The organism is Bifidobacterium sp. ESL0798, from assembly GCF_029395415.1.
Classification (GTDB): Bacteria; Actinomycetota; Actinomycetes; order Actinomycetales; family Bifidobacteriaceae; genus Bifidobacterium.
This window is the reverse complement of record NZ_CP113914.1, coordinates 1,786,549-2,017,234: the sequence shown is the minus strand read 5'-3', so window position 1 is coordinate 2,017,234 and position 230,686 is coordinate 1,786,549. Positions and strand designations below refer to the sequence as shown.

Genomic DNA, 230,686 nt, shown 5'->3' with positions numbered 1-230,686 from the left:
GGCTGTGGCTCAATCTTATTAATGGAACTGAGCCACAGACAGTCGGTCCAAGGATAAAGATTATCGATGTTCCCAACGGTGCCCCTGCTCTTGAGTAGGGGGAAGTCTATCGCCTGGATCAATATGAACGATTCGAGGGTTAGGGATATTTCCACCTCTCGGCCCCACTTCTATATAAGGGCCTTTGGGCAGATTATCTTGTCCTGGTTTGTATAAATTGTTGCTCATAATATTTCTCCTTTTAAGAAATAAAAATACTTCTGATTTATTTTTTGTTGAATAATTAGAGAGCATTGTGAAAACTGCTCTAGACGGCTTCGCTGCATTGCAGTAGCTTGTCGATATTCATCACTATACATCTTGGGACAGAAAAGACAAAATTGAAAATTATTTTTCGAAAATGTCATTGCTCCAAGGTAACTTGTTTTTATTGGTTAATTTGAGGACGGGTGCCATGAAAAAGCGCGATGTATTGAATCTTATACGATATTATACCGAGCACAACGATGCTGCGTTCCGTAATGAGGCTTACGATATAGCAAAAGATTTTGATCGTTCTGGAGACACGGAGTTGGCTGAATATGTGCTCGCTTTGCTCTCCGACAACAACACTTTTGTTCCACAATCATCGCAAGCTGTGCATTCTGAATTCTTGCATAAAGAACTGGTCTCTCAACCTTCTTTGCCTTTGCCTGAACGGATCATGAAGGATCTTCAGGGAGTGTTGAATGCCATAGGCCACAATGCCGGTGTCAACAGGTTTCTTTTTTACGGTCCTGCTGGTACGGGTAAAACGGAAAGTGTCAAACAACTTTCGACGATATTGCGGCGTGAGCTCTATACGGTTGATTTTAGTGTGTTGATCGATAGTAAGTTGGGGCAGACATCCAAGAACATTGCAAATCTGTTTGCGGAGATGAACAGTTTCACCCATCCTGAACAGGTGGTGGTGTTATTCGATGAAATCGATGCTCTCGCTATGGATCGTGTGGATTCGCATGATGTGCGAGAAATGGGTCGCGCCACCTCAGCTTTATTAAAAGGTTTGGATTCATTATCAGACGGCAGATTGGTCCTATTCGCCACGACGAACCTTTTTGACCGGTTCGATAAAGCCTTGGTAAGACGCTTTGACGCCATGGTTAATTTTGGGAAATACTCCCAAAAAGACTTGGCGGAAGTAGCAAGTTCATTGATGAACGGATATGCGGAACAATTTTCGTTCGTGAACAGGGATATGCGTTTATTCAATAAGATTATCGGAATTATGGAGAAAATCCCGTATCCGGGGAGCTCAAGAACATGATTCGTTCCTCTATCGCTTTTAGCTCACCAGGAGATGGAAACGATTACCTTCGAAGACTCTATGTTGCTGCGATACCAGATGGTGAACGTAAAATCAAGGACGTGTCATTGCTTGATGCCCAAGGTTTTACCTTAAGGGAGATTGAGGTTCTTAGTGGTGTTTCGAAGAGCACGGCCTCTCGTGAACTGAAAGGAAAGTCTCGTGAATAATGTGCTTCAGCTCAAAGGTGAGCTTCAGTCGAAAGCGGCTCCTAAGAATAGGGGGTCTGTGACGTTACCTGCAGGATCCAAAGTTACCAAGCAGGAAGTAGCTGCACTTCGAAATGATTTGAATAAGGTCATAGAATTTTGGAAAGCTGAGAAGCAGGTGGCAATTAATGCCTTGGTCGAAGTTCACTACAACACTGTAATTGCGAAAAGCAATAGAATTCGTAGACTTTTGGCAGAAAATGGGGATGATGCCAGTAATACCATTGTTGGGGCAAGGTTTGAAGATGCAAATACGCAGTGTCCCAAACATGTAATTACTCATTACGTCTCTCGTGCAACTTTGCAGAAAACCAGCAATGAGTTGTTACAGTGTGCTCAGATTCTGGATGGAATGGGTGGCTCAATTGATAGCGATGGGCTAAAGCAAATCGTTAAACCTAAAAAAGCTTTTCCACTTGGGCAAAAATTTAATTTAGGGAAAACAGTATTTGCACAAATCTTACGTGACGTGCATTATGTTCGTTGTTTTTCTGTGCCTCAGAAGGGGCGTGAGGACAACATTCAATACATGGACGAGAAAGAGGGCAAAAGCTCGCGGCTGATAACTTTTTACGACATCAAGCAGGATGCTCGAGACCTTTTAGGTCAGTTAGGTATTGATGTATTAAGGGCTGAGGCGATTGATCGTCTTACCGTACGGTTGAATGATGCTCAATATCGTCAGCTCATGAATGAAGCGCCATATTTGGTTGCTATGAAGATGCCGGATATGTCACAACTTATTTATGAGCCGCACGGGGAAGGCAGCAGGGACACACGGCGTATTCCTCGTCCTGGCAATGAGCCAATCATTGGTGTCATAGATTTTGGTTTTGATTCCAGCGTCTATTTCTCTGACTGGGTGGATTACCGCGACGAGGTGGATCCAGAGATTCGTGCGGGTCACAAGTCAATCGAAGATTATGCCCATGGCACTGAAGTGACATCTCTTATTGTGGATGGACCCTCCCTGAATCCTGAATTGGATGATGGCTGCGGACGATTCCGAGTGTGCCATTTTGCTGTGGCGGTAGATGGAGAAAACAGCATTTTTACCATGTATCGGAAGATTCGGTCAATCGTTGAAAACAATCAAAATATCAAGGTGTGGAATCTTAGTTTAGGTTCAGAAGATCCTATTTTTTCCAATGCCATTTCTTCTGTAGCTTCATTACTTGACGAATTGCAACACAAATATGATGTAATATTCGTCGTTGCCGGTACAAACAAAAAAATAATGAAAAAGAGATAATAAAACCCATAGGCTCTCCCGCAGATTCTATCAATTCAGTTGTTGTGAATGCGGTTACCAGGCTTGGTCAGCCGGCGTCTTATACCCGTGTAGGGCCTGTACTCTCATTCTTCAGAAAGCCCGATATCGCTTATTTTGGAGGAGACGATGAGGAGCCGATGTGGGTCTACGGCCCTAATGGGATTACGCCTGAAGGTGGCACCTCGTTTGCTGCTCCATGGATTGCTCGGAAGCTGGCATATCTGATTGGAATAATGGGGTTGACAAGAGAAACGGCAAAAGCTCTGCTCATTGACGCAGCTGCTGGGTGGCAGTCAAACGACAAGGATGGCAAAAAAATTGGCTACGGGATTGTACCCCAGAAGATTGAGGATATCCTCAGGACTCCTGATGATGAAATCCGTTTCGTGTTCCGAGGCGCTGTCGATAATTTTGAGACATACAATTATCGGATTCCTGTCCCGACGAATAAAAATAAATATCAATACACTGCGCGGGCAACTTTGTGTTATTTCCCAGAATGCAAACGTTCACAGGGAGTTGATTATACGGATACGGAGTTGGATTTCTACTTCGGGCGAATGGACGGCAAGGGAGTACGCTCGCTTGAGAAAAATGAACAAGATTCAGAGGAAGCATTTACGTACGAGGGTGACGCCCGAAAGCTGAATCGAAAGTGGGATAACGTCAAGCATCTATCCGATATTCCGAAAAGTATATTTGTTCCTAGAAGCACTTTCGGTCAACGTTTTTGGGGTTTCAAGATTCGTAAGATTGAACGGAGTGATGCGCAAAAAGGGCGAGGACTCCATTTTAGTGTAGTCGTTACGCTCCGTGAAATGAGAGGCGAAAATCGTATTGATGTATTCAAGCAGCTTTGCCAAGCAAGCGGTTGGGACTTTACGGAACTTGATATGAAGAGAATGATTGATGTATATCAGGCTGCTGATGTCGATATCGATTTTGGTGAAGACGTTAAAGACGATGTTGATGACTGACTTTGGCAATGAAGTTATTATAACTTCGTGTAAATAAGTTATCTTCATAATCTTTCTATCGCCTTCTCATTATCTTCACGTTCGTTCGCGCACAGTTCACAAATCGATTTCTAGACTCGGAAACCGGTAGGCAATCAATGCCGATACCGGTGACGGAAAAACCGTGATGAGTGATTGATACGCAATGCGTAGACACGTAACACGTCTGCTCCTCGATCGCCAAGTCCGCTTCGGGCTTGGAATCGCGATTTATCGTTGTCGGAAGTGTTGAAGTATTGATGGCCGTTTTGGTTTTGGTATGTGTGAAAGGTGATGGCTCAAGATGGTGCACATGGGGTATGGCGAGACCTGGGCGAAGGTCATTCTCATGGGCGAGCATTCCGTGGTGTACGGCTATCCGGCTGTTGCCGCGCCGCTGCTTTCGCTGAAGATGCGGGCCTGGGTCACGCCGGTGGCGTCGATGCAAAACAATGCTGAGAGTATTTACGATACTTTGAAAACTCCGAATCGCTATGCCGCAGGCTCGCGGTCTTCGCGCACGGTCATCAGCGATTTTCGTCATTCCGCAGATTCTTCGCAAAAGCCTTGTGGCACCCTCAAAGCCTTGAATTATCAGGGTTCGCTTTCTGATGCCGGAAGCCGTTTCGGAGGTCTTGAACGTGCGGTTAAGGTCGCTACGGAATTCGCCGGTTATCCTGGTCTCGCTTTCGATGTGGTCACCGATAGTTCGTTCCCTGCAGGCCGTGGCATGGGTTCTTCGGCCGCCAGCGCTGGAGCTGTGATTCGCGCGATCCTTGACGCCTGCGATGTCAAGACGAGCGAGCAGCAGATTCTGAAGCTGACCAACGAGGCTGAAATCATCACGCACGGCAACCCGTCCGGGCTCGACGCCGCGACGACCTGCTCGCGTGATCTGGTCGCCTTCGAATCCGGGGATATCGAGAAAATGCACGTCGACATGCCGGCTTACCTGGTGATTGCGGATTCAGGTATCGCCGGGAGTACGCGTGAGGCCGTGGGCAACGTTCATCAAGAGGACGAGCGGGATCATGCGCATATCAAGTCCGTCATGGACGAACTCGGCGAGCTGGCCCGCGCTTCGGAAACCGACCTCGAACTGGGGACGGTGGCGATGCTCGGCGAGCGCATGAACCGTGCGCACGGATTGCTCAATGAGCTCAACGTCAGCCATCCTCTGGTCAATCACCTGGTCGACGCGGCCCGCACGGCTGGGGCCAGCGGCGCGAAAATGACCGGCGGAGGTCTCGGCGGTTGCCTGATCGCTTTGGCCGCTGACGAGCAAAGTGCCAAGAACGTCAAGCGGACATTGCTGCATGAAGGCGCTCACGAGGTTTGGATTCATCCCCTATTTGATCAAGACGCAAATGAAAAGTCTCTTGCGGGCGATGAAGTCGAGAATCGTTACGACAGCAGGTCTTTCGTGGCCGCGTGATAAAGCGCGGGGTAGGCAGGGTTTGCGCAGTAGAAGATTTCTCAAATAACAAGATTTGACGATAATGAGTAATTGAATTCTGCGGGTTTGGTAGATAGTGCCGCATTTGTATAGTCTTGCCTGCGCAAGCGGAATAAACTCTTCAATTGTGAAGGTCAGTGTATCGGATATGGCGGAAACGCGAGAGTCGCAAGGGCAATCGTGTGCTGTTTCGCATGAGAAATCGACGGAGCAAAATGCGTCGAAAAAGGCCACTGCCGTAGCCAACGCCAATATCGCGCTGATCAAATATTGGGGTAAGGCCGACGAACGTCTGATTATTCCCCGTGCCTCGAGTCTTTCGCTGACCCTTGAAGGCCTGTCCACGCGGACCACGGTCGAATTTGTGGAACCGTATACCGCGGATAGCTCGGGTGCTCAAGCGACTACCGATTCCTTGACCATCGATGGCAAAACGCAGCAAGGCTCATCGCTGGCCCGTGTCTCGAAATTCCTTGATATCGTGCGCGACAAAGCCGGTATTGCATTGCCCGCTTGCGTGACTTCGTCAAATACCGTCCCGTTCGGAGCCGGGTTGGCCAGCTCGGCGTCGGCGTTTGCGGCGCTCGCAGCGGCAGCTTCGAAGGCTGCCGGGCTTGAGCTGAGCCCGCGCGACCTGTCCCGCTTGGCCCGCCGCGGTTCGGGATCGGCCTGTCGTTCGGTTTTCGGCGGATTGGTGAAATGGAATGCGGGACACGATGACGAAAGCTCGTATGCCGAACCGGTTGATGCCGGTGATATGGATCTGGCCATTATCGTCGTGCTGATAACCAGTGCCAAGAAGCCGATTTCCAGCCGTGAGGCCATGCGGCGCACCATCGCCACCTCGCCGCTTTACGACGCGTGGATCGATTCATGTGGCACGGATATGGATGACGCGCTGGCGGCGATTCGTTCGGGCGATGTGCAGCGTTTGGGCGAGATCACTGAAGCCAACGCGCTTGGTATGCACGCGGCGATGATGGCAAGCCGGCCCGCCGTGTTCTATTGGTTGCCGCAGACTGTCGCCGCGCTGAAGGCTGTTGCCTCGATTCGCGCTGATGACGGCTTGGGCGCATGGTCGACGATGGATGCCGGTCCGAACGTCAAGGTGCTTGCCGACGGCCGCGACGCTGAACGTGTTGCTGACGAGCTGCGCAACCGTCTGCCCGGCTGCGAGATTGCGGTCCATCGGCCGGGTGCCGGCGTGCGGGTTGATAATTTCATGCGATGAATCAGTGGTAATTATGCATTCCTGCCGACACTTGGCAGGCGCGGGTAGTTAAATGGTTGCTTGTGAAAAAGCTTATTGAACAACTGGTGAAATTCGGTTTGGTCGGCGTCATTGCCGCCGTAATTGATTTCGGTGTGCTGAATCTTTTGGTGGCCGCTTTCCACATGAACAACGTAATCGCGAGTACGATTTCGTTCCTTGTTTCGCTGGCGTTCAATTACTGGGCAAGTATGAAATACGTGTTCAAACGTCGCGCTGACATGGCCCGCTGGATGGAAGGCTCGATTTTTCTTGCTGCAGCGGTGGTCGGGCTCGGTATCAACGACCTGATTATTTGGATGAGCACATTGGGAATGGTTGCCAACGCGGCTGTCGCACAGCATGCAATGTATATTCTGCGTACCAATATCGGCAAGATTGTCGCCACTGTGGTGGTCGCCGTCTGGAACTTCATCATCCGCAAGTGGCTGCTCGACGACCGTTCTGGGCAGAACGGCGAAGCCGGCAAGTCGGCATCCCCGGCTTCTACAGACAAGCCCAAGCGCAAGACCTTCGCCCAGAAGCTCGGCGAGTGGTCGATAATTCACACGCCGAAGGGCTGGCAATAGAAGCGTTCGTGTAAACGCGGTAAATCCTAAAAATAACGGTCTCGTCTCCTTTTGACTGGGAGGCGGGACCGTTTTATCTATAGATATCGAATTCGTTACACCTCGACCTGTGTGAGCATCGGGGTTTCTGTGCTTTGCTTGATCTGCCTGAAGCCGGTGAAAGACAGGACAAGCGAGGCCAGTGCAAGGGCGGTGACGACCAGGAATCCGCCGTGCGAGCCCATGTGGTCGATGAAGATGCCTGCGATGGCTGAACCCGCCGAGCCGCCGATGGAATTCATCGCGCCAGTCCACGCCATACCTTCGGTGAAGCGGGTGGGCGGCACCAAGTGGAGCATGAGCTGGTTGCCGTTGATCCACGTGGGCGACTGGCACACGCCGATGATCAAATAGATGACCATGATAATCCATAGTTTGCCCGCGAACATGAACAGGCAGGTTCCGAGGTCCACCACAATCAGGCAGAAGTAGAAGCGTTTCCACAGCGGAATCGTCCAGTTCTTCGCACCGTAGAAGATCGCGCCGATCATCGAGGAGAATGAGAAGCAGGCGGAAACGAAGCCCACCCATTGGCGCATGTTCTGCTCGGTGGCCATGGCGACGATGGAGATACCGGCGGCCGACTGGAAGGCGCCGATGCCGAACCAGGTGACGCACATCGCGATGAGGCCCGGCCCCCAGATGGATTGTCCGGATTTCAGCAGGCCGGCCTTCTCCTCCGCGGCTTCCGCACGTCCACGCAACTTGGCGGCTTTCAGCGCCTCACGCCGACGGTATTCCTTTCGTGAGATGCCGGCTTTGCGGGCGAGATCGGTCTGCGATGGCGGTTCCGTGGAAAGTTCTGTCAGGAACATCAGCGCGCCGACGATGACGCACATGCCGGTCACGGAGAAAGCGAGCACACCGGAAATCACGGCCAAGGTCGAGGCCAGAGGATTGCCGATGACCCACATCGCCTCGTCGAAGACGCCGGAAAGTGATAGCGCCCGGTCGGTGCGCACACGGTCTCCGTGCAGCAGTGTCGTCCAACGCTTGCGCGACATTGCGCCCCACGGCGGTATGGCCGACATGAACGGCACGATGACGAACAGTATCCAAGAGGGCACGCGAGCGGTGATGCACGAAACCATCGCCGTCGCTGCCACAATCCAGACGATGATGGTGGGAATGGAAACCTGACGCTGCCCGAATTTGTCGACCAGCTTACCGAGTACGGGGCTCATAATTGCCAACGCGATGGCCTGGACGGCGCTCAGTGCCCCGGCGAGCGTGTAGTTGCCGTAATAATGCTGTACCGAAATGGTGATGGTCATGCCGACCATCGGGAAAGGCATGCACGCGATGACCGAACCGATGGCGAAGCGTGCGGTGTGCGGCATGCGCAATAGTTCGGCATAGCCTCCAAATAGGCGGTGGGAGGCGTCTTTGAGGCCAGAGACGGGTATAAAGCGCATGGCTTTAGGAATTCCTTTCAAAATGCGTTGGGAAGTCTTGCGGTTGGTGGCAGCGGAGAAATCCAAACCGGTCGTGCGCGGTTCGTGCGGATTTTCGCAGGAACCAGTTGTGGCTCAGACGGATAAAAAATAACCTTTTTCTCTGCTTTCAGGCTCGATACTTTACCGGTCATGTACTACGACACGCGGTGAATTGCGCGGTAAACGAAGAATAAAACGTAAATCTTTTGCGAACGTATCTGTCGGGTTGTTTAAAAGCCTTCCGTTGCATCAAAAGTGTCTTACGTGCTCAGCCGCTGGTACCCTGTTATTGGGTAAAGGGCATCGTGATTGGCGATGTCCGGCACAAGTCATTCGTTACCGGGAAAGGCCGTTCATGTCGTCAATTGCGTTGCAGACCACGTTGCATTTCGTCCGCCACGGCAAGGTCGAGAACCCCGGTCACCTGCTCTACGAGCGTCTTCCTGACTTCCATCTTTCGGCGTTGGGGTTGCGCATGGCCCAGGCCAGCGGACGGTATATCGCGGCCAACGCCCAAATGAACCAAGCGGTGGCGCTCTATTCCTCGCCCTTGGATCGCACCCGTGAAACCGCGCAGGCGATTCTGGCCGAACTCAACCCCGTGCGCCTCTCGCGCGGGCAAGAGGAACTTTCCATTGAAACCGATCCACGGCTTATCGAAGCGGGCAACGAATTCCGTGGCCTGCGTATCGGTTACGGCAAAGCCGCGTTGTGGCGGCCGCGAAGCCTCAAGCTGCTGCGCAACCTGTGGCGGCCGAGCTGGGGTGAAAGCTACCAGCATATTGCAGCTCGCGTCAGCGATTTCGCGCAAGAGGCCGTGCACAACCACCCCGGGCAGCAGGTCATCATCGTCAGCCATGAGTCGCCGATCTGGAGCTATCGGCATATGCTGGAAACTGGTCATCCCGAGCACAACATGCTGTTGCGGCACACCGCGCTCGCCTCGATCACTTCGATCACCTACGACAGCGAAACCGGCGAGATGTTGCATATCGACTATGCCAACCCGGCCAAGGACGTGAAATCACAATACGCGCCAAAAAAACAACGCCACGAAGGTTCGCATTCGAGTGTGGGCACGTCGGCGTTGTCATAGCCGCGGATGGATTACGATAGAGTGAGAACAAGAACCGGCAATTGGCAGTAGAGGCAAAGGAGCGAATATGGCGGTTGACATTGAGGGTGGCATCATCAAGGATGGGGAATTGGCTCGTTTGGCTTTGATGCCCGGTGTGCGGGATGCGGCGCAGGCAGGCGTCGATCTCATTGCGCTTTGGCCGTTGGATACGGCGCAGAAATTGAGCAATGACGCGAAATATGCCGAAGACCTGCAGGTTTTGGTCTGCCGGGCCGTCGCCGAGGTCATTACCGGCGAGGAAATCCCCATGGCGGACGCAGAATTCGTTTATGAAGGTGCGGTGAGTATACCGGGACGCCCTCAGTCGATGGTCGACGCGTTGATTGACGTCAATGATGCGTATGAGCAGATGGAGGACTATTCCCGGTCTGGCGACACTTCGTTGGTGATGGCCGGTGCCGGCGAGCTCAATGTCGGTTGGGATGAGAAAACGGTGAAGGCCGTGGCCACCGCGCTTGAGGAGATCGAGCAGGCCGCCGGTGCCAGCGCTGTATCGGGCGAAGACGGGCAGGGCGACGATCGGGAAGACGATTCCACCCCGCACGGTCCTGACGTCGAGTCTGTGGCCCAGCGTTTTGCGGTGGTACTGGCCGCGATTGAGGGGTTGCTTGGTTTGGTCGAAAACGACGTGGATGCCGCCAATGACGTTGACGCCGCGGCCCGCAATGCGACGCCGATTATGCTCTATATCAACGAGTTGTGCGAGCGCATGTCGATTCCACGCATGTACTTGACAAGCCGGCAGTTCAAGGACCTGGTGGGCAAGTATCTTGAGACGGTGGGCTCCGGCGACGGCGAAAATGCTATCGATGCCGTGGCCGGGTTCGTCTCCCCGCTGGCCAAAGCCGAATGGGAGAAGCACCACAATGACGTCGTTTACGATCCCGTAGCGGTGGCCAAGGCCGAAAAGGAAAAGGAAGAGAAAATCAAGAAGGCCAAGCTGGCCGAAAAATTCAAGGATATTCCGGAAGACAAGAACAAGCCACCGGTGGAGCTGTAAGTTCGGGCCCGGTAGCCGTTAACGAAGGCGGTGGGTTTGGCCTGGTGGGTTGCCGTTCTTTGGTGCCGTCGCCTTCAGCCGGTCTGCTCTGATATCCGATATATACGGAAATGTGCGCTATCGCAATATTGCTGGTAGCGCACATTTCCGTATATATCACTGTAGATGTTCTGGCTCAGTTCTGGGCGTCAATGAAATCCGTTTTGGCGGACTTCATATCGGTGGGTCCCATATATCCCTGTGCCGGCTCCCCGCCGGAACCTGGCAGTTTCGTCTTGCCATCATGGCCGCCGCCAGGCCGTGTATTGGCGTCAAATGGAGGTTCTTTCAGATTGGTGTCCTCGGGATTCCTGGCTGAATCTGTTGTGCTCATCACGATCTTCCCTTCTGGTCGGACACGCACGTCACGGTGCGCCGGATGGCTTAAAAGTGCCGGGCGTACATTTCTGCCGACGATGTCTCATTATATGACTTCATCTATGGATATCGCGGAAAATGTACAAATTATTTCTATTTATTGAATTTTTGTAATCCGACGATTGCCGATTGCCGGCAGACAAGTGGCTGGAAACGGTATGGGCATGGATTGATGCGCATGACTGATGATAGTGGCTTGGATGCAAACCAAAGGCCCTCCGAACTCGTCCGATGGACGTATTCGGAGGGCCTTTGGTTGTGCCGGTTAGCGCTTATTTCGCGGGGTCATCGACGTTGTTTCCAAGGCCGTCTTCTGCGCCCAATCCGTTATTGGGCTGCTGGCCTTGTTGCGTTTGCTGGTCCTGCTGGCCGAAGGGATTTTGGCTTTGGCCCGTCTCTTCGGCGTGGGCTTCGTGCTGGGACTGGTACTGCGTCTCAATGGACGAGAAAGTTTGCGAGCTTTCGCCCTGCCCATATTGGTCGGTTCCGAAGCCTTCCTGGCTTGCAGGCTGGCCGTATTGGTTGTCGGCGATGTTTTGCGGATTTGCCGGCTGCGCATATGGATAGTTCGCGGAAGCCTGTTGACTTGTCGTCTGCGGATATTGCTCGCCGAGTGGGTTCTGCTGTTGCTGCTGCATCGGCTGGGCATACTGGCCGTACTGATTGGCTGGCGGATTTCCCTGATTCATCGGCGGCATGTATTGGCCGTTGACAAGGCTCTCCGGAGGCAGGGACTCATCGAAACGAGCGCCTTCCGGGTTGGGGCCAAGCACCATCAGCACGATTTCCAAGACAAAGCCGGCCAGCATGCAAAGGAAAGCTATGAGCATCGCTATGACCATGCCGGCACCGGCAGTCTCGAAGGACGATTTGGATGGGCCGGAGATGGCCATTCCACCGATGCCTACGACCATCGATAGCACCATGATCATTCCGCCCGCGATATCCAGGCCATAAGGCAGCAGCCACCACCAGCCTGACTTGTTGGAATCATGCAGGCGTCGGATTGTGATGGAAAGGTTTGGGATGAAAAGCGCAAGTCCTACGATAATATCGATGAAACCGGCAGCTTTTCTGAACAGAAGCACGTCAAGGAAGAGGAGAACGAAGTAAAAGATCAAAAGGAACAGTTGCACCCACCAGAACTCGCTGCGGCTGGCGCGGCCAGAGAACCTGACGTAATTGAGGAAGAAGCGCTTGACGGCTTCGATTGGCGGGCACCCATAGTAAGGCCTGTTCAGCGGGACGGCTGCCGCAGGGGCGGAATTGTTGGGATTCAGATTGCCGTAAGGCTGGCTGGGCGCGCCATTCGGGAATGCAGGTGTCCCGCCTTGAAAATCCATCGATTGGTTTGCGGCATATTGAGGAGGAACGTTGTTTGAGTCTTGCTGAGCGCTGTCATACTGCGGAGCCTGCTGGGAAGCGCTGTATTGCGGGGCTGCCTGCGGTGCATCATATTGGGGCGCAGGCTGCTGGGCTTCGTACTGGGGCGTTTGTTGCGGTACCTCGTATTGCGGTGTCGCTTGCGCAGCTGTGGACTGTGATGTTTGCTCCGGTGCTTCGTACTGGGGCGTTGCCTGCGGGGCTTGGTGTTGCGATGCCGATCCGGGGAGCGGTGGAATATCCGGAATAACAAAGTTTTGCGGCGCACTCGATGACGACGTGTCAACGGGATTGGCTGGGGTTCCGGAAGCGCCTCCGGCTGTGTACGGGCTGTCCTCCGGATTGTTGTAATCCTCGTTTGGTTGAGGGTTGGTGTCGTTCATCGATTTCCTTTCGTTGAACTGCTCCTCGTTATATGCATATTGCGATAATCGTCGAATATCCACATCGTCCGGACACAGCATGAAGATACGAGCCCGCATCTTGCTTTCAGTTTAACGGATAATGTTGAAAGCCTGCAACTGTGGATAGGTTATTGTTCGAATGATTTTGTAATAGTTGCAACGCTTTGCAACGTTTATGTCCGAATTGTCAGAGTTCGCTGTCATCCAGCGATATCGCGTCATCCTCGCCTGTCGGGCCCAGCAGTACGCGCTCGACAAGCGAGACCAGGCCGAGCAGAATGCCGGTCATCGCCACGACGACGATGGCGGCTGAGAAGATCATTGCCGTCTGGAACGAGTTGAACGCGCCTTGCAGCCATACACCGAGGCCGTTGGTCGCCCCGAGGTATTCGGCGGTAACGGCCGTGCCGAAAACATAGGCGGCGCTGATGCGGATACCGGAGAAAATCTGGCGGGCGGCGACGCGCAGTTTCACGTGGAACATTGTCCAGAGTTTCGTCGCCCCGCAGGTCAGCGCCACATCCTGATAGAACTTGGGCACGGCGACGAGGCCTCTTGAAGTGTCGACCGCGACGGAGAAAAGACCGAAGACGGCCACAAGCGTGATTTTGCCGGCCGGGTTGAAGCCGAACCAGATCATGAACAGCGGCGCGATGGTGATGATGGGGATGGTCTGTGCCGCCACGAGCAGTGGGTAGAAGGCGCGATTGGCGGTTTTCGAAGCATAGAGGCCGATGCCGACGGCAATGCCGACGATGACCGCGATGATGAACCCTGCCAAGGCCTCTGCGGTGGTTACGGCCGTTGCTGCCATCAGATCGGGCCATGTGGCGATCATCGACGAGACGATGGCAGCGGGGAGGCCAGCGTGGTCTCGGAAACGAGATGTGCGCTCGCCGCCACCTGCCAGACGAGAAGCACCGCGCCGATGGTGATGGCCGGCGGCAATGCCTTGCGCCACCAGTTCCGGTGTTTGTTTCGCGTTTTCGTATCGTTGTGCATCAATTGCCTCATTGGTATAAATACAAAAATGAATTCAAATCTGAGAGATCATTTCCAATAGCTTTAGTCAGAAATCAATCTAGGCGGAGTGTCGAAAGTTTAGGGAAACCCTTGCGGTCATCTGCATTCCAATATTTTCGGCACGCTCTCATTCGCGCTCATTGGTGATTATTCCACATATTCATTGGTCGAAAGTTCGGTGGCCTGAGGGGCATGGGGCAGCTTCTTCTTATGAGAATCGGTGTAGGTGCCAGCGTTGTATTGGAAGTCGAGGTATTTCTGGCCGTCCTCGGTGTTGACGGTTGCGGTGAGCTTCTGGCCGGGCTCGCCGTTGGTGGTCTCGTCGTTCATGCCGTTGCCGCTCCAGTAGCCTTCACGCACCACTTTTTCCATCGAGGCGCGGGCCAGTTTCGGGTCGAGATGCGAGGTCTTGGTTTGGCTGACCAGAATGTCGGCGGCCTTGTCGGGATTGGCCAGTGCATAGTCGTATCCGCGTCGCGCGGCCTTGAGGAACTTCTTCAGGTTGGCGACGTTCTGCGAATTTTTAAGCCAGGAGTTCTTCACCGCAAAGCCGAGCTGGTCGGGATTGCCGGGCACACCCCACTTATCGGCAGCAAAGCAGTTCAGGGCCGGGCCGTTGAGCTGCGATTCCACTTCCTCCCAGTTGGCGTAGAAGCCGGCGAAATCGCCCTTGCCGCTGGTGAGCGTGCGGAAGGTATTGGTGCCGGCCGTCGCGGTTTTGAAATCACCGGAGCCGCCGGCGTATCGGATCATCTGACGTACCGAGGCGCTTTGTTCGGCCGAGCCGAAGGTGACAAAAGTCTTGCCTGCGAAGTCCTTGGGGGTCTTGATGTCGGTTCGGCTCTTTAGGCTGCACCAACGGGCGATTGGCTTCTGCGTGAGGTCGAAGACGAGCTTCAGGTCGGCGCCATGCGCGTCGGCATTGGCCAGATCGGTCAGTTTGGAGAAGCCGATGTCGGCCACGCCGTTCTGCACGCTGGTCTCCGCGCCGGCCTGTGCGGTCGGCAGGATCTTCACATTGACTCCCGCATCCGCAAAATAGCCGAGCTGCTGAGCGACGTAGAGACCGACATGATTGGTGTTCGGCGTCCAGTCGAGCATGAAGGTCAGGGTGGATTTGCCGTCGGCTCCGGTGGTGTTATTGCTTTCCGAACTATTGCCGCAGGCGGCAAGCGAAAGACCAAGTGCCGCCACGCCGACGACTGCCGTGGCCTTGCGCATTATTTTGCGATAATCATTGAAATTGCTTTTGGCGTCATTGCGAGAACGGCTAAATCGCCTGCTACCCCTAAAAATCCTCAGAAAATCGGTTTTGATGCTCACTGTGAATCACCTTGCCTTGTTTTGCGGGCTGAGGCGACGCATGCGGAAAGGTGAGGAGTCCGCGCGACGAATCAAGCCGGTGCTTCAAACTCAGGAAACGATCTGTACCAATCGGTTTATGCCGACCAGTTGCGGTTATGGTTGGGTTTTCAGCCATAACGCCGCAGAATCTGTGTTCCAAGCTTGTTGCGTTTGCTCAATTATCTTGGCGCAGCTGCTGCCACCAACCGCGCGAACAGCTTTAAAGTATAGGCTTCGGCCCTTACCAATATAGTCATCGACGAACGCGCTGTAGCACTCAACGGCTAATTGGAGTCGATTGTTGCTTCCGTGCTGTGGAATTCATTGACGCAAAATAAGGAATGTTGATATTCAGCGGTTTGGTGATTGGAAAGCATGCTTATCGAAGCAAAGAGTGCTTTGCGGGCCGTTTTTCACGTTCAATGCTGCACGAAGACATCGTATCGATTCGAATTTTATATGACGTATTGTGATATTTGCTACATTGTCGGTGTGAAACCGCTCGAGAAATGTTGAGGTATCGCTTTTGCGTATTGGCATTCGGTGCCGAATCGACTTTTCTTTTCATTTGTCTTCCATGGTATGCCCGGTTGCGATAATCTAGAGGTATGAGTGAAAACAACAGCAACGAACTTCGCATCGCCGTCGTCGGCGCCGGCCCTGCGGGAGTCTATTCATCCGATATCTTCCTGCGGGAGCTGAAGAAGAAGGCCGCCGACCTGGGGCTGCCCGACCATGCGCGTATCGATCTGTTCGAGAAGCTGCCGGTGCCGTTCGGCCTGGTGCGCTACGGCGTAGCTCCCGATCACCCGGCTATTAAATACATCGCCGACGCGTTGGAGAAGACGCTCGACAACCCCGATATCCACCTCTATTGTGACGTGGAATTTGGCCGCGATTTGACTCTGGACGATTTGATGCCGCGTTACGACGCGGTGCTTTTCGCCACCGGCGCAGTGGCCGATCGTCCGCTGACCATTCCCGGAGCCGATCTTGACGGTGTGCACGGTGCCGCACGGTTCGTGGAATGGTACGACGGCTATCCCACCGGTGCCCGCACCTGGCCGCTGGGTGCCGAGAAGGTGGCCGTCATCGGCGGCGGTAACGTGGCGATGGACGTCTCACGCGAGCTGATGCGCAATGCCGACGATTTGAAGGCGCGCACCGACATCCCAGACAATGTCTACGAGGGCATTGAGGGCAATAAGGCCCGCGAGCTGCACCTGTTCATCCGCCGTGGCGTGGCCCAGGCCAAGTTCAGTGTGCAGGAGCTGCGCGAGCTCGAGAAGTTGCCGGGCGTTCAGATCGTCATCAATGAGGACGATTTCGACCTTGACGACGAGACCATCGAGCAGGCGGGCAAAGACAAGCTCACTCGTCAGATGGTCGAGGAGCTTTACGCTGTCCGCGATATGGCCGAGGATATGGAAGACGGTGGCGGTGTCGATTTTGAAGGTAATCCTGCCACCAAGAAGTATTATATTCACTTTAATTCCGCGCCTACCGAGGTTTTGGGCGAGGGTGGCAAGGTCACTGGCCTGCACGTCGAGCGCACCGAGACCGGCGCGGACGGCGTGATGCGCCACACCGGTGAATTCACCGATTATCCGGTCGAGGCCGTCTACCATGCCATCGGTTACAAGCCGGCGAGCGTGCCGGGCGTGGCCTACGACGAGCAGCGTAGCGTGCTGGCCAACGAAGACGGACGCATTCTCGCCGAGCCTGCGTTCACCGCCGAAACCGGCAAGAGCACCGTTCGCCCGCGTCTCTACGCCACGGGTTGGGCCAAGCGCGGACCGGTGGGCTTGATCGGTTCCACCAAGTCCGACGCGCTGCTGATCGTCGGCAATATGCTCGAAGATCTTGCCAAGGATGAGAATGCCGACGGGAACGGCAAGGGTTGCATCGCCACCGACCGCGATCCCGAGTCCATCGACCGCCTGCTCGCCTCCCGCGGGGTCAAACCCATCGATTTCGTCGGCTGGAAGAAGGTCGACGCTTACGAGCGTGCCGAGGGTGCGAAGGAAGGTCGCGAGCATAAGAAGGTCATCGACCCCGACCAGCTACGTGCGCTCGCTTTGGGCTGAGGGTGCTGACGTATTAGCTTGACATGATGGCGTCAGGTTTCCATTTCGGAACTTGGCGCCGTTTGCGTACTCATCTCGAAGATGCGATGAAAATCAGTGTTTTGCCGGCATTTTCTTGATTTTGCACGCATGTTCAATTGAACATGCGATGATAATCAGAATTTCAGTCCCGTTTCCCTGATTTTGCTCGCAAGTTCGATGCGGGAAGATGGATAGAGGTCTGCCGCGACCAAGATACTTGCATCTCATGGCTAGTGTTCAGTCATAGTCACAGCTAGCGTTCAGCAAAATTACAGACTGATTCGTTAGGCTACTGAATATGGACGGCAAGATCAAAGTGCATGGCCATCTTAACGGCCTCAAAACCACACTCCTCTTCGGGCTGATGTGGGCCATCATCATGCTGATTTGGTGGCTTACCGGAGCCAGCCGTGACACGCTTGTCTACTATATTTTCATCGGCCTGGCCTCGACTTTCATTTCTTACTGGTTTTCCGACCGCATATCCATCGCTTCGATGGGCGCACAGCAGGTCTCGGAGCAGAAGGCGCCCGAGCTTTACCGCATCGTGCGCGAACTTTCCGCACGCGCTGGCAAGCCGATGCCGCGCATCTATATCGCTCCGACCATGAGTCCGAACGCGTTCGCCACCGGCCGCAATGAGCGCCATGCCGCCGTATGCTGCACGCAGGGCATCCTGCAGATTCTGAACGAGCGCGAGTTGCGCGGCGTGCTCGGCCATGAGCTGATGCATGTCTATAACCATGACATCCTCACCTCGGCAGTGGCCAGCGCGATGGCTACGGTGATCACCTATCTTGGATATATGCTGATGTTCTTCGGCGGCGGACGGGACAACGATGACCGCGATTCCGGGATTTTCGGCCTGCTCGGCGTGGCCTTGAGCTCGATTCTTGCACCGATCGGCGCCTCGCTGATCCAGCTGGCTATTTCCCGAACTCGCGAATACGATGCAGACGAGGATGGCAGCAAACTCACCGGTGACCCGGCGGCGCTCGCCTCAGCACTCAGCAAAATTACATCCGGCGCGGCCATCAACCCGATGCCGCAGACCGCCGGTACCCAGTCCGCAGCTGCGATGATGATCGCCAACCCCTTCTCTGATGAGGGTTTCAGCCGCCTTTTCTCCACGCATCCGCCGACCCGGGAACGCATCAATAGGCTGATGCGGATGGCACAGGAGATGCAGGGTGTCGCTACCGGCCCGAATAGAGGGTCGCATTTCGATCGATTGGGTTCCGATGAATCGGCTCAGGTCGCGTACTGAACGGTGATTTCGGCGCTTCGTTGCGAAAACGGGCTGGCATCTTTCCGCCCGAATTGACATGCTTGTAGGGATAATCCCAATAAGAGGTTATCGTTAACGAATGAAATTTATTCGTCTGGGATTATGGAATATGAATCGGTGTAGAAGCCGGGTTCCATATGGTCAACGATTTTCGCTGAGTTTCTTGTTGATTTTGTTGATATTCATCCTCTTGGATGTGATGACGATAATCCAAACCAACGCATAGATAATGACGAATGCGGCTACAACGCTCACCAGGCCGCCGGGAATCTCTTTGAAACCCCAGCCATTAGCCAGAAGCCAAGCGATGGTGAGTGCGAACGTCAGCACGCAGTGGGCGATATAGCCAACAAGTTTTCCGTTATTGAGCAAGAACGTCAGTTCGCCGATCAGCATGCTCATCATAAAGAGTGTCGCAATGCTCAGCGGATTGATGGGTATCCATCCAGGTACGACGGCACTGACCAACAGGAAGAAAAATGAGCCGGCACCGATCCCGTCTACTGCGTAGAGAACGATTTCGCCGAGAAGCGTCCTTTGGTGTTCCGTGATGCCGCCTTTCTTTCCGAGATTTCGGTTACTTTTATTGGACAATCCAGTATAATGTTTTGATTATATACCTTAGATTTGAGATATCTGACGTATATCAAATGATTGATGTAAGTGTCGTAAAATCATTGCAATATATCAATTGCACTGCACAGAATTGAGCATGGAGTGATTCCTTTTTGCTCGGATATCTTTGACATGACATCAGACGGTCATGTCGTAATTTGCAGATTTTCCCGTCTCGGTACAGGTTTCGCGGCTCTGTGCTAGACTCATTTCTTGTATGTGCGCGTCAGTGTGCATGCACCGTTGCGGATGTAGTTCATCGGTAGAATGGAAGCTTCCCAAGCTTCAGAGGCGGGTTCGACTCCCGTCATCCGCTCTTTCATATTCACGATATCTCGTTGAAGATAAAAATCATGTGGAGCCGTCATTTGCCCGAAGTTTTCAAATGACGTAAAACCGGCTATTCCCCAAATGATTATTCCGCTCCGATGAGCTATCTTCAGGACTTGCTGCTATTCGATGAACGGTTGATGGGCAATAATGCGGTTCTCAAAACAAAGGAAGAATCAATGCGAATTGCCGATAGAAAAATAAAGTGGAGGAGGCAGGAATCGAACCGTGCATCTCCGCCTTGCGGCGGGCTCTACCATTGAGTTAATCCCCCAATTCACTGGGCTATCAAAAGATAACCACAATGACTTGTAAAGTATATCACATATTTTCGATTGACAATTCCATGTCGGCGGCTTCGGCCGTTTGGGCCGGTCCAGAGGTTTTGCGTTCGTTCCGGTTCCTATTTTCTGAAGATTTTGCATGTGGGATGACCTCCGTCGAAGTCGATGGCGAGGCTCGCGGCAATAATGGAATCATGACCATGGCAACCCCGGAACGATATCGTGAAATGCTGGAATCCGCGCGGCATAACGGCTATGCCTATCCGGCGATCAACGTGACCAGCACCCAGACCCTGAACGCCGCGTTGCAGGGGTTCGCCGAGGCGCAATCCGACGGCATCATCCAGGTTTCGGTGGGCGGAGCGTCCTATTTTTCCGGGCAAAGCGTGAACGATCGTGTCACCGGCTCGCTTGCTTTTGCGGCTTTCGCGCGTGAGGTGGCCGCAAAGTACCCGGATATTTCCATCGCCTTGCACACCGATCATTGCGCCAAGCCGTATCTCGACGGTTGGGTGCGGCCATTGCTCGCCCGCGAAGCAGACGAGGTGGCGCACGGCCATGAGCCGATGTTCCAGTCCCATATGTGGGACGGTTCGACGGTACCGTTGGCCGAAAATCTTGACGTCGCCGAAGACCTGCTGGATCTGTCGGCTAAAGCGCACACGGTTTTGGAAATCGAAATCGGTGCGGTCGGCGGCGAAGAGGACGGTCATCGTGCGGATATCGACGAAAAGCTCTATTCCACACCTGCCGAAGGTATCGAGGTGGCCCGCCGGCTCGGGCTGGGGGAGCGCGGCACGTATATGGCGGCGTTCACGTTCGGCAACGTCCATGGCGCCTACAAGCCGGGCGTGGTGAAGCTGCGCCCGGAACTGCTCGGCGAGATCCAGCGTGAGGTCGCGTTGGCTGCGAAGGACGGCAGGCTGGGAGCCGATGGCGAAGCAGGGGAAGTCTCGGCTCGCTCGTCGGCGGATGCGTCCGTCGACTCGACGTCTCGCAGGTGGGCCTATACCGATGCCGATTTGCATGACAATAAGCCGTTCATGCTCGTCTTCCATGGCGGCTCCGGCTCATCGAAGGGCGACATCACGGCTGCGGTCCATTACGGTGTGGTGAAGATGAACATCGACACCGACACGCAGTACGCCTTCACCCGCGCGGTCGCCGGTCACATATTCGAGCACTATGATTCCGTGCTCAAGGTCGACGGCGAGGTGGGCGAGAAACGTTACTACGACCCGCGTTCGTGGGGTCGCACGGCCGAGGGCGCGATGGCCAAGCGCGTGGTCGAGGCTTGCGTTGAGCTTGGTTCGGCAGGCAGGGCGCTCAAATAAAAGTTCTTAAATAAACCGCTTAAATAACCTCTCAGGTAAGCCGATTAGCGGGAATATGGCAAACGCATAACATGGCGCAACGCTAAGGGAAATAAAACAGCGCACGTTCGAAGGCAAAAATTCGGCACACCGGCGTTTGGGCAAGGTGCTCCCGTCGATGTTCACAAATTCCTGTCAGCCAGTGCAGAGGGATTGACCCTGCCCGTACTGGCACGCACGATATAAGACGATTCCAGCATAATGGGCTTTCGCTCGTTCAGCGGTTTGGTATGGCGGATCAGGCCGATCGTCTCGGTCACGGCTTTGACTCCCAAGGCCTTTCGAGGCAGACGGACTGTCGAAAGCGCGGGGGAGACCAGCGAGCTGAATTGCACGTCGTCGATGCCGACCACCGAAACTTGGCCGGGAACGTCGATGTTGCGCGAATGCAGGGCCGCGATGAATCCGATGGCCATGATGTCGTTATAGGCGATGACGGTGTCGGTCGGGTTGTTCAAAAACACTTCTCCCGTGCGGAATCCGCCGCTGAAAGTCGGCGCGTTCGAAGGGATGCGGCGCAGTTTCAGATGGTGGCGTGAGCAGATCGACGAAAGCGTGCGCCAACGTACTCCGTCCTGCCATGAGGATTCCGGACCGCTCAGGTACGTGAAATTGCGGTGGCCCAGGGTTGCGAGGTGCTCGACGGCTTGCCCCAGTCCGGTCTGCACGTCGCCGATCACCGATTGGATGCCGCGGATGGAGCGGTTCAGCGTCACCAGCGGTTTGGTCTGGGCGAGTTTGCGTATGCCGGCGTCGGAGAGGCGGGACGAGGCGAGGATCAGCCCGTCGATATGTTGGATGGCGGTATGGATGGAAGTGCGCTCGATGACCGCGTTTTCCTCGGAATCCAGCACCAAAAGCCCAAAGCCGTTGGAAAGGCATTCGTGTTGGGCCGCTCGCGTGTATTCTGCGAAAACCGGGTTGCTGAGATCGGCCACCACGATGCCCAGCATTCCGTTGAGATGATCATCGTTGGTATGTGCGTTGATCGTATGCGAACGATAACCGAGCCGATCGGCGACCTCGTAGATTTTTTCGGCGGTTGCGGCGCTGACACGGCCGGGCCTTGCAAACGCTCGGGAAACGGTAGATGGCACAACACCGGCAGCCTGGGCCACGTCTCTGATGGTGACGGGTTTCTTGGCATCCTCTAGGGCGGCAGGGGGCTCTTGCGGATTGTCTCGAAAATCTTTCGATAGGCTTTGAAGATTCTCGGCTTGGCCGTCATCCGTTATTTCGTCATTGTGCACTCTTTTGCCGTCCTTTGCTCTTTAGTATAAGCATACGTTGGCAAGTAATGGCAACAGCATACGGCCAAATGCTGCTGCGCGTAAACTGAGGCACGATTTAGGACTTTCGGGCAATCACCAGGGATTGTCTGTTGCGCTTCTGCTAGGAGGATTTTATGGCTGACAAATCAGGAACGCCTTTATCTCCAGACAGGCTATTTCCTGCCGAGGAAAAAACATTGCAAGCCGCACGCGAACTGTATGCCTCGGTCAAGGATCTTCCCATTATTTCCCCTCACGGGCACATCCCCGTTGAATGGTTTGCGCAGGACAAGCATTTTGCCAACCCCACCGATTTGTTCATCACGCCCGATCACTATGTCACCCGTGTGCTGCATGCCCAGGGCGTCGCGCTGAGTGCGCTGGGGGTCAACCAGCCTCATTTCACCGAGCAGCAGGCCCGTGACGCTTTCCTGCTGTTTGGCCAGCACTGGTTTGCTTTTGCCGGCACCCCTATGCGCTATTGGTTCGAGGATTCGTTGGCGAGGGTGTTCGGCATCGATAAGAAGTTCGGCAGCGAGACCGCCGGGGCGATTTACGACGAGCTTGACGAAATGCTCAAGGCCCCGGAATTCAGCACGCGCTCGCTCGCCAATCGTTTCAATATGGACTTTGTTTCCACCACCGATGACCCGGTGAGAGATTTGGGGCTTCATGATAAGGTCAACGCCGACCCCGATTTCAAGCCGTTTGTCTCGCCTGCGTTCCGTCCGGACAAGTACCTTGAGCCGTCGCGTTGCGATTGGCCGCAATTGGTTCGCGACCTCGGCTCGGCCGCCGACGTGGATGCTTCCAGTTACGAAGGTTTCACGCAAGCCATGCGTCGCCGGCGCCGGTACTTCAAAGAGCACGGCGCGGTATTGAGTGACCATTCCCATATCAGCATCAATTCCGAAAGACTCACGGATGCCGAGGCGGGCCGTCTGTTCCGGGAAGCGTACGCCGGACGAATCGATTCACATGATGCCGATCGTCTGCGCTCGCATCTATTCAACGATCAGGCCATGCTCGCCCAAGAGGACGGCTTGGTGATGACCGTGCATCCCTCCATCGCCCGCAACTACGATGCCAAGGCTTTCGCCAGTTACGGCGCGGACGTCGGCGGTGACATCCCGGCGCGGGCCGAGTTCGTCGAAGCGTTGCGCCCGCTGTTGAACGAGTACGGCAACAATGCCGATTTCCATTTCGTCGCCTTCACCGATGACGAGACTGTCTATTCCCGTGAATTGGCGCCGCTTGCAGGCTTCTACCCGTCGTTCTATATCGGGGCGCCGTGGTGGTTCATCGACGCGCCGGATTCGATTTCGCGCTATTTCCACGCCGTCGTTCCGTATGCCGGATTTACGAAGCTTTCCGGGTTCATCGACGACACCCGCGCGATCTGCTCGATTCCTTCTCGCCACGACATGAACCGCAGGGTCACCGCAAGTTTTGTTTCCTCCCTGGTCTGCGACCGCCGCATCTCCATGGACGAAGGACTTGCGATCATGCACGATCAAGTATCCACCCAGCCAAAGCGAGTGTTCAAGATCGGGAGCTGAGCAGTAAGTCGAGCAACACCAAACAGCGTAATGCGTGACTGCGCATCAAGAAAAGGGGCAGCAATGAAAGCAGATAGCGTTTCCATTCCTCAAATCAGCCGTGAACAGGACGGTCGTCCGACCGCGCCGGAAAAGATCATCCATCTGGGAATCGGCAATTTCACTCGTGCTCACCAAGCCTGGTACACCGAGCACGCACCCGATGCCGCGAAATGGGGCATCGCCGGTTTCACCGGTCGCGGGCCGCGGATGTCCGACTTGCTTGAGGCGCAGGAGTGCGTATACACCTTGATTACTTCCGGAAGGCAAGGCGACCAATTCGAGGTCATCTCCTCGATTTCCTCCATGCACAGCGGCTCGGACACGGCGGCGTTGCGCGCCCGGTTCACCGATCCGGATATTGCCATCGTCACTTCCACGGTCACCGAGGCGGGGTATAAACGTACCCACACTGGCGATCTGGATATCGCGGATCCCGATGTCGCGGCGGATCTGCGGGCGTTGAAAGCCGACCCGCTGGCAGACGGGCTCAAAACCGTGCCGGTGCGCATGGTCGCAGGCTTCCTGGCTCGCAGGTGTGCGGCGGCCGGCCCGATCACGGTGTTGCCTTGCGATAACCTGGCCGGCAATGGTGCCGCGTTCCGCAAAGTCGTCGAGCAGGCCATCGCGGAGGTCGATCCGTCATTGCTTGACTGGACGCGTTTGAACGTCTCATGGGCGACCTCGATGGTCGACCGCATCACTCCTGCCACCACGCCGGGTGATATCGAGCAGGTTGAACGTGTGAAGGGCTGGCATGATGCGTCACCGGTACGTACCGAGCCGTTCCGCGAATGGGTGATTGCCGGGGACTTCCCGGCCGGACGCCCTGCCTGGGACGAGGCGGGCGCCGTCATCACCGGCGACGTCACGCCGTACGAGGAACGCAAGTTGTGGATGCTTAACGGATCCCACTCGACCTTGGCCTATTGCGGCTCGCTCTTTGGCTATGAGACCGTTGCCGATGCCGTCGCCGATCCGACCTTGCGCCGGTGGGTCAATGAATGGTGGGATTTGGCCGGACGTTACATCAGCGTTCCCACCGACGAATACCGCAAGCAGCTGCTTGAACGTTTCGAAAACCCGAATATTCGCCATTTGCTGATGCAGATCGCCTCCGATGGAAGCGAAAAGCTGCCGGTTCGCATCGTTCCCGCCGCACGAAAAGCGCTGAAAGACGGGGCGCCCATCGTTCCCGCCGCCCGCGCCATTGCGGCGTGGATATTGTTCCTCACGCGTTTCAGCGACCGGTTGGCCGATGTCAATAAAAGCAAGGTCGTTTCGCTCGCCAAACCCTGTCTCGCCTCAGAGAGAAGCATCGACGGCGAAGCGGTCAGGCATGTCATCGCTTATCTTGATCAAGGACTTGCGTCTTCGTCGTTGTTTGTCGACGAGGTCGTCCGTCAGATCGACGAAGTGGGCAAGGCTGCCGAGGCTCGTCGCGCATCATGATTGGCATTGTCGCGCTTTGTATCAGGGTTGGCGGCGTGATTGTCATGAAAGACGTGAATGAAAATTGAATAAAACGGATGCCGTCAAACAGTAAGCATCTGTGAATAAAAATCTGTACAACAGAAAGGAATCGATATGGCTATTGAAAAGGCCGAGGTATTCGTGACGAGCCCGGGACGTAATTTCGTCGTCCTCAAACTCACCACGACCGACGGAATTGTAGGTCTCGGCGATGCGACGCTCAACGGGCGCGAACTCGTTGCCGCGGAGTACCTGAAGACCATCGCTCCTGCCCTGATTGGCAAGAACGAGGACAACATCGAGGACATGTGGCAGTACCTTTACAAGGGTGCCTATTGGAAGCGCGGACCGGTGACCATGGCCGCCATCTCCGCCGTCGACGTGGCACTGTGGGACATCAAGGGCAAGAAGCTCGGCGTCCCGGTCTACGACCTGTTGGGCGGTGCTTCGCGCAAGGGCATCCTCACCTATGCGCACGCCTCCGGCACCGACCTGCCGAGCCTCTACGACTCCATCGACATGTACCGCGATATGGGCTTCAAGGCCACGCGTATTCAGTACGCGCTGCCCGGCATCCCCTCGACCTACGGCGTCGCGGCTTCGGCCAACGCCCAGGCCGGTGAAGGCGAGAAGGGCGTGCGTTACGACTACGAGCCCGCCCGCCGCACCAGCGTTCCGGTCGAAGAGGTGTGGGATGCCCGCACGTACCTCAACACCATTCCCGGCGTTTTCGAGGCCGTGCGCAACAAGTACGGCAAGGACCTGATCCTGCTGCACGATTCGCACCACCGTCTGCGCCCGATCGAGGCCGCCCGCTTCGGCAAGCTCCTCGAGCCCTACGACCTCTTCTGGATGGAAGACACCACGCCGGCCGAGGAGAACCAGCAGTTCCTGCGCATCGTGCGTGAGCACACCACCACCCCGATCGCCATCGGCGAGATCATCAACTCCTGGACCGATTACATCACCCTGATCGAGGAACAGTTGATCGACTACGTGCGTTCGGCCGTCACCCACACCGGCGGACTGACTCACATGAAGAAGCTCATGGCCTTCGCCGAGCTCTTCGGCGTCAAATCCGGTTTCCATGGCCCGACCGACGTCTCACCGGTGGGCATGGCCGCGAACCTGCACCTGGATCTGGCGATCCCGAACTTCGGCATCCAGGAGTACATGAAGCACAGCGACGAGACTCTCGAGGTCTTCCACACCTCCTACACCTTCAAGGATGGCTATCTGCACCCGGGCAACAAGCCGGGCCTGGGCGTCGACTTCGACGAGAAGCTCGCTGCCAAGTACCCCTACCAGCCGGCTCCGCTGCCGGTTGACAGGCTGCTTGACGGCACCATGCACGAGTGGTGATTTTTCTTAGTGACTGACGTGTCGGGGTGGGATATGTGTTGTTCTGGACACTCGAGTCCGTTCGGGCAAGGTTACGCCAGAACAACACATATCCCATCCCCGACACTCTGACTAATGGTGCTTTTTGTAAGCGAATAAAAAGTAAAAGATTCGGGGCCGTTCGGGCAAGGTTGCGCCGTAGCAACGCATTGGTACCGATCCGGCACTCTAATAATCTTTCCTTGTCGGCCGGGTGCGGGAGAGGCTGATAGAGCATCCGTTTGGACGGGAACAGCATTTTCTTCTCTTGGCGATGGCATGAGGCCTGATAATAGGCTTCCCGCCATTGCTTTTGGCGTTTTTTAGCTTCGGTAATTGTATATTTGTCGTATTGATATAAATAGTACGTTAGGTTATTCAATGTCGAAATATGATTTCAAAGCAAACTATGGCAACTTTGAATATTCAAAAACGGATTTGGATATGGTTAAAAAAGATTGACCTCCCACACGGATGTCGGGTTGCCAATATGAGGCTTTGCAAAGCTGTAAAGCCATAAGGAGGAAGAATGGACGCGAATACAGAAGCTGTACAATCGTCGCGAAAATTTGGAAAGGGTTCTCGGCCGAAAAACATCCAGAAAGCTCATAAGCATCGTCGCAATGGCTTAATTGGGTGGGCCTTCATCACGCCTTTCCTTATTTTCTTTGTCATAGCGATTATCATGCCGATTATCTATGCGCTGTATCTCAGTGTGTTCACTGATAAATTGATTGGCGGCAGGGTTTTCACCGGCTTAAGCAATTATGCTGCGATTCTGACGAATGGCTTGTTCTGGGATGGACTCTGGCGCGTTATCCGCGTTTTCCTGATCCAGGTGCCGATCATGTTGGGTCTCGCTCTTCTTGCTGCGTTGGCCATCGACAGTGCGAGGCTGGTTGGCCGCTCGGCCTTCCGAATCCTTCTATTCCTGCCTTATGCGGTTCCTGGAGTGGTCGCCGTGCTTATTTGGGAATTCCTGTATGGCAATCAGTTCGGTCTGACAGCCAATATCAATGCCCTGTTCGGTCTCTCACTGCAGCCACTGGCCAAGAACGTGATCCTCTGGTCCATCGGCAACATTATGACATGGTCGTTCACGGGCTACAACATGCTCATCCTTTACTCCGGTCTGAAAACCATTCCGACCGAGCTTTATGAGGCGGCAAGGCTTGACGGAGCAAGCGAATGGCAGGTTGCTTGGCACATCAAGGTCCCTGCGATCAAGGGCCAGCTTCTGATTTCCTTCATGTTCTCGATCATCGGTACATTCCAGCTCTTCAGCGAACCGCAGCTGTTGCAGACTCCGGCGCCGAATGCGATTTCGAGTAGCTATACCCCGAACCTCTGGGCATACAACCTCTCGCTGAACGGCAGCCAGTACAACCTGGCGGCGGCGTTGGCCATCATCATGGGCCTGATCACCGGTGTGCTTGCGTTCGTGACGCAGAACCACGGTTCAAAGAATATCGACTGAGATCGCAAGGAGAAAAAGATGTCTCGTAAGAATACGAAAAACGCTGCGACCGTAGCGGTCTCCACCGGATCCGGTGTCAGGAAGAATGGCTATTCACGCCGTCATTCCCCCGTACTGTTCATATTCATGCTGGTATTGGCGCTCTATTCGGTTATCCCGCTGCTGTGGCTGCTGCTGAATGCAACCAAGAGCCAGGCCGACATTCTCTCGACCTTCGGCCTCGGTTTCGGACACAAGCTCAACATCGTCGAAAATCTCAAGGCGACGTTCACCTATGAGGACGGATCGTTCCTGAGGTGGCTGGGCAACACGGTGATGTACGTGGTCATCGGTGCGGGCGGCGCCACTTTGCTGGCGGCGCTGGCAGGATATGGCATGGCCATGTTCGACTTTGCCGGCAAGCAAATCGTTATGGCGATCATCATCGGCGCCATCGCCATTCCCGGCAACGCCTTGGTCGTCCCCACCTTCCTGCTGTTCGCGAAGTTGGGCCTCACCAATACCCCGCTGGCGGTGATACTTCCCTCGCTCATCAGTCCATTCGGGTTCTATCTGGTCATCAGTTATGTGCAGTCGGGTGTGCCAAGGGAAATCGTTGAATCGGCCCGTGTGGATGGCGCCGGAGAGGTTCGAATCTTCTTCCAGATCGTCCTTCCTCTGCTGATGCCCTGCATCGTCACTGTGCTGCTGTTCGCCATCGTGTCTACATGGAACAACTACTTCCTTCCGTTGATCATGCTCAACGATCCGAAGTGGTATCCGTTGACAGTCGGCCTGGCGGAATGGAACGCGCAGGCGACCGGCTCGGCCACTCCAAAGCCGATCTACAACCTGGTCATCATGGGTGCGCTTGTCACCGTCATCCCGATTATCATCATCTTCCTCATGCTCCAGCGTTACTGGGAGTCCGGTCTGAGCGCCGGCAGCGTGAAGCAGTGATATCGGTAATCAAACTGTTCAGATTTTAGTAAATTAGAAAGAAAGAAAGGTACCTTCAATGAAACGTACAAAGGTAGTTCGCTTCGTGGCAGGAGTCGCAGCCATCGCTATGGCTGCTGCAGGCCTTGCGGGTTGCGGCGGCTCGTCAAACAGCGCCGGCGGCTCGACCGGCGGAAAGGAAGGTGATTTGGACGCGGCCCTGCAGAAGGGCGGCACGATCACCTACTGGACTTGGACCGACAGCGCCAAGGCACAAGCGGCGGCGTTCGAGAAGAAATATCCGAAAGTTCATATCAAGGTCGTCAACCCTGGCACGGGCATGACCGTCTACACCAAGCTGCAGAACGTTTTGAAGGCCAGCTCCGGCATTCCTGACATCTCCCAGATCGAGTATCAGGCCATCCCGCAGTTCTCTGTCCCGGGCAACCTGCTGGATCTTTCGCAGTACGGCTTTGCCAAGTATAAGAACCAGTTCGTCAAGTCCGCTTGGGAAGGCGTGACCAGTGGCAGCAGCATCTATGGTCTGCCCCAGGACACCGGCCCGATGGTCATGTTCTACAACAAGCAGGTCTTCGATGCCGCAGGCATCACCAATCCTCCGAAGACCTGGGACGAGTACATGCAGGATGCGAAGATTCTCCATGAGAAGGATTCCAGCGTCTACATTACCAACGATTCCGGCCAGGGTAACTTCATCACCTCCATGCTGTGGCAGGCCGGAAGCCATGCCTACAAGGTCAATGGCACCAACGTCGAGATCAATCTGAACGATCCGGGTGCCATGCGTTGGGCCAAGAACTGGGACTACCTGTTCAAGAACCACTACATCTCCTCGCTGACCAACCAGGGCACTGAATGGTATCAGGCCGCCAACAAGGGCAAGATCGCCTCTGTGGTCTCCGGCTCCTGGATGGCCGGTGCCTTCAAGTCCTCCGTCAAGGAGACCGCCGGCCAGTGGCGCGTCGCCCCGATGCCTTCCTATGATGGCAAGCCCGCTTCCGCAAACTACGGTGGTTCTTCCGAAGTCGTGCTGAAGAAGTCGGCCAACCCCGCTTTGGCGGCTGCTTTCCTTCGTTGGCTCAACACCTCCCAGGAATCCATCGATCTGTTCAAGCAGAGCGGCGGCTATGTCTCCACCAAGAAGGAACTGTCTTCGCAAGAGTTCCTTAGCGAGAAGTCCGACTACTTCGGTGGCCAGCAGATCAACAAGGTCTTCCTTGAGAGCGGCAAGAACGTCGTGAGCGGTTGGCAGTTCCTCCCGTATCAGGCCTATGCCAACTCCATCACCATGGACACGGTCGGCAAGGCCTATCAGGGCCAGACCACTTTCGAGAAGGCGCTGAAGGAGTACCAGAAGGCTTTGGTCACTTACGGCAACCAGCAGGGCTATAAGGTCACTGGCAAGTAAGTACTCCACAGCTGTTTAAAGAAGTGCAATTGATGATATGAGAGCAACACATGTGTAGTGATGTGTTGCTCTCATGATATCTGTACGTGGCTGTTGAGGCCGCGTTTGCGGTCCGGCGGTGCGGATACACAATCCAATGAGATTAGGTGGTTGTATACACATGTTTGTTCCTGAATATTATGAGGATCTTTCGCTTCTTCATAGCGGGACAGAACCCAACAGGTCATATTTTGTTCCATGTTCCCTGCCTGCTGAGAAGAGTGTATGTGAAGACGTGCCGAAGCGGAACATACTTGCTTCAACGGGTCTGGAGCAATCCGATCGATGCGTCATGCTTGACGGGACGTGGAAGTTCCGTTATTACGCGAGCATCTATGACCTGGATGCGCAAATAGCATCTACAGGTCTCAAGTTTTTCGACGAATCCTGCGGTATATCCGGCGATGGCGTTTTAGGCGCCTTCGATTCGCTTGAGGTGCCATCTGTCTGGCAGTGCAACGGTTACGACAAACCGCAATATACCAACATGCGCTACCCGTACCCCTTCGATCCGCCGCATGTTCCCAAGGATGATCCCTGCGGAGTGTGTATCTACGGGACTTCGAATATCACCAAAATAGTGCCGCGCCCCGCGTCTTCCTTGATTTCGAAGGTGTGGATTCATGTTTTTATGTTTGGTTGAACGGCAAGTTGGTGGGCTATAGCCAGATTTCGCATTCGACCAGCGAATTCGACGTGACGCAGACACTTCACGAGGGCCGCAACCGCATCGCCGTGCTGGTGCTGAAATGGTGCGACGGAAGCTATCTCGAAGACCAGGACAAGTTCCGCATGAGCGGTATTTTCCGGCGGGTCTATCTGATGCAGCGTCCGCAAGATGCCGTTCGTGATTTTTTCGTCCATGTCGATCTCGCCGACGGTCTTGACACGGCAACGTTGGGCGTCGATTTCAGCTTCCTGGGCTCGCAAGCCACCGATGTTTCGCTATCGTTGTTGGATGCATCAGGTCAGCTGCTTGATACCGCGCACACCCAGGCCGCACAGGGTAATAGTGCCAGCTCCGGCTTCACCGCTGAGGCGACGGTGACATTCACCATTGCCCACCCTCATCTTTGGAACGCCGAAGATCCTTATCTCTATACGTTGGTGATTTCCACAGGGCTGCCGGGCGACGGCGAAATGATCGTCACCCGAGTCGGCATCCGCAAGGTCGAAATCAACGACGGAGTGCTCGAAATCAATGGAAGACCGGTGAAACTACACGGCGTGAACCGCCACGATTCCGACCCGGTCAAGGGCTTTGCCGTGGACCGCGACGACATGATACGCGATCTGCGTTTGATGAAGGAACACAACGTCAACGCGATACGTACGAGCCATTATCCCAATTCGCCGGAATTCTACGAATTGTGCGACCAGATGGGCTTCTACGTCATCGATGAGTCCGATATCGAAAGCCACGGCGTGGAGAGCCTGTATTATCAGCCCACTTGTGCGACACAAAAACTTGCATGGCATGGCACGATCAATGACAACCCGCAATGGTTCCCGGCGATTCTGGACAGGGTCCAGCATTGCGTGCTGCGCGATAAGAATCGTCCCTGCGTGGTGATGTGGTCGATGGGCAACGAAAGCGGTTATGGACGCGCGATCGAAAAAGCGCTGGCATGGACGAAATCATTCGATCCTTCGCGTCCCACACACTATGAGAGCGCGATTCATCCGGCGGACGACCGCGAATTCGATTATTCCGATCTCGACGTTTACAGCCGTATGTATCCCTCCATCGAAGACATCGAAGGATATTTCGAGCAGGCCAAAAAGGGAAGGGGTGCCTACGGTGCCGGGGACACGCACACCCTGCGTCCATACGTCCTGTGCGAATACTGCCATTCCATGGGCAACGGCCCGGGCGATCTTGAAGACTATTTCCATGTCTTCCAGAAGTATCCGGGTATGGCCGGCGGCTTCATCTGGGAATGGTGTGATCACGCCATCGACAAGGGCCGTACCATAGACGGGAAAACCATATACGCCTACGGCGGCGACCACCACGAATACCCGAATGACGGCAATTTCTGCATGGACGGATTGGTCTATCCCGACCGGACGCCGCACACCGGGCTCAAGGAATTCAAGAACGTCTTCAGACCGTTGCGCGTTGTCGGATTCGACCGGCAACAGCAACTGCTGACCCTGCATAACTATATGGATTTTGAGGATTCCTCGACGTTCACAATTTCGTGGCAGTTGCTGGTGGATGGCAAAGTCACTGATCAGGGAATATTTGATACTCAAAGTGGGGATTCGCATATCGCTGCCCACCAAGAAGGAACGGTGAAACTGGCCGGTATTTCGATTCCCGATCGCGGCAAGGCCACGTTACTGGTTTCCTATGCCACGGCTCAAGCTGGGGTGGTGCTCCCTGCTGGTTTTGTCTTGGGATTCGATGAGGTGCCGCTTGAAAACGTCGACGCGCGCAATCAGTACGCCACGCATCTGCTTCAGGAGGATCACGGCAGGTCAGGCGATGTCGAGATTGAGCAGGATTCGCGGCAGATTCGCATGAGCGCAGCGCGATGGCAGTATATATGCGATCAAAGAACCGGCTTGTTCTCTTCGATGGTTTTCGGCAACTGCAAGATTATCGACCGACCGATGGAAATCAATATCTGGCGCGCTCCCACCGACAACGATATGTTCGTCAAAAAGGAGTGGGAGGCCGCCGGCTACGACCGTGTGGAGACCAGGGCGGATGACGTGGCAGTGAGGCGTGATGCCAAGTCCGGCGACGTTTTCATCACCGCTCGGCTTACGCTTGCGGCCGCGGCCGTACAGCCGGTGCTTTGCGCCGACGCAACGTGGACGATCCACGATGACGGTGCCGTTGAGCTGGCCATTGAAGTCAGGCGTGGGCAGACGATGCCGTTTCTGCCGCGTTTCGGGCTCCGTCTCTTCGTGCCGAAGGCCATGAACCATGCGGAATATTGCGGCTACGGACCCAACGAGAGCTATATCGACAAACGGAGGTCAAGCTATTACGGGGTTTTCGCCGGTTCGCCGGAAGATTTCTACGAGCCGTATATCAAGCCTCAGGAAAACGGCTCCCACTACGGTTGCGACTATGTCAGGCTTGAAGACGCCAGCGATGACGTAACGTTGACCGCAGTCTCGGAAGTACCGTTCTCGTTCCAGTTCCTGCCGTATACGCAGGAGGAAATGACCGAAAAGAAGCATCGTTACGAGCTTGAGCCTTGCGCATCGAACGTGCTGTGCCTCGACTATGTCCAAAGTGGTATGGGTTCGAACAGCTGCGGCCCGCAGCTTGCTTCGCGTTATCGCTTGGATGAGCAGGATTTTGCTTTCAAGATCATGTTGCTTCCTCAAGCCAGCCGTTAATTCAATATCAAATCAAACCGAACCAGCAATTTCCGTTATATGCGGAAATGTGATAGGGGAAAAGATGAAGATTAAAGTTGATCGTGAATTGGCCAAATGCGGTCGGTTCCTACACGACCGGATCGAGCCCCATATCGAGCGCACCGTCGTTTCGTGCGATGTGGCGATGGTCGAGAATCCCGGAGAGCCCGAGCCGGCGGGCGCGTTCATAGAGCGTGCGGAGCGTGGTCAAGTGGCGTTTTCGCCCGCACGTTTCGGCGAGAAGTGGGGTACGACATGGGGAACCACATGGTTCCGCGTCGAAGGCACCGTTCCCCAGGAAAGCCTTGCCGGCGGGCAGACCCTTGAACTCGTGGTGGATCTCGGTTGGGAGCCCGACAAGGTCGGCGGCCAGGCCGAAGGCTTGGTATACCGCGCCGACGGCACCGCCATCAAGGGACTGCACCCGTTGAACAGCTGGATCAGGCTGACCGGCAGCGCAAGCCTGCCCGACCTGATCAATGCCGATGGCTCGTTCAGGCTCTATATCGAGGCGGCTAACAATCCTTATCTCGTCGGTTGGCCGGCGCGCAGCACGGATCTGGGCGAAGGCCCGACCGGCAAGCGAGATCTGCCGTATCTGCTCAAGCGCATCGATATCGCCGTTTTTGATGAAGAGCTATGGAATTACGCGCGTGACCTCGAAGTGGTGCGTGGCCTGATTAAGTCGCTGGATTCCTCGACCGTCCGCTATTGGAAAGCCGTCAAAGCCCTGCAGCGTTCGTTGAATGCTTACGACGATGACGATATCGAAGGCACATTGGGTGCTGCTCGCGCATGCCTTGAGGACGTGCTGTCAAGCGAAGCGCCGAAAGACGTGCTGCATGAAAACGCCATCGGGCATTCGCATATCGATTCCGCGTATATGTGGCCCAAGCGCGAGACCCACCGCAAGGTCGCCAGAACCGTTTCCAACGCCTTGGCCTTGATGGATTATGACCCCGATTTCCGATACGCCATGAGTTCCGCGCAGCAGTATGAGTGGCTTCAGCAGGAGCATCCGGACATCTTCAAGCGCATGTTGCAACGGGTGAAGGAGGGGCGTTTCATACCGGTGGGCGGCATGTGGGTCGAAGCAGACGCGGTGATGCCCGCCGGAGAATCCCTGGTCCGCCAGATCACGTTCGGCCGTCGTTATTTCAAGGACGTTCTGGGCGTCGAGCCGCGAGGCGTATGGCTGCCCGACAGCTTCGGCTACACCGGCTCCTGGCCGCAGATCGCGCGTCGTGCCGGCTTCGAGTGGTTCTTGACGCAGAAGATCTCGTGGAACGACACCACCAAGTTCCCGCATCATTCCTTTATCTGGCAGGGCATCGACGGCACGGGCATCCTTACCCACTTCCCTCCGGCCGACACCTACGCCTCCGAAATGCAGCCTGAAGAGCTTCACTATGCCGAATCGAACGCGCAGGACAAGGAGCTCATCGACCAGTCGCTGATGCTTTACGGCTACGGTGACGGCGGCGGCGGCCCGACGCGCGAGATGGTGGGGCGCATGCATCGGATGCGCAGCCTTGAGGGGCTTGCAACCTGCCAGTCGACCGCACCGGATGAATTCTTCGACAAGCTGGCCCGGCAGATGGATGATGCCGGCGCCGAACGTCCCCATTGGCGTGGTGAGCTCTATCTTGAGCTGCACCGAGCCACACTGACCTCGCAACAGGATATGAAAAATGGCTGCCGCATCGAAGAGTCGCAATTGCGTGCTCTCGAATACCTGAGCTGTGTCGCGGCGCTCGCCGACCAGCATTATAAGGTGCCGCGCGAGCAGATCAACGGCATCTGGAAGACCTTGCTTTTGAACCAGTTCCACGATATTTTGCCGGGTTCCGCCATCTCTTGGGCCCACCGCTTGGCTCGTGAGGATTACCAGCGGGATGAGGCGCTGCTCAAGGAACTGACCCGACAGGCCTGCGACGCGATTGCGAAAGCCATGCCCGGCGAGCAGGTACTTGCGCAAGGCAAGATATCACAGACTGATTGGAGAGGGCACGACCTGTCAACCGGGCAACGTGGTGATATCCCCGTGACCTGCGAACGTGAACATGATGGCTATGTCCTCGACAACGGAATACTGCGTGTCTCGGTCTCGCCAGAGGGAACGGTTGATTCGTTGGTCGATTTGGCCGAGAGCCGTGAATTGGTCGCTTCGGGCGAGCATCTGGCCCAGTATGCGTTGCTGACGGACAAGCCCTCGGAACGCGATGCCTGGGAGATCGACCGTGATGCGTTCCTTGGCCCTGTGGCCAAGGGGCTGCGCGATGTCACTATCGAAAAGCAGGATGACAATGATCAAGCAATGCTGCGCATCAGCGGCAACCTCGGTCGGGCTTCCCGCGTCTCGATGACGGTAAGTCTCAAAGCCGGCGCGAAAAAGCTTGATTTCACCTCCGAGGTGGACTGGAACGAAAAGGATCGTTTCCTTAAGGTGATGTTCCCTCTGGCGTTGGTGACGGATAACGCGACCTACGAATGCCAGTACGGCACCGTGCAGCGTCCGGTATGCAAGAACACCGAAAGCGACGAGGCGCATTTCGAAAGCTGCACCCATCGGTTCGTTTATCTCGCCGAATCGAACTACGGTGTCGGCGTCGCGAACGCTTCGACGTATGGCGCGAGCGTCCGTGAACTCGACGGCGACGAACGGGTGTGCGGCACCCAGCTGGGGATGTCGTTGCTTGAATCCCCGACGTATCCCGATCCGCATACCGATGCCGGGCGTGTACACAGCTTTGCCTGGTCGGTGTGCGTCGGGGCGAACCTTCCGCAAGTGGTCGACGAGGCCAGTGAATTGAATGCTCCGGTGCTCAGCAACCTGCCTGTAGTGGATCCTCTGGTGTCCCTCGATTGCGAGCGCGGCCATATTGTTCTCGATTGGCTCAAGGAGGCTGACGACGGGTCCGGCGACATTGTCGTGCGTCTCTATGAGGCCGTGGGAGGCCAGGCGTCGGCGAAGTTGCGCACAAACGTTCTTATGGCCCAGGCGACGGTTCGCGAAACGGATCTGCTCGAGGAAAATCCTGTGCAGGGCTCCTTGGCGACCGCTTTGGTGGAGTCTCGAGCCGGTGCGCCGATTCCTGCCGAGGGAGCGCAACTACGGATGGGGCCTTACCAGCTGGCGACTCTGCGTCTGCATCGTTCCGGCGTAGAGCGCGTCTGAAAGCGGCCAGGCAATCTTGCGGTATATCTCTAACGGGAGTTGAAAAGACCATGTCAAGTTTTATCACTTCGCAAACACGGGTAGTCGGCGACAAGCCATCGAAAGCGGTGTCGTTTGCCGTCGAGGACGTGCTGCGCGACATCGGCAAGGTGTTGCTGCCGGCAGGTGGCAAAGGTGCAGATATCGTGTTGGTCACTGGACCGCATGATTCGGAAGCCTATGAGATTGATACTACCGGCGGCAATGTCGAGATTCATGCCGGTGACGATTTCGGTTTCATCTTCGGTCTGTACGCTTTCAGCCGCCAAATCCTCGGCGTCAAGGATTTCTGGTTCTGGGACGACCAGCGTTTTGAGCCCCGGCAGCGCATCGAGGTCGCAGATGATCTTCGTATCGTCAGCAAACCCGCCGCTGTCACCTACCGCGGTTTCTTCGTCAACGACGAGGTGCTGTTGGAGAATTGGCAGGTCGACAACGATAAAGCCAAACCTGGGCGTCTGGCCTTCGAGACGATCTATCGTTTGGGCGGCAATCTGGTCATCCCGGGTTCCGGCCAACGCGGGGAGCCGCATCTGAAACTGGCCCGCGATATGGGGTTCTATATCAATCAGCATCACGTCACGCCGTTGGGCGCACCGATGTTTGCAACGGCCTATCCCGGCGTCAAGCCGCTTTGGCCCGAGCAGAAAGACCGGTTCCAAGCCTTGTGGCAAAAGGCCATCGACGAGCAGAAGAATCAGCGCACGATATGGACGCTCGGTTTTCGTGGCCAGGGCGACCAGCCGTTCTGGAACGTGGACGCACGTTACGATACCGACGAGGCGCGGGGCAAAGTGCTCAGCGAAGTCATTGATTTGCAATATAAAATGGTACAGCGCGCATATCCCGGTGCGCCCTGCTGTATTTATCTGTATGGCGAGATGATGGATCTCTACCGCAAGGGGTTGCTGAAATATCCTGAGGCGCTGATCAAGATCTGGTCCGACAACGGTTTCGGCAGAATGGTTTCCCGGCGACAGGAGAACTGGAATCCGCGGGTTCCGGCGATGCCTGAAGGCGACGGGGGCAACGGTATCTATTACCATGCCAGCTTCTACGATCTGCAGGCGGCCAACCATATCACGCAGTTGTGCTGCGATCCCAGGCTCATTCAGCGGGAGCTTGAAGCGGTGATCCGCAACGGCGGCGACGATGTATGGATCATCAATTCCTCGAATATCAAGCCTCATGTGTACATGCTCAATATGATTGCGGCGCTGTGGCGTGAGGGGACGATCGATTTCGAGCAGACGGCCAAATCGTATATTGCCGATTACTATGGCGAGCGCAACGTCGAGGCCGTGTTTGCCCTGTTCGAGCAGTATTGGAATATCGCCGTCCATTACGGGCCGAACTGGGACGATTGCGCGGGCGAGCAGTACTTCAATCATGTCCCGCGCATGCTCATTACCCAGTATCTGCGCAACCGCACCCAGCCTTCCCTGGATCTCAAGTGGATGTGCGACGGCCCGGACCTCAATACCCAGATAATTCACTACCGTGACCAGGTGGCCCCCGCCGTAAAGCGTTACCGTGATTTCCTGCTGCAGGTTGAATCCGTCGCCGCGCAAATCGAATTGAACGGTGACGCTGCCGAGGCCGAGCTGGTTCGTGACAGCATCGGTTTGATGGCCAATATCTACAGCCATTGCGTGGCCGGTGCCTGTTATGTGTGCCAGAGCCTGCTTCAGGCGGATCAGGGGCATTGGCGCCACGCGTTCTATTACGCCGGCGTTGCCCGCGAAGAGTTCGCTGCGGGCAACGCCGCCATGCAGGCGCGTGAACACGGCAAATGGGCCGGTTTCTGGGATAATGACTGCCTGGCCGACGTCAGTCAGAGCGCCTATATCTGCGGCAAGCTGATGTCTTATGCCCGTGTGATGGGTGACGGTCCGCACTTCTACCAATGGAAGCGTGACTTCATGTACCCCGAAGGCGAGAAAACCGTGTTTGTGATTGCGACGATGGAGAAATACAAGACAGATGACGAGATATTCGCCGCCATGAAAGCCGCTTGGCAGCGCTGAACATTGCCGGGATTTCAATATCAATAAATATAGTTGTGCCTAATAAGGAAAGATGACAATGAAAGATACGGATACAAGCAAACAAGACGTTGAGAAGCCGCAGATGAATCCGAAGTATGAGTTGGGTACTGTGGCTAACCGCACGTTCATGGCCAACGAGACCTACGAACTGCTGGACTTCGGCAAGGGTTTCGCGCTGCCGCAAGGCGGGTCGGGCTGGCTTGACGACGAGGGCCGCATCGACCCCTCGCACGGCGTGCAGACCTGGATCACCGGTCGCATGACCCACGTCTATGCCATCGCCGCCATGCTGGGCTGGCCGGGCGCCGACAAACTCGTGGACGCCGGGCTCAAAGGACTGACCGGCATCCTGCACGACGACAAGAACGGCGGCTGGTATCCCTCGATTCAGGCCGACGGCACTCCAGAGCCCGGCAAGACCTGCTATCCGCACGCCTTCGTGATGCTTTCCGCCTCCTCGGCCCTGCTGGCCGGGCGCCCCGGCGCCAAAGAACTGCTGGACGAGGTGCTCGCCACCTACGACCAGTACTTCTGGGACGAGAAGAACGGGCTGGCCGTCGACACCTGGGATTCGACGTTCTCCACGCTTGACGACTACCGCGGCATCAACGCCAACATGCACACCACCGAGGCCTTCCTCGCCGTCGCCGACGCCACCGGCGACAACAGGTACCGCGTGCGCGCCGGCCGCATCGTCGACCACGTCGTGGGCTGGGCAAAGAACAACGGCTGGCGCATCCCGGAGCATTTCGGTCCGGATTGGTCGATCGACCTCGAATACAACGCCGACAAGAAGGACGACCAGTTCAAGCCCTACGGCGCCACCCCCGGCCACGGCATCGAGTGGGCCCGCCTGATCACCCAATGGGCGCTGAGCTCGTTCGCCAACCGCTCAGGCGCGCAACCGTACATCGACGCCGCCGAGCACCTCTTCAATCAGGCGGTCGCCGACGGCTGGAACCGCAACGGTACCGTGGGCATGGCCTACACCGTCGATTGGGACGGCAATCCGGTGGTCACCGACCGCATGCACTGGACGCTGGCCGAGTCGCTCAACACCTCCGCCACCCTCTTCAAGGTGACCGGCAAGAGCGAGTACCGCGACTGGTACACCACCTTCGCGCAATATGTCGACGAACACCTCATCGATCACGACAAGGGCAGCTGGTTCCACCAGCTCGACCAAGACAACAAGGTCATCGGCACGGTCTGGCCCGGCAAGTCGGACGTCTACCACGCCTTCCAGTCCACGCTGGTGCCGTTCCTCGACCCGGCGGTCTCCATCGCCACCGCCATCAGCAACGCACAATAGTCAAGCAAAAAAGAACTGCTATACGTTGAAATATGAAAACATGCTTCAACGGCAAGCATATATATTGGGGAATAATGCATAATAATTCATCGAAACTTCAAGCTCAGTTCGTTATCGATAATGATTTCGAGGTGGAGAAGGTCAGCGACAGACTGTTCGGTTCGTTCGTCGAGCATCTTGGTCGCTGCGTATACACAGGTATCTACGAGCCCGGGCACCCCACAGCCGATGCCGATGGATTCCGGCAAGATGTGATTGACCTCGTGCGCGAGCTTGGAGCGACCACCATCCGTTACCCGGGTGGCAACTTCGTCTCCGGCTATCGCTGGGAGGATGGCGTCGGCCCGAAAGATCAGCGTCCGCGCCGATTGGATATGGCTTGGCACTCCACCGAGACCAACCAGTTCGGCCTGCATGAGATGGCGAAGTGGCTTGAAAAGGCCGGCGGCAACGAGCTGATGGAGGCGGTGAACCTCGGCACCCGCGGTCTTGAGGACGCGATGGATTTGCTGGAATACGCCAACATCCCTGGCGGCACGAAGCTTTCGGAGGAACGTCGCGCCAACGGTGCCGACAAGCCGTTCGATATTCGTATGTGGTGCTTGGGCAACGAGATGGACGGCTCGTGGCAGCTCGGCCACAAGTCGGCCGAGGACTACGGTACATTGGCCGCTTCGGTGGCTCGCGGTATGCGGCAGATGGATCCGGACGTCGAGCTGGTGGTCTGCGGATCTTCGTCGCATAGCATGCCTACGTTCGGGGCTTGGGAAGAAACGGTGCTTTCCAAGTGCTATGACCTGGTCAACTTCGTTTCCTGCCACGCCTATTACCAGCCCCATAATGGCGATATGGCCAGTTTCCTGGCTTCCGGTGTTGATATGGACGGCTTCATTCATGACGTCGTCGCCGCCATCGATGCCACCAAGGCGAGGCTCAAGAGCAAGCACGACGTGTTCATTTCCTTCGATGAATGGAATGTTTGGTATCAGGATGCCGAACCGAGCAAGAACCCTGAGGGCATCGGCAACTGGCCGGTCGCCCCGCATCTGCTTGAAGATATCTATTCCTTGGCAGATGCTGTGGTCTTTGGCGATTTGATGATCACGCTGCTGAAGAACGCGGACCATGTGCACGCGGCGAGCTTGGCCCAGCTGGTCAATGTCATCGCGCCGATCATGACAGAGCCCGGTGGCCCGGCATGGCGCCAGACCACGTTCTATCCGTTCTCCATCACCGCCGGTCTCGCCAAGGGCGGCACTGTGCTGGAGCCGAAGTTGGACTCCTCAAAGATTTCCACACCGCAATATGGCGATGTTGATGGTGTCAACGCGGTGGCGGTGCGCGGTGCCGATGGCTCGGTGTCTGTTTTTGCGGTGAATCGTTCCCTGGAAGCCGACGCCGAATTCGAAATCAAGCTGCCCGCCGAGCTTCGTGGCGGCTCCGAGCTGAAACTGGATGCCAAGACGCTGCATGATGACGACATGTTCGCGAAGAACACCCTTGAGCAGCAAAATCGTGTAACTCCTCATACCAATGAAACCGCTGCGCTTGACCTGCAATCCGGTAGCGTGAAGATTGCGTTGCCGCCGGTTTCGTGGACGGCGATTCATATACGGTAGTTGTGCGTATTTTTGGCAGTCGGGAGATATTCCCGGCTGCCTTTTTTTATTGTTTTATATGCGTGAACTTACTTTTCCTGACCAGACGGCAAGGCGCGCCTATTTTTATGGCTACGTACAGGCTATTCCCGTCAATCACGCGCGGCATAATGGAGATATGACTGAAAACTCAACTGATTCACGACCTGAACTGCCCAAAGATGTCCGTGTCCGCTTCTGCCCGTCGCCCACCGGCACCCCGCATGTCGGCATGGTGCGCACCGCCCTCTTCAACTGGGCCGAGGCGCGGCATACGCACGGCACCTTCGTCTTCCGCATTGAGGATACGGACAACGAGCGCGATTCCGAGGAAAGCTACAACCAAATCATTGAGGCTCTGAACTGGCTGAACATCGACTGGGACGAGGGCATCAACGTCGGTGGCCCCGACGGCCCGTACCGCCAGTCCGAACGTGGCGACATCTATAAGGACGTCGCTCAGAAGCTGCTCGACGCCGGATTCGCCTACGAGTCCTACTCCACTTCCGAAGAGATCGAGGCGCGCAACGTCGCCGCAGGCCGCCCGAAGGCGTTCGGTTACGACGGCTACGACCGCAACTTGACCGACGAGCAAAAGGCCGCTTTCCGTGCCGAGGGCCGCAAGCCCGCGCTGCGCGTGAAGATGCCCGACGAGGACATCGCCTTCGACGATCTGATTCGCGGCCACATCGAGTTCAAGGCCGGCTCTGTGCCCGATTACGTCATCGTGCGCCCCAACGGCGATCCGCTTTACACGCTGACCAACCCGGTTGACGACGCGCTGATGCGCATCAACGTGGTGCTGCGTGGTGAGGACCTCCTGAGCTCCACCCCGCGTCAGGTCGTGCTCTATCGCTACCTGATGAAGATCGGCGTGGCCAAGGAAATGCCGCTGTTCGGCCATATGCCCTACGTCATGGGCAAGGGCAAGAAGAAGCTCTCCAAGCGCGACCCGGAATCCAACCTCTTCCTGCACCGCGACAACGGCTTCATCCCCGAAGGGCTGCTCAATTATCTCGCGCTGCTCGGCTGGTCGATCGCGCCCGACCGCGACGTGTTCAGCATGGACGAGATGGTCGAGAAGTTCGACATCCGCGACGTCAAGGCCAACCCGGCCCATTTCGACATCGACAAGGCCATCTCCATCAACGCCGAGCATATTCGTATGCTTGAACCGCAGGACTTCCTCAACCGTTCCGTGCCGTACCTGCACCGCGACGGCGTGGTTTCCGCTGATTCGTGGGATAAACTGACCGATCGCGAACGTACGATCTTGACCGCTTCTGCACCGCTGGTCCAGCCGCGCGTGCGCTTGCTCGGCGAGGTCGCCGGTATGGCCGGAAGCCTCCTGAGCGAAGCCGAATACATCGAGCCTGCCGATGACGCCCGCAAGACGCTCAAGGACTCCGCGCCCGAGGTGCTCGACAAGGCCATCGCCGCGCTCGCCGAGGTTGCCGACGCCGATTGGAAGACCGATAATCTCCACGAGACGCTCAACAAGGCGCTGGTTGAGGACGGTGGTTTCAAGCCGCGTCTGGCGTTCGGCCCGGTGCGCGTGGCCATGTCCGGTCGCCGCGTCTCTCCGCCGCTCTTCGAATCCATGGAGATCGTCGGCAAGCCGCTGACCCTTGCCCGTCTTAAGGGCCTCAGGGAGCACCTCTAATCGGTTCGTTCTTCGTGCTTATGCGCTAAATATGTTTAGCGACGTGTTTATGTCCCGGGGTTCACAGATGCGCTAAATGGGTCGCTAATGGGAGTTGAGCGTCCTGTTTAGCGCATCTCGGTTGGCAAATACGATAAACAGGACGCTGAAGGCACCTGTCTGGCGTCAGAATTGCACCTGTAACTGATGTGATACCGTACAACACGCCGGGTTGCGATTATTCACGCTTTCCTATAAACTACTAATTTGTTGCCTTGGGAAGGGCAGCGAATAAGTTAGCCTCCATCGTCTAGCGGTCTAGGACTACGCCCTCTCACGGCGCCAACACCGGTTCAAATCCGGTTGGAGGTACGAAGTGCTATAGTTGCTAATCGGCTACAGCACCAAGCCAATTGGGGTATGGTGTAATTGGCAACACGGCTGATTCTGGTTCAGTTGTTCTTGGTTCGAGTCCAGGTACCCCAGCAAAGATGCAAAAGCCTCGCAGCTTTTAAGTTGCGGGGCTTTTTACTATTGTAAGATAGTAATTCCGGTAATGATACTGGTGATAGTGGTGGGATTGTCAACGACACGAAGGTGGAATCATGACTGATCAGACACACGGAACGCATGATCTTTCGTCAAAGCCGAGAATTCAGCCGGTTCAGGAGGGTGACACCCGGCCTGTTTCGGTTTCGGTGCGCCTTGGTCGCCTGCAGTTTCACGATTCCGGCAAATTCCGCGTTTTGGTGTTGGCGGATATCCAGGACGGGCCGAAGGTGAACAAAGACACCATCAAGCTCATCAAGGCCGCACTCGACAACTCTCGTCCAGATATCGTTATTTTTTCCGGCAACCAAATTGCCGGTTATGACCAGGCCTATGCGAAAACGTTCCGCAAGCGCACATGGACACCGCAGAAATGGTCGATGGGCACGGCGGCGACCAACCTGCGCGACACCGAACTTGAGCATACCCGTGAGCTGGTGCGACAGGAGATTTCTCAGTTCCTTTCCCCTCTGATCGAGCGTCACGTTCCGTGGGCCGTCACTTACGGCAACCACGATTTTCAGTGCGGGCTTTCCAATGCCGAACTTGATGAGATTTATCGTGAATTTCCCGGGTGCCTGAACCCGGAACCTCCCATCAAGCGTTCGGATCGCCCTCGCAAGCAGCCCGGCAGCGGCTTGCCTGAGCAGTATATCTATCCTTGTGAGCCGGGCACGTTCGTTCTGCCGGTCAGCGAGGACCACAAAAGTGACAACGTGCTTGGTCTGGTGATGTTCAATTCAGGCGATTACGGCAAACTCGGCGGCTATGGTGCACCGAGCCAGCGGGCGCTTGATTTTCTCAAGGTCGCACCGGGGCTTGTGGGAGCCAAATCGATAGTTTTCCAGCACATCCCGGTACCGCAGTATTACGATTTGCTCAAAGAAGTTCCGGCCACCGCCGCGCACGCCGTAGAAGGCTACCGTACATTTGCCGGCCACAATTACGTCATTGACGAGACCAAGACGCTGCCCGGCAGTTTCTTGGGGGAGGGCATCAGTTGCCCGGACGTCGATACCGGCGAATTCGATATCCTCAAGTCGACCGGCGGCTATTTCGCGCTGCTGGCCGGTCATGACCACCGCAACCGTTTTGTCGGTTCCATCGGCGGCCTGACGCTTGTGGCTACACCGACCTGCGGCTTCGGCTCCTACGGTCCGGCCCCGGCCCAGCGTGCCGCGCGTCTTCTCGAATTCGATATCCGTCACCCGTACGAGCCGCGCACCCAACTGCTTGAGTTCGGCGATCTGGTCGGCAAAGCGAGTTCCGGCAAGGCCTATACGTACGCACTCAACGGCACTCCCGACGCCGCGAAAGAAGGCACGAACCTTCTGCGTCGTCCTCGCCTCTTGGCTCAGATTCTGCGCAAAATGCATCTGAAAAAGTGAACCGCGTGGTCGTGAAACGTTTTATATATATAAATTTATACGTTCCACGTGCCATCCAGGCCAGATAAGCCGGAACCCGTTTCGGGGTACTCGGTGGGGCTTCTAGTATCCGTTTTCTGAGATTTTGGGACAAAATAGCATTTATTTTTCTTGTTTTAGACCATGGCATTAAACGATATACATATCGCTTACAGCGAAATTTTAAATAATCAAGTATTGCATATTATGCAGAATATTATGGCTGTATCTTTGTAATATACTAATTTCTTTTTTGTAAATCAGCCATTTTGATGAATAATTTTATAATTTAATTGTTTAATTTTTTAGACAGTTTAATTAGATAAAAATCGGTTAACTTGAAATATCTGCCTAAATTAATTAGCATTACGTCTTGTCTTAAATGTTTTAGTGTAGCTGACTAAATTAGGGAGAATCGCGAAAGAGATTATGGTGAAGAAAAAAAATACGGCAATCGGTTTAATCGTTGCCGCAGCGTTGTTGGCGGCTCCAGTTGCCGCTTCTGCCGATGAAATCGGTGTTACGGATTCCGCCCCAGCGGAAAGTGAAAACATGTCACTCGGCGGCGCGAATGTTGCCGATAGCAAACAGGCCAAACAAACCGAACTGAGCGCTAATACCACGAGCTCGGATGCCTCAAAGCCCAATGCCGGAGCGGAAACGGGTAAGGTGGCCGCTTCCGCCGCAGGCAATCCTGGAACGGGCTCGGCTGTCCAAGGCGGTTCATCTTCCGTGCCGGGCAGCGCAGCAGGTGCCAGGGGCCTTCGTCCTTCTGCACAAAGCGCGACGCCGAATCCGGCGTCAGGCCTTGTTTCCGCGCCTTCGGGCCTGTTCACCCGTGGCGGTTGCCTTGGTTCGGCTCCAGCACAAGGCGGATTCGCGGGTTGGACGAAGTCCATTGACGCCAGCGGCGAATGCACGCTGACCATCGCCGCGGACGCTTCCGGTAACAATGCCATGCCCAATGATGCCAATATCATTTCTGGCGGCAGGGTTGACGCGACGGTGGATCATATCGTCTTCCAGGGTCCGAACAAGACCAAACTGAACAACACCTCGGCGCAGTATTTCCACGGATATAACAACGATGGCGGGTTCAAGACCTTTGCTTCCAATGGTTTCGTCGATACGTCCGCTGTGACCGATATGACCAGCATGTTCTCATCCGATTTTGCCCTGACATCGTTGGATGTTTCCGGTTTTGACACCTCGAATGTGACGACGATGAACTCCATGTTCTCCTCCACTCAGAAGCTGGACACCATTCATGGCCTGACCGATTTCCATACCCAGAATGTCACTAACATGTCCACGATGTTCTATGCCTCGAAATACACCCACTTGGATGTCTCCAGCTTCGACACCTCGAAGGTCACTACGATGCATGCCATGTTCCTGATCAATCCGCGTCTGACTTCCATCGTTGGCTTGGACCATTTCAGGACCACGGCTCTGACCGATCTGTCCTATACGTTCTACGGCATCGCTGTGCAATCGCTGGATCTTTCAAGTTTCGACACCTCGAAGGTCACCACCATGGATCACATGTTCACCGGCTCTGGCCTGCTCAATTCCGTCAAAGGCTTGGAAAAGCTCAATACCAGCAGTGTGACGAATATGGACCAGATCTTCACCGCAACTGGATTCGCCTCTTTGGACCTGTCCGGTTGGGATACCGTCAACGTGCAAGGACAGCAAGGAGTGGCTCTGCCGTCCTCGATCCAGAAACTGACGCTTGGGGTGAGGGGCACGCCTAGTGCCTATCCCGGCGAGTACAAGTCCCTTCAGGTCAACGGTCTTCCCGAAGCAAACAACGGCCGCGAAGGAAATGGTTATACCGGCAAGTGGGTCAAGGTCGTTGATGAGCCGATTGCCAGCAACGAAGTGTTGAAGAGCAATGAATATGATTCCTCCGCCGATTTGGTGAGGGCCATCAATATCTTTCCGCATACCCCGATTCCGGCGGTGACCTACGTTTGGGAGCGTTACCGCGACGTGAACACGAATGTAACGGCTCCAGGCGGTAAGTACAAGGTCGACGGCAGCAATGCGGTTTTGCGTAGCCATGGATATTCGGTCAATGTCCCGCAGGGTGACGACACCTTCAAACTCGTGCAGCGTTTCGCGCCAATGGCACTGCCCACCGGACCCACCAATCTCCGCTATGCCAATGGCGGCCATGCCTCACACGACTATACGTTTGCGGGCTGGAAGGATGCCGCCACCAATACGACGTATGCCGCAGGTGATTCCGTCATTCCCGCCGACCCGGCTACGACCGTTGTTCCTCAGTGGACTTTGATTCGCGACGCGAGTGCATTGAACGACGAGATTGTTCAGGATTCCAAGTTGGTCCAGGCGGACTACACGCCGGCGACCTGGTCCGTCTTCAAGAAGGCGCTGGACGCGGCGAAGGCCGTACTCGATGGCAGCGGCAACCAGAGCGTGGTCGACAACGCCTTGAATGCTTTGCGTTCCGCCCAGACCGGTCTTGAGATTGTGCCAGACAAGCTGGGCTTGACGACATTGCTGGATATGGCCAATGCCAAGCATCAGGCCGATTACCGTCCTTCCACATGGACCGCTTTGGCCGATGCGATGGCCAACGCGAACACGGTGAACGCAGATGTCAACGCGACCCGTCATGACGTCAGCACGGCGCAGACCGCGTTGAAGAACGCCATCGACGCTCTGGTGCGGAAGGCCGACAAGAGCAGCTTGAGTGTCTTGATCTCCAAGTCCGCGGCCGCGCACGAATCCGATTACACGGCGGCTTCCTGGACGCCCTTCACCCAGTCGCTGAGTGACGCCAAAACCGTGATGGATGATGTGAATGCCACACAGCAGAACGTCAACGACGCTCAAGGCAAACTGCTCGATGCGTTCACCGGCCTCGACAAGCCCGCAAAGGTCGTCGTCAAGCCCAGCGAAAGCGGTCAGGCTGGCCAATCCGGTCAGAGCAGCCAGCAAGGCAATACGAGCTCGTCGAATCACCAGGCTCAGAGTAATGGCAACGGTAACAGCAACAATGGCAAGCCCGCATCTGCGGCTCCTGCATCTCAGCCTGTCGCGCGACCTGCTGCGCAGCCTCAGACGACGGTGAAACGGATTGTAATCCAGCGTCCCGCAATTGCTGCTGCGCCTGTGGTCGGCGCTCCGAGCGGCAGCCAGAATGGTTCGGGTGCCGATTCCGGGGCTGCCGGTAACGACAAAGTCAAAGAACCCAAGAAGAAGGATTCGGGCAAGTATATCTGCAAGACGGATACGGGCAATTACGTCACTCTGAGCGGTTGGATCGAACCTGCTTCCATGTCTGGTTTGCCGCGCTGCTCGGTGCGTCAATCCGCGCCTGAAACTTCCAGCGCACCCAAGACGCAGTTCAACTGGTGGATTATCGTGGCGTTGGTGTTCATTGCTGCCACTGCCATACTTGCTTACCAGTATTATCGCAGCGAACATTCGCGAGAAAAGGTGGAGACTTCATCGCAGCACGCTCAGCGTTACTGATCTGTCTGCCGCCGCTGGTCGAAGGACCAGCAGGTGACACCTGATCCTCTAATCGATAATGGCGGTCCTCCTCGAATACGATTTCGAGGAGGACCGCCATTATTCGTTTTGTTCTTTTACCTGCCGGCGCTGGCCTTCATCAGTGCATTGGTCAGGTATTTGCCGCCGGCCATGACGTATGGGGCGTAGCGGCGGCCCGGCGAGGGGCCCATGCGGCCGGAGGGACCGGAAATGGAAATGGCCGCGATGACCTGGCCGGAGGAATTGCGGATTGGCGCGGAAACCGAGCAGACGCCCTCTTCGCGCTCGTTGACCGAATCGGCCCAGCCGCGACGGCGTACGGTCGCCAACGTGGAAGTCGTGAATTTGGCGTGGCGCAGGCCCTGATGCAGCCGCTCGGAATCCTCCCAGGCGACAAGGATCTGAGCGGCGCTACCGGCCTGCATCGAAAGCATGGCGCCCACGGGGATGGAATCGTGCAGCCCGCTCGCCCGTTCGACGGCGGCGATGCACACGCGCTGATCGCCTTGGCGACGGTAGATCTGCGCGGATTCGCCGGTGCGGTCCAGAAGCGTTTGAAGGATTGGCCCGGCAGCCGTCAGCAGGCGGTCTTCGCCTGCGGCGGTGGCCAGTTCGGCAAAGCGCGAACCAAGGATGAAACGTCCGTGCTGGTCTCGTAACACAAAGCGATGGCGTTCCAGCGCAATCGCCAGACGATGCGCGGTAGGCCTCGCAAGTCCGGTCGCGGCAACGAGTTGTCCTAATGTGGAAGGCCCGCTTTCCAGGGCTTCAAGAATTTTGACCGTCTTATCGAGGACCCCGACCCCGGAATGAATCTCGTCATGAATCGAAGCATGATTCGAGTTTTGGGCGGCATTGCCGGTTGGTTTGGGCGCGCGTATGGTCCGCGCCTCTTGGGGATCCTGTGATAATGAGTCCATACATGAATATTATACAGTGGGGTCTATCACTTTATCCATCTCAAAATATGAAACAACAATGTCCATATTGTTGACAAACGCCGATACTCGGAATTACATACAGCCGCAAAAATCCGCGCGGCGGAAGTATCGACGGGGTCGCGGCCCCAAAAGCGACGATAGGAGGTCGTATGGCAAGCACATTGGCACAAAAAGTCTGGGCTGATCACCTGGTGTACCAGGGCAAAGACGGTGCCCCGGACCTGCTCTACATCGACCTCATGCTCATGCACGAGGTCACCAGTCCGCAAGCATTCGAGGGCCTGCGACTGGCCGGGCGCAAGCCGCGTCACACCGACCTGCTGATCGCCACCGAAGACCACAACACGCCCACGGTCGACATCGACAAGCCCAATCCCGACGAGACCTCCGCCAAGCAGCTGACGACGCTGGAACGCAACTGCAAGGAATTCGGCGTGTTGCTGCATCCGTTGGGCGACGCCGACCAAGGCATCGTCCACGCGTTCGCACCCAATCTGGGGCTCACCCAGCCGGGCATGACTATCGTTTGCGGCGATTCGCACACCTCCACGCACGGCGCGTTCGGGGCGCTCGCCTTCGGCATCGGCACCTCGGAGGTCGAGCATGTCATGGCCACGCAGACTTTGTCGTTGAAGCCGTTCAAGACCATGGCTGTCAACGTCGAAGGCACGCTGCCCAAGGGCGTCACCGCCAAAGACATCATCCTTGCCATCATCGCCAAGATCGGCATCGGCGGCGGGCAGGGCCATGTTATCGAATACCGCGGCGAGGCCATCCGTTCGCTTTCCATGGAAGCACGCATGACCATCTGCAACATGTCCATCGAAGCAGGTGCGCGTGCGGGCATGATCGCCCCCGATGAGACCACCTTCGAATACCTGAAAGGCCGCCCGTACGCTCCGACCGGCGAGATGTGGGACAAGGCCGTGGCCTATTGGAAGACGCTGCGCACGGATGATGACGCAACCTTCGATAAGGAAGTCACCATCAACGCTTCCGACCTCGCGCCTTACGTCACTTGGGGCACCAACCCCGGCCAGGGTGCGCCGATTACCGCCGACGTACCGGATCCGGCCGCGATTGCCGATGCCGATCAACGTCAAGCCACGCAATCCGCGCTGGAATATATGGGCTTGAAGCCCGGAACGCCGATCAAGTCGATTCCGGTGGATACCGTCTTCATCGGTTCCTGCACCAACGGCCGCATCGAGGACCTGCGCGCCGCCGCGTCGGTGATGAAAGGTCATCACAAGGCCGATTCCATCCATCGTGTGTTGGTCGTGCCGGCCTCGTCGCGTGCCCGCCTGCAGGCCGAGGACGAAGGACTTGACAAGATCTTCAAGGACTTCGGTGCGGAATGGCGCAACGCCGGCTGCTCGATGTGCCTGGGGATGAACCCGGACAAGCTCGTGCCCGGCGAACGCTCGATTTCGACCTCGAACCGCAACTTCGAAGGCCGTCAGGGCAAGGGTGGGCGCACGCACTTGGCTTCGCCGTTGGTCGCCGCCGCCACCGCCATCCGCGGCACGATCTCGAGCCCCGCCGACCTGTAAGGTCCTCGACGATTCGTTCGTCCTTTATATTAATTATCGGATTTTAAATTTCAGAAGGTTTATCGATCATGGAGAAACTTACACAGGTCACCGGCGTCGGCGTCCCGCTTCGGCGCTCGAACGTCGACACTGACCAGATCATCCCGGCGGTCTTTTTGAAGCGTGTCACCAAGACGGGCTTCGAGGATGCACTGTTTTATGCGTGGCGTCGTGATCCGGAATTCATTTTGAACAAGCCGGAATACCGCAACAAGGGCAAGATTCTGGTTGCCGGCCCTGATTTCGGCATCGGCTCGTCACGTGAGCACGCCGTGTGGGCACTGCGCGACTACGGGTTCCGTGTCATCATCAGCCCGCGGTTCGCGGATATCTTCTATGGCAATACGGCCAAGAACGGCGTGCTCGCGGCCATTATGCCGCAGGAGAACGTCGAGCTGCTTTGGAAGTTGCTGGAGGAGGATCCCGGCCGTGAGATGACCGTCGATCTGGGGGAGCGCACCGTGACTTGCGGCGACGTCACCTTGCCGTTTGATGTCAACGATTACACGCGCTGGCGCCTGATGAACGGCTACGATGACATCGACCTCACCTTGCAGCACGAGGACGCCATCGCCGACTACGAGAAGATGCGCGCCCAGCGCTTCCCCTTCAAGCCCAAGACATTGCCCGCGCGCCATGATCCGGAGCAGCCGGTCAAATCCGCTCGTCCCGTGGATGATTCTAATTGGGCAGGACCGTTAGGCGCGTAGCCCTGTGGGCTGCGTGCAGGTCCTGCGTGGTCTCGCGATTCTCGAGCGGAGCCACAAGGTATTGAGCCCGTTTCTGTGAAGGAACGGACAAATAATTGCAGGATCTGGGTCGCTAACCGCATAGATGAATTTCCGATTTAGGTATAAAGTTTGAGCCTCTATCTTATTTGTACTCAAGGTAGAGGCTCAAACTATTTTCGGATATATCTCAATATGCCTTAGAAGTTATAGCTCAGTGCAATCTTGCCCTGCGGATGGTGGTTGACCGCGAATTCGATGGCCTCGGCGATGTCAGTGATGGCGAAGGTCTTGTCAATGACTGGCGTGATGGCCTTGCTCTCGGCGAGCTCCTTGATGTAGGGATACTCCTTTTTCATTTGCCCGAACCCGGCGCTGCGCAACGATTTGCCGGTGCCTTCGAAACATTCCTTGCCGCGTTGGTGAGCCTCACCGGTCTGCTGCATGCCGCCGACGGGGATGTGGACGCCACCGTCCTTGAGCAGGTCACGGTACTGCTCAAGCGTTGCGTAGCCGTTGACGGCGAGGATGCAGTCATAGCGGTCCGTGGACTTGGTGAAATCCTCTTTGGTGTAATCGATGACTTTGTCCGCGCCGAACGATCGCACGAGATCGACGTTGTGGGTGCTGCACACCGCAGTCACTTTCGCACCGAATGCTTTCGCGACCTGTAGCGTGAATAGCCCAACCCCGCCGGTGGCACCGTTGATCAGCACGCTTTGACCAGGTTTGACGTCAGCCAGACGTACTTCGCCCAGCGCGACCTGCGCGGCGGCGGGCAGTGTGGCCGCTTCCTCAAAGCTCAGGTTTGTAGGCTTCAGGTAGAGATCGCCGTCGTTGAGTGCCGCATATTCCGACCACGCGCCGATAAGCATCGGAGTGGCACCGAACACTTCGTCACCCGGCTTCACATCAGCGACCTTGCTGCCGACTTCCTCGACCACTCCGGCGACATCGACGCCCAGCACCTTGCCCAGCGCATGGATGACATTCTCGTCCATATTGCGCATCATCGGGCTCATTTCCTTGCCCATCACCGGCTCGATGAAACGCATGTAATCCGCGAGGTTCAGGGACGAAGCCTTGACGCGCACCAGCACCTGGTTGTCTGTGATCGCGGGCTTGTCGATTTCCTCGACCTCGAGCGCGTCCTTAGGCACTCCGAATTGTGTATAGACGATGCCTTTCATGTGATGTCCTTTCGTTGACCTCGGCCCGGCCTGATCGCTGCCGGGGCTCATTTCCGCCTTATATTGGTCTGTATCCACTCTTTGATTGTTACAGATTGATACATTATCGTATCCCGTATCTCTGACCCTAAGCATGAAGAGGCAGACGATCCATGGCGCAGAAATAATGGAATCGGCGAATCATGTTTCAGAATTCCCGAACCCTTGTCCCGCTTATATTTATCCGGCAATGCCAAAGCCTGCAAAATTTCCGTCTTAGTTTTTATTTGTCGTGAAACGTATCGTAAAAAACGAGACAGTAATAATAATGTCTGAATATTGGCTCTAAATGGCGGTTTAACGCCGTTTTGCAAGTTAAAACTATGCAAATCAGACAAGTCCGTTCGGCCCCGGGCGCATTTTCGCCCCTGCTTCACTGATCCGCCACAACCGCTGTGGCACACTATGTGTAGTAAACTCGCTAATAAAGGGTCGACGAAAGAGGCTGATTGTGGCAGATACTACTGAGGATGTCCTGCACGTCGAAGGCGGCAAACCGCTGAGCGGCACCATTAAGGTGCGCGGTGCCAAGAATTTCGTGAGCAAGGCGATGGTGGCCGCCCTGCTTGCGCCCGGGGTATCCATGCTCAAAAACGTTCCCGAGATCCGCGACGTCCATGTCGTCTCTGACCTGTTGCGTCTGCACGGCGCGACCGTTGACTGGGATGACGCCAAGGGCACGTTGAAGATCGACGCGACCAACGTCCGTCTTGCCGACGTGGCAGATGTGGATACGCTCTCCGGTTCCTCGCGCATCCCGATCCTCTTCTCCGGCCCGCTGCTGCATCGCCTGGGTGAGGCGTTCATTCCGCAGCTTGGCGGATGCAATATCGGCGGCCGCCCCATTGACTTCCACTTGGAGACCCTGCGCAGGCTTGGCGCCAACGTCGACAAGGAACACTCCGACGGCATCCACATCACCGCGCCCGACGGCCTGCACGGCGCGAAGATCCATCTGCCGTACCCGTCCGTGGGCGCCACCGAGCAGACGCTGCTCGCCGCAGTCCAGGCCGAAGGCAAGACCGAGCTTTCCGGTGCCGCCACCGAGCCCGAGATCATGGATCTGGTCGCCGTTCTGCAGAAGATGGGTGCCATCATCTCCGTCGATGTCGATCGCACGTTCCGTATCGAAGGCGTGAAGACCCTCAAAGGCTTCACTCATACCGCGCTGACCGACCGTATCGAAGCCGCGTCTTGGGCCTCCGCCGCGCTTGCGACCCACGGCGATATTTTCGTCAAGGGCGCCACGCAGCCCGAGATGATGACCTTCCTCAACGTCTACCGCAAGATCGGCGGCGAGTTCGACGTCACTGACGAAGGCATCCGTTTTTGGCATCCGGGCGGCGACTTGAAGCCCGTGGCCATCGAGACGGATGTGCATCCCGGCTTCATGACCGACTGGCAACAGCCGCTTGTTGTCGCGCTCACGCAGGCCAAGGGTCTGTCGATTGTGCATGAAACCGTCTACGAGAACCGTTTCGGTTTCACCAAGCCGTTGGTCAAGATGGGGGCGACTATACAGCTCTACCGTGAGTGCTTGGGCAGCCTGCCGTGCCGCTTCCAGCAGCGCAACTACAAGCATTCCGCCGTTATCTTCGGACCCACGCCGCTTGAGGGACGCGACATCGATGTGCCGGACCTGCGCGGCGGCTTCAGCCACCTCATCGCGGCGCTTGCAGCCAAGGGGCCGTCGAACGTGCAGGGCATCAGCCTTATCGATCGTGGTTATGCGGATTTCCGCGGCAAACTCGCTGCGCTCGGTGCTGATTTCGACTGAGGCTTCGCACTTTTACCGGCTGTTGGAAATCTCCTCGTCAGATAATCTGGCGGGGAGATTTTTTAGTGTTCCGATACTGTTTTCGAAGCAAAATTAAGTAATTTCGTCTCGAAAATCGTTATGCGGATATGTTCGGTGGTCATCGCTTCAAAAGACGGATTGCCTATCACAAGATAAGACATAATGCAAATCGCAGATCGTAGGAGGGTTCTCTATCCCCACGTTGTACACAGAGTTATCCCCATGGTGTGGATAACTTTGTGCATTATCCCCAGTGACACGCCCAAAATGTGGATAACTCTTTTTTCTTGTCCACATGGAAAAGTCCGTGCGTGTCATCGTGTGAGGTCGAAAGTGAAATGAACATTTTCGCTGTGGTGTTGTAGAGCTTTCGGAGGAAGGGCGCTCGAAACGCTGATTTTTTATGGCAGACTGGTTATGCTTGACGGCATGGCTGACGGAAAATCCTGGGATTCGACGCGCTCGAACCGCGACTTCAACACACGTAAAGATAGCTTTAACGGCGACACTTCCGCAAACAACGCGACGCTGTTCGACCGTATCCCGCCGCATGATGACGACGCGGAAATGGCCGTGTTGGGCGGGATGCTGATGAGCAAGGACGCCATCGGCGAAGTCTCGCAGATGATCGACGTCACCGATTTCTACCAGCCCAAGCACCAGACCATCTACGAAGCAATCATCACGCTGTTTTCTGCCTCCGAGCCCGTCGACGCGGTGCTGGTCGCCAACACGCTCTTAAAAGACGGCAATCTCGAAAAGGTGGGCGGCGCCGATTACCTGCACAGCCTGGTGGCCGCCGTACCGACCGCGGCCAATGCTACGTATTACGCCGAAATCGTCCACCAACGCGCCATCCTGCGCAATGTCATCGCCGCCGGCACGAAAATCGCCCAGCTCGGCTATTCCGCGGAAGGTTCGCAGGCCGAGGATGTGGTCAACCTCGCGCAGTCCGAGGTCTACGAGATGAGCGTCGGCAAGGTGCGGCAGGATTACGAGGCCATCGGCCCGGTGGTCCACGACGCGCTCGACCAACTCGACGCCCTGCAGAACGGCACCATCGAGAAGGGCGTACCCACCGGCTTCAAGGGCATCGACGACGAGACACAGGGCCTACAGCCCGGCCAGATGATCGTGGTCGCCGGCCGCCCGGCAATGGGCAAGTCGACGCTGGGCGTGGACTTCGCGCGTTCGGCCGCGCTGCACAATAACCTGACCACCGTCATCTTCTCGCTCGAGATGAGCAAAACCGAGCTGGCCCAGCGTATCATCTCCGCCGAAACCGGCATCCCGCTGGTCGCTCTGCGCCGTGCGGACAACGACAGCCTGACCCCGGAGCGCTGGAACACGCTGAACGATTTCTGGACCGCGATGCAGAACGCGCCGCTGTTCCTCGATGACAGCCCGAACATGAGCCTGATGGAGATTCGCGCGAAATGCCGCCGCCTGAAGCAGACCAACGACTTGAAACTCGTGGTCATCGATTACCTGCAGCTGATGAGCTCGGGCAAGCAGGAGGAGAGCCGCCAGCAGGAGGTCTCCGGCTTCTCGCGTGCGCTGAAGCTGCTCGCCAAGGAGCTTGAGGTGCCGGTGGTCGCGCTTTCTCAGCTCAACCGCGGCCCCGAGATGCGTAACGACAAGAAGCCGCAGCTCGCCGATCTGCGTGAGTCCGGCTCCATCGAGCAGGACGCCGACGTGGTCTTCCTGGTCCATCGTCCCGACTTCTACAACGAGGAAGATAGGCCTGGCGAGGCTGACATCATCCTGGCCAAGCACCGTAACGGCAAAACCGGCACGTTCCCGCTCGCCTTCCAAGGCGAATACTCCCGCTTCCACGATATGCCGCAGGATTTCAACCAGGGGATCTGATGGTCGCTATACCACACAAAGCCCTTCGGCCAATCGTCGGTTCAGCGGTTACGCTTATAGAAGGTCGATGAATCATGAATATTCGTGACAATAATGCAGACATTTCTGCCGGCGATAAGGAACACGACGACATGCAGAACAAAACCTCGACATCGCGCAAGCCGTTCAACGCGTTCGCCACGCCTGCCATCGGCAAGGCTGTTCGTGGGCTTTCGCGCCTGCTGCACCATGGCGGCAGCGCGTTGCCTGGCGAGGTCGTGGAGAAAATCGACCCGACGTTTTTGGAGCGTACGCTTGGCCAGTTGCCTTACGGCGTTGTTCTGGTTTCGGGAACCAACGGCAAGACCACGACCACCCGCATGATCGCCTCGATCTTGAAGGACCTCAATCTCAAGGTGTTCACCAACCCCACCGGCTCCAACTTCACCCGTGGCGTCGTTTCGGCGCTCTTGACCGAAGTTTCGGCTGGGGGCAAGCTTGATGCCGACATCGCGGTGCTGGAGCTCGATGAGGCGTATGCGGTACATTTCGTGCACCAAGTCAAGCCGCGGTATTCCTTGCTTCTGAATGTCATGCGCGATCAGCTCGACCGCTTCGGCGAGATCGACAATACGGCGCGGTTGCTGAGCCACGTCGCTGCCAACACGACCGGAACCGTGGTCTTGAACCGTGAGGACCGACGGATCGCGGCGCTCGCCCACGTGGTGCCACAGGGCACGCAGGTCCGTTATTTCGGGCTTTCCGACGAGCTGCGCAAACTGTTCCCCTCCGACGATGACATGCATGCCGGGGATTTGTCCGCCGCCGAAAAAGCCGCAGCAAAGGTGGAGGGCGTCAATACGGCGTTGGCCAGTGCCGTCGCGCCTATAGCAGCCTTCCGCTCGGGCGGCGACACCGGTAAGAAAACCTCTGATAGCGCGGCCGATTTGCAGGGCCCGGACACAACTTCTACGTCGATGGCAGCAAAAGCAGCCGATAGCCAAACCGGCGCTGTAAAGTCGCATGACATATTCGATTCGTCAGGCAACAGAATCATCCCCAAGCTCGACGCGCGGGAGACGGTTTCCGCTTCCTCGGCTTTGGCTGATTCGCTGGCTTCTCAGCGTCTTGCGGACGTGGTGCTCAGCCGTGTGGGCGACCACGAGGCGGAATTCGTGATGGACGACGCCGAGTTCGAGACCACGGTCCAGCTCGAGGGCGTCTACAACCTCTTCAATGCGGCTGCGGCGCTCGCGGTGGTGCGCGCGGTCACCGAGCAGATCAAGAACGCGGACACCACTTTGCCCAGGGCGCGCGACGAACGCCTGATGCGCGCCCTTTCACGCGTCACCCCGGCCTTCGGTCGCGGAGAGGTCATCAAGGTCGATGGCGCCCCGGTCGAGCTACTGCTGGTCAAGAATCCGATGGGCTTCAGGATGTCGCTTTCCAGTTTTGCTCCTGACGGCCACGACACGATGATCGTCATCAATGACGAATATGCCGACGGTCGTGACATGAGCTGGCTGTGGGATGTCGATTTCACTTCGCTGCGCGGCACCGGCGTGAAGATGGTCTCGGGCGTTCGCGCGTGGGATATGGCGTTGCGGCTGGAATATGAAGGTGTCACGGTCGGGCAGACCGATACGAACGTCGAGGAGGCCGTGCGCAAATTCGTCACGGCCGATCCTGGCACGCCGAAACATATCTATTGCACGTATACCGCGATGCTCAAGGTGCGCTCGGAGCTCGGCAAATACGCCGAAGTCGCCGACGCCGGGGTGGGGAAGTGAGAGCGATGACCGAAACACAGAACGAAAATTCGCAAGAGCCGCAGGCTGCCCGTCCGATCGACGTGATGTCCATCTATCCCAAGGATATGAATATCTACGGCGACTGGGGCAATGTGCTCACCATCAAGCGCCGGCTTGCGCTGTATGGCTACGAGCCGGTCATCCACGCCTACAACCAAGGCGACCCGTGGCCGGAGCATGTCGACATGATCCTTGGCGGCGGCGGGCAGGATAGCGGGCAGGAAAAGATTTCCGATGACTTCTTCAAACGGGCGGACACCTTGCGTGCCTTGGTGCAAAATGACGTGCCGATGCTGATGATCTGCGGCATGTATCAGCTGTTCGGTGAGTATTTCGAGACCATCGACGGCACCAGACTCGATGGCATCGGCATCTTCGGGGTCTATACCGAAGGCCGCGAGAAGCGTATGATCGGCAATCTGCTGGAGCATTCCGACCGGTTCGGCGATGTCATCGGCTACGAGAACCATTCCGGCCAGACGTTCCTGCGTGACGGTGTGACACCGTTCGGCCATGTCGACCACGAGGGTTGCGGCAACAATGGTGAGGATCATAGTGAAGGCGCCCGTGTCCATAACGTCATCGGCACCTATATGCACGGCCCGTTGTTGCCCAAGAACCCCAAGGTTTCCGACTTCCTCATCCGCGCCGCCGCGACACATCGCTACGGCCAATTCCAGCCGCAGCAGAGCAGGAGCAGCAAGCCGAACTCGCTCATATCGACGCCCTGGCTGCCAGCGCCCGTCATGTCGCTTCATCAAGGCCGCGGTAGTAACCGGATAGCAAAGCCACGGCAGCAAGGCAGTATCAGGGTTCGAGAATCGTGATGGAATCGGCAGCGGTCATGAACTGCTTCCACCTGATTCCAGCATCTTCAGTTGTGCATTTCATCGTTATGCCGTCCATGTGCCCGCGAATCGGTAAGCTAATCGTCAAGACATACCATATTCCTGTCTTAACCGTCAGGCTATATGTCATGGCCACCAGCGGCTCGCCGTTTTTGTCGTGGTGGATGATGGCTTTGACGCTAGATGGGTTTTTATAGGTTGTGTATACGGCGTTTTCCAAGATTTTGGCTGTTCGGGCTAAATCAGAAGACCATGGTGCACTGGTTGAATCCGAGCAAACGATGCGTGTATCGGGTTTGCTTGGATTATAAAAGTAAATACGCGGAGAATCGTTGTATGTTATGTGAAACAGCCTGTGCCATATCTGAGGTTTGTCTTTGATTTCGCCAATGTCACCTCTTCGCCGGACTGGTGTTTTTTGTGGTGAATCGCACTTGAAATCGTCCGGTATCTCCATGGTTGCGGCGTTATCGAAGATATTAACTAATTTACCCATATTCGGTTTCTGTCCATATGGTTATCTGAATTGATATTTTATATATTTAACGATAATCAATATCGTTGTATACAATTGCTGGGATATCGAATCAATCAATCTGACAGGCTGGCTTTGCCTCGTTCGTAATATTCCATCGAATATGGCTGGCCGAGGATACTGAAAGTGCCGTTTTCATAGCGCAGTTTGGTGGTCGCCGTGTTTTTCGGGCCGGTGAAATCAAGCGTCTGATCAATGAGGAAGAGGAATTGGCGGATACTCAGGCCGGAGCTGACGACCAATACGTTGCCACCGCCGTGCTTTGCTTCCGCCTCGCCGATCTTGGTCATCGCACGCTTCATGCGCTTGCGTACGTCATCTGAAGTTTCCGCACGGACACTGGCGTCAAGGTCGGTATTGAGCACATTCTTTGCGTCCAGATCGTGCCAGGCGTCCTGAATGTCCAGATTGATTATGGTGCCGCGATCGGCTAGGCCGGCCTCCAGTGTCGGATAGCCGAGATAATTGGCTCCCGCCAGATTCGTTTCTTTGCCGGAACGTCCCTCAAAGCTGCCAAAATTGTCCTCGCGCAGATCCGGGTCACGTATGAGTTCGACGGTTCCATTGCCAGAGTAGTCAAGCGCGCCTTGAGCGGTCTTGTAGTGGCGTGGCAGCGAACCGGAATAGGCTGCGTCGAAAACGATACCTTTGAGGCCCAGTCCGAAGCACTTGATGATGTCGCGTCCGTGCCGGGTCACCGGGAAATCCGACCATCCCTGCATGAGCCCCATGGTGTTCGAAGTGGTTTCGGTATGTCGGGCCAGATAGATGATTGTCGGTTTCATTGTTCTTTGCTTCCTTTGTTGCCTGCTACCTCAAGGCTATACGCAGGGATGATTTTTGGTTTTCCCAAGCAGAATCCGTTTGAAGCAAGCGAAAAGGTAACGAAGGCTTCGTCATCGTCCGTCATTGGTTGCGTGCGGTGCGTTGAGAAACAGGGTTATAAAGCAAAAAGTATGACAATAATTATTATTAAGGCGCGCCTGCCAACTCACATTTTCGGTTGACAGGCGCGCCTTCAATCTTGTGGTTCCCTTACTTCACCCTCTTGATGAGGATGGCGGCGACGGCCGAAATGACGGTCATCGCAATTGCGACTGGGAACACCATGGTGTAGCCGCCGCTGACGGCGACGATGGTCGAGGTAAAGACCGAGCCGATGGCCTGGCCGGCGCAGGTGGCGATGTTGATGAAGCCGAGGTCCTTGCCGGCTTCCTGCGGGTTGGGCAGAACGTCGACGTTCAGCGCCTGGTCGATGGCGGAATACATGCCGTAACCGAATCCGGCGACACCCGCGAAGAGCAACATACCGGTAGGGGTGGGGATGAGCCAGGCCAGCGCGATGCCGATGGCATAGAGCGCGCAGGCGAAGATGATCGGCGGCTTGCGGCGCTTGATGATGTCTGAGATCGGGCCGGAGAGGAAGGTCGCAATCAGCGAGACGATCATGGTGATGATGGACATCGTGGCGATGACGGCTCCGGCCTGCGTCTTGGTCTGGCCGATACGGTCCTCGAGAATGTAAAGCTGGTAGGCGGTGATCATCTGATAGGCGATGAGCAGACCGGTACGGCAGATGAAAGCCTTCCAGAAATCAGAGGCGCCCTTGATCGGCGGGGTGAAGGCGTGGACGATGACCTTCCAGACCGGTTCGTTGTTCTTTGGGGTATCGAGGTTCGAATGCTCGCGGGGAAGGATAGCCATAGAGATCCAGCCTGCGGCGAGCAGCATGACGCCGGAGATGACGAAGCCGAGCCGAGTGCTGGCCACGAACTGAGCCGCCAGCAGGTTGCCAAGACCCTGGCCGATGACAGCGCCGCCGCCGAATGCCGCGGAGGCCGTGCCGCGGTCCTTCTCAGGAACGCGATCGGAAAGGATTGCGGTGATGGGTGCGATCATCATGTTCAGCCCGATCAGCGAGATGCAGTAGGCGATGCCCACGCCGATGCCGATGGTCGGCAGGCCGGTCATGTAGAAGCAGATGCCGCAGATGACGGCACCGGAAACAATCCATGGCGTACGACGGCCGAAGCGCGAACGGGTGCGGTCGGACATGCTGCCGATAAAGACGTTGATGAACATGGAGATCACTGCGCCAACGCCGTTGATTACGCCGAGCGTGGCGCTCGGGTTGGCGACGCCGATGTCTTTGAGGCGTTGCGGCATAAGAGTGCTGCCGACCATGGTGAAACCGACATAAAGCAGCGTGTTATAGACGAACATGCCGATGATATAACGTGCCGATTCAAAGCGAGGGCGTGCATCTTTCTGCCCGTTTTCCGGATTCGACGTCGTGGCGGCCTGATTTGTAGCTGTAGTCATGATAATTGTTTCGTCCTTTACTTACAGTTTCATCCACACTGAAGTGTCCTGCGGCAGCTTGCCGTCTGCGGTAAGCGGGCTGGAGCTTAGCAGCACTTCTCCTTCGGGCAGAGCCATCGGGGTCGCGCTGAAGTTGGTGATGTTCGTCCAGCCGTTGGCACGCTGGTAGGCGATGGAACCGCCGAGATTGCCGTCGGCGCCGTCGTGGGCGTCGGTCTGGTGGTCGTAGTCGTCGAGCCAGGTCAGGCTGGTGTCGGGCGTCTGCAGCTCGTGGCGCAGTTTCAGCACGCGGCGATAATGCGAGAGCATGGAATCGTCGTTGGCCTCTTCGCTGTCCACTGCGTAGTCTGAGAACCACGCAGGCTGCGGCAGATGCGGTTTTTCGGTATTGCTACCATCGGCCTGCTTGGCGGGGAGAAGCCGAATGTGCTTGCTTCGGCCTGCCACGGAAGCGGCACACGGCAACCGTCGCGGCCCTTCTTGGTGAGGTCCCGACGGGTGCCGAAGGCCCATGGATCCTCGAGCTCGTCCCACGGGATGTCGGCAACTTCGAAAAGCCCGAGTTCCTCGCCCTGATAGACGTAGGCCGAGCCTGGCAGCGCCATTTCCAGCATGACGGCGGCGCGGGCGCGCTTGGTGCCCAGCTCACGGTTTTCGTGGTAGGTGGAGCCGTTACGCAGCAGCCAGTCGTTGGCCACAGCATGGTAGAGACCATTGTCGGTCTTGATTTGCGGCAGCGCGTAACGCGAGGCGCTGCGCGGCACGTCGTGGTTGCCCATCACCCATGTGGAGGTGGAGCCGTTAGTGCGTTCGGCGGAGGCGATGCCGTCTTCGATGGCCTCGTGCATCTCGTCACGCAGCCAGTTGCATTCGGCGAACTTGAAGTTGAAGACCTGACCGAGCTCATCCGGACGGGCGTAGAGGTACTGGCGCGAAGCCGGCACCCAGGCCTCGGCCACGGCGAAGCGGGCGGGCGTGTACTTGTCGAAAACCTCGCTGCGCCATTCGCGGAAGATCTCGTGCACTTCGTCACGGTCGTAGACCGGGTGGCTGCCGTCCTCGACGGTGATGTGCATGGCATCGACGTCGTAGTTGTCGAGGTCATCACGGTCGAGGTCCTTGGCCAGGCCTTCGGCCACATCCACGCGGAAGCCGTCGGTGCCATGGTCGCACCAGAATTTCAGAGTTTTGAGGAAGTCGTCGCGCACTTCGCGGTTGTCCCAGTTGAAGTCGGGCTGTTCCTTGGCGAACAGATGCAGATACCACTGGCCGTCGGGCACACGCGTCCAGGCGGAACCGCCGAAGTTGGCGATCCACTTGGTCGGCGGCTCGTCGCCGTTCGGGCCTTTGCCGTCACGGAAGATGTAGCGGTTGCGGGCCGCGGAACCGGGTTCGGAATTCAGCGCCTCCTGGAACCACGGGTGCAGGCGGGAGGAATGGTTCGGTACGATATCGACGACCACCTTGATGCCGGCCTTGTGCGCTGCGTCGACCATCGCGTCGAAATCATCCATCGTGCCCAAGCGTGGGTCTACATTGCGGTAATCCTGCACGTCGTAGCCGCCGTCGGCCAGTTCGGAAGGATAGAAGGGAGAGAGCCACACCGCATCGATGCCGAGGGCCTTGAGATAGTCCATCTTGCCGGTGATACCCTTGAGATCGCCCAGGCCGGAACCGGTCGAATCCTTGAAACTTCTGGGATAAATCTGGTAAACCACCGCCTGTTTCCACCAAAGGTCTGCGTTTGTAAAAGCGCTGTCATTTTTAGTGAGATTACTTGTTTCCGCCATTACTACTCCTTTATAGTTTCTGAGTTATTCTCGCTGAATACCAGCAATAATCTCATTATCGTGATGAAATTATAAACAACAGAAGTAATAATAGCGCTTGCATTAAAATTGTCAAGCCAAGGAATAAATCCGAGATAGATAACAAAATTACAAAAATATTTGTCGTAATCGGCGAAAAATCAGGGATCTTCATCTTGATGAAGTAATGCAAGCGCTGTTATTTAAAGTCATAACAAGATAGGTAAACATAGATGGAGGTCTACGGAAGGTTGCGTCTCGAACGATGGCCTTCGTCGATGAACCCGGCTTAACTTAAGCGGAAACCTCAACGATTTTGCCGTTTCCGGCCACGCTTACCGATAGAATTGAATCGGCTCGGCAACGGGAAGGTTCACATGGCGAGGATTACACTTCATGACGTCGCTTTGGAGGCGGGTGTCTCCGACTCGACGGTTTCAGGGCGCTTCGTGGGCTTGACAAGGTCGACGAGGGGACGCGTATCAAAGTCAAGAACGCCGCAAAGAAGCTGCGTTTTTCATTCTCCCGTAACGCTTCTTCGCTTGCCAGCGGTAAGACGATGAGACTGGCGTTGCTGTTTTCGGACGCGCTGAACACTTGGTTCGATTCCTCGGTGCTGCAAGGGGCTTATGGGGTTTTGTCTCCTGAGGGATACGACATCATCCCCAGTACGGTGAGCACGCATTCCGAGCTTGATTCCTTCCTTGAACGGCTTCCTTTCGACGACAATGTCGATGGCGTCATCGTCTGCTCAATCAACTTGAATTCCGAGCAATCCGGCATCCTCAAAAAGCTCACCATTCCGGTGGTCGGCTTGGATTCGCGCACGATTGACGGTTTTGATGCCTCGGTCCTGCTTGACGACGACAAGGCGATGATGGAAGCGGTAGGTCTGTTGAAGAATCTAGGGCATCGGTGCATCGCGTTCGTCGGCTGGCCGGTTCCCGGGGATTTTCAATTCAGCACGATGCTGCGTGGCGACGCTTTTATGAGGGCCGCAAAGCGTTTGGGATTCGAGGATAGGCTGGTCAATCGCATCGATCTGGGGAAAATGAGCGATTACCGTTCTCCTGCCGATGCGCTTTCCGCGGCGGCTGCGCAATTGCTCGCTTCGGATCCGCGTCCCACGGCGATTTGCGTGGAAACGGATGGATTTGCCGTGCCGTTGATGGCGGAATTGGAAAAATTCGGGGTTCGCGTTCCGCAGGACATGTCGGTAATCGGCTTTGACGACACCGATGTCGCCGCCGCCGTCAATATGACGACGATTCATCAGAGTCCTGTGGAGATGTCGCGGCTTGCGGCGCACAAGGTACTTGCGTTGATGCGTGGAGAAACGTTGGAACAACCTCATTCCAAGCTCAACCCGATGCTTATGCTGCGTAAAACGACGGGTCCTGTGCGTCAGTAAACCGTGAATGCCGGTTTTATTGCAGGCTTTCCATGTTTCCCGATGGCATAATCGCGTGGTCTTTTGTATCAAGAATTGTCATTCTGACCGTTTCATAGGCTAGATTAGTAGTACGGGTGTCACTACTAGTGAAAGAGGAATCATGGCTGATTACAAACTGGGTGATGGGCTGCGCACCATAGTTCTTGCAGGCATCGGGGCAATGGCGACCACTGCTGAAAAGGGGCAGGAAATCGTCGACGCGCTGGTCAAGAAGGGCGAGCTGACGGTCGAGCAGGGCAAAGCCCTGAACACCGAGCTCAAGCACAAGGCGCAGGAAGTCAAAGACGATATGAAAGCCGAGAACGCCGAGGATAAGGGCAGCACTTCGGCTGCCGACAAGTCCGCTGAAAGCGACGAAAAAGCCGAGTAAAGCTCTATAGCTGTTGACTTTGATTTCAGGTGACGATGGACAACAAGGTTTCCAATGCCGCGCTGAAGGGCGACTATGCCCAAAATGAGACGGAAAACGTCGATAACGATACGCTGAAATCAGAAAACGAATCCGCGAAGCCAAAGGCCGATGGAACCGTTTCGGAACCGAAAGCATCGGGCAAGACTAAGTTATCCGATGCAACCAAGGAGACGAACGCGGTTCACAAGATAGACGCTGCCTGCGGAACGGATACCAGCTCAGCGACAGATACGGTTGACGTCGTTTCCGAAGACGAAAACGCTTTAAACGTCGAAAATGCTGAAAACGGAAATATTGAAGACGAGAATGCTCAAGACGGCGAGAACACAAACAACGCCGGTGGTGTCTTCGAGGAAACCGGTGAATTCGGCCTTTTCGGGCGCCGTGAGTCGTTTACGCAACGCTACCACCTGACCCGTCGCGGCAAGGCCAAACGTCTCGGCCAGATCGTCAAGATCATGGGGCAGTTCGACATCACCAAGGGGTTGACGCCTCGCAAGTTGCGGCTGATGCTGGAAGCGCTCGGTCCCACCTTCGTCAAGGTCGGTCAGATGCTTTCGATGCGTTCGGAGATTCTGCCGCAGCAATATTGCGATGAGTTGGCGAAGCTGCGCGCCGATGCCGATCCGATGCCCTATCAGACCGTCGTGGAGACGCTGGAGCGGGAATATGGGTGCCCGGTGGACGAAATCTTCGCGGATATCGATCCCAAGCCGCTGGGTTCCGCCTCTCTGGCCCAGGTTCACCGCGCCACCTTGGTCACCGGCGAAGATGTCGCGGTGAAGGTGCAGCGGCCGGGCGTGCGACAGACGATGGCGCAGGACGTCTCCATCATGCGTTCGGTGGCCAAGGCAGCCACGAAATTCATGGGCTCCACTGTGCAGGTGATCGACCTTTCAGGCGTGGTCGAGGAACTTTGGGACACCTTCGAGGATGAAACGGACTTCTTGATAGAAGCCCGGCATCTGGCCGAATTCAAGCGTTTTTGCAAACCATACCGCTATATGGATTGCCCGAAGCCGTATATGGACCTGTGCACCCAGCACGTTGTGGTGATGGATTATATCGACGGCATTTCGCTCAACCATACCGGCAGGCTTATCGAGGAAGGCTACGACCTCAAGGAAATCGGGACCAAGCTGGTCGACAACTATGCGGCGCAGATTCTCGACAACGGTTTCTTCCATGCCGATCCGCACCCGGGCAACGTCATCATTTCCGGCGGCAAGATCGTGCTGATTGATTTGGGTATGGTCGGTCGTCTCGACCGCAAGACACGGCGGCTGCTGCGGCAGATGATATTCGCCGTGGGCAAGCAGGATTCGCCGGCGCTCGCCGATGGCCTGCTGCGGTTCGCGGATGCCGAGCCTGATTCGGAGGACTATCCACAGCTTCTCCGTGACCTCGATGTGATTGTGGAGGAATACGGGAAAGTCGACCTTGCCGACCTCAATATCGCGCAGTTTGCGATGGCGCTGACCAATCTTGCGCAGCGCCACGGCATCGAGGTCCCTTCGACCGTCACTACGATGAGCCGTGCGCTGGTCACGCTCGAAGGACTGCTTGACGAATTCATTCCCGACGTCAACATGATTCAGATCATCACCGACCATGCCACTACCAGCAAACGCCTGGACGAGGTCGCCGCCGGCGAGATCAAGTCGCTTGGCATCGAAGGCAACAAGGCGCTGCACGGCTCGCTCGATGCGCTTGCGGAGAGCAAGGTCGCCATGCGTATGCTCACCCGTGGCCAGTTGCGGATGAATATGGAGGTCATCGGCAGCGAGGAGCCGCTGAAGCAGATTTCCGACATGGTCAACAGGCTTACGATGGCGCTGATCGTGGTTGGTCTGTTCGTCGGTTCGTCCATCGTCTATTACGCCGGTATGAAACCCATCGTTTTCGGCATCCCCGTGGTCGGCTTCATGGGTTATGTCGTCGCGTTCATCCTTGGTGCCTGGATCGTTTTCGACATCTATTTCAAAGGCCGCAAAGCGAAGAAAGCCGCCAAAAACAAGTAGTGCGAGAATATTTTTCTCTGTATGAATCAGGTAAATTAATGGGTCGCATCTGATTGCGCTTGAGATAAACTTGAAATAAAAAGAAAGCCTTTCCGGAAGATTGTTCGGAAAGGCTTTTTGATATATATGAATTCCGCTCAGTCGATCAGGCCATAGAGACGGTCGCCGGCGTCACCGAGGCCAGGGACGATGTAGCCGTGCTCGTTGAGCTTCTTGTCGACGCCGCACACCACGACCTTGAAGTCGATGGACGGGTCGAGTGTCTCTTCGACGTGCTTCAAGCCAGGGGTGGCCGCGAGGATGTTGATCGAGGTGATGTCCTTGGCGCCGCGCTCGGCCAGATAGTGCGTGGCCGCGACGGTGGTGCCGCCGGTGGCGAGCATCGGGTCCAGGAGGAAGCACTGGCGGCCGGTGAGGTCGTCGGGCAGGCGGTTGGCATAGGTGATGATGTCGAGCGTCTCTTCGTCGCGCTTCATCCCGAGGAATCCGACTTCGGCGGTGGGCAGCAGACGGGTCATGCCATCGAGCATTCCCAGGCCGGCGCGCAGAATCGGGACGACCATGGGGCGCGGGCTGGCGAGATGCTTGCCGGTCATCTTGGCGATCGGCGTCTCGATATCGCGGTCGACCACGTCAAGGTCGCGCGTGGCTTCGTAGGCTTCGAGCGTCACCAGTTCGCTGATGAGCTCGCGGAAGATGTTGGAGGGTGTGTTCTTATCCCGCAGAACGGTGAGTTTATGCTCGACTAGCGGGTGATCCAAAACATGTACTTGCATACTTCCAAGGATATGCCTAGCCGTGTCTTTTTTAAAATCGAAAACTGAATATTATCCATAACGGAATAATTTGATGGTTAACAGAAAAAGTAAAACGCTGAACCGCGAAAGCGCCTGTCGGCGCGAACGCCGCTCGCAGCGGCAAAAAATGAAGCCCGGGGCTTAAGCACGGTCCAGCGCGTCTCCAAGTATAACGGGTCAACCTACGTTTACACGCCGAGCGCGTAAAGTATGGTTTTGGCCGGGCTCCATGGCGCTGGGCTACTCCAACTTCCGCATAGAATCACTGGATTACTTTGATTTGGCCCGATGCGCTTCGCGCTGGCTTACTCGAGTTTTCCTTGACGCCAGAGGCTGGCTCCGTGGCGGAAATCCGCGGAAGTCGTCATCAGATTGCTGCCGGTGTGCAAGAGACGCGCGGCGACGGTGCGCGGGTCGTTGGAGGCCGGGCCGGCCGAGCTCGCGGGGCCCTTGCCTTCTCGATAACGGTCGTCCGCATCGTGCAAAGCGGAATTATAACGATTGGCGGCGGGACCGTTGCGGTCGGTGTCGCCGTAAGCCGTGTCGCGGTTGTCGTTATCGTTGGCGTTTTGTGTATCTGTATGATCCGAGGCCTCGTCGGCAACCTGTTGCGCCGCCTCAGCAGCTTCTGCGGTCTCGACCTCGCGCTGCAGCTCACGCATATGTGCCTCGCGGCGGGCCGTTTGCTCGGCCTCCATCTTCCGTGCTCGGCCGGTCAGCATTTTCGCGCGGATCGCAAGACCTTTGGCGATGACGTCGATAAAGGCTGAAGCACGCTGAAGTGCGACCGAAAAATCACCGGTGAACGCCCCGGAAAGAATGGAATCCGCGGTGTGCACGATGTCTTCGGCGCTGGGTGGCGTGTCGACACCGGCGATGGCCGAGGCCGCGGTGTCCTCGGGTTCGGCGATACGGTAGAGGCTTGCAAGCGATCGTTGGTTCCTGCGCATCCAGGTGCGCAGCAGGTATAGCCGCCAAAGGATGCCAGGCAGCGAATCCGGCTCAGACCTGCTCCAGAGTTCCGCGATGATGTCGACGCCCTCGCGGTCGACCAAGGTCAACACGCGCTGCACGATTTGTGGGTCCTGGGTATGGTGCACGCGATCGAGCATGGCCTGCGCCGAAGCGTGGCTCATCTCATTGATTTCCTCAGGGTCCATGCCGCCGGCCATCTTCTCGGTCAACGCCGGGTCGAGCTGGGCGGGGCGGGCCGGACGCGACGATCCGGTACGGGCGGGCGCAAAGCCTGGATGTGCGGAATTGACGGAACCGGAACTGTAATGCACTGGGTTAGTAGACAACTGGAGCCATTCTTTGGATATCGATGATACGCGGGCCTTCCGCGTCTTTCACGATGAACAATGCTACCGCATTGCCTGTCGGCATGTAAGGCGATTTGGCGATAAGCTGTTTGCCCAGCGATTTCGAGGCGCACATGAGGCGCAAGTGCTCGAAAATACCGCCGATGACGGGTCGATGCATGCAGATCGCGGTCGTACGGCTATATTGCTTGGGCGTGCTTTCATCTTCGGAAGTCGTTGTTTCGGCTTCGTTTGGAGTCTGGCCGTTGACGGCATCTCCCTTATTGATCGTATCTGAATTCTCGCTATGCTTATTTCCTTTAGCGTTGTCATCTGGCTTACCGGCAGGATCGGCGTTATCGCTGATCCTGACCACGGCTTTGGTGCCGGCTCGTACGGCGCGATTGGCTGCGGCTGTGGCATCGGTGTCGGTGGACAAATCGTCAATGACGTCAGCAACACATTGCCACGCCGCGTCGGGGTCGGCCGCGAAGGCATCTTCGGTCAGTGCCGGAAGCGGCGTGATTTCAAGTCCCGTATGCCATGCATATGGTTCCAACGTTTCCATGCAACGCAGCCAGGGGGACGAAGCGAGTTTTTGCGGAGCGTAACAGCCCAGCTCCTGGTCGAGCGCAAAACTTGCGGCGGCACCGCGGGGGATGATGGGTCGGTCGGCGTCGGTGCCGTTCCACTTCTTTCGGGCCACGGCCTTGCTGTGACGCACGATAATCAGTTTCTGCGCTTTGAGCGCGCCTTCCTGGATGCGGTCGACGAATTGGTCGAGGATATCACGGTCAAGCGGGTGTGAGAGCAGCTTTCGGGCCTGAGGGATGGCCAGCCATCTCACCTCGTCGATTTCGCTGGTTTTCGCATGCTTGATGGTACCGACGGCCCGTTGCCGGCTTTTCGCGGTTTCCGGCGCAATCGGATGGGCCATCCAATAGACGACATGTTTGGTATAGATCGCTCCGGTCTTGGATCCGGTTTTGGCGTGCTTTGATTTTTTGCCCTCGGCATTGAGCGGATACTCGACTTCTCCGATGCTCGGCCCCAAGGCCACCGGCACGCCGGTTTCCTCTTCCATCTCGCGTATCGCCGCGTGGCGGCTGGATTCATGCTCTTCGAGTTTGCCTTTCGGCCAGCTCCAATCGTCGTATTTCGGACGATGCACCAGGCAGACTTCCAGTTGCGTGATGATGGCACGAAAGTGGATTTCCGCTTCGCTCAGAGGCGGCTTGCGCCTTTGCCGCTTGCGTTTGCTGGTGCTGCGGGAGGCACGGGCCTCGGCGAATTCGCCTGCTTTTTCGGCTCGTTCGTCGAGGTTTCTGGCCTTGCCGGCGGCAACCCAACGGTAGGGTATGCCCCCCGCCGATTCAACGACGTGCGATGGTTTGAGCTCGGAGGTCATTTACCGCCTACTTCTTGATCTTACTTGCGGCCACGTTGATGGGTCTTGATCAGCAGCTCCTGGCAATCGACCAGAGGCTTGCCGTCCAAATCGTGCGAATGGCGGATATAGGTGCCGTCCGGTTGCATGTGCCATGACGAGGTGGTATCGGCCATCTGCAGGTCGACATAGTCGATGAGCGAGGCCACCTCCTCGGGGTCGGTGATGCGCACCAAGGCCTCCACGCGGCGGTCAAGGTTGCGGTGCATCAGGTCGGCCGAACCGATCCAGACTTCCGGACCGGCCGTCGGTCCCTCGCCGATCTGCGGACCCGCGGAATTGGCGAAGGCGTAGATACGGCTGTGCTCGAGGAAACGACCGAGGATGGAATGCACCCGGATGTTCTCGCTCAGGCCCGGGGCTCCCGGTTTGAGCGCGCAGATGCCGCGTACGACGATGTCGATCTTTACCCCGGCCTGGCTGGCACGATAGAGCGCATCGATGGTCTTTTCGTCGACGATGGAGTTGACCTTGATCTTGATCCAGGCTTCATGGCCGGCCCGTGCCGCGTCCTCCTCGCGCCGGATACGCTGGATGAGGCCGCTGCGGCACGTGCGCGGGGCGACCAGCAGGCGATGGAAGCTGGAGCGCGGTGCGTAACCGGAAAGCTGGTTGAACAGGCGGGTCAAGTCCTGCCCGACCACTGGATCGCAGGTCAGCAGGCCGAGATCGGTATACTGGCGGGCGGTTTTCGGGTTGTAGTTGCCCGTGCCGACGTGGCAGTAGCGACGCAGGCCGTCCGCTTCCTGACGCACGACCAGCGAAAGCTTGCAGTGGGTCTTCAGACCCACGATGCCATAGACGACGTGGACGCCGGCGCGTTCGAGCTTGCGGGCCCACGCGATGTTCGCGTCTTCATCGAAGCGTGCCTTGATCTCGACCAGTGCCAGGACCTGTTTGCCGGCCTGCGCGGCATCGACCAGTGCGTCGATGATCGGCGAATTGCTGGAAGTCCGGTAGAGCGTCTGCTTGATGGCCAGCACCCTCGGATCGGCCGCGGCCTGGGCCAGGAAGGCCTGCACCGAAGTGGAGAACGAATCATAAGGGTGGTGCAGAAGGATGTCGCGCTCGCGAATGGCGGCGAAGATATCCTGCGCACGGCTCGACTCGACGGTGGCGATCTGACGGTTGGTGGTGGGGATGAACGGCTTGTTCTTGAGGTCCGGCCGGTCGATGTCCTGCAGCTCGAACATGAGCTTCATGTCCAACGGCGCGGGAAGACGGAAGATCTCCTCCTCGTTGACGCGCAGACGGCGTGCCAGAAGCTGGGAGAGGAACGGGCTGGTGGCGTCGCTGATCTCGAGGCGGATCGGCGGCCCGAAGCGGCGGCGAAGCAGTTCCTTCTCCATGGCGTTCAGGAGGTTTTCGGCGTCATCCTCCTCCACGTCGATATCCTCGTTGCGGGTGACGCGGAAGGAACGCGCCTCCTTGATGATCATGCCGGGGAAGAGCGATTCGAGGTGGGCGATGATGAGGTTCTCCATGGTGATGAAGCCATAGCGTTCCTCGCGGCTCTCCTCGTCGGTCAGGTCGTCGACGGGCACCAGACGGTTCAGGTTGTCGGGCACCTTGACGCGCGCGAAATGCGTCTTGCCGCTGTTCGGGTTCTCCACCAATACGGCGAGGTTCAGCGATCCGCCGGAAATGTAGGGGAACGGATGCGCGGGGTCGAAGGCGAGCGGTGTCAGGACCGGGAAGACCTGCTGGCGGTAATAGCGTGAAAGCCGTTCCTGCTCGGCGCTGGTGAGCCGGTCCCAACTGAGCAGAACGATGTGTTCGCGGGCCAGTTCAGGCAGGATGTGCTTGATGGCCTCGTTGGCGTGCTCGGTCTGCAGCTCGTGTGCGGTTTCGCTGATGGAGCGCAACTGCTGGCGCGGGCTCAGGCCCGAGGCGCTCGTCACGGCGATGCCGGTATCGATGCGGCGTTTGAGTCCGGCGACGCGCACCATGAAGTACTCGTCGAGGTTCGAGGCGAAAATGCCGGCAAAGTTGGCGCGTTCCAGGAGCGGGACTTCGGGGTCCTCCGCCATCTCGAGGACGCGCTTGTTGAATTTGAGCCAGCTCAGCTCGCGGTCGAAATAACGGTCCGGCGGCAGGGGCTGTTCTTCCGGCAGCGCCTTGCGCTTGTCGGACTTCTCGGTTTCGGCGATGTGCTCGGCAATCTGGCTGCGGAGCAATGCCTTCGAAGGTGCGTCAAAAATCTGTGCCATATCCTTACTCTAAGCATTACCGTAGAGCTATGGAAGCCTGGAACCGCAAAATTCACCATATGTGGATAACCAATTTTTAACACATCATGATTCTTGCTGAATCTGTATGAATCGAACGTTTTATTTCGGCATTTTCCTTCCATATTCCCAACGGTTACGCTGCAGGGATAATGAAACGACAGAAGTGCACAACCGATTCGTTGAACAGAACAAATCGCGACATTTTATGTGCATTACAGGATGGAAAGAAACGACATTGACCAATAGTGCACAAACTCTGGTTTTGGTTTGTACTCGACGGGCTGATGGTACATAATATGAACTACAAGTACAACTGAACAGGGCAGATCCACAAAAAGACAAGGTCTCGATGACTATTACGTTGAACGGGCCGATGATAAAGCTTACCGTTACGACGATGGAGTTGTGAAGTTATCTGCTGTTCGGATTGGACTTGCAGGAGACCCGTTTCGGCGGGTCTCCTTTTACGTTCGGCACCATTGCACATGCGGCGCCTCTAAGTAGCGTTTCCGCGTCGTTATATGCAGGAGTCGCGTTTTGCGCCCCAGGATATTTGGGTGACTTGTAGATATTCCGACCTGAGTTGCGAACACGAGCATGCTCGTAGTCTGCGCCATCTACACTGAAAACCATGACTGACGATTCCATTGGGCAGAAAGTACCGGCCGACGATTCTCAAGAGCCTGCATCGCGCAATCAGGCCAAAATCGAGATTCCCGTGCCTCCACGGGCTCAGGCCGAGACCCCCTTGCCTTCCCAGAATGCTAGCCAGACGCCTGCAGCACCTCAGCCGGAACCATCTGCGCGGGAACAATCGGGCGGCACCCCGCGTGTCAGTGCCGTCGATGAACCGTTTAATGGTGCTTTGAACAAAGCCCAGTCGGTCAATGAACCGTTTGCCACGTCGCAAGAAGCAAGTTCGAACCCGAAGGAGCCCGAACCGGTAAATTTTGTGGCTTTTGGTGAACAAAATACGGTATTCGAGGGCGATAGCGACGTCTCGGCAAGTAGCGCCTTCATTGCCGACGCCTATTCCGGGAAGCCTGATATCGACTTCGCCGGCAAAATCTCGAACAAGGATGCCGCCAAAGAAGAGGATGAGATCGAAAAGGGGCTCGCCCGGATCGATCCGTTGACCGTCCACCCGCGTGTGTCCAGCTGCGTACTCGCCGTGGTGCTTGCCCTGCTCTGCTTCGCCTCTGCGGCCGCGATCTATTGGTTCGGCGTGCACACCATGGAAGGCCAGAGTTTTGACGAAATCGTATGGCAAAGTTTCAATACGAGTGCTCCCGGCTGGATTATCGCGACGGCGCATGTGCTCAACCGTAGCGTGGTGATCGTGGTAATCAGCCTGGCCATTGCCGTGCTCGCGTTCATCGTCGCGGCGGTTCGCAAGCGCTGGTGGCTGATCGGCCAGATGGCCGTGTTTGGTGTAGTCGCGTATGGTGCCGCGTGGCTCAAACGGCTGTTGCCGCGGCCGATGATCATCCGCGTTCTTTCCACTCATGAAAACAGCGCTCCATCGGGGCATACGCTGCTTGCCGTGGGGGCGGTGCTGGTGCTGCTCGTCGCGGTTCCTCGCGTCTGGCGTGCGCTGGTCGCGTTGCTTGGTGGAGCATACGGCGTCATTGTCGCCGCGTCGCTGATCGTCGGTCGCTGGCACCGCCCCTCCGACGTGCTGATGTCGCTGTTGATCGGTGGTGGGCTGATGATGCTGGCACTCGCGTTCACGCGCAAATCCGGGATGGACAGCCCCGGCAGCCGCATGTCGTCGGCCAGCATCCAGATTGTCGGCAGTATCATGATCACTTTCGGCCTTGTTTCCTGCGCTTATGCCGGCTACATGCTTTGGCAGATCTATCCGGGGCTCGACATGATGGCGATGTGGGCCAAGAACGGTGCATGCGCGCTGACCATGGCCGCCATTCTCGGCGTGGGTTGCCTGATGTTCGGCCTTACGCTCGCCATTCGCCAGCTGACCGCCTCCCCGCTGACCCGGCTCGGCCTAGTCGGTGCGCCTCCCGCTCCGCCGCAGAAGTAAGCAGTGTAGGTATGCCATCCGTGCCAATCCATGGATGGTGCCTTCTGCGTTTCGTAGGAATGGAAATCGGCTGGCTCGCGACCCTCGTCCCGGTCCATCCCCATTTGTGTCTTTTTACTTGCTTGCGTAAGCCTAGTAGGTAAAAGGACACAAAATAGCGTCTAAATGTTGCTTTTTATTTAGGTAGGTTAAGCAAGCAGATAAAAAGCAGCATTTATCTGTCATCATGTTGGGAAGGCAAAGGATTCTGCCGGTTTGGTTATGGCTTTCCGGTACCTTCGTCTCCGAACTTTCTGCACATCGGCGTAAGAACTAACGCACCAATCGCAAGACAGATGCCGGTGCCGGCCATAATCGGCGCAACCGCCATGCGGTCGAAAAACAGGCCGTAAACCATTTGTCCCAGCGGTGTCGCGCAAAGGCTGATGGTCGAAATGAACGCGCCGATCTTGCCCATCAGTTCGTCGGGAATCAGCGTTATCAGGGTCGGGCTGACAATGATGTTGGTGAAGTCGATGGCCAGGGTGAGCAGACAGAATGAAGCGATGAACGTGACCAGTTTTGCGGGCCTCCCTATCGGCAGCGTGAAGACCACGGCGATAGGCACGAAACAGAGGGCGGAGGCGGCGATGGTCGCTGGCATGTGTCGCATCAGAAGCTTGGCGGCCAGTGCTGTGGTCAGCAGGGTGTCGAGCAGCGAGACGATGCTCATGATCCCGTCGCAATAACCGTAGACGTCCGCGCCGAAACGCAGCGCGGTGCGGATGATATACGGTGAGCCGACGGAGGAGACGCCGCTCAAGAAGAAATTCAGGGCGGCGATGACGGCGCAGAGTTCCAGCAGGGTCGGGTTGGCCTTGAGAAACACGGCGGCGTCGCGGATATCGGTGAGGAAAACCTTGAGCATGTCCTGTTTATCAGATGAGGGTTTAGTTTTACTTGCTTTCGTTACTTCATGATGATGGCGTACGTTGTCGAGCTTGATGAAACATTCCAGGCCGGCGGTCAGAAAGAAGCAGATGGTGGTCGCGGCCATCATGGTGCGGATGCCGATCAGCGCGTACAGCGCACCGCCGGCGAAGGTCGGGATGATCTGCATGATGGCGTTGACCTGGCTGGAAATCGCTTGGGCGCGACGCAACAGCACGGCGTTGCTTCTGCCGAGCATCTGGGGGATGGCGGCGCTGACGGTGGGGGATTCGAGCGCATCGAGGACGGAAAGCGTGATGAGCAGCACCGCGATCGAGACGATGGTGTGGACTTGCATGAAGCCGAACGCAAGGGTTGCGGCGAGCACCACGCAGCCGCTGACGGCGTCGAGCACGACCATCATGGTGCGGCGGTTGACGCGGTCGGCGATGACGCCGCCGAACGGCATCAAGGCAATGGTCGGAATAATGGAGATGGAAAGCAACGTCGCAAAAACGGTGGCTGAGCCGGTTTCGTCGAGCACCCACATCGACATCGCGAAGCGCAGCATGGTGTTGCCGAACAGCGAGAGCCCCTGTCCGGCGATGAGCAGGACGAAGTTGCCGGAGCGCAGCGGCGAAGTTGTCGGTTTGTAGATTTGATCGCCCATGTTCTTCCTGATTTCTTAAAAATTAATACCGACCGACGGTATGTAAATTAGATAATGTTTTTCCATATCATCTGCGGTGAGTTGCATGAATTTATGAACCTGTGGTTAAGAAGCGTTATCTCCGAGCTTTTTTATTCCTGACTTTCAGGTTTCAATTTTACCGTTTCGGTATTGTCTTCAGCGCCGGAGCTTTGAATCTGCGCATAGAAATCGGCGAACTGCTCGGTCATGTCACGGGTGATTACCGGCACACCGAGCGAAACACAGATGGTGGCCAGGCATTGCGAGCGGTGCCGTAAAACGCTGCGGGTACCGGGGTAGAAATTCGGCAGGAACCATAGATTCATCAGCAAGGTGATGAGTTCGGCGGCCTCCTGCGGGTAATCCGTGATGATCGAGCCGTCCTCAATGCCGCAATCGATGAGCGTGCGCATGTCGCCAGGTAGGGTGTGTGTCCACATGCCAATGCTTTCGGCAAGATTCTGCGGGTCATCGGCTGTGGAGAGTGTGCCTTTCAGGCGTTCGATGTGTTCCGGGTCGTTCATGGTGCTGAGGTAAAGTTCGCGAATTTTCTGCAGACCATTCAGGTCTTCGCGTTCTAGGAAGGCGTCGTATTGTGCGTAGGATTTCTTATTGTCTTCCTCGCTGACGGCTTCGAGGATGTCCAGTTTGGACTTGAAATGGTGGTATATCGCGCCTTTTGAGAGGTCTCCGAGTTCGTCGATGATGTCTTGGACCGAGGTGTTTTCGTAGCCTTTGGCGGCGAACAGTTTTTGTGCCGCATCCAGTATGCGGCGTCTGGTCACTTCCGGATGTGCGTTGCGTGCCATGCGGTGCCTCCTTTGCAAAGTGTTGTCGGATTCGTGATATCCGATACGACAGTAAGTGGTAAGCGAATCTATTGCGTTTTCGTTCGAAACCAATTAAATCCTGTTGCCATCATTATACATACCAACGGTCGGTATGAGGTAGGCGTGTCGTTCTTATTAAATAGTTTTCTATATATTGCAAGGCCGCTTCTTCATTTCCTGACTAATGTCAATGCTGTCAGCGTCAATCAAAAGTGGATATGAAGTGGAACCCTATCTTGGAGGTAACGGATCGCATCCCGAGTTCGCCGCCCCGAGGCACAATGGAGACATGACTTCCAAAGGAAAACCTTCCCCGCGTTCGAGTGTCAAACCGTTGAGCGATGCGCAAGTAGAACTTCTGGGGCGTCGCCATCACTTGGTCGATCCGACGCAGTATTTCCCGACCGGCCCGCGCAAAGCGAACACCGCCGAGATCGAGGCGCAGAATCCCAAGGGTACCAAGCGCTTGCTCGACGCCGTCTCCGCAGTGTTGCGCGCGCACAGCAAGGTCTACGCGTGGGGGCTCGAGCGCGTGCCCGAAACCGGGACGTTCATCACTGCCGCCACGCATGTGACGATGTATGACGTTTTTGTTCCCATGGATGCATTGTTCCACATGGGCCGTCGTCCGCGTTACATGGCGAAGGCGGAGATGGCGCATTGGCCGATTATCGGTAAGTGGTTCCAGCTGGTGGGCATGCAACCGGTGCCGCGGCGTAGCGGTAAAGCCTTGGAAATCGAAAAGGAATCCATCGATATCATCACTTCCGGCCGTCCGCTGACTGTATGGCCGGAAGGCACGCTTTCGCGCGACCCGCTCAAATGGCCGATGAGTCTCAAGGATGGTGTCGGCATCATCGCGCTCGAGTCCTCGCGTCGGCTTGGCTTCCAGGTGCCGCTCTATTGCGCGGTGACGTGGGGGGCGGCGAGCATCAACCATTGGTGGCCGTGGCCGCGCAAGAACGTGGTGATGTGCTACGACGACGTGCTCGACTACGGTGACCTGCTCAAAGACAGCGATTCCTGGGGTGTCGAGCCGCCGATGGAGCTGGTTACGGAACTGACGACACGTATCCGTGAACGGATGGAGACCATCATGGCCGAGATTCGCGGCGAGGAGCCTCCCGCCGAGGGCTATTGGGATTTCCGGACGATGAGCCGCAAACCACGTCGCTGATTGGCGGAATAGCGGATATTGCGGCACAATAGTTGAGTTCTTGACGTCAGGGCATGTGTTTGGCGAACATAACAGAATGCGATATTTGGCACTATTATGGAAGAAGCTAGCGATGCGAAGGAGCAGATTATGAAGACGACAGTACTTGGGGCAGGCGCTTGGGGGACGGCGTTCGGCCAGGTGCTCGCGGATGCGGGCAATGACGTGATGATGTGGGCGCGTGAGCCGGAAATCGTGAAAGGCATACGCGACAACCACTGCAACGAAATGCGCCTTCCCAGCGTCAAGCGACTTCCAGATAGCATGACCGCCACCGGCGATCGGGCGGAAGCAGTGAAGGGCGCCCAGATTGTGGTGGTCGCCATCGCGGCCCAGCACGCGCGTGAGGCACTGGAGCTTTTCGCGCCGCTCATCGACTCCAAGGCCATCGTGGTTTCACTGATGAAGGGGATCGAGCGAACCACCGGCAAGCGTATGGATGAAGTGGTGCGTGAGGCGTTGGGCGACCTGCCGGCTGAGCGTTTCGTCGCGATTTCCGGGCCGAACCTGAGCAAAGAGGTTGCCGACCGCGAGCCCGGTGCCACAGTGGTGGCGTGCGAGAGCATCGACAATGCCAAGATCGTGGCGCAGGCCTGCCAGACCCCCTATTTCAAGGCGTTCGTCACCACGGACGTCATCGGTGTGGAAATGTGCGGATCGCTCAAGAACGTCGTGGCGCTCGCGGTGGGTATGGCCCGCGGCGCAGGATACGGCGAGAACACGGCCGCGATGATCGAGACGCGCGGGCTTGCTGAACTCGCGGCGCTTGGCAGGGCTTCGCACGCCGAAGACAAGACGTTCCTGGGCCTTGCCGGCGTGGGGGACCTCGTTGCCACTTGCGGTTCGCCGTTGAGCCGTAACTATACATTCGGGGCGAACCTCGGCCGCGGCATGAGCGTCGAGGAGGCTACGAAGGTCAGCAACGGTGTGGCCGAAGGTGTGCCCACGACGCAGGCCGTGGTGCGCATGGGCGAACAGCTTGGCGTGCCGACGCCGCTTGCCAGTGCGATGAACGATGTGCTCAATCGTGGCATATCCTGCGAGCAGATGCTGCATGAGCTCCTCAAAGGAAATATTACGGAGGAATAGCCCAACCGTTGCGCCACATTATGTAATACGTGAAGGTATGGCGAGAAATTCGTCTTGAAATTTGAAGAGTTGGCTCAACGTGCTTGGGTCGGCGTGGTCTGCATCGGCTTTGTGAATGAGGGAATCATTCCCTTTGCCTCCTGCCCTTTGCCGTGTAGGCTTGGGATTCAGATTCGATTCCTTAAGAAAAGCGAGGGAACATGCGTAAGCAGCGCGTGGTGGTTTTGTATGGTGGCAGGGCGGACGAGCATTCGATTTCCTGCATTTCCGCTTCCGGGGTCCTGAAGGCCATGGATACCGAGCGTTTCGAGCCCATACCCATCGGCATCACCAAGGCCGGGGAATGGGTGATGGGCGGCACCGATCCCCGTGATTTCGATTGTTCCGATGGTGCGATGCCCACCGTCGATGAGGCCGATGTCAATGCAACCGTCAAACCGGTGGTTCTCGATATGTCCCGCGGCAACAACGGTTTCTACGTTCGTGAACAGAATGGCGCCCTGACCTCGTTGGGCTATGTGGATGCGGTGTTTCCCGTCCTGCACGGCCCGTACGGCGAGGACGGCACCGTGCAGGGCCTGCTCGAGATGATGGGCGTGCCCTACGTCGGCTGCGGCGTCTTCGCTTCGGCCGCCTGCATGGACAAGGCATTCACGAAGATTATTCTTAGCGAAGCCGGCATCCCCGTCGCTCCGGGGGTGACCTTCGATACCCGTGCTTTCGATGCGTCCGACCGATTCAGCAGCGATGCCGCCGAGGCGATGAAAAGCATCAAGTCGGCCAGACTGCGTTACCCGTTGTTCGTCAAGCCGTCGCGGGCCGGTTCGAGTTTCGGCGTGACCAAGCTGGAACACAAGGGCGATGAGGAGGAACTCGCCGCCGCGCTTTTCGAGGCGTCGCACCACGACTGGAAGGTATTGGTGGAGCAGGGCATCGATGGACGCGAAATCGAGTGCGCCGTGCTCGCACCGGTGGCGGGTCAGGAGCCGAAGTCGGCATTGCCCGGCGAAATCGTGCTCGACCATCGTGCTGCCGGCGACGACCAATTCTATGATTTCGATAGCAAATACACCGATTCCGCGGCTTCACACGTCGAGGTTCCGGCGAGCCTGCCGGAGACTACGTTGCAACGTGCGCAGGAGATTGCGGTCCGTGCGTTCAAGGCCGTCGACGGTGCAGGGCTTTCGCGTGTGGATACGTTCGTCACCGAACGCGGTGAAGTGATGGTCAACGAAATCAACACCATGCCCGGCTTTACCCCGATTTCGATGTATCCGAAAGCCTGGGGGGCCACTGGTATGAGCTATACGGAGCTGGTTACCAAGCTTATTGAGGGTGTGTTAAGGTAAGCTAGATATTATACTTTAGCAAAATCAAATCGAGATGGATAAACATCGTTTATTGATTCATATTGTATTCAAATTTATATAATGAATTGATATATTCGATTTATCGATGATCCGAGAGGATATGTGCCGCAACATGAACGACGATAACCGTCCTGAAGAACAGGCTTCACATTCGCTTTCGCAGGAAGAATCCGGCTCGCTGCAGCAATCGCAGCAGCCACAATCGCCCTATCATGCGTTGCACGCCAAGGCGCAACCGAAGCAGGAACCTCTGGAAACTCAAGAAACTCGGCGACTCGGCCAAGTGGATTATTCCTCTGAATCCCAGGATCAGGCTCAAGCTTCAAGCCAGCCAAACCAACCAAGTCAAGCGGAATCCGGATCTCAATATGAACCGGAGTCAGCTTATCGGTCGTTGAAATCGCTAGTCCAGCCGCAACAGCAATCTTCTACGCAGCCGCCTCAGTCCCAGACCTATCCTCAGCCGTATGGGGAGCAATCCTGGGCCCAGCCTGTGCAGCAGTATCAAACTCAGCTCCCGGTATCCCAGCAGTATCAAGGCCAGCCGTACAGTCCTCAGGGTCAGTCGTACCAGCAGCCGCAAATGCAAACGTATCAGCCCTATCAGTCTCAGGTTGGTTACCAGCAGTCCCAGTATCGTCCGTATCAAGCCCAGTATCAGCAGCCCCAATACCAGCAGACCGGCCAGTATCCGTCGCAGCCGTATCAGCAGCCGCAATATCAGGCATACCAATATCCGTCCTATCCGCTGCAGCTATCTGGAGCTCAACCCCAGCCTCAATATCAGTCCCAATCCCAGCCTCGCTATAGAGCGCAGCCGTTCTCGCAATTCGCTCGTCCGGCTTTCACAAGCTACTTCCATCAGCCCAATCCGACATGGCAGGCGGCGATGTATGGATGGCTTGGCGAAGTACGCAAGCGGTTCTCGAACATCGGATATGCCCTGGATCTGGTTGTTCTGGTGTGGTACGCATTGGTGTCGGTCATCGGGGAGGTGACGAGGCAGTTCGTCGACCCTGCAAAGCTGCCCATGTGGGCCGAGTTCCTGCTGAGCAACGGCCCGCTGTATGCGATCGCGATTCCGCTTTCCCTGCTGGTTTTCCGCACGATACCCAAGGTAAAGCGCAAAACGAGCAATATGGGCGTGGGGATGTTCCTCGCGTTGATGGCGATTTCGTTCCCGCTGGCGGATATCGGCAATATCATCGGCAACATCCTTTCGGGTCTGCTTTCCAACGATCAGGCGCAAAGCAGTATCAGCGAGCTCCTCGAAGGCCTCGACCCGATAAGTCTTCTGCTGTTCACCGTGATCATCGGCCCGATTTTCGAGGAATGGCTGTTCCGCAGACTGTTGATCGACCGCATGCAGCAATATGGCGAGAAAACCGCGATTCTGGTCTCCGCCTTCGCCTTCGGCCTGTTCCACGGCAACCTTTTCCAGTTCTTCTACGCTTTCGGTTTCGGTCTGTTGCTGGCCTACGCCTACGTGCGCACCGGCAAGTTGCGCTATACCATCGCCATGCATATGACGTTCAATTTCTTCGGCGGGTTCCTGCCGCAGATGACCTTCCTGGCGATGGACAAATCCACGCTGAACGCGGTCAACCGTAACGCGAGCGCCGGAATCGCAAATGCGTTTGCCACAGGTCATGGCGCACAAGTCATGCCGCTCCTCATATTTCTGGTATTCCGCGCCGTGATGTTCATCACCGGCATTGTGGTCGCCATTGTCGAGCGCAAGAAGCTGGTATTCTATCGTGCGCCGGAGGAGTTGCCTGCGGGCACTCGGGCCAAGACGGTACTGGGCAATCCCGGAGTCATCATTTTCATCGTCCTATGTGCCCTCCTGATGATTGCCGCACTGTTCAATGTGTGACGAGTGCCGCCATCAACGTAACTGCGATGAAAAGCACGAAAATGAGCCTGAAAACGTGTTTTTCGTCGCAGGTATAAGTCAGAAGCAAGGAATGGACGCTAGAGCCTGATTCAGATGATGAAATCTTCCTTGGCCAACGCCCGAACGGCGCAATCGCGAACCCGTTCCTGATTGATCCCGGCATTGGCGAACAGCAAGGCCTTGCCCTGCACCCCGTCGACGCTGAAACCAGTGAAGTTGATTTGCGGCGGATTGTTGCGATTGGTGATGTCCGCCGTTGCGCTCCGCAGAACATTGGCGATGCGTTTGGACGCCGTTTTGATATCGGTGCCGGGCTTCACGGTGAAATCGACGCTTACGCAAGCTTCGCCTTCGGGCGTCAGCCGTTCAAGCGACGAGGTGTTGAGCACCGAATTGGGGATGATGAGCTGGTTGCCGTTGCGTTCGCGCACCATGGTCTGCCGCCAGGTGATGTCCTCGACGGTTCCCGTGATGCCCTGGATGCGCACCTGATCGCCGGGATGGATGACATGACCGATCATCAGCCCGAAACCGGAGATGATGTTGGCGATGGTGTCTTTCAAGCCCAGCGAGATGGCCAGGCCTCCAATGCCGAGTGCGGTGACGATGGTGGTCGGGTTGATACCGAAAACCGGCTGCAGCACCATGGCCACGGCAATGATCCAGATCGACACCAGTGCGAGATTGACGAAAATCGACGCGTTCGGGATGCCGGAATGATTGAGCAGTTTCTTAAGCCAGCGGGAAACCACCTTTGCGGCTACGAAGGCCACAACAAAGACAATAACCAAAAATACGATGCGGCTATCGTGCATCTTAAGCCAGCCCAGCAATTGTTCCATAACGCTTTAGCTTACCTTGTCGAGCTCAAGTCTGTTGGATTGGCGAAAACGTCGATCAGGCGGTGTGGTTGATGCCGCCCATGAGTGTGGCGCTTGGCCTGAAACCGTCGGCATGTTGATGCTGCATGTTTTGAAGGTCCTCAAGCAGGGCATCGACCTCGCGCTTGAAATCCTTGTCTTTGCTTTCGGTTTCGGCGATGGACTTCAGCAGGGAGCCGTCGCCCTTCTCCAACGCGCTGCGGAACATCTGCACCCAGAATCCGGGCATGCTGTTGCCGGAGATGGCCAAATAGAGCGTTCGCGCGACCACGGCTGCGTCAAGGTTGCTCCACTGTTCGACGGTCGTCTCCTTGGCGAGCTTGGACCACATCGCGGATATCGAGAGCAGGCCGCCCACCGAGAATTCCAGCAGGACGTCTTGGTTGATCGTCATATCCCGGTCGAGATGCTGCCATTCGATGAAACTGTCGCGAATCGCGTCGTGCACGGTGAACAGCAGGAACGGGGAGGTGTGACTGCCTACGGTCAACGCAATACGGTCGAGATAGATACGGTTGGCCTGCACGCCGATGAGTTGCATAACGACGCCGTTCCACGCCTTGGACGGGTCATCGGTGAATTCGGGTATTGCTCGTCTCACGCCCTCGACCGCGTGCTGAACGGCGGTTTCGGCGAGATTGTTGAGTTTGCAATAGTGATAGTAGAAAGAGTTACGGTTGACGCCTGCCATATTGACGATGTCGGTGACGGTGATTTTCGGATAATCGCGCTCCTCAAGCAACTTCCAGAACGCATTCTCCATACGTGTCGTAGCCGGCAATTGATTTGAGTCTTGTCGGGGTCTAGACATTCTGAGCCTCCTGATGATTGAGAAAATTCTATGTGAAGAATTTCTGTATTGATTCTAAAGGATAATGGTTGACGATTTTTGTTAAACGATGATTGTCGCGTAGAGAAAACTTTTCGACGCTTCATTATACATAAAATTGTGTATATTAAATTAGATTAATTACGTATTTTAATCCAGTTTTTTATACACAATGTCGAAATTTTATAAATTAAAATGTGATGTAAATCACATTAATTAAAAAATCGCTTTTAAATATACAACGAACATTCAAAGCGCGATAGATTGACAGTATGGATATTCATACTTATCGGTTAATGGTCGGTGGGTTCGGTGCCATTCATCACGAACAGAGTAAAGGTGTCGAGTCCTATGTGTTGTTGTTGCCTAATTCAATAGACAATAAAACGTTTGACGCAAAAGCAACTTTACGTCAAGCAAAAAGTGTCAAAAGTGATGAAAAAATTAATCGATGATGATAGATCGTTGCAATTGCCTTCAATCAGACCCGCAGGCGTCGCCTCTGATGTGCCTTCTCCGTCGTGGCTTTTGCGTGAGGGCGATACCGTTTTCGCGGTTCTCGAGGATACTGATGAAGTGGCTTCGTTGCGAATCATATATAAGGATGACCATTCGAATGATAGCCCGGCAAAAAGCGGAGAAGTGACGCTCGAAGAGATTTCACGGGTGAAATTGCCTGCCAAGTCCGGCCCTACCCATGCGGCTATTGCCGTTGATCCCCAACTTGGCCGTCACCTGATTACCGCCGATTATGTGGACGGCACGGTCTGCGTTCTGCCTATCGGCGAGGGCGATGTGCTGGGGCCGGTGGCGCAGGTGCTGCATGGCGGCCCTGATCGTCATGGGCCGTTGCCGGCGCAAGAGGGGCCGCATGCGCATTGGATTCTTCCCCTGCCTGACGGGCGTGTGCTCACTACTGATTTGGGTGCCGACCGTATTCATATTCATCACTGGGCCGGTTCGCGTCTGGTTCGTACGGGATTCGTCTGTCTTGCCCCCGGCACCGGTCCGCGGGACATGCACGTTTTGCCGGGGCCGTCCGGCGACTGGCGTATCGCGGTTGTGGACGAATGGGGTTGTACGGTGACCATCCTTGAGCCTGTCGATCGCAATGGCGTAGGTTCGGCTGTCGGACAGGATGGCAAGGACGAGAAGCAGTCCGAGGAGTTCTGGGTGGCCCAGACAGTGGGTCTTGGTGGCGATGGAGGGGAACACCCCGATCAGGCAGCTTCCTTGGCTTTTGTGCCGGATGCCCTTCGCATCACCGATTCCTCCGAGGATGAGGATCAGGACACCGAAGTGCCGCCTTTCTCCCGTGGTTTCGTCTATGTCGGGCTGCGGGGCTCCGACCGTATCGTGACGTTGTATTGGGACGGCGACAGGTTGGGCCGTCTGGCCGAAGAGGGCGATCCGAGCTGGAAGGGTCGCGGCGTCTCGAGTGGCGGCAAGCGTCCTCGGCACATCCTGGCCGTCGGCGACATGCTTGTCGTGGCCAACGAGGTCAGCGACAATCTGAGTCTTTTCCGCTCGGCCGCCGACGGTGAGCCCGTGCATATCGGTGATTGTCCTGCCGGATCGCCGACGGTCGTGCTGCCCCTGGCCGGCATCTAAAGCGTTCTTTGCGTCACTGCGACAGCTTTGGAAAGATCATTGGACAGATGAGGGCACGTGCATGTTGTCGGTGCCCTTTTATCTGTTTACGTTGAAAGTATGTTTGCTTAAATTATCGATTTAAAATATAAAATAATAAAATATGTCAAACGAACTTTCAACGTTTCTTTTTTCTGTTGACGTGAGCACATTTTTGTCGTTGACGTAATGTTGAACGTTAAAAAAGATGTGAACGGTTGATACTGGGGGTAGAGCGGCTAAAAAAGAGGGGTGAATTCAGAAACCTTGCTGTTTTGACCGGAAATTCCCGTGAAACGTGCTTAACGCTCCCGACATCCCCGCTGTTCGTTGTTATTCCGGTAAAAGTTCAGGTCGGAATATCGTGAGACGGGCGTTTGAGGGCCAATTGCATATTCGACCATAAAATACAGTCAATTATTGTATATTATAAGTGCAAAATCGCTTTAACTGTATAAAAAAATCCTCAAAAATGTATTTGTATTCTATGCTTGAAGCTTAATCCTAGGTTGGTTCGGACGGTTTATCTGATGGATTTATTCTTCAGCCGCCTAGATGGCGTTGATCGACTCTGCACCATGACTGGGGCTGGCATGACCTGTAGGAGGTGGTGATTTGCGTCATTGCCGGCGCCATTTTACGCTTGAATTGCAATATGTGATTGAACTTCATCGGATGGACTGATACTTTGGCGCCGCTCATCCCGACTCGGGGCTGTCAAGAGCATGGAAATAAGTGTGGGTATATATAAGGTGTCTTGTGTTAATCATGTGTTCGGGTGAGTCAAAAGGGCCGCTCGATCGCTCGTGTTTGGGCTGCGGATGGGGTTGACCGTCAGCTGCTATGCTGCCCTTGGTCGGCCCCGGTTGTATACTTGGTAAGTTGTGTGTCGCTGTTGTGCGCCAAAACGCAGGATAACGGCATCAAGACTTGCAAGTCAAAACAGTATAGGGAGTCCATTATGGCAGCTCGTTGCGCAGTGTGCGGCAAGGGACCGCAGACCGGTTACAGCGTTTCGCATTCACATATCCGCAATAAGCGCACCTTCAACCCGAACCTTCAGTCGGTTCACACCACTATCGACGGACAGAACGTCCGCGTTCGCGTGTGCGCCAAGTGCCTCAAGGCAGGCAAGGTTCAGCGCGTGGTTGCGTGAAAACGCGGAAAGCAATTTTGAAAACCTCTGATGTCATTCGGCGTCGGAGGTTTTTTCATGCCTGATTCGGATCCGGGGATGAAGATGAACGCCCCGCCGTTTTCGCAACGATTTCGATAGTTGCTTTAATTACGAACGTAAGTTATATTAGTTTTGAACGTAATTTTAGATATGAATTACGCTACTTCACATCGTTCGAAAGAGGCAATGTTGGAATCAGCGATTGTTTTCAATGTTCAGAAATTCAGTCTTAACGACGGACCGGGCATACGAACCGTGGTCTTTCTCAAAGGCTGCCCATTGCGGTGCGGCTGGTGCTCCAATCCGGAGAGTCAGAAGAAGACTCCTGAGATTGAGTGGGATGAGCGTTCTTGCGATGGCTGTGACGCTTCCGATGCTCTCGCCCGTAAAGTCGGTTTCATTAAAACCGGTGCGCGGCGAGGGCCGGACGTGACTCGCCTGCAAATAGGCGACGTGCAGGTCGATGAAGCATTGAAGGATTGCCCCGGTCTCTCTGTTGTCGGAGTGAGGCGCACGAGTGATGACGTGCTTGAGGAATGTCTGCAGGATGAGCCGTTTTACGAGGAAGGTGGGGGAGGTGTCACGCTTTCCGGCGGTGAGCCGTTGGTTTGGGGACATTTCTGTGTCGAGCTGCTCGATAAGCTCAACGCTCGTGGCGTCGACACCAGTATCGAGACGACCGGTCATGTGCCCGAAAAGGTTTTCAGGGCAGCAATCGGGCATCTCGATCATATTTTCATGGATATGAAGCAATATGACACGGACCTTCACAAGCGGGGCACCGGTGTCGGCAACGAGCTGATTCTTAGGAACATGGCCTATGCGGCGTCAACGGGCAAAGACCTTTTGATTCGTACTCCCGTCATTCCCGGTTTCAATGACTCGCTTGAGGATGCAAGGGGCATGGCTCGTAAACTCAAGGCAATAGGCGTCGATAAAGTGCAGCTGCTGCCGTTCCATAATTTCGGCGAATCAAAGTACGAGTTGCTGGGTCGCGAAGACTACGCGTTCAAGGGTGTACCCAACACGCATCCCGAAGATATCGAGGATTTCAGGCAAGTGTATCTTGATGAGGGCGTGGAGGCTTTCTTGTAGGTTTCTTCTTTCGAATACTTTCTTCCAGCAGTTTCGTGATTACTGTTTTGATAGGGTCAACGAAAATAGTGGCTTTGGCTGAGTAAGCAAAAAGCTTTTGTTCGAAAGTCGATCTGTTTGTTATTCCTTGGTATTGGGTGTTAGGCTGGCAGGGTAGACGAAGCGTGAACCTGATTACGGAAGGCGGGTCAATGGAAACGAGGACGAACCGGATTCTCGAGCTGCTCACCGAGCACAAACGTATCGAGGTCGCCGCGCTTGCCGAAGAACTCGGGGTTTCCGAAGTCACCATGCGCAAGGATCTGAGTGGACTCGAAAAGCGCGGCATCATCGATCGTGAGCACGGATTCGCCGTGCTGAAAAGCGCTGACAACATGGAGAGTCGGCTTGCCTACCATTACGAAGAAAAGCTGAAAATCGCCAAGCGTGCAGCGCAGTGTGTCCATGATGGCGATACGGTGATGATCGAGAACGGCAGCACCTGTGCTTTGCTGGCCGCTGAACTGGTTTCGACCAAAAACGATCTCACCATCATCACCAACAGCGCGTTTGTCGCCGGATATGTGCGTGGCAAATCCCAAAGCCAAATCATCCTTTTGGGTGGAATATACCAGCAGACGGCGCAGGTCATGGTCGGACCGATGGTTGAGCGTTGTCTGAAGGGCATGTACGTCGATATTCTGTTCGCCGGCACCGACGGTTACAGCGAGGAGACAGGATTTGCAAACCGTGATTCCCTGCGGGCCGAGACCGTGTGCGATATGGCGCAACATGCAGGCCGTGTGGTTGTGGTCACCGAAAGCAGCAAGTTCTCGAGACGGGGTACCGTGCCTCTTGAATTCGGAGACAAAGATGTCGCCACATTCACCGATGCCGGACTTTCGGATGCAGCCAGGGACATGCTGGACCGGCACGGTGTCGACATCGTCACGGTCTGATATTTCGCTGTAGGGGAAATATTTTATTCTGATTGAGCTTTTCTGCCCATATGTGTTCTTTGTCTGCCTTATCTCGGATTTGCGCTGCGGATGGTTATCTGCAATTTCTGATGGCGGAGTAATAGATAATCTTTTATTTTTAAAGCTTTAGTAAGCGTTGCCTCCATGCTTTCTCTTTGATTTCGGCATTGAGGAATAGGCAAAATATTTCTCGAAGAGATCTAATCGAAAGTTTTTTATTTACGAACAAAAGATAAATCGCTTACGAAATTGACAAAAAAACTTTCTTTCGTTATTCTGAAGCTACGTAAGTGATGTAGCTTACATTTATGAAAGGAAAGTACGATGAGTGATTCACATTTTGGAAAGCTCACTGACAGGATGAACTCTTTCCGCGATCAGCTGTTGGATGCAGTGCCGCAGATCGATGTCGATCGGGCGATGATCACGACCAAGGTCTATCAGGAGCAGCAGGATCAGCCTTTGGCCATCAAACGTGCCATTATGCTCAAGGAGATTCTTGAGCAGATGCCGATTTTCATTGAGCCCGAGACGGTTATCGCCGGCAACCAGGCTTCGAAGAACAGGTCGGCGCCGATTTTCCCGGAATATGCGATGGACTGGGTGATCGATGAACTCGACCAGTTTGAAAAGCGCGATGGCGATGTGTTCACCATCACGGAGGAAAACAAGGAAAAGCTGCGTTCCATCTATCCGTTCTGGAAGCACAACACGCTTCAGGACCGCGGATTGGCGGCCTTCCCTCCCCATTCCAAGCTGTTCTACGACCTCGGCATCATCAAGTCCGAAGGCAACATCACCTCGGGCGACGCCCATTGCGCCGTCAATTATGAGGGATTGCTGAAGCTGGGACTGAAGGATTATGCGCGTCGCGCCCAGGAAAAGCTTGACGCTCTCGATCTGACGGATTACCGCAACATTCATAAGAGCTACTTCTATCGGGCCATTCTCATCGTGGTCGATGCCGTCAAGGAATTCGCCGGTCGATATGCCTCGTTGGCTCGCCAGCAAGCCACGGAATGCTCGCAGAGGGGCGACGAACGTCGTGCTTCGGAACTGTGTGGGATGGCCGAGGCACTGGATCATGTGCCGTATGAGCCGGCACATACCTTGCGCGAAGCGGTGCAATCGGTCTGGCTGATTCACCTCACGCTGCAGCTCGAGTCCAACGGCCATTCACTTTCCTACGGCCGCATGGACCAATATCTGTGGCCGTACTATGAAAACGATCTGAAGACCGGTCGGATCACGGCGGACGAGGCCGATGAGCTGATGTGCAATCTGTGGCTCAAGACCTTCACCATCAACAAGGTCCGCCCGTGGAGCCACACCCAGTTCTCCGCAGGTTCACCGCTCTACCAGAATGTCACCGTGGGTGGCCAGAAGCTGGTGGACGGCGAAGCGCGCGACGCCACCAACCCCATGAGCTGGCTGATTTTGAAGTCTGTGGCCCAGTGCCATCTCACCCAGCCGAACCTCACCGTCCGTTATCATGAGAACCTTCCGGACGATTTCATGAACGAGTGCATCGAAGTCGTCCGTTGCGGTTTCGGCATGCCCGCCTTCAATGACGACGAGGTCATCATTCCCAGCTTCATCGAAAAAGGTGTGGCCCGCGAGGACGCCTACAATTATTCCGCCATCGGCTGCGTGGAAACGGCAGTGCCGGGCAAATGGGGCTATCGTTGCACCGGCATGAGCTTCCTCAATTTCCCGAAGGCGTTGCTGATTGCCATGAACAACGGCGTCGACCCTCAAAGCGGCAAGAAGCTCGTTGAAGGCACTGGGCATTTCAAGGACTTCACAAGTTTCGATCAGGTCATGCAGTGCTGGGATAAGGTCATTCGTGAGATGTGCCGGCAGTGTGTCATCATCGACGCGACCTGCGATATGGTACTTGAACACGACACGGCGGATATCCTCTGCTCCTGCCTGACCGACGATTGCATCGAACGCGGCCTGAACATGAAGGAAGGCGGAGCCGTCTACGACTTCATCTCCGATCTGCAGGTGGGCATCGCCAATCTCGCCGATTCTCTAGCGGCCATGAAGAAAGTGGTCTTCGAAGAGAAGAAGGTGACGCCTGAAGAGCTCTGGGACGCCATGCAGGACAATTGGCAGGGCGAAAAGAACGAACATATCCGTGAGCTGATGAAGGCCGCGCCGAAGTACGGCAACGACGATGATTATGTTGATTCGCTGATTCGTCAGGCCTATGACATCTATATCGACGAAATGAAGAAGTACCACAACACCAGGTATGGTCGCGGCCCGATCGGTGGCATCTACTATGCCGGTACCAGCTCGATTTCGGCGAATGTTCCCCAGGGCGCCGGGACACTGGCCACTCCCGACGGCCGTGCCGCAGGTGAGCCCCTCGCCGAAGGTTGCAGCCCTTCGCATTCCGCCGATCAGCACGGCCCGACCGCCGTGTTCAAGTCGGTCTCCAAGCTACCCACCGATGACATCACCGGAGGCGTGCTGCTCAACCAGAAGATGACTCCGCAGGTGCTTTCGAAGATGGAGAACAGGCAGAAACTCGCTTTGCTGACCCGTGCGTTCTTCGACAAGCTTCACGGCTACCACGTGCAATACAACGTCGTCTCCCGTGAAACGTTGCTTGATGCGCAGGTCCATCCTGAAAAGCATCGTGATCTGATCGTTCGCGTCGCCGGTTACAGCGCGTTCTTCGTGGTGCTGTCCAAGGCGACCCAGGACGACATCATCGAGCGGACGGAACAGACGCTGTAATCCGCGATCCGCGATTGGTCGCTGAACTGTTGGCAATGAAAGGAAATAACCATGAAACTCATCATTGATGATGCGGATACCGAGGCCATCAAACGCTTGGTCGAGTATTATCCGATCGATGGTGTGACCACCAACCCCTCGATTCTGGCGAAGGCCGGACGCCCGCCTTTCGAGGTGCTGCACGAGATTCGCTCGATTATCGGGCCGGATCGCGAGCTGCACGCGCAGGTGGTCGCCAGAGACGCCAAAGGCATGGTCGCCGATGCCCATCGGATCGTCAAGGAGCTGGGAGACAACACGTTTCCCAAGGTTCCGAGCGTTCCGGAAGGGTTCAAGGCCATCAAGCAGTTGTCGGGCGAAGGCATCAACGTGACTGCGACCGCGATCTATACGCCTTTGCAGGCGTTCATAGCGGCGAAGGCAGGAGCAGTGTATGCCGCCCCGTACATCAACCGCATCGACAATATGGGTTACGACGGAGTCGGCGTCGCGTGCAAGATTCATGACATCTTCAAGGCCAACAACCTGCATTGCGAAGTCCTCGCGGCGAGCTTCAAGAACTCGCAGCAGGTGCTTGACCTGGCAGTTCATGGTGTGGGCGCTGCGACGATAGCGTCTTCGGTCATCGACTCGCTGACCAAGAACGCTGCAATCGATGCGGCAGTAGATGATTTCGTGGCCGATTTCGAAGGTCTTGTCGGCTCCGGAAAGACTATGGCCACTCTGTAGGCTCATCGGTTTTGTAGGTCCGGTCAAAGCGGTTCGGTGATTTTCAGTATTTATCTGTGTCATCGTGGTCATTGAACCGTCAGGTTTTGCCAGTGGGTTTCAGAGTTTCGTGATATTGGAGCCTACTGGTGAGAACCTCAATAACAAATAAAAAAATACGATGATTTGTTAATCATAATTTAAACGTGGAAGCTATGTCGCTTCCATGAATTCTGATAAAAATTTCGATTTTCCAATGGATTTCTAGGTCGAACTATACCTTGAAGCTCCAATATAAATAACGCAAGGATGCATCATGAAAATTCTGGCCATTGATATCGGCGGAACCAATATCAAATATGCGTATATGTTGGAGAACAGCTCGATTACCTCCCGTGGGTCGATTCCCACCCCGCAGGAAGGTCGTGATGAATTGATTGCGGCGTTGACTCAGCTTTTCAAGCAGGAGCCCGGGGTGCAGGGCATTGCCATCTCGATGCCGGGCATCATTGATTCGGACGAGGGATATTGCGCGATGGGCGGAGCGTTGCGCTACAACGACGATTTTTATCTTCGTCATGAGCTGTTCAGTCATTGCCCGGTGCGTATCGTGATGGACAACGACGCGAAGTGCGCGGCCACCGCGGAGGCGACCGTCGGTGCGCTGAAGGATGTGAGCGATGGCTTTGTCCTGCTGTTCGGAACCATGATCGGCGGCGGCATCATCAAGAACCATGTGCTTCATCGCGGCCCGCACTTCTCGGCCGGCGAAGTGAGCTACATCATCACTTCGCACGATGAAGGGCCGACCCGTGAAGGGGTTTGGGGCAACCAATGTGGAACGCCTGCCCTGTGCGCGAATTATGCGAACATCAAGGGCGTGGATCCGGATTCCATCAATGGTGTGAAATTCTTTGAAGCGGTGAACGCGGGGGAGCCCGAGGCGTTGGATTGCCTGGATCATTATGCCCACGACATCGCGGTGCAGATATTCAATATTCAGAACATCGTCGATCCGGAACGGTTTGCCATCGGTGGCGGCATCTCGGCTCAGCCTGCGTTCATCGAAGCCATACGCGCCAATCTGCAGAAGCTGTACGCGACTTGCCCGTACTTTGTCTCCCAGGCAGATGTGGTCAGCTGCAAATTCCGGAATGACGCCAACTTGGTGGGTGCTTTGCAATGTTACCTGCGTGGCGTCGACGAACGTGAATACTTCGTCAACAAGGAGGATGTGGACGGATCGATCGAAAAGTCGAAACAACAGTCCGACGGTGAAGAGGAAAAGGTACCTGAAGGCAAGGTGCTGGTCAACAACTTTCAAAGTGAGTGAATGACATGGCCAAGAAAAAGAGTTTGCTGAACGTCGTCATCGATGGTATTTCCGGGATTTTCCTGCCGATTGTGAACCTGCTTTCCGCGGCGGGCATCATGAAGGGTGTGCTGATCATCCTGACCAGCTGCAAGGTGCTGGATGCGTCCGGCAATACGTATCTAGTGCTTGACGCGATGGCATCGTGTGTGTTCACCTTCCTGCCCGTCATGCTTGCGTATACGTCCGCCAAGCAATTCAAGACCAATCCGTATATCGCGGTTGTCATCGCCTGTCTGATGCTGTATCCGGCGCTGGTGAAAGTGCAGGAAAAGGGCACCACTCTGTCCTTCTTTGACATACCGATGTTGGGTGTCAAATATGCTTCAAGCGTGCTGCCCATCATTCTGGCGATTGGTTTGCTGCGCTTCGTGCAGCAGTGGCTTGACAAGGTCCTGCCGGAGGTGATTCGCGGATTCCTCACGCCGCTGATCTGCGTCTTGTTCGTCGGCTCGGTGACGTTGCTGCTCTTTGGGCCGTTCGGCAAAGTGGTCGGTGACGGACTCGCCGCCGGATACGAATGGGTATATGCGCTTTCGCCGATTGTCGCCGGGCTGCTGTTGGGCGCTGCCGTGCAACCGATGGTCATTTTCGGTTTCCACTGGAGCCTGATCCTTATCGGCATGAACAATCTGGCGGTTTCCGGGCACGATACGGTACTCGCTCTGATGGGACCTCCCGTCTTTGCGCAGGCAGGGGCCGCGCTGGCCGTTATGCTCAAAAGCCATGACGCGCCGTTCAAGACGACCTGTATTTCCGCCAGTATCTCGGCTTTGTTCGGCATCACGGAACCGGCCATGTTCGGCGTGAACCTCCCTCGTAAGATGCCTCTTGCCGCTGTGTGCATCGGTGGCGGTGTGGGCGGTGCCATTGCCGGATATTCCGGAGTCCAAGCCCATGCTTTCGCGCTTCCCAGCATCGCCACGTTGCCCGTTTTCTTCGGCCACGGTTTTGTGACCTACGTTATCTCCTGCGTGGTCGCCATGGTGGTCGCCTTCCTGCTGACGCTCGTGTTCAAGTTCCCTGTGGACAACTTGGACGATGAAAATGACGAGGTTCGCTCCGAGGAAGACCGTGAGATGCTCGAAGAAAACTCACAGGCCGAAGGTGAAACCTCTGCGAATTCCGAAGTGGGTATCGCCGCTGACGTAATCGCAACGGCCAAAGCTGCAGTATAGGCTTAACTGCGTCAATCGCGAGTAGCAAATAGCAAATAGCAAGTAATCAATAGTAATTTGAAAACCTCCGTACGTCGTTCGGCGTCGGAGGTTTTTCTATGCACGGCCCGTTCTCGTAAGTAAAAGTAGGAAGTGGCGGGATTGGATAGTGCGATGATGCACTGATTACAGGCGTTGCTGATACGGTTGTCCACCGGCACGCTAATAATCAAAGTTTGCTTTTGGAATTGAGGGGTTCCTGCCAATATAAAGTGGACGCGGTTTGCGTCACCCTTGTAAATGGAAGCGCGCTTCAAGGCGTGATACACGAATGGCCCGTGCAACCGTAAACGGTGATAAGACGCGGGTATGAAATGGAGAAGAACAAACATGGGTTCTACCATGTCTAGGTCAACTGCGCCTGAAAATGAGACGCTATCGGCAGAAGATGCAGCGGCACAATCTGCAGTCAAAAATGAATCCGTATCGGCACCTCACACGCCGATGAAGGCACGCGTGGACGTCAAGCATCCGAACCTGACGATGCTCGGCCTTTATCTCGGGGCTTTTCTGGGCATGCTCAGCGAAACCGCGATGAACATCGCATTGCCGGCCCTGAGCAAGAGTTTCGGCATCGGCCAGGGTACCGCGCAGTGGATGGTGGTGGGCTACATGCTCGTCATCGGCATCGTGCTGCCGTTCACCAGCCTGCTGTTGAAGTGGGTGCCCTCCAAGCCGCTGCTGCTTTTCGCGCTGGCCATGTTCTTCATCGGCTCGTTGATCTCGGGCCTCGCGCCGACGTCTATGTTCGGCGTGCTGCTGGCAGGTCGTATGATTCAAGGCATCTCGACCGGCTTGGCTCTGCCGATGATGTTCTCCGTGATCCTTGAGGTCTTCCCCCTGAACAAGATCGGCGCGGCGATGGGCATGGCCGGTCTCGTGGTCATGTTCGCCCCGGCCATCGGCCCCACCCTTTCCGGTGCGTTGATCGGTGCGTTCTCGTGGCGTGCGATTTTCTTCTTCTTCGCGGTGATTGCAGCCGTCGCTTTCGTCTGCGCCTGCATCTGGATGGTCAACGCCTATAAGCTGACCCGTCCGAAGATCGACATCATCTCCTGCATCGCCTCGATTCTCGGCTTCGGCGGCCTGGTGTTCGGCGTAAGCCTGATCAGCGATATCGGCTTCACCTGGCAGGTCATCCTGATTCTCGTCATCGGCATCGCTGCGGTCGCCTTCTACAGCTACCGCCAGATGCATATGGCGAACCCCATCATCAATCTTCGTGCCTTCGGCATCCGCCAGTTCACCACCTGCGCCCTGATCGTGATGATGAACTTCGGCATCACCTTGGCCACCATGTATCTGATGCCGCAGGAACTGCAGAACGGCATGGGCGTGGCCGTGGCCATGACTGGCCTGGTGATGCTGCCCGGCGGTGTGGTCAACGCGCTGGTCTCCATGCTCTCCGGCCGCCTCTTCGACATCGTCGGCCCGAAGTGGCTTGTGCGTGGTGGCCTGGTGCTCTCCATGATCGGCGTTGTCCTGCTGATGCTGGCAGGCCCGACCGCTCCTGTGGCATACATCATCTTCGCGCATGTCATCCTGATGATCGGCGTCCCGATGGCGATGAACCCGGCCCAGTCCTCGGCGCTCGCCTCGCTGCCGCAGCACCTGTCGACCGATGGCTCCACCATCTTGAACACCATGCAGCAGGTCTTGGGCGCGGTCATCACCGCCGTGGCCACCATTCTGCTGGCTGCCGGCCAGGCCTCCTCGCACACCGGCGGCAAGGCGATGGCCTTCGTTACCGGCTCGCGCTGGGGCTTCGCCTTCGCGCTGGCGCTGGCCATCGTCGCGTTCGTCATCTCCTTCGGCATGGCCAAGCAAACCAAGTCGGATGACGCCTCCAAGCGCTGATGGGTCTGTGAACGTTGGTTGGGAAGTCGTTGCCCAAACGACTTTATCCGATTAATTCCGCACAAGTTGACAAATAGGTTTTGCAAATTGGCTGAATACAGTCATTTTGAGAAAATGTATTTGTTAACTTGTGCGGAATTTTCATATCGGAAAGTGATTTCGGCCATCTTACGATGCAGATAAATCAGCAAAGCTTCGTCAATAAATAAAGTATTACTTTTATATTTCTGTGTTGTGAATAGAGGTTTGGCATGTCAAAGTTTTCTGGCCGTTCGTCGGTCTTCAATAGAATGAAGATATGAGCAATACCGTCACCCTCACCACTCCGATTTCCTCGCTGATCGCCAACAAACGGCGGGTCAGCGCGCTCAAAGGACTTGGCGTGGTGAGCGTCGGCGACGCCCTGACCTATTATCCGTTCCGTGTCACCGAGCCGGTGCCGCTGCGTCCCATCCGCGAAGCGAGGGTCGGCATGCCGATGGCGTTCGCGGCGGTGGTGCGCTTTTCTCGGATTATTCCCATGGGCGGCCGTCGTGGTTTTCGCCTTGAGGCCGTCGTTGACGACGGTGCGTTCGCCGCAAGTCGGCAGGTGGCCGGTTCCAGTTGCAGGCTGGTCTTTTTCTCGCACAAAAAGCAATATATGGACTGGATGGGCGGACGCCTGCGTTCGGGCGCGGACGTCGTGCTTGCCGGCACGCCCACCGAGTTCAACGGCCAGCTGCAGTTCACCCACCCCGAAGTGCTCACGGTGATGCCGCAAGGCGCGAACGTTTTCGTTGACCCGGTCGCAGCGTCCGGTTCCGCAAGTGCCGGCGAACTTTCTTTTGATGACATTTCCAACGGGGCCGATGCACAGCCTCCAACGCAAAGTGGCGCATCGGCTGCTGCCGGTGTTCCCGCTTCGCATTCCCAGCAAGCTCAAGCCCTCAATGCCCTGAAATTCGACGCGTCAACCGCCTACGAGGCGCTGCAGCATGTCTGTCGGCCGCGGCCGGTCTACCACGCCAATTCGCGCATCTCCACCGAACACATCCACGAATCCATCGTCGCGATGCTCGATGCGTTGCGTGCAAGCGGGGAAGCAGCGCTCAAAAAAATGACGGCACCGGTAACGATCCTGATAGGCAAAATGACGGATTATCGGAAAGTGATAGCAAAGACAATAATGCTAGCTATGTTTCCAATAATGCTGTAAACGATGGCGACGGCAATAATCCCATAGATAATAAAGTAGACGAGCTTGCCTTGCGCGCTGCGATTGACGACGTGCTGCCACAAGAGGTGATTGATTCCAAGCATCTTATGCACCGTGCAGATGCCTTTGCCGCCATTCATGATCCGCAATCGACCAAGGCGTTTCATGCTGCTTTGGCCACGTTGCGATATGAGGAGGCATTCGTTTCGCAGATTTCCGTGTTGCAGGAACGGGAGGACGCGCGTAAGGCCAAGACCTTTGAATGCAAGGATTCCAGGTTGCGGGATGCGTTTGTCGTCTCACTGCCGTTTACGCTGACCAAAGGCCAACAGGACGTCATTGATACTATCTGCGAGGACATGGGGCAAAGCTATCCGATGCAACGTCTGCTGCAGGGCGAGGTCGGCTCCGGCAAGACGGTAGTGGCGCTCGCGGCCATGCTGCAGGCCGTAGGTTCCGGAAATCAGGCCGTTTTGGTGGCACCGACGCAGGTGCTGGCCGAGCAGCATTTCGAGACCATCAGCCGTATGGTTGGCAAGGTTTCCGAAAGCAAGTCTTCGAGCATTCCGGTGACGCTGCTGACCGGCGGCATGAAGCTTGCGGCCCGGCGAAAGGCGCTCGCGACGGCGGCCAGCGGAGAACCCGGCATCATCATCGCCACGCACGCGGCGTTTTCCAAGGTGTTCCAGGCGCCGAACCTGGCACTGGTGGTCATCGACGAGCAGCATCGCTTCGGCGTCGAACAGCGCGAGATTCTGCGCGAAAAAGGCGAGAAGACGCCGCACTTGCTGGTCATGACCGCGACTCCGATTCCGCGCACTGCTGCGATGACGTGGTTCGGCGACCTTGATATTTCCTGGCTCACCGAATTGCCCGGCGGGCGCAAGCCGATCCGTACGTTCATCGTGCCCGAAGCCGACGGCAATATGATGGCGCAGATGTTCGTCCACATCCGCCGACGCATCGATGCGGGGGAGCGGGCGTACGTGGTCTGCCCGCGTATTGATGCCGATGAGGCCGAGCGAGGCAGCGATGGATGGTCCTGCGAAGCGAGCAAAGTCTGGTCGCGCGGGAGAAGAAAACGACAACGACGATTTCGTTGAGATTGACGATTACGGCGATGAGAACGCGGACGGTACGCCTCGCGAACCTAAGCCGCCGCTGCACGCCGTCGATGAGATTGCGCAAAGGCTTTCGTCGTTGCCGCAGTTCGCCGGTATCGAATTCGCTACGTTGACCGGTCGGGATGACGACGAAACCAAGCGAGCGGTGATGGCCGATTTCGAATCTGGCAAGACGCCGATTTTGGTGGCGACCACGGTTATCGAGGTCGGGGTCGATGTACCGCAGGCAAGTTGTATTACGATATTCGACGCCGATCGTTATGGGCTTTCCCAGCTGCACCAGCTACGTGGCCGTGTCGGCCGCGGCGGTACCGATTCCTGGGCGTTCCTCGTTTCGCGCGCCGAGCCGGGCGGTATCGCCGAGCAGCGTCTGAAGGTCATCGAAGGCTCGCTCGACGGGGCCGAAATCGCGCAGGCCGACCTCGAACTGCGCGGCGCCGGCGACGTATTGGGCGACGCCCAGTCCGGCGGCAAGTCCGGCCTGAAGCTCCTGCGCGTGGTCAAAGACGCCAAGATCATCGCCGATGCCCGTGAGGCTGCCGAAGTGCTGCTCAAGCGTGACCCGACGCTGGGCGACCAACCTCAACTTGCCGGTGCCGTCCTCGACTTCACGCGTGGTGGCGAGTCCGAAATTCTGAGCAACTGAGTTCTTTATACAGCTATAAGGTGTAATTATGCGTGTGATTGCGGGACGATTCAAGGGATTCGAGCTAGCGAAGGCCAAGCCGGGCACCAGACCGACGACGGACCGGACCAAAGAGGCCATTTTTTCCAAGCTTGAGGCATGGGGCATGTTGGATGAGGCCCGCGTGCTCGATCTGTTCGCGGGAACCGGTGCGCTGGGCATCGAGGCGTTGTCGCGCGGCGCCGATGAGCTGGTCGCCGTCGAATCGGCTGGTCCGGCTTCCGCTCTGATTGACAAGGAACTGGTTGGTCTGAAACGCAACCGTTCGTGGGATGCCCGTACGATGAAGGCCCGTGTGATGCGCAAACGCGCCGAACGTATTGCCTCCGGTTATGACGGCCCCGTTTTCGACGTGATTTTTGCCGATCCGCCTTACGCGCTCACCACGGAGGAGTGCAACCAGCTCATCGCCGACTTGGTCGCGTCCCCTGCTGCCGACAGGCAAACAGTAATAATTTTCGAGCGTTCAACCCGTTCCGACCCGCTGACGATGCCCGAAAACTGGCAGGTCAGCGACCAACGTCACTACGGCGAAACCGAGGTCTATTACATCGACCACGAATAGTCGATTATGCTTGATTTTGTCGGCTGAGTACGGGAAATCCGTAAAAAGTCCTCCGGGAAGTCGTTGAGAACGTCACTTGTAAGTCAGCGGAAACATCACCGGAGGTTTCTGAAAAGTTACTTATCCTGCGAGGTCTTGCCGCCGTCGATAACGAACTCGGCGCCGGTGCAATAACTCGATTCGTCGGAGGCGAGGAAGAGCACCAGATTCGCCACTTCCTCAGGCTTGCCGATTCGTTTGAGCGGAATGCCCTTGATCTGCGGGTTCCAGATATCCGGATTCTGTGCAATGGACTGCTTGATCATGTCCGTTTCGATCATGCCGGGATGCACCGAGTTGGCGCGGATGTTGTAGTCTCCGAGTTCGACTGCGGCGGCTTTGGTAAGCCCGCGTACCGCGAATTTCGAAGAATTGTAGGCGTAATGTCCCCACATTCCCCGCAGCCCTCCGACCGAAGAGATATTGATGATTGAGCCGATATCCGCCTTGCGCATCGACGGTTCCACGGCCTTCATGCCAAGGAACGTGCCGAATTGGTTAACCTCCACGATTTTCTTGTATCCCTCGAAGTCGGTGTTTTCGAGGCTCAGCGTCTTGCCGCCGGGAATGGCGATGCCCGCGTTGTTGACCAGCACGTTCACATGGCCAAATTCGGTTTCGGCATAGTCCACGACCTTCTGCCAATCCTCCGGTTTCGTGACGTCCTGGCGCATAAACCGGGCGTTTTCACCCAGCTCGTCCGCCACATGTTGCCCAGCCTCGTTCATGTCGGTGAGCACGACCTGCGCGCCCTCTTCAACCAGACGTTTGGCGTCGGCAGCCCCCATGCCGCCGGCCGCTCCCGTGACGATGGCTATTTTCCCGGAAACTCTGCCCATGATCAGCTCCTTAGCTTTATGGATATGTCTGTTCCATAATAGGTGTGAATCGATCTCTTTTGCGAGGGGTGTCTCGTACAAAACGGCCGAGGGTAATGATGTTGTTTATAAATAACATTGAGGGGTAAATCGAGGGCTATGTTATTTATAAATAACATTTTCTTATTGGATGTAATGGAAATCATTCTTTTCGATTATTGAAAAAGTGTAAGGGCCGTTTGTGTAAAGGCAAAGCATGACTAATTGGGGTTGCTAGGTAATGGTGTAGAAGAAAGCGCTTTGTTTCGAAGTCTATGCATGCAACTTGCGCGGATGACTGCCGGAGACTTCCCAGCCCAGTGCCATCAGCGTCTTGCGGTCGGCTTTGTCTAGGGCTTTGCAGTCGAGCTGCTCGATGAGGTCGGGGCGCAGTTGGTCGGTGTGGGCGATGGCCTCGTCGCGGCGGAATCGGTCGACCTTGCCGTGATCGCCGCTGGTCAGCACCTCGGGCACTCCCATGCCGCGCCAGACAGCCGGTTTGGTGTACTGGTAGTGCTCCAGCAGCGCGTTCTGCCCGGTGTAGGATTCTTCCACTATGGAGTCGGGGTTGCCCATGAAGCCGGGCATCAGGCGGGTGATGGCTTCAAGCATCACCGAGACGGCCACTTCCCCTCCATTCAGGACGTAATCGCCGATGGAATACTCTCGTACGTCAATGCCCTGGGCTCGGTAATAGCGGGGGATTCGTGCGTCATAACCTTCGTAGCGTCCGCAACCGAAGAGCAGGTGCCCGGCCCGCGAAAGCTCGGTCGCGTCGCGCTGTGTGAACAGCGGCGCCGAGGGATTCGGGAAAATAAGAACAGGCTTGGCAGTGGTTTGGCCAGTTGCCATGGAAGTGGTCGTTTTGTCATCCGAATCGTTCTGTGCGTCGTCGGAAGTGCCATCGTGTGTTTGGAAAGATAATTGAGAGTCGTTGATACTTGCCAAAGATTCTTGGGTATTGTCGTCGTCATTAATTTCGAGGGGTTCCATCCCAAGCAGATCATCCAGGCATTCGGCCCAGACCTCTGGCTTCATCACCATGCCGGCGCCGCCGCCGACCGGGGTGTCATCGACGGAATGGTGCACATCGTGGGTCCAGTCGCGCAGATCGTGCGTCTTCACGTCAAGTAGTCCGCGCTCGATGGCTTTGCCAAACAGGCCGACGTTGAGGGCTTCGAAATATTCGGGAAACACGGACACGATATCGATTTTCATGTCTTCAACCATATCGTGACCCCACCCATCTGGATAGGTGAGACTCCCAATTGGGTGAGAAGCGTGCCCAATAAACGGTCTCCAAGGTATAAAGCTGGTTCGGTAATCAGAATATCACCGAACAAAAAAGTGTAGGTGTCAGATGAATTGTCTCTGATATCTACACTTTATACGAAGTTTGGCGAGATAGATTTACAAACCGGGAATCAGACCAACCGGAGGGTCGAGCGTGAGGTACTGCTCATCCAGGTCGATGTCGGGTACCAATTCATCAACGAATGGAACTAACGCTGTTTTGATGATTTTAGCGTCGTTGTTCTCGTTGTTTCCGTCAGAAGGCGCCGGAATAAAGTTTCCGTCTTTCTGCTCGATGACGGGGTTCGTCAAGCGTATTTTCAGCAGCGATTGCGCAGGGCCATCGATGACGTCCACGACCTTGCCGATAATCTGTCCGGCCTTTGCCGCACTGATTCCGTTGGTCGGATTGTCCGTGACGCGTGCCTCGAGTCCGATAAGATCCTTGGGATACCAAGCATCCTCTTCGGCCATTTCTTCGGGGTCGTCGGCTTCGACATAGAGTTCCAGGCCGTTCAAGGTCTCGGAGGCGTCACGATCATCGATACCCTCGAGATGAAGAATCCAACGATCCTTGAACGTGCGGGAATGCGCGATGGAGTAGGTGTGCTCGCCATCTTTGGTATACAGCACCGAACCGGTGGCAAACCGGCGTTCCGGTTCGTCGGTGAATGCGCGGACATTGACTTCGCCTTTGAGCCCTTGGGCACGGCCGATACGGCAGACCCTCAACAGTTCACGCTGCTGAGGGTCTGCCTGCTGCGAAATGGTTTCGTCGCGATTCACTTGCGAACATCCATGATGTCGACGCGCACCTTGTGGTCGGACAAGGCCTGCACCACGGTACGGATGGCATTGGCGGTGCGGCCGGAGCGGCCGATCACGCGCCCGATGTCTTCAGGGTTCACACGCACCCGCAACAATTCGCCGCGGGCGTTCTCGTGGGACTTCACCGACACATCATCGGGGAAGTCGACGATATTGGAAATGAGGTGTTCCACAGCTTGCGCGAGCATGATTACTCAGCCTTCTCGGTCTCTTCGGCCTTGGCTTCTTCAGCGCCGGCTTCGTCAGCCTTTGCTTCGTCGGCCTTGGCGGCTTCCGCTGCCTTCTCGGCCTCGGCCTTCGCCTTGGCTTCGGACTGCTTGGCCTTGCGCTTCTGAGCGTCGGCCTCAGCGGCCTCGACGCGAGCGGCGGCATCCGGGCCGGCTTCGGCGGTCTTCAGCGTGCCTTCAGCACCAGGCAGACCCTTGAACTTCTGCCAGTCGCCGGTGATCTTCAAGAGGTTCAGCACCGGTTCGCTCGGCTGTGCGCCGACGCCGAGCCAATACTGAGCGCGCTCGGAATCGATCTTGATCAGCGAAGGCTGCTGGTTCGGATCGTACTGTCCAATCTCCTCGATCGACTTGCCATCGCGCTTTTTGCGCGAATCCATGATGACGATGCGGTAGACGGCATGGAACTTCTTACCCATGCGCTTCAGACGAATCTTGGTAGCCATTGTGGCTCTCCTTGTAGGTATCATTGCGGTTTCTTGCCCGTATGTGGGGCATACTTGCTCGAATCCGCGTTGTCCCTCACGGCCTGCGGGAATGAGAGGGCCCCGCACCCGTGAATAACTTATCAACTATAGCTCGCCGGCTGGATAGACGATCGGTGCTTGCCTTGATGAGGACGAGATCTTTGGCTTGAGAGAAGACGGCATATAATCAATGCGACTCAATATAGTGTCGCTTATAGGAAAATCGGAGAGGATGCCATGGAAATCGGTTCGGATATCTGGCGAGATCATGCACTGGGTGCGTTGCGAGGGCTTTCCTTGGGCGACGCGCTCGGCATGCCGACCCAGAGCATGAGCAAGGAGCGGATTGAGTCGACTTACGGAAAAGTGACGGGACTGGTGGATGCGGCAGCCGACCAGCCGATTGCGCCCGGTATGCCCGCAGGCTCGGTGACCGACGATACCGAGCAGGCTCTGCTGGTCGCTCGCCTCATCGATGAAGGTGACGGGCATATCGATCCAAGGCGTCTGGCCTCTGAGCTGTTGGCTTGGGAGGACGATATGAAACGTCGCGGTTCCCTCGATCTGCTCGGGCCTTCCACCAAGCTTGCGCTTCAGCAGGTCAGGAATGGTGCCGATATCACCAAGACCGGGCGTACGGGAACGACGAACGGATCGGCGATGCGCGTGGCATCTGTCGGCATCGCCCATGATGCGTCTCAAGCTTCGTTCGCCGATTACGTCTATGAATCCTGCCGTGTGACCCATAACACCGTTCCGGGTTTTCAAAGCGCATTGCTGGTTGCCGCCGCCGTCAGCTTCGGCGTTGCGGGGCAATCTCTGCGTCCGTCCCTGCAACAGGCTCTGGAACTGGCTGAAAACACTTCGTATAAGAGGGCTTCCTGGAGCCCCAAGGCGAGCGTCGTCGCACGTGTCGGTTTGGCCGTCAAAGCCGCGCAGGACACTGCCGATGAGAATGAGTTCATCGAGCGGTTGCGGCGGGCGTTCGGCACCTCGGTCGAATCCAACGAGTCGGTTCCCGTGGCGTTCGCATTGGCGTACCGATATGCCGATGAACCGTTGAAGGCGTTGCTGGCCTCGGCCAATATCGGTGGCGATACCGATACGATCGGTGCGATTTGTGGGGCGATGTTGGGGGCGGCGTCGGGTGCGGACGCGTTTCCGGGTGCACTGACCTCAAAGGTCGCCGTTGTCTCTCATCTCAACCTTTCGCAATCGGTGGAACCGTTGCTCGAAATCCGCGAGAGGGAAGCGAAAGAGGGCGAAGCCGCCGATGCGTGAACCTGAATTGATTCATCTGGCTCAGGTATGTGTTGATCTGACGCTCTCGATCGACCACCTGCCCGATCGTGGAGGGGATATCTTCGCCAGCAATCAGGCGATGAGTGCCGGAGGCGGTTTCAACGTCCTCTACGCCGCGCGTCAGATGGGGGCGCGCGCAACATATCGGGGTGCCATTGGCACCGGCCCGATGGCCGACGTGGCCCGCAAGGCTTTGTCCTCGATCGGCGTCGCCATGGAAGGGGCCGTCCTGCCTGACCTCGATACCGGTTACAGCATTGCGATGACGGAACCGGACGGCGAGCGCACGTTCGTCTCGACCAGAGGCGCGGAAACGCAAGTGCCGGAGGATTCCTACGAGAATATCGAGCTTGTCGACGGCGATGTGGTCTATATCTGCGGCTATTCGTTTTCGCACCAGAAGAATGCGGAGGCGATACGCCGATTCGCCGCGAAAAATGCCGGCTGGAACAAGGGCCACGTCGTTGTTGACACCAGCCCCATGATTGCCGACATCGGTGATGAAAGCCTCAAAAGCCTGCGGACGCTGCACCCGATATGGACGATGAACGAGCGCGAGACCGCCATTCTTTGCTCGCGTTTCGCGCTTGACGCCGGACCTGAGGATTACGCGGAGCAATGCCGCCTGCTTGCAAGGTATTTCGGCGATCCGGTGATCGTGCGTGTCGGCGCTTTGGGCGCTTGGTATGGTGACGGGCGCCAAGACAGGAAGGGCAACGAACAGTCTGTAACGCATATCCCGGCCCTTGAAGTCGCCGCTGTGGACACGAACGGGGCGGGAGATACGCATGCGGGCGTGTTGTGTGCGGCTTTGCTCGAGTCGAATGACATTATTCATGCGTTGGAGCTGGCCAACTGTGCTGCCGGGTTGTCGACGTGCCATTCGGGCCCGGCCACATGCCCGCCCCGTTCCGATATTGAATCGGCGATAAGTCGGCTATTATGATCGGGTTTTCATTTGAAGCGGCCGTATAGTCGCGGCAATGATTCGCGTATGGAATCTCAGGAAAAATACGAAAGGGTGGCATCTATCCGAAAAGGAAGATGTCACCCTTCATTCAAGCAAGGTAATGGTTGATTCAACCGAAGCAAATCAGCCAGTTAAGGGAATCGTCGATATCAGACGCTTGCCGGTGCGTCGAAGGTTGCGAGAATCTTGTCGAATTCCTCGTTGACCTCCTGAAGCGTCACCTCCTGCTCCACGCCTTCGCCCGCGGCTTCGATCAGCTTTTCGGCCGCCCAATCTTGAACCGGCCTTTCCTCAAGTGCTGCAGCTCGTTTCATAAGTGCGAGCTGGTCTTTGCTGAGGGTGATATTGAATTGAATGTCTGCATTTTGTGTGTCGTTCATAATATATCCTTCTTTGCATTCGACATTGAATTCATACTTTTAGTATCGGTTCAAGTCGACTACATAGCAACCAAATGGACAGCATATGGACACTCTTGCAGAAAGTCAATAGGCAGATACGTTATGTCTGGTTTCAGGCGTTTCAAGCGGGTGTCGGAGCGTGTCGGTGAAGCAGGGAAAAGCCATGAATCGCTTGGTTCGGACAAGGAATTCATGGCTTGAAAATTACCGAAATGGTTCTTGGCCGATTTTTGTATTTCGCTGTGAGCCAACCAACACTGGCCGGGATATGACAGAGCCGAGAATCACCGATGACGCAACTGGGCGAGCAACGCGAGATGGTCGCTGCCAGGGATGGCGAGGGTGCGTACGTTGGAGGCGGCGATACCCGAGGTCACGAGGATATGGTCGAGTTCCAGACGCGGCCAAACGAGCCACTGCGGGAAACTTGCCGCAGCGGCGTGCGAGGTGTCAAGCCCTGCATCTGCGAATCCTGCGTCGAGCAGTTTTCGGAAACTGGGGTGATCGAGATTGGAGTTGAGGTCGCCCATGATGATGGCTTCGGACGGGAATGTCTCTACTGCCGGTACGGAATTGCCGGGAGCATGACCGCCGAGGGTCGCCAGGCTGATGATGCCGTGGGACCATTCCCTGCATCCGCGCATGGGGGATTTGGGATGTGCGCTGTATACGGCCACACCGTTGATTTCGCAATATGGCACGTCCGCTGCGGCGACGTCGATGGTGCGTTCGGTGTGCACGTCTGGCCGGATTGCCGAAAAGATGCCGTTGAATCCGCCGTTGTCGTTCTCCTGCGCCTTGCCGAGCTGGCGGTAGGGGAGCAGCTTGGTGATGCCCGCTTGGTCGAGCGCGGAGACGAGATTTTGCGTGAGTTCCTGCAAGGCCAATATGGATACGCTATTGCCACGTACGGCGTCGACGATGGCCTGTGGATCGGCCAGACCATAACGGCAATTCAGCGTCATTGCAGTATAGGAATTATTGGTATTTTGGGCTTTCTGCCTGTCGGCTGTTTGCCGGCTCGGTTCGCCTGAAGTATGGTGTCTTCTGTACCAAGGTGACGCGAATACCCCGGTGAGTAGGGTCAATATCGTTGCGAAGACGACGATTACCCAATGCCGGGAAACAAGCGCCGCCGCCGCAATGACCATTGACGGCATCCACAAAAATCGGACGAACGCGATGAGATAAGGTATCGGGCCATGCCCGTCAGCACCCGCCGGCAGGAAACGCAACGCCCACCATAGGGCGACGAGACCCAGCAATATCGAAAGCGTGATTGCCATGGATTGCTTTCTTGGCTCTTAAGCCTGGTTCAGCCGAGCAGTCCGGCAAGGCCTCCGCCGAAGTTCGGCGGAAGGTTCGGGGTGCCGTTCTCGTCGGTGCCGGCGGCATTTATGGCTTCCTGCAAACCTGCCGGAAGGGCGGGGTTCTGCGGTTTCTTGGCAAAAGCGGAACCGCCGGAGTGCTTCTTGCCGGCAAGCTTCTGACGCAACGCCTTTTCCTCGGCTTCGCGCTTCATCGGGTTGCCAGACTTGGACTTGCCCTTCTTCTTGCCTTTCTTACCCTTCTTGCCGCCGTAACCGCCGCCCATCGCGGGGCCGCCGAAGCCGGGGATGCCGCCGCCGACCTTGTTGGTCATGCGCTTCATCATCTTGGCCGCCTGTTCGAAGCGTTGCAGCAGGCCGTTGACTGAGGAGACCGTGTTGCCTGAGCCGTAGGCGATGCGGGCACGGCGGGAACCGTCGATGATGGAGGGGTCGCGCCGTTCTTCCGGGGTCATCGAGTGGATGATGGCTTCGGTGCGATCGATTTCGTGTTCGTCAAGGGCCTCGAGTTCCTTGCGGTGTGCGGCCATGCCGGGAATCATCCCCAGCAGGCTTTTCATCGAACCGAGCTTGCGCACCTGTTCGAGTTGTTCCATGAAATCATCCAGGCCATAGGTGCCTTGCGCCATCTTCTTGGCGGATTCCATGGCTTCCTGCTCATCGAACTCCTTCTGCGCCTGCTCTATGAGGGTGAGGATATCGCCCATATCGAGGATGCGGGAGGCCATGCGGTCGGGATGGAAGACCTCGAAATCCTTGAGCCCTTCGCCGTTGGAGACGAAGAGGATCGGCTTGCCGGTCACGCTCGCGACGGAAAGTGCCGCGCCACCTCGTGCGTCGCCATCGAGCTTGGAAAGTACCACGCCCGTGAAATCCACGCCCTTGTTGAACGCCTCGGCGGTCTGCACCGCATCCTGGCCGATCATCGCGTCGATGACGAAGAGGATTTCGTTGGGATTGACGGCGTCGCGGATGTCGCGGGCCTGCTTCATCAGCTCCTCGTCAACGCCCAGACGGCCTGCGGTATCGATGATGACCGTGTCGTAAAGCTTGTCTTTGGCGTATTGAATTGAGTCGCGGGCCACATTTACCGGGTCTCCGGAGGTCTGGCCGGGAGCGGCGACGGCCTCGCCGCCGTCGGACTGCACGCCCTTCTCGGGAGCATAAACCGGTACGTCGGCGCGCTGGCCGACCACTTGCAGCTGCGTGACTGCGTTCGGACGCTGCAGATCGGCCGCGACCAGCAACGGGGTATGGCCCGAGTCCTTGAGCCAGTAGCCGAGCTTGCCTGCAAGCGTGGTTTTGCCGGCGCCCTGCAGGCCCGCGAGCATGATGATGGTCGGTGGGTTCTTGGCGAAGTTCAGTGGGCGGTCGACGCCTGCACCGAGAATCTGCGTCAACTCTTCGTTGACGATTTTCACCACCTGCTGTGCCGGGTTGAGCGCCTGCGAGACCTCTTCGCCGAGCGCGCGTTCGCGGATGTGGGAGGTGAAGGTTCGCACCACGTCAAGTGCCACATCGGCGTCCAAGAGAGCGCGACGAATCTCACGGATGGTGCCGTCGATATCCGCTTCGGTGAGTTTGCCTTTGCTCCGCAGGTGTTTGAACGCGCCCGAGAGCCTATCTGTCAAAGAACTGAATGCTGCCATAATGCGTTCTATTCTACCGGTTCGTAGGGAAAATGGCGTACTGAACAGCTGGGAACGTATTGAATGGCTGGGAGATATTGCAGCCCATGCATTGTGGAATGCCCGGCTGTTTTCTTGATTTGGTTCTGTCTGAGGCTGAGCCTTAGGCGGGTCTGATGTAGAGGTATTTGCAGATTTACCATGAAAAAATAAATAACATAATAGAATTAAATCAATTAAAAAACTAATTATTTAGTTATAATATAAAAAATAGCTGAATTTGGCATGTCTTATTTACATTCGACTTATGCTGAAAAGTAATCCTACGACCGGGCAAAGTTGTCGGTCTTTGCAGTGTAGCGGTTTGGGGGAAAGAGATATGAGGAACTTACGGGAAAAGTTGAACATGTGTCGGGCAATGCGGAGATGTTGCCAGGCGACAGCTTGGTTGGTAGGACTCTCTCTATTGCTGTTTCCGGTAAATGTGGCCAATGGTGCGGAAGTGTCATTGACACCTGCGGCTACGACTCAGTCCACTTCGAATGGTTCGGAGACTGATAAGGACGCAGCCAACACCCCTTTGCCGGTTCAAAGTAATAGCTCTACCGCTCCTCAGGCTTCTGAACCAACGGTAAAACCTGATATGCCCAAGAACGATGGGCCGGCTGCGACGGCCGCCCCCTTATCGGGCACAACGTCTCCTCGCCAACCTGATGCAAAGCCGGAATCTCGCGAACAGATATTACGCGAAGGATTATCGAGAAGTGGGGACGATACCTTCCTTGGAGAGGAGGAATTCAAAGGCACTAAACCCTTCGACGAAAAACGGTGGTTTGCTTTCGATGACGCGTGTCTTACCGGCGGATCGCCACCGACCACTCAGAAGCAGGCGGAGAAGAAGATTTCGGTTGATGCGAACGGCAAGGATATCGGCGACAACACCACGCCGATCACCGTTGTCGATAAGGACGATCCATCGAAGACGAAAACCATCAATCAGAAACTGCTGGGAACCTGCCACAAAGCTGACGGCACTTATGCATTGATGGGCAATGCCGGCAGAGGTTTCCTGCAATTGACCGACGAGAACAGTAGAAAATATGACAAGAAGACCTCGGGCGTCGGCTCAGCGTTGTATGACAGGACTTTGCCGATTTACGACGGCCTGCACGTCTCTTTCAAGATGTACATGACCGGCACCGCTGACGGCATCTCGTTCTTCCTCGTAAAGAGTGACCAGACCTTGACGCAATCCGGGTTGCACGGCGGCCATCTGGGGTATGTCGGCATTCCCAATGCCTTATTGGGTATCGGGTTCGACCAGTTCGGCAATTTCGGCGCATACGACATTCCTGATGACGTGGCGTATAACGCGAAGGATCCTACGAAGTCGGTGGCAGGCTACAAACCTGTCAGATGTGATCCGCAAAGCACTAACAATACGAGCCGGTATCCTCTGGTCACTGATGCCAATGCCCGCAACTCCATCGAACGAGACCCGGCCAGAGGCCTGAGCTCATTTTATCTGCGTGGCACGATTCCCCATCCACTGGTAGGCGTCCGCGACAGCTCGGAGCACGGCTATTGCCGTCTTGCGCAGACTGATCTTTTACCAAGCAACGGAACAAGAGTTCCTGACAGATCGCCGTTTTTAAGCACTGGCATACCCACGAGCAGCGCTGAGGTCGGTACGCAGGTCGACATCGTTCTTTCGCCGGCTGACGCCAACGGACGGCAGACGTTGGATGTGACGATGGTTACGCGCGACAATACGACGAATCATGTCATCAACCACTTGCCGGTGCCACCGTTACCGAGATCGGCGAAAATGGGGTTCTCGTCTTCGAACGGCACGCCTGGCGCGCATCTTATCCGTGGGGTGTCGGCCAACAGCATCAATCCTTTGGGCGATCTCAATCTTTTGATGCAGGATGGATCCGAGATGGAGAATGTACCAGCCAAGGCGCGCTACAAGATAGGAGACAAGATACCTTACAAATACATTGTCACCAATCCTGGCAGTGATGATATGACCGGGCTATCCGTAAAAGATGGGTGGGGCAATTCGGCAAACTGTAGAGCGACCACAGTGCCGGTCGGTTATGCCACAGAGTGCTCGAACACCCATACCGTCACTGCAGCCGATGACGTCGGCAACGGGGAAGTCACCAATACGGCCACGGCTACGGCCACGGCCGCGAAGTCGGTGAGCGGCACCGGCTCGTTGGCATTCCCTATCAATAGCATGGGCACCTTCAACGTCAAGCAGATCATCAATGACCCGGGAGGCGGGGCTACGTTGCCTGTGGGGCAAACCTACACGGTGAATTGGAGCTATCCGAACGGCACCTACCAATACTGCATGAAGCAGAAAGACGGCTCCTTTTTGGCGTTTCCAGTGAACGACGGTTCGGTTGCACAGGGCGGAACCGAGCCGTCGTCCACCGATGACACGGTGAACTACACCGGTAATTCGGGTAGCCTGCAGATTGACACCTCTGTTGCGCATGGCCCGCAAGTCGCAGGAGGAGGCGAGCTTTACTTGCCGGTTGGCGCGACAGTGTCCATCGTAGACAATGGTGCCATGCCGGCTGTGCAAGGCTGGCACTGGACGCCGTCGGTGTTTTCTCCGACAATTCCCGTAACCATCGGATGCGCTGCCGGGCATACTTTGGCGGTTACTAAAACCAATGATCTGGTAAAGAACGTCACCATAGCGAATTTGCCCATCACCGGAGGAAACAGCTGGGAGTGGCTTTCTGCGATTATGGTTTCTGCGGCAGGGCTGTTGGTTTCCGGTATTGTGATGTGTCGCCGTCGCGTCATGAAAATCTGACTGCGGCAACTGGCTGGTACTTACGGGAGCAGTGCTACTTCTCGCAAGCGCCAGCTGATACCGATAAAGGAAACAACTTCTGGCGGGGTTATTCTCCTTGTCGGTAAGTTTGCTTTTGCCCTTCAGATGCTTGAACGCGTTGAAGAGCCTGTCTGTCAAAGAAGAGGATGCTGCCGTAATGTCTCACTTCTAGCGATTCGTAGGAAGAGGAAAAAGAAGCTTCGACCGCAAAACTGGTCGGAGCTTCTTTTGCTTAGTCGCGATGGGCTATCGATCAATCACGGTGAGGGATCGGTGATGCGCGGCGATGAACTCGTTGCGGCGCCGATAAAGGAATATGGCGAAGAAGGACAAAACGGCGAGCACGAGCATGAAAGGCCATGCGGGAGCCACTGCGGTGCGGCTGACGGGGGTTGGAACTGCGCTTACAGTGGTTTTCTTGTCCTCGTTTTTGCAGACGACCGCTGCAGGTGCCACGGAGCCTTCGCTGTAGTAGGCGATTTTACAGATCCTGCGTTGCGGCAATGGGACGGAAGTATTGGGGGCGGTTGCATTGCCGGCATCGTTGCCAGGTGCGGGTTTGGTCGTGGTGGCACCGGTTCGTGGTGCGGACAGCAGGCGTGCCGACCGCCCGACTGTAGGGGCTGGGGACAAGGTAGGGGTTGTGGCCGCCGCGACGAATCCGGCTGGGGTCGGGGTTTGCATAGCCGGCTGAACGGTCGCGCTGCTGGTGCTGCCCGTACCTGCGCTGGCAGATGAAGTTGACGACGAACCGGAAGCGGCGGACGGGCTCGATGGAGAGGTTCCTGAAGGCGCCGATGGGTTCGGTGCCGGGGCGTGGTGGACTTGCCAGACGGCGTAGAGGGTCACGTCGCCGCCGGCTACGTTTGCTGTGCCACCCAGGTTGTGGTCTACGGCACCCGTCGGGGTGGTGCTCCAGCCGGACAGTGTGTAGGTGTTGGTCGTCGAAGAAGGTGCGATCAGGGTATATGGATTACTGGCGGGCAGAGCCACGTCGGGATTGAGCGTGGTCACTGTCCTCGGTGTGCCAGCATCGGTGACATATCCGGCGGTGCCGAATTCCGGCATGGGCACATCGCCCACAGTCATGTCGGTGAAGGCAGCGCTCAGGTTCCCTCTGGAGTCGGCGGTGTAACCGCGGGCCGTTGCGGCTGCGGTGTAGCCGGAAGGCAGGCTTGCCAAATTGGACTCGAGATTGAGCGTATGCAAGGGCGCGGTCTGCCAGACGTATGTGCCGGCTCGGTTGGGGTCTGTTGCCAGAGTGCTGGTAAAGTCGTCCTGGCTCTGAGCCTGGGCGTTGGTTAACGGTTCCGTCGCGCCCGTTGCGCCGTTCGACAGGTGCGAGACCTTAATCCATTTATCGGTGTAGCTCCTGCCTGGAGTCGATGGCCTTGCATGGATTGCCGATGCCACGGGGTTGCCTCTGAAGCTTCGATTTGACAACCTCGTCTTGGGACCGACGGTCAGCCTGTTGACCCTGCAGAACATATCGTCGGTATTGCTCGTGCCATTGGGCTTGATGGTAAAGTCGAGTTTGGTGGTATCCCATTTGCTCAGATCCAGGGTATTGATGTTGCACGCGGAATAGAACATGTGGTTCATATCGGTGACGTTGTGGGTGTCGAAGTCGGCGATATCCAAGCTGGCTAGCTGAATGCCGTCAAACATGGATCGCATGCTGGTGACATGGCTGGTGTCCCAGCCGCTTAGATCCAAAGAGGTCATCCCGCGGTCTCCCTGGAAAATGCCTTCCATGGTTTTTACATGGCTCGTGTCTACAAGACCGTTGCCCTTGAAGGTCTTCACATAGGTATAATTCAGGGTCGGGTCCCAGTCGCCAAACATGAATCTGGAATTTTCCGGCAATTGCGTTTTGTTGACACCGTTGAAGACGATGTGCTTGGCGTAAGCGAAATTGTGAAGAGTTTTTATGTGGCTGAACGGTGTCGCGGTGCCTGGCATGGTTTCCAGACCTTCGAAATCATTCTCCTGGTGCGGATCGTCCGCTGTGAAGGTCAGTGTGCAGTCGCCGCCGTATTCGGCGCTTGATGCCAGCGTCCAATGGCCGTGGGTCATGGGGCCGGTGTCGCTGCAGGTTCCTCCTCGTGTGAGAGGTGTTGTCGAAGGCTCTTCGCCTTGAGCGCTTGACATCGATCCCGGCGCTTTCGCTGAGGAGGTCTGGAGAGCATGCCGTGGTGTTGACGTTGGCGTGGATAGCGTAGGAGTGGGTGCCAACGTGGCCGGCGTAGATGCCGGTGCGTTTGATGTTGGCATCGTGCTTGTTGCAGGTGCCGCTGAGGCTGGACTCTGTTGAGCCTGGTCGGTCGACTTTGAGGAATCTGCCGCCTGGATGCTCGGCGTGTTTCGTTGAGGTTGCCGCGTTGCTTCGGGGGTTGTGCCGCCTGTGCCACGGCAGGCGACAGCAAAGTCGCTGCCGCTAGTGCCGTTGCAAACATCGTTTCGATCTTGCGTCGCATAATTGCCTTCTCGTTTCTTCTTGTCATCAAATAATTTCCATATTGGTTTTTCAGCATAAAAATTATCGGTTTTTGATAACTTTAATAATTGTACGACGAAGAAGCAGTGAATGCAAATATAAAGCAATTTTTTTCATCGCTTTATAATAAATTGTTGTAAAAACTAGAGAAAATATGGCTTATTGGATACTGATTGTTGCAGTCAAGAAATTCCGTAAGCTCTACAGGATGCTATTTCAGACTCCAAGTGGATCCTGTCGGCTTGTCCTCGATAGTCACTCCCATGGAGGCGAGGGCATTGCGGATTTTGTCGGCCTTTTCGAAGTTTTTGGACTTGCGTGCGGCGTTGCGTGCGGCGAGTTGGTACTGCATCATCTCGTCAAGCAACTTGTGCTCGGCTTCGGCGTTGTTGGCGCTGATATCGCCTTCGCGCTTTGAGCTGCCCTCGGAAGTCCCGGCATTCCAAGGTTGCGCCAACGGGTCGAGGGCCCAAGGTGTCGAGCATGGCCCGCACCGAAAGCAGTGTTTCGCGCAAGGCAACTCGGGAGGTAAGCATGTCGATGATTTCGGATGGAATGTTGCCGTGCGTGAGGGCGAACATGGCCTTGGCGTCACTTTGGATGTATTCTTCGGGCACGTCCGAATATTTGTCGCTGGTTTCGTCGAGAACCCTACGGTACTCGTCGGTCAGGGCGGCCATATCGGTTTCATTCAGAGAAACGGCGCTGACGTTGGATTGCGCCGCTTCAAGTTCGGCAATCAGCGAATTGCCATGACGGATGGCGGTGAAAATCGCAGCGGTGGCACCCGAAACATTGATGTCGTCGTTCAGCGCCTCCACGAAATCGGACGGCAACTGGTCGGCCCTGACAGCTTCGATTTCCTCGCGGCTCGGTTGCTCGTTCGGGCCCAGTACTTGGCCGGCACGAGCGATGAAGTTCATGATGCGCTCATATGCGGCATTGGCTTCGGCAAGTGTCTGGTCGCTCCATTCGAGCATCGAACGGTATTGTACGTTGCCCAGAGCATAACGCACCACCCAGGCCGAATTGTGCGCCAACACGCTCGGCACGGAAAGCCCGTTGCCCAGTGACTTCGACATTTTCTCGCCCTTGGCGGTGACCCAGGCCGAGTGCATCCAGACGTTTGCGGATTCGTAGCCCGCCGCGCGGGTCTGCGCCATCTCGTTTTCGTGGTGGGGGAAGCGCAGGTCGAGGCCGCCGCCGTGGATGTCGAACATCCCGTCGAGGTAGCGGTGGCTCATCGCCGAGCATTCGATATGCCAGCCGGGGCGGCCGGTGCCGAACGGTGTCTTCCAGCGTGCGGTTTCCGGATCGCTTTCCTTTGAAGCTTTCCACAGCGCAAAATCGCGGGGATCGTGTTTGGCTGGGTCGTAATCGGCCGGATCGACGGGATTGTATTTGTCGTCGCCGGACCGGTCGACGCTGGGACCCATGTCGTCGCTGACAACGCTTGCGGCATCGTGGGTTTCGCCGACACTCTGCTTTTGGTGGGTCAGTTCGCCATAATGCGGCCAGCTGGCCACGTCGAAGAACACGTTGCCGGTCGGCTTACCGCTCTCGTCGGTGATGACGTAGGCGTGGCCGCGGTCGATCAGACGTTGGATCAGGTCGACCATATCGCCGATATGGCCGGTGGCGCGGGGTTCGTAAGTCGGAGGCAACACGCCGAGCGTGTCGTAGGCGCGGGTGAATTCGCGTTCGTAATAATAGGCCCTTGCCCACCATTGCTGGCCGGCCGCTGCAGCCTTGTCCAAAATCTTGTCGTCGATATCGGTGACGTTGCGGATGAATGTGACCTCAAACCCAAGTTTTTGAAGCCAACGCCGTACGATGTCGAAGGCGACCGCTGCGCGGATGTGACCGATATGCGGCGAACTTTGCACCGTCGCGCCACAGACGTAGATGCCAACCTTGCCGGGCACAATCGCGCTGAACGCGGACACTTCGTGCGTGGCCGTGTTATACAGTTTCAGGTCGGCTGCGGCCTGCGACAGGGCTTTCGGATGCTCAGAATCAAAAAGGTTGGAATTCTGCGGTTTTGTGGCGTTTTCCATACTTACCAAGAATATTGGCTTTTGCCGACAAAATATACAATCCCCGTTCGCCCGAAATCAGTCGTTGCGGATTTGGGAGGACGAAATGACACAATGGAATTATGACTATGCCGAAAGTGTTTATTCTGCAACATGTTCCTTGTGAAAAGCCGGGAAGGATTCTTGATAATCTCGACGACCTCGGTATGGCCAGTCAGACATTGAGCATTGCCGGCCAGTCCGATCCTGATGTGCCCAAAAACGAGGAGATCGCGGGACTCGTCGTCATGGGCGGGCCGATGGGGGCGCAGGATTATAAGGAGTACCCGGGGCTTAAAGCCGAAGCGAAACTGGTACGCAAGGCCGTGAAGGCGGGCAAGCCGGTATTGGGCATCTGCCTGGGCCACCAGATCATCGCCACAGCGCTCGGTGCCAAGCTGCAAAGCGGCAAGTGTTCGGAAATCGGATTCGCGCCGATCAGACGGGCCGTCAAAAACGATTGGTTCCCCATGTGGACCGATGAGATCAACGTACTCAACTGGCACAACGATGTCGTTTCCGTACCCGTCGGCGGACAGCTCCTGGCATCTTCCAAATATACCGAAAACCAGGCGTTCTGCTACAAAAGCGCACTCGGACTGCAATTCCATCTTGAAGTCACGCCGACGCTGCTGGACGAATGGCTTAGCGAGCCGAGCATGATCGAGGGCATGAAGAAAAGCCAGATTTCGAAGATCCGTGAGGATTTCAAACGCTACGATGTCGAGTTGCAGCCTTTGGCCGAGCAGGTCTTTTCCGCCTTCGCCGTGCGTTGTGCCGCCAGTGCCCGTGCGATGGGCGAGTAATTCATCGTTTCGCATGCAATAGGGAGAGGTTTGTAAACGGGCCGGTACTTGTGGCTGGCATGTGTTGATCCCGTGATTTGTCGGTGCTGAAACTCTGTGAGGCCGTCAGGCTAACGTGGCTCGAAATCCGTTTGGCTTTTCTTGTTGCCTGGATGGTGGTGGCGTTAATCCCAATTATATTGGCACAATGAAGTGGCTGATTGAAGAATTTTGGGTAGTGCGCATTTGAATGAAGCTTGTATATGGTATTTGCCAAATAATGATTTTCTGCATCTATTATTGATTAAAATTAACTAAATGTGATAATGTATGAATGACATATCCACCATCCCGTGAAAGGGATCGCTATGAAAAAACTGTTTCATGTAGTTTGTTTTCTCATTGCAATCAGTGCGGCGGCGTTATTGCTGACGCTTAAATACATCGATTACTTCCATGATGACAGCAAGGATTTTCTGCAGTTTGAATCGCATCGTGGCTCGGAAGGGAGGGACTGACTGTGATTAAGCACAAAGCGATAATGATCGGCGCCGGTCTGGCGAATATGGCATCCGCCGTTTACCTGATTCAAGAGGGAAAATGGAACGGGTCGGCAATCACCTTCTATGCCGTGGACGACCATGGCGCCAATGATGGCAGCGCCGCCACCGAACAGGCGGCGGATTATTGGAACAGGGAGCATCCTCTGGAGAACACGCAGGGTTTCCTCGCCCGTGGTGGAAGGATGCTCAACTATCGCACCTATGTTGATTTGCTGGATGTCATGAGCCGAGTTCCTTCGGCGACCGAGCCGGGGATGAACGCGGCCGAGGACACCAAGGACTTCGACAGCAAGCACCCCACATTCGATAAGGCGCGTCTGCTGCGTCGTGGCGAGGGCATTGTCGATGGGCACAAGCTGGGAATGAACAACCTGGATCGGCTGATGCTGACGAAACTGGTGCTGATGCCCGAAAAGGACGAGGAAAAACTCGACAATGTCACGATTGCCGATTATTTCAAAGACGATCCGCACATGTTCACGACCAACTTCTGGTATATGTGGGAGACCACGTTCGCGTTCCGTGTCGAGAGCTCCGTGCAGGAACTGCGTCGGTACATGCACATGATGCTCTTCGAATTCACGGAGATCGAGCATCTTGTCGGCGTCAACCGCACTCGCTACAACCAGTATGAGAGCCTGATGCTTCCTTTGGAGAACTACCTGAAGGGTCAGGGCGTCAATTTCGTACTTGGCAAAATCGTCTCGGACTGGGAGTTCAAGGATTCTCGCATGACCGATGAGATTACCGTCACCGGCCTGGAAGTCACTGACATCGATAGCGGTAAGGTCGATCATGTCGAGGTGGATGACGACACTGCCGTTATTTTCACCAATGGTTCGAACATCGATTCGACGACCATCGGCGATTACACCACTCCCGCTCGCGAAGATATGGACTATGGCCCTGCCGCGAATCTGTGGAAGAAAGCCACACAGCGTTTCTACAACCTCGGCAACCCGGACAAGTTCTTCGGTGACCGCAATGCCTCCGAATGGTCGTCGTTCACCTTGACCACCAAAGACCATGTCCTGCTCAACGAGATCACTCGCATCACCACGCAGGTTCCGGGCAACGCCCTCAACAGCTTCCTGTCGACGGCACCGGTAACGGCGCTTGGGCAGCCGGATGTCAACATGTCGATCGTGGTTCATCATCAGCCGCATTTCACGACGCAGAAGCCCAACGAAAGCGTGATCTGGGGTTACTTCCTCTATCCGCGCCGCTACGGCGAGTTCGTGCAGAAGCCGTATATCGAAATGACCGGCGAGGAGATGCTCAAGGAGCTGATCGGCCAGCTGTCGATGGTCGATCCCGGCCCCATCAACATCAAGGAGCATGAGCAGGAGATCATGGATTCGGTCATCAACTGCATTCCTGTCTACATGCCTTATGCTTCCGCTCTGTTCAACAACCGTGCAAAGAATGACCGTCCGCTGGTCATTCCGGAGCATTCGACGAATCTGGCTTTCACCGGCGAGTTCGTCGAGCAGCCGTTCCAGATGGTGTTCACCGAACAGAGCGCAGTGCGCTCCGGTGAGATCGCCGCCTATCATTTCGCGGGCGTTCCGATGAGCCATCTGGTCAAGGTGCCGCGTTACGACAAGGACATACCGACGTTGCTGCGTTCGGCAATAAGGATGTTCAGCTGATCTGGGCGTGTTGACGGCGTAGGCCGTCTTGAACAGGATTGAGCCGGGCGGTCGATTTATATCGGACGTCCGGCTTTTCTTTTGCAACGATTGGTTTCCGTGGTGTTGATGGTCGGCGGTACCATCGAATCACTATGCCGACTTATGACTTGGGACTTGAACACGTTTCGCTTGATTTTGCGACCAAAACTATTTTCACCGATGTGACGCTCGGTGTCTTCGAAGGCGACCGCATCGGCATCGTCGGCAAGAACGGCGATGGAAAATCCACGCTTCTGCATCTGTTGGCGGGTACGCGGCAACCGGATTCCGGGCGTGTGACTACCCGCAACGGCCTGACTTTCGGCATGCTCGATCAGCGCGATCCCCTGGATGACAACGCCACGTTGCGTCAGGCCGCGCTCGAGGGGCGTGAGGATTATCAGTGGGCTTCCGACACCCGTTCACGCGAAATCGTGGAGGCGTTGCTTGGGGGGTTGAGCCTCGACGCCAAAATCGGTTCGCTTTCCGGCGGGCAGCGTCGCCGTGCCGACCTGACCCGGCTTTTGCTGAAGGATTGGGATAATCTCGCGCTCGACGAGCCTACGAATCATTTGGATATCGTCACGATTCACTGGCTGGCCGAACATCTGAAGAACCGTTGGGCATCCGGGCAAGGCGCACTGCTGCTGGTTACCCACGACCGTTGGTTCCTGGACGAGGTGTGCGAGTCGATGTGGGAAGTCCACGACGGGGTGATCGACCCCTTCGAAGGCGGTTACAGCGCCTACATGCTCCAGCGCGTCGAACGTGACCGTCAGGCCGACATCCGCGAGGAACGCCGGCGCAATCTGGCGCGCAAGGAGCTCGCGTGGCTTACCCGCGGCGCTCGCGCCCGTGCCACCAAGCAGAAGTTCCATGTCAAGCAGGCGCATGAATTGATCGACGACGTACCGCCGTTGCGCAATACGTTGCAGCTCAAGCAGATGGCCACATCAAGGCTCGGCAAACAGGTTGTCGACCTGAATGATGTCACTCAGATTTTCGAGCATCCCCAAGGCGAATCACCTACCGACTCGAGCGACGTTGCCGGCGGTGACTCCGCTTCCCGCGTCGATATCGTTCCGGCGTTGTACGAGGAGCCGAAAATCATGGGTTCCGTTGAGTTGGCCGTTGACGACTTGGACGATGACCGGTTGGTGGATGCCAAGGCGGCGAATGATGCAGGTAAGGAAGCCCAGAGTTCCGAGGAAACGAACGAAATCGGGGTACCTGCCGAGCGGGAAAGCGGAACAGTCGATGCCGGGAAATCGGACGAGGAGCCGGACGCTGAAGCCGTGCCTGCGGTCACTTCGTCGGCTCGACGGGTGACGGTCAACGGCCGTAAGATTCTCGATGACGTGACTTGGCTGATCGGTCCTGGCGACCGGTTCGGCATCGTGGGAGCGAACGGTGCCGGCAAGTCGACCTTGCTGAAGATTATCGACGGCACGTTGACGCCGACCAAAGGGCATGTGAAAATCGGCAAAACCGTGAAGTTCGCGGTGCTTTCGCAGCGGCTTGATGAGCTTGAAAAGCTTGGCAAATACAAGATCAAGGAAGTGCTGAGCCGCTACAAGCCCACCTATGAGGTCGACGGCAAAGAGGTTTCGACCAGCCAATTGATGGAGCGTCTTGGGTTTTCGGCCGCACAGCTGATGACACCGATAGCCGACCTTTCCGGTGGCCAGAAACGTCGTATGCAGCTGCTGCTGATTCTGCTGGACGAGCCTAACGTGCTCATCCTTGACGAGCCGGGCAACGATCTTGATACCGATATGCTGGCCGTGATGGAGGATCTGCTTGATTCCTGGCCGGGCACGTTGATCGTGGTTTCCCACGATCGATATCTTTTGGAACGCGTCACCGACGAGCAGTTCGCGCTGATCGGCGGCAAGGTCCGCCATCTCCCCGGCGGTGTGGACGATTACCTTGAGATGGTGCACAAACTGGAGAACGGTGCAACGCTTGATGAGATTGTCGGCGACAAGCGTGGTGGGAAATCAACAGGCAAAGGCTCCTCTTCGCATGGTGAAGTATCTGGATCCCGCTCGTCGAACGGCAATGGAAACGACGCCGGTGGCGACGGGAATGCCGATTCGCAATCCGGCGAGGCAAAGCTGACCGGCAAGGCCTTCCACGATGCCACCCGCCGTCTGTCGGCCATCGAACGCAAACTGGCCAAGCTGGAGGGCGAAAAGGCGAAAATCGAGCAGCAGATGGCCGCTCACGACCCTGCCGATTACGTGGGACTGGGCAAACTCAACGAGCAGCTTACCGCCAATTCCGACGAAAAAGACGCTCTGGAAGCCGAGTGGATGGATCTCTCCGAGCAGGTTGAATAATAACCCCAGAATCCCAGAGGAAAGAAAACAAAAAGTGGATATGGTTTTAACCCATATCCACCTTAGAAATTTGGTGCCGCTAAGTTACTTCGTCACCTTCCGGTGATTTCGCTGCCGACCACCTTTTCGCTCAAGGCATGCGGGCCGCGGGTCACGGCGACGGCGCCGGAACGCACCAGTTCGATGACGCCATAGTTCTTCAAAAGACCGAGCAGCGCGTCGATCTTGCCTTCGGCGCCGGTGGCCTCGATGGTCAGGGACTCGGGGTGCACGTCGACCACGCGCACGCGGAAGAGGCGCACGATTTCCAGCACGTCGGAACGGTTCGTCTCGTCGGCAGCGACTTTGATCAGCACCAGTTCGCGCTCGACGGCGTCCGTGTTGTCAAGGTCGACGATTTTCAGGACGTGCAGCAGTTTGTTGAGCTGTTTGATGATCTGTTCCAGCGGCACCTGCTCGACGTCGGCGGTCACGGTGACGCGTGAGATGTCGGGACGTTCGGTGGGGGAGACGGAAAGCGAGTTGATGTTGAAGGCGCGGCGGGCGAAGAGGCCTGCGATACGCGCCAGCACGCCGGGGCGGTTCTCGACCAGGACGGACAGGGTGTGACGCTCGCTATGCGGAGTGGATGCGGGATAGATTGCCATGATATTCCTTTCGCCTTGCCCTTATTCTTCTGATTTTCCTGTGGCCGCAGTGTCGCTGGCTACAGGAGTGCTGGCGGTATCGTCCTGAGATCCGTTGGCGGACGAATCCGTGGTGTCGTGGTGCAGCAGCGGTTGCACGCCCGGCTTGTAGGTCACGGTGTCGTTGGATTGCCCGGCGGCCACCATCGGCCAGACCATGGCGTCCTTGTAGACGCGGAAGTCGATCAATACCGGTCTGTCGTTGATTTCATTGGCGCGTTTGATAGCGGCCTTTGCCTCGTCTTGTGTCGTTGCGCGGATGCCGACGCAGCTATATGCCTCGGCAAGTTTGACAAAATCGGGGACGTTGATGATGTCTTCGGTGTTTTCGCCGTCGCGGATGCTGGTCTGTGAATAATGCTTGTCGTAGAAAAGCGTCTGCCATTGGCGGACCATGCCGTAGACGGAATTGTTCAGAATCGCGATTTTCACTGGCGCATTGTCGATGAACGCGGCCGCGAGCTCTTCGCTGGTCATCTGGAAGCTGCCGTCGCCGTCGATCAGCCAGACCGGCTTCTTACCGCCGAAATCACGGGACGAACCGACGCGTGCACCAATGGCCGCGGGCAGGCCGAAGCCCATCGTTCCCAAACCGCCCGAGGAAATCCAGGAATGAGGATTCTCGAAATCGACGAGCTGCGAAGCCCACATCTGGTGTTGACCCACACCGGAGACCCAGATGGTGGAAAGCGCGGCCTGACGGGAGAGCTCCTCGACGACCCACTGCGGTGAGAGGGTGCCGTCGGGGGTCTTTTCGTCATATTCCATCGGGTACTTTTGGCGCCAGGCGTTGATGAGTTTCCACCACGGTTCCAGATTCGGCTTGCCGTGTATGGCCTGCCCACGCTTGATTTCGGCGTTGAGCGCGTTGAGCACTTCCGTGACATCGCCGACGATGGGTACATCCGGCTGGCGGCGTTTGCCGATTTCGGCCGGGTCGATGTCGATGTGGATGACGCGTGCGGCAGGGGCGAAAGCCTCCATCTTGCCGGTTACGCGGTCATCGAAGCGTGCGCCGATGGCCACCAGCAAGTCGCATTTCTGCGTTGCGGCTGTTGCGGCCAACGTGCCGTGCATACCGAGCATGCCGAGCATCTTCGGATCGGAATCCGGCACGATGCCGCGTGCGGGAAGCGTGGTGACGATAGGGGCGTCGGTCAGATCGGCCAATTCCTTGACTTGCGCGCTGGCGTTGGAACGCATCGCCCCGCCGCCGACGTAGAGCACCGGACGATAGGACTGCTCAACGAGTTTCACCGCTTCGCGCAGGACGTGGCCATGCGGTTTGGTCGTGGGATTGTAGCCGGGAAGTATCATTTTCTGCGGCCAGGAATAATACATCTCGCCGACCTGCGCGGTTTTCGAAACGTCCACGACAACGGGGCCGGGGCGACCGGAACGTGCGATATAGTGCGCTTCGGCGAGCACACGAGGAATGTCCTGCGCGTCGGTGACGAGATAGGAATGCTTGACCACCGGATAGGTGATGCCCACGGTGTCGGCCTCCTGGAAGGCGTCGGTTCCGATGGAGTCCACGCCGACCTGCCCAGAAATGACGACGAGCGGCACCGAATCCATATTCGCGTCGGCGATCGGGGTGACCATATTCGTGGCCCCCGGTCCTGAGGTGACGATGCACACGCCTACGCGCCCGGTGGCGACGGCGTATCCTTCGGCCGCATGCCCTGCGCCCTGTTCATGGCGCATCAGCACGAAGCGGAATTTGGTATCGTCGTGAATCTGGTGATACACCGGCAGGATGGCGCCGCCAGGAATACCGAAAACGTCCTGCACGCCCAGATCTTCCAGCGTGCGGATCAGCGCCTGTGCACCGGTCATCTTCTCGCCGTCGACGAGAGTCTGTTTGCTTGTCTTCGTTGGTGCTTTCTGCACCCCGCTGAATGCCTGTAAAGGCGTTGGTGACACCATCATTCCTCTTATCTCTTCGGGTTTGTAGGAATTGTCTTCTGACCTGCTGCGTATGGTGTACGTCTGCATGGTAATGACGTTCGGTGTTCGCTCCGCCCGTTTGTGGCAGGCTGTGACGCTATGCCGATGTGCTCAATATCATAGCGCCTTGCGTGCATGGGAAACACTTATTGCCCAAATATTGACGGGATGTCGCAAGCGTGCGGGCATTCGGCAATTGTGAGAATTCGCCTACTGTCGTTGTGATTTTTCAGCGTGGTGATGGTGCTTTTTGGCCTGGTGTTTGCTTGGATTCGTGTCCAACTCCGTCCACGCGGCTTTTGCCGCGGCAAGCTGGGCCTTGCGTTTGCTGGAACCGGTGCCAACGCCGAGCACTTCGTTATCCTCGCCGACCACGGCGCGTGCGTTGAAAACTTGCGCGTATTCCGGCCCGCTGACGGCCATGCGGTAGCGCGGATCCTCGAGTCCCATACCGTGCGCCTTGACGGTCAGCGAGGTCTTCCAATCGAGCGCAGGCCCTTCCGTGGCCACTTTTTTGAGCTCGTCATCGACAAGATGGTGCACGACTTTGCGTGCCTCGTCAATGCCGTGCTCCACAAATGTCGCGCCGATCAGCGATTCGACGATGTCGCAGAGGATCGAGCTTTTCTCGGCGCCTCCGGATTCTGCCTCGCCGTGGCCGAGCAGGATGTATGGCCCCACCTGAAGCTTCTCGCGCGCGATCTGCGAAAGTGCTTTTTCCGAGACGGCCATGGCCCGCATTTTGGCGAGCTGGCCTTCGTTCATGTCCGGATGGACACGATAGAGCGTCTCTGTCGAGACGAATTCGAGTACCGCGTCACCCAGGAATTCCAAGCGTTCGTAATTCGGCGCGCCCTCGTGCTCGTGCGAGAAAGAGCGGTGGGTGAGTGCCATCACCAGCATATCCGGTGAAAGCGTGGTCCCCAGCCGTTTGAGCAGCTCCTGCTGCGGGGAGCCGGGTCTGGCGGTTTCGGTTTGGGGCGCTCCAGCGGGTTCTTTGCTGGAAGCGGAGGTTGCGGATTCGGCTGCACCGGTGTGCGAAGCTGCAGTGGGTTTTTGGTTTGCGGCGATAGTTGTAGGTTTGGCTGCACCGGTGTGCAAGGCTGCTGTAGTTTGGTGCAAGCCCGAATCGGGAATGGTGTTTTCGGTGTTGTGTGAATCGGTCATGATGGTCCTTTTACATGGATATGACCCCGACGAACATATTGCGGGCACCAAGCCGTTTGATGACGAATGCCGGGGCGTGAAACGATGTTCCGACACAACGAAACCGAACTGAATTGGTTCCTGCAACACATCTGCGTGGCAATGTGTGATAATAACTGAAATTATTGTCGATAAATAGAAAACGTTGAGCAGAGATGCAAAAGCCCCGCCACCCGTCGATGGCAGGGCTTTTATCTGCTAGCGTTTCACTTGCTCAGCGACTTGCTGATAGCCTCACGATAGACGCGGCCGCGGAATGATCCGCAGCTCGGGCAAGCCATATGCGGCAGGGTCGGCGCACCACAATTGGGGCAGGCGACGGTCTTGGCCGCGCTGGCCTTCCAGTTGGAGCGGCGCGAATGCGTGTTGGCTCGCGAAGTCTTGTACTTTGGCAGTGCCATGGTATTCCTCTATTTCGTTCGAACAAATTGAGCTTAAGCATAGATAAGTGTAACGCCATCTCAGTACAAGCTCTACTTGCCTTGCTTCTCTTCCTTCTCCAACTTGGCCTTGAGGCTGGCCAAAGCGGAAAAACGGTTGTCGACCACGTCGTGATGGTGATCGGGATTGTCGTTCAGGTTGATGCCGCACTGTGAGCACAGACCTTTGCAATCCGGCCTGCACAGGGGCTGCAAAGGCAGCTGCTCGACCAGCGTGTCGCGCAGCAGGGTCTCGAGATCGGCGAAATTGCAATCCGGGCTCAGCGGGTAAGTGTCCTCCGACTCGTCCTCGCCGGCGATGATATCGATATCTTCGTCGTGCTTGCCACGCCCGCTATCGGCGTTGACGCTCGCTTTGGCGGAATCATAAGGGAAGAACGCGGTGACGGCCATGCTCCAGCTACGCTTGATCGGCGTCAGGCAACGGACACATTCGGCGTGAACCGGTGCGTCGAAGTGGCCGTTGAAAATCAGCCCATCGACGATGGAATCAAAGGAGCCGGATACCTTTACCGGTGCCCCTTCCTTGACTCCGATGATGTTGTCGCCAATGCCGCTCGGAGCCGGGAAATCGGCGACAACGGTTTTGCTCTGGCCGGGACGCGAGACGATCTGCCCCACGGAGACGGCCCATTGCGAATCTTCAGGTCTGCTCATATATGCTTATCGTTCTTTCGGATATTGGTGTCTTGTTTGTTTTCGTTATTCGGTTTTCGTAGCCGTTGCTTGGCTTTGGGCGAGTGCATCGGCTTCGGTGGCCTCCAGCTGTTGCGCGGCCTCGTGTTGGCGTTTGTCGATGACATCGATGCCGTTGCGAATGTCGCGGTCGTAGGTGGAGACCTGCTCTTTCAAGGCTTTCATCACATCGGCGCAATAGGCGTTGGCACCCTGCACCAGCTTGGTCGACCTGGTCCGGGCGTCATCGACGATCATGCGCGCCTTGCGTTGCGCCAAATCCACGACGCGCTCCTGGCCGGCGAGAATCTGCGCCTGTTCCTCGGCGTTCTGCTTGATCTGCGCGGCTTGGCTCTGTGCCTTGGCCACGATGGCCTGTGCTTCGGATTGCGCGTTCTGCAAGCGTCGCTCGGCTTCACGCATGAGCGAGGACGCGCGTTCAAGCTGCACGGGCAGCATGGATTTGAGCTGGCCAAGCTGGTCGAGGAACTCGTCGCGGTCGAGGCGCACCATGCCGGGCGCGAAAATGCTCGACTTGGTCTCCTCGATAGAGGAACTCATCTGATCGATGATGTCATAAACCGTGGTGAACTCGTCGCGGCTTTTGCTTTCGGCGTTAATGCTGTCTTCGGTATCGGGGGCGGTGACGCCTGCAGGTGTGTCGTCATGACGTTCCCTCAAATCGGGAAGGTCGTTCGGTGAGGCGAAAAGCGGCCTGGCGGTTTGCAAAGCATCCGAATCGTCGCTTTCTGCTGCGTTGTCGTAGGCCTCGTTATCGCTATCGTCAGCGGAATCTCTGGTGGCGCTGGCCTCCCGGTTGTGGTTCGGCGAAAGGTCGTCAATCGGAATGACCTTGGAAAGGGTGTCGTCATCCTCGTCGTTGAGGTTTGCTTCGTTCGCCATCATTGACTCTTTTCTCTCTGAAGTTGTTCGGCGAGCATGCCGACCACGCAATCGGGCACCATGCCGGTGACATCGCCGCCGTGGCGCGCCACATCCTTGACGATGGTGCTGGAAATATGCTCGAGTATCGGGTTTGCGGGCAGGAACATGGTCTCGACGCCGGAAAGCTTGCGGTTGACCAGCGCCATCCCGAGTTCGGCCTCGTAATCGCCGTTCTGCCGCAACCCCTTGACGATGACCGACGCCCCGACCTTGGTGCAATAGTCGGTGATCAGCCCGTCGGTCGAAGCGACTATTACGTGAGGATAGCCGTCTTTGACCAGCGCCCGCTTGATGACGTCCACACGAGTGTTTTCGGAGAACATCGGGGTTTTCGCGGAGTTGACAGCCACCACGACGTGTACCGTCTCGAAGATGCGCGCGCTGCGTTCGATAACGTCCAAATGCCCTGCCGTGACTGGATCATATGAGCCTGGGCACACTGCAATAGTCATATCACCAACAATAACGCCTGACACTGATTTCCGCTGTATCGACGTGAGGCGTGCACAATGTGATAGTAAAAAATAAGGTACGATAAAATAGTGAGATTCTGCATTATTTCAAGCTCGAACCCGGGACGTTTAAGATGCATGTGACCATGTATAATTGTCATACAGGTAAGCAGGTTGACGATTACGATGGCCTCGATCCCAACGGTCACCAGTGGTCTCAGGGCCAGTTTGGCGATTGACTTTGGGTGGGGCGTAATGCCTAGAGATGAATGGCGGGTGAATCGTTACTTGTGGTAAATGCTCGACGTTATGATATATCCAGCATTTCGATGTGTGGCGTATAGATGGATGGCAGGATACCTGATAGGAGACGGCATGACTGACTTTTTCGAATGGACGAACAGAGCCGCTCGGCGATCGAGCGGTTGGCGCGATGAAGCCGGATTCGAGAACCCCAACCAAGATCCGGATTCCGGTGCGGGAACGGCGGTTCTGGAGCGACCGGAAACCAAAGAGGAAAATAAACTTGACGACAACGGTGATGCGGATCGTTTTGCGCATTACGTTTCGCGCGACCGTATGCGTGAGTCGCAGCTTACCGGGCGGCCCGTGGTGGCGTTGTGCGGCAAGATCTGGGTGCCGAAGCATGATCCTTCAAGGTATCCGGTTTGCCCCGATTGCAAGCGTATCTACGAGGAAATGATGGCGAGTAAAGCTAAGTAGTTGCTTTTGGTGGCAGGAAGTATTGACTGCCACTTTCAAAAGGCTGCATATACCAAGTGATAAGCGGTATATGCAGCCTTTTCCATGGTGCATTTGAGTATTTCGCTTGAAATGCAGAAAGACCGGCCTGCGATTTCTTTTGACGACTGGCGCCAGATTGGAACCGCGGACCGGCCTTTAGCGTTTATGTTCTCTTTGCTGCTCTATTTTCTACAGCACATCAATTTGTGTCGGGATTGACGGATCGCCCTTCATCAACGACTGCGCGGTGATCGGCAGTTCGGCCAGGGCCTTTGCATGGTAGTCGTGCGCGGTGGTGATGGCGTCGTGGCCCTGATACTGCTTGTTGGCCTCTCCGTGGTCCATGTAGGTGACCATGAGGTCCTTCCAGCCGTCTTCGGGCTGGAATTTGGCGAGTTTCTCCTCGGACCCGGAGATGACGTGCTCGCCGTTGGCAAGCCCATATTCGTAGGAGCGGAAGGCCAGCTTGCGGCCCGGCACTGTGGCCTTGTGTTCGGATTTCTTGGCGACGGGCACCATCTCGCCATTGTCGCCTTCGCGTTCGGTGAGTTTGTAGACCATCGCGCAGGTGGGCGCGCCGGAACCGGTCACCAGCATCGTGCCCACCCCGTAGGAATCGACAGGCGCGGACTGCAGGGCGGCCAGCGCATATTCGTCGAGGTCGTTGGTCACGGTGATCTTCGTGTTCTTCGCGCCCAGGGCGTCGAGCTGGTTGCGGGTCTGCTGGGCCAGCGCGGCGAGATCGCCTGAATCGATGCGTACGCATCCCAACTCGGGGCCGGCCACCTCGACGGCGGTCTTGATGGCTTGTTTGATGTCGAAAGTGTCGACCAGAAGGGTCGTGTTGGCGCCCATGGCGTTGATCTGTGAAGTAAAGGCATCGCGTTCGGAATCATGGACGAGGGTGAAGCAGTGGGCCGAGGTGCCGATGGCCTTCAGGCCGTAAAGTTGGGCGGCCAGCAGGTTGGCGGTGCCTTGGAACCCGCCAACTACGGCGGCGCGAGCGGCGGCTACGGCGGCCCATTCGTTGGCGCGGCGCCCGCCCATGTCCATGCAAGGGCGCTTGCCCGCTGCGCTTGACATGCGCGAGGCGGCGGCGGCCACGGCGGAATCATAATTCAGAATTGAAAGCAGCAGCGTCTCGAGCAGGGTGCATTCGCCGAATGTGCCTTCGACCTCGAGGATGGGGGAGTCCGGGAAGTACATCTCGCCTTCGCGGTAGCCCTTGATCGAGCCGGTGAATTTGAAGTTGCGGAGCCATTCGATGGTCTCGGGGCTCACGATTTTGCGGTCGGAGAGGAACTTGAGGTCGTCGTCGTTCAAGTGGAAACGCTCGAGTGCGTCGAGGATGCGCCCCGTGCCGGCGACGACACCGTAGCGGCGGCCTTCGGGCAGGTGACGGGTGAACACCTCGAAAACGCATTTGCGGTTTGCGGTTCCGTCCCTGAGCGCTGCGTCCAGCATCGTGTATTCGTACATATCGGTCATTAAAGCCGGTGAATAATCCAGCATCACATGCTCCCTTAAGGTTGTGCTCCGTGCCCTTGGTGTCGTCGATGTGGCCGGCTCGGACATGGGATTTGCGTTGTCGGTTGCGCCCGGCCGCGGTGTTTTTTTCATCTTGATTCTAACCCGATACAGCGATTAATGGTAATTATGACTATAAGTAGACATTTCGGCGTTGATCTACGCAAGGATACCAGTGAATCCGATTGTTTTCTCGCGCTGTCCATAAACTGGCTTGCATGAAATATTTTGTCGGAATATATCGTCTCGTCATCGCGTTTCTCTGCCTGGCCTGGACGAGCGTGGCCTGGGGCGAGCCCAGCTATTGGGTCTACTTTACGTACGAAACCAATTTTCTTTTGGGTCTGGTGATGCTCTGGGCCGGTGTCGCATGCCTCATCGACGGCAAGCAGCCGCCCGCATGGCTCAAGGGCATCCTGACGCTGTATATCGTGATTACCGGCGTCGTGGCGGCCACGCTGCTGCCGCCGGCCAATCCCGCCACCGCGAAATACGTGTTCGGCGTCATGACCAATGTCATCCTGCACAGGGTAGCGCCGATCATGGCGGTCATCGATTTCATTCTTTTCGATGCCCACCGCCGCTTCAAATGGCACTACACGCTTACTTGGCTCATCTATTTCCCGTTCTATCTGGCCTTCGTCCTGATTCGTGCGCAACTTTGGCCGCATTCCGGGCCTGAGGCCGGCGGCAATCCGTATCCGTACGGTTTCATCGATGTCAACGCAATCGGCTGGAACCAGATGTGGATCAATATCGCGATGTGCATCGTCGCCTTTGCCATCATGGGGCTGGTCATTTTCCTGATCGACAAAGTGCTGCCGAAGAAACCGTTGATTGGCAGCGTACGCAACTGAGCGATATGACGGCACGGTAAAGAATGCGCCTTTTCTAGCAGTCCTACGGTTTGATGCTAGGAAAGGCGCATTTGGTGTTTGAGGGTATGTCATATTGGGGGAGTGCGGCTCTGCCTGAAAGCAGACGGATGATATTGCGCGCGGTGTGGGATTCGCTGAAGCAGCAGGCTCTGTAATCTGACGTGACCGGCTGATGGTAGGTTGGCGGTATGGCTGAAATCAAAGATTTACTGGATAAAAGTACTGTGGTGCGCCCCGACGGACGTGCCGTCGACGAGCTGAGGCCCGTCAAAATCACGCGTCATTTCACCGATGCCCCGGAAGGCTCTGTGCTCATCGAATGTGGCAACACCCGTGTGATGTGCACCGCGACGTTCACGCCGGGGGTTCCGCGTTGGCGCAAGGATTCCGGGCTTGGTTGGGTTACTGCGGAGTATGCGATGCTGCCGCGTGCCACTTCCGAACGCACACCGCGAGAATCGGTCAAGGGCAAAGTCGGCGGACGCACACAGGAAATCAGCCGTTTGGTCGGTCGCTGCCTGCGCGGTGTCATCGATATGAAGGCGCTGGGCGAGAACCAGGTGCAGCTGGATTGCGATGTGCTGCAGGCCGACGGAGGCACCCGCACGGCTTCGGTGACCGGTGCTTATGTCGCGCTGGTCGATGCGTTGCACTGGGCCGAACAGCACAAGCGCATCCGTTCGGCGCAGAAGGCGATCAAGGACCAGATTTCCGCCGTTTCGGTGGGCATCATCAACGGCACTCCGATGCTTGATCTGCCGTATATCGAGGATAGCCAGGCCATGACCGACATGAACGTTGCTATGACCGGTTCCGGCAAGTTCATCGAGATTCAGGGCACCGCAGAGCATCGCCCCTTTACCCGTAACGAGCTCAATGTGCTGCTCGAGCTGGCTGAAAAGGGCAACAAGGAGCTCCAACGCGCGCAGAACGAGGCGCTCTCCAAGGACTGAATTCCTGTTTGACGAAGTCGTCTTAAAGAAATAATCGTTTGAAGGTGTGGTGTCGCTTAATGATTTTGGCACCGCCCCTTCTTGCTTATGGTTTGCATGTGTGCCTGACGCTACTATGGCAATCAGGAAATAAGACAATACAAAGGAAACGCTATGAAAATCGTCGTCGCCACGCATAATGAAGGCAAGCTGCCGGAGATTCGCAATATCATTGAAGCTGAGTTGGGCCAGGCCGCGCAACATATCGAGCTGGTGTCCGCTGGTTCGATGAATCTGCCGGACCCCGTTGAAACGGGTGTGACCTTTGAGCAGAATGCGCTGCTCAAGGCGAGGGACGTGGCCAGGCGGACCGGATTGCCGGCGCTCGCCGATGACAGCGGGCTGATCGTCGATGTGCTTGGCGCGGCCCCAGGCATTCTTTCGGCGCGCTGGTCGGGCGTGCACGGCGATGACGAGGCCAACATCGATTTGTTGCTCGCGCAGATCGCCGACATTCCAGACGACAAGCGTGGCGCGCGGTTCAATTGCGCGGCGGCGTTGGTAGTACCGAAGCATTGTGGCGAGGAACGGGCGAACGGCACGACACCGAAAGCCGAGGAAACCGTCAAGCTCGGCGAGATGCGCGGCGTGGTGATCCGTGAACCGCGCGGTGAAAACGGTTTCGGCTACGATCCGATTTTTGTGCCGGACAATCAGCCCGGCCGCCGCAACGCCAACGGCGAAAAACTGACTAGTGCCGAGATGACCGCCGAAGAGAAGAACGCGATTTCCCATCGCCACAAGGCTTTCGTCGCCTTGGCCCCTGAAATCAAGGAACTCATCGGCTGAGCGATATTGTCGAGCTGGGCAAAATGAAACCAGTGAAAAAGCGCTATTTTGGTCTTATGTCGTTGCTTTTCTCACTGAATTGAGGTCTTACTGAGGCGAAAAGCACTCTTGTGGGCCAATTTTGGTGCTTTTCTCACTGAATCGGGCTGCTGTGCAGTGGCGCGACTTACATGTGAATCAGCAGGTGTGCCACGCTCATCATGATCGTGCCGACCACTGCGGTCAGGCAGAGGATGAAGCCGGCGAGCTTGGCGTTGCCGAGTACCTTGTCGGTGAACATCGTCGAGAAAATGGCCGTCGGTGCGAGGCAGCACATGGCGGCGGTCTCGCGGATCAGCGGGCTGAACGGCAGGATATACCAGGCCAGCAACGCGAAAATAATGGCACACGGCAGGCGCCAGGCCATGACCTCGCCGACGGATTTGAGGTCGCGCTTCGAGGCGGGCAGATCGGTGAGCATACCGACCATCACCATCGAACAGAACGCGTTGGCCGCTGAAAACGGTTGCGAAACCTGGGCGATCCACGTCGGGAAATGGAAGTCGAAAAGCATCAGGATCAGCATCAGAATATAGGTGTCGAACGCCGGAGAGGAGACGAAACCTTTGATGACGTTGCGAATCAGCGCACGGCGCTGCAATCTGCGGGCATCGCGGTCGGTGGCTTTGATGCGCGGCAGTACGGGTGCGTCGCCGGCGTTCTGTTCGGCCAGCGTCTTGCCGGGGGCGATGTGCAGCAGGTTCTGCGTCATCACGTTCGTGCCGGCGGCGACCATGATGTCATTGCCGATGTCGAACATCGCGGCGGGTATCAGCGCGCCCGGGCCAAGAAACGCCTGAACCATCGGGAAGCAGAAGCAGCCGACGTTGAATCCGCCGCCGTTGAGCATCAGAAACGCGCGGTCGGACACCGGACGGTGGCGGGTGGTGAGGAAAATCAGTAGTGGTGGAATCGTCGCGGCACAAAACGAGAAGCCGGAAAGCAGCAGAAGGTTGAGTTTGTGCGGATTGGTGGCAAAGGAGTAGATGATGACACCTGGCAGAACGATATCGAATTCGAGCACCTGCACCACGCGATAGTCTTTCGCCCCTAAGATGCCGCTTCGTTTGAAGAGGTATCCAAGCGCGATGATGAGCAACAGTGTCGCCGGTTGAATGAGTGCTGACATGAATCCGTCTTCTCCTTCTTTGTACGTGGCGATCTTGCCAGACGGTTACCTTCCTCTGGCTTATATCATAGACCGTCGGTCGCCATCGGACGGATAGAGGTCAGCAGTGCGGATGTCAGATGAGTGCTCGTGTTTGTCGGATGTGTTTTGTGCCTTCATATCAGCTGTTGATTGCCTTCTTGAAAATATTGGCGTGTGTTGGATACCGGACCGTTTTCCCTAGTTGCCTTTTCTCAGTTCGAAGATAATGCGTTGAGCCACCATCTCATTGGTGACCACATCGGTGAACAGATGGCCGCGCAACGCGCCCAGCAGCGCCTTGGTCTTGAACGTGCTTTTGACCACAACGAAGCGGATAGGCGTCTGCAGGATGGTGTTCAAGTCGAGGCCGAATGTGGTGTCATGGTGTTGGTTGAGGAAGTTGCCATAGATGTCATAGGGGCGGCCGTAGGCGAGTCCTGCGACTTGTTCGAGATTGACTTGCGGGAAGATCTTGTCGACGTTTTTCGACCAGGTGGGGATTGATTTGATCGAGTCCAGCGTGCCCAGACTGGTGAAAATCAGCTCCATGCGTGCCGCCATCTTGAGGGTTGCGGTGGCGGCGATTTCTTCCATCATGCCCTTGCGGGTGTCGTCGTTGACGATGTAAAGCGGGCCGGCGAGCGTCATGTATTCGCTGGAGAACCGATCGGCGATGCGTTCGACCATGCGCATCGATCCCGCCTCTGAATGGTATTTCATGTTTTCGCCGATGAATTGCGTGAAGACCGAGTTCTCGAGCACGCCTCCGTGGAATTCGTTGATGATGTTGTAGATTACCGATCCCCACGTAGTGCCGATGACATGGCTTTGCAGAATATAGCTCTCCACCTTGCGTGCGGCGAACCGGTTGATGTTGTCGAGGTTCTGTTTGGGGTCGGCGCTGTTCTTGAGGATATAGAGATTTTTGATGCCGAAATATTCGCCGAGTTGTCGTTCGAGCTGCTGGTTGCGTACATCGGGGGACTGGATGGTGAACGTTACGATTCCGTCTTCTCGCGCCTCATCGAGGTATTTGTTGACCAGGTATCGGCTGAGATGGTATTTGGAAGAGAGCTCGGCAAGGTTCATATTGGCCTGGTAGTAGTCCTGTGCCAGATTGGCGAGTAATTCTTGTGTGACCATCCCTGTCTCCAATTCATAAGTCGATACTGATTAATCATTCCAGATTTAAAAATTTTAAATACAGTTTACATCTGTTAATAGAAGTAAAATAATTTTTTTAATTTTTTAAAAAACGCCAATATGGTTTTGCTGAATTTTAAGTTTTTGTTACCCTAAAACCGTTATTTACTCGACGATGAGAATCATCGGAAATGGTCAATGCGGACGGTCAGAAAGAACTGATCCACATGGCCGGGGAGGAGCGGAAAATTGGTAGATCAGAAGCGTGTGCTCGAGCTGCATGAACGGCATACCGGTGTGCTGGGGGTGTGCGGCGAATTGCCGGTCACCAGTCGCGCCCAGCTGTCCGAAGCCTACACCCCCGGTGTAGCAGGTTTGGCAAAGCTCATCGAAAAGGATCCTTCAGCGAAGAAGCGCTATACCGTCAGCGGCAAGCTGGTAGCGGTTGTGACGGATGGTTCGGCGGTCCTGGGACTGGGAAACATCGGTTCGGCAGGTGGGTTGCCCATCGTTGAAGGCAAGTCCCTGCTCTATAAGCAGCTTGCCGGTGTCGATGCCATCCCGATGACGCTGGAACAGGTTTCCGCCGATGAGTTCGTGGAGACCGTCGTCAATTTCTCGCAGTCGTTCGCCGGTATCCATTTGGAGGACATCGCCGCTCCGAAGGTCTTCGAGATCGAGGAGAAGCTGCGCGAAAGGCTTGATATCCCCGTTTACCATGACGATCAAACAGGCACGGCGATTGTGGTGCTGGCCGGACTTATCAATGCGGCCAAGGTCGTAGGCAAGCCATTGCAGGCTCTTCGTGTGGTCATCAACGGTGTCGGCGCCGCAGGTGTAGCGACTTCGAAGCTGTTGCTGGCGGCGGGCATCCATCATCAGACTCTTGTCGACATTCATGGTGAGGTCACGCCCGGAGACACCTCTTACAACCGTTACCAGCGAGATCTGGCCTCCCATGTGGATATGGTGCCCGGCGAGACCCTCAATGATGTCATTGCCGGTGCGGATGCGTTCATCGGCGTTTCCGTCGACCATGTCCTCGACGGTGCTGAAGTGCAAAAGATGGCCGATTCGCCGATTATTTTCGCCTTGGCGAATCCGGTTCCCGAAATCGATCCCGACGAGGCGTTTGCAGCGGGCGCAAAGGTCGTGGCCACGGGCTCGTCCCAGTGGGCCAACCAGGTCAATAACATCCTCGTTTTCCCCGGTCTGTTCAAGGGGTTGCTCGAATACGGGGTCAATGAAGTGAGCGTGCCGTTGCAGCTGCGTGTGGCGCAACGGCTTGCAGCCCTTATCGATCATCCAACCGCCGATAGGGTGGTTCCGGGCGTTTTCGATGAAGGCGTGGTCAAGGCGGTCGAAGGCGCCGTCGCCGAGTTCAAGGAGAAGTGAACATGACAGATTCGCCAACTTCCGTCAATCCGAGCAAGGATGCGCAGAAATCCGCTGAGTCCGACAACAAGTCGTCGAAGGGCTCCGGTCTGTGGTCCAAGATCAAATCTCTCAAGATAGGCTTCATGCCTGTCGGCCTCTGGCTGGTGCTTGCCGTGGGCTATGTGCTGCTCGCCATCACCAACGTCATGCCCAAGAATGATATGCTCATTTCCCTGGGTGTCATGGTCGTCTTCTCCTATCTGCTCGAGGAGATCGGCAACAACATCCCGATTCTCAAGTCTCTGGGCGGCAAGGTCCTAGTAGTCACCTTCCTGCCCTCCTTCCTGGTGTTCAAGCATTGGCTTCCGGACAGCACCGTCAAGACGGTCTCCGATTTCATGAACAACAACAATTTCCTGATGTTCTTCATCACGTTGCTGGTTGTCGGCTCGATCGCCTCCATGAACCGCAAGACGCTCTTGAAAGCCACTAGCCGCATCATCGTGGTGCTGCTGCTCTGCGACGTCATCGGTTCCTTGGTGGGCACCGGAGTCGGTATGGCGCTGGGGCTTTCGGCCTACAAGGCGTACTTCTTCATCGTCGCCCCGATTATGGCAGGCGGCGTAGGCGAAGGCGCTATGCCCATGGCTATGGGTTATGCCGCTATTCTGAGCGGCACCACCTCTGGCGACATCTTCGGCCAGATTCTTCCCGCGGTCATGCTCGGCAGCCTCGTGGCGGTCGTCTGTGCAGGCGCGATGCGCAAGCTTGGCGAGAAGAAGCCGGAACTGACCGGCAACGGCAAGCTCATCGACGACGAAAGCGACAAGCTCGAGAGCCTCAAGACCAAGGGCGGCGAAGTGAGCATCGAGAAGATGCTCATGGCCATGGTCATGGCTATCGCCTTCTATTTCCTCGCGGTGTGGCTCAACTACGTGATCAAGACCTACCTGCACTTCAACTTGCCGTCCCCGATCATCGTGCTGATCGTGCTCATGGCCGCCAAGATGCTGGGCTATATCCCCAAGGACATCGCCGAAGGCGGCGCCGCACTCAACACTTTTGTGGTCAAGGGCATCACGCCCCCGTTGCTGTTTGGCGTAGGCGTCGCTCAGACGGACTGGAACAAGCTCATCGAGGTGTTCAAATCCCCGGCTTCCATGGTTGTCATCCTGGTCACCGTGCTCGCCATTGTGGCGACGGCTTTCATTTCGGCGAAGGTCCTTGGTCTGTATCCGGTCGATACCGCCATCGCGGTGTCTTGCTGCTCCGGTCAGGGCGGTACTGGTGCACTGGCCATTCTCGCTGCCGGCGACAGGATGGAACTCATGCCCTTTGCCCAGGTCGCGGTCCGTCTCGGCGGCGCGATGACGGTGACGGTCGCCATCTTCATCATGGGGCTCGTGGTCTGAATCTGGCCTGAGTTTGGAGAACGACGGATGATGACAACGATGCGGGACATGTATTTATCAGACCCGATGACAATGCGTCAGTGGAAGGAATTCCTCGAATCGCAAGGAATCCAGGAATTCCGGTCCAGTGAGGTCGAGCCTCTGGAAGAGACCATAGGGCTCTTCGACGAGGACGACCGACTGGTCGCCACTGGCTCGTTGGCAGGGCCGATCCTCAAATACATTGCCGTTCGGCATTATGACAGCGAGCACAGCGCGTTGTTCAACCGCATCGTCGGTGAGCTCGTCGCTAGGCTGGCCGATCGCGGAGTCGCTCATTATTTCGTTTTTACCAAGCCTCGTTACATCGCCAGTTTCGAGCATGTCGGCTTTACCTGTCTCGCCCGTGTCGAGCGGGGCGGGTTGCTGGAAAGCGGCATGCCCGGCATCGACACCTACCTTGAACATGTTCGTGACTTGGGCGGCTGGCAGGCGTCGGCGGCCATCGTCATGAACGCCAATCCCTTTACCCTAGGGCATCGGAGACTGGTGGAGGTAGCCGCGCATGACAATGAGCACGTCTATGTGTTCGTCGTCCACGAAAACCGGTCCTTGTTCGCCACCGATGAGCGTTTGCGATTGGTGCGCGAAGGGGTGGCGGATTTGAAGAACGTCACGGTCGTGGACGGGGGCGACTACCTGATCGGGTTCGCCGCTTTTCCTGCCTATTTCATTCCTTCGTCCAAAGATGTCATTGATTATCAGACCAGATTGGACGCGACATTGTTCCGTGATTGGTTCGTTCCTGCCCTCGGCATCACCCATCGGTACGTGGGGCAGGAACCATATTCGTCCACTACGCAGGCCTACAACCAAGCGCTCAAGGATGTGTTGGAACCACGTACGAAAGTCACGGTTATCGAACGTAGGCAGGTCGGGCAGGAGCCTATATCCGCCTCACGTGTCCGCAGGCTTATCGCCCAAGGGGACGTTGACGGGCTCGAGGACCTGGTGCCTCCGACCACAAAAATTTTCATACAAGATCATCTGGCTCAATTGCAGATGAGAATCTAGAAAGGAACAGCAGTTTATGGATATCACACATACCGCGACTGCGGGAACCTTGGAGTCCTCGGACATCCAGGTGACGCTCGCGCCAGGAGGTGACGGAATCGACATCGATCTGACCTCCGACGTCATCAAGCAATTCGGCGATCAGATCAAGGCTTCGATCACCCAAGTTCTTAACAACTACGGCATCACTTCGGCCAAGGTCAAGGCCGTTGACAAAGGAGCGCTCGATATCGTCATCAAGGCACGCACCGTGGCCGCCGTGCAACGGGCGCTCGATATTGTCGATCAGCCCAAATGGGAGGTACTCTGAAATGGCAGTAGATTCCGAAAGACTACGCCGGACGATGATGTTCGTCCCCGGCAACAATCCGGCCATGATCAAGGACGCCGGCATCTACGGCGCCGACTCGATCATGTTCGATCTGGAAGACGGCGTCTCGCTCGACCAGAAGGACGCGGCGCGCTACTTGGTGTATGAGGCGTTGACGAACATCGACTACGGCGACACCGAAATGGTCGTCCGGATCAATGGCGACGATACCCCGTTCTATGACAACGACATCAAGGCGATGGTCAAGGCCGGCGTCGAGGTCATCCGTCTGCCCAAGGTCGAATCCGCGGCCATGATGCAGCGTCTCGAACAAAAGGTCGAGGAGGCCGAGCGCGAGTTCGGGCGTCCCGTCGGCTCCACCAATCTGATGGCGGCCGTCGAATCGGCGGAAGGCGTGCTGCATGCTGAGGAAATCGCGAAGGCATCCGACCGCATGATCGGCATCGCCCTTTCCGCCGAGGATTACACCACCGATATGAAGACCCATCGTTATCCAGATGGCAAAGAGCTGTTCTTCGCTCGCAACATGGTCGTCCATGCTGCTCGTGCAGCCAAAATCGCCGCGTTCGACACGGTGTTCTCCAATATGAACGACCCCGAGGGCTTCTACCGTGAAACGCGCTTGATCCATGAGCTTGGTTTCGACGGCAAGTCGCTTATCAACCCACGCCAGATCGAGATGGTCAACGAGGTCTTCACTCCGACGCAGAAGGAGATCGTCAACGCGCAAGGCGTCATGGCCGCCATCAAGAAGGCTCGCGAGCAAGGCTCTGGTGTCATCTCCATGAACGGCAAGATGGTCGATAGGCCGGTCGCGCTGAGGGCCGAACATGTCATGAAACTGGCGAAGGCCGCCCACGTCATCGATGAGGAGGGGAATTATCTTGGAAAGTAAAGTAGGACGTCAGTTGCCTGACGATATTATGAACGAGCTTGGTTTCAAGCCTTTCGAAACCACGGATTTCGGCAATCCCGTGATCCAGCGCAAGGCCCCCAAGGTTCGCGCTTCCACCGGTAAGGGCAAAGTGGTGGACTCGCTTGAGGACGTCGTCAAGAAGACGGTGCGCGATGGCATGACCATCTCCTTCCACCATCATTTCCGCGGCGGCGATTATGTGTTTAACAAGGTCATGCGTGTCATCATCGACGCGGGATACCGTGACCTTACGCTGGCGCCTTCCTCGTTGACCGGTGTCATGAACGATACCGTGGTCGAGGCCATCGAAAAAGGGGTCGTCACCAACATCACCTCTTCGGGAATGCGCGGCTCCTTGGGAGATGCCGTATCGCACGGTTTGCTGAAGAACCCGGTGATTTTCCGCTCGCATGGCGGCCGTGCGCGCGCCATCGAAGACGGTGACATCAACATCGACGTCGCGTTCCTGGGTGTGCCCAATTCAGACGTGATGGGCAACGCCAACGGTATGGAAGGCAAGTCGGCGTTCGGTTCCCTCGGCTATGCACTTGTGGATGCCGCTTATGCCGATACCGTCGTGCTGGTCACCGATGATATCCAGCCCTACCCGAACACCCCAGCCTCGATCAAGCAGACCCAGGTCGATTATGTGGTCAAGGTCGACGAGGTTGGAGATCCGGACAAGATCGGTTCGGGCGCCACCAGGTTCACCAAGGACCCCAAGGAACTGAAGATTGCGAAGAGCGTCAATGACGTCATCGTCAATTCTCCTTACTTCAAGGACGGATTCTCCTTCCAGACCGGTTCCGGCGGTGCGGCGCTCGCGGTTACGCGCTTCCTTCGCCAGTCGATGATCGACAACGAGATCAAGGCTTCGTTCGCCTTGGGAGGCATCACCAAGCCAACCGTCGATCTGCTTGAAGAGGGATTGGTCGGCAAGATCATGGACGTGCAGGACTTCGACAAGGGAGCCGCCTCGTCGATGCGCCTGAACAAGAACCAGCAGGAGATTGACGCGTCTTGGTACGCCGACCCGGCCAACAAGGGTGCCATGGTCGACAAGCTTGATGTCGCCATCCTTTCGGCGCTTGAAATCGACACCGATTTCAACGTCAATGTCATGACTGGTTCCGACGGCGTGATTCGTGGCGCGGTCGGCGGACACCAGGATGCCGCAACCGCCAAGCTCACCATCATCTCGGCCCCGCTGGTGCGCGGTCGCATCGCCACCGTGGTGCCTAAGGTGACGACGGTGGTCACGCCTGGCGATTCGGTCGACGTACTGGTTACCGAGGTGGGTATCGCCATTAATCCGAAGCGCAAGGATCTCGTCGAGTCGCTGAGTGACATCCCGGGACTGCCGGTCTATACGATTCAGGAGCTTCAAGAGCGTGCGCAAAAGCTGCTCGGCACGCCTGAACCGCTGAAGTTCACCGACCGTACCGTAGCGCTGGTCGAGTATCGCGACGGTACGATCATCGACCAGATCCGTGAGGTCCAGGACTGAGCGGTCGGAAAATCCATGGCGGGCCGGCGAAGAATTGGGGGCTTCGCCGGCCCACCGTCCCGCTCGTTTTCTGGTATTTATGTACCGGGAAACGAACGGGGCCATTTCGTTTTAGTCAGGATGTATTCGCCATGCCAAGTTGTAATACCTTCTGTTGTGAAACGAATACGTGTCAATGCGTATGAAAGGTCAGGGATGATGATATTGGATCATGGTCAACGGCAGCCACTCGACGCCATACTTGACAACCGGGAATGGCGCGCACATCTGCAGGAAACGTTGATGGATTCATTTGCGAATGGCTGCATCGTCGCCGCAAAGCTCAATGTACCTGGTGCCATCAAGAACAATATCACGTTGCAGGCCATTTTCAGGGTCGGATTGATTGAACTTGGGCGGCGTATGCAAGACGAATGCCTGTGCGCGGCGGAATTCCATTACTATGTGAACAGACCAACAGGCCCCGAGGCTTTCGCGGCCTTCGAAAAAAGCGACTGGACGTCGATCAAGCGTGTAGCCATAGCTTTTGAGGACGATTTCACGCTCGGAAGGCTTTTCGACATTGATGTCATGCGACGACATAGTGCTCATCAGCTTTCGCGCACCGATTTGGGAATGCCCGCCCGGCGTTGCATGGTCTGCGAAAAGCCGGCCAAGGAGTGCGCTCGCAGCCAGACTCACACAGCCCGTGAATTGGCCGAGGCGGTGGAACGTCAATATCTTGCGTATTGCTCTTCTGCAGGCAATGGCGGGCATACTGCAGGCATCTGATGACGACGGCAAATCGTGAGATGCAAGTAGGAGATCGTTTTGCTTCTTGTCTTTGCGGGCAACCTGCATTCGGCAAACAGAGACTGATGAGCCGTGAAAAGCCCTCTAAATATATAAATTCTTTTAATCTGGTAGGAATCAGCGATGCGTTATAACCCGGAACAGTTGGCCGACATGGCCCAAGCCGCTTTGCTCTATGAGGTGATGGTGCAGCCCAAGCCCGGACTCGTCGATCCGGTCGACTCCGGTCCGCATCATGACATGAATGCCTTTACCTTTGTCAACAGTGCTATCTCGCTGAAGCCGTATCTCCAAGAGGCCAGCCGTCTAGGCATGAATTTTGCGGGAACCGACATGCCCCGGCTCTTCAACCAGCTTCGTGCTGCCGGACGCAAGGCGGAGCAGACGATGTTCGCCGCAACGCATGGGGTGAACACCCATAAGGGGGCCATTTTCTCCTTGGGCATCGCTGTCGGTGCCACCGCGCATTGGTGCAAGACCCGCGATTACGACACCGATGGCGTTCGTAGGTTGGTCAAGCGCATGCTGACTGGGCTGACGAAGCACGATATGGGACGTGTGGAAGCCGAAGGCGCCGAAGCCGAGCTGACAGCCGGCGAACGTCAGTATCTCCGTTTCCGTTCGACGGGCGCCAGAGGCGAAGCCGAACAGGGGTTTCCTTCGGTGATGGAAGTTGCGTTGCCGTTTTTGCGCAATGCAGAGGGGCCGCTGAATGTGCGATTGCTGGATACGTTGATGACTTTGGCCGGCCATGTTGAAGACACCAATCTCGTCAAGCGCGCGGGAACTCGCGACGTCTTGGAATGGATGCGCTCGCAGTGTAATCGGTATTTCGAGCTGGGAGGTGCAGGCAGTGCCGAAGGGATGGAATTTCTGCTGGAGCTCAACAACGCCTGCGTCGAGCGCAATCTGAGCTTGGGAGGCTGTGCGGATTTGCTCATCCTAACCATCTTCTTTGGCTTGTTGGAAGGTGTCATCCATGCGTGAACGCCCCATCAGGGCGAGTTCAATGGCGTATGCTGGGCTTTGGCTTCGATAGGAATGCCGCATTTTATGAGGACTTGACCGAACGTTTGAGGGCAGAGGCGTGATGAGTTTGAATGGCAGGGATGAACGACGAGAGAACGGCGCGATCAGGATCTGCGGCCCTGAAGATGTTGCATTGCTGCATCGTATGAGCGTCGAGACGTATGTCGACACGTTCGCGGGCACCAGTTCCGAAGAAGACATGAACAAGTTTCTCGAGGAGTCCTATTCCGAGCCGGTCTTGCACGGCGAACTGAGCAATCCGGATTCCGTGTTCCTCTTGATTTCGGTACAGCCTGATAGCGACTCTGAGGAACACGCGGATTCAGATTCTTCCAACTCGACCAAGACCGACGAGATTCCTTCGGGCTATATGAAGCTGAATTTCGGCAAGGCGCAGGTCGAGGATATGGGGGCAGGAACGATGGAGATTCAGCGCCTATATATTAGTAAACGGTTCAAAGGGCATGGGTTTGGCACCCGGCTGATGAATCTGGCGTTGAAAACGGCCCGCGAACGCGACCTGCACAAGGTGTGGCTTGGCGTGTGGGAGCACAACGAGCCCGCGAAACGCTTCTACTCCGGCAAAGGTTTTGTGCGCGTCGGCCAGCATGCGTTCTGGCAGGGAGATGACAAGCAGACCGACTACCTGATGGCACGCGATTTGTGACGGCACTCCAAGTTCACACAGCAGTACATGAAGATGCGAGCAAAATCAGGCTTTTGACCCTATTTTCTTGATTTTCATCGCATGTTCGATTGAACATGCGAGCATAATCAGCTTTTTCGTGTTTCAAGAGCTGCATTGTGCGGGACGTCTGGTAAATTGAATGGTGTTACGCGCGCATGGCGGAATTGGTAGACGCGCAGGATTTAGGTTCCTGTGACTTTGTTCGTGAGGGTTCGAGTCCCTTTGCGCGCACTTTTGAGGTATTTTCAAGGTGAGTTGTCAAAAAGGTTCAGGTTTACTGCCGATTGACGTTTCAAGGTATATGGTATCGTTGTCGATTTCGTTGCGAATCATGCTAAATTGCCCTAAATAAGGGCATTGTGAACTCAAAAATAACTCAGCATGAACTCAATTATTGATTACCGGAATTCCCCATTATCGTGGTTTGATAATATGTGATTTTGATTACGTTCTTTACCTGATTCGGTTTACACTGTGTTTTGGTGTCATTGAGTTCGGATCCTCAATGATTATCGGGAGAAAGGGAGCTTCATGGCCGACAAAGTATTGGTAACGTATTGTTCTGTTTCGGGAAACACGCGCGCTGTGGCGCAGAAGTTGGCGAAGGTCGCCAAGGCCGATATTGAGGAGATCCGGCCGTCGATGCCCTATATCGCCTCCGACCTCAACGCGGATGACGACAAAAGCCGGGCGAGCGTCGAGCATGCCGTCGATGCCCGCCCCAAGATGGCTGCTTCCATCGATGTCAGCGGCTATGACGTGGTGTTCGTCGGTTATCCGATCTGGTATGGTGTCGCGCCGCAGATTGTGCGCACGTTCCTGGAAAGCCAGGATTTCTCGGGCAAGACCGTCATCACGTTCGCCACTTCCGGCGGAAGTCTTGACGGTGCAAACGGAGAGCATCTGCATGGTTGCGCGCCCAAGGCGACATGGAAGACCGGTCGTCGCTTCGCTGCGGATGTAAGTGTTGAGGACTTGGACCAGTGGGTCAAGGAACTTGATTTGTAATCGAATATGAAACGGGCCGCTACCGGAAGGTAACGGCCTATTTTTGTTGGCGATGTGACCTCTGGCGCAAACTGTGAAGTTCTTTTGGCTGTTTAAAGCTGGACAAGGATCTTGACGTGGTGCTCGCCGTTGTTTTCATCGGGTATTGATCGGCGGCGATCTGGTTATGTCGAAGCGTAAAAGCTTTGCCATAAATGGGAATATTTGTGGCGAGGCTTTTACGCTTCGGTCGGCTTTGAAATTACTTGGTTTCCGGGGAACGGTGGTGCCGGCGAGCGGCTTTTCGCCTGGCCTGGCGAGCGGGCCGACCAGCTCGTGGGCGGTGTAGGGTTCTTCGAGATAGGCGATGTCGCGCTCGCTCAACTTGACGTCGAGGGCGGCGACGGCCTGATCGACGCGTTCGGGAGAGTTGCAGCCGACGATGGGTGCGGCCGGTCCGTGCGCCCACTGCCATGCCAGAGCGATCTGGGCCATACTCACGCCATGACGTTCCGCGAGTTCGGCGACACGGTCGACAATCGGCTGGTCAGCCGCGCGGTCTTGGTCGTATTTGCTGTGCTCGACCCTGTCGGTTCTGCCGCGCAACGAGTCCGAATCCCAGCTCTTGCGCGCGAGATGGCCGGAAGCCAGCGGGCTGTAAGCGGTGGGAATGGCTCCGTACTGCCGGGCGACGGGAATGAGCTCGCGCTCGTCCTCGCGGTAAATGAGATTGTAATGGCACTGCACCGTGGAGAGCTTCGTCCAGTCGTTGCGTTCGGCCACGGCCTCAAGGTTGTGGTACTGGTAGCCGTACATCTCGCTGGCGCCGAGCGCGCGTACCTTGCCTTCGCGTACGAGGCTGTCGATTGCCTCCATGGTTTCTTCGATGGGTGTGTCGTAATCGAAGCGGTGCAGGATATAAAGGTCGAGATAGTCGGTATCAAGGCGCCTCAGGCTGCCTTCGACCTCGCGTTTGATTGCGGCGGCGGACGAGTGCCCTTCGTTGAAATACACTTTGCTGGCCAGTACCACCTTCTCGCGCGGAACGTTGAGGTTTCGAAGCGCCCGGCCGATGTATTCCTCGCTGGTGCCGCGCGCGTAGCAGTTGGCCGTGTCGATGGCGTTGACGCCGAGTTCGAGGGCGCGGGCGATGACCGCCTGCGTTTTCTCTTGGTCGAGCGTCCAGACGTGTTGGGCCGGGTCGGGTTCACCGAAGGACATGCCTCCGATGAACATCGGCGAAACTTGACTCCCGAATCCCCTAAAGCGATGCGTTTCATGTTGTGCTACTTTCTGTTGTTTGGTGATTACTCACGGTATTTTTCGGTATTGTCGCCATTGACATGGCTTATTGGATGGATGATTATCGAGTTTTATGACTGCGGAATTGTGATAGGTCCTGTTCCGGCTTTTCGATTGGCGGGTTGCAAAGCTGCAGTTAGTGGAGACGAAGTCCTTCAACGTGCTGTTGTTTCGGGCTTTAGTATTTTGCGCTCGACCCGAGTGGATCAGCTGACCGTTGTTTTCCGCTTTGTCTTGTTTGTCGTTGGCGCGGTATCCGTCAGTTTGGTGGTGACTTCCGTTTCGGTATTTTGATTGTCGTGCCAGTGGCTGAGTTCCTTGACTTTCTGCTCGGCACGGGCTCCAAGGCTCGTGGCCTTTGCATCATCGCCATCCGAAACTGCTTGCCAATACTGGATTTTGAGATTGACGTATTCCTCGCGGGCCTTCAGAAAGTTGCGTTCCTCGGTCAGCCGACGTTTCTGGTCTCGCAGCAGTTCGATTTCGGTCGGCGCACCTTCCTGCCCGCGCTTTCGGTTGGCCATGTATTCCTTCATCTTCGCCAGCGGCATGCCGGTCGCCGACAGGCAGGAGATGATGAGCAGCGCCTGCAGATCATCGTCGCTGTACGCGCGATGGCCGGTATCTGGGTCGCGGGCGATGGGGGCGATGATGCCGACGTCCTCGTAGTAGCGCAAGGTGCTTTCGGGCAGGCCGCAGTAGAGCGCCGCTTCGCCGATGGAATGCCAAGTCTGGGTGTTCATGCCCTCACGCTATTGGCTTCAAGCATTAGAAGCCAAAACAGCAGATTGAACGATACCTTTTGTTTGCAATAAGTCGGGCGCGGGAATTAGTGTAGCAAGCTATGGATATGGACGAGGCGAAGTTCAACGCGGCCGGAGCTGATAGTTTGGGGCCGCTGATCAAGGTGGCGAATACCTTGATCGAAAAGGAACTCAACAACCGCGTCGCTTCGATGTTCGAGGGGTACAGCCTCACCGGGCCGCAGATCACGCTGATGGTCTATCTGCACGACGCTCACGGGCACGCCGTCACCCAGCGCGAGATCGCCGACCGGTTCGTGTTGAGCCATCCCACGATTCGGGGCATTGTCAAGCGGCTCGAAAGCGCCGGTCTTATCAAGACTTCGCAGCTGGAAAGCGACCGGCGGCAGATTCTGCTCGAGCTCACCGACACGGGGCAGCAGCTGATGGACCGGCGTGCCGATGATATCCATGCCGTGATGAAGCAAATCAACGGGAAAATTACCGATGGCCTGACAAGTGCGGAGCAGACGAGATTGGTTGCCGCACTCAAACGAATCGTTGCCAACTTTTCGGACGGGTCGGTGCAGTGAAAGCAATGATCGACGATGTTTGTGCAGCATGGAATGCATATGTGCGGTTGATTGACACTTCAGTGCTACTGCTGACTGTGACCCGAATTTTGAAAACGTTGAAATTCCGGGGTTTTGACGAAAAGAAGATTTGTACATTGAGCACTTTTGCGGCAGGGAAGTTACTGATGGGCATAGTTGTGCAGCTTCGCTGCTGCGATTCCTCGGTTGTCGGTAACTGATGTGTGGTTCTGCGCCGGTACGAGGCGATTTATTTTTTATTCAAACTGTAGCTTGCTATAAATTAGGAGAGGTTATCAATGGTAGGTCAGCAATCGGTAAAGCAGCAAGGCGGGGAGCAGAACGCTGCGACCTCGAAGCATGAATCCGGGCAGGAAGGTGGTTTTACTTCACCCATCACCTCACGTCAGCGCGGGCTGATGATGGCGGTGCTGCTGCTGGGGTCGTTCACGGCGCTGATGGCCGAAACGTTTCTGAACAACGCGCTGCCGACGATCATGGGGGCGTTTTCGGTCAGTCAGGCTACGGCGCAATGGCTCACCACAGCCTACCTGCTGGTGGTCGGGCTGATGATTCCGATGTCGGCGTGGGTGTTCGAGTCCTTCAATCTGCGCACCACGTTCGTGACCTTGATGGCCGTTTTCCTTGTCGGCTCGATCGTCTGCATTTTCGCGCCGAATTTCTGGGTGCTGCTCGCGGGCCGTATCGTCGAGGCGATCGCTGCCGGCGGACTCATGCCGTTCATCCAGAACGTCATCCTGATGATGTTCCCGCCCGAAAAGCGCGGTATGGCCATGGGCATCACCGGCTTGGTCATCGGTTTCGGCCCGGCGGTCGGCCCCACCATTTCTGGCCTGATCCTCAAGGTCTCGGGTTTCAAGACGCTGTTCATCATCCTCGCGCTCGCCAGCGCCGTCACCGCGATTCTCGCCGTCCCGCTGGTACGTAACATCACCTCGCCGCGTCCCTGCACCACCGATGTCATTTCCTTCGCCGAGTCCATCTTCGGCTTTGGCCTCATCCTTTATGCGCTGTCCGAGGTCGGCAACACCGGGCGCATCACGTTGCTGCTTGCGGTGCTGTTCGTCATCGGCGTGGTCATCATGGCACTGTTCTGCGTTCGCCAGTTCAAGCTTTCCAAGCCGTTGCTTGACCTTCACGTTTTCGGCAACGCCCGCTTCAACCTGTGCACATTGTTGAGCACCATTGCGAACATCGCCATGGTCGGCATCGAACTGGTGCTGCCGCTCTACCTGCAGACCACACGCGGCGAATCGGCGCTGGCCAGCGGCTTGGTGATGATGCCCGGCGCCTTGGTGATGGTGGTCTGCAACCCGATTTCCGGCACGCTTTACGACAAGCTCGGCATCAAAAAGCTCTCGTTCTTCGGCTTCCTGATGCTCTTACTTGGTTCGGTGCCGATGCTCTGGTTCAGCGCGAAAACCAGCCTGTGGCTCATCGGCCTATGCTACGCGCTGCGCATGGTCGGCATATCCTTCACGATGATGACCACGTTCACCGCCGGTATCAACTTGAGTGCCGCCCGCCTTACCGCCCATGCCAACGCCGCTTCGTCCACAGTTCGCCAGGTCGGCGGCTCGTTGGGTACGGCGCTTGCGATGCTGGTCATCTCGCTTGCCGCCACCTCCCAGGCCTCTGCCGGTAAGGCCGCGGCACAAGCCATCGGCTACCACTGGGGCTTCATCCTCATGGTCGTTTTCGCCGTTATCGGTCTCGTCGCCTCGTTCTTCCTGCCAAACGCCGCAGCGGAGCACCAGGCCATTGCCGCCGAAAGTAAGTAAATAAGGTGAAACATATTAAAAAGTCCGGCGATAGTTTGGCCTGTCGTCGGGCTTCCTGCCTTGCCGTTTTGCAGCTTATAGTCACCACTAACGGCGAGGTGCTGGCGCTACTTCATCTTCCAGAATGCCAACAGTAGGCATCCTATGAGGATTGCCGTGGCCTAAGGCGGACTTACTTTAGGTGCGATCGTGAGCAACACCGTTGTCACGAGCCAGCAGAGCCCGGCGTTCCCGGGCTTGTTATTATCGTTAGGTGCCATTTCTGGCCTCCCATTGTTTCAGCTTCAGCCGGCCTTATGGTCCCGGCCGGTCGCCCACACGTTTCTGGTTTCCGGTTCGGGGATTGCCGTGCCGCGTGTGTGCGGCTTTGCCAACGTCTCATATCTAAAAGTGAATGTCAATTTAAAACGTTGATATTGACGAAAATTCAAGGTTTCTTGATATGACCTGTGCTTTTCCGCTGCTGCATGATATCCTCAAGTTATCGATTGGAATCGGTTCGCATCGAGGTGTTGTCCGGGACTTTAAAGCTTGACCTCGTTGGATTTCATCGATAGGGCGCTTATATTATCTCGTCCTTGTTTTAGCTGATTTGTGTGGGCTATCGGCTTCAGCCTGTAGCCCACACAAGTTTTCAATATTGTGGCTTGGTGTCTTAACATTTTGTTTCCGCTGTCGCCTTATTGGTTTTGCAGATTACTTATTTTGATTTCAAGTGCTTGAAGTCTTTAGGATTTGGTTTTGACGATGATGTCGTAACGGATAATACGTGAAAGGAACCAGTCATGGCTAAGAAACAGACGGCAGGGCACGACCAGTTGGGCGACTTCGCCCCGCAATTCGCGCATTTCAACGACGATGTGCTCTTCAGCGAGGTATGGGCCGACGAGCAGAGCCTGTCGGCGCACGACCGCTCGATGATCACGATAGCGGCGATCATCGCGATGGGCGCGACCGAACAGCTCGACGCGCATCTGAACATGGGCAAGGCCAACGGCATCACCGCCGACGAAATAGCCGCCGAAATTACGCATCTGGCCTTCTACGTCGGCTGGCCAAAGGCCTGGTCCGCTTTCAACCGCGCCAAGCAGGTCTGGGCCGATGACGAGACAGCTGAAAAGTAACGTTTGAATCTAAAAGTTCGTTTCCGATTAACTCATTTGATATAAAAATCGGTGTCACGGCAGATTGAGTCGTGGCACCGATTTTTTGGATGTGAGATTAGGTAAGTTTCAGTTTGGATTTAGGCGGCAAAATGCAGCAGGATTCATGTTGACGTTTGACCGTTAGCTACTGGCAGTTTCATTGATGAATATGCTGATAATCCATCCCAATACTTAGGTGTCGGTGACTGGTAGCTTTACAGCCTCACGAAGTGCAGCAGGATTCGCACCATGTTACAGGTGAAGCCGTATTCGTTGTCGTACCAGGCGCTGACCTTCACCAGTTCGCCCTCACCTTCGCCCAAGTTCACCACCTCGGTTAGGGTCGGGTCGAAGATCGCGCCGTGGGTGTCACCGATCATATCGGAGGAGACCAGGCCGGTGTCGTCGTAGCCGAAGGAATCATTGCCGCGGGTGATCTCGCGGAACATCGCGTTGATTTCATCGGCCGTCGGTGCCTGTTCGAGCACCAGCGACAGCTCGGTCAACGAGCCGGAACGTACCGGAACGCGACGTGCCTGGCCCTTGAGTTTGCCGTCAAGTTCGGGAATGACCAAGCCGATGGCTTTGGCGGCACCGGTGGAATGCGGAATGACGTTTTCTGCGGCGGCGCGGTTGTTGCGCGCGTTCTTGCTTTTGGGCCCGTCGGTGAGGCTTTGTGAGGCGGTGTAGGCGTGGATCGTGGTCAGCGAACCGGCGCGGATGCCGTAACGATCGTTCATCGGTTTGGCCAGAAGCGCGACCGACTGCGTAGTGCAAGATCCGGGCGAAATGATGCGGTCGTTGGCGGTCAGAATGTCCTGATTGACGCCGTATACCACGGTCGGCATGTCGCCTGCCGGTGCGGAGACGAGCACTTTCTTGACGCCCGCCTTCAGGTGCGCCGAGGATTTCTCGGTGCTGGTATAGAAACCGGTGGATTCCACCACAAGCTCGACCCCATCGGCCTTGGCCCACGGGATATTCGCGGCGTCGCGCTCGGCGTAGACGGTGTAGTGTCTGCCGTCGACGATGATGCCGGTTTCGTCGCTGGAGACTTCGGCAGGGAATCGACCCTGCACGCTGTCGTGCTGCAGGAGGTAGGCGAGCATGGCCGGGTCGGTCAGGTCGTTGATGGCGACCACCTCGACCTCGTCGCTGTTGAGCTCAAAAAGCCTGCGGAACGTAAGCCGGCCAATGCGTCCGAATCCGTTGATACCAATCTTCACTGTCATGATGGCTCCTTGCCGTTATCGTTGTTTTGTAACAGCTTCAAGATACGACTTCGCCGTCGGTCTGCATAGTATCTGAAATAGATATACATATCACTGATTATGATAGGTATCAGAAATTATGAGTACGGTAAAACCGTTATATTTGCTTGAAATATCATTCGATATTTGCTGGTAGCATATCAATACAGCAGATACTATAAGTTGGTTATCGTAGATGATTTGACCGATGTTCATCCACAGCGGCAACGGTGCTATGGTCATCGCCGTTACAAACGGAGGAAATACGATGAATCTCAACGATTTGGAGATTTTCGAAGCCATTATCGAAACCGGTTCGCTCAACAAAGCCGCAAAGGCTCTCGGTTACGCGCAATCGAATATCAGTGCCCGGCTCAAGTCGCTTGAGCATGAGTTCCGTACCACGCTCGTGGAACGCAGTGCCAAAGGTGTGGAGCCTACGAGGATAGGCAAACGACTCTACCGCGCGTCGCTGCGCATTACCGCAGAGCTGGACGACGTGAGACGCGAGGCTTCGGGCGCGCCGGGCGATTTGCTGATTACCGAAGCCTTGATGCATTACATGATGACTACCGTGCGGTCATTCCATCCGGAAAGTTACGGCACCATCGTTGTCCGCCGCCAAAGCAATATCGTTCCCGAGGCTCGGCGGCATCAGTACAAGTCCGTGGTGGCGTTCGTCGGATTGGATGAACTCGACAACTATCAAGTGATAAGTGCTGGGATGTTGGAAGCTTCCTATCTTGCAGCGGAAGATGGAACGAAGGGTTTTCCCGTCGGCATTCCGCTGCTGATCAATCACGACAAGGAATGCGCCTTCCGCAGACGTTCGTTGCGCGACCACATGGCCACGCGCAATTCACGCCGTCTGATGGAGGTCGACTCGCTCGAGACCATCGTCACGATGGTGGAGCAGGGCAAGGGCATTGCGCTGCTGCCGTCGTATCTGACCGAACAGCGCAAGGTGCGTAAGATCAGCACGGAGCCCATCCGCCTGCAATACCGCGTCTACGGCGAAGTGGAATAAATTATGCAAACGTGGATTAGGCAGAAATAGAGAGTTCCGTCAATTGAATTTTGCTGTTAATCATATTGGAACCATTGAAAAATGAAAGAGCCGCTTGACAGAATCGAACTGTCGACCTTCTCATTACGAGTGAGACGCTCTACCAACTGAGCTAAAGCGGCAATTGCCCGAGCGGTATGCACCACTCGCGCACAAAACAATAATAATACCGGGTACTGTGTATTTTGTCCACAAGCGTCGCGTTCGGCCGTGTCTCGTGGGGCGACGCTTGCAATGACAACGGGCCGCGCGACAATAGACCAAGAGATGTAAGGAACAGTCAGGCTGGAAACGCGCGAAAGGGGATGGCAATTTGGAAAAAACAATGTCGGACATGCCAAGCAGGGGTTTCGAGGACTTTTATGCCATCATTCCCGCCGGTGGCACCGGCTCAAGGCTCTGGCCGCTCAGTCGCGGGGCGAAGCCTAAGTTCCTGTACGATTTGATGGGCAGCGGACGCACGCTGATCCAGTCCACGTTCAATCGGCTTGCGCGGCTCGCCGGCTCCGAACGCATCGTGGTCAGCACAGGTTGGCGGCATGTCGCTGCGGTCGAGGCGCAACTGCCGGAGCTCAAGGAATCCAACATTTTCGCCGAGCCTGTGCCGCGCGACTCGACGGCGGCCATTGCGTTGGCCACGGCGATTTTGGCGCGACGATACGGCGAGCATATCGTCGTGGGATCGTTCGCAGCGGATCACGTTATTCGAGGCGATGAGTCTTTCGCCGAGGCGGTGCGTCAGGCGGTGGCGGCGGCGCGTGCCGGATACGTGACCACGATCGGCATTGCCGCCTCGCGGCCGTCCACGGCTTTCGGCTATATCCATCAAGGCCGTTCGTTGGCTGCCGAAATCCCGGATGCGCCAAGCGCGCGTCTGGTGGAGCGTTTCGTTGAAAAACCCGATTCAGCCACGGCCCAGGCCTACCTTTCCACCGGTGAATACCGTTGGAACGCCGGCATGTTCGTGATGCGCGCCGACGTGTTGCTCGACCATCTGCGCGAATACAAGCCAGACATGTATGATGCGATTTCGCATATCGCCGATGCTTATATGGCCGTGGACAATCATGATGGTGCCGATACCGCCGGGAACGCGGAGATTGCCGCTGCACAATATGTTGGACAGGAAGCTTTGGATGCTTCGGGATCTTCCCGGCAAAATGACAATATCGGTATCGCGGAAAACCCCGACAATGCAAAGAATGATAACAGCATCAATGAAGATTCCCGATCCGATGCCGGCATTGACGATGATGCTGATAACGATGCCGATGTCAACAATCAAGCTGATCCGGACAACGAGGCGATCGATGAGGCGATGGCGACCTACTGGCCGGGCATCGAGAAGATCGCGTTCGATTACGCGGTGGCCGAGCCGTTGAGCGTGGCCGGAGGCGTGGCGATGGTTCCCGGCGATTTCGGCTGGGACGATATCGGCGACTTCAATTCCGTGGCAGCGCTCCTGCCCAGCACCGGAACCCGCAACATCAAGATCCTGGGCGACAGCGACAAGGTCGTCAGCCTCGACAGCGCCGGCGATGTGGTGATGCCGCTGACCGAACGCACCATCGCGCTGCTCGGCGTCAACGACATGGTCGTCGCCGACACCCCCGATGCGCTGCTCGTCGCGCCGCGCGCCCGCAGCCAGGAGGTCAAGGATCTGGTCGCCTACCTCGACCGCGAAGGCCGTGATGATATCCTCTAGCATTTCCGCATCTGTGCCATGGCGTCCGATACATCGTCATTCGCGTATTTTTGCCGTCGAGCTGTTGCGTTTGCTGGCCATCGTCGGCATTGCGGTGTTTCATACGTTTCTGCTCACGTTCGAACAGATTGCGATCAGCGGGCCGCACGCGCTTTCTGCCGCTATACAGGCTGGCACGGCCCCGACATTCATCGTCATCATTTCGTCAACGCCGCTGGCGGTTTGGCTGATTTCGATGCTCATGTTCTTAGGCGCTTGGGGCAATCACATCTTTTTCATGATTTCGGCGTTCTTTCTGGTCCCGCGCATGGCCGAGCGTTCGCACCGGGGATTCGTGCGCGATGAGTGGAAACCGTCTGTGCTTCGTATCGCGAAAGTGCTTGCCGCGGTCGTGTTCTATGTAGCGGTGCTGGCCGTGATCGACCGCTGGGTGGTGCCGATTCAGATGGTCGGTGGTGTGCGTGAAGTGATATTCAGCCTTGAATTCGTGTGGCTTTATGCCCTATTTATATTGCTCGCACCGTTCATCGGCTGGTGCATCGAACGCTGCCGGAGCCAATGGTGCGTGGCCTTGTGGGTGGTTGCTCTTGTCGTGATTTACGGGCTCAACGTCTATGTCGCAATCAGCGGTCGCAACTTCTTCGATTCCCTGAGCGTTCTGGACTGGCGCAAGCAGATGAGTGCCGTCACCTATTTCGCCTCCTATCTTTGTGCCGGGGCTTTGGGTTGTGCTTGGCAACGTTGGTATGGGAAAGATGCCTCTGTGCATGCTTCTGTGCCATTTTGGTTGACTCGTCGCTTTTGGGCGATGGCGTTAGTGGTTCTTGTCGCAGTGGCTGGTTGCATCGTTGCTTTTGCTGCGTTCGGCGGTCACTATGGGCTGCTGATGGTTCTTTCATTCAAATCTACTTCTGCCATTTCGTTCCTGCTTGCGGTCTGTTCGCTGATGTGTGCCGCATGCCCCAGTGCACGAGCCCAAAAATCTGAGTCTCTTGCTGCGCAGGGTGGCGTGGAGCCTTCGTTGGGTAACGCCGCAGAATCGATCAGGGTCTTGCAGATTCGTGGTGGCGGTACAGAGAGGCCATTGCTGGTCAGTGTTACGGAATCAGACGAAGCCTGGCAAAGTAATGGCAATAGTTCAAAGAAGCCATTGAGGAAAAGCGTGAAAATCTTCTGTCGTCGTGCGGTCGAAGCGCTCGCTTCCGGCATTCTGGGATTCTACGTCGTGCAGGCGCTCACCTATTATTCCTGGATTGCCGTGCAGAGTCATTTCGCCGATCCCGTCGCCTTGCACGTCGCCAGTGCCTTTGCAACCGGCGGCATGTCGGCTTGCGCAGGATGGCTAGTCGACTGGTTCCTGGTCGAGCTCGTGTTCTCCCTTGCTTTCGTGCTTCTGGTCTGCCTCATCGACCGTTTCGTTCGTCAGCCCCTCTTGCGCTTGATTAAGTTGGCATAGATGAAATTAATAGATAGGAATTTGCAACTATTCGGAATTTCCGGATAGTTTAAAACAGAGCAACTTATGGGGCTTGCTGAGGCCACGGCTGCAACGTACGAACGACGACGCTTTTTGTGCTGTTGTGTCCGCTTTTGTGAGTAAATTGGTGATTGTAGCAAGCGGTGGGGAACGGCATTTTCGGATATGACTGACAAAACCACGAAACCCCGCGGCACATGATGAAAGGACCTAAATAATTATGGCCATCAATCCTCCTATCGACGCCACCAAGACACCGGAATGGGCGGCGCTGCAAAAGCATTTTGACGAACTGAATAGCGAAGGCATTGACCTCAAGAAGTGGTTCGCCGAAGAACCCAACCGCGTGGAGGCGCTGAGCTTCGAGGCCGGCGACCTGCACTTCGACCTCTCCAAGGACCTCATCAAGCCCGAGACCCTGCAGCTCTTTGCGGATCTCGCCAAGGCCGTGCACCTTGAGGACCGCCGTAAGGCCATGTACTCCGGCGTGCATATCAACAACACCGAGGACCGCGCCGTGCTGCACACCGCGCTGCGTCGTCCGGCAAGCGACGAGGGCAAGTACATCGTCGACGGCCAGGATGTCGTCAAGGACGTGCACGAGGTGCTCGACAAGATCTACGCGTTCGCCGACAAGGTTCGTGGGGGCGAATGGCGCGGCGTGACCGGCAAGAAGATCACGACCGTCGTCAACATCGGCATCGGCGGCTCCGACCTGGGCCCGGTCATGGTCTACGAAGCGCTGAAGCCCTACGCGGACGCCGGCATTTCCGCCCGCTACGTCTCCAACATCGACCCCAACGACATTACCGAGAAGACGAAGGACCTCGACCCCGAGACCACGATGTTCATCGTCGTCTCCAAGACCTTCACCACCCTCGAGACGCTGACCAACGCCCGCGAGGCCCGCACCTGGCTCTTAAACGGACTCAAGGCCTCCGGTGCCATCGACGGATCGGACGCCAAGCGCGCCGAAGCTATCCGCAAGCACTTCATCGCCGTCTCCACCAACCTGAAGGGCGTGGAGGAATTCGGCATCGACCCGACCAACGCCTTCGGCTTCTGGAACTGGGTCGGCGGCCGCTATTCCGTGGATTCCGCGGTCGGCACCTCCATCGCCATCGTCTGCGGGCCGAAGCGCTTCGAGCAGTTCCTCGCCGGCTTCCACGAGATGGACGAGTACTTCGCCAACACCCCGATCGAGAAGAACGTCATCGCGCTGATGGGCATGCTCAACGTCTGGTACCGCAACTTCTTCCACGCGGCCACCCATGCCGTGCTGCCGTATGATCAGTATCTGCACCGTTTCCCGGCCTATCTGCAGCAGCTCACCATGGAATCCAACGGCAAGTCCGTGCGCTGGGACGGCACCCCGGTGACCTGCGACACCGGCGAGGTCTTCTGGGGCGAGCCCGGCACCAACGGCCAGCACGCCTTCTACCAGCTGATCCACCAGGGCACGCAGCTGATCCCCGCCGACTTCATCGCCTTCGCCAACACCCCGAACCCGGCCAAGGACGGCGACCAGGACGTGCACGAGCTCTTCCTGGGCAACTACCTGGCGCAGACCAAGGCGCTCGCGTTCGGCAAGACCGCCGACGAGGTTCGCGCCGAGGGTACACCCGAGTCCATCGTGCCGGCCCGCGTTTTCAGCGGCAACCGCCCGACCACCTCGATCTTCGGCGACGCGCTGACCCCGTTCTCGCTGGGCGAGCTGATCGCGCTCTACGAGCACATCACCTTCACCGAGGGCACGGTCTGGGGCATCGACTCCTTCGATCAGTGGGGCGTCGAGCTCGGCAAGCAGCTTGCTCTGCAGATCACCCCGGCGATCTCGCAGGATGACGACGCGCTGGCGGCTCAGGACGCCTCCACGCAAAGCCTCATCCGCTTCTATCGCGCGCATCGCAAGTAGTCGCGTGGCTGTGGCTCAGCTAGTTGCGCCACACTGTTGAACCGCTGAATTGTTCGAATATGCGATGAAAATCAGGAAAACTGACCAAGAATCCTGATTTTCATCGCATATTTATTTGTCGGCGTCGAAGATTGCCGAGTTTAATTTGAGTATCGCCTTGCTTGGCCTTGCGTCGGTCAGTTCCTTATAGATGGGATTCTGATTGCCGAACTGTTTGGTCGGGTTGAGGTCATCGCTGAGTTTGCGGGACTTATCCTCGAAGCTCTGGAACTTCGTCTCGTCGCCGAAGATCTCGTCCGCTGAGCCAAGACCTTTGATGCCGTCGAGCTGCTTTTGCGCGTCATCCATGCGTTTGAGGGTCGTTGCGGCATACTGTTTGATCGGGCCGTCCTTTGAGTCCGCAACGCCTTGCGCCGCTGTCCTGCAAGTGGTGATGGTCTTTTGTTTGCCGTTCGCGTAGGTGGCCGCATCCGAGTTCATAGTGGACCAATCATTGGCCTCGTTGCAACTTTTCTCTGCCTTGACGTAAGCAATGACAGAGTCGGCGAAATTATTAAGCGCGTTGGTGTAATCTTTTTCTTTGTCCGTGTACTCTTTATAGGCTTTGCGTACATCCGAATGTTTACGATACGACTGGGTTTTCTTGAACGCGTCAATCGGCGTGGACATTTTCGCTATCTCCGACTTGAGCTCGTCGACTTGCTCCTGGGTCACTTCCGTGCTCGCGCCGCTGTTTCCCGAATTCAGGGTGAGGGTGTTCAGGGCATCGGTCACTTTGAGATCTTGGTCGGAAATCGCCCGATAGGCGTTGCTTGCTTCCTCGACGATGGCCTGCTTTTTCTGCTGATCTTTGAGTTTTCGCGATGCTTTTGACGAATCGGAATAATAACTATCTCTTGTGCGGTTGCTGCCGCTATCGGTATCGCTGCCGCGGAAATAGACGAATGCTGCAATGATGACGGCAACCACGGCAATGAGGGCAATGACGAAGTTGGCTGTCGACAGGACCGGTTTGTTGCCGTATTGGTCGTCGATGGCGTCGGGATCGCCGTGTTTCATCCGTGGCTTGTTGCTGCTTCCGCCGGCGTTTTTGCCGGCACGGCTGCCCCCGACGGGCATTTGGGTATAGTCGGCGGAATCGAAAGACGTTGAGGTGTCTGGCGAGGTGTCTGGCGTTGATACGTCGTCGTAACTGATGTCATCGCCGGATACTGGTATCTGCCCATTTGCTTCGGACTTATTGCCAAAACGATGCACTTCAAACTCTCTTCTTTAATTCCTCTTCATGCAATTGAATACGGGATTACTATATCCCACTATTCTGCCAACCGATGGAGCAAACCTTTTTACCAAGGGTACTTGCGGATTGATAGTATTGATGTCACGAGGAGGGTTTGCAGATGATGCAGTGTGGCTGCATCCGCTTTTGCAAAGTGAGAGAAGATGCAGATACGGCAGGGGCTGAGTCTTGGACGAATAGGCGCGGCGCTGAAATCGGCGGCGATCGGCACCATCGTCGTGGTCGTGTTCTTCGCCTTCTGCAGTTTCCAATCCGGCGACCTCGGCTTTCACCATAACGATTTGACCTACAATTCTCTGAACTACGATGCGACGGTGCGGCCTGACGGGGATTTGCGCATCACCGAGCATGTCGATATGAAACTCAACAAGCGCAAGGGCGGCGAACCGTGGCGGCAGTTGTACCAGCGCTATACGCTTCGTAACAATGTGAAAAGCGACGGTGTGCTGAGCGCCATCACCGATGTGTCGGTCACTAATGTTTCGACGGGGCAAAAATACCGGCACGGCAGCGCCGGTTCCTCGCGTGATCTTGATAATTTCGACTGGGACGGCAAATACGCGGGGCAATGGTATGCGGCTGATTTCGCCAATGCTTTTAGCCGCGAAGGCGACGAATATCTTCCGGCTGCCATGGACGACGGGCAATATCGGAAGAAAACCGTGGGGTCCGATGACAAAACCGCCGGATCGGCCGCTCATGGACCTGCCGCGCCCAATGGCGAAACCGCTGCGCCTGGCAATAAAACGGATGGCAAACCCGACGACTTGCGCGACGAAAACGGTGCGTCGGCAAGCATGGGCAAGTCCGGTGACACGGTGGAGATCGGATGGAATATTCCCGCGACGAAATCCGCGAAAAGCCTCAAATTCGACATCTCCATGACGTTCAAGGACGTCGTGAAGGTCTATAACGACGTCGCTTACTTCAAGTGGGAGCCAATCAGCGATACCGGCGGTGTGCCGATCGGCGATTTCCGCGCTGAGGTCACTTTGCCAAAAGGTGTGAAAAACACGGATGTGCAGCAATGGATGCATTACTCCGGCAAGGGCTCGATCAGCCAGACCGGAAGTCGGCAGATCGACGTCGCTGCGCACAACGTCGCCGCGAATCGGCATATCGACTTGGTTTCGATGTTTTCCGCATCGCCGATGAACGCGGATGTGAGGTATCGCATTGCCAAGGACGGCAAAAAGCTGGTGCTTGACCGCGAGACCGCCGAAATGCGCAAAGCCGAAGGCGATGTCACCATGCGTCGCAACGTGATTCTTGGATACTTGGGATGGGAAGGCGCGGTACTCCTGTTTGCGTTGCTTGCCGTGCTGATTACGAATTGGCAGGCATACTATCCGCAGGAGTGTCCTCACCATGCTGCCGCGGGTTCGAAGCGGAAGAAGAAAACCAGGCAAAAGAAACCGGTAAACGAACCGGAGCAGACACCGTATTCGCAGGCCATTCCTGATATGACGCCGGCATGCGCCGCGAAATTCATTGATTTTCTTGATTTCGGGGAGTATTCAGACGATTTCAAGGCTCGGCAGATGAGCTCTACGCTGCTTTCGCTGGTGAGCAAAGGCATCATCGCGATCTATCCTGGTCGCTCCAAGTGGTTCAGGGGGATCGATCTTTCGCGTGCCAGCGACGATGAGATTTCGCAACGGCTCCGTGATGTCAGCGAAATGCAAAAAGAGGACGCACAATCGGCTGAAGCCTCTGCTGGAACAATGGATGAAAGGTCGCAGGCAGCCGACAGACAAGCCCGGGATGAGGAATATATCAGGCAGGCCAGGGCTCAGGGGTTCACCAAGGGCATGGAGGCGGTGCGGGAAGTCATCTCCGAAGAAGCGGAGGGTCCTAAAGCCTCCTCCAAGCCGACTTCGACGGTGGTGATGTTGCCGGGTGCATTTGCAAAGAATGTCGGCGAAACGCATGAACTCACACTGTGTGAACGGGCATTGCTCAGCTTGCTGCAGGCGATATCGTTGAAACTTGATACGCCGGTTTTCGATTTCCGCACCGTTGGCCACAAGTTGGAAGGCTGGTGGAGGGCCGAATGGCTGCAAAGCGTCTTCAATTGGACCGCGAATTTCGAATATCTGAAGCTGCATGTGGTCAAGCCGTTGCTGTTCGGTTTTGGGGCGGCCGCTGCGATTGTGGCTGCTGGCGTGATGGGGTCGCTGTATGTCGACGGCCTTGCCTTCAATGTGGTCGGTTCGGGTACCGACGATTACGGCCATGTTTCCGACCAGCTGCACGGGCAGTGGGGGATTCTGCTGTTGCTGGGTGTCCCGGTGATTTTCCTGCTCATTTTCCTCTTTAAACTGCTGCGGTATCGTGGTTTGACGCGAAAAGGGAGACGGTTGGTCAAGCCGATGCTGGGCTTGGAGGCGTATCTGTGTCATGGCGGCGACGCGGGAAATCAGTCGGCTGCGGCCAAGTCGGTTGCGACGTCGGGTTCGCTATCGGATTCGGCTGCGGCTGCGTCACTTCATTCGTCTTCTGCTCCTCCCTTGTCGCCGGACAATTTCGATAAGTATTATATTTATGCCACTGCGTTCGGGGTCTCTGACAAACAGATGCAACGTTTTGGCGGGTTGTTCTCGTCGCTTGATGATGACCATGAACGCAACGGCAACGATTCGTTGTGTTATTGGTATCGTTATTCGACCGATTCGGGCTCGGGGACTGGCGCGGACTCGTCGCTGGCTGCGCAATTCAGTGATTTCGGCGCCGGAGTCAGTAACGGCATCGACACCATGGAATCCACGTTCAGCATGTCCTCCGGCGCTGACGGTGGTTCCGGCGGTGGTGGCAGCTTCGGCGGATCGGGCGGAGGTTCCGGTGGAGGCTCATTTGGCGGGCGCCGAGCGTCTGCTGTTTTAGGTCGAAGCGGTAGATGAGGTTTCGGTGACATGGCAATCCGCAATGGAAATCCTGGATCGTCTGAACATGCGATTGGCCTTTCGGCGAATATGCCGTTCGGCGGGTATGATTTTATAGCGATGATTTTCATCATAGGCTAATAGTTTTCGGGCAGCGGAGAATGCGCCTTCGAGACGGATTGGTTGGACGATGCTGAGTTTGAGAAGAGTGGCAAGAGCCGTTGCCGTATCCTTGGCGGTTACGCTGGTGCTGGCCCTGACCGTCATAGGGTCGGCGGCACAAAGCGGCACGTTCCGGCAGGATATCTCGTATCGTTCTTTGAAATATGATGCGTCGGTAGCTGCAAACGGGGATTTGCGATTCACCGAGCACATTGACATGAAGCTCAATCAGCGGCCAAATGGCAAGCCTTGGAAGCAGCTGTTCCAGCAATATAAGATTGATGATGGCAAACTTACGGCAATCACCGATGTGTCCGTCAAAGACGTGAGTCATGGCAAGACCTACCAGCTGGGTAGCGCCAAATCGACGAAGACGGTGGATGACGCCCGTTGGAATGACGATTACGCGGGCACATGGTATGCCATGGATACTTCCGATCATGACCATGACTATGCCCCGGCAGCCCAGGGCGACACCGACACCGATAGCCCTGATGCCAATGACGGTGAAACCCGGGATAACGACAATGGGCATACTGTCGAAATAGGTTGGAATATCCCTGCTACCGGAAGTACAGACAGTCTGCGATTCGATGTTTCCATGACCTTCAAGGGTGTGGTGTCGGTCTATAACGACGTCTCTTATATGAAATGGGAGCCCGTGGGCGATGACAACGAGATTCCCATCGATTCCCTGCAAGGCCACGTTTCGCTTCCCAAAAGCACCACGAAGAGTCAGACTTGGCAATGGTTGCATTACGATGGTGATGGCAATGTGCATAAAAGCGCCGACCACGGTGTCGATTTTTCCGCAAAATACGTCAAGGCTCATCGGCATGTGGATCTGGTGTCGATGTTCGGCGTGCAGGGAATGAAGCAGCCTTCGGTGAAACTGCCCGACAAAATTGATATGAAAAATATGGTTTTGTACGATGAGCGGGTGGAAGCGGAGAACTACCAACGTGAGCTGCGCAAAAGGGACGATGAGCTCAAAGATGTGGTGGGGCTTACGCTGATGGCCATGGTGGCGGTCGTTGCCATGGTGATATACAACAACCGGAAGATTCGTTGTCGGTCAGCGGTGACCTATTTCCGCGATATACCGCCGATCAGTCCTGCCGCGGCCGCCAAATTGATGGGTGTGCTTGAACCACTGGGCAGTCGAGCCATGCGTTCGCGTCGCATGTCGGCGACCCTGCTTTCGCTGGCCAGCAAGAAAATCATCGCCCTTTACCCCGGTCGGATGCAGTGGTATGACGGCATCGATATGGACGCGGCCAGCGTTCAACAGATCGATGCGGCGGCCAAAGACGAAAATCGTCCTCGTTCCGGCAAGGCCACAGGCGTTGTCAAGATTCTTCCGTTGGCGTATGCGGACATCTCGGCTCAGCCCGAATTGGCCGATTCCGAACGTGCGTTGCTTGATTTCCTGACCAGTGCTTCTGCCCAACTTGGCGCGAAGGTCTTCGATTTGTCGCAGCTCAACGAGTGCATCAAAGAGTGGAGTGGCGGCATCGCCGCGAAGCAGCGCTTTGACGACGTCGCCGACTCCGAGTTCGACCAGATGCAAGTGACCGGTTTCCAATGGCAATATCTTCTCTTCACTGCCATCACGGTGGCTCTGCTCGTCGCTGCTTTCATCGGCAGCCTCGCTTTGGTGGCCTATGGTGGTATCGCATGGATGGTGGTGTTTGGCATCCCACTCATGTTCTTCTTTGTTTTCGCGATTTCGCTGATGCAGAATCAGAAGCTCATCGGTTCCGGCCAAGAGGCCGCGGCATGGATTCTCGGATTCAGGAAATATCTGGAGGATTTCAGCAATTTCGTGAATCGCGACATTCCCGACTTGGTGTTGTGGGACAGGTACCTGGTCTACGCGACCGCGTTCGGCATCAGCAAGCGATTGGTCAAAGAGCTGTCGAAAGCCTTCGCACAAGTGCCCCAAAACGTTCAGTTCAGCGACGATTCGAATGATTCGCTCACGTATCGCTACGCTATCGGTCCCAGCGATGCGGCGAATACGGCATATGGCAGTGGGCTTGGTGATTTGGGCTCGCAATTCGCTTCCGGTTTTTCGGATATTCAGGCTACATGTTCCAGAATCTCGAGCTCCTCGAACAACGGTGACGGTTCCGGCGGCGGTATCAGCATCGGGTCCGGCGGGGGCGGCGGTGGCAGCTTCGGAGGCTCTGGCGGTGGTTCCGGCGGCGGCAGTTTCGGCGGTCGGTGAGTTCTCGCGGTATCGGCCTGACTGGTTTCATGCCAACTGTCACTGGCCGGAACGGCGGCGGTGCTTGCTGACATGAGATGTCAAACCTTAGTATCGTGTGAGTGTGGAATAATATTGTCTGACCGACCGAATGAGGCGATTGCGACAAGGTGGGTCCTGGAAGCCGCAATTTGAGAATGGTCTTAAAGGAAGAAGAGGAATATTATGAGTGTAAGCACCATCGTATTGCTGGTCGTGTTGGCCATCGTCATCATCATTCTGGTGTGGGGTATCGTGGCCTATAATCATCTGGTCGCGCTGCGCAACCGGGTGCAGAACGGGTTCTCACAGATCGACGTGCAGCTCAAGCGGCGCACCGATCTGGTGCCGAATCTGGTCGAGACCGTCAAGGGGTATGCGACCCACGAATCGCAGGTTTTCCAGAAGGTGACCGAGGCCCGCGCCGAAGCGGTCAAGGCGGCCAGCAGCAATGGGTCGACCACCGCCGACCGTGCCCAGGCCGAGTCGGCTTTGAGCAACGCATTGATGGCCTTGCAGGCCACCGCCGAGGCGTACCCCGACCTCAAGGCCAACCAGAATTTCCTGCAGTTGCAGGACCAACTCAGCGACCTTGAACAGAAGATCGCCTACGCCCGCCAGTTCTACAACGATGTGGTGCAGAAGCTCAACACGGCCGTCCAGACGTTCCCCTCCAACGTGATCGCCGGCATGTTCCACTTCAGCCAGGCCCAGTATTTCCAAGTCGCCGAGTCCGACAAGTCGGTGCCGCAGGTCAAGTTCTAGAGGAGCCGCGACACAAGGCTTTCGTGATGTGAAAAGCCGGAGAGGGCTGTAGGGGATGAGAAAACAGACGGTGTCGAACGTCCGCAGGAAAACCGTCGTAACAGCGTTGATTTCCGCATTGGTGGTTGCGGTGATTGTTGCCGCGATTCTCTGCATGGGATATTCCTCAAACCCCACCGGCGGGAATATGCGCTATCATTCGCTCGATTATGATATGACGGTGCAGCCGAACGGTGATTTGCGCGTGGTGCAGCATCTGGATCTGAAATTGGGCAAGCATCCGGACGGTGAAAACGGCAAGACTTTTTGGCATCACTTCTACCAGCGCTATCACTTGGATTTCGAGCAGCTGAGCGCCATCACCGATGTTTCAGTGAAAAACGTCGATACCGGGCAACGTTACTCGAAAGGTAAGGCTCCGGGTGAGCTAGACCTTGAATATTCGTCCGAAGCCGAGTGGAACCGCGAGTTCGCCCGTACCTGGTACGCGCAAAACATTTCGTGCGACTACAATACGGATTACTTGCCTGCCGGCAAGAAAGCAATTTCCGACGATGCCTTGCAGGGCAAGGGCAGCAAAGACGGGAACATAACCGATAAGGAAAATGACGGGGGACCGTCGAAATCCCAAGTCCGTTCTGTTGATGACGACGAGGACGATGACGAGGACTGGGATAGCTGTGCCAGTGGTGGGGGACAATCAGGCGATACCATCGAGATCGGCTGGAATATTCCGGCCGTTGATACCGCCGAAAGCATGAAGTTCGATATTGCCATGACGTTCAAGGACGTGGTCACACTCTACGACGACGTCGCGTATTTCAAGTGGGAGCCGGTGGGCGAAAACAACACCGTGCCGATCGATAATTTGCATGCGCGCGTCTCCTTGCCCAAAGGCGCTTCCAAATCCGGTTCGCCATCGCCGATACGGCTTCCTCGTCAGTGGTTGCATTACGCGGGCAAAGGATACGTCAAAGAGCTCGACGGTCATACGCTTGATTTCACCGCGTCGAACATCAGACCACATCAGTATGTCGATCTGGTGTCGATTTCCGATGCCGCGCCGATGGGAACGGTGGCTCATCGAAAATCAGGGAATCATGCGAGAAGCATCGTGGTTGAGGAAAATGGCGAGCGTGTGGGTGCCGCCTTTGTCCAAGGTATACAGATTGCTTGGTTATTAACCACTTTGCTGGCGTTGTTCATCGTCATCATCTATGCCGTCTGGCGGATTGTTACCAATACCGGCAAGGCTTCCTACCGTGGCAGGATTGAGTATTATCGCGACATTCCCGTGGTGTCGCCCGTGGCCGGTGCCAGATTGTTGCAGACTGTGGATGGGCTCCCTGACGGCAAACTGATGGGCCAGGTCATGGTAAAAACGAGAAGCAGTTGGTTTCCCAACAGATGGCAGCCACGTTGCTTTCCTTGGCCGACAAGAAATTGATAGCCATTTACCCGGGTGAAGCCGAGTGGTATGCGGGGCTTGACCTGCAGCACGTCAACCCAGGGCAGATAGCCGAGCGTTTCCGCTTCTATAACCCCTCTTCCGGCACTTCCTCTACTGGCACTTCGTCTTCGGACAAAGCAACCATCAGCACCATAGTGGTTATGCCGTACGCGTATCAGCAAGCCAGCAGTGTTGAGGTCAATGATCGATGGCCACAATGCGGCGGAAACGCGAATGGCCCCATCTCGTTGACACAATCGGAAAAGGCTCTGTTCGATTTTCTGATGGCATTTGCGCAGCGTAACGATTCGCCGGTCTTCGATTTCGAGCAGCTGCGCGATCAAAGCAAGGATTGGGTAAAAGGCAGAAACCTTTATCGCGATTTTCAAACGTCGCTGTCCTGCGAATTTGATGGTTTCGCTCTTGTCAGCAACGTCAAAGGAACATGGAAAATCGTGTTGGCCATTTTGGCGGTTGCGGTGTTTGTATCCTTCTATTTGCGGCATCTTTGGACGATGGGGCTGCCCGCTGTGGTCATCGTTGCGGCCGCGGTCCTTGTTTTCATCGGCCTTGTGATTCTTCAACTTTGGCCTACCGAGACGTTGACCCGCAACGGTTATCAGGCAGCGGGCGAGATTCTTGGTCTGCGCAAATACATGGAGGATTTCAGCAATTTTTCCGAGCGAGGACCGCAGGATCTGGCCTTGTGGGGTCAATATCTCACCTACGCCACCGCATTGGGCATCAGCGGGCAGCTGGTGCGTCAGATGGCCCGAATACAGCCCTATTTGGCCGATCCAAGATGGCTCGATGAGAATGCGGCTGGTTCCGTGCTCTACACCGCTTGTTGCTCATGCGCGTGGAGTGGGGTTTCTCCGGCCGACCCTCTATTCGACAGTATCAGCGGCTTCGGCGATATCGGTGACCAGTTGAGTTCCGGTTTCAGCCTTTTGGACGGCTTTTCAGGCGGTAGTGGCGATGGCGGCGATGGTGGCAGTTTCGGCGGTTCGGATGGCGGAGCTGGCGGCGGCGACTTCGGAGGCTGGTGAGAGTGCAGGCGCGTCCTCGTTTTATGGGGGAGAACGGCGCTGATTGGTAAGGTTCTGGCTCGGTTTGTGCTTTTGCCCCATCTGTTGATAGTGCTGGTCCGCTTGGGTGATGTTTGGCGAGGCATTATATTTAAGATATCGAAGTTGAGGGAAAGAGATAAGACACATCATGGGTTCAAGAAGCCTGAATCCCAAGCGGATTGCCAAGGTATTGCTCGCCACGCTCGTGCTTACCGCGCTGCTGGGCGTCTGTGTGGCGGTTTGTGGCTACGACCAGGGGACCTATGCTCCTCATGAGAACAACGAAAAGGCGATGGACGCCGATTTTTCGTACCGCTCGCTTAATGACGAGGTGAAGGTCCTGCCCAACGGGGATTTGCATATCCGCGAGCATATCGATATGCAATTTCGCAAACGTACGGACGAAAACGGCAAAGTCAAGCCATGGCGGCGCGTTTTCCAGCGCTTTACCTTAAGCCGCGCTGACGGTACGCTCAATCCCTTGAGCGACATCACCGATGTGTCCGTGAAAAACGTGAGCACCGGGCAGCAATATGTGCAAGGGGCCAGAGGCGACATGGATGATCCCGGATGGGACGCGAATCATGCCGGTCAGTGGTATGCCGAGGATGTCGGTCAAGGCTATGGCAGCAGGCACGCACCCTATCTGCCAGCTGCGATGAATGATTCTCAGTACGCTCAGGCGTTGTCGTCGGCCGGCGGCCTAGACATGGATCTCAAGAAATCGCTCGACAAGGACCCGATTTCCGGTTCTTCCGACAATACGCCCACCATGGGAGGCCCCGAGGACCAGATAGAAATCGGCTGGAACATTCCGGCCATGGTATCGGCTTCTTCGCTCAAATTCGAGGTCGATATGACCTTTAAGGACGTCGTGACGCTCTACGACGACGTGGCCTACCTGAAGTGGGAGCCAATCAGCACGGAGAACTCGACCCCGATCCGCAAGTTCACCGCTCTGATTACCTTGCCCGACGGCGTGGATACGCAACATACCGATACCAGGGAATGGATGCATTTCAAGGGAAATGGCTCGATCAGGCCGAAGGGCAGGAACGCGTTGTATGCGCAGGCGCCGACTGTCGGGCCGGAAAACTATGTCGACGTGGTCTCGATATTCAAAGCTTCGGCTATGGGGCAGGTAAGGCACCGCTCAAAGGGTGAATACAAAGAATTGGCCATCCAGGATGAGCGCAGGGAACAGGTGGATGCACAGGGTGCTGCAAGAGGCGAGGTTGTAGGGCGGGTGGTTCTTTGTCTACTTTTCCTGATCCCGGAACTGGTCGCCGTCGTTGTCGGGGCCGTACTGGTGGTCAAAAGCCATCGTCAGGCAAGCCCTCCCGATTCGGTAGAGTACTACCGCGATATTCCCGATATCAGCCCTACGGCCGCGGCCCAACTCTTGTGCGACCTTGAGAATCCCTCGGGCGATTCAAAACTCGAGTCCAGACAACTGGCGGCTACGATGCTTTCTTTGGTCGAAAAGAAGACCATCGCCATCTATCCGGGTCAATCGCAATGGTATGCGGGCATCGACTGGACCCATGTAACCGACGAGCAGATCGGCGAGCGTATGCGGCGTGGCGCTGCCGGCGAATTCGACCATTCGACCGTGGTGATCGACAAAAAGAAGCCAGCGAGCCGTTCATCCTCCGGTTGCATGACGAGAAAGGCGGTTTGGCTGACACGCTCAAGAAGAAGACGGGGCTTGGCAAACGCAAGAAAACGAGCACCATCGTGCTTTTGCCTGGTGTTTCAGGGCAAAAGGGGAGCTCGCTCACCGAAATCGAAACGTCTCTTCTGGCACTGCTGCAAGGTATGGGCAAAGAATTCGATTCGGATGTCTTTGATTTTCAGGACATCCATGACGGGCTTTCGGCTTGGCTGGATGGTCCCAGCTTGGAGCTGGATTTCCACAAGAAAGTGCACGCCGAATACGATGATATGGACCTTACCCATGACTCGAGGGCGTTTGGGTTTGCTAAGGTGTTGCTGTTTTTGATGGGGGCGGCCGGCTACTGGTATCTTTACAAGCTTTTCATCGGCGATCCGTACAAGGTGTCGGAATTTTTGGGCCGCCAGGTGTTCGCATTCCACGGCCATATCGGCATCATGCTCCTGATGGCGATGCCGGTCACGTTCCTGCTGATCCTTGAGATATTCCTGATACAAACCACCGTTTTGACGGACAACGGCCGGCGGCTCGCCGGGCAGGTTATGGGTCTGCGCAAATATCTTCGGGACTTCGGCGATTTCGGGGAAAGCGAGCCCGAAGATCTTGCGCTCTGGGACCAGTACTTGATCTACGCCACCGCCTTCGGCATCAGTGGCAAGCTCGCGCGCGGAATGGTCAAGGTGTGGCCGCAAATTACCAACGGCGATTGGCTCGATAGCAACGGTTCCGGCAGCCTCCTGTATTGGTCGTTCTACCCGTCCAGCCATGATATTCAGGGTTACTCCGCCTCGGACATGAGCTTCGGCGACGTAGGAGGGTTCGGTGATTTCGGCGACCTTGGCAGTCAGCTGAGCAGTGGTTTCAGCTCTGCAGGCGGCAGCTTCGGCGGCGGTGATTTCGGTGGCGGCTTCGGCGGAGGCGGCAGCTTCGGCGGTTCCGATGGCGGTTCCGGCGGCGGCAGTTTCGGAGCGATGTAGAGGCATCTGTCATGCCGAATTGAGCCTGCGAGGAAAATCAGGAAAATCGTATGAAAATCCTGATTTTCCTCGCAGGCTCAATTCGTTGATTTGTCTCGGGCTCGACAGGCGGCTTACTTGTTGGCGTCGTCGAGGGTGAGCTGGTCGTCGTCGGCATCGTAGTCGAAAAGTTCGCCGTAACGCCCCCAGGTCACCGCAATGTCGAATTGCCGCTGCGCTTCCTCATCGGTGTGCTGGCTGCGCAACAGGTCGAGGATGAGCTCGCCGCGCAGACCCTTGTCCGGATGGTTCCTGAGCGCCCGGTCGATGGTGCGTACCAGCGGCGCGTGGTCCATGATCAGCTGGGCGAAGAGCTTCTTGGCCTCGAGTACGTCGGCATGGCACCAACGATCACCGTCGCGGGTGACAGTGCAATGGCCGCGGCTGACGGTCAGCAGGCCGAGCATCGTGCCAGCGTCGATGAGCGGGAAGAGGTCATCCACCTCGAAGGAAAGGTCGGCCGCGAGGTCTGCCAGATCCACGCCGCCCTCGTAGTTCGAGACCACGTCAAGCAGGCCGGCAAGACCGCCGGGAGTGGCGTTCGGGAGCAGCTCGGTCCGCGCGTTGGCTTCCTTTACCTTGGTATCGTTCTCATGCACCGCGAGTTTTTCGCTGGCTTCTGTTTGTGCCTTGCTGTGCTCATCGAGACCGATACCTTGGCTCTGGTCTTGGCCGGCGTTATCGCCTTTGCCGCCGTTCTGTGCCGAAGTCTCGTCAGGACCATTTTCGCCGGCCGTGCTGCCTGGGGCATTCGCATTGTCGGAGGTCTGCGCGGCGTTGCCGGCACTATCGGCAGTGCCGTTGTCGGAACCTTTCGGCGAGGATGTTTCCTCGGTTCCCACCGTGGCCGGCTGCTCCGAGTTTCCGCCGTTTGCGGCCGCTGCGTTGGCACGGCTGCTTTGCGATTCCTGGCCGGTCAGGATGGTGTAGAGTTTGTCGACCATCGCCTCGAACTCGGGGGTGTGCTTGTCGCGCGGACGCGGCAGATCGACCGGGACCTGCGCGATCAGGTGGCCCGGATGCGAACCCAGCACCACCACACGGTCGGCCATCTGCACCGCCTCCTCGATGTTGTGCGTAACAATCAAAATGGACTTGATGCCGCTTTGGTTGTTGTTCCAAAGCTTCAGCACTTCCTGACGCAGGTTTTCGGCGGTGAGCACGTCCAGCGCACTGAACGGTTCGTCCATGAAGAGGGCATCCGGACGCAGTACGAGCGCACGGGCGATGCCGATGCGCTGTTTCATGCCGCCCGAAAGTTCCTTCGGATAAGCAGATTCGAAGCCGTCAAGGCCGATGGCGTCGATGGCGGCCAGCGCACGCTTATGGCGTTCTTCGCGCGGCACCCCGCGCGCCTCGAGTCCGAGTTCGACGTTGGCCTGCACTGTCAGCCACGGCATGAGCGCGAAGGTCTGGAAGACGAGTGCGACCCCGGGATTTGGCCCGTCAAGCGCCTTGCCACGGTAGGAGACCTGCCCGCTGGTCGGCCGGATGAGTCCGGCCAGAATGCGCAGGAAGGTCGATTTGCCGGCGCCGCTGCGTCCGAGGATGGCGACGATTTCGCCTTCGTGCAGGTTGAAGGAGATGTCGTCGAGGACGGTGGTCTCGCCTCCTTTTTCGGAGGTGAAGCTTTGGTTGATATGGCTGGCCTCGATGACGGTGTGGGTGCCGTTGGCGTCGAGGTCGGCGTATTGCGGATTGTGGCGTCCGCGGGTGGCGGTGCCGGTTTGCGTGCCGCTGGCGACGGTCTTATAGAGTTTGTTGAAGTTCATCGTGACTTCCTTTAATTTAAGTATTCGATATTCTGATATTGAAGGATTGCAGTGTGCTCATCCGACCACAAAACGACGGTCGGCGAGGCGTTGCAGCGGGTTCCAGAACAGCCGGTTGACAGCGACGACGAAAATGGCCATGACGGCCACGCCGATCAGTGTTTTCATACCCTCGGCGTGCGCGGTGGCCTCGGCGATGTAGGAACCGAGGCCGCGGGCGACAAGCGTGTGGCGTCCGTAGCTGACGATTTCCGAGACGATTGAGGCGTTCCATGCGCCGCCGGCCGCGGTGATGCCGCCGGTGACCCATGAGCCGAAAACCGCCGGCAGGATGAGCGTCTTCCATTTCATCCATCCGGTGATGCCGAAGTTTCTGGTCATCTCGATGAGGTCGTCGGGAATGGCTGACGCACCGGCGATAACGTTGAAGAGAATGTACCATTGAGTGCCCAGTGCCATCAAGAGGATTGACCCCCAGTTGATATCGACGCCGAACGCGACGAAGACCATTACTGCGAACGGGAAGATGAAGTTGGCGGGGAAGCTCGCCAGCACTTGTACCAGAGGCTGTACCAACCGCGAGATTTTGGGGTTCATGCCGATGATGACCCCGAGCGGCACCCAGATCACTGAGCAGACCACAGTCAACAGCGCCACGCGCAGGAAGGTAAGACCGCCGAGCCCGAAAGCTCGTCCGAGTTCACCCAGGCCGGTGGTCTTGGCGATGGCGACCATCAGCTCCGCGACTCCGGCGATGACCAGCACGCCTACGATGAGGTCGAAGACGATATCACCAGCTCGGCGTCGGCCGGGCTTGGCGTCCCACTTTGAACCGGTGCGCCCGAGTGGACGGGTGACCCAGTTGAGCAATTCACCAACGGGGCGGAAAAAGCGACCGAGAAAATCGTCGATATGCGACTGACGGATAAGCGTCAGAACGGCGCTGCGCTTGGGCTCGCTCGACTCGCTTTGCGTGATGCGGAACTTTTCGGCCCAGGCGGTGAGCGGCTTCCAGACGAGCACATCGATCAGCAGCACGACGATGACCATCGTCAAAATCGCCCATCCGATCTTTCCGGGATTCTCCTCGGCGGCCGCGGCCTCGACGTAGCTGCCGATGCCCGGTAGCGCGTAGGTGCGGTTGTTGACCGAGATCATTTCCGAGGCAGTGAGGAAGAACCAGCCGCCGCCGACGCTCATCATCATGTTCCAGAGCAGCGGAATCATGGAGTTGGGCACGTCGAGCACCCAGAAGCGCTGCCAGCGGGGCAGTTGCAGATTGCGCGCCGCCTCGTCGAGTTCCTTGGGCTCGCTTTTCAGCGACCGGTAGAACGAGAAGGTCATGTTCCAGGCCTGCGAGGTGAAGATGGCGAAAATCGATGCCGCTTCAACGCCCATCATCGAGCCGGGGAAGAGGGCGAGCCAGATGGTCACCGTAGCCGAAAGGAAGCCCAGAATCGGCACGGACTGCAAAATGTCGAGCAGGGGAATGAGCACCTTGCCGAGTCGACGTGAGCGGGCCGCGGCCAGGCCGTAGACGAAGGTGAACGCCAGCGAGAAGAACAGGGCGATGGCCATGCGGAAGACGGAACGCAGCGCATAATACGGTAGGTTGCGTGGGTCGGTCGAGACGGTGTTCGGCCCCACCGGTGCGTTGAGGGCGGGTAGGATCCACGCGATCAGCCCGAAGAGTGCGAGGATGCCGGCGGCCACCACGCAGTCCGAGACCACACGCTTGGTAAATGTCGTGCTCCGGCCGGTTTCGGGAATGGCCGGCGTGGCTCGGTTGAAATTGAAGGAGAAATTGGTCATGATGATTCCTCATGAACGGCGTATCGTGGCGCTCGCGAATTTTCAGCGGAAGTTTCGCTGCAGTCGTGGCGTTGATCGGGCTTGGCTATTGGACTTCTGCTTGATGCTGAGTTGTGGAGCTTGTATTACGGACAACAGCAAGTCGGGCATCAGAAATATACGATTCCTGCAATGCCGACCTCGATTTTGGCCGGTCAGGTGCAGACTATGAATTGCGAATCGTATATCTTTGATGCCGTTATCCTTTTATATCCGAAGATTTTTGCGGCACGTTAGATACGTTGAATGAACTTGAAAGGAATCTCGAAGACGGAATCGTGTGCGTGCCGGAGGAATCGTTTCGCTGTCTTACGCTCGTAGCGTGATGGACAAACCGGAGGAGCCTACATCTGGCGCAGGCCGTCGTATCGAGATGGGGTTGTGCTTTGGCCGCACAAATGATGCAGATCGTTGATACTATTAGGCAGATCGCTTGTCATGATCCCCACCTCCTTCGATTCGGTGCGCAGGGCGCAGGAACAATTACCGCCACCAAAATAAGGGTATCCGTCACATTTGTCAACTTGGTTTGTTTCGCGTAGGTGTCCTTCTTATTCTTATCGATTCGGTCATCGGGGTTTCGGGTTTTGCACTTTCCCACAGTGCCCGTTTTCTTGCTTTTCGGGTTGGCTGTGCTAGAAAGTGGTTACTGAGGGGATATCGCTGTTGCGTCTAGCGTAATTTCGGATAGGGGAGAAGACGTCACCGAACGCATCGCGCAAGTGTCGCCGCATTTCGCTAAAATAAAAGTTTGTTATGCCAAGAGGCGGGCTGCCGCATGGGTTCGCTTCTTCATTTGGGTTCAGCCCTGCAGGTCTATCCGTCGGTTCGGATGTGTCTGCAACGGCGAATCGGCAACATTCCGTCGGGTTCCGGCGGAATACGATAGTGGGCGCGTTCGGCTCCATCAGCCGCTTGGCACGAAAGTGCGGCGCCGCCCCTGACATGTACGCTGATATGCGGCAGCGACAGGTGAAACAATGGTTAACGCTATTGAGGCATTTGATGCCAAGCACATGAAGCCCTCGGACTCGATTCCGCAGTTCCGTCCCGGCGATACCGTCGAGGTCAACGTCAAGATTCAGGAAGGTAATAACTCCCGTCTTCAGGCGTTCACCGGCATCGTGATCGCACGTTCGGGCGCCGGCCTGCGCGAGACGTTCATCGTCCGCAAGGTCAGCTTCGGCTGCGGCGTGGAGCGTCGCTTCCCGCTGCACTCCCCGGTGATCGATTCCATCAAGGTGCTGCGTCACGGACGCGTTCGTCGCGCCAAGCTCTATTACCTGCGTGCCCTGCGTGGCAAGGCCGCTCGTATCACCGAGCGTCAGGACAACAGCGCCAAGGCGTGAATGCAGGCCTGAATGGCTATGTGCAAACGGCAGTCGGACACTATGTTCCGGCCGCCGTTTTTGCTTTATGACGATCGTGCTTCGTGTTGTCACGTATGACATCTCTGTACGGTATACTATGATGGCTTTCGGTTATCTCTAGGCTGCGGTTTGAGGCAGTATAGGTGTAAAATGCATACAGCGGGAGGCGCGGATGGCAGAGGATGATACGCGCAGCGATGAGCGGCGTGAGGCGGATTCGCATATCATCGAGGTCGCGGATTATGGCATAAGCCCGGAGCCCAGGCCGCGCAACCTTGTCAGCAATCCGGAACATGCCGACCCGGATTCTGCCGGGTATACGTTCAGCGATTTGCTGAGCTTCGTGGTGACGTTTGGCGTGTTCGTGGTGGTTCTGGCGCTGTTGCGGATATTCGTCATCGGCGTTTACGAGATTCCCTCCGGCTCGATGGAAGACACCATTCAGGTCGGCGACCGGCTGGTCACCAATCGTCTCGCACGACCGATGAACAAGCTCAGGCGCGGTGACGTCATCGTTTTCAAGGATCCTGCGCATTGGCTCGCCGGCACGGACAATCACGGCTCCAGCGACTTGATCAAACGGCTGATCGGTATGCCCGGCGACGTGGTGGCATGCAAGGGCCACGGCGCCCCGATTACGGTCAACGGCGTGGCGATCGATGAGGTCGCTTATATCAAGCCCGGCACTGAACCCAGCAATTTCTCATTCAAAACCAAAGTGAGCGCCGGCAATGTTTTCGTGATGGGTGACAACCGCGGCAATTCCTCGGATTCGCGCTACCATGCCGACGATGGCAATGGCGGGCTGGTGCCGATAGCCAATATCAGCGGGGTGGCGATGCTGACCTTCTGGCCATTCAGCCATTTCCAGGTGATCAAGTCGCATCGTGAGGTGTTCGCCGCCGTCCCGGGTGTGCCGAAATCATGACCTTGCAATCCAACGGTCAGGCCGCTGAGGAGCCCAATCGCGCCGTGCGTCATGTTGCTGCCCCGACTCTGGATATGGAGCGTGAACTGGCCGGCCTCGGTTTCGACCTGATCGTCGGTTTCGACGAAGTGGGGCGAGGCGCGCTCGCCGGACCGGTGATGGTCGGCGCGGCGGCGGTATGGGCCCGCGATTTAGTAAAAGGCGGCCTTGACGTGCCTGACGGCGTCGCCGATTCCAAACTGCTGAGCGAGCACAAGCGCGAGGCGATGTTCGAAGACCTGCGTTCGTGGTGCGCGGCCAGTGCGGTCGGGCAGGCCAGCAACAAGGAAATCGACGAGTGGGGGATAACCTACGCTTTGGGCATCGCGGCCCTGCGCGCGGTCAATGAGGTCGAGCGCGAACTGAACATTGACTCGGGCCGGCTTGGTGTCGGGGCCATTTTAGACGGTCCGAACGATTATATTTCCAAGGCCGCTGGGACATTCGACGCGCCTGCGGTACCGGTTTTGCCTAGCGTGACCACCAGAGTGAAGGCCGACCAAAGTTGCGCGCTCGTTTCCACTGCTTCCGTCGTCGCCAAGGTGACGCGAGATCGGCTGATGGTCGCCTTGGCGCAAGGCAATCCGAGCTACGCGCCCTACCAGTGGCAGCACAACAAGGGTTACGGTTCGGCCGCCCATCGCGCCGCGATCGCCGAGTACGGCCCGACACCGTTGCATCGCGTCAGCTGGCATTTGCTCTGAACGCATCCTTGATTTTATATTGGCGCTGCCGGTTAGGGCAGATCAATCGGAATTCCGCCCGTGATTCTGGCGAAGGTGAAGCCTGCCGTTGTTGCACTTTGCCGGCAGAGCAGTGTGGCTTTTCCTCTGACACTTGGGAAAGTTGGTGACGCTGCAGGTTTGGTGGCACAGGGCAAAGGGTCGGCGCAGCTAAAGTGATAGGCAATACCGAGTAGACTTGTGAGCGTTCACTTAAAGCTGCGTCCCGGGACGTACATCTGCTGGAAAAGGGAGATAGGATGAGCGTTCAACGCAATCCGGGCAAGCGGCCGTCGATGTTCGAAGTGGCCAAAATGGCGGGGGTCAGCCATCAGACGGTTTCACGCGTCATCAATCACTCCTCCGAGGTCTCTGACGCGACCCGCACCAAAGTCCAGCATGCCATCGACGTGCTTGGTTACCGGCCCAGCAATTCCGCACGAACGTTGGCTTCGCACCGTTCCCGCACCATCGGTCTCATTGCCGGAGGCCTCAGTTTTCTCGGGCCGATTTCCGCGATTTCCGCTATCGAGACCATCGTGCGTCGCCATGGCCTCTTTCTCATGGTCTCCATGGTGCACGAGGCGCGTTGCACGCAAAGCGAATTCGAGAATCTGTGCCGTACCTTCGAAGAGCAGAATGTTGATGCGTTCATCTTCCTGACCCCTACGGATATCATGTTTTCTGCGGCTTGCAGCACCAGGCTTTCCGAACCGCGCGTCCTGATCACCTCAACCCACGGCAATATCTCGATGAGCCGGGCAGGCGGTCTGATGGATGCCGAGGGGCGCGGCCGCACGGCTTTGGTCGGTATCGATCAGTGGGGGGCGATGCACGAGGTGGCGCGTCTCGTTGCCCGATTCGGTCACCGTTCCGCGCTCTATTTCGCAGGCCCGGTGCAATGGCGCGATGCGGTGACGCGGTTGCTTGGCTGGCGCAAGGCCTCCGCTCATTTCCGTATCGAATCGCGTGAGATACAGTGCAATTCGTGGGATTCCTCCGAGGCTTACGCGCGGATGAACCATGAGCTGGAGAACCTTGGTTCTGCCGGTGCCGAGAAACCCACCGTCATCGTTACCGCCAACGACGCACAGGCGATTGGCGTGACCCGCGCCTTGCACGAGCACGGCTTGCGCATTCCGCAGGATATCAGTGTCATCGGTTTTGACGATATGACTGGAGTCAACGATATGTGGCCGCCGCTGACCACCGTTCATTCCGATTTCGACGCGCTTGGCACGGCCGCGATGCGGGAGACCCTGCGGCTGCTGGGCGAGGGCGGGGAACCCACGTTCGTCTCCAACGCCCACGGGGTCGGTCTCATCCCCGCCGAGATGATCCAGCGGCACTCGCTGGGGCCGGTGCCGCGGCATTAGACATCCGGTTCACAGGTCGCTTTCGTATTGGTCGCTTTTTGCATGGTTGGCTGGTTATCGCATGCGAAAAGCGAAAAACATCGGGGCTTGCGGCGGCAACGATAATTCAAGACGATTGATTGCGTGCCGGATTCGCAATCCAAATGGATTCGCCAATGGCTCGACGGATTCGATGTCAGTCGTTGACTCCGCTTTCGGCATCGCGGATGGCGCCAATGGTGATGGCGGTGCGCAGCACGTAGGCGTCGCGCGGGTCGTTGGCATCCCATCCGGTGGCGTCGGCGGCGCGTTTGATGCGGTAGCGTACGGTGTTCGGGTGGACGTTCAAAGCCTTGCCCGTGGCTTCGAGCGATCCGCCGGAGGAGAGGAAAGCCGATACCGTAGGCAGGGTCGGATCGTTTTCGTTCTCGCTTTTGAGACTTTGATACACGGTCTGGTACAGTTCGTCGACGGCGTCGATATCGCCGACGAGTGCGCGTTCCGGCAGCATGTCGGAGGCCCTGGCCGGTCTCGGCAGCGGATGTATCGCCGGCATGATGTGGAATGCGGAAAGTACGGCACCCAATGACCGTGCGGCTCCGGCGACGTTGCGGCGTGTAGGCCCGAGACATACCGGCTGTTGCTTGTCGAACGCTTTCATCATCGCCGTGCAGGTCACTTCAGGGGTGGCCGCGCTTTGAATCACGACCAGTCCGATCGTCAATCCGTGGCTGCGTCCGACCAGGCAATATTGGCTTCCAAGGTCGTGGGCGCTGTTGACGATGACGGATTTGGCGGTTTCGTAGGTGATCGCGGCTACACCTGCAACGGTGAAGCAGCTGAAGGTTTCCGGCCATCCCAGCACATGCAGCAGGGAAACGACCCGTTCGTCATGAATACCGTTGGCCAGGCACTCGAAGGCTATGGTCTCCAGGTTTTCGCGGTTGCCTAGTTTTTCGAAGGCCTTTCTTTGCGCGGCCTCTTTTTCGTTGTCATGGCTATCGGCGATGACGGTGATCTGCGATGTCTGGTTTTGGCTAAAGGAAAGCCTGTCGCCGGCCGTTTTCCCACGGCGCGCGATATCGAGTGACCCTTGGGCGAGGCTCAGAAAATCGGCTGGGTTTTCCGATTCCGTGCCTTTGTTGTCGCTATCGTGCATGTTCATACTTACGATTCTAGTCCGGCGGCTTCGTCGGCCCCTTGCAGACGGGCTTGTGTGCGTTGCGCTCGCGAGTCTTGCCAGAATGTCAGGAGTACAAAGCCCAGGACGAAAACCAGCGGCAACATGTGACGCTCGAAATTGTTGGCCGGGGAAGTGATCATGACCCCCATCAGCAACAGCAGCGGAAGGTGGGTGGCCAGCGTTTTCCAACGGCGCAGGATGACTTCGGCAGCTCCCAAAAGCAAGGTGACAATGACGTAGGTATTGCCGTGGACGAACAAGGAGAGCACGGGTTTCGAGCTCCAGCTTTCCGTGAAACCGGTGACGCTCCTTCGCCAGCCTGCGCACCAGCTTCCGATCCAGTCGGTGAAGTTGGCGGTGCTTGGGTAGCCGACGTAATAGGCCATGCCGATATACGGCGGATCCGTGATGTCGAAATACCCGTAGCTTTTGGCCATCAACGCATCCAAAGCGATGCCTGGATTGGCCTTGACTATCTCAAGCCAGGCGGAATTGAAATTTTTCAGAGCCACTTTGTCGACGGTACGCCAGCGGTAACTGACGCGTTTTGTTTCGATCCCCGACGATTTCACCGGGTCGGCGTCTTGCGGGGAGTAGGCTTCGGCCATCTGGTCGAGGTTGAAGATCGGGGCCAGTTTGTTTCTGGCGTCCTGCGGGATGCCGTTGGGGTTGATCACCGCGACGCGTGCGATCTGCTGAAGTTGGATGCCGTGGCTCTCGATGGGATCGCCATTGATGATGGCGCCGTTGTGTGTGGCCAGTCCGAGCGCGCTTTGAAAGACGATGACCGGCAGCAGCATGCCGATGATGTAGGTTTTCCAGCGTTTGTGGTCTGCGAGCAGGGCTATCACCAGCTCGAAAAGGATGATGTAGGGCGCGTATTTCGCCGAAATCAGCATGACCAATGTGGAAAGGAGAAGTGCGATGAAGGTGCGTTTGCGCAGATGAAGGACGATGCTGTCGTAGGAGGGGACGCAGGCGCGAGCTGAAGCTATGTCCTCGCTTGGTTCAGAGGCCAAGATGTCGTCGCTGTTGCCGCTGTCTAATTTTCGTCGATCTGACGGCGCCGCCGATTGCTTGCCTGATGAGCGTTGCCGTAATTTCGCGGTGCACAGCACTTCGTAGCCCACGCCGAACCACCAGACGAACGCGAAGGCGAACAGCGGCGATTTGGTCAGGCTGATTGTCGAGAACAGCACCAGAGGGCAGGCCAGGAAGAACAGAAGGATGAAGAAGCGGGGTAGAGGACCGACGAGCTCTGACGACTCGGCTTGTTCGGCGGCCAGGTCAGGCTGGTCGGTTTTGGCTGGCGTTGCCGACAGCAACTCGACGAGCCTTCTACGGGGCCGGAGCCAGGGGCGGTTGAAGAAGCGGTTCGCGCTTGCGGCCAGGCAGAACGCGCCGAACAGCAGTTGGGCCGAGGCCAGGAGTGCAATGCCCCAGTCGTTGGAGCCGGTGAAATAGCGTGAAATCGTTCCCGCACCGCCGTATATCAGCGTGAGCACGATGTTGTGCTGGTCGGTCAGGTACGTGGGTTTGGCCGGCCACAGATAGTGGGCGGTAGGGTAGATGTCCATCGGCACAAAGGAGAAGAAGCCGATATAGGGTTGTTTCAAGCCCGTCCATTGGTTCCAGGCCCAGCTGAATTCGCGGAATTGGCTGTGGATGTCCGCGCCGAACGCCGCCACCAGCGTGATGGGGATCCAGAGCCAGCCGATAATGAGGATAAGCGCGATTTTCCACCATTTGTCGGTGGTGGCCATCATGCAGCGGTGTGCTTTGCGGCGGATGGCCGAAGCCGAGCAGCGGATGCGTTGCCGAATTCTGGTCCGCAGCCAAACTCTATTGTCGAATTTCGTGTCCTGTTTGGCTTCTGGCTGGCCGTATGGCATGGCGATTGAAGCGGTGTCTGGTTTTTTTGTTTTCTCGTTTGCGCAATGATGGGTTTGCCGGCGTTGGCGTCTTGCGGCAAGTTTGGCGCGAAGGCCGAAATCATAGGGAATCAGCAACTGTCCGCGGCCGAAACGGACAAGTTCGGCGATGATGGCCATACAGATGGCGAAAGCGCACACGAAAATGGCCGCGTTGCCCCACGAGAAGGCTCGTATGGTGGCGTTGACGGGATTGGTCTCGTACTGCCGGTACAACGGCCCGAGCGAGGTGCACAACGCGATCCACAGGCTTGCCGCCACCGCCAGCGCCCAGCGCAGGAAGCTGAAAAGCCTGCCGAAATGCTTCTTGCCATCTTCGGGCCCCTGCGGGTAGGCTTCGCCGTCACTGTGACGGCTGGCGGTACCTGTGGGGCTCGGATTGCTCATAACCGGTATTCTATCGTTTGACATCAACCTCGACCATATTACTTGTTGCCTGAATTGTATGGAATCACAAAGTATTTCCGCGTCTCTTCGGATACAGTGGTGCTATGAGCAATGAGACCGATTCTTCGATTGTCGAGCAGATAAAGCAGATCGAAGCGCAATATGCGCATTTCGCGCGAAAGATCGGGGCGCATAAGCCGCAGATGCCCCAAACCGCCGGGGCGGTGGACGTGCTGATGGCACTCGCCACGCTCGATTCCACCAATATTCTGGCCCGGAAAATGATGGCGAATGGAGACCTCAACGTCATTGACGCGCAGGGCTTGCCCCGAATGGCCGCGATGTGCGCCGATGCACAGAGTGCCGGGCACGGACGTCTCGGCCGGCAGTGGAGCGACAAGGCCGGCGGGGCTTCGTTCCTTGTTACGTATTGCACCGCATTGCCGCAACGTTTGGTGACCGACTCGCATTACAACGGGTGGTTCACGATTGTTGCCGGGCTTGCGGCGCTTGACGCTTTGAACGATGCGCTCGCGCAGTGTGGTGCCAAGCCGCTTGACCCGACGCACGGCCTTGAGCTCAAATGGCCGAACGACATTTTCTATGATGGCCACAAGCTTGGTGGCATCCTGGCCGAACTGGTCCAATTGCCGGAAGGAATGAATCGTCTGGGTGCGCAGTGGCGCAACGCGAGCTCAAGTGAAACCGGCATGTCGGATGGCCGCGAACGTCGAAACGATGACGGGGAGCCTGCCGTTGGCGTGATGTTCGGTATCGGCATGAACCTTGATCTTCCTGCCGAAGAGTTGCCGACCCCGATTTCCACCTCCCTGCAGCTGCTTTATGCTCCATTGCCCGATCCTGCCACGATGCGTGATATGGTCGCGGCACGGCTGGCGAAGTCGTTGAAACGACGTCTTGCGGTTTTGACCGCCGATCCCGAAACCGAATCTCCGCGATTGCTGGAAGAAACCCGAGGCAAGTGCTGGACTCTGGGGCGCGAGGTCGAGGCGAAATTCACCGATGGCTCCAGGCTCACCGGCAAGGCGATTGCGCTCAATGCCGATGCCTCTCTGACGATACAGGACGCGCTCGGCACCCTTCATGTGGTCAAAACCGGCGACGTGGGTGTGCTGGCCTGAATGCATCGGCGGTTCAGGTTTTGGCTATGTGCTTTCTTTTGTCTTTAATACCCGGCTTTCGGTCTTTTTATGATGGCGAGTGAGTTTCACTGTGAGATGAATGATAATCAGGAATCAGACATCGCATTGATGTATTTATGTCTTTTTGGGCAGTTTTCTATAATATATTCGGATTATTTTCATGTCTTCTTGAGTTTGTGCAAACCTACAAAAGCGCTCGGGCGATTTTGTCGATTCGTGAGGTGTTTCTGGTGGGGGATAGGCGATAGGTTGGAATCTATGGTCAATAATGTCAATAAACTGCTGGTAGCAAACCGCGGTGAAATCGCCTTGCGGGTCATTCGAACGGCTCATGAGATGGGGATACCGACCGTAGCGATCTACGCTGAGCAGGACAGAGATGCACAATATGTAGAGATGGCCGACGAAGCCTATCTGCTGCATGGGGATTCCTATCGTTCCTATATGGACGAGGATCTGATTATCGACGTACTGCACCGTTCCGGCGCCGACGCCGTCCACCCGGGCTACGGCTATCTTTCCGAAATCGCCTCGTTCGCCGACAAAGTCATCAAGGCGGGTGCCACATGGATCGGCCCGAGCCCGACGGCCCTGACCGATCTCGGCGACAAGATCACCGCCCGACGCGTGGCCAAGCGTGCCCACGTTCCTCCGGTGCCCGGCCTTTCCGAGCCGGTGAGCAACATGCGCGAGCTGCTGACCTTCGCGCAGATCAACGGCTATCCGGTGATGATGAAGCGCACCGACGGCGGTGGCGGCAAGGGCATCACCCTCGTGCACAACGACGACGAGCTGCGCAGCTTCTATATGAACCACGACGCGCTCGAGGGCGGCGATCTCAATGAATACTTCGTCGAGCTGTTCATCGACAAGGCACGCCACGTCGAGACGCAGTCCGGCCGCGATTCCCACGGCAACTTCACCGTCTACTCCACGCGTGACTGCTCCGTGCAGCGCCGCAACCAGAAGCTCATCGAGGAGGCACCTGCCCCCTTCCTCACCGACGACGAGCAGGAACAGCTCGAACGTTACTCCCGCAGTCTCTTCAGCGCCGTCGACTACGTGGGCCTGGGCACCTGCGAGTTCATGGTCACCCCGCAGCACAAGGTCTACTTCCTCGAGGTCAACCCGCGCCTGCAGGTCGAGCACACCGTCTCCGAGCAGGTCAGCGGCCTTGACCTGGTGCGCGAGCAGATCAACATCGCCAACGGCGGCGAGCTCACCCGCGCCCCGCAAAGTCACGGCCATGCCTTCGAGCTGCGTATCACCAGCGAGGATCCGGACAAGAACCTGACTCCTTCCGGCGGCACATTGACCCGCCTTGACTGGCCCAGCGGCCCCGGCATCCGCATCGATTCCGGCGTGAAGGTCGGCGACGTGGTCTCCCCGAAGTTCGATTCGATGATGGGCAAGCTCGTCGTCACCGCCCAGGACCGCCCCACGGCCGTCGCCCGCGTGCGCCGCGCTTTGAAGGAGTTCAGGCTGGAAGGCGTGCCCACGCCGAAGTCGCTGTTCGAAACGATCTTCAACGATCCGGAGTTCACCGCCGAAGACCACGGGTTCACGGTCACCACCAAATGGCTTGAGCGCAAGTACCTCAACCACAAGCCCAATACGGCAAGTACCGGTCAGCCCGCTTCGATGAGCGGCTCGCAGGAGCAGCCCAAGAAGCAGGAGACCGATTCCTTCGTCATCGAGGTCGACAACAAGCGCGTCAAGCTCACCGTTCCGCGCGATATCGTCGACAATCTCACCGGCTCGGCACGTGCACGCGGCTCGCGTCGCCCGACCCAGCCGCTGCGTGGCTCCTCATCAGGTGCCGTCGAAGAACGCGCGAAGGTCAACGACGGCAAGTCCGGCGTCATCGATTCTCCGATGCAGGCCATTGTCACCCGCGTCAACGTCGCCGAAGGCCAAGAGGTCAACAAAGGCGATCTGCTGGCCGTGCTCGAAAGCATGAAGATGGAGAACTACGTCTACGCGCCCGTCAACGGCACCGTGCACAAGATCTTCGTCGGTCCGTCCGATTCCGTCGACGCCGGCACCACGCTGATGAAGCTCGACGTGACGGCAGCCGCCGACCGTGAGAAATCCGGTGCAAGCGACAAGGCTGAAAAGTCTGACGATGCCTCCACCGATGAGAAAGCCTCGAGCGAGGAGGCGAAGAACTGATGACCGACATCATGACCACATCGGCCGTCGAAAAGGCCATTCAAAGCGACAAGCCGATCGAGCAACAGCCGATTCGCGCCGCCGTCGCCCGCGCCGCCGAGCTGGCGCGTGACGCCGAGAACCACGCCCACGAGCGCCAGAGCGCCAAAGGCAAGTTCACCGCCCGCGAGCGCCTCGACCTGCTCTTCGACACCGGTACGTTCCAGGAGATCGGCCGATTCTCGGGCGGCGACATCAACAAGGGCGTCGCCGGCTCGGCCGTCATCACCGGCTTCGGCGATGTCTACGGCCGCAAGGTCGCCGTCTACGCGCAGGACTTCTCCGTGCGCGGCGGCACGCTTGGCCATGCCGAGGGCGAGAAGATCTGCCACTTGATGGATATGGCGCTTGATTTGAAGATTCCGGTCGTCGCGCTGATCGATTCCGGCGGCGCACGTATCCAGGAAGGTGTCGAATCGCTGACCCAGTACGGCCACATCTTCCGCAAGACCTGCGAGGCAAGCGGCTACATCCCGCAGCTTTCCCTGATTCTCGGCCCCTGCGCGGGCGGCGCTGTCTATTGCCCGGCCCTGACCGACTTCATCATCATGACCCGTCAGAATTCCAACATGTTCGTCACCGGCCCAGACGTGGTCAAGTCGGTGACCGGCGAGACGATTTCCATGGAGGATCTCGGCGGCGGCAAGGTGCACAACGCCGTCTCCGGTGTCGCGCACTATTTGGGCGAGGACGAGGCCGATGCCATCGATTACGCGCGTACGGTGCTCGCTTACCTGCCTTCAAGTTCCGAGGACAAACCGCCGGTGTATGCTTACGCGGCCACCCGTTCGGACCGTGCCACGGCCGAACGTCTGAGTGCCATAGTCCCGGACAACGACCGTCAGCCTTACGACATCTGCGAGGTCATCCGCTGCATCGTCGACTACGGCGAATTCGTTCAGGTGCAGGAGCTCTATGCCAAGTGCGCGGTGGTCGGTTTCGCCTGCATCGAAGGCCATCCGGTCGGTGTTGTCGCCAACCAGCCCAACGAGCAGGCCGGCATCCTCGATGTCAATTCCAGCGAGAAGATCGCCCGTTTCGTCCGTCTGTGCGACGCCTTCAACCTGCCGGTGGTCACGTTGGTGGATACCCCAGGCTACAAGCCCGGCAGCGATCAGGAGCACGCGGGCATCATCCGCCGTGGCGCCAAGGTCATCTACGCCTACGCCAACGCCCAGGTGCCGATGGTCTCGGTCGTGCTGCGCAAGGCCTTCGGCGGTGCCTACATCGTCATGGGTTCCAAGGCGATCGGGGCGGATGTCAACTACGCCTGGCCATCCAGCCAGATCGCGGTGCTGGGCGCCGCGGGTGCGGTCAACATCATCCACCGCAAGGACCTGCACAAGGCCGCCGAGCGCGGTCAGGACGTCGAGGCGCTGCGAAAGCAGTACATCGACGAGTACGAGAGCGAGACCCTGAACGCCAACCTTTCGTTGGAGACCGGCCAGATCGACGCGATGATCGACCCCGAGCAGACACGAGAGGCCATCGCCGAGTCCCTGCGGTTGCTGCGTGGCAAGAAGCGCACGCGCCGCACCGCCAAGCATCACGGCAACCAGCCGATGTAGCCTGACCGTCACTGGGCGAGCGCGGGAATCCTGCCGATAGACGCATAAGCGAGATCGACGGCCCTGCCGGTTCCCGGCGTTCGCCCAACGTCACCATCCAGATTTGTCACATACGTTTTTTATAGCGGTAATACGAATAACAACATCAATATATAAGGAAGATAATGACTGAAAACACCTTCTTCTTGAATCGTCTGAGCTCTGAGCCGCACGCGCTCATCTTCGGCGGTCAATCCACGCCTTGGGTCTCCTCCCTGGCCGATGAGTGCACCGACCCGACGCTCGCCGAGAAGCTCAAGGCGCACGCCGATGCATCGTCCCGCCTGCTTTCGGCGGTCACCCCGGACCTGCTCGCCACCATGGGCGGCATGGTCGATCTCTTCGGTTTCAAGGCGAACCCCGCCAAGCTCGGTCCCGCGGCCGACGCCGCAGCCAGCGTGCCCGGTATCGCCTTGGCACAGCTGGGTGCGCTGATCGACGCCGAGGGACTGGGCTACAGCGTGGCCCAGGCCAAGCCGTTGGCGGCTCTCGGCCATTCGCAGGGCATCATCGCCGAGCATATGGTCGATGCCATCAAGGAAGCCGGGTCCGTTGACGCGGCCGGTGACGCCATTGACGAGATCCTCGCCATCGCACGCCTGATCGGCGCAGCCGGCACCCGCCAGTCCCGTCTGCTTCCCGTCTCCACCCGCTTCGGCGAGGCCACCCCGATGCTTTCGGTGCGTGGCGCGACCAAGCGTCAGATCGAGGTGCTGGTTTCGCGGGTGGTCAAGCCGCGCGGGCCGATTGCGTTCGCGGTGACCAACGCGACCGACAATTACGTGCTTTCCGGTCATCCTGAGGATCTTGCGGCCTTCGTCGTCGAGGTCGGCAAAGAGCATGCCCGCCAGGCCAAGCTGCGCGCCGACAAGGTGCGTGGCGGCGAGGTCTTCGACCCGATCTGCGAATACCTCGAGGTCACCGTTCCCTTCCATTCCCCGCTGATGGCCGAGGCCGTCGAATCCACCGTCAACTGGGCCAAGGCCTGCGGCCTGGACGCCGATCGCGCCCGTACGCTGGCCAGTGAGGTGCTGATCAACCACGTCGATTGGGCCGCGCGCACCGACGCGCTCTTGAAGAGCACCGATCCCACCAAGTTGTGGATCGTGGACATGGGCCCGGGCAACACCGTCGGCAAGCTCGTGGGCGCCTTGGTGCAGGGCACCGGCGTCGGCGTGGTCGAGGCCGACAGCGAAGAGGCCCGTGCCGCGCTTTCCACCAGGGAAGACGATCCGGTTCGTACGCAGGATTGGCGCAAGTTCGCCCCGCGTGTCATTTCCACTCCCGCGGGCGACAAGATTCGTACCAAGTTCAGCGATCTGACCGGCAAGCCGCCGGTGCTGCTGGCCGGCATGACCCCGACCACCGTCAACGCCGACATCGTCGCTGCTGCCGCGAACGCCGGCTACTGGAGCGAGATGGCCGGCGGTGGCCAGGTCACCGCCTCCGTCTTCGACCGCAACGTCGCCTCGCTTGGTCGTCAGCTCGAAGAGGGCCGCACCATCGAGTTCAACGCGATGTTCATGGACCGTTACCTGTGGAACCTGCAGTTCGGCCCCGCCGGCATCGTCGCCAAGAAGCGTGCCTCCGGCACCCCGATCGACGGCGTGATCATCTCCGCCGGCATCCCGGAGCTCGACGAGGCCAAGCAGCTGGTGGCCAACCTGCGTGAACAGGGCTTCCCGTATGTCGCCTTCAAGCCCGGCACCGTCGACCAGATCCGTCAGGTCGTGCGTATCGCCAAGGCCGTCGCCCCGGTATCCATCATTATGGAGGTCGAAGGCGGGGCCGCCGGCGGCCACCATTCCTGGGAATCCCTCGATGTGCTCTTGATGGACACCTACGCCGACGTGCGTGCCTGCTCCAACCTCGTGTTGGTCGCCGGCGGCGGCATCGGCACCCCCGACCGCGCCGCAGACTACATCTCCGGCACCTGGTCGCGCGCCTATGGCAAGCCTGATATGCCGGTCGACGGCGTGCTGATCGGCACCGCCGCGATGACTGCCAAGGAAGCTCACACCAATCCTGACGTCAAGCGCATGCTCGTCGCCACGCCCGGCATCTCGCCGAAGCCCGATGACTCCGATCCCTTCGCGCCTTTGGGCGAGAACTGGGTCGCCGCCGGACAGGTGGCGAAGGGCGGCGTCGCCAGCGGCCTGAGCCACCTGCACGCCGACATCTACGAGCTTGAGAATGCCTCGGCCCGTTGCGGCCGTCTTCTGGTGCGCGTGATGAAGCACCCGGAGGAGCTGGAAAGCCGCCGTGACGAGATCATCGAGGCTTTGAACAAGACCTCGCGCCCGTACTTCGGCGACCTCGACAAGATGACCTACGTCGAATGGGCCCAGCGTTTCGCCGACCTTTCCTATCCGTGGGCCGACCCGACCTACGCCGACCGCTTCCTGCACCTGCTGCAGCGCGCCGAGGCTCGTGCCTGCGATCAGGAGAGCGGCGAGTTCGCCTCGCTGTTCAACTCCCGCGCTGATGTCGAAGACGATCCGCAGGCCGCCATCGACAAGTTGAAGGCCGCCTATCCGCGCGCCGCCGAGGTCACCGTGACCCCGAGTGACGTGGCATGGTTCCCGACCCTGATCCACGAGTACCACAAGCCGATGCCCTTCGTGCCGCAGATCGACAACGACCTACTGCGCTGGTGGGGTCAGGACCAGCTTTGGCAGTCCGAGGATCCGCGCTATTCCGCCGATTCCGTGCGTGCCATCCCTGGCCCGATTTCCGTGGCCGGCATCACCACCGTCGACGAGCCCGTCGGCTCCATCCTCGGCCGCTTCGAGGCCGCCGCGCTCGAGCGCACCCGTGAAATCAGCGGTGGGGCCGAGCCCCAGCAGGCCTTCGCGGAGCTCAGCGCCGCAAGCGACGCCGAGGAGTTCATCCGCAAGTCCCCGAACATCTCCTGGGTCGGCCATCTGATGGCCAACCCCGCCTTCGGCACGCCGATGGGCGACAAATACTATGAGATTCGTCCGGTGGGCGACGAGGACGGCACCCAGCTCTACGACCTCGACATCCATCTGGACACCTTCTGGGACAACGATCCCGACGGCGGCACCTCCAAGCACGCCGTGCGCGACATCGTCATCCCGCTCAATGTCAAGCCCACCGAATCCGGTCTCTTCCCGGTGGTCGACCGTGAGCGTCTGCCCAAGCACGTCTACGCCATGCTCGCCGACACCGCCGGCATCGGCAACACCGCCATCACCGGCGACAAGCTCACGGCGATGCCCGAAATCGAGGAGATGAGCGACAAGAAGGCCTTCCCCTATGGGCGGGCGCACTCCAGCTACACCTTCTCCGCCAACTTGGGCTACGACCATGAGGCCGCCACGGCCGGCAACATGCCCGGCTCCTTGAACGCCTCGCGCATTGCGCCCGACGCTCTGGTCGGCCCGGCCTGGCCCGCAATCTACACGGCGCTCGGCTCGGTCTATGTCCACGGCTATCCGGTTATCGAAGGCCTGCTGAACGCGGTCCACCTCGACCATCAGATGGAGCTTGAGGTCACCGAGGACGAGCTGCTGGGCCACGTTGGCGAGAAAGTCGACCTGACCAGCTGGGCCGACGCCTACGCCGAGTCCGCCTCCGGGCGCATCGTCACCATCCACGTCACCCATACCGCCATCGACGGCACCGTCCTGGCCCATGAGGTCGAGCGTTTCGCCGTGCGTGGACGCTCCTACTCCGAGGAACTGCCGGCTGACGTACCCGATTACGGCGACTATCTGACCTACCGCAAGCGCCACACCGGCGAAGGCACGCCCTTCGACGAGCACAGTGACGGCGGCCTGGATCAGGTCGTGGCCACCCCGCGTCGCATGCTGCGTCGCGTCACGCTGACCGCGCCGAGCGAGATGACCGCCTTCGCGCGCACCTCCGGCGACTTCAACCCGATCCACACCTCGCATCGCGGCGCCGCCGTCTCGGGCCTCAAGGCCCCGCTGGTGCACGGCATGTGGCTTTCCGCCGCCGCCCAGCACGTCGTGCAGGCGCGCGACGACAAGGGCGCGCACTACGAGATCGCCGGTTGGACCTACAACATGTACGGCATGGTGCAGCTCGGCGACAAGGTCGAGATCTCGGTCGAGCGCATCGGCAAGCTGCGTCACGGCGGCATGACCCTTGAGGTCACCTGCCGCATCGACGGCAACATCGTCTCCCGTGGCACCGCCGCCGTCCGCGCCCGCCGCTCCGCCTACGTCTATCCGGGCCAGGGCATCCAGCAGCAGGGCATGGTCTTGGACGAGCGCGCCAAGTCGGCCGCCGCGCGCGAGACCTGGGAGCGGGCCGACAAGCTCACCCGCGAAAAGCTCGGCTTCTCGATCCTGGCCATCGTGCGTGACAACCCGAAGACGCTGACCGCCAACGGCGTGACCTACTACCACCCGGACGGCCTGCTCAACCTCACGCAGTTCACCCAGGTGGCGCTCGCCACCGTCGCCTACGCCCAGACCTCACGTCTGCGCGAGGCCGGCAGCGATGTCTGGCCCGCTTACTTCGCCGGCCATTCGCTGGGCGAGTACAACGCGCTGAGCTCCTTCGCCGGCATCATCCCCTTCGAGACGGTGCTTGAGCTGGTCTTCCAGCGCGGTTCGGCGATGAACAATCTCATCGATCGTGACGAGCACGGTCGTTCCAACTACCGCATGGCCGCTCTGCGCCCGAACCAGTTCGGCGTGGGCGACGACGGCGTTGACGATTACGTGAAGTCGGTGAGCGAGGCGAGCGGCGAGTTCCTGCAGATTGTCAACTACAACCTCGCAGGCCAGCAGTATGTCATCGCCGGAACGCTCAAGGGCCTCGAGGCCCTGAAGGCCGATTCACTGCGTCGTGTCAAGGAATACGGTGGCAAGCCCGCGCTCATGTACGTGCCCGGCATCGACGTGCCGTTCCACTCCATGCTGCTGCGCAAGGGTGTGCCTGACTTCCGCAACAAGCTCGACACCCTGCTGCCGGCGCATATCGACTACTCGCGCCTGGTCGGCCGTTACATCCCGAACCTCGTGGCGACGCCGTTTGAGATGACGAAGGAATTCGCTAAGAAGATCGTCGACGTGGTGCCGTCCACCCGTATTCAGGAAGCGCTTGACGACCCGAAGGTGTGGGACTCCTACGCCGCCGACGAGCAGAAGCTCGGCCGCCTGCTCTTCACCGAGCTGCTGGCTTGGCAGTTCGCCTCCCCGGTGCGCTGGATCGAGACGCAGGCGATCATGTTCGGCGACCCGGCCCAGGGCGGCCTCGGCGTGGAGAACTACGTCGAAGTCGGTCTCGGCAACCAGCCGACCCTGGCCAATCTTGCTACCAAGACCCTGCGTCTGCCCGACTTCTCGGGCGCCGAGGTCTCGGTCTACAATCTCGGCCGCGACGAGCAGCGCGTGTATATGACGGATTCTGACAGCCTTGTCCCTGAAGAAGATAATGACGATGCTGATTTGTCTGCTGAAACTGCTGCTCCCGCCGCAGCCCAGCCAGCACCTGAGTCGTCTCCGGCTACCGTCGCTTCCGCTGCTGTTGCATCCGCACCAGTTGCCGCTGCTCCGGCTCCGGCCGCTGGTTCCGGCGAGCGTCCCGCGGACCTGCCCTTCGCCGCCTCCGACGGCATCGGCATGCTTTTGGCCTACGCGGCCAAGGTGCGTCCCGACCAGATCGGCGAAACCGACACCACCGACACCCTGACCAACGGTGTCTCCTCGCGTCGTAACCAGCTCTTAATGGACATCAGCTCCGAGCTGGGCGTGGCGAGCGTGGACGGTGCCGCCGAGGCTTCGATCACCGATCTCTTCGCTCTGGTCAACAAGGTCGCCCCGCACTACAAGCCCTTCGGCCCGGTGCTCTCCGACATCGTGCGCGATCGCATCAAGAGCCTCTTCGGCGCCGCTGGCGTGAAGCTGGCGCAGGTCGAGAAGCGCGTCACCGACACCTGGCAGCTCGGCCAGGGTTGGGCCTACGCGGTGCTTGCCACATTGGTGCTCGAGACCCGTGAGGGCTCCTCGTCGCGTGGCGGCGATCTGGCCAGCCTGACCTGCGAGCAGGCGTCCAACGCAACTGCGGCCAACGCCCTGATCGATGCCGCGGTGCAGAAGGTGGCCGCCGATCACAATGTGACCGTCGCCCTGCCGAGCGCCGGTGGAGCCGGTGGCTCCGTGGTCGATTCCGCGGCCCTCGATGCGTTTGCGGAGAAGGTCACCGGTGCCGATGGCGTGCTCGCCAAGACCGCGCGCTTCGTGCTCGATGAACTCGATGTCAAGGCTCCGGTGCCCGATGCCGATGAGGATGATGACGCCGCTGTGGTCGAAGCCGTCGAGGCCGAGCTGGGCAGCGACTGGCCCGAGCAGGTCGCCCCGCGCTTCGACGAGCGCAAGGCCCTGCTGCTCGATGACCGTTGGGCCACCGCGCGTGAAGATCTCGCACGTCTCTACTACAACCACGACCAGAAGGTCTCGTCGCTGAGCTTCATCGGCGCCGGCCCCGAGGTCGCCGCACAGGCTCAGTGGTTCGCTTCCAAGGCCGAGAGCGATGGCGACACCATTCTCGCCTCCACCTTCAACCGCATTGCGGTCGAGGCCAGCTCCAGCGCCAAGAACGACCCGAAGGCCTCCCGCTTCGCGGGCGATATCGCCGTGGTCACCGGTGTGGCCGCCAACTCCATCGCCGGCCAGGTCGTCGAAGGCCTGCTGGCCGGGGGAGCGACGGTTATCGCCACGTCCCACAGCTTCAAGCAGTCGGTGAAGGCATGGGCCGAGCAGATCTACCGCGAACACGCGGTGGGCGACGCCAAGCTCTGGCTGGTTCCGGCCAATCTCTCGAGCTATCGTGACGTCGATGCGCTCGTGCATTGGGTCGGCGGCGTCTCCAAGAAGACCACCGGCGCCACCACCACGATCTTGAAGCCGGCCTACGAGCCGAGCCTCTTCTTCCCATTCGCCGCACCTCCGGTCCACGGCACGATGGCCGATTCCGGTCAGCTCTTCGAGTCGCAGGCCCGCCTGATGCTCTGGGGCGTCGAGCGCGCGATCACCGGCTTCGCGGCCATCGGTGGCGACACCGATGTGCAGCACAAGCTCCACGTCGTGTTGCCAGGTTCGCCGAACCGCGGCGTCTTCGGCGGCGACGGCGCGTACGGCGAGGTCAAGTCCTCGTTCGACGCCATCGTCACCCGCGCCCATGCCGAGAAGGATTGGTCCGGTCGTGTCACCTTTGCCCACCCGCTGATCGGCTGGGTACGCGGTACCGGCCTGATGGGCGGCAACGACCCGCTGGTCGATGTGGTCGAACGCCACGGCATCCACACCTATTCCACCGCCGAGGTCGCAGCCTCGCTGCTTGACCTCGCCGACGCGGATGCGCGTGCGAAGGCCGTCGAGGCTCCGCTGCACGCCGACTTGACCGGAGGCTTGGGCAATGAGCCCATCAACATCACGGCGTTGCGTGCCGAGGCCGAGGCCGACCAGGCCAATTCCGCTACGGCCAGCGCCGATGACGATACCGAAGCGAGAAAGAACGATGGCAAGGCGACGCTGATCAAGGCGCTGCCCACCCCGGATCCTCCTCGTCAGGCCAAGGTGAACCTCGCCGATTGGCGCAATGTCACCGCCAAGCCGGAAGACCAGATCGTCATCGTCTCCATCGGCGAGCTGGGCCCCTGGGGCTCCGGCCGTACCCGTAGTGAGGCCGAGCTGGGAATCCACCACGACGGCAGCGTTGATCTGTCTGCCGGTGCGGTGCTCGAACTGGCTTGGAACATGGGTCTGCTGACCTGGCAGGACAGCCCGAAGGCCGGTTGGTACGACACCGACGGCAATCTTGTGCCCGAGGCGGACATCGCCGAGCGTTACCACGACGAGGTCGTGGCCCGTTCCGGCCTGCGCCCGTTCGACAACGGCATGGGCGGCGACTACAAGGACGATACGGCCAGCGGCGAGGTGGAGATCTACCTCGACCACGAGGTCACCTTCTCCGTGCCCGACGAGGAAGCCGCTCAACAATACGTCATCATGGACGCCGAGCACACCTCGATCGCCCGTGACGAGGAGTCCGGCGAGTTCAGCGTCACCCGCAAGCCCGGTTCGATGATCCGCGTGCCCAAGCGTTTCGCGATGACCCGTACCGTCGGCGGCCAGTTCCCGAAGGGCTTCGACCCGGTGCGTTGGGGCATTCCTGCCTCCATGGTAGGCGAGGTCGACCAGATCGCGCTCTGGAACATCGTCACCACGGTCGACGCCTACCTTTCCGCAGGCTTCACCCCCTCAGAGGTCTTGCAGACGATTCATCCTTCGATGGTCGCCAGCACGCAAGGCACCGGTTTCGGTGGCATGGCCAGCATGCGCAAGCTCTATCTCGACCGCTTCCTCGGCCATGAGATTCCGACCGACATCCTGCAGGAGGCCCTGCCGAACGTCGTCGCCGCGCACGTCATGCAGTCCTACATCGGCGGTTATGGCAACATGATCCAGCCGGTTTCGGCCTGCGCCACCGCCGCGGTCTCGCTGGAGGAGGGCGTCGACAAAATCGCCCTTGGCAAGGCGGACTTCGTGGTCACCGGCGCCATCGACGACATCGGCGTGGACTCGGTGATTGGCTTCGGCAGCATGGGTGCGACCGCCGACGCCAATGTGATGTACGGCAAGGGCATCTCCGACCGCTTCTTCTCGCGGGCGAACGACCGTCGTCGTGACGGCTTCGTCGAGAGCGAAGGCGGCGGCACGATGCTCGTCACCCGTGGTGACATCGCCTTGAAGATGGGTCTGCCGGTGGCGGCCGTGGTCGGCTACGTCCACAGCTTCGCCGACGGTGCGCACACCTCGATCCCGGCTCCGGGCCTTGGCGCCCTCGCCGCGGCCCAAGGTGGCAAGGACTCCCAGCTGGTTCGCCAGCTCGCCAAGCTCGGCGTCACCCCCGACGACATCGCGGTGGTCTCCAAGCACGACACCTCCACCAACGCCAACGACTCCAACGAGTCCGAGCTGCACAACTCCGTGGCGCACGCCATCGGCCGCGCCGACGGCAACCCGCTCTTCGCCATCTCGCAGAAGACGCTGACCGGGCACGCGATGGGCGGTGCCGCGATCTTCCAGATCGACGGGCTGACCCAGCTCTTCCGCTCCGGCGTCATCCCGGCGAACGTTGCGCTCGATTGCGTTGATCCGAAGATGCGCAAGGACGACCACATGGTCTGGCTGCGCAAGCCCTTGAAGATCGGCTCCATCAAGGCCGGCCTGGCCACCTCGCTCGGCTTCGGACACGTCTCCGGCTTCGTCGCCTTGGTGCACCCCGGTGCCTTCGAGGCCGCGGTCGCCAATGAGTACGGCGAGGATGCGCTAGAGAAGTGGCGCAAGCGCGCCAACGAGCGTCTGGCCCGTGGCGAGCGTCGCCGTCTGCTCGGCATGATGGGGCAGGCCCCGCTCTACGAGGAAATCGACAACCGTCGTTTCCATCAGGATTCCAAGACCTACGATTCCCATGAGATCGAGAAGGCGATGCTTCTGAACCCCGACGCCCGTCTCGGTGCCGACGGCTATTTCGCGTAACCGACAAGAGAGGTTTCGTCATCGCCTTTGAGTGATGGATGAAGCAATGGCCCGCCGCTGGTAAGCAATCCAACGGTGGGCTTCTTGCTGTCTGGCCATCGGGTTTATTTTTCAATCGTATGGATGGGCGTAGCTAACCTGACTCCGGCTCCCGTGCTGCAGCAGCAGCCGGCCCGCCCGAAGTGCATTTCCTCGGTACTCGCCGGCGAATACAGCGAAATCCTCAGCCTGATATTGACACTGCCGGCACGGCTGTGCGGTTCCGGTTACGCTCCGATCATTTTGCGCAGGTTTGGCACATAGCGCCGTCCGACTGTTTCTTCCTTGCCGCCGTCAAGGCTTGCGCTCATGTTCCCCGAATAGCTGAGTTTCAGTGAGCGTAGGTGCCGTACGTTGATAAGCGCCTGTCGCGATATTCGAACGAAGTCCGAAGGCAGCCGCGTCAGGAAATGAGTGAGTGTGTCACGGGTGGTGAACGTGGTGATCGGAGGGGTTTTTCTCCCGGCGTTCTCTTTGCCGGCAAGGGCATAGATGTTGAGCATTTCCCCATCGATCTCTACTGCGACGATGGATGAGGCCGCTATGATTTCGAAGCCGCCGTTGGCTTCGATGGCGATGGTGTTCATGTTGCGTCGTTGCAGTGCCTTGATCGCCTGCATCAGTTTGACGGTTTCCTCGGTTGCCTCGCTCGCCTCGACAATGATATTGACATCGCCTTTCGGCAATTCGGGATTCTCGCGGAACGTAATGCTCATATGTTTCACCTGGTCCTTTCCACTTCTATCACGAGAATCGAATTGTTTATGAAAGTGGGCATATTATCGAGGCCGATCACCTTATAAGCAGTTTCATACAATAATACATAATATGCTTGAATTAATGTACATCCTTCGTTTATTTCGAATTCAGTCCTTTCCTCTAATATCGTTTAACCCCGGATGGCTTGATTTGCCCTCAGGGCGGGTATGGTCAAATCGGATAGCAGCCGGTTCTTGCTCTGTTGCCGCAAATATGGAGCCAGGATATTCGATTGTGGGAAATCGCTGATTTGCCAGTTCGTTTATGCGCTTTTCTATTCCAATCCAGTTTGTCATATAGAACGTAGCGCAAATGGGTAATTTGATGTCCAGCGCAAAAGTTTGACGGGCTTGACGAATAATTTATCGGAATTCGTTGTCCCGAGTTTCATTGATTCCCTATTTTTGTATAAATGTATTTAATTTGTCATTTATTATCGATAAATCAAGAAACGCCGTCTAATATATTTACTCCGATTATGTTACAGTTCATCCCGAAGGGGAAATCTATATGGGGAGATTTGCGGATACCGGCTTTTTTAAGCCGGTACCTGTAAATCAAGGTTGCCTTGAGACCTTATAAAAAGGAAAATGAAATCTTGGAACAAGGCGGTAATCGGCCTTGTTGCTGCTTTTGCAATGGCGATTGGAACCGGAGTAACTGCATCCGACGATAGCAGGGGAAATCGGCGGACGGTATTGCATATGCTATCTGCCATTTCCTTGTCGCCGTCGGGTTTTCGCCCGATCGCTCGCGAGTTCATGCTGGGAAGGTAGCATGAAACTGTGATTGACGTTAGGGAAAGCGCTGAAGCGGAGCCGCACGGCTCTCTGGTGCTCGGGATGGGGCACGATGTTGTCGATATTGCGGCGTTCGCCGAGCAGTTGGACCAGCCGGGATCGCAAGGCAGGCGGCTGTTCTCCGCGCGCGAGCTAAGGCAGTCCGCCTTACGCGCCAAGGTCAAACACGATGGCGAGGCCGCGCATCTGGCCGTTCGCTGGGCAGGCAAGGAAGCCGTGCTCAAGGCCTGGTGCGAGGCTCTGGGTGGCCGGCCGAATCCATACACGCTTGACGATTTTCCGTGGGGATTGATCGAGATTCTCGATGATTCGCGTTCGCGGCCGCATGTCGTCTTGGCTCCCGCGTGCGACGCGCAGTTGCAGGAGTCGTTGGGGATGGGGGATTCGTTGCGTTGGCATGTGTCCTTAAGCCACGATGGGCCGATTGCATCCGCAGTGGTTCTGTTGGTCGGGTGATGTGGCCGGGCATCGTTTCGCTGTTCAGTTTTCGGTGATTTGTATGTTATCAAAGGTGATAGGTTATGCTACTATATAGCTACCTACCGGTCGGTAACTCAGCGGTTGTCCTGAAACTCAGGAATGGCCGATCGGCGATAACTGAAAGAACATAGGCGTGGTCCTTGCCTCAGTGATGAGACAAGCGACGATAAAGAAAGGTTGCGCAATGACCAATCAGACAACACCGGTAACGAGTGCCGGGGACTTGAGCGTAGAAGAGCAGGCGGCGCTGACCAGTGGCACCAACCCGTGGAGCATCGGTTCGGTGCCCGAGAAGGGACTGCCCAACTACACGATCACCGACGGTCCTCACGGACTGCGCAAGGCGCAGAACCTCGAGGGCATGGATGTCGACAAGGCCGTCCCCGCGACCTGCTTCCCGCCTGCAGCGGGCATGTCGTCGAGCTGGAACCCGGACCTGGTGCGCGAAACCGGAGAAGCCATGGGCGAGGAGTGCATTCAGGAGCAGGTCGCCGTCATCCTTGGACCCGGCATCAATATCAAGCGCAACCCTTTGGGCGGCCGTTGCTTCGAGTTCTGGAGCGAAGACCCGTACCTGGCAGGCCACGAGGCCGTAGGCGAGGTCGAAGGCATCCAGTCCAAGGGTATCGGCACGTCGCTCAAGCACTTCGCGGCCAACAACCAGGAGACCGACCGCCTGCGTGTGAGCGCGAACATGTCGGACCGCACGCTGCGAGAGATTTACCTGCCGGCGTTCGAGCACATCATCAAAACCGCCCAGCCGTGGACGGTGATGTGCTCCTACAACAAGATCAACAACGTCTATTCCTCCGAGAACCACTGGCTCTTGACCGATTTGCTGCGCGGGGAGTGGGGCTTCAAAGGCATTGTGATGTCCGATTGGGGCGCCGACCACGACCGTGTGGCCGCACTCAACGCCGGTCTGAACCTCGAGATGCCGCCGACCGGCACCGACGAGCAGATCGTGCATGCGGTGCGCGACGGTGAGATCAAGCCCGAGCAGCTCGAGGCCATGGCCCAAGGCATGATCGATCTGGTCTCGAAGACCCGTCCCGCTATGGAGAAGGGCAAGGCCGGCTATCGCTACGATGTCGACGCGCATGATGATGTCGCCCGTCGCGCCGCCCGCGAGGTCATGGTCCTGTTGAAGAACGAGGATGGCCTGCTGCCGGTAGCCCCCGGCACCAAGCTGGCGGTGGTCGGCGAGTTCGCCCGCACCCCGCGTTATCAGGGTGCCGGTTCGTCGCTGATCAACCCGAACAAGCTCACCAGTTTCCTCGACGCATTGAAGGATCGCGGCGTCGACGCGGCCTTCGCGCCCGGCTTCACGCTCGATGACGATGAGCAGGACCCGGCGTTGACCGATGAGGCCGTCAATGCTGCCAAGGGTGCCGACACCGTGCTGCTCTTCCTCGGGCTTCCCGCCTCCTACGAATCCGAGGGCTTCGACCGCACCTCGCTCGATATTCCTGCCAAGCAGGTCGAGCTGCTGAAGGCCGTTGCCGCGGCGAACAAGAACGTCGTGGTCATCCTTTCCAACGGATCCTCGGTCTCCATGCCGTGGGCCGATGATGCCAAGTCCATTCTCGAGGCATGGCTGCTGGGCCAGGCCGGTGGCGCCGCCACCGCCGACATCGTCTTCGGCGACGCGAACCCGTCCGGCAAGCTCGCCCAGACCATCATCAACGATCTGGACGACGATCCGACCATGATGAACTGGCCGGGCGAGGAAGGCCATGTCGACTACGGCGAAGGCGTTTTCGTCGGCTACCGTTACTACGACACCTTCCACAAGCCGGTCGCCTATCCGTTCGGCTACGGCCTGAGCTACACCACGTTCGAGGTCTCGCACGCCACGGCGGAGAAGACCGGCCCGCAGTCCGCTCGCGTCACCGCCACGGTGAAGAACACGGGCTCGATGGCCGGTGCCGAGGTCGTGCAGTTCTACGTCGTCCCGCCCGCCGAGTCCGTCGCACGCCCGGTCCACGAACTCAAGGGCTTCAAGAAGGTCTATCTGAAGCCCGGCGAGTCCGCCGAGGTCAGTGTGGATTTGGATTCGCGCGCGTTCGCCTACTGGTCCGAGCGTTTCAGCGACTGGAAGGTCGAGGAGGGCGAATACGGGATCGAGGTCGCCACCTCCTCGCGCGACATCGCCGACACCGTGTCCGTCGACCTTGACGATGATGGCAAGACCGCCCAGCTCACCGAGTGGTCCACGTTCAAGGAATGGAAGGAAGACCCGGTCGGAGGCCCCATTGTCGATCGTGTCGTGGAGAAGCTCAGCCAGCAGTTCGGCCACGCCATCATCCCCGACAGCCAGCTGATCGTGATGTTCCTCGACAGCTCACCGGTCGGCGGCATGTCGATGCTGCTCGGTGCCGATGTGGCCGAGGAGCTTACCAAGAATCTCCTGGCGGAATATGCCAAGGTCAGCAAGTGACAACATTCAATCTGCCCGGCCATCGTTGATCGTTGGGTAGTCTGGACGAACGTGCAGCACGGAAGCGTTGGTACATCATCAGCGCTTCCGTGCTTTCTTTTTCGCTTATCGAAAAAGAAGAAAGGCTTGATTCCGACATTTCTGGAATCAGACCTCGGCATTGGCGCAGCACGGAACATCAATTGGCATCGAATTCATCGTTTGGTGCTGTCTGGCTGTGATTGAGGAATATTGTCGCTTCATCGATCGCACAAGTCGATGGACGTGTCGCCAATTCCATGCCTCGTGTATACTGAAAGTCGTTGTTTTGCGAGACTCCGGGTCTCGTGTCAACGGCACGCGGATGTAGCTCAATGGTAGAGCCTCAGTCTTCCAAACTGATTACGCGGGTTCGATTCCCGTCATCCGCTCCATTTTGTAAACTTTTTCACTTTTCCGGAATTTGTTGGCCGCGCGAATTATATGAATATTGAATGTTGCGCATGGTCAAACGCTCTTTGGCTGCGAACGGCAAGTTGTGTCAGTTTGATTTTGTGCTGACTTTTCAGGTTAATATACATTTCGATACATTACAAATGATTTGACTTTATCGCATAATGTATCTATCGTATTGCATTTGTATAAAACGATTTTACGCATTATTTGGATGTGCGATTCATTGATGGGGTTGGGAACGGCGATATGAAGAAGATTGTAAAAGCGGTAACGGCTGTTGTAGTTGCATGCGGAATGTTGCTGCCTATCAGTGCCAATGCGATGGATGGCACTACATCGCCTTCCACACAGCAGGAGATGTCGAGAAGTGTGACGCCGAGCGCCAGTGTGGATTCCACAGGCGAGTCTTCGCAGAGTATGTCGCAAGTTTCTGTTGCTCGACCGAATGATGGAAGGCAGCAGACGGCTTCGTCGCCGTCGTCATCGTCTAGGTTCCGATTGATTGCAGCTCGTTCGACTACTTCCGCCCAGGCTTCCTTATATCTTCCTCGTCGAATTCGTCTGTGCTGCCATTGAAACAAGCTGATTTGTCTGCTGCGTCTTCCTTAGCCAGTCAAGCCTCTCTGACACCGGAGCAGCAGGATTCGTCTGCAGGTCAGCAGAATCCGTCGACGCGTGGTGGCGGCAGACAGGAACCTCAAATCAACGATATGCTGGATAGTGACGCGGCCAGCGTCACGCAGCTGAAGCTCAACGACGATTCCGGCATTGTGACAGGTACGGCTCCCTTCGATAGTGACAACAATCCTGGCGATGACAGTTCGTCCAGCAATCGGATTGTACGTTCGTTCGATAAGGTTACGTATAACTATGATTTCGCGGTCAGTTCTGACAATCCGATGGCTTATTACAAGAGCGCCCGTGTCGGTTTCCGTTTCGAACTGCCAATTTCCGCCGACAAGGCCTCATTCGATCTCGACGCGATGAATTGGGTAGACCAGACCCCCGGCTATCAACCGCAGTCCACGACCGAGTCCATCGACGGCGTGCCGACGCAGGTACTGACGGTTTATCGCTTGATGACCCCGACCTCGACTTCCCCAACCACGGTTCCGGGCGCTGCCGGAATTACTTTGGGCGTCAATGTGAAGGCGGCTGTGCAGGGTGATGTCATCCAGCCGAAGGTGACGGCATGGGCTGCACCGAACGATGCGCAGCACCGTTCGATGAGCAACACTCCCACTGCGGTGACTGTCTCCGCCAAGCTCAATATGAACCTGCGTATTACCGGCGTGCAGAATGAGATTTCTCCGGAAATGTCGTTTGATTTCAACAAAGCTGATTCCGGCTTCCTCAACTATGGCTTGGGCAAACGCACAGGCATGATGGCAATGGTCAATTGGGCGGTTGATATGCGTTGGCACGACCAGAGCAAGGGGCTGCGTGGTTTGGAAAAGCCCCAGGGCGATGTCACTTTCAGTATCTCGGCTTCCTCGCAATGGAAAAAGAACGGGGCGTCCGGGCCGGAGCCGGCTCGAGCGGATCTGCAACCTTATTACTGGGACTATGGGCCGGTCACTCAAGGCAACCCGTTCCACGATTCCGGGCGTGATACAAGAAGCCAAGGATGGTATCCGCGACTGGACAACTATCATTACGCCAGGTCGGCACGTGGAGACGCCTCCGACAGCGTGTATCAGAACGGCGACTACAACATCGCCCAGGATCGTCAGTCCGATAAGACCGTTTTCCAGTTCACGTTGAGCGGTCAGGACATCAACGGTACGTTCCCCTATTATGGCGACGCCCATAACGTCGATGCCTGCAGCAATGTGCTGATGTCGGAAGGCTGCGTGACGCAGCAGGTCGGTGAGATTTCGACCGGCTATCTCTTTGTGTTCTTCCCGTCGTCGGTCCCGGATTCCAGCTCGTCCAATGGCCAGAAGAATGTGGTCGACCTCTACGGTGGCGCGGCGATGAGCCTGCAAAGCAAGATTTCGGACGGAGGTCTCTCGGCTAATTCGGTGACTCATGGCGACAAGCTCCCCCTCAGCCTGCCGACGAAAACGATGTTTCCAACCAGGCTGCGGGCGATGATGATTCGTGGTCCACTTCCACCTTGCTGGAACCGGCGGGACAGTTCTCCAATTATTTCTATTACTCATGCCCTTCAAGCAATACCGCAAAGGAAGACGGTACTGATTGCGGCACTTGGGAAGCGTCAGATTGGGAACATGGCACGGATGCCGCCATGGCGGGAACCACGGCGAGAATTTTCTCGGGTTCCAATTTCAACACCGGTATACGCGATTTGCCGGTGGGCGAGCTCAACCTTGTCAAGATTGATCCGACGGTACTTGAGGTGCCCGAGAAGAACGATCTCGACCTGCATGTCGCCGACGCGAGCAAGCCGCAGGGCACCGCGTATTGGTACGACTGGGAATCCACGCCTACATTCGGCAATAAAGGCGCCGGAATCCTCTATGCGATCAAGAAGGACGGCTCTTCGTGGACCAATGCTAGCGAGCAGTATGCCGCTGATATCAACGATCTGAGCTTCTATGACACCAAGGCCGAAGCGCAGTCGCATGGCACAATCGTGGCCATGCTGTTCGTCGGCTATTCTGCAGCTGGTACCAGCAAAGCCGGCCATTACTCCGTATATAATGTCGGTTCCTTCAAGGCCCAGATCAAACCGAGCGCCCCGATTGGTTCGGTCGCGCAGGTGACCCAGAGGGCATACGCGTTCACTCGTAGCCAGCTGGCTGATGCGGGCAAGGCTGTGCTGAAAGACGGCACTCATCTCGACCCGATGACTTCCTCTGATGCGCAGTGGGAGCAGCTGGCCAATGAAATGGATCCGATGGCGTTGCGTTCGACACTGGCTCCCAAGTTTTCGTCTCCTGAGGCAGGCTCTTCTTATGAGAAGGCTCGTTACGACAACCATCAAGGTTATCTGGGCAACGACACCGGCGGAATCAAGTATGGTGATTCCTTGTATGTTTCCGGTGAACAGCCGAGAGCCGACAAGACGGTGGAGCAGAAATCCGAGAGTGGTGGCACCAAGTCCATCTATGATCTCGACAAGGATCAGCGCACTGTTGATTGGGCAGTGACTGGAAGCGTCAGCGGGGCTGGTGCGTCTGGTTTGAAGACCGAAGCCTATATCACTGATACGTTGCCCAAGGGCTTGCATTATGTCTATGATTCGGCGAAGCTTGGCGGCACCTACCAGGACGGCGGTGCCCAAGGAGGCACGGTAACCGGAGGCACGGCTTTGGCGCCTGCAGTCACCTCGAATGCCGATGGCACGACGACGCTCAAGTGGACCGTTTCGGATGTGCCGGTGGACGGCTCGAAGTTCGTGATCCATTACCAGTCGACCATCGGTGATGCCTCTGATCCGAACACTGACGCGCAGAACGGTGAATCGTATGCCAACACGGTCGGCATCCAGTCGAAGCGCGACATGGCCAAGCCGGATGGCGCCAAGGGCACGTTGGTCAATGCGAGCATCAAAGTCTCGCGCATGCATGCCTCGTCCATCGCGATTCTTGCAGATCCTCTGACTGCCGATGTCTCCCAGCAACTAGGCTTCAAGATGATGTTGGGCAACATGGCACCCTCCCAGAAGGATGATCCGTATGCGGTGAATATCATGCCGTTCGATGGCGGCACTCCGGTTTCGGATTTCCACGGTACCTATAAGCTCACTGGCATCAAGATCAAGGGCTCCGCAGGCGCTTCGGTGGGCGCCGGTGTGCACCCGAGGGTGTTCTTCTCGACGGATACGTCGTTGCGTAGCAGGGCGCCCAGCTCCATCTCGCGTGCTGAGATTCTTGCGAATCCCAGTGTCTGGCATGAGGGGATTGTTGACAATACCACTGGTGAAGTGAGGATTCCCGCCGGCTATGATGCTCCGGTGGCGTGGGCGTTCATGTCCGATGTCCTGCCGAGCAATGCCCGCTACGACTTCGATATAGACATCAAGCCTACCGGCAACCAGGCAAGCGATCTGTACACCGATGAGTGGATGAACGACACCAACATGGTGATCGCCCGCTCTGTGGTGGTGCGGCGTTCCGTAAGCGGTATCGCTTGGTATGACTACAACGGTGACGGCATTCGCGGGCCTGAAGACAAGACTCTTGCCGGTGTCAAGGTGGCGTTGGTGGACGCCAGCGGCAACCCGGTGAAGTCGCTTGCCGACGGCACCACGCCGCTCACGGCCACCACCGCCGAGGACGGCAGCTACAGAATGGACAACGTGCCGGCCGGTTCCGGTTACAAGGTGGTGTTCAAGCCTGCCTCTACGGATGGTTGGAAGCCGTTGAAGGTTACAGCCAAAGACAAACCTGAGGCCCAGATGTCGGAGCGGTCTTGCGCCGATGCGGATCAGGCGCAGACCTCGGGCGACCCGTTGCGTTCCGCATCCATTGCCTTGGCTGATTTCCCTGCGGTGAGTGCGATGCATTCTGCAGCATACGATGACACCTATGAGAATGTCGGCATTACCGGCAAGCTTCCGGTGGCTCAATCGATCATGGCGAATGGGTTCAAGGTGCAGAAGGTGCTCAATGGCCGTACCGGCGCATGGCTTTCCGGCGAGCAGTACACCTTTGATATCGAGGCCCAGGGCTCCGCGCCCGCAGCGGGGGCCAATGGCCCGGTTCCGTCGAGTGTGACGGTGACGGATGATTCGGTCAAGACCGTGCCTGTTGATGGCACGAAGTTCGATCTTCCCGGTACCTATGTATATAAGGTCACCGAGCATGCCAGCAGCCAAGCTGGTGTGACCCCTGACGCGTCGACTTCCCAGTCATACCTGGTGACGGTGACGGTGGCTGACGACATGGCGACGATGACCCGTACGGTGACGACTTCGATGAAGGACGATCACAACGCGGATGTGTCGAGCGATACGGCAACGTTCACGAACCTGTACAAGGCGGCTCCTGTTTCGGTGACGCCTACCGGTTCGAAGGTGTTGGTCTCCACTCCGGGCAACAGCCACGCTCCGTTGGCGGCCGGCGAATTCGGCTTCTCGTTGTCTGAAGTGTCGAGTCCTGCAGGTTCCACGGCGATTGCCGGCCAGCACGCGACCAATGCGGCTGACGGCAGCATCACGTTCCCGTCGATGACCTTCGACAAGGCGGGTACCTACAAGTTCCAGATGACTGAAGACGCTGTGTCCGACGTTCACATCTCGCGTGACGCGACGGTGTACACGTTGACGTACACGGTGACGGATGATCAGGCCAATGCTCAGCTGGTGGCCTCTGCTCCTGTGGTGACTTCGGATCCGTCCGGTTCCTCGACGGCCAAGTTCACCAACGTCTACGATCCGTCGAAGTCCGTGTTCGAGATCACGGCGTCGAAGTCGATGGACAACATCGACCCTGCGACGCATCGCGCTCCGGCTGCCGGCGAGTTCCGGTTCAAGCTGGAAGCGGTGGACGGCACGCGTGCTGTTAACGGCGCTTCCGTGGCCAAGGCCGATGTGCCGATGCCTGCTGCTGCGTCCGGTAGCGCGATCGAGATGACGAATCAGGCCAATGGTTCGGTCGCGTTTGGCGGCATGCAGTATGCCTATCCAGGCGTGTTCAACTACAAGGTCTTCGAGATTGTGCCTTCGGGCTCGGCTCAGGACCCGACCCTCAACTATGACACGCGTGTCTACGATGTAGCGGTAACGGTGACCGATGTCGCCGGAACTCTGACTGCTGTCGCTGCGGTTTCGCTGGACGGTTCACCGGCTGTCGGTAACACGGCTGCCTTCGACAACAAGTACACACCGGCCCCGGTCGATGTCTCCTTGGATGCGAAGAAGACCATGTCCGGTCGTCCGCTGATCGACGGCGAGTTCTCGGCGCTGCTGGCTCCCGTAGCCGGCAACCCGGTTGATGGTGCGCCTTCGAACGGTTCGCAGGAAAAGACCATTTCGAAGGTCACGGACTCTGAAGGTTCGGTGTCGTTCGATTCGCTCAGGTTCAGCCGCGTTGGTGACTGGAACTACACGATCACCGAGAAGCCGGGCGCGCTTGGCGGCGTAGCCTACGACAACACGGTTCACAACGTGCTGGTCCATGTCACGGAGGATGCGACGAGCCACAAGCTCGTGGCACAGGTCACGCTGTCCCACGACGGCATTGCCGAAACCACGGTAACGCTGCACAATGCGTACACTCCTGCTCCGGTGAGCGATGTGGTGGACGCGGTCAAGAAGGTCAAGTCGAGCGATGGCAACGCGTATCAGCTCAAGGCGGGCGATTTCGCCTTCACCCTGCACCGTGTGTCCGCACCTGCCGGCGCGAATGCCCAGGCTGATGTGAGCGCCTCCAATGCGGCTGACGGACGTATCGTTCTGCCGGCGGTGTCGATGGACAAGACCGGTGACTATGCGTTCACGCTTTCCGAGGATTCCACTGTGGTGCCGGGCATCACTCGTGATCCGACGGTGTACTCGGTTACCTATCGTGTCACCGATGACCTGCAGGGCCATTTGGTCATCAGTAGTAAGACCCTGAACAAGCTCGATACTTCCGGCTCCTTCGTCTGTCGATTCCGCGGTGTTCACCAATGCGTACGATCCGAAGCATGTGGCGGCCTCGCTGGGTGGCGTGAAGTCGGTGCGCAATGCCGACGCCGGTACTCATCGCATGCCTGCCGATGGCGAGTTCGAGTTTGCACTAACGGCTTTGGACAGCACCGATGCGTCGGGTACGGTTGCGGCCGACAAGGTGCCAATGCCGTCTGGTTCTGCCAATGGCAAGTCTACGGTGAAGAACGTTGGTCCGGCATTTACGTTCGGTTCGATTACGTACGCTCATCCCGGTACATATCGTTACCGGATCGTTGAGATTGCGGGCCATGATTCGACCATCAGCTATGACGGTCGCTCGTACGTGGTGACGGTTACGGTGAACGACGTGTCGGGCATGCTGGCTGCTTCGATGGACAAGAATGTTTCCGATGTGCTTTTCGAGAACGTTTACACGCCGGCTTATGTCGATGCTGAACTTTCCGTCGGCAAGGTGCTTAATGGGCGGGCGTTGAAGGACGGCGAATTCAGAGTCCTACTCACGCCGAGCAATGGCAATCCGGAGCACGGCGGTACGGGTGCTTTGACCGCTCCGATCAATCGTGTCAGTGCGGCTGCCCCCTCAAGCTCCGGCTCTCCGGTTTCCTCGCAGCCTGTAGGCTCGTTGATGTCGCAGTCGCTCGTCTCCCCGGTGAATCTTCAGAGCAAGGGGCAGTCCAAGTTTTCCATGAGGTTCTCGCATACGGGTGTGTGGCGCTATGTGCTGACCGAAGTGGCCGGTATGGAACACGGTGTCACCTACGACCGTACGTCGTACGGTGTCACGGTTAGGGTCACGGAGGAAGCGGCCTCGCATGGGCTGGCTGCTTCCATCTCGTTGGCCCGCGGCGGTTTGCCGGTGGACGCGGCGGTGTTTCACAACGAATACCGTCCCGACCCGGCAGGAAAATCATTGGCCAAGACTGGCGATGATGTCATTGCCATTGCGATGTTCGGTCTCACGCTCCTGCTGGCTGGCGTGTCGTTGATCCTCGCGTGTCGTTGTAGAGACTAGTGGCGGAGCTCAACGGATGGAACGGATGCTCAAACCGATATATTTCGGTTTGAGCATCCGCTGTATTGTCCCGGCTTATGCGATTTCCGCTTATGTAGTCCCCATTTCTTATCGCAGAGGTAGTATTGGTAGTCTTGGTATCTGGTTTGACTGGATAGGACGTGCTTGGATGCGTCTTAGGAAATAGTGAGGCATGGTTGATGGCAGACGAAACGGAACAGCAAAATCGCATGGCCGAAGATAACAGGCCATCGGATTTGGACGGCCAAGGCACAGGGGAGAAGGCTTCGGTTTCCTTGGCTGATGGAAGCCTCCCTGACAACGAGGCTGTCGAAATTGTCGGAGGCAAGGTCGAGAAGGTCAGCGTTTCCAAACATCCCGAAGCCTCCATACCGCAGACCGACCTCTCCTTGGCCGACATCAAACGCAGCCAGTTCCATCCCATGCGTTGGGTGGTCTATCTGGTTATTCTGCTGGTCGCTCTCATTGCTCCGTATTGGTTCGGGCGTGCGCTCGCGGTGCGTCACACCGCCCAGGTAGTCGGGCTTCTGAGCCCGTTCGCGCCGCAGGGCGTCGCGCTGGTCTCGTGGGCGGTCACCGTCTTCGCCCTCGCCACGTTTGCGCTTTCGTTTGTCGAGGCACATTCCTGGCTGTGGCGTGTTCTTTTCCTGCTTCTGCTGGCTTTCGAGCAGCTGATTGCAGGTGTCTCGCTTTTGAAATTCCAATTCTGGTACTCCACCTACGTCATGTACGGTTCCTCGGCCACGCTGCCGAACGCGGCGAACCTCGGCATCATCGCGGCGTTGGTTGCGGCGGGCGTCTATGCGATTCTTTTCGTGGGCCTGCTGGTCTGCATCAAGAAGGATTCGCCGCTGAACGTTCTGACGCGCAGCTGGGCTTCGTTCCTCCTGTACTTTGTCATCGAAGGCATCGCCCTCTTGATCGTCCTCTTCAGCGGCTTGCTCGCTGCCGTGTGACTCTGCTGCCATTGTGTGGCATTGACCGTCGCTGTGCGGTGCCGTTCGCCGCGCCATGATCATGAAGATGCGAGGAAAATCAGCCGAAACGTCCTCGAATCTTGATTTTTCTCGCGTGTCCGATTGAACATGCGATAAAAATCAGGGTTTGGGGTCGAAAACGCTGATTTTCCTCGCATCCATGAATCAAGAGGTAGGTCGACGACGATCAGGCCATGGTTTGGGAAATGGGGATTGCGTTCATCCCTACCTATTCCTATACTGGAAACTTGGCGTGTACTCGCCCGCGGATAGAGAGCGCTTCGGCATAACGCCGATGGCACCGCGCAGCAACTATAAGGAGGATGCCGTGGCACTTACGGCTGAAGAAAAGCATGAGATCGTAACCAAGTATGCGACGCACGAAGGCGACACGGGGTCTCCCGAGGTTCAGGTTGCGCTGCTGAGCAAGCGTATCTCCGATCTGACCGAGCACCTGAAGACCCACCAGCACGATAACCACTCTCGTCGTGGCCTGCTGTTGATGGTCGGCGATCGTCGTCGTCTTCTCAACTATCTGAAGAAGGTCGATATCAATCGCTATCGCTCCTTGGTCGAGCGTCTTGGTCTTCGTCGATAGCTGTTGTATGCCCGGGCCCCGTGCTCGGGCTTTTTCAGAGGTCTGATTGGACAGGACGGGGCAGCCCGTCTCATGATGTTCGCTGGTGTTGAAAACCGACGGCCCTAAGGTGAGGGTCGATAATTGAAAGAACTGGATATGTGTTCCGGCATGATTGCCGGCAATGCTGCTTCAGACTGAGAAGTGAAAGTCAATGTGCCGTCGCCAACGTTGGTAGAGGCCAGGTAAGCCTTACACAAAAAGACAGGGGTCGGATGTTGACAAAAGCATTTTGCAGTATGTTGGATAGTAGAAATTAAACAAAGGAGGAACCCTTGGAGGGTCCCGAAATCAAGGCCGTAGAGGCCGTTATTGACAATGGAACATTTGGCAAGCGCACCTTGCGCTTCGAAACGGGCCGTCTGGCCCAGCAGGCGGACGGCGCCGTAGCCGCCTACCTCGATGATGATTCGATGGTCCTTTCGACCACCACCGCCGGAAGCAGCCCGAAGGAAAACTACGATTTCTTCCCGCTGACCGTCGATGTGGAAGAGAAGATGTACGCCGCCGGCAAGATCCCGGGCTCGTTCTTCCGTCGTGAAGGCCGCCCGTCGAACGACGCCATCCTGGCCTGCCGTATCATCGACCGTCCGCTGCGTCCGCTCTTCCCGCACACGCTGCGCAACGAGGTACAGGTCGTCGAGACCGTGCTTGCCTGCAACCCGGACGATGCCTACGACATGATCGCTTTGAACGCCGCATCCGCATCCACCATGATCTCCGGCCTGCCCTTCGAGGGCCCGGTTTCCGGTGTGCGTCTGGCGTTGGTCGACGGCCAGTGGGTCGCCTTCCCGCGTTGGAGCGAGCGTGAGCGTGCGGTCTTCGAGATCGTCGTGGCCGGCCGTGTCGTTGAAAACGGCGACGTCGCCATCGCCATGATCGAGGCCGGCGCCGGCAAGAACGCCTGGAACCTCATCTATGACGAGGGCCAGATCAAGCCGGATGAGGAAGTCGTGGCCGGTGGCCTTGAGGCCGCCAAGCCGTTCATCAAGGTCATCTGCGAGGCTCAGAACGAGCTCAAGGAGAAGGCCGGTAAGCAGAACGACAAGGAATTCCAGCTCTTCCCGGAATATACGGACGAACTGTACAAGCGCATCGATGAAATCGCCCATGCCGACCTCAACGATGCCCTGTCCATCGCGGCCAAGCTGCCGCGCCAGGAGCGTATTCACGAGATCAAGGAAGACGTTCGCGCTAAGCTTGCCGACGAATTCACCGATATGGACGACGCCGAGAAGGAAAAGGAACTCGGCAACGCCTTCAAGGAACTGCAGCGCCAGATCGTGCGTCGTCGCGTTCTGACGGAGGACTTCCGCATCGACGGTCGCGGTCTGCGCGACATCCGCACGCTTTCCGCCGAGGTCGGCATCGTGCCGCGCGTGCACGGTTCCGCGCTCTTCCAGCGCGGCGAGACCCAGATCCTGGGCGTCACCACGCTGAACATGCTGAAGATGGAGCAGACGCTCGATGCCATCTCCGGACCGTCCACCAAGCGTTACATGCACAATTACGAGATGCCGCCGTATTCGACCGGTGAGACCGGCCGCGTGGGCTCCCCGAAGCGCCGCGAGGTCGGCCATGGTGCGCTCGCCGAAAAGGCGCTCGTGCCGGTGCTGCCCAGCAAGGAAGACTTCCCGTACGCCATCCGTCAGGTCTCCGAGGCCATCGGCTCCAACGGCTCGACCTCCATGGGTTCCGTCTGTGCCTCCACGCTTTCGCTGCTCGACGCGGGTGTTCCGCTGAAGGCTCCTGTCGCGGGCATCGCGATGGGCCTCATCTCCGGTGATGTCGACGGCAAGCACATCTACAAGACCCTGACCGACATCCTGGGTGCCGAGGACGCGTTCGGCGACATGGACTTCAAGGTCGCCGGCACCTCCGAATTCATCACCGCGCTCCAGCTCGACACCAAGCTCGACGGCATCCCCGCCGACGTTCTGGCGGCCGCACTGCAGCAGGCGAAGGAAGCCCGCACCACGATCCTCGAGGTCATCAACGAGTGCATCGACGCCCCGGCCGAGATGAGCCCGTACGCCCCGCGCATCATCACCACCACCGTCCCGGTCGACAAGATCGGCGAGATCATCGGGCCCAAGGGCAAGATGATCAACCAGATTCAGGAAGAGACCGGCGCTGACGTCTCTGTTGAGGACGACGGCACCATCTACATCGCCTCCGAGGGTGGCGACGGGGCCGAGAAGGCCAAGGCGACCATCGACGCCATCGCGCATCCGCATGTTCCCGCCGTCGGCGAGAACTTCAACGGCAAGGTCGTCAAGACCACGAGCTTCGGCGCGTTTGTCAACCTCACGCCCGGCACCGACGGTCTGCTGCACATCTCACAGATCCGCAACTTGACCAACGGCGAGCGCATCGACGCCGTCGAAGACGTGCTGAAGGAAGGCGACACCGTTGAGGTGACCGTCCAGGGCGTTGACGACCGCGGCAAGATCTCGTTGGCCATCCCCGGTTTCGAAGATCAGGAATCCTCACCGCGCGGCGGTGGCCGTGGCTCGCGTCGTGACCATGACGATCGCGGCGGACGCGGCTATCGCGGCCATCGTGACCATGACCGCGACCATGAGGACCGCGAGGAGCGTCGCCATCATGATGATCGTGACGATCGAAGGGACCGTCGTTCCGGCCGTGGCCGTGAGGACCGTGAGGATCGCGACGATGTTGATTTCGATGATCGTCCGCGTCGTCGTCGTTCTGAGCGTGAGGACCGTGACGACCGTCGTCGTTCCGATCGTGATGACCGTCGCGGCCATGATCGCGACGATCGTGATGTGCGTGATGACGATGTTGATTTCGATGATCGTCCGCGTCGTCGTCGTTCTGAGCGTGAGGACCGTGATGATTACCGTCGATCCAATCGTCGTGAGGGGCACCGTGGTGGCGCTCGCCGCAACGATCGCAACCCTCGGTATGCGACCGACGATCATTATGACGAGTATCGTGAGGACCGCGAAGAACGCAGCGAGCGTCCGCGCCGCCGTGTCCGCCGTGATTTCGATCCGTTCGATGACTGATTGAACGATTGATTGGCCGGATAGTCGTTCAATCGTATCGTTAGATAACGGATAACTGGTCTGCAACCTGCTTGGTTTGGTTGCAGACCAGTTTGTATATCTGCTGATGCCTACTGCTCATTTAGAATCCTCACTGACCGTTTTCTAGCATTCGACCGGCTTTGTGCTAGAAACGGGTCGTTTAAGGTCTCTCAGTGACCTGTTTCCAGCATCTTGCTGGGTTCGTGCTGGAAACAGGTCATTTTATTATCGTTTCATCTCTATTTTCAATGTTTTATGATGATTTGATTTGTTTGGTGTGGATGAATGTGCACTGTTGGACGGTTCATCCCGCGACACGCCTCAAATGTGGATAACCCCTATCATTCGACCACAGTACCCGTTTCAGCTTGCATTACCGGCCTGCAAGTGGATTGAATAGGTATATGGAAAATGCACTTACGATTTCAAGACCGCATCGCGCGGACACGCCGTTTGCGAGGCACAAAAGAATACTGTTGCCTGCCGAGGTAAAAGGCAGGCGGGTCAAAAGGCTGCGGCCGCAAAGGTCGCCTTCCACAATTTCCGCGATTCCATCGCCGGCGAGGTTGCCGGAATCCATGAAACCTCAGCCGTATCGGCCGCAGAGCCCTTTGTCGATGCGTGAATTGCCGCGTTCTCCTCAAGTGCTGAATGTACCCGATTTGTCGTTGAACGCGACCGCTCTGATGCTTCGGCCCACTGCAACGCAGAAGATTGCGGTTCTCCAGCCTCAAGCCGCTGGGGTAGCGGCATTGACATTAACCGAGCCTCCAATGCCGCAAACACAAAGATTGGGAGAAGTCTCGCGGACGGAAAAGAAAGGTCGAGACGAGAACGGTTGCGCCTCACCTGATGATTCACCGAAAAACAAAAGTATCGTCACCCATGCATTCGCTAAGCGGACGGTGGTTTTCCTTTCGGCGAGCGGGGGAGTGGGGCTGAGCGCGCTCTGCTCGTTGACTGCATTGCAGTTCAAGGACAGAGGCAGAAGCGCCGCATTGGTGGATGCGGATTTTGGCGCAGGCGGTCTCGATATTCTGCTGGGCCTTGAGAACGATAAAGGCCTGCGATTCGGCACCCTGAATGCGCCGTTGGGCAAGATCGATGGCGACGTGCTGAGCAGGCGGCTTCCGCATTGGGAGGGCATTCCCGTTCTGGCTTACGATTCGTGGAATAGCGAAATCCCGGAATGGTGGGAGGTCGAGGCTGCAATGTCGGCTTTGGAACGCAGCGTCGACGCGGTGCTCATCGATGGTGCTGATGGCCGGGTCGTCGATATGGTTCCTGAACTGCGCCTCGCGCCGGTAGTGGTCGTGATTGAGCTTTCGGTGCTTGGCTTGGCCCGTGCCAAGGCCTTGCTGGGAAAGGTTGTTTCGGGCCATTTCAATTCGATCGGCCGACGCGACGATTGTTCTGCAGACGATGGTATGGATTCGCATGAATACTCGGTTCAGTCGTGTTCGCAATCTTGTGGAGATGGCCTTGCCGCAGATGGCGAGGGCGAATACTTTGAAGACTATGGAACCACGCGTCTGGCGGCGATTGTGGGCATCGAGCCTAGGGGCACTTCGCGTCGGCGCGGTGTGGTGGACATCAATGAGGCGAGTGAGTATCTGGGGCATCAGATCCTCGGGCCGATATGTCCCGGCAACGCGAGAACCAGCGATGCCTTGGAGGGTCTGGGGCTCAAGATCGCGAAAGCCGACCGGACAGTGATGGCCGAGTTGGCCCATGCCGTCAGCGACGCGGTTGACGGAGGTGAGCGACATTGATGTTTGGGCCTCTTGAGGAATTGTCGCATGAACGCGCGCTGACCGATATCGCCGTGACCTGTGAGGGCCGGGTGTGGGTCGACCGGGGTGGCATGAGCGAGTATCACCCTGCGGTGCCGTTTCGTTCGCCCCAGGTCGTTCGCGAATACGCGACCCAGCTCTGCGCCCAACTGGGTAAACGGCTTGACGATGCCTGCCCGATCGCCGACGCTTCCAGCGTCGAGGGCATTCGTATCCATGCCGTCATCGCGCCGATTGTGCCGGTGGGTGCGAGTATCTCGATACGCTTCCCGAGCCGAACGGTTCCGCAACTAAGCGGTCTCGGGGCACGGGGCTTGTTTCCTTCTTCGTGGTTTCCTCTGCTTTGCGGTCTGGTCAGCAAACGCGCGACGATACTGATCACCGGAGGGACGGGAGCTGGCAAGACCACATTGCTGAAAGCCCTGCTCGCCCAAGCCGATCCTGCCGAGCGCGTGGTCAGCGTCGAGGAAGTCCGCGAATTGGGTACGCTCGGCCGAGGCAATCACGTTTCCTTGGTTGCCCGCGAGGCCAATGTGGAAGGCGCGGGTGCGATAGGTTTGCCGGAATTGGTGAAGGCCACGTTGCGCATGCGTCCGGACCGCATCATTCTGGGGGAATGTCGAGGCGAGGAGATCGCCGATCTTCTGCGAGCCTTCAATTCGGGACATCATGGAGGCATGGTCACCTTGCACGCCGACAGCGTCGACCGTGTGCCCTCCCGGTTGGTGTCATTGGGTCTTTTGGCCGGGCTCAGCCAGCCGGCTCTGACGATGCTTGCCGCCGGGGCTTTTGATGTCGTCCTGCATCTTGAACGTTGCAACGGCAGGCGGCGAATCGCTCAAATTGGCAGACTTTCGAAGGATTACGAGCATTTCGTCGGCGAGCCGATAGCAACTTGGGACGGCATCGGGATGCCGGTGCCCGGACCGGGATGGGACAGTTTCGTCAGTCGTTGGGCGGGGTGATGGCATGGATTGCTATGCGTTGGCGGCCGCGCTTTTGCTTGTCGGCGCGGTTCTTTGTCTTGGTTGGCCGAACGAAACGGGCAAACACGAGGCGCTCGCTCCAACTGCCGCCACATCTCAGGACATGCATAAGGCGGGTATCCTCTCGTGTATCGATGCGCTGAGGGCTTTGGTCAAGGCAGGTGGGTCGCTTGAAGAAGCTTTTGGTGAACAGATGCAGGGTGAGCCCCTCAGTGAAACCGCCACCATGCCTGATTTGGCGCAATTGCAGGACATTCTGTATGCCCAATTGGGCAAGAAGGAGACGGTGGATCAGGCGAATCAGGCGGCCATAGAGCTGGATCTGGCATGCAAACTCAGCAAAACCCTCGGGTGCGAGGCCTCGCATTGTCTGGATGCCGTTGCTTCGTCCTACAAACGCAACCGGATGATGAAGACTTTGAAAGACAATGCCTTCACCGTGCCGAAATCAACGGTGAAGCTTCTTTCCTTATTGCCGCTGGCTGGCCACCCTCGTTTTGGCGCAGCTGATGGGTGCCTCGCCTCTGGCCTTTCTCTTCGGCAATGGCGCCGGTCGGGTTTGCTTATTGCTGGGGGCAGGTACCTATGGATTGGGAATGCTGTGGATGAAAGCGTTGATGGATGGTGTGGATGCGGCTGAAGGCACGACAAGGAAAAACGGTGATGACACTCTTTGACATGTATTACATCAGTCGGGGGCGATGAATATGGACGCATTAATTTCAGGATGTCTTGCCGCTGTTGCGTGGATGCTCTGGCATCCGCCTGCACAGATGCTTTCGCGGCAGTTGGGTGCTTTGGACAAGACCTTTGCGGCTGGTCCGTCGCTTGGGGTTATTTTGGAGATGATGGCGGTGGCCATGCGCGAAGGCTCGTCGATTCCCCACGCCCTCGAGGTCATCGGCTCGATTGTCGGCGGGACGCTGGGAGACGGGCTCTGCCGGGCTTCGCGCTCATTGATGCTTGGGTTCAGCTGGGAGGATGCATGGTTCGCCGCTTCCCTGTCCTGCCAGAAGACCGGCCGGTACGACGGGCAGAGGCCCGAGCCGGATGCCGGGCATCGCGGAAAATATCGGAATGATGACGACGATTCATCTTCGGCTGATGTCGCTTTCACGCTTGATGCATTAGGCATCATTGACGATGCTCTGAAAAGCACCTGGACCCGCGGTGTTTCGCCGGTCGGCCCATTGGAAAGCGCGGTCGAGCAGCTTGATGCCAGAGCCCGTGCAACGATCGAGCAATCAGCTCAGAGGCTTTCGGTCAAACTTCTTTTGCCCACGGGACTCTGTTTTCTTCCCTCTTTCATGCTCATCGGCATCATCCCCGCCATAGGCTCGTTCATCGGTCACTAGAATCTGCCGGTTGCCTATCCATAGGCGGGCTTTGCGATGTTGATAACTTTTCGATATTCCACATCGCCGTCAACAATTGCTGTGGATGAAAAGTGCGACACGCCCGGAATGTGCATAACCGCTATCATCCGACCACAGTACCCGAAATCCTCACGGTAAACGAGACATTTCTGTCAGACTGAGGATATCGCAACCGCAACGGCTGCGATGACAAATTTCCGAAAAATCAAAGGAGCAATCATGGCTAAAGAATTGATGACTATCAACCAAAACAACACTGGTGCCGTCACAGGTTTTGCCTCCCGTCTCTCCGAGCGCTCAAGGCAGGTCAAAGGACAGCTGTGCCTGCTCGATGCCCGTTTCCGCACTGTTATGGCGCAGCCTGACGAAGGCGCGGCGACGGCGGAATACGCGGTGGTTCTTGTCGCCGCAACAGGATTCGCGGCGGTGCTGGTGGCTTTGCTCAAATCCGGCGCCGTAAAGGCCCTGCTGATGGCGTTGGTCAAGAAGGCGCTCAAGGTGGTCTGATCTCGCGTTTTCCGGTCTGGGATGGGAACGGACGATGTGGATTGCAGAGAGGATGCGGTGAATGATGTCATTTCAAATGGCGCAGTCGCAAGCAGTGACGCAACGTTATTCGCACAGGCGCCTCATCGTGATGGCTGTCGGCATGTCAGATAGTATGGTCACCTCGCTGATGACATGGGCGCGTCGCTTGTATCAGCGGCTTCGCAGCCATGTGACCGGCGGCCGGCATCGGCGTTTTGGCGGCTTCGGTCCGCGCCAACGGGCACGCAGCGACGAAGGTGCCGTCACCGCCGAGTTCGCTGTGGTGCTTCCGGCCGTGATGGCGATGGCCGTGCTGCTGATGATGCTGGCCAGGGCGGTCACGGTGGAGATGAACTGCCAGGACGCCGCCTCTGCAGCCGCGCGTGTGGCCGTGGTGTCCAAAAGCGACTACGAGGCCCGTCTTGCCGCGCAAGATGCCGCCGGAGGCGATGCCAGCGTCTCCATATCGAGAGGTTTCAAGCAGGTCAAGGTGACAGTGAGCTGTCGCGTGGTGCCTGATCCCATGCATGTCTTGCCCATGGCCGTGGTCGGCAAAGCGACGGGGGTAATTCAATGATGGGCCGGCGGCACAAGCGCTTCGGTGCTGGAAAAGAGCTGAAAGGCATCGAGATGATGAGGGCCGCCAAAAGCGAAAGAAAGTGTCATGACTGTTCGCTTTTGCACGATTTTCGATTTGAAGTGTCGAATCGGGTGAAGCGATTCTTCGCTTTGCCCGTGTTCGGCAAGTCGGCATCGGCTTCAACGATTGCGCATCACGGGCTGCGAAACAATGGCATATGTGACGAGGGTTCCGGAACCATCAACGGGGTCATGCTGATCGCTGTTGCCGCGGTGCTGCTATCGGCCATTGCCTTGGGCGGCAATCTACTGGCCTGTATCTCGCAAGCTCGCTCGGCCGCCGATCAGGCTGCCATCGCGGGAGCGTCGTCGGCGCGTGACGGTGATTTCGACCCATGCATCAAATCCCGCCTGGCCTCAACACTCAACAAGGCGGCACTGATCACTTGCACGGTGGATGAAGAAGATGTCACCGTCAACGTCGCCGTGAAAACCGCGGTCCCGTTCGTCCCCACGGTCTCCCGCATGGCCCGGGCAGGGCCGGTAGAGTGTTCATAGGAATTCCGATGGATGTCAACGTTGTTGTTGGCGCGACGCAACGGGACGGCTGCGATCCTCGCAGCCGGTAGGATTCAGAGTTTTCTCTCAATGGCTCTGACGTATGCTCTTCAGTCGGCGAGTTTGAAGGCCGTGAACGCGACGGTCACCGCTGACCCGACGCGCTTGGAAGACCGAAAGAGAGCGAATCCGCTTGCGAAATATTCCTCAAAGATAGTCGGGTGAAGGTAGGTTAGAGATATGGCACTTGCATTGTATCGACGGTATCGGCCAGACACATTTGATGGCATCATAGGGCAGGATCAGGTCACCGTCCCTCTTTCCCGGGCGTTGGACGAAGGCAGGCTCACCCATGCCTACCTCTTCAGCGGGCCGAGGGGCTGCGGCAAGACCAGTTCCGCGCGCATATTGGCCCGGTGCATCAATTGCGCCAAAGGTCCGACCTCGCACCCATGCGGTGAATGCGAAAGCTGCAAGGACTTGGCCACCGGCGGTCCCGGTTCGATCGACGTGGTCGAGATCGATGCCGCCAGCCACAACGGCGTCGAGGATGCCCGTGAGCTGCGGGAGCGTGCCGCATTCGCCCCGGCCCGTGACAGGTATAAGATTTTCATCCTTGACGAAGCCCATATGGTCACCCAGCAGGGGTTCAACGCCCTGTTGAAGATCGTGGAAGAGCCGCCGGAACATGTCATGTTCATCTTCGCCACCACCGAGCCCGACAAGGTCATCTCGACGATTCGTTCGCGTACCCACCATTATCCGTTCCGTCTGGTGCCGCCTGAGGTCATGGGGCCGTATCTTGAAGAGGTATGCGACAAGGAGCATATCGATCTGGAACCGGGCGTGCTGAAGCTTACCATGCGTGCCGGCGGTGGATCGGTGCGCGACACGCTTTCCGTGCTCGACCAGTTGATGGCCGGTGCCGTCGACAACGAGGTGTCATACGATTCCGCAGTAGCGCTGCTCGGCTTTACCCCCGACGAGCTTATCGGCGAGTCGATTGACGCTGTCATCGACAAGGACGGCGAGAAGCTTTACGCCGTGGTCGAGAAAGTCGTGGTAGGCGGCTTCGAACCCAGACGGTTCGTGGAGGATCTGCTTGCCCGTGTCCGCGATCTTCTTGTACTCACCCTTGGTGGCGAGAAGGCGGAAAACGTGTTGAGCGACGACTCCGCGGTCGAGGATATGAGCGATCTGCACCGACAATCCAAAGCGTTGGGACTTGCGACGCTTACGGCGATGGCCGAGACCATCAACGACACCTTGGGCAGTATGACAGGTGCGATCTCGCCTCGTATGCGTCTGGAGCTTTTGGCCGCGAAACTGCTGGCCGGCCGCGAGAACGGTTTTGCACCGGGCGCTGCTCAGGCCAGTTCCGTCGTCTCCTCAAATGTTGCTGGCTCTCCAGCCAACAATAACGGAGTCCCTCAGAATGCCAATCCGCCACAAGGCCGAGGCGGTTTCATCGGTTCGAGCAGAAATGCCGCGAATCACCAGCAAGGCAATCGTCAGGCTCAAACCCAGCCGGTATCCGTATCTCAAGGTTTTGCGCCGAATACCACGGTCCAAACTCAGCAGGCCAGCAATAATGTCAACGGACAGAATGCTGCCGGCAATGGCACTCATACGCCGAATGCCAATGATGAACCGAGCGGATGGCAAGGCAACATGCAAGGTGGGAACGGACAAAGTTCGCAGTCTTCCGCCCGTGGCGACGCAACCGCCGGTGCTGACGTGAGCGCACATGCACAGCAGAACGGCCAAACTGTTGCGCCGCCCAAAGGTGAACGTCGACCCGAATGCCACTGTCGAACAAAAATGGGACATCGTACTCAAGGTATTGCCGGAGGACGTGCGTGAATACGTCGCGCACGACAAGGTGCCTACGGTTTCGTTGGCGACCAACAACGCCGGCAGATCTCGTCTGTCGATGACTTTCGACTGTGCGCTGAGCCAGCATGCCTTTGCTTTGGCGCTTGCCTCCGATGCCGAGCACAATGGCCAGAAGGCCGCCAATGTGGTGTTGGATGGGGTGCGCTCCGTATTCGGGCCTCACACCATGATCGCTCCCACTGGTGTGGCCGCAAACGGTGAAAGGGTCATTTCCACCAAGCGTATGAAGCCTGAAGAGCTTGCCAAGGTCAAGCGCGATATCGCGGTTGCCAAAGTCTCCGCGACCGGCGGATTGGGCATGGTCGGCGTGCAAAGTGGCCACAGCGCCTCGGCACCCAAAGAACAGAAGAAGTCCGACGCCGATGCCGCCGATGAATCCGATGATTCTTCTCATCGAGCTGCTCACCCGGAAAATGAGAGTGACAAAGGCGACGACCGCATAAGTAAAACCGGTAGTGGTGATGCGCAAACAGAAAACGTTTCATCTCAGCGTGTCGATACCGCTACGAACGCGTTTGCTTCAGTGCTGCCGCACAATGGCGGAAGTTCCTCGAACCCATCAACGATGGGCCCGGGGTCGCAAAACCCTATGGATGCCGATTACGATCCATGGATGAACCCATTGCCCACGCCAGGTTCCCGGAATGCAACGGATTCCAATCCGACTGACCGGAAAACAGGGCGGGTTCCCGGTGCCGCTGCCTCGCAAGATTTCGATGGCCATGGAGCCGGCCTCCCGTCATCCGCCGATGAATCGGAAAACCGACCTGCCGAACATCATAAGAAACATATCGCCGTGCCCGACATCAGTGACGGCATTGACCCTTGGGCCACCCCGCGCACGGGCAGGAGGCTGACGATTCCAACCCTGGCGTAACCGCTGCTGATGGCGGTTCGGCTGCTCGGCAGCCGGCAAACGGCAACGGTACCCACGACTCGGTGTCTACAAGCAATTCCGATAATTGGCAGACCAGACCGCCGGATTCTCCCGTCAATGGCCCCTATGCTTCAACGAACGGCAAAAACGGTGCCGGGGCCCCAGCTTCCCCGGAATCCGACAATCAAAGCAAATCCGCCGCTGCGAACGTCAATCCTTCGGGCAATCTCGATGACAGGGGAGACGTGGCCGCACGTTTCCAGGACGCCGATTTGGCCGATGATGCCGAACAACGTCCACGGGTGGCGGCCGAGGATGATGATTATTCCCTGAACGACCAGTCGTTGGGCGATGTCACGGCGGTGGGCTTGGATGAGCTCTCCAAGCTCTTCGAGGTCAAAAAGGTCGAGAGTTTCAAGGCCGACGATCCGAAGAACCCCAAGAACATCAAACCGGTCAACAATCATCCCGAAGAGGAGAGGCGATAAGATGGCATTGGCTTATGATGGCGCGATACAGCGTCTTATCGACGGTTTCGCGCGCCTGCCGGGCATCGGTCCCAAAGGTGCCCAGCGTATAGCGTTCTATTTGCTTTCGGCCAGTGACGAGGAAGCGCAGGATCTCGCCGACGCCATTCGCGAGGTCAAGGAGAAGGTGCGTTTCTGCGAGATCTGCGGCAATGTATGCGAGACGAGTCCGTGCCCGGTCTGCTCGGATCCGCGCCGTGACCACTCCATCATCTGTGTGGTCGAGGAGCCGAAAGACGTGATGAGCATCGAGCGTACCCGTGAGTTCCATGGCGTCTACCATGTGCTGGGAGGCGCCATCAACCCGATGGCCAACGTCGGTCCCGGCGATCTGGCCATTCCCAAACTGCTCGACAGGCTCAAAACCGATGAGGTCAAGGAGATCATTCTGGCGCTTGATCCCAACATCGAAGGTGAGGCGACCGTCACCTACCTAAGCAGGCTGCTGTCCCCGCTCGGTCTCAGGGTCACGCGGCTTGCCAGCGGCCTGCCGGTGGGCAGTGACTTGGAATATGCGGATGAAATCACGCTGGGAAGGGCTTTGGAAGGCCGGCAGGAAGCCTGAACGTTCAATAGCGTATGCCCGCATGGTGGTAGGTGGCCCAATCGGGCGGGAGACTGGCATATAATGCAATCATTACTGTCAAAAGTCGACCGCAAGAACGGGTTATGCTGCGCTTTTTGCGTCGTTTCGTCTGTGGCCCGGCTGAGATTTGGCGGCATACATCTTTTACGATGTATCTGCCGGGGGAGATAAGTGAAATCGTGGCGCTCATCGTGCAGAAATACGGCGGTTCCTCTGTGGCCGACGCCGAGTCCATCAAGCGCGTCGCCAGGCGGATTGTAGAGACAAAACGTAAGGGCAACAATGTCGCCGTCGTCGTTTCGGCGATGGGGGACACCACCGACGACCTGATCGATCAGGCGATGAGCATCGATTCCAATCCTCCCGCCCGCGAAATGGACATGCTGATGACGGCAGGGGAGCGTATCTCGATGAGTCTTTTGGCGATGGCCATCCACGCCGACGGCGAACGCGCCTACTCGTTTACCGGTTCCCAGGCAGGTTTCATGACCGACGCCCAATTCGGCGCGGCGCACATCAAAGCCGTGAAGCCCGAGCGTGTGGCCCATGTCGTGCACGACGGCAAGATCGCCATTGTCGCCGGATTCCAGGGTATCAACGCCGATGGTGATTACACCACGTTGGGCCGCGGCGGTTCCGATACTTCGGCGGTGGCGCTCGCAGTGGCAATGGGTGCCGATATCTGCGAGATCTACACCGACGTGGACGGTATTTTCACCGCCGATCCGCGTATCGTACCCAGCGCTCGTCGCATCCCGTCCATCGGCTATGACGCCATCCTCGAAATGGCCTCCTGCGGTTCGAAGGTCCTCGCCCTGCGTTGCGTCGAATACGCCCAGCGTTTCAATATGCCGTTGCATGTGCGCAGCTCGTTCTCGCACCGGATGGGCACGTTGGTGGTGCCGGAGGGCGTCGATGCGCGAACGTTGCCGAACCTGAATTGACAGGCTGGCAACGAGCCTGTTTGCATGGATAATGAGAACAGAACATATCTTCATAGACTTCAACGCCAAGAGAACAAAGGAAACACAATGAGCAGCGACAACACGAAAGACGATGACCTACTTCGCAGCGATCAAAACGCAACGGGCGCAAGCGACAATAAGTCGATGGGCGACATCTTCCCGGATCTCGGCCCCGAGACCCCTGTGATTTCCGGCGTCGCGCACGATCGTACCGAATCCCTGGTCACGGTGCGCGGCGTTCCCGACGTTCCCGGCATGGCGGCCCGCGTGTTCACCGAGCTCGCCAAAAGCGGTATCAACGTCGACATGATCGTGCAGGCCGGAGCCTCGACCGGCAAGGCGGACATCTCCTTCACCGTGCCGGACGCTACGGTGAAAACGGTGGAGAAGGCGCTTGACGACAAAAAGGCCGAACTGGGCTATGGCTCCTATTTCGTCAATTCCGAGGTTGGCAAGGTCGCGGTGGTGGGGGTGGGCATGAAAACCCATTCCGGGTTGGCCGCCAAGTTCTTCGAGGCGTTGAGCGACAAGCACATCAACGTGATGATGATTTCGACTTCCGAGATTCGCATCGCGGCCCTCGTTCCGCTTGATCAGCTCGATGACGCCGTGCGGGCTCTGCACACCGCTTACGGCCTTGACGCCGATCAGGTGGAAGCCGTGGTGTACGGGGGTACCGGTCGCTAAACGTTGCGCCAGGACGGTTTGCGATTCGATATTGCGGTATTGTGCGGGGTTCGCCGTGTGTCGATGTTCGTATCGGATTCTTGGATTAGCAGCCTGTAAGAACGTAAGATTTATTCGATAATGATTAAATCTATCGTAATTTGATTGTCGTTGAAGTAACGATGACCGTTCCATTGTGTCGCCATGCCGTTGCTTATCTGCATTGGCCCGTTCTCGTGGCCGTCATATCTCGTGTACATACATGCACATATCTCATATAGTCGTACGCAAGCAATGGGCGCGAAGTACCTCGCGCTATGATATGGCACATATAGTCGCCTGCGCTTTGTTTGTGCAGACAATAATCAGAGATTGCGGCGGTGCGAGCCATGAGTGAACGGTCGCCAAACGGGAGGAAACAGATGGCCGAATCAAACGAAAACCAACAGCGCAAGGTCAATGTCGCGGTGCTGGGAGCCACCGGCCAGGTCGGCATGGTCATGCGGCGCGTGCTCGACGAACGGAATTTCCCCATTGACAATTTGCGTTTCCTGGCTTCCTCGCATTCCGCAGGTACCGTGCTCAAATGGCGCGACCGCGACATTGTGGTCGAGGACGTGGCCAAGGCCGATCTGAGCGGCATCGACATCGCGATTTTCTCCGCCGGTGGCGGCACTTCGAAGGTCTGGGCACCGAAATTCGCCGAGGCCGGGGCCTATGTCATCGATAACTCCTCACAATGGCGCATGCACGATGACGTGCCGCTGGTCGTGGCCGAGGCCAATCCCGACGATCTCGACGACATCCCGCGCCGCATCGTCGCCAATCCCAACTGCACCACCATGGCCTGCATCCCCGTTTTGAAGGCGCTCGATACCCACTTCGGCCTCAAGCGCCTGATCGTCAGTTCCTATCAGGCGGTTTCGGGAGCCGGACGCGCCGGTGTCGAGCAGTTGATGAACGAAGCCAAGGCCGCCGTTGACCAAGGTGCCGACAAGCTGGTCTTCGACGGTTCCGCCATCGATTTCCCCAAGCCCACCAAGGTCGTGCGCACCATCGCCTTCAACGCCGTGCCGTTCATCGGTGCCATCGTCGATGACGGTAGCGAGGAGACCGACGAGGAACAGAAGTTGCGTAATGAAAGCCGTAAGATTCTGCATCTGCCGAACCTTGCCGCCTCCTGCACCTGCGTGCGAGTCGGCGTGTTCACCGCTCACGGCATGTCCGTCAACGCCGAATTCGAGCGCGACGTCACCCCTGACATGGCTCGCGAGGTTCTGAAGGACGCGCCGGGCGTCGAACTGGCCGATATCCCGACCCCGCAACTGGCTGCGGGCCGCGACCCGAGCTATGTCGGGCGCATCCGCCAGGACCAGGCCGTCGACGGCAAGAAGGGACTGGCGTTCTTCATCGCCAACGACAACCTGCGCAAGGGCGCCGCCCTGAATGCTGTCGAACTCGCCGAAATCGTGGCCCGTAAGCATTTCGGCGCGTAACCATGGTCTAGCTGCGATGAAAATCAGGGAAAATGGTCTGGAATCCTGATTTTCCTCGCATTTGCATAGAAAGCAAGAGAATAGCTGGAGCTATGAGCCTAGGCACATGAGGTTGTCGGCGTGCCGTCGCCATTGGCCCAACTTCTCCGCGCTTCTCATGAGCACGTGGCATACTGGAAGTATGTCGAAGGCATCTAAAGAAGCACAAAAACAACTCGATCGCATCGTGGCATTGGGTTATCCCGACGTTGCCGATATGAGCGCGGCGGCGTTCCGTGCGCTCGCACGTCCCCTGATCGATGCCCTGAAAGACAGCGACTTGGGCGAGAACATCCTTCTG

164 protein-coding genes, 6 tRNA genes and 7 pseudogenes (1 of these 177 cut by a window edge) are annotated in these 230,686 nt (G+C 57.1%); 124 read left to right on the top strand and 53 right to left on the bottom strand.

Features of this window, described 5'->3' with window-relative positions:
* Positions 1–60 precede the first annotated feature (60 nt).
* On the bottom strand, positions 61–228 hold the full coding sequence (locus tag OZX74_RS08290; protein ID WP_277157477.1) for a YjzC family protein: 168 nt from the start codon (positions 226–228) through the stop codon (positions 61–63).
* 226 nt (positions 229–454) lie between these two features.
* Between OZX74_RS08290 and OZX74_RS08285 the strand changes: the two genes are divergently transcribed.
* From OZX74_RS08285 to OZX74_RS08260, 6 genes are all read left to right on the top strand, one after another.
* Complete coding sequence (locus OZX74_RS08285) at positions 455–1,306, top strand: ATP-binding protein (protein WP_277156441.1); 852 nt, start codon at positions 455–457, stop codon at positions 1,304–1,306.
* Positions 1,307–1,507: 201 nt separating this feature from the next.
* Positions 1,508–2,806: a S8 family serine peptidase gene (locus OZX74_RS08280; protein ID WP_277156440.1), complete on the top strand. Its 1,299-nt coding sequence runs from the start codon at positions 1,508–1,510 to the stop codon at positions 2,804–2,806.
* Between the two features lie 44 nt (positions 2,807–2,850).
* Complete coding sequence (locus OZX74_RS08275; protein WP_277156439.1) at positions 2,851–3,804, top strand: S8 family serine peptidase; 954 nt, start codon at positions 2,851–2,853, stop codon at positions 3,802–3,804.
* Positions 3,805–4,126: 322 nt separating this feature from the next.
* On the top strand, positions 4,127–5,257 hold the full coding sequence (gene mvk / locus OZX74_RS08270; RefSeq protein WP_277156438.1) for a mevalonate kinase: 1,131 nt from the start codon (positions 4,127–4,129) through the stop codon (positions 5,255–5,257).
* A 169-nt stretch (positions 5,258–5,426) separates the two neighbouring features.
* The gene (mvaD, locus tag OZX74_RS08265; RefSeq protein ID WP_277156437.1) at positions 5,427–6,509 is read left to right on the top strand and encodes a diphosphomevalonate decarboxylase; all 1,083 of its coding nucleotides are present in this window, start codon (positions 5,427–5,429) and stop codon (positions 6,507–6,509) included.
* Between the two features lie 62 nt (positions 6,510–6,571).
* Positions 6,572–7,117, top strand: a complete 546-nt coding sequence (locus OZX74_RS08260; protein ID WP_277156436.1) for a GtrA family protein — start codon at positions 6,572–6,574, stop codon at positions 7,115–7,117.
* 95 nt (positions 7,118–7,212) lie between these two features.
* Here the strand turns inward: OZX74_RS08260 and OZX74_RS08255 are convergent, their stop codons facing one another.
* Positions 7,213–8,571, bottom strand: a complete 1,359-nt coding sequence (locus OZX74_RS08255) for an MFS transporter (protein ID WP_277156435.1) — start codon at positions 8,569–8,571, stop codon at positions 7,213–7,215.
* A gap of 376 nt (positions 8,572–8,947) precedes the next feature.
* Between OZX74_RS08255 and OZX74_RS08250 the strand changes: the two are divergent.
* Both OZX74_RS08250 and OZX74_RS08245 read left to right on the top strand, forming a co-directional pair.
* Positions 8,948–9,616: pseudogene (locus OZX74_RS08250) on the top strand (histidine phosphatase family protein); the annotation flags it as partial.
* A gap of 139 nt (positions 9,617–9,755) precedes the next feature.
* Complete coding sequence (locus OZX74_RS08245; protein ID WP_277156434.1) at positions 9,756–10,730, top strand: hypothetical protein; 975 nt, start codon at positions 9,756–9,758, stop codon at positions 10,728–10,730.
* A gap of 175 nt (positions 10,731–10,905) precedes the next feature.
* Here the strand turns inward: OZX74_RS08245 and OZX74_RS08240 are convergent, their stop codons facing one another.
* From OZX74_RS08240 to OZX74_RS08225, 4 genes and pseudogenes are all read right to left on the bottom strand, one after another.
* On the bottom strand, positions 10,906–11,103 hold the full coding sequence (locus tag OZX74_RS08240; protein ID WP_277156433.1) for a hypothetical protein: 198 nt from the start codon (positions 11,101–11,103) through the stop codon (positions 10,906–10,908).
* A 316-nt stretch (positions 11,104–11,419) separates the two neighbouring features.
* A complete protein-coding gene (locus tag OZX74_RS08235) occupies positions 11,420–12,913 on the bottom strand; it encodes a DUF805 domain-containing protein (protein WP_277156432.1) in 1,494 nt (497 codons plus the stop codon).
* Between the two features lie 208 nt (positions 12,914–13,121).
* Positions 13,122–13,936: pseudogene (locus OZX74_RS08230) on the bottom strand (ABC transporter permease).
* Positions 13,937–14,104: 168 nt separating this feature from the next.
* The gene (locus OZX74_RS08225) at positions 14,105–15,178 is read right to left on the bottom strand and encodes an ABC transporter substrate-binding protein (RefSeq protein WP_348519567.1); all 1,074 of its coding nucleotides are present in this window, start codon (positions 15,176–15,178) and stop codon (positions 14,105–14,107) included.
* A gap of 731 nt (positions 15,179–15,909) precedes the next feature.
* Here OZX74_RS08225 and OZX74_RS08220 point away from each other — a divergent pair.
* Positions 15,910–17,388 (top strand): FAD-dependent oxidoreductase, encoded by a 1,479-nt coding sequence (locus OZX74_RS08220; protein ID WP_277156430.1) that lies wholly within the window; start codon positions 15,910–15,912, stop codon positions 17,386–17,388.
* 319 nt (positions 17,389–17,707) lie between these two features.
* Complete coding sequence (gene htpX, locus OZX74_RS08215; RefSeq protein WP_277156429.1) at positions 17,708–18,676, top strand: zinc metalloprotease HtpX; 969 nt, start codon at positions 17,708–17,710, stop codon at positions 18,674–18,676.
* 162 nt (positions 18,677–18,838) lie between these two features.
* Here htpX and OZX74_RS08210 read toward each other — a convergent pair whose 3' ends face one another.
* Positions 18,839–19,291 carry a DUF3021 family protein gene (locus tag OZX74_RS08210; protein ID WP_277156428.1) on the bottom strand — a complete coding sequence of 151 codons (453 nt, stop codon included), beginning with the start codon at positions 19,289–19,291 and terminating at the stop codon, positions 18,839–18,841.
* Between the two features lie 266 nt (positions 19,292–19,557).
* Here OZX74_RS08210 and OZX74_RS08205 point away from each other — a divergent pair.
* Positions 19,558–19,628: transfer RNA gene (locus OZX74_RS08205), tRNA-Gly, on the top strand.
* Between the two features lie 492 nt (positions 19,629–20,120).
* On the top strand, positions 20,121–21,260 hold the full coding sequence (gene fbaA / locus OZX74_RS08200; protein WP_277156427.1) for a class II fructose-bisphosphate aldolase: 1,140 nt from the start codon (positions 20,121–20,123) through the stop codon (positions 21,258–21,260).
* 161 nt (positions 21,261–21,421) lie between these two features.
* On the opposite strand, the gene OZX74_RS08195 is transcribed toward fbaA, so the two are convergent.
* A complete protein-coding gene (locus tag OZX74_RS08195) occupies positions 21,422–22,549 on the bottom strand; it encodes a LacI family DNA-binding transcriptional regulator (protein WP_277156426.1) in 1,128 nt (375 codons plus the stop codon).
* Between the two features lie 155 nt (positions 22,550–22,704).
* Between OZX74_RS08195 and uxaC the strand changes: the two genes are divergently transcribed.
* From uxaC to OZX74_RS08115, 17 genes are all read left to right on the top strand, one after another.
* Positions 22,705–24,129, top strand: coding sequence for a glucuronate isomerase (gene uxaC, locus OZX74_RS08190; RefSeq protein ID WP_277156425.1), 1,425 nt, complete (start codon positions 22,705–22,707; stop codon positions 24,127–24,129).
* 63 nt (positions 24,130–24,192) lie between these two features.
* Positions 24,193–25,620, top strand: coding sequence for a mannitol dehydrogenase family protein (locus tag OZX74_RS08185; protein ID WP_277156424.1), 1,428 nt, complete (start codon positions 24,193–24,195; stop codon positions 25,618–25,620).
* A 135-nt stretch (positions 25,621–25,755) separates the two neighbouring features.
* Positions 25,756–27,003, top strand: coding sequence for a D-mannonate dehydratase ManD (gene manD / locus OZX74_RS08180; RefSeq protein WP_277156423.1), 1,248 nt, complete (start codon positions 25,756–25,758; stop codon positions 27,001–27,003).
* A gap of 703 nt (positions 27,004–27,706) precedes the next feature.
* A complete protein-coding gene (locus tag OZX74_RS08175; protein ID WP_348519549.1) occupies positions 27,707–28,498 on the top strand; it encodes a sugar ABC transporter permease in 792 nt (263 codons plus the stop codon).
* An 18-nt stretch (positions 28,499–28,516) separates the two neighbouring features.
* The gene (locus OZX74_RS08170; RefSeq protein ID WP_277156422.1) at positions 28,517–29,437 is read left to right on the top strand and encodes a carbohydrate ABC transporter permease; all 921 of its coding nucleotides are present in this window, start codon (positions 28,517–28,519) and stop codon (positions 29,435–29,437) included.
* Between the two features lie 58 nt (positions 29,438–29,495).
* The gene (locus tag OZX74_RS08165) at positions 29,496–30,845 is read left to right on the top strand and encodes a sugar ABC transporter substrate-binding protein (RefSeq protein WP_277156421.1); all 1,350 of its coding nucleotides are present in this window, start codon (positions 29,496–29,498) and stop codon (positions 30,843–30,845) included.
* A 331-nt stretch (positions 30,846–31,176) separates the two neighbouring features.
* A complete protein-coding gene (locus OZX74_RS09165; protein ID WP_348519569.1) occupies positions 31,177–31,527 on the top strand; it encodes a hypothetical protein in 351 nt (116 codons plus the stop codon).
* Positions 31,431–34,244 carry a glycoside hydrolase family 2 TIM barrel-domain containing protein gene (locus OZX74_RS08160; protein WP_348519548.1) on the top strand — a complete coding sequence of 938 codons (2,814 nt, stop codon included), beginning with the start codon at positions 31,431–31,433 and terminating at the stop codon, positions 34,242–34,244. Before OZX74_RS09165 ends, OZX74_RS08160 begins: the two co-directional genes overlap by 97 nt.
* 64 nt (positions 34,245–34,308) lie before the next feature.
* Complete coding sequence (locus tag OZX74_RS08155; protein ID WP_277156420.1) at positions 34,309–37,443, top strand: alpha-mannosidase; 3,135 nt, start codon at positions 34,309–34,311, stop codon at positions 37,441–37,443.
* Between the two features lie 50 nt (positions 37,444–37,493).
* Entirely contained in the window at positions 37,494–39,509 is a 2,016-nt protein-coding gene (locus OZX74_RS08150; protein WP_277156419.1) for a glycosyl hydrolase 115 family protein, read from the top strand.
* Positions 39,510–39,612: 103 nt separating this feature from the next.
* Positions 39,613–40,842: an AGE family epimerase/isomerase gene (locus tag OZX74_RS08145; RefSeq protein ID WP_277157475.1), complete on the top strand. Its 1,230-nt coding sequence runs from the start codon at positions 39,613–39,615 to the stop codon at positions 40,840–40,842.
* Positions 40,843–40,916: 74 nt separating this feature from the next.
* Positions 40,917–42,461, top strand: a complete 1,545-nt coding sequence (locus OZX74_RS08140) for an alpha-L-arabinofuranosidase C-terminal domain-containing protein (RefSeq protein WP_277156418.1) — start codon at positions 40,917–40,919, stop codon at positions 42,459–42,461.
* Between the two features lie 157 nt (positions 42,462–42,618).
* Positions 42,619–44,142: a glutamate--tRNA ligase gene (gltX, locus tag OZX74_RS08135; protein WP_277156417.1), complete on the top strand. Its 1,524-nt coding sequence runs from the start codon at positions 42,619–42,621 to the stop codon at positions 44,140–44,142.
* 278 nt (positions 44,143–44,420) lie between these two features.
* Positions 44,421–44,493: transfer RNA gene (locus OZX74_RS08130), tRNA-Glu, on the top strand.
* Between the two features lie 42 nt (positions 44,494–44,535).
* A tRNA-Gln gene (locus tag OZX74_RS08125) sits at positions 44,536–44,607 on the top strand.
* Between the two features lie 119 nt (positions 44,608–44,726).
* A complete protein-coding gene (locus tag OZX74_RS08120) occupies positions 44,727–46,058 on the top strand; it encodes a metallophosphoesterase (RefSeq protein ID WP_277156416.1) in 1,332 nt (443 codons plus the stop codon).
* A 447-nt stretch (positions 46,059–46,505) separates the two neighbouring features.
* Positions 46,506–49,583 carry a BspA family leucine-rich repeat surface protein gene (locus tag OZX74_RS08115; protein WP_277156415.1) on the top strand — a complete coding sequence of 1,026 codons (3,078 nt, stop codon included), beginning with the start codon at positions 46,506–46,508 and terminating at the stop codon, positions 49,581–49,583.
* Between the two features lie 116 nt (positions 49,584–49,699).
* Here the strand turns inward: OZX74_RS08115 and OZX74_RS08110 are convergent, their stop codons facing one another.
* Entirely contained in the window at positions 49,700–50,524 is an 825-nt protein-coding gene (locus tag OZX74_RS08110; protein WP_277156414.1) for an IclR family transcriptional regulator, read from the bottom strand.
* Positions 50,525–50,694: 170 nt separating this feature from the next.
* Here OZX74_RS08110 and leuC point away from each other — a divergent pair, with 170 nt between their 5' ends.
* Entirely contained in the window at positions 50,695–52,098 is a 1,404-nt protein-coding gene (gene leuC, locus OZX74_RS08105) for a 3-isopropylmalate dehydratase large subunit (protein WP_277156413.1), read from the top strand.
* A 68-nt stretch (positions 52,099–52,166) separates the two neighbouring features.
* Complete coding sequence (gene leuD, locus OZX74_RS08100; RefSeq protein WP_277156412.1) at positions 52,167–52,847, top strand: 3-isopropylmalate dehydratase small subunit; 681 nt, start codon at positions 52,167–52,169, stop codon at positions 52,845–52,847.
* A 218-nt stretch (positions 52,848–53,065) separates the two neighbouring features.
* Here leuD and OZX74_RS08095 read toward each other — a convergent pair whose 3' ends face one another.
* Positions 53,066–54,055, bottom strand: a complete 990-nt coding sequence (locus OZX74_RS08095) for an NAD(P)-dependent alcohol dehydrogenase (RefSeq protein WP_277156411.1) — start codon at positions 54,053–54,055, stop codon at positions 53,066–53,068.
* Between the two features lie 490 nt (positions 54,056–54,545).
* Between OZX74_RS08095 and murA the strand changes: the two genes are divergently transcribed.
* From murA to OZX74_RS08075, 4 genes and pseudogenes are all read left to right on the top strand, one after another.
* Positions 54,546–55,871: a UDP-N-acetylglucosamine 1-carboxyvinyltransferase gene (gene murA, locus OZX74_RS08090; RefSeq protein ID WP_277156410.1), complete on the top strand. Its 1,326-nt coding sequence runs from the start codon at positions 54,546–54,548 to the stop codon at positions 55,869–55,871.
* A 450-nt stretch (positions 55,872–56,321) separates the two neighbouring features.
* Positions 56,322–57,761 (top strand): replicative DNA helicase, encoded by a 1,440-nt coding sequence (gene dnaB / locus OZX74_RS08085; RefSeq protein WP_277157474.1) that lies wholly within the window; start codon positions 56,322–56,324, stop codon positions 57,759–57,761.
* A 131-nt stretch (positions 57,762–57,892) separates the two neighbouring features.
* Positions 57,893–59,530, top strand: coding sequence for a MurT ligase domain-containing protein (locus OZX74_RS08080; protein WP_277157473.1), 1,638 nt, complete (start codon positions 57,893–57,895; stop codon positions 59,528–59,530).
* A gap of 5 nt (positions 59,531–59,535) precedes the next feature.
* A pseudogene (locus tag OZX74_RS08075) lies at positions 59,536–60,323 on the top strand (glutamine amidotransferase).
* Positions 60,324–60,358: 35 nt separating this feature from the next.
* On the opposite strand, the gene OZX74_RS08070 reads toward OZX74_RS08075, so the two are convergent.
* The 4 genes and pseudogenes from OZX74_RS08070 to OZX74_RS08055 all read right to left on the bottom strand — a co-directional run bounded on the left by OZX74_RS08070 (position 60,359) and on the right by OZX74_RS08055 (position 65,046).
* Entirely contained in the window at positions 60,359–60,895 is a 537-nt protein-coding gene (locus OZX74_RS08070; protein ID WP_277156409.1) for a hypothetical protein, read from the bottom strand.
* Between the two features lie 95 nt (positions 60,896–60,990).
* On the bottom strand, positions 60,991–61,719 hold the full coding sequence (locus OZX74_RS08065) for a histidine phosphatase family protein (protein ID WP_277156408.1): 729 nt from the start codon (positions 61,717–61,719) through the stop codon (positions 60,991–60,993).
* A 250-nt stretch (positions 61,720–61,969) separates the two neighbouring features.
* Positions 61,970–63,256, bottom strand: a complete 1,287-nt coding sequence (locus OZX74_RS08060; RefSeq protein ID WP_277156407.1) for an MFS transporter — start codon at positions 63,254–63,256, stop codon at positions 61,970–61,972.
* Positions 63,257–63,277: 21 nt separating this feature from the next.
* Positions 63,278–65,046, bottom strand: a pseudogene (locus tag OZX74_RS08055) (glycoside hydrolase family 13 protein).
* A gap of 577 nt (positions 65,047–65,623) precedes the next feature.
* Between OZX74_RS08055 and OZX74_RS08050 the strand changes: the two are divergent.
* The 3 genes from OZX74_RS08050 to OZX74_RS08040 all read left to right on the top strand — a co-directional run bounded on the left by OZX74_RS08050 (position 65,624) and on the right by OZX74_RS08040 (position 68,950).
* On the top strand, positions 65,624–66,475 hold the full coding sequence (locus tag OZX74_RS08050) for a substrate-binding domain-containing protein (protein WP_277156406.1): 852 nt from the start codon (positions 65,624–65,626) through the stop codon (positions 66,473–66,475).
* A gap of 142 nt (positions 66,476–66,617) precedes the next feature.
* Complete coding sequence (locus OZX74_RS08045; protein WP_277156405.1) at positions 66,618–66,887, top strand: phasin family protein; 270 nt, start codon at positions 66,618–66,620, stop codon at positions 66,885–66,887.
* Positions 66,888–66,922: 35 nt separating this feature from the next.
* Positions 66,923–68,950 (top strand): AarF/UbiB family protein, encoded by a 2,028-nt coding sequence (locus OZX74_RS08040; protein ID WP_277156404.1) that lies wholly within the window; start codon positions 66,923–66,925, stop codon positions 68,948–68,950.
* A 137-nt stretch (positions 68,951–69,087) separates the two neighbouring features.
* On the opposite strand, the gene upp is transcribed toward OZX74_RS08040, so the two are convergent.
* The 4 genes from upp to OZX74_RS08020 form a co-directional block, all read right to left on the bottom strand.
* Positions 69,088–69,726: a uracil phosphoribosyltransferase gene (gene upp / locus OZX74_RS08035; RefSeq protein WP_277156403.1), complete on the bottom strand. Its 639-nt coding sequence runs from the start codon at positions 69,724–69,726 to the stop codon at positions 69,088–69,090.
* A gap of 326 nt (positions 69,727–70,052) precedes the next feature.
* Entirely contained in the window at positions 70,053–71,048 is a 996-nt protein-coding gene (locus tag OZX74_RS08030; protein ID WP_277156402.1) for a hypothetical protein, read from the bottom strand.
* Complete coding sequence (locus OZX74_RS08025; protein WP_277156401.1) at positions 71,038–72,456, bottom strand: NUDIX hydrolase; 1,419 nt, start codon at positions 72,454–72,456, stop codon at positions 71,038–71,040. Before OZX74_RS08025 ends, OZX74_RS08030 begins: the two co-directional genes overlap by 11 nt.
* A gap of 20 nt (positions 72,457–72,476) precedes the next feature.
* Complete coding sequence (locus OZX74_RS08020; protein WP_277156400.1) at positions 72,477–74,705, bottom strand: RNA degradosome polyphosphate kinase; 2,229 nt, start codon at positions 74,703–74,705, stop codon at positions 72,477–72,479.
* Positions 74,706–75,357: 652 nt separating this feature from the next.
* Between OZX74_RS08020 and OZX74_RS08015 the strand changes: the two genes are divergently transcribed.
* Positions 75,358–76,767, top strand: a complete 1,410-nt coding sequence (locus OZX74_RS08015; protein WP_277156399.1) for a phosphatase PAP2 family protein — start codon at positions 75,358–75,360, stop codon at positions 76,765–76,767.
* A 259-nt stretch (positions 76,768–77,026) separates the two neighbouring features.
* On the opposite strand, the gene OZX74_RS08010 is transcribed toward OZX74_RS08015, so the two are convergent.
* Together OZX74_RS08010 and OZX74_RS08005 are read right to left on the bottom strand one after the other, a co-directional pair.
* Positions 77,027–78,346, bottom strand: a complete 1,320-nt coding sequence (locus tag OZX74_RS08010) for an MFS transporter (protein ID WP_277156398.1) — start codon at positions 78,344–78,346, stop codon at positions 77,027–77,029.
* A gap of 131 nt (positions 78,347–78,477) precedes the next feature.
* A complete protein-coding gene (locus OZX74_RS08005) occupies positions 78,478–79,176 on the bottom strand; it encodes a TetR/AcrR family transcriptional regulator (protein WP_277156397.1) in 699 nt (232 codons plus the stop codon).
* A 310-nt stretch (positions 79,177–79,486) separates the two neighbouring features.
* Between OZX74_RS08005 and OZX74_RS08000 the strand changes: the two genes are divergently transcribed.
* The 4 genes from OZX74_RS08000 (at position 79,487) to OZX74_RS07985 (ending at position 84,748) form a co-directional block, all read left to right on the top strand.
* Positions 79,487–80,374, top strand: coding sequence for a lysophospholipid acyltransferase family protein (locus tag OZX74_RS08000; RefSeq protein WP_277156396.1), 888 nt, complete (start codon positions 79,487–79,489; stop codon positions 80,372–80,374).
* Positions 80,375–80,503: 129 nt separating this feature from the next.
* Complete coding sequence (locus OZX74_RS07995) at positions 80,504–81,502, top strand: NAD(P)H-dependent glycerol-3-phosphate dehydrogenase (protein WP_277156395.1); 999 nt, start codon at positions 80,504–80,506, stop codon at positions 81,500–81,502.
* Positions 81,503–81,702: 200 nt separating this feature from the next.
* Positions 81,703–82,851, top strand: a complete 1,149-nt coding sequence (locus OZX74_RS07990) for a D-alanine--D-alanine ligase family protein (protein WP_277156394.1) — start codon at positions 81,703–81,705, stop codon at positions 82,849–82,851.
* Positions 82,852–82,984: 133 nt separating this feature from the next.
* Positions 82,985–84,748, top strand: coding sequence for a CPBP family glutamic-type intramembrane protease (locus OZX74_RS07985; RefSeq protein WP_277156393.1), 1,764 nt, complete (start codon positions 82,985–82,987; stop codon positions 84,746–84,748).
* A gap of 110 nt (positions 84,749–84,858) precedes the next feature.
* Here OZX74_RS07985 and OZX74_RS07980 read toward each other — a convergent pair whose 3' ends face one another.
* Both OZX74_RS07980 and OZX74_RS07975 read right to left on the bottom strand, forming a co-directional pair.
* On the bottom strand, positions 84,859–85,611 hold the full coding sequence (locus OZX74_RS07980) for a mechanosensitive ion channel domain-containing protein (RefSeq protein WP_277156392.1): 753 nt from the start codon (positions 85,609–85,611) through the stop codon (positions 84,859–84,861).
* 55 nt (positions 85,612–85,666) lie between these two features.
* Complete coding sequence (locus OZX74_RS07975) at positions 85,667–86,413, bottom strand: TetR/AcrR family transcriptional regulator (protein WP_277156391.1); 747 nt, start codon at positions 86,411–86,413, stop codon at positions 85,667–85,669.
* Positions 86,414–86,751: 338 nt separating this feature from the next.
* Here OZX74_RS07975 and OZX74_RS07970 point away from each other — a divergent pair, with 338 nt between their 5' ends.
* From OZX74_RS07970 to rsmD, 12 genes and pseudogenes are all read left to right on the top strand, one after another.
* Positions 86,752–86,934, top strand: coding sequence for a hypothetical protein (locus OZX74_RS07970; RefSeq protein ID WP_277156390.1), 183 nt, complete (start codon positions 86,752–86,754; stop codon positions 86,932–86,934).
* A gap of 16 nt (positions 86,935–86,950) precedes the next feature.
* Entirely contained in the window at positions 86,951–88,090 is a 1,140-nt protein-coding gene (locus OZX74_RS07965) for a beta-propeller fold lactonase family protein (protein WP_277156389.1), read from the top strand.
* Positions 88,091–89,069: 979 nt separating this feature from the next.
* Entirely contained in the window at positions 89,070–89,264 is a 195-nt protein-coding gene (rpmB, locus tag OZX74_RS07960; RefSeq protein WP_277156388.1) for a 50S ribosomal protein L28, read from the top strand.
* Positions 89,265–89,471: 207 nt separating this feature from the next.
* Positions 89,472–90,380: a glycyl-radical enzyme activating protein gene (locus tag OZX74_RS07955; RefSeq protein WP_277156387.1), complete on the top strand. Its 909-nt coding sequence runs from the start codon at positions 89,472–89,474 to the stop codon at positions 90,378–90,380.
* A gap of 191 nt (positions 90,381–90,571) precedes the next feature.
* Positions 90,572–91,318: a DeoR/GlpR family DNA-binding transcription regulator gene (locus OZX74_RS07950; protein WP_277156386.1), complete on the top strand. Its 747-nt coding sequence runs from the start codon at positions 90,572–90,574 to the stop codon at positions 91,316–91,318.
* Positions 91,319–91,663: 345 nt separating this feature from the next.
* Positions 91,664–94,090 carry a glycyl radical protein gene (locus OZX74_RS07945; RefSeq protein ID WP_277156385.1) on the top strand — a complete coding sequence of 809 codons (2,427 nt, stop codon included), beginning with the start codon at positions 91,664–91,666 and terminating at the stop codon, positions 94,088–94,090.
* Between the two features lie 51 nt (positions 94,091–94,141).
* Positions 94,142–94,819: a transaldolase family protein gene (locus OZX74_RS07940; RefSeq protein ID WP_277156384.1), complete on the top strand. Its 678-nt coding sequence runs from the start codon at positions 94,142–94,144 to the stop codon at positions 94,817–94,819.
* A 295-nt stretch (positions 94,820–95,114) separates the two neighbouring features.
* Complete coding sequence (locus OZX74_RS07935; RefSeq protein WP_277156383.1) at positions 95,115–96,131, top strand: ROK family protein; 1,017 nt, start codon at positions 95,115–95,117, stop codon at positions 96,129–96,131.
* Between the two features lie 5 nt (positions 96,132–96,136).
* Positions 96,137–97,348, top strand: coding sequence for a PTS transporter subunit EIIC (locus tag OZX74_RS07930; RefSeq protein ID WP_277156382.1), 1,212 nt, complete (start codon positions 96,137–96,139; stop codon positions 97,346–97,348).
* 381 nt (positions 97,349–97,729) lie between these two features.
* Positions 97,730–99,244 (top strand): MFS transporter, encoded by a 1,515-nt coding sequence (locus OZX74_RS07925; protein ID WP_277156381.1) that lies wholly within the window; start codon positions 97,730–97,732, stop codon positions 99,242–99,244.
* Positions 99,245–99,542: 298 nt separating this feature from the next.
* Positions 99,543–102,209: pseudogene (locus tag OZX74_RS07920) on the top strand (ATP-dependent DNA helicase RecG).
* A 28-nt stretch (positions 102,210–102,237) separates the two neighbouring features.
* Positions 102,238–102,813, top strand: coding sequence for a 16S rRNA (guanine(966)-N(2))-methyltransferase RsmD (gene rsmD, locus OZX74_RS07915; protein ID WP_277156380.1), 576 nt, complete (start codon positions 102,238–102,240; stop codon positions 102,811–102,813).
* A 116-nt stretch (positions 102,814–102,929) separates the two neighbouring features.
* On the opposite strand, the gene OZX74_RS07910 is transcribed toward rsmD, so the two are convergent.
* From OZX74_RS07910 to rpsP, 5 genes are all read right to left on the bottom strand, one after another.
* Positions 102,930–103,691: a glucose 1-dehydrogenase gene (locus tag OZX74_RS07910; protein WP_277156379.1), complete on the bottom strand. Its 762-nt coding sequence runs from the start codon at positions 103,689–103,691 to the stop codon at positions 102,930–102,932.
* Between the two features lie 291 nt (positions 103,692–103,982).
* Entirely contained in the window at positions 103,983–104,927 is a 945-nt protein-coding gene (trmD, locus tag OZX74_RS07905) for a tRNA (guanosine(37)-N1)-methyltransferase TrmD (RefSeq protein WP_277156378.1), read from the bottom strand.
* Positions 104,928–105,119: 192 nt separating this feature from the next.
* On the bottom strand, positions 105,120–105,770 hold the full coding sequence (gene rimM / locus OZX74_RS07900) for a ribosome maturation factor RimM (protein ID WP_277157471.1): 651 nt from the start codon (positions 105,768–105,770) through the stop codon (positions 105,120–105,122).
* 14 nt (positions 105,771–105,784) lie between these two features.
* Positions 105,785–106,018, bottom strand: a complete 234-nt coding sequence (locus OZX74_RS07895) for an RNA-binding protein (protein ID WP_277142488.1) — start codon at positions 106,016–106,018, stop codon at positions 105,785–105,787.
* A 2-nt stretch (positions 106,019–106,020) separates the two neighbouring features.
* Complete coding sequence (rpsP, locus tag OZX74_RS07890; RefSeq protein ID WP_277156377.1) at positions 106,021–106,503, bottom strand: 30S ribosomal protein S16; 483 nt, start codon at positions 106,501–106,503, stop codon at positions 106,021–106,023.
* A gap of 258 nt (positions 106,504–106,761) precedes the next feature.
* Between rpsP and OZX74_RS07885 the strand changes: the two genes are divergently transcribed.
* Positions 106,762–107,805: an ADP-ribosylglycohydrolase family protein gene (locus OZX74_RS07885; protein WP_277156376.1), complete on the top strand. Its 1,044-nt coding sequence runs from the start codon at positions 106,762–106,764 to the stop codon at positions 107,803–107,805.
* A complete protein-coding gene (locus OZX74_RS07880; RefSeq protein ID WP_277156375.1) occupies positions 107,798–108,772 on the top strand; it encodes a PfkB family carbohydrate kinase in 975 nt (324 codons plus the stop codon). The genes OZX74_RS07885 and OZX74_RS07880 overlap by 8 nt, the downstream gene beginning before the upstream one ends.
* Positions 108,773–108,945: 173 nt before the next feature.
* Here the strand turns inward: OZX74_RS07880 and OZX74_RS07875 are convergent, their stop codons facing one another.
* The 3 genes from OZX74_RS07875 to ffh form a co-directional block, all read right to left on the bottom strand.
* A complete protein-coding gene (locus OZX74_RS07875) occupies positions 108,946–109,176 on the bottom strand; it encodes a DUF1778 domain-containing protein (protein ID WP_277156374.1) in 231 nt (76 codons plus the stop codon).
* Positions 109,177–109,481: 305 nt separating this feature from the next.
* On the bottom strand, positions 109,482–110,483 hold the full coding sequence (locus OZX74_RS07870) for an endonuclease/exonuclease/phosphatase family protein (RefSeq protein ID WP_277156373.1): 1,002 nt from the start codon (positions 110,481–110,483) through the stop codon (positions 109,482–109,484).
* Positions 110,484–110,512: 29 nt separating this feature from the next.
* On the bottom strand, positions 110,513–112,174 hold the full coding sequence (gene ffh / locus OZX74_RS07865; protein ID WP_277156372.1) for a signal recognition particle protein: 1,662 nt from the start codon (positions 112,172–112,174) through the stop codon (positions 110,513–110,515).
* Between the two features lie 622 nt (positions 112,175–112,796).
* Here ffh and OZX74_RS07860 point away from each other — a divergent pair.
* On the top strand, positions 112,797–114,989 hold the full coding sequence (locus OZX74_RS07860) for a hypothetical protein (RefSeq protein ID WP_277156371.1): 2,193 nt from the start codon (positions 112,797–112,799) through the stop codon (positions 114,987–114,989).
* Positions 114,990–115,256: 267 nt separating this feature from the next.
* On the opposite strand, the gene OZX74_RS07855 is transcribed toward OZX74_RS07860, so the two are convergent.
* The 3 genes from OZX74_RS07855 to cysS form a co-directional block, all read right to left on the bottom strand.
* Complete coding sequence (locus OZX74_RS07855) at positions 115,257–117,161, bottom strand: BspA family leucine-rich repeat surface protein (protein WP_277156370.1); 1,905 nt, start codon at positions 117,159–117,161, stop codon at positions 115,257–115,259.
* A gap of 557 nt (positions 117,162–117,718) precedes the next feature.
* Complete coding sequence (locus tag OZX74_RS07850) at positions 117,719–117,874, bottom strand: hypothetical protein (RefSeq protein ID WP_277156369.1); 156 nt, start codon at positions 117,872–117,874, stop codon at positions 117,719–117,721.
* Entirely contained in the window at positions 117,867–119,564 is a 1,698-nt protein-coding gene (cysS, locus tag OZX74_RS07845; protein WP_277156368.1) for a cysteine--tRNA ligase, read from the bottom strand. The genes OZX74_RS07850 and cysS overlap by 8 nt, the downstream gene beginning before the upstream one ends.
* 101 nt (positions 119,565–119,665) lie before the next feature.
* Between cysS and OZX74_RS07840 the strand changes: the two genes are divergently transcribed.
* The 4 genes from OZX74_RS07840 (at position 119,666) to OZX74_RS07825 (ending at position 124,945) form a co-directional block, all read left to right on the top strand.
* Positions 119,666–120,388: a type 1 glutamine amidotransferase gene (locus OZX74_RS07840; protein WP_277156367.1), complete on the top strand. Its 723-nt coding sequence runs from the start codon at positions 119,666–119,668 to the stop codon at positions 120,386–120,388.
* 347 nt (positions 120,389–120,735) lie between these two features.
* Positions 120,736–120,885 (top strand): hypothetical protein, encoded by a 150-nt coding sequence (locus OZX74_RS07835; RefSeq protein WP_277156366.1) that lies wholly within the window; start codon positions 120,736–120,738, stop codon positions 120,883–120,885.
* Between the two features lie 2 nt (positions 120,886–120,887).
* The gene (locus OZX74_RS07830) at positions 120,888–122,582 is read left to right on the top strand and encodes an oleate hydratase (RefSeq protein WP_277156365.1); all 1,695 of its coding nucleotides are present in this window, start codon (positions 120,888–120,890) and stop codon (positions 122,580–122,582) included.
* Positions 122,583–122,716: 134 nt separating this feature from the next.
* Positions 122,717–124,945 carry an ABC-F family ATP-binding cassette domain-containing protein gene (locus OZX74_RS07825; RefSeq protein WP_277156364.1) on the top strand — a complete coding sequence of 743 codons (2,229 nt, stop codon included), beginning with the start codon at positions 122,717–122,719 and terminating at the stop codon, positions 124,943–124,945.
* A gap of 92 nt (positions 124,946–125,037) precedes the next feature.
* Here the strand turns inward: OZX74_RS07825 and ilvN are convergent, their stop codons facing one another.
* The 7 genes from ilvN to coaD all read right to left on the bottom strand — a co-directional run bounded on the left by ilvN (position 125,038) and on the right by coaD (position 131,299).
* A complete protein-coding gene (gene ilvN / locus OZX74_RS07820; RefSeq protein ID WP_277156363.1) occupies positions 125,038–125,592 on the bottom strand; it encodes an acetolactate synthase small subunit in 555 nt (184 codons plus the stop codon).
* Between the two features lie 21 nt (positions 125,593–125,613).
* Complete coding sequence (locus OZX74_RS07815) at positions 125,614–127,560, bottom strand: acetolactate synthase large subunit (RefSeq protein ID WP_277157470.1); 1,947 nt, start codon at positions 127,558–127,560, stop codon at positions 125,614–125,616.
* 231 nt (positions 127,561–127,791) lie between these two features.
* Positions 127,792–128,520 (bottom strand): ribonuclease III, encoded by a 729-nt coding sequence (gene rnc / locus OZX74_RS07810; protein ID WP_277157469.1) that lies wholly within the window; start codon positions 128,518–128,520, stop codon positions 127,792–127,794.
* Positions 128,521–128,993: 473 nt separating this feature from the next.
* Entirely contained in the window at positions 128,994–129,188 is a 195-nt protein-coding gene (rpmF, locus tag OZX74_RS07805) for a 50S ribosomal protein L32 (RefSeq protein WP_277142447.1), read from the bottom strand.
* Positions 129,189–129,260: 72 nt separating this feature from the next.
* Positions 129,261–129,884 carry a DUF177 domain-containing protein gene (locus OZX74_RS07800; protein WP_277156362.1) on the bottom strand — a complete coding sequence of 208 codons (624 nt, stop codon included), beginning with the start codon at positions 129,882–129,884 and terminating at the stop codon, positions 129,261–129,263.
* 45 nt (positions 129,885–129,929) lie between these two features.
* The gene (locus OZX74_RS07795) at positions 129,930–130,808 is read right to left on the bottom strand and encodes a cell division protein (protein ID WP_277156361.1); all 879 of its coding nucleotides are present in this window, start codon (positions 130,806–130,808) and stop codon (positions 129,930–129,932) included.
* Positions 130,805–131,299 (bottom strand): pantetheine-phosphate adenylyltransferase, encoded by a 495-nt coding sequence (gene coaD / locus OZX74_RS07790; protein ID WP_277156360.1) that lies wholly within the window; start codon positions 131,297–131,299, stop codon positions 130,805–130,807. The genes OZX74_RS07795 and coaD overlap by 4 nt, the downstream gene beginning before the upstream one ends.
* Before the next feature lie 375 nt (positions 131,300–131,674).
* Between coaD and OZX74_RS07785 the strand changes: the two genes are divergently transcribed.
* A complete protein-coding gene (locus tag OZX74_RS07785; RefSeq protein WP_277156359.1) occupies positions 131,675–132,022 on the top strand; it encodes a DUF3039 domain-containing protein in 348 nt (115 codons plus the stop codon).
* A gap of 210 nt (positions 132,023–132,232) precedes the next feature.
* On the opposite strand, the gene OZX74_RS07780 is transcribed toward OZX74_RS07785, so the two are convergent.
* Positions 132,233–133,555: a nicotinate phosphoribosyltransferase gene (locus tag OZX74_RS07780; RefSeq protein WP_277156358.1), complete on the bottom strand. Its 1,323-nt coding sequence runs from the start codon at positions 133,553–133,555 to the stop codon at positions 132,233–132,235.
* A gap of 233 nt (positions 133,556–133,788) precedes the next feature.
* Here OZX74_RS07780 and OZX74_RS07775 point away from each other — a divergent pair, with 233 nt between their 5' ends.
* The 3 genes from OZX74_RS07775 to rdgB all read left to right on the top strand — a co-directional run bounded on the left by OZX74_RS07775 (position 133,789) and on the right by rdgB (position 136,229).
* On the top strand, positions 133,789–134,427 hold the full coding sequence (locus tag OZX74_RS07775; RefSeq protein ID WP_277156357.1) for a Pr6Pr family membrane protein: 639 nt from the start codon (positions 133,789–133,791) through the stop codon (positions 134,425–134,427).
* Positions 134,428–134,636: 209 nt separating this feature from the next.
* Positions 134,637–135,401: a ribonuclease PH gene (gene rph / locus OZX74_RS07770; protein WP_277156356.1), complete on the top strand. Its 765-nt coding sequence runs from the start codon at positions 134,637–134,639 to the stop codon at positions 135,399–135,401.
* A 153-nt stretch (positions 135,402–135,554) separates the two neighbouring features.
* A complete protein-coding gene (rdgB, locus tag OZX74_RS07765) occupies positions 135,555–136,229 on the top strand; it encodes an RdgB/HAM1 family non-canonical purine NTP pyrophosphatase (protein WP_277156355.1) in 675 nt (224 codons plus the stop codon).
* A gap of 166 nt (positions 136,230–136,395) precedes the next feature.
* On the opposite strand, the gene OZX74_RS07760 is transcribed toward rdgB, so the two are convergent.
* Positions 136,396–137,397 (bottom strand): AEC family transporter, encoded by a 1,002-nt coding sequence (locus tag OZX74_RS07760; RefSeq protein ID WP_277156354.1) that lies wholly within the window; start codon positions 137,395–137,397, stop codon positions 136,396–136,398.
* A 219-nt stretch (positions 137,398–137,616) separates the two neighbouring features.
* Positions 137,617–138,561, bottom strand: a complete 945-nt coding sequence (locus OZX74_RS07755; protein ID WP_277156353.1) for a sugar-binding domain-containing protein — start codon at positions 138,559–138,561, stop codon at positions 137,617–137,619.
* Between the two features lie 249 nt (positions 138,562–138,810).
* Between OZX74_RS07755 and OZX74_RS07750 the strand changes: the two genes are divergently transcribed.
* The 11 genes from OZX74_RS07750 to OZX74_RS07700 all read left to right on the top strand — a co-directional run bounded on the left by OZX74_RS07750 (position 138,811) and on the right by OZX74_RS07700 (position 148,674).
* On the top strand, positions 138,811–139,956 hold the full coding sequence (locus tag OZX74_RS07750) for a malic enzyme-like NAD(P)-binding protein (RefSeq protein ID WP_277156352.1): 1,146 nt from the start codon (positions 138,811–138,813) through the stop codon (positions 139,954–139,956).
* Between the two features lie 2 nt (positions 139,957–139,958).
* Positions 139,959–141,350: a 2-hydroxycarboxylate transporter family protein gene (locus OZX74_RS07745; RefSeq protein ID WP_277156351.1), complete on the top strand. Its 1,392-nt coding sequence runs from the start codon at positions 139,959–139,961 to the stop codon at positions 141,348–141,350.
* 48 nt (positions 141,351–141,398) lie between these two features.
* Positions 141,399–142,403, top strand: a complete 1,005-nt coding sequence (gene citC / locus OZX74_RS07740) for a [citrate (pro-3S)-lyase] ligase (protein ID WP_277156350.1) — start codon at positions 141,399–141,401, stop codon at positions 142,401–142,403.
* A gap of 16 nt (positions 142,404–142,419) precedes the next feature.
* Complete coding sequence (gene citD / locus OZX74_RS07735; protein ID WP_277156349.1) at positions 142,420–142,713, top strand: citrate lyase acyl carrier protein; 294 nt, start codon at positions 142,420–142,422, stop codon at positions 142,711–142,713.
* A gap of 1 nt (position 142,714) precedes the next feature.
* Positions 142,715–143,629, top strand: a complete 915-nt coding sequence (citE, locus tag OZX74_RS07730) for a citrate (pro-3S)-lyase subunit beta (protein WP_277156348.1) — start codon at positions 142,715–142,717, stop codon at positions 143,627–143,629.
* Between the two features lie 13 nt (positions 143,630–143,642).
* Positions 143,643–145,157: a citrate lyase subunit alpha gene (citF, locus tag OZX74_RS07725; RefSeq protein ID WP_277156347.1), complete on the top strand. Its 1,515-nt coding sequence runs from the start codon at positions 143,643–143,645 to the stop codon at positions 145,155–145,157.
* A 15-nt stretch (positions 145,158–145,172) separates the two neighbouring features.
* On the top strand, positions 145,173–145,928 hold the full coding sequence (gene citX / locus OZX74_RS07720) for a citrate lyase holo-[acyl-carrier protein] synthase (RefSeq protein ID WP_348519547.1): 756 nt from the start codon (positions 145,173–145,175) through the stop codon (positions 145,926–145,928).
* Between the two features lie 144 nt (positions 145,929–146,072).
* On the top strand, positions 146,073–146,936 hold the full coding sequence (gene citG, locus OZX74_RS07715; RefSeq protein WP_277156346.1) for a triphosphoribosyl-dephospho-CoA synthase CitG: 864 nt from the start codon (positions 146,073–146,075) through the stop codon (positions 146,934–146,936).
* A gap of 103 nt (positions 146,937–147,039) precedes the next feature.
* Complete coding sequence (locus OZX74_RS07710) at positions 147,040–147,645, top strand: GNAT family N-acetyltransferase (RefSeq protein WP_277156345.1); 606 nt, start codon at positions 147,040–147,042, stop codon at positions 147,643–147,645.
* Between the two features lie 170 nt (positions 147,646–147,815).
* Positions 147,816–147,897 (top strand) — tRNA-Leu (locus OZX74_RS07705).
* Between the two features lie 300 nt (positions 147,898–148,197).
* On the top strand, positions 148,198–148,674 hold the full coding sequence (locus OZX74_RS07700) for a flavodoxin (protein ID WP_277156344.1): 477 nt from the start codon (positions 148,198–148,200) through the stop codon (positions 148,672–148,674).
* A 135-nt stretch (positions 148,675–148,809) separates the two neighbouring features.
* On the opposite strand, the gene OZX74_RS07695 is transcribed toward OZX74_RS07700, so the two are convergent.
* Both OZX74_RS07695 and OZX74_RS07690 read right to left on the bottom strand, forming a co-directional pair.
* Entirely contained in the window at positions 148,810–149,889 is a 1,080-nt protein-coding gene (locus OZX74_RS07695; RefSeq protein ID WP_277156343.1) for an aldo/keto reductase, read from the bottom strand.
* A gap of 272 nt (positions 149,890–150,161) precedes the next feature.
* Entirely contained in the window at positions 150,162–150,698 is a 537-nt protein-coding gene (locus OZX74_RS07690) for a MerR family transcriptional regulator (protein WP_277156342.1), read from the bottom strand.
* A 107-nt stretch (positions 150,699–150,805) separates the two neighbouring features.
* On the opposite strand from OZX74_RS07690, the gene OZX74_RS07685 reads away from it, so the two are divergent.
* From OZX74_RS07685 to OZX74_RS07670, 4 genes are all read left to right on the top strand, one after another.
* Positions 150,806–151,291, top strand: coding sequence for a MarR family transcriptional regulator (locus tag OZX74_RS07685; protein WP_277156341.1), 486 nt, complete (start codon positions 150,806–150,808; stop codon positions 151,289–151,291).
* 299 nt (positions 151,292–151,590) lie between these two features.
* The gene (locus OZX74_RS07680; protein ID WP_277156340.1) at positions 151,591–153,093 is read left to right on the top strand and encodes an MDR family MFS transporter; all 1,503 of its coding nucleotides are present in this window, start codon (positions 151,591–151,593) and stop codon (positions 153,091–153,093) included.
* 189 nt (positions 153,094–153,282) lie between these two features.
* Entirely contained in the window at positions 153,283–153,507 is a 225-nt protein-coding gene (locus OZX74_RS07675; protein ID WP_277156339.1) for a hypothetical protein, read from the top strand.
* A gap of 371 nt (positions 153,508–153,878) precedes the next feature.
* Positions 153,879–154,217, top strand: a complete 339-nt coding sequence (locus OZX74_RS07670) for a carboxymuconolactone decarboxylase family protein (RefSeq protein ID WP_277156338.1) — start codon at positions 153,879–153,881, stop codon at positions 154,215–154,217.
* Positions 154,218–154,453: 236 nt separating this feature from the next.
* Here the strand turns inward: OZX74_RS07670 and gap are convergent, their stop codons facing one another.
* Positions 154,454–155,470 (bottom strand): type I glyceraldehyde-3-phosphate dehydrogenase, encoded by a 1,017-nt coding sequence (gene gap / locus OZX74_RS07665; RefSeq protein WP_277156337.1) that lies wholly within the window; start codon positions 155,468–155,470, stop codon positions 154,454–154,456.
* Between the two features lie 286 nt (positions 155,471–155,756).
* On the opposite strand from gap, the gene OZX74_RS07660 reads away from it, so the two are divergent.
* Positions 155,757–156,515 (top strand): LysR family transcriptional regulator, encoded by a 759-nt coding sequence (locus OZX74_RS07660; protein ID WP_277156336.1) that lies wholly within the window; start codon positions 155,757–155,759, stop codon positions 156,513–156,515.
* A gap of 88 nt (positions 156,516–156,603) precedes the next feature.
* On the opposite strand, the gene OZX74_RS07655 is transcribed toward OZX74_RS07660, so the two are convergent.
* Positions 156,604–156,676: transfer RNA gene (locus OZX74_RS07655), tRNA-Thr, on the bottom strand.
* 212 nt (positions 156,677–156,888) lie between these two features.
* Between OZX74_RS07655 and OZX74_RS07650 the strand changes: the two genes are divergently transcribed.
* The 3 genes from OZX74_RS07650 to pgi all read left to right on the top strand — a co-directional run bounded on the left by OZX74_RS07650 (position 156,889) and on the right by pgi (position 161,651).
* Positions 156,889–158,259, top strand: a complete 1,371-nt coding sequence (locus tag OZX74_RS07650; protein WP_277157467.1) for a sugar phosphate nucleotidyltransferase — start codon at positions 156,889–156,891, stop codon at positions 158,257–158,259.
* On the top strand, positions 158,168–159,715 hold the full coding sequence (locus OZX74_RS07645; RefSeq protein ID WP_348519546.1) for an acyltransferase family protein: 1,548 nt from the start codon (positions 158,168–158,170) through the stop codon (positions 159,713–159,715). The genes OZX74_RS07650 and OZX74_RS07645 overlap by 92 nt, the downstream gene beginning before the upstream one ends.
* Before the next feature lie 241 nt (positions 159,716–159,956).
* Entirely contained in the window at positions 159,957–161,651 is a 1,695-nt protein-coding gene (gene pgi / locus OZX74_RS07640) for a glucose-6-phosphate isomerase (protein ID WP_277156334.1), read from the top strand.
* Between the two features lie 111 nt (positions 161,652–161,762).
* Here the strand turns inward: pgi and OZX74_RS07635 are convergent, their stop codons facing one another.
* Positions 161,763–162,908 carry a hypothetical protein gene (locus OZX74_RS07635; RefSeq protein WP_277156333.1) on the bottom strand — a complete coding sequence of 382 codons (1,146 nt, stop codon included), beginning with the start codon at positions 162,906–162,908 and terminating at the stop codon, positions 161,763–161,765.
* A 186-nt stretch (positions 162,909–163,094) separates the two neighbouring features.
* Here OZX74_RS07635 and OZX74_RS07630 point away from each other — a divergent pair, with 186 nt between their 5' ends.
* The 7 genes from OZX74_RS07630 (at position 163,095) to OZX74_RS07600 (ending at position 174,180) form a co-directional block, all read left to right on the top strand.
* A complete protein-coding gene (locus tag OZX74_RS07630) occupies positions 163,095–165,851 on the top strand; it encodes a DUF2207 domain-containing protein (RefSeq protein WP_277156332.1) in 2,757 nt (918 codons plus the stop codon).
* Between the two features lie 190 nt (positions 165,852–166,041).
* Positions 166,042–168,225: a DUF2207 domain-containing protein gene (locus OZX74_RS07625; RefSeq protein ID WP_277156331.1), complete on the top strand. Its 2,184-nt coding sequence runs from the start codon at positions 166,042–166,044 to the stop codon at positions 168,223–168,225.
* A 204-nt stretch (positions 168,226–168,429) separates the two neighbouring features.
* A complete protein-coding gene (locus OZX74_RS07620) occupies positions 168,430–169,008 on the top strand; it encodes a LemA family protein (RefSeq protein WP_277156330.1) in 579 nt (192 codons plus the stop codon).
* A 55-nt stretch (positions 169,009–169,063) separates the two neighbouring features.
* Positions 169,064–170,455 (top strand): DUF2207 domain-containing protein, encoded by a 1,392-nt coding sequence (locus tag OZX74_RS07615; protein ID WP_277156329.1) that lies wholly within the window; start codon positions 169,064–169,066, stop codon positions 170,453–170,455.
* Positions 170,416–171,507 carry a DUF2207 domain-containing protein gene (locus OZX74_RS07610; RefSeq protein ID WP_277156328.1) on the top strand — a complete coding sequence of 364 codons (1,092 nt, stop codon included), beginning with the start codon at positions 170,416–170,418 and terminating at the stop codon, positions 171,505–171,507. Before OZX74_RS07615 ends, OZX74_RS07610 begins: the two co-directional genes overlap by 40 nt.
* A gap of 169 nt (positions 171,508–171,676) precedes the next feature.
* Positions 171,677–173,530 carry a DUF2207 domain-containing protein gene (locus OZX74_RS07605; RefSeq protein WP_348519545.1) on the top strand — a complete coding sequence of 618 codons (1,854 nt, stop codon included), beginning with the start codon at positions 171,677–171,679 and terminating at the stop codon, positions 173,528–173,530.
* Complete coding sequence (locus tag OZX74_RS07600) at positions 173,473–174,180, top strand: hypothetical protein (protein WP_348519544.1); 708 nt, start codon at positions 173,473–173,475, stop codon at positions 174,178–174,180. Before OZX74_RS07605 ends, OZX74_RS07600 begins: the two co-directional genes overlap by 58 nt.
* 113 nt (positions 174,181–174,293) lie before the next feature.
* On the opposite strand, the gene OZX74_RS07595 is transcribed toward OZX74_RS07600, so the two are convergent.
* Positions 174,294–175,991, bottom strand: a complete 1,698-nt coding sequence (locus tag OZX74_RS07595) for a nitrate/sulfonate/bicarbonate ABC transporter ATP-binding protein (protein WP_277156326.1) — start codon at positions 175,989–175,991, stop codon at positions 174,294–174,296.
* A 57-nt stretch (positions 175,992–176,048) separates the two neighbouring features.
* On the bottom strand, positions 176,049–177,803 hold the full coding sequence (locus OZX74_RS07590; RefSeq protein WP_277156325.1) for an ABC transporter permease subunit: 1,755 nt from the start codon (positions 177,801–177,803) through the stop codon (positions 176,049–176,051).
* A gap of 1,019 nt (positions 177,804–178,822) precedes the next feature.
* Here OZX74_RS07590 and rplS point away from each other — a divergent pair.
* From rplS to OZX74_RS07570, 4 genes are all read left to right on the top strand, one after another.
* Positions 178,823–179,191, top strand: a complete 369-nt coding sequence (gene rplS / locus OZX74_RS07585) for a 50S ribosomal protein L19 (protein ID WP_277156323.1) — start codon at positions 178,823–178,825, stop codon at positions 179,189–179,191.
* A gap of 193 nt (positions 179,192–179,384) precedes the next feature.
* Positions 179,385–180,140: a signal peptidase I gene (gene lepB / locus OZX74_RS07580; RefSeq protein ID WP_277156322.1), complete on the top strand. Its 756-nt coding sequence runs from the start codon at positions 179,385–179,387 to the stop codon at positions 180,138–180,140.
* 74 nt (positions 180,141–180,214) lie between these two features.
* Complete coding sequence (locus OZX74_RS07575) at positions 180,215–180,883, top strand: ribonuclease HII (protein WP_277157466.1); 669 nt, start codon at positions 180,215–180,217, stop codon at positions 180,881–180,883.
* Between the two features lie 278 nt (positions 180,884–181,161).
* Positions 181,162–182,277, top strand: a complete 1,116-nt coding sequence (locus OZX74_RS07570; RefSeq protein WP_277156321.1) for a LacI family DNA-binding transcriptional regulator — start codon at positions 181,162–181,164, stop codon at positions 182,275–182,277.
* A gap of 175 nt (positions 182,278–182,452) precedes the next feature.
* Here the strand turns inward: OZX74_RS07570 and OZX74_RS07565 are convergent, their stop codons facing one another.
* On the bottom strand, positions 182,453–183,421 hold the full coding sequence (locus tag OZX74_RS07565) for a helix-turn-helix domain-containing protein (protein WP_277156320.1): 969 nt from the start codon (positions 183,419–183,421) through the stop codon (positions 182,453–182,455).
* Positions 183,422–183,423: 2 nt separating this feature from the next.
* Positions 183,424–185,757 (bottom strand): DUF6020 family protein, encoded by a 2,334-nt coding sequence (locus tag OZX74_RS07560; protein WP_277156319.1) that lies wholly within the window; start codon positions 185,755–185,757, stop codon positions 183,424–183,426.
* Between the two features lie 104 nt (positions 185,758–185,861).
* On the opposite strand from OZX74_RS07560, the gene OZX74_RS07555 reads away from it, so the two are divergent.
* From OZX74_RS07555 to OZX74_RS07540, 4 genes are all read left to right on the top strand, one after another.
* Complete coding sequence (locus OZX74_RS07555; protein WP_277156318.1) at positions 185,862–186,899, top strand: biotin--[acetyl-CoA-carboxylase] ligase; 1,038 nt, start codon at positions 185,862–185,864, stop codon at positions 186,897–186,899.
* 279 nt (positions 186,900–187,178) lie between these two features.
* Positions 187,179–189,092: a biotin carboxylase N-terminal domain-containing protein gene (locus OZX74_RS07550; RefSeq protein WP_277156317.1), complete on the top strand. Its 1,914-nt coding sequence runs from the start codon at positions 187,179–187,181 to the stop codon at positions 189,090–189,092.
* Positions 189,092–190,699, top strand: a complete 1,608-nt coding sequence (locus OZX74_RS07545; protein ID WP_277156316.1) for an acyl-CoA carboxylase subunit beta — start codon at positions 189,092–189,094, stop codon at positions 190,697–190,699. The genes OZX74_RS07550 and OZX74_RS07545 overlap by 1 nt, the downstream gene beginning before the upstream one ends.
* Before the next feature lie 164 nt (positions 190,700–190,863).
* Positions 190,864–200,277, top strand: coding sequence for a type I polyketide synthase (locus OZX74_RS07540; protein ID WP_277156315.1), 9,414 nt, complete (start codon positions 190,864–190,866; stop codon positions 200,275–200,277).
* 266 nt (positions 200,278–200,543) lie between these two features.
* Here OZX74_RS07540 and OZX74_RS07535 read toward each other — a convergent pair whose 3' ends face one another.
* Complete coding sequence (locus OZX74_RS07535; RefSeq protein WP_277156314.1) at positions 200,544–201,032, bottom strand: LytTR family DNA-binding domain-containing protein; 489 nt, start codon at positions 201,030–201,032, stop codon at positions 200,544–200,546.
* An 876-nt stretch (positions 201,033–201,908) separates the two neighbouring features.
* Here OZX74_RS07535 and OZX74_RS07530 point away from each other — a divergent pair.
* The 24 genes and pseudogenes from OZX74_RS07530 to OZX74_RS07415 all read left to right on the top strand — a co-directional run.
* On the top strand, positions 201,909–202,331 hold the full coding sequence (locus tag OZX74_RS07530) for a holo-ACP synthase (protein ID WP_277157465.1): 423 nt from the start codon (positions 201,909–201,911) through the stop codon (positions 202,329–202,331).
* A 208-nt stretch (positions 202,332–202,539) separates the two neighbouring features.
* Entirely contained in the window at positions 202,540–204,795 is a 2,256-nt protein-coding gene (locus OZX74_RS07525; RefSeq protein WP_277156313.1) for an exo-alpha-(1->6)-L-arabinopyranosidase, read from the top strand.
* Positions 204,796–205,134: 339 nt separating this feature from the next.
* A tRNA-Gly gene (locus OZX74_RS07520) sits at positions 205,135–205,208 on the top strand.
* Between the two features lie 609 nt (positions 205,209–205,817).
* Positions 205,818–207,785 carry a hypothetical protein gene (locus OZX74_RS07515; RefSeq protein WP_277156312.1) on the top strand — a complete coding sequence of 656 codons (1,968 nt, stop codon included), beginning with the start codon at positions 205,818–205,820 and terminating at the stop codon, positions 207,783–207,785.
* 50 nt (positions 207,786–207,835) lie between these two features.
* Positions 207,836–211,735, top strand: a pseudogene (locus tag OZX74_RS09160) (FctA domain-containing protein); the annotation flags it as partial.
* A gap of 154 nt (positions 211,736–211,889) precedes the next feature.
* Positions 211,890–212,825 (top strand): FctA domain-containing protein, encoded by a 936-nt coding sequence (locus tag OZX74_RS07505; protein WP_277156311.1) that lies wholly within the window; start codon positions 211,890–211,892, stop codon positions 212,823–212,825.
* 200 nt (positions 212,826–213,025) lie between these two features.
* A complete protein-coding gene (locus tag OZX74_RS07500) occupies positions 213,026–213,802 on the top strand; it encodes a hypothetical protein (protein WP_277156310.1) in 777 nt (258 codons plus the stop codon).
* Positions 213,803–214,151: 349 nt separating this feature from the next.
* Positions 214,152–214,421 carry a 30S ribosomal protein S15 gene (rpsO, locus tag OZX74_RS07495; RefSeq protein ID WP_277142331.1) on the top strand — a complete coding sequence of 90 codons (270 nt, stop codon included), beginning with the start codon at positions 214,152–214,154 and terminating at the stop codon, positions 214,419–214,421.
* A gap of 314 nt (positions 214,422–214,735) precedes the next feature.
* Positions 214,736–217,492, top strand: a complete 2,757-nt coding sequence (locus OZX74_RS07490) for a polyribonucleotide nucleotidyltransferase (RefSeq protein ID WP_277156309.1) — start codon at positions 214,736–214,738, stop codon at positions 217,490–217,492.
* Between the two features lie 794 nt (positions 217,493–218,286).
* Positions 218,287–219,285, top strand: a complete 999-nt coding sequence (locus tag OZX74_RS07485) for an ATPase (RefSeq protein ID WP_277156308.1) — start codon at positions 218,287–218,289, stop codon at positions 219,283–219,285.
* Positions 219,285–220,271, top strand: coding sequence for an ATPase, T2SS/T4P/T4SS family (locus tag OZX74_RS07480; protein ID WP_277156307.1), 987 nt, complete (start codon positions 219,285–219,287; stop codon positions 220,269–220,271). Before OZX74_RS07485 ends, OZX74_RS07480 begins: the two co-directional genes overlap by 1 nt.
* A gap of 4 nt (positions 220,272–220,275) precedes the next feature.
* Positions 220,276–220,932 carry a hypothetical protein gene (locus tag OZX74_RS07475; RefSeq protein WP_277156306.1) on the top strand — a complete coding sequence of 219 codons (657 nt, stop codon included), beginning with the start codon at positions 220,276–220,278 and terminating at the stop codon, positions 220,930–220,932.
* Between the two features lie 67 nt (positions 220,933–220,999).
* Positions 221,000–221,647: a tadC protein gene (locus tag OZX74_RS07470; RefSeq protein WP_277156305.1), complete on the top strand. Its 648-nt coding sequence runs from the start codon at positions 221,000–221,002 to the stop codon at positions 221,645–221,647.
* A gap of 240 nt (positions 221,648–221,887) precedes the next feature.
* Complete coding sequence (locus OZX74_RS07465; protein ID WP_277156304.1) at positions 221,888–222,175, top strand: DUF4244 domain-containing protein; 288 nt, start codon at positions 221,888–221,890, stop codon at positions 222,173–222,175.
* Positions 222,176–222,236: 61 nt separating this feature from the next.
* Positions 222,237–222,773: a TadE family type IV pilus minor pilin gene (locus OZX74_RS07460; protein WP_277156303.1), complete on the top strand. Its 537-nt coding sequence runs from the start codon at positions 222,237–222,239 to the stop codon at positions 222,771–222,773.
* Positions 222,774–222,907: 134 nt separating this feature from the next.
* Entirely contained in the window at positions 222,908–223,333 is a 426-nt protein-coding gene (locus OZX74_RS07455) for an Rv3654c family TadE-like protein (protein WP_277156302.1), read from the top strand.
* Between the two features lie 240 nt (positions 223,334–223,573).
* Positions 223,574–225,196 carry a DNA polymerase III subunit gamma and tau gene (locus OZX74_RS07450; protein WP_277156301.1) on the top strand — a complete coding sequence of 541 codons (1,623 nt, stop codon included), beginning with the start codon at positions 223,574–223,576 and terminating at the stop codon, positions 225,194–225,196.
* Positions 225,189–226,106, top strand: coding sequence for a hypothetical protein (locus OZX74_RS07445; protein ID WP_277156300.1), 918 nt, complete (start codon positions 225,189–225,191; stop codon positions 226,104–226,106). The genes OZX74_RS07450 and OZX74_RS07445 overlap by 8 nt, the downstream gene beginning before the upstream one ends.
* A gap of 293 nt (positions 226,107–226,399) precedes the next feature.
* Positions 226,400–226,594: pseudogene (locus OZX74_RS09155) on the top strand (hypothetical protein); the annotation flags it as partial.
* A 1-nt stretch (position 226,595) separates the two neighbouring features.
* A complete protein-coding gene (gene recR / locus OZX74_RS07435; RefSeq protein WP_277156298.1) occupies positions 226,596–227,198 on the top strand; it encodes a recombination mediator RecR in 603 nt (200 codons plus the stop codon).
* Positions 227,199–227,398: 200 nt separating this feature from the next.
* Entirely contained in the window at positions 227,399–228,163 is a 765-nt protein-coding gene (locus OZX74_RS07430; protein WP_277157464.1) for an aspartate kinase, read from the top strand.
* 165 nt (positions 228,164–228,328) lie between these two features.
* On the top strand, positions 228,329–228,871 hold the full coding sequence (locus OZX74_RS07425) for an ACT domain-containing protein (protein ID WP_277157463.1): 543 nt from the start codon (positions 228,329–228,331) through the stop codon (positions 228,869–228,871).
* Between the two features lie 401 nt (positions 228,872–229,272).
* Positions 229,273–230,346: an aspartate-semialdehyde dehydrogenase gene (locus tag OZX74_RS07420; RefSeq protein ID WP_277156297.1), complete on the top strand. Its 1,074-nt coding sequence runs from the start codon at positions 229,273–229,275 to the stop codon at positions 230,344–230,346.
* A gap of 181 nt (positions 230,347–230,527) precedes the next feature.
* On the top strand, positions 230,528–230,686 hold the start of the coding sequence (locus tag OZX74_RS07415) for a DUF5701 family protein (RefSeq protein WP_277156296.1). It continues 462 nt past the right edge of the window; only the first 159 of its 621 coding nucleotides appear in the window; the start codon lies at positions 230,528–230,530; its stop codon lies off the right edge, out of view.

Excerpts from the sequence above, each read along its gene's own strand:
- OZX74_RS07470 (WP_277156305.1), top strand. The coding sequence starts at position 221,000 with ATGGACGCATTAATTTCAGGATGTCTTGCCGCTGTTGCGTGGATGCTC.
- OZX74_RS07760 (WP_277156354.1), bottom strand. The coding sequence starts at position 137,397 with ATGTCAGCACTCATTCAACCGGCGACACTGTTGCTCATCATCGCGCTT.
- OZX74_RS07650 (WP_277157467.1), top strand. The coding sequence starts at position 156,889 with ATGCCAAGCAGGGGTTTCGAGGACTTTTATGCCATCATTCCCGCCGGT.
- manD (WP_277156423.1), top strand. The coding sequence starts at position 25,756 with ATGGCTATTGAAAAGGCCGAGGTATTCGTGACGAGCCCGGGACGTAAT.
- rsmD (WP_277156380.1), top strand. The coding sequence starts at position 102,238 with ATGCGTGTGATTGCGGGACGATTCAAGGGATTCGAGCTAGCGAAGGCC.
- OZX74_RS07775 (WP_277156357.1), top strand. The coding sequence starts at position 133,789 with ATGAAATATTTTGTCGGAATATATCGTCTCGTCATCGCGTTTCTCTGC.
- OZX74_RS07815 (WP_277157470.1), bottom strand. The coding sequence starts at position 127,560 with ATGGTGTCACCAACGCCTTTACAGGCATTCAGCGGGGTGCAGAAAGCA.
- OZX74_RS08290 (WP_277157477.1), bottom strand. The coding sequence starts at position 228 with ATGAGCAACAATTTATACAAACCAGGACAAGATAATCTGCCCAAAGGC.
- rpmF (WP_277142447.1), bottom strand. The coding sequence starts at position 129,188 with ATGGCACTGCCAAAGTACAAGACTTCGCGAGCCAACACGCATTCGCGC.
- OZX74_RS07860 (WP_277156371.1), top strand. The coding sequence starts at position 112,797 with ATGCCCAAGAACGATGGGCCGGCTGCGACGGCCGCCCCCTTATCGGGC.
- OZX74_RS08165 (WP_277156421.1), top strand. The coding sequence starts at position 29,496 with ATGAAACGTACAAAGGTAGTTCGCTTCGTGGCAGGAGTCGCAGCCATC.
- OZX74_RS07545 (WP_277156316.1), top strand. The coding sequence starts at position 189,092 with ATGACCGACATCATGACCACATCGGCCGTCGAAAAGGCCATTCAAAGC.
- OZX74_RS07680 (WP_277156340.1), top strand. The coding sequence starts at position 151,591 with ATGGTAGGTCAGCAATCGGTAAAGCAGCAAGGCGGGGAGCAGAACGCT.
- OZX74_RS07875 (WP_277156374.1), bottom strand. The coding sequence starts at position 109,176 with ATGAACGACACACAAAATGCAGACATTCAATTCAATATCACCCTCAGC.
- OZX74_RS08145 (WP_277157475.1), top strand. The coding sequence starts at position 39,613 with ATGAATCCGAAGTATGAGTTGGGTACTGTGGCTAACCGCACGTTCATG.
- dnaB (WP_277157474.1), top strand. The coding sequence starts at position 56,322 with ATGGCTGACGGAAAATCCTGGGATTCGACGCGCTCGAACCGCGACTTC.
- OZX74_RS07695 (WP_277156343.1), bottom strand. The coding sequence starts at position 149,889 with ATGTTCATCGGAGGCATGTCCTTCGGTGAACCCGACCCGGCCCAACAC.
- OZX74_RS07590 (WP_277156325.1), bottom strand. The coding sequence starts at position 177,803 with ATGACCAATTTCTCCTTCAATTTCAACCGAGCCACGCCGGCCATTCCC.
- OZX74_RS08285 (WP_277156441.1), top strand. The coding sequence starts at position 455 with ATGAAAAAGCGCGATGTATTGAATCTTATACGATATTATACCGAGCAC.
- OZX74_RS07550 (WP_277156317.1), top strand. The coding sequence starts at position 187,179 with ATGGTCAATAATGTCAATAAACTGCTGGTAGCAAACCGCGGTGAAATC.
- OZX74_RS09165 (WP_348519569.1), top strand. The coding sequence starts at position 31,177 with ATGCTTGACGGGACGTGGAAGTTCCGTTATTACGCGAGCATCTATGAC.
- OZX74_RS08185 (WP_277156424.1), top strand. The coding sequence starts at position 24,193 with ATGAAAGCAGATAGCGTTTCCATTCCTCAAATCAGCCGTGAACAGGAC.
- lepB (WP_277156322.1), top strand. The coding sequence starts at position 179,385 with ATGGCAGAGGATGATACGCGCAGCGATGAGCGGCGTGAGGCGGATTCG.
- OZX74_RS08025 (WP_277156401.1), bottom strand. The coding sequence starts at position 72,456 with ATGACCTCCGAGCTCAAACCATCGCACGTCGTTGAATCGGCGGGGGGC.
- OZX74_RS07605 (WP_348519545.1), top strand. The coding sequence starts at position 171,677 with ATGGGTTCAAGAAGCCTGAATCCCAAGCGGATTGCCAAGGTATTGCTC.
- coaD (WP_277156360.1), bottom strand. The coding sequence starts at position 131,299 with ATGACTATTGCAGTGTGCCCAGGCTCATATGATCCAGTCACGGCAGGG.
- citG (WP_277156346.1), top strand. The coding sequence starts at position 146,073 with ATGCGTTATAACCCGGAACAGTTGGCCGACATGGCCCAAGCCGCTTTG.
- mvaD (WP_277156437.1), top strand. The coding sequence starts at position 5,427 with ATGGCGGAAACGCGAGAGTCGCAAGGGCAATCGTGTGCTGTTTCGCAT.
- rplS (WP_277156323.1), top strand. The coding sequence starts at position 178,823 with ATGGTTAACGCTATTGAGGCATTTGATGCCAAGCACATGAAGCCCTCG.
- OZX74_RS07645 (WP_348519546.1), top strand. The coding sequence starts at position 158,168 with ATGCGCTGCTCGTCGCGCCGCGCGCCCGCAGCCAGGAGGTCAAGGATC.
- OZX74_RS07895 (WP_277142488.1), bottom strand. The coding sequence starts at position 106,018 with ATGCTCGCGCAAGCTGTGGAACACCTCATTTCCAATATCGTCGACTTC.
- OZX74_RS07955 (WP_277156387.1), top strand. The coding sequence starts at position 89,472 with ATGTTGGAATCAGCGATTGTTTTCAATGTTCAGAAATTCAGTCTTAAC.
- OZX74_RS08245 (WP_277156434.1), top strand. The coding sequence starts at position 9,756 with ATGGCGGTTGACATTGAGGGTGGCATCATCAAGGATGGGGAATTGGCT.
- OZX74_RS08140 (WP_277156418.1), top strand. The coding sequence starts at position 40,917 with ATGCATAATAATTCATCGAAACTTCAAGCTCAGTTCGTTATCGATAAT.
- OZX74_RS07990 (WP_277156394.1), top strand. The coding sequence starts at position 81,703 with ATGCGTAAGCAGCGCGTGGTGGTTTTGTATGGTGGCAGGGCGGACGAG.
- OZX74_RS07540 (WP_277156315.1), top strand. The coding sequence starts at position 190,864 with ATGACTGAAAACACCTTCTTCTTGAATCGTCTGAGCTCTGAGCCGCAC.
- OZX74_RS07420 (WP_277156297.1), top strand. The coding sequence starts at position 229,273 with ATGGCCGAATCAAACGAAAACCAACAGCGCAAGGTCAATGTCGCGGTG.
- OZX74_RS07985 (WP_277156393.1), top strand. The coding sequence starts at position 82,985 with ATGAACGACGATAACCGTCCTGAAGAACAGGCTTCACATTCGCTTTCG.
- OZX74_RS07610 (WP_277156328.1), top strand. The coding sequence starts at position 170,416 with ATGGCAGCCACGTTGCTTTCCTTGGCCGACAAGAAATTGATAGCCATT.
- gap (WP_277156337.1), bottom strand. The coding sequence starts at position 155,470 with ATGACAGTGAAGATTGGTATCAACGGATTCGGACGCATTGGCCGGCTT.
- OZX74_RS08255 (WP_277156435.1), bottom strand. The coding sequence starts at position 8,571 with ATGCGCTTTATACCCGTCTCTGGCCTCAAAGACGCCTCCCACCGCCTA.
- rdgB (WP_277156355.1), top strand. The coding sequence starts at position 135,555 with ATGAAAATCGTCGTCGCCACGCATAATGAAGGCAAGCTGCCGGAGATT.
- OZX74_RS07950 (WP_277156386.1), top strand. The coding sequence starts at position 90,572 with ATGGAAACGAGGACGAACCGGATTCTCGAGCTGCTCACCGAGCACAAA.
- OZX74_RS07465 (WP_277156304.1), top strand. The coding sequence starts at position 221,888 with ATGGCTAAAGAATTGATGACTATCAACCAAAACAACACTGGTGCCGTC.
- OZX74_RS07975 (WP_277156391.1), bottom strand. The coding sequence starts at position 86,413 with ATGGAGAATGCGTTCTGGAAGTTGCTTGAGGAGCGCGATTATCCGAAA.
- OZX74_RS08240 (WP_277156433.1), bottom strand. The coding sequence starts at position 11,103 with ATGAGCACAACAGATTCAGCCAGGAATCCCGAGGACACCAATCTGAAA.
- OZX74_RS07835 (WP_277156366.1), top strand. The coding sequence starts at position 120,736 with ATGAAAAAACTGTTTCATGTAGTTTGTTTTCTCATTGCAATCAGTGCG.
- OZX74_RS08000 (WP_277156396.1), top strand. The coding sequence starts at position 79,487 with ATGACTTCCAAAGGAAAACCTTCCCCGCGTTCGAGTGTCAAACCGTTG.
- mvk (WP_277156438.1), top strand. The coding sequence starts at position 4,127 with ATGGTGCACATGGGGTATGGCGAGACCTGGGCGAAGGTCATTCTCATG.
- fbaA (WP_277156427.1), top strand. The coding sequence starts at position 20,121 with ATGACCATGGCAACCCCGGAACGATATCGTGAAATGCTGGAATCCGCG.
- OZX74_RS08155 (WP_277156420.1), top strand. The coding sequence starts at position 34,309 with ATGAAGATTAAAGTTGATCGTGAATTGGCCAAATGCGGTCGGTTCCTA.
- OZX74_RS07450 (WP_277156301.1), top strand. The coding sequence starts at position 223,574 with ATGGCACTTGCATTGTATCGACGGTATCGGCCAGACACATTTGATGGC.
- OZX74_RS07630 (WP_277156332.1), top strand. The coding sequence starts at position 163,095 with ATGCAGATACGGCAGGGGCTGAGTCTTGGACGAATAGGCGCGGCGCTG.
- OZX74_RS08080 (WP_277157473.1), top strand. The coding sequence starts at position 57,893 with ATGCAGAACAAAACCTCGACATCGCGCAAGCCGTTCAACGCGTTCGCC.
- OZX74_RS07930 (WP_277156382.1), top strand. The coding sequence starts at position 96,137 with ATGGCCAAGAAAAAGAGTTTGCTGAACGTCGTCATCGATGGTATTTCC.
- OZX74_RS07825 (WP_277156364.1), top strand. The coding sequence starts at position 122,717 with ATGCCGACTTATGACTTGGGACTTGAACACGTTTCGCTTGATTTTGCG.
- OZX74_RS07615 (WP_277156329.1), top strand. The coding sequence starts at position 169,064 with ATGAGAAAACAGACGGTGTCGAACGTCCGCAGGAAAACCGTCGTAACA.
- OZX74_RS08005 (WP_277156397.1), bottom strand. The coding sequence starts at position 79,176 with ATGGCACGCAACGCACATCCGGAAGTGACCAGACGCCGCATACTGGAT.
- OZX74_RS07700 (WP_277156344.1), top strand. The coding sequence starts at position 148,198 with ATGGCCGACAAAGTATTGGTAACGTATTGTTCTGTTTCGGGAAACACG.
- rpmB (WP_277156388.1), top strand. The coding sequence starts at position 89,070 with ATGGCAGCTCGTTGCGCAGTGTGCGGCAAGGGACCGCAGACCGGTTAC.
- OZX74_RS07485 (WP_277156308.1), top strand. The coding sequence starts at position 218,287 with ATGCCGCAAACACAAAGATTGGGAGAAGTCTCGCGGACGGAAAAGAAA.
- OZX74_RS07880 (WP_277156375.1), top strand. The coding sequence starts at position 107,798 with ATGCGTGAACCTGAATTGATTCATCTGGCTCAGGTATGTGTTGATCTG.
- OZX74_RS07660 (WP_277156336.1), top strand. The coding sequence starts at position 155,757 with ATGAATCTCAACGATTTGGAGATTTTCGAAGCCATTATCGAAACCGGT.
- leuD (WP_277156412.1), top strand. The coding sequence starts at position 52,167 with ATGGAGAAACTTACACAGGTCACCGGCGTCGGCGTCCCGCTTCGGCGC.
- OZX74_RS08225 (WP_348519567.1), bottom strand. The coding sequence starts at position 15,178 with ATGCGCAAGGCCACGGCAGTCGTCGGCGTGGCGGCACTTGGTCTTTCG.
- OZX74_RS08110 (WP_277156414.1), bottom strand. The coding sequence starts at position 50,524 with ATGGACTCATTATCACAGGATCCCCAAGAGGCGCGGACCATACGCGCG.
- recR (WP_277156298.1), top strand. The coding sequence starts at position 226,596 with ATGGCATTGGCTTATGATGGCGCGATACAGCGTCTTATCGACGGTTTC.
- OZX74_RS07755 (WP_277156353.1), bottom strand. The coding sequence starts at position 138,561 with ATGGTCACACAAGAATTACTCGCCAATCTGGCACAGGACTACTACCAG.
- OZX74_RS08020 (WP_277156400.1), bottom strand. The coding sequence starts at position 74,705 with ATGGCACAGATTTTTGACGCACCTTCGAAGGCATTGCTCCGCAGCCAG.
- OZX74_RS07505 (WP_277156311.1), top strand. The coding sequence starts at position 211,890 with ATGCCTGCCGATGGCGAGTTCGAGTTTGCACTAACGGCTTTGGACAGC.
- ffh (WP_277156372.1), bottom strand. The coding sequence starts at position 112,174 with ATGGCAGCATTCAGTTCTTTGACAGATAGGCTCTCGGGCGCGTTCAAA.
- citD (WP_277156349.1), top strand. The coding sequence starts at position 142,420 with ATGGATATCACACATACCGCGACTGCGGGAACCTTGGAGTCCTCGGAC.
- OZX74_RS07840 (WP_277156367.1), top strand. The coding sequence starts at position 119,666 with ATGACTATGCCGAAAGTGTTTATTCTGCAACATGTTCCTTGTGAAAAG.
- OZX74_RS07925 (WP_277156381.1), top strand. The coding sequence starts at position 97,730 with ATGTCTAGGTCAACTGCGCCTGAAAATGAGACGCTATCGGCAGAAGAT.
- OZX74_RS07425 (WP_277157463.1), top strand. The coding sequence starts at position 228,329 with ATGGGCGACATCTTCCCGGATCTCGGCCCCGAGACCCCTGTGATTTCC.
- OZX74_RS07780 (WP_277156358.1), bottom strand. The coding sequence starts at position 133,555 with ATGCTGGATTATTCACCGGCTTTAATGACCGATATGTACGAATACACG.
- OZX74_RS07575 (WP_277157466.1), top strand. The coding sequence starts at position 180,215 with ATGGAGCGTGAACTGGCCGGCCTCGGTTTCGACCTGATCGTCGGTTTC.
- OZX74_RS07870 (WP_277156373.1), bottom strand. The coding sequence starts at position 110,483 with ATGGCAATCACGCTTTCGATATTGCTGGGTCTCGTCGCCCTATGGTGG.
- OZX74_RS07480 (WP_277156307.1), top strand. The coding sequence starts at position 219,285 with ATGTTTGGGCCTCTTGAGGAATTGTCGCATGAACGCGCGCTGACCGAT.
- OZX74_RS07600 (WP_348519544.1), top strand. The coding sequence starts at position 173,473 with ATGGACCTTACCCATGACTCGAGGGCGTTTGGGTTTGCTAAGGTGTTG.
- OZX74_RS08175 (WP_348519549.1), top strand. The coding sequence starts at position 27,707 with ATGCCGATTATCTATGCGCTGTATCTCAGTGTGTTCACTGATAAATTG.
- rph (WP_277156356.1), top strand. The coding sequence starts at position 134,637 with ATGGCTGAAATCAAAGATTTACTGGATAAAAGTACTGTGGTGCGCCCC.
- OZX74_RS07620 (WP_277156330.1), top strand. The coding sequence starts at position 168,430 with ATGAGTGTAAGCACCATCGTATTGCTGGTCGTGTTGGCCATCGTCATC.
- upp (WP_277156403.1), bottom strand. The coding sequence starts at position 69,726 with ATGCAAGTACATGTTTTGGATCACCCGCTAGTCGAGCATAAACTCACC.
- OZX74_RS07560 (WP_277156319.1), bottom strand. The coding sequence starts at position 185,757 with ATGAGCAATCCGAGCCCCACAGGTACCGCCAGCCGTCACAGTGACGGC.
- gltX (WP_277156417.1), top strand. The coding sequence starts at position 42,619 with ATGACTGAAAACTCAACTGATTCACGACCTGAACTGCCCAAAGATGTC.
- OZX74_RS07535 (WP_277156314.1), bottom strand. The coding sequence starts at position 201,032 with ATGAGCATTACGTTCCGCGAGAATCCCGAATTGCCGAAAGGCGATGTC.
- OZX74_RS08150 (WP_277156419.1), top strand. The coding sequence starts at position 37,494 with ATGTCAAGTTTTATCACTTCGCAAACACGGGTAGTCGGCGACAAGCCA.
- OZX74_RS08045 (WP_277156405.1), top strand. The coding sequence starts at position 66,618 with ATGGCTGATTACAAACTGGGTGATGGGCTGCGCACCATAGTTCTTGCA.
- OZX74_RS07970 (WP_277156390.1), top strand. The coding sequence starts at position 86,752 with ATGGATATTCATACTTATCGGTTAATGGTCGGTGGGTTCGGTGCCATT.
- OZX74_RS07460 (WP_277156303.1), top strand. The coding sequence starts at position 222,237 with ATGATGTCATTTCAAATGGCGCAGTCGCAAGCAGTGACGCAACGTTAT.
- OZX74_RS07910 (WP_277156379.1), bottom strand. The coding sequence starts at position 103,691 with ATGGGCAGAGTTTCCGGGAAAATAGCCATCGTCACGGGAGCGGCCGGC.
- OZX74_RS08010 (WP_277156398.1), bottom strand. The coding sequence starts at position 78,346 with ATGGGCGATCAAATCTACAAACCGACAACTTCGCCGCTGCGCTCCGGC.
- OZX74_RS07785 (WP_277156359.1), top strand. The coding sequence starts at position 131,675 with ATGACTGACTTTTTCGAATGGACGAACAGAGCCGCTCGGCGATCGAGC.
- OZX74_RS07710 (WP_277156345.1), top strand. The coding sequence starts at position 147,040 with ATGAGTTTGAATGGCAGGGATGAACGACGAGAGAACGGCGCGATCAGG.
- OZX74_RS08095 (WP_277156411.1), bottom strand. The coding sequence starts at position 54,055 with ATGAAAGGCATCGTCTATACACAATTCGGAGTGCCTAAGGACGCGCTC.
- pgi (WP_277156334.1), top strand. The coding sequence starts at position 159,957 with ATGGCCATCAATCCTCCTATCGACGCCACCAAGACACCGGAATGGGCG.
- OZX74_RS07935 (WP_277156383.1), top strand. The coding sequence starts at position 95,115 with ATGAAAATTCTGGCCATTGATATCGGCGGAACCAATATCAAATATGCG.
- OZX74_RS07855 (WP_277156370.1), bottom strand. The coding sequence starts at position 117,161 with ATGTCAAGCGCTCAAGGCGAAGAGCCTTCGACAACACCTCTCACACGA.
- OZX74_RS07800 (WP_277156362.1), bottom strand. The coding sequence starts at position 129,884 with ATGAGCAGACCTGAAGATTCGCAATGGGCCGTCTCCGTGGGGCAGATC.
- htpX (WP_277156429.1), top strand. The coding sequence starts at position 17,708 with ATGGACGGCAAGATCAAAGTGCATGGCCATCTTAACGGCCTCAAAACC.
- OZX74_RS08235 (WP_277156432.1), bottom strand. The coding sequence starts at position 12,913 with ATGAACGACACCAACCCTCAACCAAACGAGGATTACAACAATCCGGAG.
- OZX74_RS07570 (WP_277156321.1), top strand. The coding sequence starts at position 181,162 with ATGAGCGTTCAACGCAATCCGGGCAAGCGGCCGTCGATGTTCGAAGTG.
- ilvN (WP_277156363.1), bottom strand. The coding sequence starts at position 125,592 with ATGGCAATCTATCCCGCATCCACTCCGCATAGCGAGCGTCACACCCTG.
- citX (WP_348519547.1), top strand. The coding sequence starts at position 145,173 with ATGGCGGGCCGGCGAAGAATTGGGGGCTTCGCCGGCCCACCGTCCCGC.
- OZX74_RS08120 (WP_277156416.1), top strand. The coding sequence starts at position 44,727 with ATGACTGATCAGACACACGGAACGCATGATCTTTCGTCAAAGCCGAGA.
- cysS (WP_277156368.1), bottom strand. The coding sequence starts at position 119,564 with ATGGAAAACGCCACAAAACCGCAGAATTCCAACCTTTTTGATTCTGAG.
- OZX74_RS07685 (WP_277156341.1), top strand. The coding sequence starts at position 150,806 with ATGGACGAGGCGAAGTTCAACGCGGCCGGAGCTGATAGTTTGGGGCCG.
- OZX74_RS08050 (WP_277156406.1), top strand. The coding sequence starts at position 65,624 with ATGAGACTGGCGTTGCTGTTTTCGGACGCGCTGAACACTTGGTTCGAT.
- OZX74_RS07980 (WP_277156392.1), bottom strand. The coding sequence starts at position 85,611 with ATGGAACAATTGCTGGGCTGGCTTAAGATGCACGATAGCCGCATCGTA.
- OZX74_RS07475 (WP_277156306.1), top strand. The coding sequence starts at position 220,276 with ATGGATTGCTATGCGTTGGCGGCCGCGCTTTTGCTTGTCGGCGCGGTT.
- OZX74_RS08115 (WP_277156415.1), top strand. The coding sequence starts at position 46,506 with ATGGTGAAGAAAAAAAATACGGCAATCGGTTTAATCGTTGCCGCAGCG.
- OZX74_RS07945 (WP_277156385.1), top strand. The coding sequence starts at position 91,664 with ATGAGTGATTCACATTTTGGAAAGCTCACTGACAGGATGAACTCTTTC.
- trmD (WP_277156378.1), bottom strand. The coding sequence starts at position 104,927 with ATGAAAATCGATATCGTGTCCGTGTTTCCCGAATATTTCGAAGCCCTC.
- OZX74_RS07565 (WP_277156320.1), bottom strand. The coding sequence starts at position 183,421 with ATGAACATGCACGATAGCGACAACAAAGGCACGGAATCGGAAAACCCA.
- OZX74_RS07670 (WP_277156338.1), top strand. The coding sequence starts at position 153,879 with ATGGCTAAGAAACAGACGGCAGGGCACGACCAGTTGGGCGACTTCGCC.
- OZX74_RS08040 (WP_277156404.1), top strand. The coding sequence starts at position 66,923 with ATGGACAACAAGGTTTCCAATGCCGCGCTGAAGGGCGACTATGCCCAA.
- OZX74_RS08170 (WP_277156422.1), top strand. The coding sequence starts at position 28,517 with ATGTCTCGTAAGAATACGAAAAACGCTGCGACCGTAGCGGTCTCCACC.
- OZX74_RS08220 (WP_277156430.1), top strand. The coding sequence starts at position 15,910 with ATGAGTGAAAACAACAGCAACGAACTTCGCATCGCCGTCGTCGGCGCC.
- OZX74_RS07940 (WP_277156384.1), top strand. The coding sequence starts at position 94,142 with ATGAAACTCATCATTGATGATGCGGATACCGAGGCCATCAAACGCTTG.
- OZX74_RS07500 (WP_277156310.1), top strand. The coding sequence starts at position 213,026 with ATGGCAGACGAAACGGAACAGCAAAATCGCATGGCCGAAGATAACAGG.
- OZX74_RS07595 (WP_277156326.1), bottom strand. The coding sequence starts at position 175,991 with ATGAACTTCAACAAACTCTATAAGACCGTCGCCAGCGGCACGCAAACC.
- OZX74_RS07885 (WP_277156376.1), top strand. The coding sequence starts at position 106,762 with ATGGAAATCGGTTCGGATATCTGGCGAGATCATGCACTGGGTGCGTTG.
- citE (WP_277156348.1), top strand. The coding sequence starts at position 142,715 with ATGGCAGTAGATTCCGAAAGACTACGCCGGACGATGATGTTCGTCCCC.
- OZX74_RS07995 (WP_277156395.1), top strand. The coding sequence starts at position 80,504 with ATGAAGACGACAGTACTTGGGGCAGGCGCTTGGGGGACGGCGTTCGGC.
- uxaC (WP_277156425.1), top strand. The coding sequence starts at position 22,705 with ATGGCTGACAAATCAGGAACGCCTTTATCTCCAGACAGGCTATTTCCT.
- OZX74_RS07745 (WP_277156351.1), top strand. The coding sequence starts at position 139,959 with ATGACAGATTCGCCAACTTCCGTCAATCCGAGCAAGGATGCGCAGAAA.
- OZX74_RS08070 (WP_277156409.1), bottom strand. The coding sequence starts at position 60,895 with ATGGGTAAATTAGTTAATATCTTCGATAACGCCGCAACCATGGAGATA.
- OZX74_RS08015 (WP_277156399.1), top strand. The coding sequence starts at position 75,358 with ATGACTGACGATTCCATTGGGCAGAAAGTACCGGCCGACGATTCTCAA.
- leuC (WP_277156413.1), top strand. The coding sequence starts at position 50,695 with ATGGCAAGCACATTGGCACAAAAAGTCTGGGCTGATCACCTGGTGTAC.
- OZX74_RS07690 (WP_277156342.1), bottom strand. The coding sequence starts at position 150,698 with ATGAACACCCAGACTTGGCATTCCATCGGCGAAGCGGCGCTCTACTGC.
- OZX74_RS08065 (WP_277156408.1), bottom strand. The coding sequence starts at position 61,719 with ATGAAACCGACAATCATCTATCTGGCCCGACATACCGAAACCACTTCG.
- citC (WP_277156350.1), top strand. The coding sequence starts at position 141,399 with ATGTATTTATCAGACCCGATGACAATGCGTCAGTGGAAGGAATTCCTC.
- rpsP (WP_277156377.1), bottom strand. The coding sequence starts at position 106,503 with ATGGCTACCAAGATTCGTCTGAAGCGCATGGGTAAGAAGTTCCATGCC.
- OZX74_RS07525 (WP_277156313.1), top strand. The coding sequence starts at position 202,540 with ATGACCAATCAGACAACACCGGTAACGAGTGCCGGGGACTTGAGCGTA.
- OZX74_RS07795 (WP_277156361.1), bottom strand. The coding sequence starts at position 130,808 with ATGATGGCGAACGAAGCAAACCTCAACGACGAGGATGACGACACCCTT.
- OZX74_RS08060 (WP_277156407.1), bottom strand. The coding sequence starts at position 63,256 with ATGACTACAGCTACAAATCAGGCCGCCACGACGTCGAATCCGGAAAAC.
- OZX74_RS07555 (WP_277156318.1), top strand. The coding sequence starts at position 185,862 with ATGAGCAATGAGACCGATTCTTCGATTGTCGAGCAGATAAAGCAGATC.